Below are 230,686 nucleotides of genomic sequence, written 5' to 3' on the forward strand. Positions count from 1 at the left end.
GCTTTTGATCTGACTGCTGCTCAAATTGTTTCTCGGAATCTTCTTTAATACGAGCTTGTAATTCTTTCTCTGAAGTAATACTATCTTTTCCAAAAAGTTTATCGAACAACTCCTGATTTAATTCAGCTGGTTCTCTTTCGTTGATTTCAGTAATGGTGAAGGAAACTTCAATATTCAATTTTTCTGATTTTTCCTTTGAAATGCCCAAAATGCTAGACAGTAAATGATCCTCTTTTAAAAGCCCTTTTGTTTTTAGGGCAACCGTATCGCCTACTTTTTTGCCAACCAGTGCCTCGATTGCCTTTTTGCTTTTGAGTTGATCCATTTCTAAAAGTGACTTATTATCTATTTCCTCCTCTTCATTCAAAAATTGACCGGATACTTCGTCCTTTTTCCCTACTACATCTTTGGAAACCAATTTTCCGTATTGCTTTTGAATACGGTCTATCTGCTCGGAAACCATTTTTTTGTCGGCCGTAATCTTATACTGGGTAATGGCTTTTTTCGTCTTTAATGGAACTTCAAATTCCGGAGCCAGCCCCAGTTCGAATTCAAAGGCCAGTTCATCCGTATCCCAGTCAAAATTATCCTGTTGTTTAGGTAATGGATTTCCTAGTACATCCAATTTTTCTTCCGTCAGATACTTGTTCAGGTTATCTTGAAGCAACTTGTTTACTTCATCGACCAAAACAGCTTTTCCGTATTGCTTTTTAATAAGCCCCATAGGAACCTGTCCTTTTCTAAAACCAGGGATATTGGCCTGTTTTCTATAGTCTTTTAGAATAGTATCTACCTTGTCCTGGTAATCTTCCTTCGTCAATGCTACGGTGACTACTGCGTTTAAATTGTCTATCTGCTCTTTTGTAATATTCATCTCTACTTTAAGATTTGCTTTTCTAAAATGGGTGGCAAAAATACTATATTTTCCTTATGCTAACAACTTTTTAAGCTATTGAAAATCAAATAGTAACTCAACTTTTTTTGTCCTCCTTAAGAAGCGAGTATAAAATGGACTGAAGCAAGGATAGCAATAGGCTGAAAATGATTGCCCATAATACCCCGTCTACTTGAAAACCACCTATGAAATGGGCTGCCAGCAAAATGATAATTGCATTGATGATCAGTAGAAATAGGCCTAAAGTCAGGATGGTAATGGGTAAAGTCAAAATGACCAAAATAGGTTTTACCAAAAAGTTTAAAATACCCAATACCAATGCTACTATGATTGCCGTAGTAAAATTGTCAACCCCAACTCCCGGTAGTACATAAGATAGTATAATGACTGCCAAGGCGCTTAATAGAATTCTAAGAATTGTTTTCATAATAATATGTTTATAATGAATTGGTCAAATACGATGCCAATAAAGAATACGCCGTATTTTCTGCAATTTTGTCATTAGATGACTGTTACTTTATGAATTAAGAAACATCAAGGATTTTTGTAGAAACTCAGTGGGGTTTTCAGCGTGCAGCCAATGTCCAGCGTTGGAAATGGTCGCTATAGTCGCCAAAGGAAAATGTCTTTTTATGACTGTCGTATCGGCATCAGAAACATATTCGGATCTATCCCCTCTTAAAAATAGCGTTGGGCCATCAAAAGAGTCGGTACTGTTGATGTTCTCTCCGACCTCTTCCAGCTTTTCACTTAGTACTTCAAGATTAAATCTAAAGGCCAATTTCTTTTCTTCGTTCCAATACAGGTTTTTTAACAGAAATTGGCGTACACCAAAATGGGTAAGGTGTTCTTTTAGTTGTGTGTCGGCATCGGTTCGGGAAGCTACCTTTGAAAAATCTAAGGCCAGTAGTCCATTAATAATCTCTTGATGATGGGGAGGATAAAACTTTGGGGCAATGTCCGCCACCAAAAGCTTGTCCATGAAATTGGGATAGGTGCAGGCAAATTGCATGGCCGTTTTGCCTCCCATGGAATGCCCAATAATACTGGTTTTTTCAATATGGTGGGTACTCAAATATTGTTTTAAATCCTCCGCTAGGAAATCGTAATTAAAATCAAGGGAATGAAAACTTTTGCCATGATTCCTTTGGTCAATAAGATGTACTTCAAAGCCATTCTCGGCATAAGAAGTTCCCAATGTTTTCCAATTATCGGACATGCCCAGAAAACCGTGCAATATGCAAAGCGGTTTTCCTTGACCTAGTATTTTTGAGTGTAAAATAGGATTCATTTTAATTTGTTCAGATACATGTTGACCACGTTGTCCAGCCCTAAGTATATTGATTCACAGATAAGTGCATGACCTATGGAAACTTCCAACAGATTGGGAATGTTTTTTTTGAAATATTCAATATTGTCCAAGCTCAGGTCATGGCCTGCATTAATACCTATTTCCAACTCGTTTGCTTTTATGGCAGCCTGTGTAAAATCTTTCACGGCGTTTTTTGGGTCATTGGCATATCCTACGGCATAACTTTCCGTGTAGAGTTCAATGCGGTCCGTTCCCGTTTTTTTTGCGCCTTCCACTATTTTTACATCTGGGTCAACGAAAATTGAGGTGCGTATTCCTGCATTTTTAAAAGTTGTTATGACTTCGGTCAAAAAATCCTTGTGTTTAACCGTATCCCAACCGGCATTGGAAGTAATGGCGTCAACGGCATCAGGTACTAAGGTCACTTGGGTAGGTTTTACCTCTAAAACCAAATCGATAAATTTCGGGTTTGGATTTCCTTCAATATTATATTCTGTAGTAACGATATTCTTCAAATCGCGCGCATCTTGATAGCGAATATGGCGCTCATCCGGTCTTGGATGAATGGTGATTCCTTGGGCACCAAAGCGTTCAATATCCTCGGCAACTTTCAAAAGGTCGGGCACATTACCGCCTCTGGCATTCCGCAAGGTGGCTATTTTATTCACGTTAACGCTAAGTTTGGTCATATTATCGATTTTGATGTAAAGCGAATCCAAAAATACAAATAAGGCATGCTTTTTGACATTATAAATTGCTAATTTGCGTTATAATTATCGTTATGAATATTCAAAATCATCTAATCACAAATATTCCCGTTTTCGAAATTGACGAAAGCTTTGAAAAAGTCTTGGAGTTTTTCAAGGAAAATACCTTTTCCCATGTGGCGATAGTCGAAAAAGGCAGATTTGTGGGTACTTTTTCTGAAAATGATGCAGAAATCGTTGAGGCAAATACTAAGATTGATGCTCACCGATACGATTTGGAAGCTTTTTTTGTTCGGAAAGAGACCAATTGGTTAGATGTTTTGGAAGGCTTTGCCAGAAATGAAGCCAATTTGCTTCCCATTATAAACACCGATGAGCAAGTTATTGGCTATTATGATTTAACGGATATCGTTTCCGTATTCATAGATACACCATTTTTTACCGACCCAGGTAACATTTTGGTAGTTGCTACAGGTATAAAGGATTATTCTTTCAGTGAAATAGCCCAAATAGTGGAAAGCAATAATGCCAAGTTCATTGGAGGTTTTATTACAGATGTTCAAAACGACGTAGTTCAGGTTACGGTCAAAATCAGTACGGAAAACTTTAATGAAGTGGTGCAGACCTTTAGAAGGTACAATTATCATATATTATTCGGGAACAGTGATGACCAATTCTTGGAAGACCTGAAGGAACGCTCGGATTATTTGGACAAATACTTAAATGTCTAAGATGAAAGTTGCCGTTTACGGACAAACATATCAAGATGATGCCATTGAATTTTTGGTAGAACTTTTGGACGAACTTAAAAATGAAGCAGCGGAGGTCTACATAGAGGAAGATTTTTTTACGCTGTACCAACAAAAAGGTTATAAAGAAACTTATCAAACCTTTTCTTCTACAAACGGTTTGGATGCTACATTTGATATGTTCGTAAGTTTTGGGGGCGATGGTACGATCCTTAGGGCGACCACTTTCGTGAAAGATTTAGGAATTCCGATAGTAGGGGTGAATACCGGGAGATTGGGCTTTTTGTCCACATTCAAAAAAGAAGACGTCAGAAAAGTTGTCAAGGAATTTGTTCAAGGTGCCTACACTATTGTTGAAAGAAGTCTTGTTCAGTTGAATACGGAATCTTTAGATGCTCAATTTGGGGATTTGAATTTCGCCCTAAATGAGATTACGGTCAGTAGAAAGGACACCACTTCAATGATCACTGTAGAGACACACCTTAATGGGGAATATTTAACCTCCTATTGGGCAGATGGTCTAATTGTCTCTACGCCTACAGGTTCTACAGGCTATTCATTGAGTTGTGGAGGTCCCGTAATAGTTCCAACGGCAAAATCGCTTGTATTGACTCCTATTGCTCCGCACAATCTTAGCGCAAGACCCTTGGTGATTTCTGACGACACCATAATTAGGCTAAAAGTGTCGGGCAGGGAAGAAAACCATTTGGTATCTCTGGATAGCAGGATAGCCTCACTGGAAAATGGACAGGAGCTTTCTATCAAAAAAGCCCCGTTTACCATTAAAATGATAGAATATACTTCTGAGAACTTTTTAAAAACACTTCGGAATAAATTATTGTGGGGCGAGGATAAGCGTAATTGACCGAGCAAAACAATAAATGCCTTTAAATGTTGTTTACCTTTTGAGAACATGCATGAACAAATGTGGTGATTTTAAATTGCCTAAATTTTGATAAATTATTAGTGCAACTATGCGAAAGATTGCTTTTGTGATACTTTTTTTTACGTTATTGGGTCTTAGGGCCCAGACTTATGAAGTAGGTGTTTTTGCCGGAGGTGCCAATGTGATCGGGGACGTAGGTCGAACTAATTTTATTCTACCTTCAAATTTGGCGTTCGGTGGTTTGTTCAAGTGGAACAAAAGTAAAAGATATGCATGGCGGGGCAGTCTTACCTATGGAAAATTCACCGCAAACGACAATAAAGCGAGTACCAATTCTAGAAGACAGCGTGGTTATGTGGCCGATAACTCCGTATTGGAGGCGTCTGCAGGCTTGGAATTCAATTTCGTGGAATACAACCTTCATAAATTAGGTCCGGCCTTTACTCCATATATTTATACCGGTGCCACCTATTTTAGGTATGATTATAATTTTTTCAATGATGTTGGGGAATTTGTATATGCAAACCAAAAAGATGGTGGTTTTGCCATACCAATGATCGTGGGTGTGAAGTATCGTATCAATCAGTTTCTTATTTTTGGTGCAGAAATTGGTGCCAGATACACTTTTACGGACAATCTGGATGCCAGTAATCCAGTAAAGCTCAATGTAAGTGAGTTTTTTAATCCTAGCTTTGGAAACGTGTTCAGTGATGACTGGTACGTTTTTTCTGGATTAACACTGACTTATACTTTCGGAAGAAAGCCTTGCATGGATTGCTTTGAGTAAATCACAACATGGACAAAATAGAAGATATTGCCAAGCATAATTTGCCAATACACTTGGCGATAATTATGGATGGTAATGGCAGATGGGCAAAAGAAAAGGGCAAACACAGGGTTTTTGGTCACGAAAACGGTGTAAAAACAGTGAGGGCCGTCGTCGAAAACTGTGTTCAAATAGGAGTTAAATACTTAACACTCTATACATTTTCTACAGAAAATTGGAACAGACCCAAACTAGAAGTGGAGACGCTAATGCGTCTTTTGGTCTCTTCGCTCAGAAAAGAACTTAAAACTTTTAACAAAAACAATATTCGTCTCAATACGATCGGTAACATTTCTGCACTACCGTCCAAAGCCAGAAAAGAGTTGTTGGAGGTGATGGAAAAAACCAAGGAAAACACGGCTATGACTTTGACACTGGCCCTCAGCTATGGTTCTCGGGAAGAGATACAATCGGCTGTAAGGGAGATTGCTTTCAAAGTTAAAAATAATATAATTTCGCCCGAAAATATTGATGAAACCATTATAAATAACCATCTTTACACGCAAAATTTACCAGACGTAGACTTGCTTATCCGTACTAGTGGAGAACATCGGATCAGCAATTTTTTATTATGGCAGATAGCATACGCCGAATTATATTTTATTGATGTATTTTGGCCCGATTTTAGTGAGCATCATTTGGTAGAGGCCATAAAAAATTACCAGAACAGAGAAAGAAGATTTGGAAAAACTAGCGAACAACTCATCTAAAGATATGACCAGGTTCATATCCTTGAACCAATTACTTACCACTTTACTATTACTTTTTATAACGTTATCATCCGCACAAGAAATTTCCTATGAGAACGGCAAAAGCTATATTCTCGGCGGTTTGGAAGTTACTGGTTTGGAAAGTTACAATGAGCAAACCGTAAAGACTTATACAGGCTTACGGGTTGGACAGCCCATTACGATTCCTGGAGAGCAAATAAGCGCGGTCATCAATAAATTATGGGGACTGGAGCTCTTTACGACCATCGATTTTTATATTACCAATATCGAGGATAACACTGTTTTTCTTGAACTCAATATTATAGAAAGGCCAACACTTACAGATGTAACTTTTTACGGTGTAAAAACAAGAAAAATAGATGAACTCGTAAAGGATACAGATCTTAAAAAGGGTAAAAAGATTACCGAAAGTCTTATTTCCAATACTAAAAACTACCTTACCAATAAGTACAAGAAACAAGGGTACTTAAATACACAAGTTAATATCGCTACAAAAAAAGATACTTCTGAAACCAATGCCCAAAGTATGGTCATTAATATCAAAAAGGGAGATAAGGTAAAGATAAAGGATATCGTCTTTGAAGGGAACGAAAAACTGACTAACAAAAAATTGCGCAAAGCCTTAAAGAAGACCAAGAAGAAACAATTGGGTCGTTTTTGGAAAAAGTCCAAATACATTCAAAAAGAGTATGAAGAGGATTTAGGCTTGTTGATTGACAAGTACGCTGAAAATGGTTTTAGGGATGCCCGTATCATTTCCGATACATTGATCAAGGTAGATGAAAATAATATTGAACTCAAGATAAAGGTTGAGGAAGGAAATAAATACTATTTTGGCGATATAGATTTTGTTGGCAATACCGTATATACGGACCGTCAACTTTCTTCAGTGTTGGGAATTAAAAAAGGGGCTACCTATAACGGTGTGTTGTTGCGTGAACGCATCGCCGATAATTCAAAGCCCGATCCTAATGATGTAACGAGCCTTTATCAAAATAATGGCTATCTGTTCTCTCAGATAAATCCTGTTGAAGTTTCTGCGGCCAATGATACGATCAACTTTGAAATTAGAATCATAGAAGGTAAGGAAACCTTTTTAGACCATGTTACCGTAAGCGGTAATGACAAAACCAATGATCATGTAATCTTCCGTGAACTTAGAACCAGACCTGGACAGAAATACAATAAGTCGGATATTATCCGTAGTATTCGTGAACTGGGCCAGTTGGGTTTCTTTGATGCGGAACAAATAACTCCAGATGTACAAAATGCCAACCCTAATGAAGGTACGGTAGATTTGGGTTGGAATTTGGTAGAGTCGGGCTCCAGTCAGATAGAATTGCAAGGAGGTTACGGTGGCGGAGGTTTTATAGGAACCTTAGGGCTGTCCTTTAATAATTTCTCCATTCAAAATTTATTCAAGGGAGAGGCCTATAAACCCGTTCCTATGGGAGATGGTCAGACTTTTGCGCTAAGGGTACAGGCCAGTAGAACCTTTAGGGTGTATAGTTTAAATTTTGCGGAACCATGGTTGGGAGGAAAAAAACCGGTACGGTTTAACTTAAGCTTGTCAAGAACACAGCAATTTGCCGCTTCTTTTGGAGGTAGAAATGGTATAGAAGTAAATAAGGACCAACAGTTTTCCATTACCGGGGTAAGTGTTGGGTTGGCAAAACGGGTACAGTGGCCAGATGATTTCTTTACGATTTCACATTCTTTGGGATATCAATTGTATGATTTTAGAAATTATAATATAGGGCTGTTCAATTTTGGAAACGGTAAGGCCAATTCCTTGGCCTATACATTGGGGATATCAAGAAACGCCGTTCAAGGAGGGCGTATTTTTCCTAGAGGAGGTTCCAATTTTGAGATTACGGCTAAATTCACGCCGCCTTATTCCTTATTTAGCAATAAAGATTTTAGAGGTTTGACAAATCGTAGCGAAGAATTGCAGCCCATTGTAAACGGGCAAAGAGCGAGCGGTATTCAGACATCCCCTGAAATTACCGAATTGGAAGAGGTAGATCAGGAACGTTTTAGATTATTGGAATTTTATAAAGTTAAATTCAAAGGAGATTGGTACACCCCTTTGGTAGGCGACTTGGTCTTGCGTACCAATGCTGAATTTGGATTCTTGGGCAATTATAATAGCGATATCGGTGATGTGCCCTTTGAGCGATTTTTCGTTGGAGGAGACGGTCTAGGAAACTTTACATTAGATGGGCGAGATGTAGTGCAGCTAAGGGGGTATGAGAATCAATCCATAACACCTATAAGTCCAGGAAGTACGAGGGCAGATGGGGGGCTTATTTATAATAAATTCTCTATGGAATTAAGATACCCGCTGACCTTAAAACCTTCCGCTTCTATTTATGGTCTTGCCTTTTTGGAAGGTGGTAACGCTTTCAACAATTTTCAGTCATTTAATCCGTTTCAATTAAAACGATCGGCCGGTGTGGGGCTTCGCATTTTTATGCCGGCGTTTGGACTTTTGGGAATAGACTTTGGTTATGGGTTTGATGAAGACTTAAGACCTTCTTCTATTGGACGTGGTGCAAACGGCTGGGAAACACACTTCATTATTGGCCAACAGTTTTAATTATAGTTGAATTATATCATTGTGCTCTATGCTAACCCTTTCATTTTAAAAGTTTTAGTAATTTTGGCACGATATTTTCTATTGGATTAAACGATATCAAAAATGAAGTCAAAAACAAAGGTTCTTTTTTTATTGGTTGCCTTTTTTGGAGTGGCGGTGGCAGTAGCTCAGAGAGGCGTTAGAATTGCTTATGTGGATATGGAGTATATTCTGGAAAATGTAGAGGAGTACAGGGACGCTACAGAACAATTGGGTACTAAAGTACAGAAATGGAAGGTAGAGATCGAGCAGAAGCAAAGTAAGGTGGAGCAAATGAAGAAGGACTTAATGGCGGAGAAAGTGTTGTTGACACCCGAACTGATTTCAGAACGGGAAGAAGAGATTCAGATTTTGGAAAAGGAAATGTTGGAATACCAACAAGACCGTTTTGGACCGCAAGGAGATTTGGTCCTACAAAAAAGAAGGTTGATACAGCCCATACAGGACCAAGTCTTTAATGAGGTTCAAAAACTAGGTGCCAATAAAAAGTATGATTTTATTTTTGATAAATCAGCGGATGTCGTAATGTTGTACTCCCAAAAAAGGCATGACATTAGCGACTTGGTTTTAAGGGGAATAGCTAGGACGAGAAAAATAAGTAAACCTAAGAAAAAACCGAATAGAAGGGTTTTGGAAGAAGAGGATATTGAGGAAGAAAAGGAATTAACGGAAGCCCTCAAAGACCGTCTGGAGAAAGCGAAACAGGCCGATGAAGCGAGAACGAAAACTGCGGATGAACGTAGGGCGGAACAGCTGAAGTTGAGGGAAGAAAGAAAGAAGGCTTATGAGGAACGTCGCAAGAAACTGTTAGAGGAAAGGGAAGCGAGAAAAAAAGCAAAGGAAGAGGAACGAAAGAAGAATACGGATAAAAAAGACAATTAGTAAATCAGTAACCATTAATTAATACTCAAATTAAGAATTAAATCTAAACTCATGAAAAATGTAAAAAGAATAGCGGTAGCATTGATGTTGTTTGTAGCGGCTACCAGTTTTGTGAACGCACAAAGTAAAGTAGCTCATATAGATGTTACGCAACTACTTGCCGCGATGCCGGAGATGAAAGCTGCCGAAGCCGAACTCAAAAAATTATCCGAAACATACCAAGCGGATATTCAAGCTTCTATGACAGAGTTACGTAATAAGTATACGCAATATCAGAACGAAGCAGCTTCCAAATCAAAGGAGGAGAATGAAAAGAGAGCAGTAGAATTGCAAGGCATGGAGAAGACCGTTGGGGAATTTCAACAAAATGCGCAGCAGGAAATCCAAAAGAAACAAGCGGAACTTTTTGCTCCAATTTCAGAAAAAGCAAAAGCAGCTATTGATAAAGTTGCGGCAGCCCAAGGTTTTGATTATGTAATAGATTCTCAACCCCAAGGTGGGCTTATTGTTGCAAAAGGAAAAGACCTTTTGGCAGACGTTAAGAAAGAACTTGGGTTCTAATATTACTATACAAGTAAATAAAAAGCCATTCATTTAGAATGGCTTTTTTTATGGCATTAGTTTTTGCTTTATTCCCCGCCAACGAAGCTTGCGAATATATTCACCTTCTTTGGGCGAAACTAGAAAAGGAGTGTTTTCTTTTTTTGCTTCAAAATAACCGTACATATTATCGATAAAAGCAGCTTTTTTCCGCTGTTTTATGGCCATTTTTATAGAGGCGATAAAAGTTATCCAAAAGCCATAACGCATCGTGTACATGGCCCTTCCTTGTAGCAATTTGGCTTTGGAATTATAAGCATTTCCGGTTGGTCTTAAATGTTTTACCTTCAAAGTAGCGTCGGTATAAATTTCAAACCCATGATATTGCGCCAAAAGCTCATCTATTGTATCCCATCCCATAGCATTTTTTAACCCCCCTATTGCCTTAAAACAATTTTTGGAATAGGATTTTAAAGCACCTCTAACGTGTTTTTTGTTCATAGGGTGGTTCAATGCCCATTCACCTGTTTCATCTTCTTCGTAAATAAATCCGCCTGCTACACCTATATTAGGATTCCCTTTGATGGCAAATGCTATTTTCTCAAAATAATTAGAAGGTAAAATTACATCAGCATCGAGTTTTGTTAGGAAGTCATAATCATCGTCCAATACGGTCAATCCTTTGTTAAAAGCGTTTATAACCTTGCTGCCGGGCATATGCTCGGCAGTGGATACCGTATTCAAGGGCGTTATAATAGGACTTCTTGATGCGAATTCGCTTATGATATCCGCAGTAGCATCCGTAGAATTGTCATTCACTACGACCACCTTTGCGGGCAATATTGTTTGTGCCAGAACGGAACTGAGTGTTTTGGCTATAAAGGAAGCTTCATTGTGAGCGGGAATGATGATGTAGTACCTCACTTTTTTGTTCTTTCAGCATATACGATATAATATCTGGGCGTGAAGCTACGTAGCAATGGCCGTATGCCTAATTTCTTGACCGGATTTGTCCATTTTGCCCTATCTTTTATGGACCATCCTGATTTCTCCAGTAGCCAATCAAATTGCCAATCCTCAAATTCGTGATAATGCCTGTCCCAAGGATCTGTTTTACTTTGATATGCGTTGGAGAACCATAATTTTAATGGAATGCTCGCCACTAATTTATTGGCCCTTATTTCTCTTAGGACGTTAAAAGGGGCCAAGAGATGTTCAAAAATTTCAAATGCCGTAACCACATCCGCATCTGAAGTGATGACCGAACTAAAATCTACATCTAAATCCTCACCCTTCGTATTGGAAACACTATAACCCTGCTCCTGCATAATTTTAGAAAACGGATTTTCAACACCCAAATCGAGAATAGCTTCTTTAGGACCAATATGCTTTTGTAAAAAAGAAAGCGTATTCTGAAAACGTTTATTAGGATAAGTTTTCTCGTACATTAAAAGAATGGTTCAAACTTTATAAACTATGGCGTTTATGTTCATACCTGCGCCAACGCTTGCAAAGATAATAACATCTCCTTTGTGTATTTCTTGATTTTTAACTTTTCCGGTTTTAATTAAATCCAATAGGGTAGGTACGGTGGCTACAGAGCTATTTCCAAGTTTTCCAATGCTCATGGGCATGATATCATCTGGAGCCTCCATATTGTATAATCCGTAAAACCTATTAACAATGGCCTCGTCCATTTTTTCGTTCGCTTGATGAATTAATATTTTTTTCACTTCTTGAATCGTGACACCACTATTGTCCAAACAATCTTTCATGGCCTGTGGAACATGGGTCACTGCAAATTCATAGATTTTCCTGCCGTACATTTTTATATATTTTGTAGTGGCTTCCGAAGGACTATACGATTTTCCATAAAATAGAAAAAAGGCTTCGTCATAAGTGAACGTTGCGCTGGAGTGTGAAAGAATTTCACCCTGATTTTTAGATTGGGAAATAATGGCGGCACCGGCACCATCCGAGTAGATCATAGAATCGCGGTCATGCGGGTCCACGATACGCGATAAGGTCTCTGCACCGATGACCAAACAATTTGTAGCGATTCCACTTTTTATAAATGCATTGGCCTGAATAACGCCTTCTATCCAACCCGGACAACCAAAAAGCATGTCATACGCTACACACTTAGGATTTTTGATGCGGAGATGATGTTTTACGCGAGATGCCAAGCTCGGTAACATATCACTCTGGTGTTGCCCATGGGAAACATCCCCAAAATTATGGGCTACGATGATATAATCTATGGTTTCCTTATCAATTTTGGCATCTTCAATTGCTTTTTCCGAAGCAAGAAATGCGATATCCGAAGTATTTAGACCTTTTTCTACATAACGTCTTTCCTCAATTCCGGTGATTGCCTTAAATTTTTCAATGATGATGGTATTTTCATTTTTGAAAGGTGTTCCATCGGCATTTAAAAATTCTTGGCTTTCAAAATCTTGATTTTTTATGGTCTGTCCAGGAATATAGCTCCCTGTTCCTATTATTCCTATTGACATGGTATCGAGTTAGTTGGTGTTTTAAGTTAGGGTGCTTAAAATCAAATATTATGCACGCATAATAATTTATACGATGCCCACGGCTTTGTTTCATGAAGAAGGACATAAAAAAAAGCCCTTCCGAAATATCAAAAAGGCTTGTAGGTATTGTTATTGTTATGTTTTCTACGCTTCTGCATACGCTTCAATGGGTGCGCAGGTACATATCAAATTCCGGTCGCCAAATGCTTCATCAGCGCGTCTTACCGTTGGCCAGAACTTATTTTCGGATACAAAATCCAATGGGAACGCTGCTTTCTGACGGGAATAGGGAAAGTCCCATTGATCGGAAGTGACCATGCCCAAGGTATGCGGCGCATTTTTTAGCACGTTGTTTTCTTCATCCTTATGCGCTTCATCAATTTCAATTCTTATAGAAAGCATGGCTTCGCAAAAACGGTCTAATTCTGCCAGTCCTTCACTTTCTGTTGGTTCTATCATCATAGTTCCTGCCACGGGAAAAGAAACCGTAGGCGCATGAAAGCCATAATCCATCAATCTTTTGGCGATGTCTGTCACTTCAATGCCATTTTCTTTAAAAGGACGACAATCTATAATCATTTCATGGGCGGCCCTACCTTTTTCTCCGGTGTATAGTACCTCATAGGCCCCGTTGAGCCTTTCTTTAATATAATTGGCATTCAAGATGGCATATTTAGTGGCATCGGTAACACCTTTTGCTCCGAGCATTTTAATGTATCCATAGGAAATCAAGCAGGCCAAGGCACTTCCCCATGGGGCTCCCGATATAGCGGTAATGGCATTTTCACCTCCTGTTTTCACCAATGGATTGGAGGGAAGGAAAGGTTTTAGTTGTTCTGCCACACAAATGGGTCCAACGCCGGGTCCACCGCCACCATGCGGAATGGCAAAGGTCTTATGTAAATTTAAGTGACACACATCGGCCCCAATGGTAGCTGGGTTGGTAAGGCCTACTTGGGCGTTCATGTTGGCACCGTCCATATATACTTGACCACCATACTCATGAATCAAAGAGGTGATGTATTTGATGGAGGACTCAAAAACACCGTGTGTAGAGGGATAAGTGACCATTAACGCAGCCAAATTTTCAGCATGCTCTTTTACTTTTTCCTCTAAATCGATAACATCAATATTTCCTTTTTCATCTGTTTTGGTTACCACCACTTTCATTCCGGCCATCACCGCAGAAGCGGGATTTGTACCGTGGGCAGAGGCAGGAATTATACATATATTCCTGTGATGGTCCCCCCTTGATCGGTGATACGCTCTAATGGTCATTAAACCTGCGAATTCTCCTTGCGCTCCGGAATTGGGTTGTAACGAGGTACCTGCAAAGCCGGTAATTATATTGAGTTGCTCCTCTAGTTCTTTAAGAACCAATTGATATCCTTTGGCTTGGTCCAATGGTACAAAGGGGTGAATATTTCCCCAGTTGGCCCAGCTCAGTGGTAACATTTCAGAAGCAGCATTTAATTTCATGGTACAACTTCCCAAAGAAATCATGGAATGATTCAAGGCCAAATCCTTGCGCTCCAATTTTTTGATGTAACGCATCAATTCGGTCTCCGAATGATATGTGTTAAAAACCTCCTGTTGTAAGAAGGTAGAAGTGCGCCTCAAGTTTTCGGGAATAATGTCTTCTAAATCATCTTGTGGGTAGGAATCATCATTGATTCCCTGAGACTCTAGGAAACATGTGACCAAAGGTCTTATATCTTTTTCGGAGAAAGCTTCGTTCAAAGAAATGGAGACAGTTTCGTCATCGATATAATTAAGGTTGATTTTCTTTGATTCTGATATGGTTTTAAGCGATTCTAAGTTCTGGACCTTAATCTTTATTGTATCGAAAAAACAGGTGTTTACCTGTTCAAAACCAAAAGCGGTCAACCTTTTGGCTACTATTTGGGCGTTGTTATGTATTTTTTCGGCAATATATTTTAATCCTTTTGGGCCGTGATACACGCCATACATTCCTGCCATGACCGCCAGCAAAACTTGTGCGGTACAAATATTGGAAGTTGCTTTGTCCCTTTTAATGTGCTGTTCCCTTGTCTGTAATGCCATCCTTAGGGCGCGGTTACCGTCGGTATCTTTTGTGACACCGATGATTCTTCCGGGTATATTTCTTTTATAATCCGGTTTGGTCGCAAAAAATGCGGCATGTGGCCCGCCATAACCCAATGGAATTCCAAAACGTTGTGTGGTGCCTACGACTACATCTACGCCCCATTCTCCGGGAGGTGTCAACATGGCCAAACTTAAAAGGTCTGCCGCTACGGCTACTTTTATTTCATTTTCGTTGGCTTTACAAACAAAATCAGCATAATCATTCACTTGGCCATATTTTCCCGGATATTGTAACAATGCACCAAAATACTCTTTGGTAAACCTGAAATTTTCAGGACTGTCAACGACCAGTTCTATATTTAGCGGTACGGAACGTGTTTGTAACAAACTTAACGTCTGGGGGAGCACTTCATCGGACACAAAGAATTTAAGAACACCTTCTTTTTTTTGACTTCTACTGCGCACATCAAAAAGCATGGTCATGGCTTCCGCCGCCGCAGTGCTTTCATCCAATAAAGAAGCATTTGCTACTTCCATTCCGGTCAAGTCGCAAATCATGGTCTGATAATTTAGGAGTGCTTCTAATCTCCCTTGGGCTATTTCTGCTTGGTAGGGCGTATAGGCCGTATACCAGCCCGGGTTTTCCAAAATATTTCTTTTGATGACCGAGGGGGTCAGACTTTCATGGTATCCCAAGCCAATATATGATTTGTACACTTTGTTTTCGTTGGACAAATTTTCCAAAAGTCCTAAAAACTCATGTTCGCTAATGGCGGGGGCCAAATTTAGACTTTCCTTTAATCGTATATCCGTTGGAATGGTCTGGTCTATGAGTTCATCTAGATTTTCAACTCCAACGGTATCGAGCATTTTTTCCAAATCCGATTCCTGTATACCTATATGGCGGGATGCAAACACGTCAGTCTTCATATTTCTAAGAATTAGTCGGGCAAAATTAACAATAAAATCTGTCTAAAATGACACTTTTCCAGGCACTTGACCGAAACTTTTCAACCAAAAATATAGGTTATAAACACTTTGGCTATTTTTGTTTAATGAAGTGGATGAAGCGGATTTTTGACTTTTACCTAGATGCCAGTATACATGTTGCTTTTGCAGTATTTTCGTTAGTCCAGATAACATGGCTTACTTTAAACATTCCTTCCGATAAACACCTTTCCTGGTTTTTATTCTTCGGGACTATTTCGTGTTATAATTTTATTAAATACGGTGTTGAGGCCGAAAAATACTTGCTTGTTGCCAATAGATATCATAAAAACATTCAATTATTAAGTTTTATAGCTTCGGGACTGGCCCTTTATCACGCTTATTACTTAAGTATTGCTATTTGGTCGGGACTCGTAATTTTAGTGCTTTTAACCGTTTTGTATGCTGTTCCATTACTTCCCAATGCAAAAAACCTAAGAAGTTGGGGAGGACTAAAAATCTTTATCGTTGCGCTTGTTTGGTCAGGCGCTACAGTGATACTTCCCGGTATTTCGGTACATGATTCGGTTCCCTGGGATATTGGGGTAGAAGCCTTTCAACGATTTTTATTAGTGCTAATATTGTTGATTCCCTTTGAGATACGGGACTTGCAATATGACCAAAAAGAACTGAGGACAATACCCCAGCACTACGGTGTAACCAAAACAAAAATATTCGGGGCATTTTTAGTATTGCTATTCTTTTTTGGCACCTTTTTAAAGGATAGGATAGGATATAACGAACTGCTTGGAAAAGGAATGCTATTCTTGGGCCTAGGCTGCTTGATGTACAAGACAAAACGGCAACAATCCAAATATTTTGCTTCTTTTTGGGTAGAAGGTATTCCAGTAATTTGGTATGTTATACTAGTGTTTTTGGAATACACATTTAGCCCTCACTTTGCAATCGCTGTTTCATCTTAAGCTTTTCTTGTTCCGAAAGGCTGTTCAAGTTTGCTTTATCGCATAATGAGGTAAATTGTGTATTCTTGCTAGAATATTTTGAGCAAGTCTTACACACTAGCAAATGAAATTTGAGTTTCATTTTTTCTATAAAACTCGCCTCTCCATACTGGGCTTTATTGCAAATTAATGTAGCTTTTTCGCAAGGAGTCATATTTTAAAACCAATTTTGATTAAGGCATCCCATCAGGGCCGTCCTGGCCCTATGAATCATTACCCAAAGATTTGACGGATTAATTTGCAATTCATTACAAATATCTTCCGTACTAATTCCCTGAATGGTTTTCATGGTAAAGACCATAGATTGCTTTTTGGGAAGTTTGGCGATACATTCTTGAATGGCCAAGCCCAATTCTTCGTTTTCCATCGTACTGTTTTCAAAGGAACTAAAAGGGTCCGCTACTTGTTCTTCTAACCAATCTCCTTCAACATCGCTGTTGGAACTGTAGTTCATGCGAACCTCCGCTTTGCCTTTGTTGGAGTTTATTTTTCGATAATGATCTATTACCTTTCTTTTTAAAATGGCAATCAACCATGTGCGCTCTGCGGCATCACCCTTGTAATTTTTGGCGGATTTTAGGCCGGCCAAAAAAGTTTCGGATACCAAATCTTTGGCTATTTCGCCATTGCTGACCCTTCCCACTGCATAATTGAAAAGGTAATCTGCATAATTATCTACCCATTTATTGGGCTCCAATTTGTGTGTGCTCATATTTTTACCGTGCTTTTCAAAAGTAATTGAATTTGATTTAACTATCCTCATATTTTCATGACGTTCCTGATATTTTAATGCGGGCATAATGTTTATTTTTGGTTAAAAGGAAGAATTATGAAATACTACCCTATACTGTTACTATTCGTTACAATGAAATTAACTTGTGCCCAAAGTAACTCAAAACATATCACAGAATTTTCACATAACGATGCTAAAACGGGGATATTAATAGACGTTCGTACTCCTGAGGAGTTTCAGGCCGGTCATCTGGACAATGCTTTGAATATAAATTGGTTCGATGCTGATTTTGAGAAACAGATCAAGGGTATTGACAAGAAAAAAACCGTTTATGTATACTGTAAAAAGGGAGGCAGAAGCCTAAAGGCCCAAGAAAAATTGATTTCCATGGGTTTTTTACAAGTTGTTAACCTAGAAGGAGGTTATGATGCGTGGCAGAACCAAAAAACAGATTAAAGGGCTTCACTATTTTCAGTGAACATATTTTCAGTACTGTATCAACAATAAAAATCTTACTGGGTAAACGGGTTTTAAATGGTCTCTACTTTTATTTTCCGCGCTACAAGATACTAAACTTAAATACCTGAATCTAGGGATGCAGTTTAAAAAATAGCATCTTATTTTTGCCCTAAATCGAAAAGAAAATATACTAAAAACCCAACTTAAATGTATTCTAAATCATTCTTAATTCTATTTATAACACTGTTGTCCTTTGGTCTTTTTGCACAAAACGATACCATCTACTATGATTCCCAATGGAAAAAAACCGTAAAGGATAGTGCATCATTTTTTAGACCTCCGGTACAAAAAGAAGGTATCCTTTTTAGAGTAAAGGATTATTACATATCGGGGCAAATACAAATGAGCGCCTTATCTAAAAGTGCGGACAAAGATGTTTGGCAAGGGCAAGTGACTTGGTATAACGAAGATGGTAGCGTTTTTCAGCAGGGGGATTATGTAGACAACCGTAGGGAAGGTGATTTTATAACCTATTTGGGAAAAAAGCGATTGGTGGCCAAGTTTGAAGACGGGTACATTGTTTCGGGACAACAAAATATGCTCTTCGGCGGTAGAAATATGTACACGGAATACGTGGGGGATACGATTGTAACCACTATTTATGATAAAAACCTTGAAGGAATTAGACATGAACGCTATGGGATTAAGGATAAATTTGAAGTGTATTCAAAATATTACGGTAATGATGGAGCTTATCTTGGGAAAAAAGAAGTATTGTCCGATGGTAGCATAAAAGGAGTTGAGGTCTTCTATTGCTACAATCCTATGCAAGTACAGGAAATAAGGTATTATGAAAACGGAAAATTATTAGGTAGCACTACGTATTATCCAAACGGACGGCTTAGAGAACTTTTTGTCCAAAAACCGGAATATTCCAAAACCTTTTATACCCCGGAAGGAAAAGAATTTGGGAAAATCACCTATAAAATGGGTAGGGATTATTTAAAACCTTTTGACGGAACAGAGTATTACTTTTCATACAGTAAAGGCGGTGTTATTTCTTCTATTCCTGATGGAAAACGCGTGTTCGAAAACGGGATTATTCAAGAAGAGGAACAACGCTATGAAAATCAGAAATTAAAGCGAAAGACTTTTTACGAAAATGGAGGAAAAGAACTCATGATAAGTTATGATGAGAACAGTAATGAGATAGGTAGGATTACCTATAATAATTATGCTCCAGTGGACGGCATAGAAATTTTTGACAATAGGACCATAACCTATAAAGAGGGTAAGGTAATCGAGGAAATAGATTTTTATAGAGATACCGATAAAAAATTCAGCGTAAAAACTAGGACTACAGAAAGATATTTTGACAAGGACGGAACACAAATAGCCGAAATGAAATTGGATACTACCCAAAGCTATTCCAAACCTTTTGAAGGGAAAAGGATTTATAAAGGCTATGAAGGTGATATCTCTAGCATAGAAGAGTATAAAAACGGCTTTTTATATGAAAGAACAAGGTATAGACTTCGTAAAATTAGTGATACGGAACGCAAAAAATTCAAACGTGTAGAAAGGTATGGTAAAGATAGTTTCGATAAAATAAAAGAAATCCGTTTCTATAGCAACGGCAACATACAAAGTGATATAGATTATGTGGGTTATAAAGAGACAAAAGGTTCTTTTTATGATGATAAAGGAGCACTGCTGGGAAGCTATGATTACAACAAAAAAGAAGGTGTCCTATATGAGTTTTTCGACGATTCCGACGAGTTGAAGAAGATGCAAATTTTTAAAGGAGGTAAAGAAGTGCGTTTAAAGAATTATGATTATGGTCCAAACAATACATATGGTCAAATTATTCCCGTACTTGTGGAAGATATAGATGTTTCTTGTTGTGCCAGTTTTTATAATCGCAACGGTGAGCTTTTGGCATCTTTTACATATAAGGACGGTAAGCCATGGGAAGGAACGGCCTATGACCGTAATAGCGGAACAAAATATACCATAAAGGAAGGAAAGCGAAACGGGCTTTATCAAAAACTGGATTACGACCAAAGTGTTCTTGAAGAAGGTAAGTTTAAAGACGATAAAGAAGAAGGTATTTTCAAGTACTACGATACCAGAGGCGTATTGCTGAGAGAACAAAATTACATTGCGGGTGTATTGAATGGTAAATCGGTCTATTATGACACCGATGGCAAAATCACCAGTAGTTTGGTCTATCGGCAAGGGAAACCGTACGATGGTACGCTTGTTCTACAAGAATATTATGGGAAAAGTAGAGGGCAGGAGACCTATAAAGAAGGTAAATTGACTAAAAAAGTGAGCTTTGGCGATAACGGAAAGAGCATCACTACATATGGCCAAAATGACATAGCGAATACCGTCGCCTATTACAAGGATTCGGAAAAGAAAAGATTGGAATATACTATAGACAGATACAAATTAAAAGGAAATGTTATACGATATGATACCAATGGAAAAGAACAACATCGCGCGATGTTTGCCGACGGTAATTTAATTAGTGGCACCGTTTATTTGACACCTTATAATTACAGCTCGGATATTACCCATATGGTGCTCAACAAAAAGGATGAGACTGTAAAGGTAGAATTCATAAATAAAGACGGAGAGACCGTATTTCAGGCCAAAGAAAAACTACCCAAGAACAAGTATGACAGTTACATTAACAAACTCAATATTTACCTGGATAATCTAGATGCAGGAAGGCTTTATTGATTTTATTGTTCTTCCAATAGAATTAAATTAGAGAGTTGCGCCTGTATTTGTGCCTCAGTAAGACCTGCTTCCAATTCACTGTGATATAGGTAACGGAGTACTTGTTCCTCAATGGAAAGAATATCGTGCGATGGGTCAACTGAAGAACACATAAAGCTATTTTCGCTTTCGCATAGATTAGAGTGCCCCAATCCTATGCTATGTCCCAATTCATGTTTAAAAAGAACTTCGGATGCGCTGGAAACCCATATGCGTGCTTCAGAAATAACTCGATTTGAAAAACTACTTGAGGCGTAGCCATCAAAATTCCCTCCGTTCACGATTTCAAAAATATCTGGCCAAAGACTTTCCAATTCCGATTTGGCACCAAAATAAAGTATTGCGTTGGCCATAGTTTCATTCTCTGTAATTGTAATGGTAAAATCGCTATCGGTAAATAACGTATTCATATCCGCTAGGGCAGTAGTTACGGAAGCCCTGTAATCGTCAGAAATAGCACCGTCCAAATACAATTGAATGGATGTCCCCCATTTTATAGTGCTATCAAGTGGTGAATTGTTAGGACCTTTCCACAAGGTTAAAAAGGAAAAATAATCCACTAACTCTTGCTGAGCATCGTTTAAGATGTCATATTCGTCAACATTGGTAATGGTGAGCGAGCTTTCAAGATCAACAATCATGGTGCCGTCAAAAACTGAAACCGTAAAAGGGACATCCTCACCGGTCTCAAAGTCCAAGATCAAGTTTTCACCTACGGATAATTCGCCCGTACTTTCATCAATATTTATATCAAAATCAGAGTCGATTGTGTAAGTTAGTTCATCCTCGTTTGCATCTGTGGCCTCCACAGTTCCAATAACAGTTCCCGAAATACTGTGTTCCGCAATCTGAAATGTGGTAGAATTAATGACCGGTGCACTATTTTCAATATCTGCTATTAACTCGTCTTTATCCGTACTACAGGCTAAAACTAAACATCCCAGAAAAATTGGGGATATAATTCTTTTGATTCTCAGATGGGTCATAATTAAATTCTTTGAGTCGAAAATAGACAATGCTCTATGGCAACAGAAGTATATGTTGTAAAGGCTGCCATAAATGTGGTGAATAGTTAAAGCGGCAGTGTTACAAAATGGGAATACTATTTTGTTATGATGACAATAGCTCTTAGAGCAGCATCTTTCTTGTTTTATTCAGCAAGTAATCCTGCCCGTTCCAATAATGCTTCAACTTTAGGTTCGGCTCCACGGAATCTTTTGTACAATACCATTGGATTTTCTGTACCACCTTTGGACAAAACGTGTTCCTTGAATTTAGAAGCCACTTCCGTGTTGAAAATACCTTCTTCTTTAAAGTAGGCAAAGGCATCGGCATCCAGAACTTCGGCCCACTTATAACTGTAATAGCCGGAAGAATAACCCCCTTGAAATATATGGGAAAATGACGTGCTCATACAGGTTTCAGGCGTGTCCGGATAAAGGTTTGTGCCCTTAAAGGCTTGTTCCTCGTACGTTTTTACATTATTAATTGGATTAGGGTCCGTACCATGCCAGGCCATATCCAAAAGTCCAAAACTCAATTGTCTCAGGGTTTGCATGCCTTCTTGAAAGGTAGCAGATGCTTTTATTTTTGTAATCAAATTCATTGGGATTACCGCGCCTGTTTCATAATGTTTGGCGAAAAGTTCCAAGGCTTCTTTCTCATAACACCAATTTTCCATTACCTGACTGGGCAATTCCACAAAATCCCAGTAAACGGAGGTTCCAGAAAGACTTGGATAGGTGGTATTGGCCAACATTCCATGAAGTCCGTGTCCAAATTCATGAAACAAGGTTGTAACTTCATTAAAGGTAAGCAGGGACGGTTTCGTTTCCGTAGAAGGCGTAAAATTACATACATTGGAAACGTGCGGCCGCACGTTTTCCCCATCTTTTTTCCATTGGGATTTGAACGATGTCATCCAAGCGCCACCTCGTTTTCCGGCCCGCGGATGAAAATCGGCATAAAAGACGGATATGAAATTCTTGTCCAAGTCGTAAACCATATAGGTCTTGACTTCCTCGTGGTATTTGTCTATGTCAAAAACTTCTTCAAACTGCAGCCCGAACAGTTTTTCAGCCACTTTAAAAACCCCGTCAATTACATTTTCTAATTTAAAATAGGGTTTCAATTGCTCGTCATCCAAGCTGAATAGCTTTTGTTTTAGTTTTTCCGAATAATAGGAACCGTCCCACTTTTCTAATCTGTCTATTCCATCCAACTTTTTGGCGAAAGCCTCTAGTTGGGAAAATTCCTTTTCAGCGGCAGGTTTTGCTTTCTCCAAAAGTTCATTTAAAAAGGAATGGACTTTCTCCGGGGTTTCTGCCATGCGCTCTTCCAGCACAAAATGCGCATGGGTTTTGTAGCCTAACAAATTGGCCCGTTCATGCCTTAGTTTGGCAATTTGTAGTACATTTTTCTGATTATCTAGTTCGTCATTGTGGAATCCTTTACTTCCAAAAGCAATGGAAAGTTCTTTTCTCAAAGCTCTGTTTTTTCCATATTTCATGAAAGGAATGTAGCTGGGGTAGTCCAAGGTCAACATCCATCCGGATGCTTTGCCTTTTGATTTTGCCAATTGTGCGGCGGCCTCTTTTGCCCCGTCCGGTAACCCCTCCAAATCTTTCTCATCAGTGAGGTGTTTTTGATATTTGTTGGTTTCGGCAAGTACGTTTTCCCCGAATTTGAGTTTTAATTTGGAAAGTTCCGCATCGATTTCCCGTAGCCTTTTCTTTTTGTCATCCGAAAGATTGGCCCCGTTTCTACTAAAACTTTTGTAGCGTTTATCAAGTAACGTATGTTGCTCAACGGATAAGTTCAGCTTTTCTTTTTGCTCGTAAACGGTCTTGATTCTTTTGAACAAATCTTCATTTAGGGTGATGTCGTTCCCGAATTCCGAAAGTAGGGGAGATACCTCTTGTGCTATTTTCTGAATTTCATCATTGGTTTCGGCCGAATTCAAATTGAAAAATACGCTTGAAATCCTGTCCAGTTGCTGACCGGAAAACTCCAAAGCTTCAATCGTGTTTTCAAAAGTCGGAGCAGCGGTATTGGAAGTTATGGCATCTATTTCCGCTCTGGCATCTTTCATGGCCTGTAAAAATGCGGGTTTAAAATGCTCGTTTTTGATTTTTGAGAATGGTGCGGTATCAAAATGGGTAAGTAATGGATTCATAAAAAGTTTATGAGTTTATATAAATTCGTTTTAGGTTTATGCTGTTCCAAATTTCAGATGAAAAAAGTAGTTTACTTTTACCTGCTTGGTCTGCTAACTTTTAGATTTTCTGTTTGCAATATTGGTTTTGACCAGATTGTATTCCCCCTTTGGGGGTTAGGGGGCTTTTTTACTGTTCACTGATTTCGCTCCATCAATTACCTTCTGCTTTAATCCTTCTTTGTATAATATAATTTTATCCAAAATACATTTATCGGAAGAACCGATGATTTGTGCTGCAAGAATCCCGGCATTTTTGGCGCCATCTAGCGCAACGGTAGCTACGGGAACGCCTCCCGGCATTTGAAGAATGGAAAGAACGGAATCCCAGCCATCAATGGAGTTGCTGCTTTTAACCGGTACGCCAATAACGGGCAAAGGGGACATAGATGCTACCATCCCCGGCAAGTGTGCGGCACCGCCCGCTCCGGCAATAATGACGGAGTATCCGTTAGTATGGGCATTTTTACTGAAATCGAACAGTTTTTCCGGAGTACGGTGCGCAGAAACAATATCCACATCTACTTCAATATCAAAACCTTTTAAAATATCTATGGCATCTTGCATTACGGGTAAGTCACTGGTACTTCCCATGACAACGGCTACTTTACTCATAATTCTAATTTGTGTTTTTTCTAAATACTCTAAAGCTAACCGAGTCATCTCCGCCGAACGCCAAGATTAGTTCATCTTGTGTTATTGATTGTACTATAGCGGTAAATGATAGGTCAACACATTCAAATGCAATAAATAATTTGTCTTTTTTAAAATCATAATTACCTTCTAGACAATCTAAGTGTCTATCGGTTGAAACAACAGCATCGGTTTTAAAGGTATAGGTATATGAAAAAGGACTATCACACGTGAAAGTATCACTGATAAAGCTAGATTCACAAGATTCTATATATTCCCATTGGCCCAGAATTAAATTTGGCCACTCCGGTGTGGGTTCTATTTTGGTGGTTATTCTAATTTGTTTTTCCGCTGCTTTATCTTCTTTAGAACAAGAAAAACACAAAATTGCCAGAAATGAAAAAATTAGTATTTGACCCTTCATAAATCTAAAATTAGGCATCTTTCTTATTATGAAATTACGTTAATGGTCTGTTTTACTTCTTGGGCAATTCTCCGAGCTTCGGAGATATCTTCGTTAACAATGGTGACATGGCCCATTTTACGGAATGGCCGTGTTTGTTTTTTTCCGTAGATGTGCGGCGTTACGCCTTCCATTTCCAAAATTTGCCCAATGTTTTCATAAATAACATCTCCGGTATGACCTTCGGCTCCGACTAAATTTACCATGATTCCGGCCACTTTACTTTCGGTCTTGCCCAGAGGTAATCCTAAAATGGCACGTATATGCTGTTCAAATTGATTGGTATAACTGGCCTCAATACTGTAATGTCCACTATTATGAGGTCTTGGGGCAACTTCGTTCACCAAAACTTCGTCTTCTTCGGTCTGGAACATTTCTACCGCCAATAATCCGGTAAGCCCTATTTTTTCCGCAACTTTTAAGGCTAGGTTTCGTGCTTTTTCAGCTACTTCAGGAGCAATCCTTGCCGGACAGATGACATATTCCACTTGGTTGGCTTCCGGATGGAATTCCATCTCCACTACGGGATATGTCTTTATCTCACTATTGGCATTTCGTGCAACGATAACGGCCAATTCATTTTTGAAGGGTATCATGGTTTCGGCAATACATTCGCTAGTGGGCAGCCCCTCCAAATCCTCTAATTTCCGGACTACTTTGACACCTTGCCCATCATAGCCAAATTGGGCCACTTTCCACACAAAAGGAAATTTTATACCCCCATTATTGATACTATCTTCTATTTCGCTCAAATAGGCAAAACGCTGAAAAGATGCCGTGGGAATGTCATTATCAACATAAAATAGCTTCTGTTTGGCCTTGTTCTGGATAATGCGCAAAGCATCCGGTTGCGGATGTACTTTTACGCCTTCTTTTTCCAATTGTTCCAAGGCATCAAGATTTACATTTTCAATCTCTATGGTAAGGACATCCACATCTTTGCCAAAATTGTAAACCGTATGATAGTCCAACAAACTGCCCTGAACAAATTCATTACAAGCTATTTTACACGGTGCTTCAGCAGATGCATCCAAAACTTTGGTCTTAATGTCCCATTTTCTGGTTTCGTAAAGCATCATTTTACCTAATTGGCCACCCCCTAAAATACCGAGCTTAAAATTGGAAGAAAAGTAATTCATAAGGTCTAAAGTATGTTCTTAAATTAAAAGGACCTGATTTACCACAAAAATACAGCTAAATCTGAGATTCCTGATTCTTTAAATTCAAAAAACACAGGGCAAAACATTATATTTGCCATCCTTAATAAGAATCGAAAATTGATACAACTGCACGATAAATTTTTTAAGCCTTTTATAAGCGAGAAGGAGATCCAGCAAGCCGTAAATAGTATTGCCGAGAAGATTGCTGCAGATTATAAGGACCAGACACCCATTTTTGTAGGGGTACTTAACGGATCCTTTATGTTCGTGTCCGATTTTCTAAAGGCGTATCAACATCCTTGCGAAGTATCCTTCGTAAAGCTTAGTTCCTACCAAGGTTTGACATCCACGGGCATTGTGGAAACCTTGTTGGATTTGCCAGAAAATATAGAAGGGCGCAGCGTTATAATTCTCGAGGATATTATTGATACGGGCAGAACCTTGCAAGAATTGGTACACTTGTTTGCCAATACCAATGTGAAGGAATTTAAAATTGCCAGCCTCTTTTATAAATCCGAAGTGTACAACGGCGAATACGCCATAGACTACTTTGGCCTGGAAATTCCCAATAAATTTATCGTGGGATATGGCTTGGACTATAATGAATTAGGAAGAAACTTAAAGGAAGTATACCAACTAAACCAAAAACATATGATCAATATTGTACTTTTTGGGAAACCGGGTGCTGGAAAAGGCACGCAGGCCCAATTTTTAAAAGATAAGTACAACTTAAAGCACATTTCTACCGGAGACGTTTTTCGTTATAATATCAAGAACGGAACAGAACTTGGAACTTTGGCCAAATCTTATATTGATAAGGGCGATTTAGTGCCGGATGAAGTGACCATTAAAATGTTGGAGGACGAAGTGGATAAAAATCCGGAGGCCGATGGTTTTATCTTTGACGGTTTTCCGAGAACAGCGGCACAGGCCGAAGCGTTGGATAATTTCTTGGAATCCAAGGATATGGCCGTAAATGCTACTATAGCTTTGGAAGCCAATGATGAGACGCTCATTGAACGTTTGTTGGAAAGAGGGAAAATAAGCGGGCGTACGGACGATCAAGATGTGGATAAAATCCGTAACCGATTTGATGAGTATAATGTCAAAACCGCGCCATTAAAGGAGTACTATGAGGAACAGGGTAAGTTTTACAGCGTAAACGGTATTGGTACGATCGGGGAGATTACCGCAAGATTGACAAAAGTGATCGAGGGATTATCCTAAATAACTTCGTGAAATACAATGGCAGAGGAGGTAATCAATTCCAAAGTAGCTTTGAAGGGGTGCTTTACCACAGGATGCCTCTCGGTTCTGATTATGATTATCATAGCTGCGCTTTATTTAGTATATGTTTTTTATATTGATGATTCCGTAGATTTTGGTTTGTAACCGACTACTACCTATAATTTTTATTCCATGACCGAAGGTAATTTTGTTGATTATGTAAAGGTATACGCCGAGTCCGGAAACGGGGGCAAAGGCTCCGTACATCTGCATAGGGAAAAATATATTACCAAAGGAGGTCCGGATGGTGGTGATGGCGGCCGTGGCGGTCATGTCATCGTTAGGGGCAATCCAAACTTATGGACCTTGGTCACGTATAAATTTAAAAAACATTTTAAGGCAGGTCATGGCGGTCATGGCTCCAAAAGTAGAAGTAGTGGGGCAGATGGTGAGGACGTATATATGGATGTGCCTTTGGGAACTATTGTCCGGGACACCGAAACCAATGAAATCCTATTTGAAATTACCGAAGCTGGAGAAGAAAAAATATTACTTGAAGGCGGTATGGGCGGCCGGGGCAATTGGCATTTTAGAACGGCTACCAATCAAACGCCAAGGTACGCACAGCCAGGTATACCCGGTCAGGAAACGCGCGTAACCTTGGAATTGAAAATACTGGCAGATGTGGGTCTTGTCGGATTTCCTAATGCAGGAAAATCCACTTTACTTTCGGTAATTACCTCGGCGAAACCTAAGATTGCGGATTATGAGTTTACCACCTTAAAACCCAATTTGGGCATTGTGGAATATCGTGATTTTAAAAGTTTTGTTATGGCGGATATTCCCGGTATTATCGAGGGAGCTGCCGAAGGCAAAGGCTTAGGCCATTATTTTTTGAGACATATAGAGCGAAACGCAACCCTACTTTTTTTGATTCCGGCGGATAGTGCGGATATCAGCAAGGAATACGAAATCCTATTGGACGAACTGCGTAGGTATAATCCAGAATTGTTGGACAAAGAGCGACTTGTAGTGATTTCTAAAAGCGATATGTTGGATGAAGAACTCATGGACGAGATGCGTATAGAATTGGATAAGGACTTGAAGAATACGCCATACATGTTTATTTCCTCTGTAGCACAGTTGGGTATCACGGAGCTCAAGGATAGGCTTTGGGCCATGCTCAATAAGTCTGATATTTAGTGATATACTCACCCGCTTAATTGATTTTTAGTTAACTTTATATAAAGTGCAGCATATGAAATCATTGACTTACATATTTCTGCTTTTAGTATTCGCTTCCTGCGGGGCGGCCCGGATTAATTATGATTACGACCGCCAAACGGACTTCTCCAACTATACCACTTACAATTATTTTGATGATATGGTTACCGGTTTGAACGGTTTGGACGAAAAAAGGTTGTTTCGTGCCATGGATGTAACATTGCAAACCAAAGGATTATTGTTTTCTGAAGAGCCGGATATTCTCATAAATGTTGAAAGTAAGGTGTTTCAATCCCAACCTGGTAATACAGTTGGTGTAGGATTGGGAGGTACGGGCGGCAATGTTGGTGGCGGTGTTTCCGTAGGAATTCCCGTTGGCGGACCAAATACAGAAAGAGAGCTGGTCATAGACTTGGTAGATGCCAAGAAGGATATACTAATTTGGCAAGCCGTGAGCATCAGTAATTACAAAGAAAGTAGTCTACCTGCGGTAAAAGAAGAAAAAATGCAGGAACTGATCACCAAAATTTTTAGCAAATACCCACCCAAAACCCGTAAAAATTAATCTAAAAAGATAATCGGGATTCAACACGTATTAAATACCCTAAAAACATTCGGAAAGCCCATAATAAGGGCTTTCCGAATGTTTTTATTTTACAATTCTTTAATATAAATAATTGATTTTCAGTATTTTACAATTGAATCAAGGGAATTGTCCGTTCAGGTTATTATTTCAACCGTTCGTCATATTTTGTTATTTCCGCAGCGGTTTTCAATATACATTTACCTCAAGTTAATCAAACAACAATTAAAATATTTATATCATGAAAACAATCGACAAAACAAAAACAACTGTATTAGCCATTGGAACTTTAGCCGTCATTGGTTCGCTGACCGGAGCCATTACAAATTTGAACTTAATGGACTATTTCTTTCCATTATATGCGGGCTTGACCCTAATGGGCGTAGCGCTTTTACATAAAGAAGAAAAAACCGAAAACGGGAAAGCCTGTAAAGCTTAGTTATATCCTTGGAAAAACCATTAATCACTTTATTCAAACACCATGATAGCAATTATAAAATTACTTCTTTCCATCATTATAAGTATATTGCTTGTAGCGGTTTAAAGTCAAACACGGCATCTTACTTTACTTATATTTGATATTTAATCGTGAAATAGGGAATGACATCATTTATTAAATCCAACAGATGGAATATTGCTTTTTGGATCGTGCAATTGGCCGGTTGGGGCGGCTTGGTGTACTTTAGTTACCTAATGACCCCGGGAGGGGAGTACAAGCAAAGTGATTTCTATAAATATGCCTTGATTTCTGGTTTTTTCATCGGTGTCCTGACCACTTCTTCTTTGCGGTACTATCTAAAAAGATACATTTCCTTGGATAATTTTGATGGGAGAGATGTATTGAAACTCGGGGTCTCCGTTTGTGTCACTGCCCTGTTATATGGTGGGCTCAGTTTTGCTACAGGTTATTTGAAAGGATATCTAGGCGCGGACGATTTGGAAATCCCCGAGCTTTATAAGGATTTTGGAATTGGACTTGCTATACTCAATTCTTTCTTTTTGATTATCGGGTGGACCATTTTCTACATGTCCGTGAAAATTGCTGCAAAACTGAATGCGAACCGTTTGGAAAGGGCAGAGTTGAACACTACATTGAAACAAGCGCAGCTCAATACGTTAAAAGCGCAGATAAATCCACACTTTATGTTCAATAGTTTAAACAATATTCGCGGTCTGATGTTGGAAGATGTTGAAAAGTCGCGTGATATGCTGACAAAGCTATCTGAAATGCTACGGTACTCGCTGACCAAAAACAATGTAAATGCTATCGCCTTGGAAGAAGAATTGGAAATGGTGGAAAACTACATTGCCTTGTCAAAGATACAGCTCGAAGAAAGGCTTCAGTTTACGCAGGAAATTGATAATGAGACATTAAACGTTCAAATTCCTCCGATGATTATTCAACTTCTAGTGGAAAATGCCGTTAAGCATGGTATTTCAAACTTAAAATCTGGGGGGACCATAAAGCTGATTACTTCAAAAACCGACAATGGTCTTTCCATAGAAGTCAGTAATACCGGAAAATTGGCCATCACCCATAATTCAACACAATTAGGGCTCAAAAATATTAGACAACGCCTAAGATTACTATATGGCGAGAAGGCTTTTTTCTCTTTAAAAGAAGTAAACGATAGTGTAATTGCACGTATAAATATTCCTTTGGCATGAGTACCATCAAAGCTGTCATCGTAGAAGATTCAAGATTGGCCCGTAATGAGTTGAAAGAACTTATCAAAAAGCATGTTCAAATAGAAATATTGGGCGAGGCGGAAAATGTAGACGATGGGTACAGATTAATTCAAGAAACCAATCCAGATGTACTGTTCCTGGATATCAATATGCCGGAGAAAGACGGTTTTGAACTGTTGGAAATGCTAGATGAGGTGCCTATTACTATTTTCACTACGGCCTTTGACGAGTATGCGATAAAGTCTTTTGAGTATAACGCTCTGGATTACCTTCTTAAGCCTATCAATGCGAAAAGATTTGCCAAGGCCATCGCCAAAGTTGAAGCATCATTGGAGGACAAAAACGAGGAAAATGTCGCAGCAAACCAAGAAAGACTGACCGGAAACAGCCAAATTTTCATAAAGGACGGCGAAAAATGCTGGCTGGTCAAAGTAGGCGATATTTCCCATTTTGAGATAGTGGGGAACTATACCCGTGTTTTTTTCAACGACGAAAATCCAATGCTTTACAAATCATTGAACCAAGTAGAACAAAAACTTCCCGAAAAGTATTTTTTTAGGGCGAACAGGCAACAGATCATCAATACCAACTTCATTCAAAATGTTGTTCCATGGTTCAACGGAAAGTTAAAGTTGACCATGTCCAATGGCGATGAAATTGAAGTTTCACGAAGGCAATCACATCTCTTTAAAGATAAGATGAGTTTATAACAAATTATTTTCGTTGCCAAAGCTGTATTTTTGTAACAAAACTTGATGAAATACGTCTATTAAAGGGACTAATTATAAATTAAATCAATTCAGATGAAAAAAGTAATTTTTATGACCGCTGCGGTGTCGATTTTGATGTCGTGTCAAGAAGAAAAAAAGGCAGAGGTCAAAGAAGAAGTAATTCCTGGTATCGTTTTGGAAAATATGGATACCACGGTTAGCCCCAAACAGGATTTTTACAACTACGTAAATGGTAGTTGGATGAAAAATACGGAGATTCCGGACGATAGAACAAGTTGGGGAGGCTTTTCCGTACTCCGTAAATCTACGGATAATGATGTTTTGGAGATTTTGGCAGAAGCAAAGAAAAGCGGAACATATGCGGCAGATACAGATCAAGCAAAAGCTTTGGCAATCTTTGATACAAAACTGGATACTATTGAAAGAAATAAAGCGGGAATAGCTCCTTTAAAACTCGCTTTGGAAGATATTGCAAGCATAGAAAACCTGAACGATCTTCAAACGGTCTTGGCCAAGAACCCTGCAGTTTCTTCTCCGTTTATTAGTATTGGGGCTGGTGCCGACCTGAACAACAGTAGCATGAACGCTGTTTATTTGGGAGCAAACGGTTTGGGATTACCGGATAGGGACTACTATTTGGACGAGGATGAACGGTCAGTGGAAATTCGTGAAGAATACAAAAAGCATATTACGAGAATGCTGAAGCTATTGGGTGATGATGAAGCTGCGGCAAAAGAAGCTGCCGATAAGATATTGGCAATGGAAACAGAATTGGCCGAGCCAAGATTGAACAAAGTGGAACGTAGGGACGCCAGAAATTATAATAACCCCAGAACCATTGCGGAGGCTGATGAAATCCTATCAAATATAGATTTGAAAAAGATGGTCAACGACCTTGGGATAACCAAAAAGTTTGACACTTTATTGGTCACACAATTAAAATACACAAAATCATTGAATGATTTTTTAAAGAAGACACCTATTGAAGATTTAAAGACCTTGGTTAGATGGGATACTTTTAACAGTGCTACAGGAAGATTATCTACTGATATTGAAAGGGCCAATTGGGAATTCTATGCGAAATTTTTGAGAGGTGCCAAAAAACAACGCCCTGCGGACGAGCGTGCCCTGGCTACAGTGAACGGTACGGTGGGAGAAGCATTAGGACAATTATATGTTGATGCTAAATTTCCGCCCGAAGCAAAGAAAAAGGCGGAAGATATGATCGCCAATGTAATCGATGCATATAAAGAAAGAATAAGTAAGTTGGACTGGATGGGCGATGAGACCAAAACAAAGGCCATTGAGAAATTGGACAAGTTTACGGTCAAGATAGCGTATCCGGACAAATGGGAAGACTATTCAAATATGGAAGTTTCCGCGGACAAAAGTTATTTTGAAAATATGACGGCAGTGGACAAATGGGAACAGGATAAGAATTATGAAGAAATTGGGGAACCTGTGGACAAGACCGAATGGGGAATGTCTCCACAGACGGTCAATGCATATTTTAATCCCTTAAACAATGAGATTGTTTTCCCTGCTGCCATTTTACAACCGCCCTTCTATAACTATACGGCCGATGAGGCTGTAAATTATGGTGGTATAGGCGCGGTAATTGGCCATGAAATATCCCATGCGTTTGACGATAGCGGAGCTCGTTTTGATGCTGACGGTAATTTGAAAAACTGGTGGACAGACGAAGATTTGACCGCTTTCACAGCACGGGGAGAAGCTTTGGCCAAACAATATGACAGTGTTATGGTTTTACCGGATGTTTACGTGAACGGTAAGTTCACCCTTGGTGAAAATATAGGGGATTTAGGGGGTGTATTGGGAGCTTATGACGGCTTGCAAAAATATTTTGAGGAAAACGGGAGACCCGAGAATATTGATGGTTTTACGCCCGAACAACGCTTCTTTATGTCATGGGCAACCGTATGGAGAACATTGAGCAGAAATGAAGCACTGGAAACTCAAATAAAGACCGATCCGCACTCTCCAGGAAAGGTAAGGGCCATACAACCCTTATTGAACGTGCAAGCGTTTTATGACGCTTTTGATATTAAGGAAGGTGATTCAATGTATTTAGCTCCCGAAAAAAGAGTTCAAATTTGGTAAGCCAAACTAAAATTAATCAAAGCCATCCTTTTTGGATGGCTTTTTGTTTTAAAAACATATCGGGATATTTAACCGTAAATATTATACCGGAGATAAATTCCTACTAGGTTGTTGAAAGCATTATATCACTTCTTTTTTACCCGTACAACATAACTTGCTATTATGGAGTCGTTGACTTGAATGTGGGTATCATACAGGCCGGTTTTTTTAAAGGTGTATGCTAACGTGTAATCGTTCTTATTTTTAGTTATAGCGGGCATTACTTCTTTATTGCTTCCGCCTCTATTTAGCAATAAGCCAATTTTTCTTTCCGATACATTATTTTGGGATACAATTTTGAAGAAAACTTCCTTATCCTTCAAAGTTTCAAGTTTCATTTTTTGTGGAATCGTTGGGCTCATTTTTAACTGAAAAGCATCTTTGTACACTATTGGTCCAGCTATAAAATCTTTAAACGTAGGATACTCTTTTAAGAGTGTCCATTTTGTATCTAAAGGATAGTGATTCTTTACGAAGAGTTCAGGATCTGCCAAAAAATACCCATCATAGTATTCAAATTCAAATTTTGGTCCTTCCTCGGTTATTATGGTACGTCCTGTGGACCAAGTAGCATCGCAGAGATACCATTTACCATGTAATGAAACGGCATTCCAGGAATGGTTCGGTACTGATTTATCATTCAAAAATAATGTTGCCGTTCTTCCGTAGCCATCAATAATTTTGCAATCAATATCGCTCAGATTTGCTAGTTCCTTGATTAAAAAGGCATAACCGGTGCAAGCCGTTTTTTTCTGATCGAGCAACTTTTCAAATACTTTTGGAGTAAAACCATTGTTCCAAAGCATAAAGGCTTCCCTATCCTTGGTTATTTTTTTTCGGTTTTTCCGAGTTCGTAGATATGCGTTATAATCATTTTCTATATTGGTACTGACCCATGTATATATAGCTCTGAATTTTTCAACATCCGTTGTTAAATCTGCTGTTAGTTTATGGGTCAGTACCGGTAGGTTTTTTAAACTTTGGCCTTTATGGAGTAATGCAATGCTGTCCGCTTTTTTGAAATCGATATGACTGAAATCGGCCTGTTGTGCATATGAAAATATGGATGCAAAAAGGAAAAGAAGCAGGCATTTTCTCATTACTTAAACCAATCTCCAATCTTTTGGAACAGGTTTCGTTTTGTTTTGTAGACGCCATCAACTTCAACAGCGCCCATTAATTCTACATCCGCAGCTTCAAATGTTATAGTGATGTCCAAAGTGTCCAATTTGCTTTCGGGAACTTTATATTTTTGGGAAATGTATCCTAGATAGCTAATAACTAGAACATCTCCCGTCTCTACTTTTTGTGGGAACTCAAATTTTCCATCAATACCGGTTACTGTTCCAACGTTACTGCCCTTTAAGACTACGTTAGCCCCTGGCAGCGGTAAATTTTCCTCGTCCAGTACAACGCCTTTGACCAAATAAGAACCCTTTATGTTTTGTTGGATCTTTACTTTGCCAACGCGCGTAGCCACTTCTATCTGATTTATATTTTCCAGGCTAGCGGTTTCTTGGGCATTGGTATTGGATACGGCACAAAGAGCGAGCAGGGAAAAGCTTGCAATACCGAAACTTTTTGATAGAAAATTAGTGTTCATGGGAGTAGCGTTACCAGTGTTATACGTTTTTAATTGTGACGTTTTGAATCGTCCACAAGTTTTACCGTTCTTCTTACTAAAATAAGAAATCAATTCTAAATCGGACATTTGGGTAAAATCGATGACTTCTTTTGAGCAAGAAGTACAGAATCCGCCCGATGGTGTTTGATCAAAGTCTTGAAACTTTTCGGAACACGGTTTTTTGACGGAAATAGTAAATACATTTTTCATACTGTTGCGGTTTACATGTTATACCACTAAGCTATGTACTTGCCATCGTTTTTGAAATGGGCACTTAGGCAACAATACTTTTAGATGAGGGAACGCAATCAATTTTGCACTGAGATCCGCACCCCTTCACTATGACTGCTAAATTCAGGTGCATACATGCTTTGAATGGTCGTAATGCCATTGCTGAAATCTCCCGCATTGTTTACCCTTAAGTCATATTCAAAAACATAAACGCCCTTAGGTAGATAATCAAAAAAGAAATTGGTGCTGGCATCCTTGGTGCTTTCGTAATACCCAAGACCATCTTGCCATTTGTAACGTGAAATCACGTTTACGGGTTCAAATCCCGAGGCACGCATATCTTTCATATGAACAAATTCCATAGCGCGGTCCGCTTTTAATTCGACCCTTACTCTCACAAGATCACCGATTTTTAGATTCGTATCCTGAACGATTTCTGTGATTTGCTCACCATTGTCCGTATTCTTCTTCAAGAATAATTTCTTTTTGAACTGAAGCGGTGTTTCTGCTGAGGTTATTTTATCCAAATCCTCAAAATATTGCCAGTACAACGCACCCCATGCAATACCATTTCCTTTTTTGGAAAGTTGTATTTCTGCCATGTTGGATTCAATTTCAGCCGTATTCCAAACTGTTTTGTAATATCCGGTACCCGCCTCGATTTTGACATTTTCCAATTTTGAAGGTTCTATCTTTTCTCCGCCTATCAAAACGTCTACGGCTTCCGTCACGGAAAGCCAATCAGAACCTTGTAACAGCAAGGCATACACGGCATCCGTAGTTGCTTTAGTGGTTTTCCATTGATTGGTCTGTTTATTTTTCAATAACCAGATTTTGAGATTGTCAATGGTAGCGATATCTCCATCAATTTCCGAGAAAGCTTCAATTAATAGGGCCTGTGTCTCGATAGGGGCTTGGTACCAATACCAAGAATTTGTATTCTCCTTCCAATACATTCCCATTTCATCCGATACGATACTGTTTTCTCTCAGGGAGCGAATAATCCTATTTGCCGTATCAGGTTGTTCGTTTCTATGCAAAATCAGTGCTAAAAGGCCTTTTGAATACAAATTTCTTTTGGTCCAATACTTTTTGGATTGCCCTAAATAGTAATCTTTGATCTCATCTACTTTTTTTGGGGTCTTGATGTCCTTAAAAAAGCTTCGCATGTATAAATAATGCAGTTGCATATGGCTCAGATGATCATCGTTGATGTTTGTAGTATATTTTTTCATTCGGTTATATTCGGTAACAAATTCGTCATCCAAATAATCGACCGCTCTTTTAATCATCTGTTTTAAGGCCGCTTTTCCTTCAGTGTCATGATCAGCGGTCAATTTCTGCAAGTGCCCCAAACCTGTGATAATGTGTTGGGTGATGTATCTGTTTTCGCGCCCTCCCTGAAACCATGGCCAAGCCCCGGATGCTAACTGATTGTTCCGTAATTTTCGCAAAGCCAGTTCAAGTTCGTTTTTCATTTTATTTAAATCGAACAACAATGCAATGCGTTTTTTCTGCTCTGTTTCGGACTGGGCATCCCGTAACCAAGGTGTTTCTTGAATTAAAATCGATTTTAATTCCTGATTTTTTTCCAGATTGCTCAACAAGGCATCGGAATTTCGCCATTGGTCGAACACTTCACGTATTCTAGGATTGCTATTCGCAATGTGGGCGGCAAGGCTATTGGCGTAATATCTGGAGAATGTCTGCTCATTACATTCGTAGGGATACTCCATCAAATAGGGAAGTGCCTGTACCGCATACCAAGCCGGATTAGAGGTTATTTCCAAGGTCAACCTGTGATTGCTCAGCGTTGTGGAGGTATTATCCTTCAATTTTTCCAGTACAAAGGTTTTGGTCTGGTTGCTCCTTATCCACATCGGCAGTGTTTCCGTCACAAGCATGCGATTGCTCAGTACAGGCAATATACTTTGCTCGCCGTCACTAAAATCCTTGGCTTTGGCTACTATTTTATACTGGACCGCTTGGGTGCCTTTTGGTATGGAAATAACCCAAGAAAGTTGAGTGTTGCCCTTTGCATCAACACTAAATTCTTGTGTTTTGTTCGTATTGTTTAATTCCACGTCGATTACTTTTCCAGTCAAGGCATCTGTTAATTCCAATTGACCATAACCTTCAAGATTTTTATCGGATAGATTGGCAATTTTACTGCTTATGGTAATAGTATCGCCCTCACGTAAAAAACGTGGTAAATTAGGTAAGACCATTAGCTCTTTTTGTGTTACAGTAGATTGGGTCTTTGCGCCACTTTTTAAATCTTTCGTGTGCGCCATCAATTGAACTTTCCAACGGGTAAGCGCCTCAGGACTGGTAAAACTAAAGCTGACATTACCTTCTTTGTCCGTTAGTAAGTGGGGAAAGAAAAAAGCGGTTTCCTGAAGATTTTTACGGATTTTTACGTTATCAAAATTTGGGGCTTTCTTGTTTTCTATGCGAGAAGCATCTTTTTGTTCTGAGGTCGTAGCTGTAGGCGCGGCGTTTATTTCAACCCCTGCTGCCTTACCTTCTAAAGAACCTGCGAAATCATCCGCTTCCATTTCCATAGATTCCTCTCTTATTGCTGATATCGCCCCGGTTGCCGCTTTTCGTTTTTGAACCCCGTAACCGGTAACTACCACTTCCTCTAACGCAGCAGAATCTTCTCTAAGGTATATTTTAAAGAAATTGTTTTCATCGACCTTTTTACGAAAAGATTGATATCCTATGTATGAAAAGATAAGTTCGTCCTCCTGATGAACTGTAATTTTGAACTTCCCATCAAAATCGGTCTGTGTACCTTCTTTACTTCCTAAGATTAAGATGTTTGCTCCGGGCAAAGGTTTCCCAAAACTATCATACACGATACCTTCTATAACTCCTTTTCCAACGGCTGCATTGTAGGTATAAACGTTCTTTAATTTATTTCGATACCTGTTCAAATAATTGCGTTGAGCATAGTAGGAATTGTTCAGGCTTAGACCAAACCATTCTAATTGGTCATAACCAATGGTAGGTATAGAAGGATAAGAAACGGTCGGGTTGTAATTTCTAAAGGCCTGTATGCCAAAACTTAGGTTTGCATTTGCACTTGAAACGGAATAATAATAAGGCCTTTGGATTGGATTGAAATACCAGGAATGACTTCTGAACTCGTCCAAAGAGGCGTCATACATACTTGCCAATAGTTCAGCGGAAACCTTTTCACCTTTCGGACCTTTTACCGTAAAGCTCCAAGTCTCATCCGTTCCGGGCTGTATTTTATCCCTGAACGTATTTGTTTCTATGGTGAGGTTAGTGGTCGGATATGGGACAGCGATATAGACACTTCCCGATTGATATGAATTGTAAACCGAAAAGCTATAATTCACGACAAAGCCACCTTCATCGGTTTCCAATACGGGCACTTGAACGGATTCACATCCGTTTTTGATTTTTATGATTCCGGTCCTGTTGATTTTTTTATCTTTTTCAACCCAATACGTAATGGTTACATTTTCGGCACTGGAGTAAAAAGAGATTTCCGCAATATCTCCTATTTTATAACTGTCGTTATCAGTTTGGACATTGAACAATTGGTTGTCCGCCAATTTTTTTTCTTTTTCATTAAAAAGCATGGTCTGTGCTTTGGCCTTTACTTTTTGGCCAAATTTATCCTTACTTTCCAATTCGAGGACATATTTCCCTGAAGTCCATTTTTTGATATTCTTCAACAGAAGTTCACTGTTCTTTTCAGTGTCAAAAGTGCTTTCCCAAACAAGCTGTCCTTTTTCCCAAGTAGTGGCATTATGTTCGTCTTCATATGCATCGTGCGGATATAATTTTCTAAATTCTGGGGTATTCCAATTTTTATAATCGGGAGCCGCCCACGGTCTTGGCCGCAGAACGGCATCCGGAGCTTTAAGCTTGTACATTTTTATATTTCCTGTGGCAGGAACACTTTGTCCATTCAAATTTTGGGCATAGACACTTATTTTTTGATTTTTAAGATTCTTATCAAGTTTGCTGGCTACGCCGATGGTAGCGGTCATTGCATGATAGCCCACATTTACGTTGGTGGCGGTACTGCGGGTTTCCCCATTGATATCCGTAACATCTGCGGTAACGGTATAGCTGAAAATAGGGAGGTTTTCCTTTTTTGAACTTAAATCCGGGATGGCTTTAAAAGTAATTTCATAGTTCCCTTCAGCATCCGTAACTGCCTCCCCATGGCTTATTTCTTGTGGTTCCTGATAGAAATATGATCTTCTCCAGTAGTACCACTGTGGGTAGCTCACATTGCGCTGTACCCTATAGCTTACTTTCGCATCTGAAATGGTACTTCCGGCATATGCTTTTGCATTGCCCTTGACCGTAATGCTGTCATTTACTTTGAAAGTCCCAGTTACCGGATTAAAAGTTGTCTCAAATTTTGGTCTTTTGTATTCTTCCACCGAAAAATAAAAAATATTGTTTATCAGTCCGGATAATCCGTATGCTTCTAGGTAATATTCTCCGTTAAGGCCTGTATTAGGTAGTACAAATTCTCCTGAAAAAGAACCGTATTCATTTGTTTCTAGGTCTAGCTCGGTAACCATTTCGCCATTCACGTTATATAGGCCAACCGTTACATCTTCCTCGGCAACAAGTTTTGAAGCATCGCCATCCCTCTCAATAAGGATTCCTTTAAAATATAGGGGTTGCCCAGGCCTGTAAATACTTCTGTCCTTGAACAAAAAGGTCTGATAGGTAATTCTTTCCTTTTGTTCTTTCTGTTTTTTATTGATGTAGGTTCCCCCGAAATAGGCCTTTTCACCCTCATGTTCCACTTTTACATATGCTATTGATAAATTTGATTTGCCCAGCGGAATGGCAGCCAGCCCCTTATTATCCGTGGTGACATACTTTTTTAAAAATGGACCTTTGTAATTTCGTCTGTAAAATAGAGTGATTTTAGCATCCTTTTTTGGAGCACCGTTATTTCTGTCGATTACTTGAAATATTTTCTCCTGTGGGGTACTATGTTCGTGAACCACTAAATTGGTTACTTGAACCTTGCTGAAGGCAAAAACAGGATTTTCCTCATTTTTTTCGATGCCGTTGGGCGTTGCAAGAATGAGGAACTGCCCATTGGGCAACGCCGGCAGCTGTATTTCAATACTATGGGATTGATAATCTTTTTCGTTCTTTAGCGTGACCGACCAGCTCTTTTTCGCTTTTAATTTTTTGATAAACGCATATTGTTTGGAAGGTGGATACAAATCGTTCAGCTGTTCCAACTCTTTTCTGGAAATTTCATAAGCCTTTAAATCAAGGCTTTCATGATTCTTATAATTCACTAATATGCGTGAGACCTTATTGACCGGAATATAGCTTTCACTGGTAAGCTGAAGATTTTTTGAAAGTATTTGCAACTTTAAAACAGCACATTTTTTTGCTCCCCTACTATTGGGAAATTGCGCTTCGACCTGTTCGCAAATTGCCAAAGCATCTTTGAGTTTCCAACGATGTGTTTCATTGGTTTTTGGAGTATAGGTATTTCCTTGGCGTTGATAGAGCGATGCCAATTCATAACGGTACAGTGCGGAAACTTCATCGTGTTTTAAACTTTCTACGGTGTTCTGTAAAACTTCTTCATAATACCGGTCTTTTTCGTCAAACACGGCATTGTTGTAAATAAAGGAGAGTCGTTCTATATCAACATCGACCAAAGCGTCCAATTTTGGATTTTCAAAGTGAAAAGCGACCAAGCGCTGGTATAATTTTAATGCTCTTAGCTGTAGCGAAGTACTATCGTTATCGGTAATCTTCAATTGCGCGAAAGTATAAGCATCGCATAACCATTCGGGATTGTTAATTTCGAACTTATCCGCAGGTCGGGTAATGCTATTTTCGCTTGTCTTATAAAAGGTCAAGGCATTATGGGCCAATAGATCGAACAAAGTTGGTCTAAATGTTTCAGAGCCTTCTTGCTGGTAGATAATGTCCTCAAATTCTGCTATTTTAATCTTTTGGAGGACCTCTGCATTTTGTAATGAATTTTCAAAATGGATAGCAATTTCTTGAAATAAGGTAGTTAAGTCCCAAGTTCTAAAATCGGTTTCATCTACTTTCTCTGAAGTGTTTGTTCTATTGTAGAATTTATACCTATTCTTTTGAAAATACTGCCAATACAAATTGGCCAAGTAACTTTCCAGAACGTTTCTTGCCGGGGCTTCTGCTTTCTCAATTTCGCTTTTAAAATCGGTGATAACTTTTAATTGTGCGTCCTCTTCTAAGGTGAGGACATATTTAGAAGTAAATAAAAGCGATTTGATGACCTGCGCGGCATTATCTTCCTTTTTGGCCTTGGCGTAGATTTCTTTTACAGTTTCCAAAGCGGATTTCGTCAAGGCTTCGGTTTCCAGTTTATAGACCCTTGCCCAAAGTGCTTCATACGATTTGGGCAATTCTTGGGCCGGCACTATTTGTGAAAATAGGACGATGGTGAGTGTAGCTATCAATTTTTTCATTGTAATAAATTTACGCAACAAAAGTTTACAAAAGCTATACCAATAACAAGAAGGAATTAGGGAAGCCCTATTTTGGATAAGGGAAAGTATTACTTGATCAATTCATCAAGATTGGCGGGATTTCTGTTTCAAAAAAAAAGCGCAACGTTACATTAGAAATAATAATCCTGAAATCGAATTTAAGAAGAGTAGCTCGTTGGATATTAAAAATGAGAATCGACTTCTTGGACTAGTTTATTATTTGTATTCCTCCCTGGCCGGACTAAAAATATCCATTAATTTGCATGGAGTCAGTGCTTTGCCACTATGTTTTTTGTTGGAGCCTATGATGACAACATCGCCAGGATGATAGATATTGGTCTCACCGTCCAATGTAAATTCAAAAGTTCCCTCCACTACATGCATGATCTGTTCGTGCATATGGGAATGCTCAGGGACAACGGCCTGGTCCTCAACATCCCAAAAAACCCAGGTCATATTATCGGAATGAATCAATTTACCGTGGTAACCGGGCATAATTTCCTTGGATGTGATATCTGATAAATTCAAGCGCATTGTTTTTTTTGGTAAGATACTATAAACCCTGCAATCATAAAAGAGGTTTGTGATGCTATTCGCTATCCCTATCTTTGAAACTTAATTTTTTTAAATGAATATACATTTTATTGCCATAGGCGGTAGCGCTATGCACAACTTGGCACTGGCACTGGAACATAAAGGCTATACTATTACAGGGAGTGATGACATTATTTTTGAACCCTCTATATCCAGATTGAAAGCCAAAGACCTATTGCCAGAAAGCTTTGGGTGGTTTCCAGAAAAAATACATGAAGGCTTAGATGCCATAGTATTGGGAATGCACGCGAAGGCTGATAATCCAGAGTTGCTGAAAGCTCAAGAATTAGGCTTGACCATTTATTCCTATCCGGAGTTTTTGTACGAGCAATCAAAAGGTAAAACTAGGGTGGTTATTGGCGGGAGCCATGGCAAAACTACCATTACTTCCATGATTTTGCATGTGTTGGATTATCATGACAGAGAAGTGGATTATATGGTCGGTGCGCAATTGGAAGGTTTTGATAGGATGGTACATTTAACCGAGGAAAATGATTTTATAGTGTTGGAAGGCGATGAATACCTCTCCAGCCCCATTGATAGAAGACCAAAATTTCATTTATACAAACCAAATATTGCCTTATTGAGTGGCATTGCTTGGGACCATATTAACGTATTCCCTACGTTTGAGAATTATGTGGAACAGTTCCAAATTTTTGTGGATAGTATCGTGAGTGGAGGGAGCATTACCTATAATGAAGCGGATATAGAAGTAAAAAAGGTTGTGGAATCGTCCGAAAATACCATCCGAAAACTTCCTTACCATACGCCGGAGTATACCGTGGAGAATGGAGAAACGCTATTGGAAACTCCTGAAGGCCCAATGCCTATAGAGGTGTTTGGAGAACATAACTTGAATAATTTGGCGGGCGCAAAGTGGATTTGTCAAAATATGGGAGTGGACGAGGCCGATTTTTATGAAGCCATCTCCACGTTCAAGGGAGCTTCCAAACGTCTTGAAAAAATAGCGGAAAGCAAAACTGCAGTACTTTACAAGGATTTTGCCCATTCTCCGAGTAAAGTGGCCGCTACGACCAAAGCGGTAAAGGAACAATTTCCGGATAGAAAACTAATCGCTTGTTTGGAACTCCATACCTATAGTAGTTTTAATCCCGAATTTCTGAAAGAATACAAAGGTGCCTTGGATGCTGCCGATGAAGCGGTCATTTTTTACCTGCCGGAATCCGTAGCTATCAAGAAATTGGAAGCCGTTACGCCGGAACAAATTGCTACAGCTTTCCAAAGAACGGATTTGAAGATTTTTACGGATGCCGCATCTTTTCATTCCTTTATTTTGAAACAGCGATATGACAACACCGCACTTCTGTTAATGAGTTCAGGGAATTATGGTGGGTTGGACTTGGAAGAGGTGAAGTCGCTTCTATGAATTTGGAATCTCGGTGCTAACTGCTTATTTGTCAGTAAAGTAATTTTTGGAACATAGATTGAAAGTTGACTTGTATGGCAATAAAGGGTTGTTTTTCAATTTTTAATAGTATCAGGAAGTTATGCTCTGTAGTTCTAATTGGTTTCATGCTAGGCATTTCTAACGTAATCCTCGAAGAGGACAGGACTATTAATGATACCAAAAATAGGATAGAACAAAGAGAAATAAACTCGGAAGAGGAGCAACCTTAAAATTCCAACTGAAAGCTGCATCAAAATATTAGTTCATTATCTTTAGCCAATGCAAGATAATACTACCTCATTGTCTATAAAACACTGGTCGGACGATGATAAGCCTCGTGAAAAATTAGTGCAGAAAGGAAGGTCAGTTCTATCGGATGTTGAGCTCATTGCAATACTTACAGGTTCTGGAAGGCTAAGACTCTGCATTTTGAATATAAATTTAGTAATTCATCAATTTCATTGAATACCTCAGGTTACTTTATGGGTTTATTTGATTTTAAATATTTTGATAATATTCAAGAATAGAAAATTACCGTAAATATAAAGAATCATCAACTCAATGAAATTTATTACTTTGCTGTTTTTACAACAGCTCAGCATAATTTTTTCTCCAAAATTTGAGTTAAGAGCTAAGATGAAAAAAGTGTTGTTTTTTGTTTAGATTTCATGATTTGAAGTTTTGGCTATTAAAAAAAGTAAATTCACCTCGCTTCTACCGAATCAAACTTCTTATTTTAATCCAAAGCATTTTCAAAAATGTTATTAAACCATAAAGAAAGAATAACAAAAAAACAGAAAGCACTACAGCTTGCCACATGGCTAGTCTAATGTAAGTGTCGTAGATGCATATATCAATATCCATTTATCTTATATTTAAGGAACACAGAAAAAATCGTCTAAAAAGAAAGCGTTAAAATAAGTAAAACTCCCATACTCTATATTATTGTTTCCAATATCTGGGATGATATTATTAATAATGGATTTAGGAAATTTTTTTAAACCCAATTCTTTTGAAATCACGCTTGATATGGCGTTTTCAAGACTATAAAAATTTGGTTTATCCTCTAGATTTGAAAGAATTCCATTTATTTTTTTCCATTTGTAAGTCCCCTCATTGAAAACTGATTCTTCAAAACTAATATCTATGTCCACAAAATAACTGTAGAAATAGGGTATAATTCCACTGAAAACATAGCATAAAGGATAATATTTTAATTCTTTTTCATAAAAAAAACCACTATGTTGAATTAAAAAAGCTCTATCACCTGACAATATTCTCGAAGAGTCTCTAAGCTCAACATTTATATTATTTTTTTTAAGACTTTCTATTATCTTAAAGCCGAATTTTTCATCATAACCAAAATAATTTTTTCTTTCTCGTTCTAGTTTCTTGTACTCTCTGGAATTAATATATTTATCATTTATTTCTCTTTTTTCAGTAAAAAAATTTATTCCTTTCGGATAGTAACTATAAGCTATGTCAATGAATTCTCCTTTCACAGATTTAATGATTAGTCATCACAATTTCCAGTTCCAAACCATTCTGCCTTGTAATCAGTAACCGTTGAGACATGCTGGCTACTTGGTCTCGGTTGAACACGGCCACCAGGTATGTATATTGGATATAAACGTTTCAACTCGTCTTCAAAGTATCGTTTGGCTCGATACTCGCCAACATAATAAGCAGTATCAAGTATATAATCTTTTGTATTATCCATGGCTTCTTTAAGTGCTCTAGCACTCGACTCAGCTACAGCTCCTCCCTCATATATAACACCGAATCTATCCTCGTATGGAACAGAGAACTCCATGGGCATATCATACCTTAAATAGTGCTTCTGTCCATTTTTATCTATTACTAAAAATCTGATTCCTTTTACATATGAAAATTGATTATTACCAACTTTTTTGAATTTAAAACTTTCGCAGCTTGGAGGTTTCTCTTCAACTATATCTTTTGGATAGTACCCTCCAGAAACGGCACTTCCCGTATTTCCAAAAGTTGAGGTATGGAGATAAAACTCATCATCTTGGCTACCGTTCAGACCTCCGCTCCACGAACCCCCTGAAGAAGAACATGTTGTACTTATCGAACTATGTGAGTAATCACACGTACTTGCAGATATGACGGCACCTCTACAATTGTACCAATCCGTAATGGAAGAAGAGCATATACTTCTTGCGCCCGTAGCCATTGTTTTTGATGTTTTGTTGGACTGTTCGGCACCCATCCTCTCTTCAACTACTATGTCACCGTCAAGCGATAACATTCTAAACCAACCGATAAAATCTTCCATTGGACTTTCCTTATTAAATTCCCCATCAGGTTCCAGTTCAACGACACTTCCTAAAATCTCTCCTAAATGATTCTCCTTTATTACAAATTGGCGAAGCGTAGAACTTTGTTCATTAAAGGGAAACGTGTAGAAAGATATTCCCGATTCAACATCATACCGTTTAATTGCAGACTCGAAATCCACATTACTTAAAATTGATTTTCCCTTTTGAGATAGTTTCTGCTCGTTAATTGTCTTTTTTATAATTGCATCGAGTTTAGAACTTTGTTTTCTGAAAATCAATTCAGGAATATCTGTGCTTTCCCGTTCTACACTTTGGTTTGGTTCATTGGAAAGGATTTCCTCGTTTTCACAAGAATTGAAAGTTGTTAAAAGCAAAATTAAAATCAGGAAACTTTTTTTCATTTTTTTGGTTTTTTAGTTGGTTTTTGTTTATTGCAAAGTATAAAAAGTAATTTGAAGTCAGACTTAGGAAAACCTTATAATTTTAGAGGACATTGTGATATCCCAAGATTAGAATGCCCTCAGATTAGCATGAATTTATTTAGGCTTATATACTTAAATCCATTCATTCTACCTAAGCTGATTCGGTATTCAAGTTTTTAAATTTTAAAAAAGCGGTTAAATAATATATTTTCAACGAGCTTATAATTCTAATCTGATTTTCTGCTTACTTTTCAAATGCTAAAAGTCTAAAAACAATTTTACATAATTGATAAAAGCTTTATGTTTAAGATAATAGAATAACCATTTAAGTATCTTTACTCCATGCAAGATGATTCGGTTTCGTTATCTATAAAACACTGGTCGGACGATGATAAGCCTCGTGAAAAATTAGTGCAGAAAGGAAGGTCAGTTCTATCGGATGCTGAGCTCATCGCGATATTGATCGGTTCGGGCAGTAGATCCGAAAGTGCCGTACAGCTTTCCAAGAGAATATTGGCCTCCGTAGATAATAATCTTAATGAGTTGGGAAGACTTTCCATAAAACAGTTCATGCAGTTTAAGGGAATAGGGGAAGCAAAAGCAGTGAGCATAGCGGCCGCTCTAGAAGTCGGTAGACGAAGGCGGGGAGAGGGTGAGGTCAAGATAGAGAAAATAGGAAGTAGTAAAGATGCCTTTGAGTTGTTGTTGCCGGTCATGGGCGATTTAGAACATGAGGAATTTTGGATTCTTTTTTTGAACAATGCCAATAAAGTATTGCAAAAATCCCAATTGAGCAAAGGCGGTATGACCGGTACCTTGGTAGATGTACGTTTGATTATGAGACAGGCTTTGGAACTGAAAGCCGTAGGTCTGATATTGGCGCACAATCATCCTTCCGGCACATTAAAACCGAGCCAAGCTGACCAACAGATTACCCAAAAAATAAAAAAAGCCGGAGAAGCATTGGACATTAAAGTTCTGGACCATCTTATTATAACACAGCAAAATTATTTTAGTTTTGCCGATGACCAAATGCTTTAAATGCTATTAGTCTACACACATAAAATAACACCGCGTTTTAGCTATATCATGAAGCATATCTTTACCCGAATTTTGGGTATTGAAGTTGGTTTCACGACTAAAGTTGAGGAATTTATAAAGCATTCCGAGGTTAAAATAACGTTTACCAAACAACCTCTACAAAACGAATTTTTTATACGGAGTCACGACCTTTTGTTTGAACAGGGCATCAATGACATTGATATTAATGTAATGAATTGGGAGGGCGTTCCTTGCTTTTTTCCTTCTGGAGAGCGGAGTACCATTCCGTTTGATATTTTTTCGGCCAGTTTTTTCCTGCTGAGCAGATATGAAGAATATCTGCCCCATGTCAAGGATATCCATGGTAGATTTTCGCCAAAGGACAGCATCGCTTATCAAAATAAGTTTTTACAACGCCCGGTAGTAGATATTTGGGCGTTTAAATTCTTGGCCGTATTAAAGGAACGTTTTCCCGATTTGGAGCACAAACAGAGAATATACAAGTATGAGTCCGTCATAGATGTGACCACTTCCCATTCCTATGCGTATAGAGGCGTATTCAGAGGAATGTCCGGTTTGTTCTTGGACTTGTTTACTTTACGTTTTAGAAAAGTCTATGAGCGAGTGAGTGTCTGGTTGAAAATCAAGAAAGACCCTTACGACAATTTTGCCCAGTTGGTTGAATGGCACAAAAAGTATCAAATAAAAAGCACTTTTTTCTTTCAATTTGCGGAGTATTCGCGCTATGATAAAAACATAGCCACCAACAACAATAAATTTCAATCTTTGATCAAATACATCGCTGATTACAGTACGGTGGCTTTGGCAGCTTCATACAGTTCTTTTGACGACATTGAGGTCTTGAAAATTGAAAAGTCCAATTTGGAGAATGTAATCAACAGATCCATAAGTACCTGTAAGATGAGGTTTAACCGTGTGGATGTACCGGATACGTACCGAAATCTATTGGCTACGGAATTTTCGAACGATTACACCATGGGATACACCCAAGAAATAGGTTTTAGGGCCGGTACCTGTACTCCTTTTTATTTGTATGATATCCCGTTAGAAGTACAACAACCCATAAAAATACATCCTTTTGCCATACATGATTATGCATTGTTAAAAATGAAAAATACAGATCAGGTAAAGATACAGTTTGATGCTATTTACCATGAAATCAAAAAAGTACAAGGCTCTTTTAAAACTATATTTTCCAATGAATTGCTAGGAGAAGACAGCAAACTCAATTGGTTGGATATCTACGAAACTATGCTAAAGAATTATAATGTTTAAAAATCGTGTAAGTGATATTTTTTTCGATTTGGACCACACCTTATGGGACTTTGAGAAAAATTCGGCATTAACTTTTGAAAAAATACTGGCAACACATAAGGTAGCTGTTGATTTAACCGATTTCTTGGAGGTATATGTGCCTGCCAATCTAGAGTTTTGGAAACTATACAGGGAAGAGCGTATCACTAAATCGGAGTTAAGGTATCAACGCTTAAAGACCGTTTTTGATAGATTGAAGTTCAAGATTTCGGATGATACCATCAACAGTCTTTCCGAAGCGTACATCGCTCATTTATCTTCGTATAGCCATCTTTTTCCGAACGCAAAGGAAATTTTGGAATATCTAAAGCCCAATTATAGGCTGCATATCATCACGAACGGGTTTCAGGAGATCCAAGAAAAGAAACTCAGGAATTCCGGTATCCACTCTTTTTTTGAGCATGTTGTTGACTCGGAAATGGCCGGGGTAAAAAAACCGAATCCCATAATCTTTGAATTGGCATTGAACAAGGCAAACGTTGACCCGGAAAAGGCTTTGATGATAGGAGACAGTTTAGAGGCGGATATCCTTGGTGCACAATCTTTTGGCATGCACGCATTACATTTTTTGGCACATGGAGAGGAACCGCATAATCATTGCCCGATCATTAAACAACTTGGGGAAATAAAAACCTATTTATAGAGTTATTGTAAGTAAGGTGTTAAGTGTTTTTGTAATGTTAAAATCTATTTACATACGGAGTGTTTTAAAAGTACTTTCTTTTTTTTTATTGGCTGGATTCACTTTTTCCTGTTCTGAAGAATTGAATTTTGACCAGTATGAAGATTTAGAGGTAAGACCTACTCTTGAGACCAGTATTTTCTTCATCAAAACCCAAGAAAGTATCATAAACCGTATCAATGGAATTAATTTTTTTACACAAGAATTTAATTTTGATGCATTTGAAGAAGCCTTTTTTGCAGACCGCGTATTAGAAGGTGCCATCACTTATGAATTGCAAAACACTACTAGCAAAGAAGTTGAGATTTCTATAGAATTTTTAGATATTGATGGTACGGTATTGGATACTGAATTTTTTCGCTTAGACCCCGCACCCACTGCAACGCTACAAAGAGTTGTAGCTTATGGGAATGCGGGAAAAAGTTTGGAAATCTTAAGAAATACCAGTGATATAAGACTTGGCGCAAGAAATTTAGGTGATAATACCAGCACTTCCGATTTTCCGGACCCTTCGTTAATATTACGGTCAAGCGGTGCCTTTACACTCCGGATAAAATGAGAATAGCATTTGGGTTTATCATAAGCATGCTCTTTGGAGTTGGTTTTGCGCACGCACAGAACAAACAAATCCTTTATGATTTTTTGGAAATCCCACAATCTCTTATGGTCAATCCGGGAGTAGAAGCGGATTTTAAGTGGTATGCTGGAGTGCCTACTATTTCAGGGCTTTCTGGTTATGCGGGTTCCAATAGGGCGGTATTGAGCGATGTTTTTGCGAATGATGGCCTAGACTTTAATGACAAAGTAAGGGATAGATTGTTGGGAAGGCTTACTGAACGGGACGAGTTGAGTTTTAATGTACAGGAAGAACTGTTCAGCGGAGGTTTTCGTAGTAATGATCCCGATGTTTTCTATTCTTTTGGAGCGTATCTAGAAGCTGATAATATTAATTATTGGCCAAAAGATTATGCTTTCTTGCTTTTTGATGGTAATGCTGGTCAATTGGACAGAAGATTTGACTTAAGCGATTTAAAATGGAGAGGTTCTTTGGTCAACGTATTCCATTTTGGTGTCAACAAGAAAATTAAAAGAGGATTAACGCTTGGTGCCAGGGCAAAAATATACTCTGGAATTTTGGATTACAGTTCAACGAAGAACAGGGGCTACTTGGTCAATACAGAAGGACAAAATAATATTTTGGCTACAACTCTGGACGCTAATTTAAGGTTGAGGAGTTCTGGTTTTGGTGAGGTCAGAGATGCGGAAAGAGAAGGTAATATTTCCAGTGCCTTGCTTAAGAGAGCACTTTTTGGAGGAGATTTAGGTTTGGGTCTGGATTTTGGGTTTTCATATCATTTAAGTGAAAGAACCGTTCTGACCGGTAGTCTATTGGACTTAGGCTTTATATACCACAGCGGGGATGTTTATACATATGACCTTAATGGTAGTGCAACCGTAGAAGGTATTGAGATAAATGTTCTTGAAGACTTCGCCAATCTAAACAGGGATTTTTGGCAAGACCTGGTTGATGAAGTAGAAGAATTGATTCCCTTTGGAACTTCCAATAAAGGATATATTTCTTTTAGACCCACAAAGTTGTACGGTTCCATAAGGCATGATTTTGGAAAACCCATAGGGAATTCCATGGAAAATTGTGATTGTACCATTACTGCCTCTAGAAGTAGTGGGAGGGATTTGCGTTACAGGAACACTGTAGCGGCCCAGTTGTACATGATCAATCGTCCTAGGGGCCCTCAAATTGCATTGACCGCTTCATACTTAAGAAGGTTTGGAAACTTTATGGCAATAAAGGGAACTTATACGGCAGACAGGTTCAGTTACACTAATTTAGGACTTGGTTTAAATTTGCAGGCGGGACCGTTGAATATTTATTTTATGGCCGATAATCTCTTGTCCTATCGCAACATAGCAGCTAGTAATTATGGATCTTTCCAATTAGGATTAAATATCATATCTTGGGGCAAGAAATGATATGTTATCCACTACTTCTCTTTGATTTTTGGCATAGTTTTTTCATTTCTATACGATAACATTAAAAATAGATGATTTTGAAAACTATAGTTTTATCCGTTTTTGTATTGTTCGGTTATATGGGCATGGGACAGGTTGATCTGAACGATTATAAGTATATTATCGTACCGAAACGTTTGGAGGGTTTCAAAAAAGATAATGAACATGGCACAAGCACCTTGGTAAAATTTCTTTTTGACCAAAAAGGATTTTCTCCCATATATGATGATGAATTGCCAGACGAGTTAATTCAAAATAGATGCCTTGGGCTAGTGGCATCCTTGGATAATAGATCCGGTATGTTCTCTACTAAGACGGCCATTAAATTAATGGATTGCAGGGGAGACGTAGTTTTTACGACACGTGAGGGCAAAAGTAGGATCAAGGAGTATAGAGGCTCCTATTCGGAAGCCATAAATGAAGCAATGGCTTCGTTTGATAATATAGATTATAAGTATGAAGCCAAAGAAAAAGAAGGGGAAACCATCACCCTTAATTTTAAGAACGATGTTAAAAAGTTAGAGGAAAAGGCACCTGAAGCTGTACAACAAAAAGCGGAGGATACCATGGCACAGAATAAAATGAAAGAAAGTGAAAGTGAAGAAGCTGTTGTGAAAACTCCTAAAAATACGAATCCGGTCGTAGAACAAAGGGCTACGGAAACTGAACAATATTATAAGGATAACACTCCTGTGGCTTCGGATATTAAAAAAGCAGATGATGACCCAGTGAAAAAGTTGAAGATTGTGAAGCCGGATTCTAACGATATTTGGTATGCCCAAAAACGTGCCAATGGTTTTCAATTAGTGGACAGTTCTCCCAAAATCAGGATGAAACTATTAAAAAGCTCTATGGATAATATTTATATGGCCCAAACGGATAACGCGACGGGTGTGGTGTTCCAAAAAGAAGGAAAATGGGTGTATGAGTATTACAAGGAGGATAAATTGATACAAGAAGAGTTGAACATCAAGTTCTAAAAATCATATTTCTCTTTCCATCTGTTTTTCAAAAACGTTTTAAGGGCATTTTCCCTTTGATTGTTTCCTGGAACGTAAAATGAAGTTCCGGACAGTTCCTCCGGAAGATACTCGGATGCCACAAAATTATTCGTAAAATCATGGGCATATTGATAATCTTTGCCATACCCCAAATCCTTCATAAGTTTAGTGAGAGCGTTTCTTAAGGGGAGCGGTACGGATAAATCTCCCGTTTCCTTTACTTTTTGTTGTGCCTTGCCAATGGCCATATAGCTGGCATTGCTTTTTGGAGAAGTAGCCAAATAAATAGCGCATTGGCTCAATATGATTCTGGCTTCGGGATAACCAATGGTAGAAACCGATTGAAAAGTGCTATTGGCAATGACAAGAGCCGTTGGATTGGCTAAACCGATATCTTCTGATGCTGCAATAAGCATTCTTCTGGCGATAAACTTTACATCCTCTCCACCTTCGATCATTCTGGCCAACCAATACACTGCGGCATTTGGGTCACTCCCTCGAATGGACTTGATAAATGCCGAGACAATATCATAATGTTGTTCCCCCGTTTTATCATACAACACGGTATTCTTCTGTACTTTATCCAGAACAAGCTGATCGGTGATAATAACTGCATCAGAAGCTTCGGAATTGATGACGAGTTCAAAAATATTCAACAATTTTCTGCCATCGCCGCCAGATAATCTCAATAGTGCTTCGGTTTCTTTAAGAACAATTTTTTTAGATTGAAGCCATTTATCTTTGGAAATAGCACGTTTTAAAAGTGCTTCTAAATCGGACTTGTCAAAGGCATTTAAAATGTACACCTGACATCTTGATAAAAGTGCGGGAATTACTTCAAAACTTGGGTTTTCCGTTGTAGCGCCTATCAAAGTAACCCATCCTTTTTCCACTGCACCCAATAACGAATCTTGTTGTGATTTGCTAAATCTATGTATTTCATCAATAAACAGGATAGGATTTTTTGATGTAAACAGACCACCTGATTGCTTCGCCTTATCAATGACTTCCCTAATGTCCTTTACACCGCTGTTGATGGCACTAAGTACATAAAAGGGGCGTTTGCTCTCTTCGGCAATAATGTTGGCAAGCGTGGTTTTTCCCGTTCCAGGAGGTCCCCAAAGGATTAAGGAAGGAATTATTCCTTTTTTAATTTGGTGTGTCAAAGAGCCTTTTGACCCTACTAAATGGTGTTGGCTTATATAGTCTTCCAGTGTTTTAGGGCGTACCCGTTCGGCCAAAGGTTCGTTCATATGGTAAAAGTAAAATAAACTTGGTTCAAACTCAATTATGAAAGAACAATCGTGTTGCCAAAATATATTAAATGACATTTTGCCCGATTTTCGTATTATGGTGAGCATTTTGATGTATTTCATTTAATTTTAGGCCTATGTCGGATAATCAGCATTTTAAGTTTTCCAATGCCGTTTTATTGGTACCTCTTGTCTTTGTCTTGCTCATATGGAGCGTTTACTGGGCAGAATTATCGGTAGGAACAAACTTCAACAAGTTTGGAATATATCCAAGAACATTGTCGGGGTTGAGGGGCGTTTTTTTTGGTCCGTTCATCCATGGCTCCTTAAAGCATCTGTATAACAATACCATTCCCGTAGCAGTGCTTCTTGCGGCCTTATTTTATTTTTATAGGAGCATAGCCTGGAAGGTAGTTCTGTTTGGTGTGTTGTTTTCTGGATTGATTACTTGGGGGATTGGGAGGTCATCCTATCATATTGGGGCAAGTGGTTTAATATACGTACTGGCCAGTTTCACTTTTTTTAAGGGTGTTTTTACCAAATATTATAGATTGATCGCTTTATCATTAGTAGTGGTGTTCATTTATGGTAGTCTGTTATGGTATATTTTTCCCGTGAAGGATGGTATTTCTTGGGAGGGACATTTGGGAGGGTTTTTAACAGGGTTGTTTCTTGCGATAATATTGAAGGCAAAAGTCCCAAAAACCAAAAAGTTTGAATGGGAAAAAACCGATTTTAATGAGGAGGAAGATCCATTTTTAAAACATTTTGATAAGGATGGTAATTTTATAGAAAATTTGGAAAAAGAAGATACTGATGATATTCAGGTAATTTATAATTATAAGAAAAACAATGAAGATTGAAACGTCTTTTATTTACAATCGCTGGCGTACCGCTTCATAAAGAAAAACGGCACAGGCTACAGAAACGTTCAATGAGCCAATTTCCCCCAGCAGCGGAAGCTTAGCCAGTTCATCAGATGTTTTTAGAATGGAAGGGGAGATACCTCTATCTTCCGAACCCATCACAATAGCAATGGATTCCTTTAGGGAAATATCGTAAACTGAATTATTGGTTTTTTCAGTTGCGGATATCACTTTCACTCCTGAGGATTGTAAATAAAAAATAGCATCTTTCAAATGGTCCACTTTTGCAATGGGAACCTTAAAGGCCGCTCCGGCCGAAGTCTTAATGGTATCCGATGTTACCGGAGCGGCTCCTTTTTTCTGAATAATAATACCGTTGACCCCGGTGCATTCCGCAGTACGTATGATAGCTCCAAAATTCCGCACATCCGATAATTGGTCCAACAATAAAAACAATGCCGGCTTTTCGTTGGTTTCTGCCTTTTCGACTAATTCTTCCAAAGAATGGAAAGAAATAGGGGAAATGTTCGCTACGGCTCCCTGATGATTATTTTTTGTCAACCGGTTTAATTTCTCGGGCGGTACGTAAGAAACAGTAATATCGTTTCTTCTGAGGAGACTTTCCAATTCTTTTATTAAATCTCCCCTAAGTCCTTTCTGGATAAAAACCTTATCTACTTCTTCGTTAGCGTTTACTGCTTCTATGATAGCTCTTATGCCGTAAACTTGATGGTTTTTTTTATCCATTTGGCAAAGATATATTTTAATATGATGCTGGGAACTATTTAGATTTGAAACTATTCTTCTTATTTTTAGAAAACAAAATCAATTCAAAATCATTATTATGAAAAATTATGTTTTAAGTGTTGCCCTGACTGTAATAGGTTGCTTGTACAGTTCGGCCCAGGTGCCGGCAAATTATAATGCCGACAATGAATCCTTTGGAATGCAACCCATGTTGCAATACGCATTTCAACAGCTCAATAGCAAGACGATAAGAGGGCTTGAAGAAACGGATATTATTGGGTCCCGTTATTTGTCGGAGGAATTTAAAAAGACAGCAATATATAGTGGTGATGGGAACCTTGAAGGCTATGCTTTTTCTAGATATGATGGTTATAATGATGAAATACAATTAAAGAAAAATCTAAGTGATGATGATATTTCTGTCCTTTTGAGAAGGGCGGATATTTATTGTATGGTAGGCAATACTGCCATTGTTTTTAAAAAGTATTATGATAAGAGCGGTAAATTACAACGGGGTCATTTATTCAAATTAAGGGAAACGGACAATCTAATATTGTATGAACGTAAAATAAAAAACTTTAAAGAAGGAAAAAGAGCCGCCAATTCTTTGCAAATGAATGTTAAAAGTAGATTTGTAGGAGATTCTGAGCTGTATTTTATGAAGAAAGGAGATGACAAGATTCAATATTTAAAAACTACAAAGAAAGGGGTGATAGGACTTTTTAAGGAGGATACGGATAAAGTTGCAGCTATTAAGCAGCATATTTCGGACAAGAATATTAAAATTAAGGAATCCGATGATATAGTTCGGATCATTAATTACTACGAAACGCTGTAGCTATTCATTCTTAATATATATTGAATTACGATTTTAAACAAGAACCGCCCGTCCAATTTGGACGGGCGGTTCTTGTTTATAACAACTTTAAGAGATTTATATTTACTCGTTATTAGCGGTAAAAATAACGGGCCAATTAGCACCACCTTCTCTAGTTAGTACAACGGTTCCTCTATCCCCTGACGAATTGGCAAAATTAATTGTCATAGCTGCACCGGTAACATTGGTAATGGTGTAATTATATGTTATTTCTGCATCTTCATCATCATCGTCCGGTATAACTATTCCATCTTTTAGATAAACCTCTCCATCCGGTACAAGATTAGTACAATCCCACTCGATTTCAATATCTTCTCCTGTAGCGGCTCCTCTTCCATCATAACAATTCTCAAACTGCCCAAAACTCATATCAGAGGATGTGTAAACTCCAGCGTCATCTGTCTCCGACCAAGTAACCGTTCCCGTTAGAACATCTAGAATACAATCCCCACCTCCGCCAGGAGCTGGTATAATATTAGTTACGACGTAAGCGTGTTCCCCGGCAAGACTTTCCGTTATTGAACATGCAATTACTGGAAAATACTCAAAAGGCGAGGCAAAATAAGAACCACCACTTACGGGTCCGCCTACATCGCTATTGGTGTATGTTTCCCCATTGGTAAGTGTCAATACTAATCTAAATTCGAATCTATCTTTACCTATGACCAAAGACTCGTCTATTCCCGTTGCTGCAATTAGCTCATCCGATGTGTACGATACAGTAGCTTGAGGTAAGCTGCGATCTCCTGGAGAAAAGTCACTTGCGGCTAAAGTCTGTAACAGAACTTCTGTTGTAGACATATCGGCACCATTGTCAGAGTTATCGTCAAAATTAACGAATATCTCAACAGACTCTAAAAGTGCTCCACCTTCTTCATCCTGTTCTTCTAAAACAATTGTATAAGAAGATCCTGGGTCAAAGCTGTCCGTTTCGTCATTGAATACCAAATCATTATCCTCGTCGATTGTTCTGATGACACCTCCTGTACCTACTTGCGCTAGGATTTGGTCTACCACTTTTTCGTCTGTGTCGCATGAGTAGTAAAAGCCTAAAATAAGCCCTAATGCTACAATTTTACTTATATATTTTTTCATAACTTTTATGAATTTTATAATTTATTTTAGTTAGCAACTGGAAAATTAGATGCTGGATTAGTATCCCAAAAAACTTGAACGGTTTGATCCGCTTTGGGACTTACCGAGGAATTGTTATTAACAAAATCTCCCGGGTAATTCAAAGAGCGAACAAATGCTCCTGGGTCTGGCTCCAAATTTGGTTGTAACGTAGTTGGAAAACCAGTTCTTCTATAGTAATTATAGCCGTCAATACCGTTACCGAAAAGAGAAACAAAATATTGTTCGGAAACAATGTTCCATTTACCTTCATCATCTGCGGCATCAAAAGCTGAATCAATATTATCTACGAATACGGTAACGTTACCATCTGTCGGAGCAAATGATTGGTCGGCACCTGCATCAACACCATCAAAACTTCTCACTTTTGCAATTGATTTTCCGATGCCTGCAAGTAGGAAAGGTTTTGCAGAAGCTGGACTCGTTAACATAGCTACTTCGGCTCTCATAAAATCTACCCAAGAGGCCAATAATATAGGTGTTATACCTGCACCACCAGCTCCAGAACCAACTGATAAACCTTTAAAACTACTATCGTCGAATTTCCCCCCTGAAGGATATACCCCGTATACTGTTCTCGTAAAACCATCTGGTGGAATACCAGCGTTCTGGCCATGGTCACGACCCCAGTATCCATTGGACAGTGTACAGAATGTAAATCCACCGTCTGTATAATGTGCAGGTACTGGTTCCAACGAACAAGCTAATGTTTCTTCATTAGGCGGAATTTCTTCACCTGGAACAGCATTTACTTGTCTATAAAAATAGTAGCGTATTCTGGGATCTTCTAATTCGCTCATGTAATTCATCAACCAGTTAGGTAAATAATCAACCCCTCCTGATGGAGTATAGTTATCGGCATATCTTGGGTGGCGAACATCCGGTTGTACCGAATTTGTACCCCACTGAAATTGTAAATCTTCAGATGTTTCGTCTATAAAATTACCGGAAGTTACAATAGCATTAAAACTATCGATAGCCCCTGGGTCTACCAACCTTCGTTGTAAATAAATTTTCATTTTTAGTGTATTGGACGCTTTGATCCAATCATCCCAATCACCATCATAATAAAAATCGTTTGCAGGCTCGGTGGTTACGTCCCTTCCAAAATTAATGATAGCGTCATCCAATAATTGCAAGGCAGCATCGTAAATACTTGCTCCGGAATCTACATTAGGATTTAAAATAGGTGTTTCCGCATCACCTTGAATGGCTTCAGAATAAGGCACGTCACCAAAGAAATCTACCAAAGTCACCATTGTATAGGCTTCAATAAATTGGCCTATAGCAGTATGATGGTATAATTCAGCTTGTTCTGCCTCGGGAGCCATTGCCCTGATATCCGCTAAAATTCCGTTTACTTCCAAACCACTGGCCAGTACTTCACCATTATCACCTTGATATGCAATGTTCCATTCTAGATTTAGTAGGGAAGGAGCATAATTGGCAATGTTTTGGTAGTTACGGCCATTCATATAGCTTATTCTAACTAAATCGCCCCCATTCCAGCTCATAAGTTCGGTAAATGTTGCAAAATCTACCTGTATGGAGTTCAAGAATAAATCTGGACTTGACTGATCAGGTCTAAGTTCATTTGGATTTTCCGTAAGGTCTAATTCTATTGTCTCACAAGAGTTCATGAAAACTACTCCCGCTAACAAAACCAAACCTAAATATTTATGTATGTTTTTCATTGTTATATTTTTTATTTAACCGTTGTTTCTATTAAAAGGTAGCTTTAATACTAAACCCATATCTTCTACCGCTAGGACCTGATAAATAATCAAATCCTCTACCGTTACCAACTCCAAGTCCTGCTTGGTTAGGATCAAAATTCGTTCCTTCCGGTACGTTCAAGGCCTTGAAATATAGGTTTTGACCAGAAAGTGTGAATGAAAGTGATCCAAATGGGGTTCTGTCCAAGAATTTAGAAGGCAATGAATACCCTAATGACACTTCCTGTAAACGAATCACAGTACCGTCATATACTCCTAACTCGTCTGGACCGAACAATACATTGTTAAAATAAAAAGTAGAATTGTTTATTTGTTTTGTATTTGTACTTCCGTCCGATTCCTGAACTCCTGGAAGGATAAAAGTATTGATACGATCAACGGTATCCGTAGTTAAACCTCTACCTAACAAAGTAGATACGGTTCTGGAATAAATATCTCCTCCTTGAGTATAATTTAATAGGAAAGAAAAGTTGAAATTCTTGAAAGAAAAACTGTTGTTCACGTTTAGTATCCAATCTGGATTCGGGTCACCGATTACAAACTGTCCTTGTTCTTCAACATAATCCCCGGCACTATCTACCAAGAACTCTCCAGCATCGTTTGTGGCTATTTTACTTCCAACGATTACACCTAATTGTTCTCCTTCAATCGCAGCGTTCCCTAAGTTTCCATTGGCACCTGCAAATACAATGAGATCGGTGTCTTGACCAAGGTCTACAACTTCGGAGTTGTTTGTTGTGAAATTTCCGTTTACTGACCAATTAACTGCTCCATCTTCTTCACCCTTTATTAAGTCTATTCCTAAGTCTATCTCCAAACCGTCGCCTTCAATTTTACCAACGTTTGTCTGTTGGGCCGTAAAACCAGTGGAGGGATCCAAAGGTCTGTCAACAATGAGATCAGTAGTTGTCCTTCTGTAATAAGAAGCGTCCAACGTAACTATATTATTGAATAATCTAGACTCAATACCAATCTCAAATTCTGATAGCAATTCTGGTTGTAATCCAGGATTTCCTAAACGATTGCCCACAGAATTGGTAACGGTAGTTATTCCTTCATCTTGAAAAAACTGAGTATTGATATTTAGAACCGATACCGTAGGGAAACCCGTTGGGAAGTTGGCAGAAGTACCATAACCTGCTCTAAATTTCAAATAATTTAAGCCATTTTGACTTTTAATACCTTGTATAGCTGTGGTAGGAATAAAAGAAAGACTCGCACTGGGATAGAATGCAGATCTGTTCGCAGTGGCCAAATTTGAGACCCAGTCGTTTCTTGCGGCCAAAGTTACATATACCCATCTATCATAATCAAAATCTGCTTGTCCAAAAACACCGGCAATATTTCGCTCCTGAAAAAATTGTATTTCATTTTGATTGGCAAAATTAACATGCCTCAAAACATTGAATACTTGTTGTCCATTACTGGCGACACCATTTCTATCAAAAACCTCTCTCCTTGATGTGGCTCCCGCGTTAAATGTCATCCCTACTTTTTCTGATAGATCATAGTCACCATTTAAAATGATATCATGATTTTGGATGGTATTTGTATTGTTCCAAGTTTGATATATACCACTGATCAATGCAGCGTCCGATTGCCCGCGACCTCCTTTATTTTGAAAGTTGGTATTATTTTCACTGAAAACATCCAATCCAAAACGATATAATAGATTAAGATTGTCATTGATGTTATAGGTTAAAGAAGCTTGACCAAATACCCTATTTGTATTTTGATTGAACCCAGCGTTGTTCACGGTCCAAAGTGGGTGTTGTATACTGTTGTTCTGACGATAGTATACACTAGACCCGTCAATTGGATTTTGGAAAGGTAGATTAATAAGGTCAACACTACGTGGTGTAAAGAAAAGTTCACCAAAAATAGATGAGCCAGTACCGAAAGCACCGTTACCAACACTAGCAGCTACAGGAGGCGTTTTGAAATTGGTGTTCGAAAAATTTAAAGTTCCCGCTACCGTAAATTTGTTCGATAGAATAGCACGTCCACCAACACCAAGCGTGTAACGTTTTAAATTATTTCCAGGAGTAAAACCCTTGTCATCTAAATGGCCAAAATTTGCATTGTAAGAAACTTTACCATCCTCTGACGACCCTCTGAAATTTACTGAGTTTGAGGTTACCGCTCCTGTTCTGAAAAAGTTTTCTACACTATCATACGGTCTCCATTCATAACGCTGTCCAGCAAACTCTGGAAACGCAGCCGGTATTCCCGTAGCGCTTGAAGCAGTAGAATATGGGTGGGCCAAAGTTCCATTTTCATCGAAACCTACATTGGGTCTGGAATCAATTCCATTTCCCCAACCAGCAACACCATTTCTGTTAAAACCTGGCCCCCAGTTACTGAAGAACCATCCAAATGCCTGATCGAATCCATTACCAAATTCGTCTTGGTAATCTGGAAGAGATGCAATTTCATTAAAGAAAAGAGAAGAAGTAACGGTTATTTCGTTCTTTTTTGGAGCTCCTGCCGAAGAACCATTTTTTGTCGTTATTAAAATAACACCGTTACGCCCTTGGGTACCATAAAGTGTGGCAGCGGCCAAACCTTTAAGTACATTAACACTTTCTATGTTGTTTGGATCTAAATCTAAAAATCTACTGGAACCTGAGTTACCGTTTAAAAAATCATCTTCCGCATTACCTGTTGCGGCACCCGATGAATTGGTTTCACTTGAAAATGGAACACCATCTACAATAAATAAAGGTTGGTTACTACCGCTAAAAGAACTGAAACCCCTTATAATGATATTTGTTCCAGATCCGGATAAACCACTCTGTTGCGTAATATTAAGTCCAGAGGCCTTACCGGTAAGAACACGGCCAACGTCTCCCTCAGCTCTTTGTTCCAGCTCTTCACTACCTACTTCGGAAACCGCATAACCTAAAGCTTGCTTCTCCCTTTTGATACCTTGGGCCGTAACAATTACTTCTTCTAGGGCTTGTGCATCTTCGGTCATTTGTACGTTTACCGTGTTGCCGGCCCCGACCACTTGTCTAACGGCTTTTTGACCTATGTAGGTAAATAAAAGTGTTTGCCCCTGTGAGGCAGCGATGGAATAATTTCCATCAAAATCAGTTTGGGTACCATTGGTTGTTCCTTCAACTACAATGTTTACCCCAGGAAGCGGTAGCCCGTCCTGGTCAGTAACCGTACCGGATACTGTTTTTTCTTGTGCAAAAGAAATATGCACAATCAACGCCATTAAAAGCGTTAACAATCCATTCAGTTTTGTTCTCATCTTTAAATTTTATTTGAATTAGCTATCGCCAAAAATCACAATAATGTGTTAATAATCCAAACGAATTTTAATAAAACTTTAAGAAGCCATCATTTTATAGGGAGTTACAGATTAAACAGGAGGGGGATTGTATAGTGAATAATATAACAGGTCCAATTTTGCGAATTTGATATTTTCCTAGGTAAACTCAACTCATTTTTTGATGTAATTTGATTGGTGTCTGACAAAGATTTATTATGGATGCCAATGATTAGAAATGGCAGTGATTTTACACTATTTATTGGGCCGATGAAAAAACTTTAAAAATAATTTGAGCTGGGTTTGAATTATTATGAATAATTACTACATTTGCCGACCCTTAAACAGAGGGTAATTTATATACATTAAATTATAGTATGCCAACAATTTCACAATTAGTACGAATAGGAAGGTCCACGATTACTAAGAAGAGTAAATCGGCTGCTTTGGATTCGTGTCCTCAAAGAAGAGGGGTTTGTACGCGTGTTTATACTACTACGCCAAAGAAACCAAATTCTGCAATGCGCAAAGTTGCAAGGGTTAGGTTGACCAATGGTAAGGAAGTGAACGCTTACATCCCTGGTGAAGGACATAATTTGCAAGAGCACTCGATAGTATTAGTAAGGGGCGGAAGGGTAAAAGATTTGCCAGGAGTTAGGTATCACATCGTTCGTGGAGCATTGGACACCGCTGGGGTGGCCGGTAGAACACAACGTAGATCTAAATACGGTGCAAAAAGACCTAAGAAGTAATAACACTTTTTAAAGAGAAGCAATGAGAAAAAGACAGGCAAAGAAAAGACCACTTTTACCGGACCCAAGGTTTAGTGACCAGTTAGTGACAAGATTCGTTAACATGATGATGTGGGACGGTAAGAAATCAGTAGCGTTTAGCGTATTCTATGATGCTATCGATATTGTGGAGGCCAAAAAAACTGATGATGAAAAAACTGCTTTAGAGCTTTGGAAAGATGCGCTGAGCAATGTTATGCCACACGTTGAGGTTAGAAGTAGAAGAGTAGGAGGGGCCACATTCCAGATTCCAATGCAGATTAGACCGGACAGAAAAATTTCAACGGCCATGAAGTGGTTAATAAGTTATGCTCGTAAGCGTAATGAGAAAGGAATGTCTCAAAAATTAGCTGCTGAGATTTTAGCAGCCGCCAAGGAAGAAGGTGCAGCCGTGAAGAAAAGGGTTGATACTCACAAAATGGCCGAAGCGAATAAAGCATTTTCCCACTTTAGATTTTAGACAGAAATGGCAAGAGATTTAAAATATACAAGAAATATAGGTATTGCCGCTCATATTGATGCCGGAAAGACAACAACAACAGAGCGTATACTTTTTTATACCGGTGTAAGTCATAAAATTGGGGAAGTTCATGATGGTGCTGCCACTATGGATTGGATGGAGCAAGAGCAAGAAAGGGGTATTACGATTACTTCCGCAGCAACGACTTGCACGTGGCAATTTCCATTGGAAAATGCTAAACCCCTTCCGGAAACGAAAGATTACCATTTTAATATTATCGATACTCCAGGTCACGTTGATTTTACCGTAGAGGTAAATAGATCTTTACGTGTATTGGACGGTTTGGTGTTTTTATTCAGTGCGGTTGATGGTGTTGAGCCCCAATCTGAAACCAACTGGAGATTAGCCGATAACTACAAGGTTCCTAGAATAGGATTCGTTAATAAGATGGACCGTCAAGGTTCTAACTTCCTTAATGTGTGTAAACAGGTTAAGGAGATGTTAGGTTCAAATGCGGTTCCTATCGTATTGCCCATCGGTGAGGAGGCAGACTTTAAGGGAATTGTGGACTTGGCTAAAAATCGTGCTATTGTATGGCATGACGAAGGTTTTGGTTCCACTTTCGATGTGATTGATATTCCAGAAGAGATGAAAGCTGAAGTAAAGGAGTACAGAGCTGCTTTAATCGAGGCTGTTGCGGAATACGATGAGGAATTGATGGAGAAATTCTTTGAGGATGAAAATTCCATTACTGAAGAAGAGGTTCATGCTGCTTTAAGAGCTGCTGTTATGGATAGGGCGATTATTCCAATGATTTGTGGTTCCTCGTTTAAAAATAAAGGTGTTCAGTTTTTGTTGGATGCGGTATGCAGATACCTGCCTTCCCCAACGGACAAAGACGCTATTGTGGGAACTGACCCTAATACAGGTAAAGAGATTTCTAGAAAACCGGATGTTAAGGAGCCATTTTCGGCTTTGGCATTTAAGATTGCTACCGATCCTTTTGTAGGACGTTTGGCATTCTTTAGAACATATTCCGGTCGTTTGGATGCCGGTTCTTATATATTGAACAATCGTTCTGGAAAAAAGGAGCGTATTTCCCGTATCTATCAGATGCATTCCAATAAACAAAATGCTATCGATTATATCGAAGCTGGTGATATTGGTGCCGCTGTAGGATTTAAGGATATTAAGACGGGTGATACCATGTCTTCTGAAAAACATCCAATTGTTTTGGAAAGTATGGACTTTCCTGATCCTGTAATCGGTATTGCCGTAGAGCCTAAAACAAAGGTAGATGTGGATAAGTTGGGGATGGCCTTGGCTAAATTGGCCGAAGAAGATCCTACATTTCAGGTAAAAACGGATGAAGCTTCCGGACAAACGATTATTTCTGGAATGGGCGAGCTCCATTTGGATATCATTGTAGATCGTTTGAGAAGGGAATTTAAGGTTGAGGTTAACCAAGGTGAACCACAAGTTGAGTACAAAGAGGCGCTGACGAAAACAGCTTCACACAGAGAAGTCTACAAAAAACAATCTGGTGGTCGCGGTAAGTTTGGTGATATTGTATTCGAAATGGGACCTGCTGATGAGGATTTCGAAGGAACTGGACTTCAGTTTGTAGATGAAATCAAAGGTGGTCGTATCCCAAAAGAATTTATACCATCCGTTGAGAAAGGATTTACGATGGCTATGCAGAATGGACCTTTGGCAGGATATGAGATGGATACCATGAAGGTTGTTTTAAAAGATGGTTCTTTCCACCCTGTGGATTCAGATGCACTATCTTTTGAATTGGCTGCCAAATTAGGTTACAAATCTGCTGGTAAGGCTGCCGGTGCGGTTATTATGGAGCCAATTATGAAACTTGAAGTCCTTACTCCAGAAGAGAATATGGGAGATATTGTTGGTGATTTGAACCGTAGAAGGGGTACTATTAGCGATATGAGTGATAGAGCTGGTGCCAAGGTTGTTAAGGGAACAGTTCCACTATCTGAAATGTTTGGATATGTAACATCCTTGAGAACACTTTCTTCCGGTAGAGCAACCTCCACTATGGAATTTTCACATTATGCCGAAACACCTTCAAATATATCTGAGGATGTAATTAAGGCGGCTAAAGGTATAACAGCATAAATTTAGGTAATGAGTCAGAAAATTAGAATAAAACTAAAATCTTACGATCACAATTTAGTAGATAAGTCTGCTGAGAAAATCGTAAAAACGGTAAAGACTACCGGTGCTGTTGTAACAGGCCCAATTCCTTTGCCAACTCATAAAAAGATATTTACGGTTTTGCGTTCACCACATGTAAACAAAAAATCTCGTGAGCAATTTCAATTGAGTTCTTATAAAAGACTATTGGATATTTATAGTTCTTCTTCAAAAACAATTGATGCACTAATGAAATTAGAGCTTCCAAGTGGTGTTGAAGTAGAGATAAAAGTGTAATGAATCTTGTTTTTCTGAAGCGATAGCGAACTGAAAAACGTAGATGAATTACATTCCGAACTTGTTTCGGAATCTTTAAAAAGTATAAACAAATCCTGAAATAAATTCAGGGTTAACATGTCCTGAGCTGCGTGCGAAGGAAAAACGGAAAAAAATAATTTAGGGTTAGATTATTTTGGCCCTATTTTTTTGTAAAGAGTTTAAGTAAATAATAATTAATATAAATACGTATGTCTGGGTTAATAGGAAAGAAAGTAGGCATGACCAGTATTTTTGACGAGAATGGGAAGAATATCCCTTGTACCGTTATTGAAGCTGGCCCATGTGTAGTTACCCAAGTCAGAACCGAAGAGGTAGACGGGTATAATGCCCTTCAGCTTGGTTTCGATGACAAGGCAGAAAAGCGTGCTAACAAGGCCGAAATTGGTCATTTTAAAAAAGCAGGTGTTTCTCCTATGAAAAAAGTCATTGAATTTCAGGATTTTGAAGGAGAGTTCAAACTGGGAGACACTTTGGGTGTTGACCTTTTTGTAGAGGGAGAGTTTGTGGATGTAATAGGCACATCTAAAGGTAAAGGATTCCAAGGTGTTGTAAAAAGACATGGTTTTGGAGGTGTTGGTCAGTCCACGCACGGTCAGCATAACCGTCTCAGGGCTCCTGGTTCTATTGGTGCGGCATCTTATCCTGCTAGAGTTTTCAAAGGAATGAGAATGGCAGGTAGAATGGGCGGAGAACGTGTAACTGTTCAAAACCTTAGAGTATTGAAAGTAGTTCCAGAGAAAAACCTTATCGTAGTCAAAGGTTGTGTGCCTGGTCATAAGAACGCTTACGTAACTATTGAGAAGTAATGAAGGTAGCAGTTTTAGATATTAAAGGAAAAGACACAGGTAGAAAGGCAGACCTTTCTGATAGTGTTTTCGCTATAGAGCCGAACAATCACGCTGTTTATTTGGATGTGAAACAATATTTGGCACATCAGAGACAAGGAACCCATAAGTCAAAGGAACGTGCTGAAATTGCGGGCAGTACTCGAAAGATTAAAAAACAGAAAGGTACCGGTACAGCAAGGGCAGGTAGTATAAAATCTCCGATTTTTAGAGGTGGTGGCCGTATTTTTGGACCACGTCCAAAGGATTATACCCAAAAATTGAATAAAGGATTAAAGCGTTTGGCTCGTAAATCGGCACTTGCAATCAAGTCAAAAGAGAAAGCAATTATAGTCGTAGAGGACTTCGATTTTGATACACCAAAAACCAAAGATTTTATACAAGTTTTGAAGTCTTTAGGATTGGAAAATAAAAAATCTTTAATAGTGTTGGGCGATTCGAATAAAGGTGTATATTTGTCTTCGCGTAATTTCAAGGGTTCTGACGTTATAACTAATTCAGAATTAAGCACTTACAAAATATTAAATGCCAATAGCGTTGTGTTTACAGAGGGCTCTTTGGAAGGAATCGAATCCAACTTAAATAAATAGAATAACCATGAGTGTGTTGATAAAGCCAATTATTACGGAAAAAATGACCGCTGAAAGTGAGTTGAACAACCGCTATGGTTTTTTTGTTGATCCGAGAGCGAACAAGATTGAAATCAAAAAAGAAGTAGAGTCCACTTATGGTGTTTCCGTAAAGAAAGTAAGAACCATGAATTACGGACCTACTAGAAAATCTAGATATACCAAAACTGGTGTGCAACATGGAAAAACAAATGCTCTTAAAAAAGCGATTGTTGATGTTGTGGAAGGTGATGTTATTGATTTTTACAGTAATCTATAAAGACAAAAGATGTCAGTTAGAAAATTAAAACCAGTCACTCCTGGGCAGCGTTTTAGAGTAGTAAATGGGTTTGACGCCATTACTGCTGATAAGCCGGAGAAAAGCTTGCTTGCTCCGTTAAAAAAGTCCGGAGGTAGGAACAGTCAAGGAAAAATGACCATTCGCCAAAAAGGTGGCGGTCATAAAAGAAGGTATCGTATAATCGATTTTAAAAGGGATAAGCAATATGTTGCTGCAACCGTAAAGTCTATTGAGTACGATCCAAATAGAACAGCTTTTATTGCTTTATTGCAGTATGAGGATGGAGAAAAGAGATATGTGGTAGCGCAAAATGGACTTCAAGTTGGGCAAAGTGTTTCTGCGGGTGCAACATCGGCACCGGAAATAGGAAATGCATTGCCTTTGAGTGAAATACCTTTGGGAACTATTATCTCTTGCATAGAATTGCGACCGGGTCAAGGAGCAGTAATGGCAAGAAGTGCTGGAACTTTTGCACAATTAATGGCAAAAGACGGCAAATTTGTTACGGTAAAAATGCCTTCTGGCGAAACAAGATTAGTTCTTTCGGGATGTATGGCCACTATAGGTGCGGTCTCAAATTCTGACCATCAATTGCTTGTTTCAGGTAAAGCGGGTAGAAGTAGATGGTTGGGTAGAAGACCTAGAACTAGGCCTGTAGCGATGAACCCCGTGGATCACCCAATGGGTGGTGGTGAAGGTAGGGCCTCTGGTGGTCATCCAAGATCTAGAAACGGTATTCCTGCTAAAGGTTATAAGACTCGTTCCAAGACCAAGAGTACCAATAAGTATATCATAGAACGTAGAAAGAAATAAAAAGTAGAAAGAAATGGCACGTTCACTAAAGAAAGGACCTTACGTTCATTACAGTTTAGAGAAAAAGATACAGCAAAGTGCTGCTTCTGGAAAGAAATCTGTCATCAAGACATGGTCCAGGGCATCAATGATTACTCCTGATTTTGTGGGTTTAACAATAGCTGTTCATAATGGTAGGCAATTCGTACCTGTTTTCGTAACAGAGAATATGGTAGGACATAAATTGGGGGAATTTTCACCAACTAGATCTTTTAGAGGTCATGCAGGTGCAAAAAACAAAGGTAAAAAGTAAGCTATGGGAGTTCGAAAAAAACAGATGGCCGAAAGAATAAAGGCCGAGAAGAAACAAATAGCGTTCGCTAAATTGAACAATTGTCCTACATCTCCAAGAAAAATGAGATTGGTCGCCGATTTGATAAGAGGCGAGAAAGTGGAAAAGGCTTTAGCTATTTTGAGATTCAATTCAAAAGAAGCATCAAGAAAATTGGAAAAGTTATTGCTCTCCGCACTTGCTAATTGGCAAGCAAAAAATGAAGAGGCCAGTTTAGAGGATGCCGATTTAGTTGTTGCGGAAATACGAGTTGATAGCGGTGCTATGTTAAAACGATTGAGACCGGCTCCTCAAGGTAGAGCGCATAGAATAAGAAAAAGATCTAATCATGTAACCTTGGTTTTGGGGTCTAACAATAATACAGAAAGCTAGAATGGGACAGAAAACAAATCCAATAGGGAATCGTCTAGGGATAATCAGAGGATGGGAATCTAACTGGTATGGAGGAAACGATTATGGTGATAAACTAGCTGAGGACGACAAAATTAGAAAGTATATTCACGCAAGGCTTTCCAAAGCCAGTGTGTCTAGGGTAATAATTGAGCGTACCCTAAAACTGATTACAATTACGGTGACGACAGCTAGACCCGGTATTATTATCGGTAAAGGCGGTCAAGAAGTTGATAAGTTGAAAGAAGAGCTCAAAAAGATTACCAATAAAGAGGTCCAGATCAATATCTATGAGATTAAGCGTCCGGAAGTAGATGCTAATTTGGTAGCCGCTAGTGTGGCGCGTCAAATCGAAAGCAGAATTTCATATAGAAGAGCTATAAAGATGGCTATTGCGGCTGCAATGCGTATGAACGCTGAAGGAATCAAAATTCAGATTTCCGGTCGTTTGAACGGAGCTGAGATGGCACGTTCGGAGTCTTATAAAGATGGAAGAATCCCATTGTCTACTTTTAGAGCCGATATTGATTATGCCTTGCACGAAGCACAAACTACCTATGGTAAACTGGGAATCAAGGTTTGGATCATGAAGGGCGAAGTATACGGTAAAAGAGAATTATCTCCTTTGGTCGGAATGCAGAAAGGTCAGTCAGGTAAAGGAGGAAAGCAAGACGGTGGAAGAAAACCACGTCGTAGAAAGTAATTTATTAAAGAAGTCAAGAGATGTTACAACCGAAAAGAACAAAGTTCCGAAAAATGCAGAAAGGCCGTATGAAAGGCAATTCTGGTAGAGGGCATCTGCTTTCTAATGGTATGTTCGGTATAAAATCAATGGATGCTTCTTTTTTGACTTCCCGTCAGATTGAGGCAGCTCGTATAGCGGCAACCAGATATATGAAAAGGGAGGGGCAATTATGGATAAAGATTTTCCCGGATAAGCCCATTACCAAGAAGCCTTTGGAAGTACGTATGGGTAAAGGTAAAGGTGCGCCGGAATATTTTGTGGCCGTAGTGAAACCGGGAAGGGTTATGTTCGAGGTTGCAGGTGTTCCAATAGAAATTGCTAAAGAGGCACTTAGGTTGGCCGCTCAGAAATTACCTGTAAAAACAAAGTTCATTGTAGCTAGGGATTATACTCCTACTGAGATTTAAACGTAAGAATGATGAAAAAACAAGAAATTAAAGAGCTGTCCGTTGAGGAGCTTTCGCAGAAACTTACGGAGTATAAAAAGCAACACGCAGATTTAAAAATGGCACATTTTGTAACTCCTTTGGAGAACCCTCTTCAAATACGAAAAGTTAGAAGAACGGTCGCTAGATTGGCCACTGAATTAACAAATAGGGAAAACCAATAATTGGTTCTGCTTTATGGAAGAAAAGAGAAATTTAAGAAAGGAAAGAATTGGGGTCGTAACCAGCAATAAAATGGAAAAATCCATCATAGTTGCAGAGGTTAAACGTGTAAAGCACCCTATGTATGGTAAATTCGTTTTGAAAACGAAAAAATACGTTGCGCACGACGAAAAGAACGACTGTAAGGAAGGTGATACCGTAAAGATTATGGAAACCCGCCCTATGAGCAAGACAAAATGTTGGAGATTAGTAGAAATCTTAGAAAGAGCTAAATAAGTTATGTTACAGCAAGAATCTAGATTAAAGGTAGCGGATAATACAGGAGCCAAGGAAGTATTGACCATTCGTGTTCTTGGAGGTACCAAGAGAAGGTATGCTTCTATTGGGGATAAAATAGTAGTTACCGTAAAGGAGGCTACTCCTAATGGCGGTATTAAGAAAGGTGCTGTTTCAACAGCCGTTGTGGTTCGTACCAAGAAAGAAGTTAGAAGACCGGATGGTTCGTATATAAGATTTGATGATAACGCTTGCGTTTTATTGAATCCGACGGGAGAAATGAGAGGTACACGTGTATTCGGTCCTGTAGCGAGAGAGCTAAGGGATAAGCAGTTTATGAAAATTGTATCATTGGCCCCTGAGGTTCTTTAAATAACAGAGGATGAGAAAGTTGAAAATAAAAGCAGGAGATACGATAAGGGTTATGGCCGGAGATCATAAAGGATCGGAAGGCAAAGTCTTGTCCGTAAACATTGAAAAGAACAAAGCAATTGTTGAGGGGGTTAATATGGTTTCAAAACATGAGAAGCCTAGTGCTAAAAATCCTCAAGGTGGTATTGTTAAAAAGGAAGCGCTGATTCATATTTCTAATCTTTCATTGATTGACCCTAAGTCCGGTGACGCCACTAGAGTTGGTTATGAGATGAGAGATGGTAAGAAAGTGAGATTTGCTAAGAAATCCAATGAAGTAATTTAGTTATGGCTTACGTTGCAAGATTAAAAAAAGAATATAAGGAGCGTATCGTTTCAGCTCTAAAAGAGGAATACAGTTACAAGAATGTAATGGAGGTTCCCAAATTGGAGAAAATTGTTTTGAGTAGAGGTATCGGTGCTGCTGTCGCCGACAAAAAACTTATTGACCATGCTGTGGACGAGATGACTATGATTACCGGTCAGAAGGCTATTCCAACAATGTCCAAAAAGGATGTTGCTGCTTTTAAATTAAGAAAGGGAATGCCTATTGGAGCCAAAGTTACATTACGAGGTGATCGTATGTATGAGTTCTTGGATAGATTGGTGACTACTGCCTTACCGCGAGTTAGGGATTTTCAAGGAATCAAGGCTACGGGTTTTGATGGTAGAGGAAATTATAACTTAGGTATTACGGAACAAATTATATTCCCAGAGATAAATATTGATAAAATCAACAGAATCAATGGGATGGATATTACTTTTGTGACCTCCGCAAATACGGATAAGGAAGCAAAATCATTACTAACAGAATTGGGATTACCTTTTAAAAAGAATTAGTATGGCTAAAGAATCAATGAAAGCTCGTGAGAGAAAGAGAGCAAGAACTGTAGCTAAATATGCCGAAAAGCGTAAAGCTTTAAAAGAAGCGGGTGACTATGAGGCACTTCAGAAATTACCAAAAAATGCTTCGCCAGTTCGTATGCATAACAGATGTAAGCTTACTGGTAGACCAAAGGGTTATATGAGAACATTTGGTATCTCTAGGGTTCTTTTTAGGGAGATGGCAAACAAAGGATTGATTCCTGGTGTTAAGAAAGCCAGCTGGTAATAGGACAAAATAGAATAAACTGGTTTCAGGTTTAGCAATAGTGCTAAAAACCGTCACCGAATTTAATATAAATGGTAACAGATACTATAGCAGATTATCTAACAAGGGTTAGAAACGCAAGCAGGGCAGGACACAGGGTTGTGGAAATTCCGGCTTCCAACTTAAAAAAGGAAATAACTAAAATATTATTTGATCAAGGATATATTTTAAGTTACAAGTTTGAGGAAGATAAGGTTCAGGGAACTATAAAAATTGCCTTAAAATACGATAAGGCTACTAAAGAACCTGTCATCAAGAGATTACAGCGCATTAGTAAGCCAGGTCTTAGAAAATATGCACCTAGTCAGGATTTACCTAGGGTTTTAAACGGACTAGGTATTGCCATTGTTTCTACATCGCACGGTGTTATGACAAGTAAGCAGGCTCAATCTGAAAACGTTGGTGGCGAAGTTCTTTGCTACGTTTATTAATAGTATAAAGTTTTAGAAGATGTCTAGAATAGGAAATAATCCAGTAGCGATTCCAGAAGGAGTTACAGTAGAAATAAAAGAAAACATTGTTACTGTTAAAGGCAAGTTGGGAGAATTAACACAAGAGTTTTCCGGTGTCCAAATTAAGAGTGAAGATGGAAATGTTTTTGTAACAAGACCATCGGATTCAAAGAACCATAAGGAAAAGCATGGTCTATATAGAAGTTTAATCCACAATATGTTGGAAGGAGTTTCTAAAGGGTGGACGAAAGAATTGGAATTAGTAGGTGTAGGATACCGTGCTAGCAATCAAGGTCAAAAATTAGATTTAGCTTTAGGTTTTTCCCATAACATTATATTCGACTTGGCACCTGAGGTAAAAGTTGAAACAATCTCGGAAAAAGGAAAAAATCCTATCGTTAAGCTAACATCACACGATAAACAGCTTGTAGGCCAGGTTGCGGCCAAAATCAGATCTTTCAGAAAGCCTGAGCCATATAAAGGAAAAGGTGTGAAGTTTGTAGGAGAACAGTTAAGAAGAAAAGCAGGTAAATCAGCTTAAGAAAAGTATTATGGGATTGTCAAACACACAAAGAAAATTAAGAATACGCAGAAGAATTCGAAAGGTTTCCTTTGGAACCGCTGAAAGACCTAGATTGTCAGTATTCAGAAGTAATAGTGCCATTTATGCGCAACTAATTGATGATAACAAAGGTGTAACGTTGGCTTCGGCCTCCTCAAGAGATAAAGACATTGCCTCTAAAAAAGGAAGTAAGTCTGAAATGGCAGCTTTAGTAGGAAAAGCTATTGCCGAAAAATCTAAAAAAGCAGGAGTAGAAAAAGTCGCTTTTGATAGAGGTGGTAATTTATATCACGGGAGAGTAAAGTCTTTGGCTGAAGGGGCAAGGGAAGCAGGATTAAAATTCTAAAATAAAAGTATGTTTCAAAAATACAAAAACGTAGAAACGGTTAAGCCGGGAGGTTTAGAATTAAAAGATCGATTAGTCGGTGTTCAACGTGTGACCAAAGTAACCAAAGGTGGTAGGGCATTCGGTTTCTCAGCTATCGTTGTTGTTGGAGATGAAAACGGTGTTGTAGGTCACGGTCTTGGAAAATCCAAAGAAGTTGCAACGGCAATTGCAAAGGCAATTGAAGACGGGAAAAAGAATTTAATCCGTATTCCTTTGAACAGGGGTACGTTACCTCATGAACAAAAAGGAAAATATGGCGGTGCTAGAGTGTATATTCAGCCTGCATCCCATGGTACAGGGGTAATTGCCGGTGGCGCAGTTAGAGCGGTATTGGAAGCTGTAGGGGTACAGGACGTACTTTCTAAATCGCAAGGTTCTTCCAACCCTCACAATGTTGTAAAGGCCACATTTGATGCGTTATTGCAATTAAGGGACGCCAAGACAGTAGCACACCAAAGAGGTGTTTCTATGGAGAAAGTATTTAAAGGTTAAGCTAACGAAGATGGCAAAGATTAAAGTAAAAAAGGTTAAGAGTAGTATAAAGAAGCCTCAAAATCAGAAAAGGACTTTAGAAGCTCTTGGTTTAAAAAGGATAGGTCAAGTAGTGGAACACGATGCTACCCCAAACATCCTTGGTATGGTAAATAAAGTTAAACATTTGGTTTCCGTAGAGGAGGCTTAAATATAGGAATTGATGAATTTAAGTAATCTTAAACCTGCTGAAGGTTCAGTAAATAGAGATGGTAAACGTCTTGGAAGAGGACAAGGTTCCGGTAAAGGTGGTACCGCTGCCAGAGGTCATAAAGGGGCCAAGTCTAGATCTGGATATTCCAAGAAAATTGGTTTTGAAGGTGGTCAGATGCCATTACAAAGACGTGTTCCCAAGTTTGGTTTTACGAATATCAACAGAAAGGAATATAAAGGAATCAATTTGGATAAGTTACAAGAGTTGGTCGACAAAAAGGTCGTTAAAGATACCGTTACGGTTGACACGCTTATAGAAAATAGACTTATCAAGAAAAACGATTTGGTTAAAATTTTAGGTGGAGGTGAATTGAAAGCTTCACTAAAAATATCCGTACATAAATTTACGGCTACGGCAAAGGCTGCTATTGAAAAAGCTGGTGGTGAAGCCATAAATTTATAAGCATAACGAGAGCATGAAGAATTTCATCGATACATTATCCAATATTTGGAAAATAGAAGAGCTAAGGAATAGGATACTTATTACTTTAGGTCTTCTTTTGGTATACCGTTTTGGTTGTCAAATAGTTCTTCCAGGTATAGATTCAACGCAACTAGGTGGTTTAGCGGATGGTACCGATCAGGGTATTTTTGGTTTATTGAATGCGTTTACTGGCGGGGCATTTGCCAATGCCTCTATATTCGCTTTGGGTATCATGCCATATATATCCGCATCTATTGTCGTTCAATTAATGGGTATTGCTATTCCATATCTTCAAAAACTTCAGAAAGAAGGGGAGAGCGGTCGTAAGACCATCAATCAGATTACAAGATGGTTGACCATTGGTATTTGTATCGTTCAGGCTCCTGCGTATTTATATGGTTTGGAGGCTTTTGGAGTTCGTGATAGTGCTTTTATATTAGGAAAGGGACTGGATTTTATGGTGCCGGCGGTAATCATATTGGTTACAGGTTGTGTATTTGCGATGTGGTTGGGTGAGAAAATAACGGATAAGGGTATCGGTAACGGTATTTCCTTATTGATTATGATAGGAATCATTGCCACAATGCCACAATCATTTGTACAGGAGTTCATCTCTAGGACTACGAACAATAATGGCGGATTAATGTTCATCCTTATTGAAATCATAGTTTGGTTCTTGGTTATTTTAGCATGTGTATTGTTGGTAATGGCTACACGCCAAATACCGGTACAATATGCAAGGAGAACGGCTTCTGGAGGTTATGAGAAAAATGTAATGGGCTCTCGACAGTACATTCCATTAAAGTTGAATGCCTCCGGTGTGATGCCGATTATATTCGCTCAGGCCATTATGTTCGTTCCCGGTTTAATAGGGAGTGCTTTTGATGATACGGCCTTCGGGCAGTGGATGCAAGTTCAGTTTGCAGATATTTTTGGATGGGCCTATAATTTATTATTTGCTTTCTTGATTATCATATTTACCTATTTCTATACCGCTATCACTGTTCCTACCAATAAAATGGCCGATGATTTAAAAAGAAGCGGCGGATTTATTCCGGGAATACGCCCTGGGAAGGAAACTGGGGATTTCTTGGATAAGATTATGTCTCTCATTACACTTCCTGGCTCTATCTTTTTAGCGCTATTGGCAGTATTGCCTGCCGTAGTGGTTAAGCTTCTAGATGTACAGGCAGGTTGGGCATTGTTTTATGGTGGTACATCGCTACTGATTATGGTAGGGGTAGCTATTGATACGGTTCAACAAGTAAACTCATATCTGTTGAATAGGCATTATGATGGTCTTATGAAAACAGGTAAAAATAGAAAAGTAGCATAAGTTATGGCAAAGCAAGCAGCAATAGAGCAAGATGGATCTATCATCGAAGCGTTGTCCAATGCAATGTTTCGTGTAGAATTGGAGAATGGTCATGTAGTTACTGCGCATATTTCAGGTAAGATGCGCATGCACTATATTAAATTATTACCTGGGGATAAGGTGAAATTGGAAATGAGTCCATACGACCTTACCAAAGCAAGAATTACTTATAGATACTAAGATAGAAGATGAAACCAACATTTTTATAAAATTCTTATGACGAGAATTATTTGAAAATCAAGGTTACATGTGACAATAGAGAGAATAAAGATCAACACATGAAAGTAAGAGCATCAGTTAAGAAAAGAAGTGCCGACTGCAAGATTGTTCGCAGAAAGGGCAGGTTGTACGTAATCAACAAGAAGAATCCTAGATTTAAACAAAGACAAGGGTAATTATGGCAAGAATCGCGGGTATTGATATACCAAAACAGAAAAGAGGTGTTATCGCCTTGACCTATATTTTCGGAATAGGTAAGAGTCGTGCAAAGGAGATTTTAGGAAACGCACAAGTTAGTGAAGATACTAAGGTTTCTGATTGGAACGATGATGAAATTGGTCGTATTAGGGAAGCAGTTTCCAACTATATCATTGAAGGTGAATTGCGTTCCGAGACACAATTGAACATTAAGCGATTGATGGATATTGGATGTTACAGAGGTATTCGTCACAGATCTGGATTGCCATTAAGGGGTCAAAGAACAAAGAACAACTCTAGGACTAGAAAAGGAAAGCGTAAAACTGTTGCTAACAAGAAGAAAGCGACTAAATAATATAAAGTAATCAGTACTGAGTACGCAGTATTAAGTGATTGTTTCGCTGTAACGGACAAGCTTTGCTAACTACTTAATACTAATGACTAAATACTATAAATATGGCAAAGGCAAATACTAAAGTCACCAAGAAACGTAAAGTAGTCGTTGACGCTGTTGGAGAAGCGCACGTAACGGCTTCGTTCAACAATATCATCATATCCCTAACCAACAAAAAAGGAGATGTGATTTCTTGGTCATCTGCAGGTAAGTTAGGATTTAGAGGCTCCAAGAAAAATACTCCTTATGCTGCTCAAGTTGCAGCTGAAGATTGTGCTAAGGTAGCGCATGAAGCAGGTTTGAGAAAAGTGAAGGTTTACGTTAAAGGACCTGGTAACGGAAGAGAATCCGCTATACGTTCATTACATAATGCAGGAATTGAAGTAACCGAAATCATTGATGTTACTCCGATGCCTCACAATGGATGCAGACCTCCAAAAAGAAGAAGAGTTTAATTAATAATCAATATATTTCACGGAAGGTGTAGTTACGATTATCGAAGGATAAGCCTTAATTCATAATCTCACTTTCAAACTAAAAGAAAATGGCAAGATATACAGGACCAAAATCAAAAATCGCTAGGAAGTTTGGAGAAGCGATTTTCGGAGACGACAAGTCTTTTGAAAAGAAAAATTACCCTCCAGGACAGCACGGAAATGCAAGACGTAGAGGAAAGAAATCTGAATATTCCGTTCAGTTAATGGAGAAGCAAAAAGCAAAATATACTTACGGAATTCTAGAAAAACAATTTAGAAATCTATTTGCCGCTGCAAAAAGAAAAGAAGGTGTAACGGGTGAGGTGCTTTTACAATTATGTGAGTCACGTTTAGATAATGTGGTTTACAGGATGGGAATATCGCCTACAAGAAGTGGAGCTAGACAATTGGTCTCCCATAGACACATCACAGTAAATGGAGAATTGGTAAACATACCCTCTTACAGCCTTAAAGCTGGTGATATAGTAGGTGTAAGGGAGAAATCCAAATCCTTACAGAGCATTCAAGATTCTCTTTCTGCTAATAGCGCAGTTTACGAATGGATTACGTGGAATACTGAGAAAAAGGAAGGTACTTACGTTTCCATTCCGGAAAGACTTCAGATTCCTGAGAACATCAAAGAACAATTAATCGTCGAGTTATACTCTAAATAAACACACCGATCCAATTATGGCATTATTTAATTTTCAGAAACCCGATAAAGTAATAATGATCGACTCTTCAGATTTTGAAGGAAAGTTCGAATTTCGTCCTTTGGAGCCTGGTTATGGATTAACGGTCGGAAATGCATTAAGAAGGGTATTGCTATCTTCATTGGAAGGGCATGCCATCACATCCGTAAGGATTGATAAAGTAGAACACGAATTCTCTGTAATACCCGGTGTTGTTGAGGACGTAACAGAAATGATATTGAACTTAAAACAAGTTCGGTTCAAAAAACAAATTGAAGATTCCGAGGCGGAAGTAGTATCTATTTCCGTAAGTGGTAAAGATCAATTAACGGCTGGTGATTTCCAGAAGTTCATATCCGGTTATCAAGTTTTGAATCCAGATTTAGTCATCTGTAATATGGATGCCAAAGTGAGCATCAATATGGAAATTACGATTGATAAAGGTCGTGGCTATGTTCCTGCTGAGGAAAATAAAAAGTCTGGTGCTCCATTGGGTACGATTGCAGTGGATTCTATTTTTACACCTGTAAAGAATGTAAAATATAGCATTGAAAACTTTCGTGTAGAACAAAAGACGGATTACGAAAAATTGGTTTTCGAAATCGTTACGGATGGTTCTATTCACCCGAAAGATGCTTTGACAGAAGCGGCCAAGGTTTTGATCCATCACTTCATGTTGTTCTCTGATGAGCGCATCACTTTAGAAGCCGATGAGATTGCACAAACAGAGACCTATGATGAAGAATCACTTCACATGAGACAATTGTTGAAAACCAAATTGGTCGATATGGATTTGTCCGTTCGTGCCTTGAACTGTTTGAAGGCTGCTGAAGTTGATACCCTTGGAGATTTGGTTTCTTTCAATAAGAACGATTTGATGAAGTTTAGAAACTTTGGTAAAAAATCATTGACAGAACTTGAGGAACTCGTAATCAATAAAGGATTGAGTTTCGGCATGGATTTGTCAAAATACAAACTAGATAAAGATTAAATAATCATATTTTGCTCTCCCATTAGTTATCGGGATAAGGTAGCAAGATGATAAAATAGAAACATGAGACACGGTAAAAAAGTCAATCATTTAGGTAGAAAAACAGCCCATAGAAAGGCAATGTTGGCCAATATGGCCTGTTCCTTGATTGAGCATAAGAGGATTAACACAACAGTTGCCAAAGCCAAGGCTTTAAAGCAGTTCATAGAGCCCATCATTACAAAATCCAAAGCGGAGAATAATGTAACCGCTGAGAAAGGCACACATAACAGACGTTTAGCTTTTAAACATCTGCGTGATAAATATGCTGTTACGGAATTGTTCAGCGTAGTATCTGAAAAAGTTGCTGACAGACCAGGAGGTTATACAAGAATTATTAAGCTTGGTAACCGTCTTGGGGATAATGCAGATATGGCCATGATAGAGTTGGTTGATTTTAACGAGCTTTATAATGCTGGCAAGCCTAAGAAGAAAACAACAAGAAGAAGTAGAAGAGGTGGTGCTTCCAAAACTGAAGCTCCTGCAGTAGCTGTTGCTGAAACGAAAACTGAATCACAAACAGATGCAGAAGTTAAAGCAGATGACTCTGAAGAATAAAATGTCAATAAATAGTTGATAATTAGGAAAGGATAAGCCGCAAAGCTTATCCTTTTTTTATGTTTTTTTGTTAACTGAACACTAGTAGCGCAAATATGAAATATCAATCCAGGAAAAAAGCATTAATATTATTGTCCGATGGTACTATCTTTTATGGGAAGTCCGTTGGGGATAAAGAGGGAACGGCTTTTGGAGAAGTCTGTTTTAATACCGGTATGACGGGGTATCAAGAGATTTTTACGGACCCATCCTATTTTGGCCAATTGATGGTAACTACCAATGCACATATTGGAAATTATGGAACCAATAAAGATGAAGTAGAATCGGATTCGGTTAAAATTTCGGGTTTGATCTGTAGAAATTTCAGCTATGAATATTCGCGCCCTATTGCAGATAGCAGTCTTGAAGATTTTTTAAATGACAACAACCTTTTTGCTATTTCCGATGTGGATACAAGAGCATTGGTAAATTACATTCGTGACAATGGTGCCATGAATGCGGTCATTTCTTCTAGAGTGGATGATATTGATGGATTAAAAGAAGAACTTTCCAAAGTGCCTAGTATGGAAGGTTTGGAATTATCATCCAAAGTCTCCACGAAGCAGCCTTATTTTTATGGGGATGAAAATGCTACTCATAAGATAGCGGCCTTGGATATAGGTATCAAAAAGAATATATTAAGAAATCTAGCCAAGCGCGGCGCCTATATAAAGGTATTTCCTTACAATACGCCTTTTGAGCAGCTGGCAGATTGGAATCCCGATGCTTACTTTATTTCCAATGGGCCCGGTGATCCAGAGCCTTTGACAGATGCCATAGCAACTGCAAAGGAAATTATTAAAACGAATAAACCTTTGTTCGGAATCTGTTTGGGACATCAAGTAATTGCCTTGGCAAATGGTGTTTCTACTTATAAAATGCATAATGGTCATCGAGGTATCAATCATCCTATTTTAAATCTTTTGACCGGAAAGGGAGAAATCACTTCTCAAAATCATGGTTTCGCCATAAATAAGAAAGAAACGGAAACACATCCAGATTTGGAGATAACCCATGTACATCTAAATGATGATACGGTTGCCGGCATACGTATGAAAAATAAAGATGTGTTTTCTGTACAATATCATCCGGAAGCTAGTCCGGGACCACACGATGCGGATTATCTTTTTGATGATTTTTTCAGTTTGATCGAAAAAACATCAAAACAAACCGTGGAAGTTTAAGGAATCGTTATTTCATTGGGAATTAGCAATATAATTATATCCTCGAAAGCGGTGTTTCGTATATTTGCATTTCGATAAAAATCAACAAAATAAAGGAAGAAACACATGAGTATCATACTAAGCGTGCATGCAAGGCAAATTTTAGATTCAAGAGGAAATCCAACGGTTGAAGTTGACGTCATCACGGAGAATGGAGTAATGGGAAGAGCCGCCGTACCGTCGGGAGCTTCAACGGGAGAGCATGAGGCCGTAGAGTTGCGCGATGGTGGAAGTATGTTCATGGGGAAAGGTGTTTCCAAAGCTGTTGAAAATGTAAACGGACCTATAGCCGATGAAATTTTGGGAATGTCCGTTTTTGATCAAAATCTCTTGGATCAAACTATGATAGATTTGGACGGTACACCGAACAAATCAAAATTAGGTGCCAATGCCATTTTAGGGGTTTCTTTGGCCGCCGCAAAGGCTGCCGCTAATGAATTGGGCCAGTCACTTTTCAAATATGTAGGCGGGGTAAGTGCGAACACACTTCCTGTTCCTATGATGAATATTATCAACGGAGGTTCACATTCCGATGCACCTATCGCTTTTCAAGAATTTATGGTAATGCCAGTGAAGGCAAAGAGCTTTTCCCATGCTATGCAAATGGGTACGGAAATATTCCATAATCTTAAAAAAGTACTTCATGACAGGGGTTTAAGTACTGCTGTTGGTGATGAAGGAGGTTTTGCGCCAAATTTGGCAGGTGGTACGGAAGATGCTTTGGATACTATTGCCAAAGCCGTTGATAAAGCAGGTTATAAATTAGGAGATGATGTTATGATTGCCTTGGACTGTGCTGCTGCGGAGTTCTTTGTAGATGGAAAATACGATTACACAAAGTTTGAAGGTGATAAAGGAGTTGTAAGAACTTCAGAAGAACAAGCACAATATTTGGCCGATTTATCCGCAAAATACCCCATTATCTCCATAGAAGATGGTATGGATGAAAATGACTGGGACGGCTGGAAAGCTCTTACCCAAAAAATTGGTGATACCGTTCAGCTCGTTGGTGACGATTTGTTTGTAACCAATGTAGAACGTTTATCCACAGGGATAGAAAAAGGCATTGCCAATTCTATTTTGATAAAGGTAAACCAGATTGGAACGTTGACCGAAACGATTGCTGCGGTCAATATGGCCAAGAATGCAGGATACACTTCTGTCATGTCTCACCGTTCCGGAGAAACGGAAGATAATACTATCGCCGATTTAGCGGTGGCCTTAAATACAGGTCAAATTAAGACAGGTTCTGCCTCACGCTCCGATAGGATGGCAAAATATAACCAGTTGCTGCGTATTGAAGAAGAACTGGGCACCACGGCATATTATCCGAGAGAAAAAGCATTTAAAATAAACAAATAAGCTATCGCAAAAAGCCTTTCCCTTTCGGAAAGGCTTTTTTTTGGTGTAATAAAAAAAGATGAGTATCTTTTTCATCGCACTTTAACTAACCCTCTACCACAAAGCATATATGAATAGTTTCCTTTTTGTTTCGGCCGAGAATGATGCCATAGCCAACTGTAAAGCAGGAGGTATGGGTGACGTAGTTCGTGATGTTCCACGAGAAATTGCAAAACGTGGGGACAAAGTGCATGTAGTGGTACCTTCTTATTCAAGATTGCATAAAAATGGGATTTTTAAAAAGCATTTGGAATTTCCGCTTAGAGGAACTACTTATAGAGCGGAATTATATGAGGTTATTCCAAAACGTGTCCTTCAAAACATCACTCATTATGTTATACATCATCCTGAAATTGAAGAAGGTGGTATAGCGCATATTTACCATGATGATCCGGAAGAACCTTTTTATACGGATTTTATAAAATACATGATCTTCTGTACGGCAGTCGCAGAAGCAATGAAAACAGGGGCTTTTGGAGATTTGGATATTGTTCATATGCATGATTGGCACTCCAGTGCACTGTTGTTTTTGAAAACATACCACCCTAGATATACCGAGTTAAAGAAACCGAGATATGTTTATAGTATCCATAATTTGGCTATCCAGGGCATTCGCCCTTTCCATGACAACTACGCTTCTTTGCATAATTGGTTCCCGGATATTGAGCTGGATTATAAAGCGTTAATGGATCCACGTTATCAAGACTGTGTAAATCTTATGGCAGTTGGTATACGTTTGGCCGATGCGGTGCACACGGTTTCCCCGTCTTACAAGGAAGACGTCATGTTGCCTAGCCGTAAACCGGAATTTATTGGTGGCGAGAGCTTGGAAAAGGATTTACAGCAGGCGGATAATGAGGGTCGTTTGTTCGGAATTTTGAATGCATCCAATTATGGTAACGTCAGGGAAGTAGAAAAAGGAAGACTCTATAGAAATACGGTAAAAGCATTGTTCCATTGGCTTCAAGACGAATCAAAAAAATACAAAGCCGATTTCTTGGCTCACACCGGGGAAAAGATAATGAAATATGTAGATGAACCCCCAAAATTCATTGTCTCCAGTGTAGCTCGTCTCACGGAGCAAAAGTTTTATTTCTTTATGCGTTCCCCAGAAACGTTGGAAAAAATCCTGAAGAAATTAGATGAAGTAGGAGGTATTTTTATGTTATTGGGTACAGGTGACCCCGGCTATGAGGAGCATTTTAGAAACATGAGTTACAAGCATAAAAATTTTATATTCACCAATGGTCAGTCTGAAGATCTTATAGATTCCATGTATTTGGAAACAAATCTTTATTTTATGCCCAGTTTGTTCGAACCTTGCGGTATTAGCCAAATGTTGGCCATGAGAAATGGGAATCCTTGTTTGGTACATCATACGGGTGGATTAAAAGATACCGTATCACATTTAAAAACCGGATTCGCTTTTGATGGAAAAACCTACGATCAAAAAATACGGAATATGATAAAAGCATTTGACTTTGCCCTTGATATGTGGAAAAATGACCAGGCCCAATGGAAAAAGCTTAAGACTGCTGCAAAGAGAATGCGTTTTACCTGGGAAAAATCATTAGATCAATACTACAAGGTTTTATATTTATTATAACGGATTCAACTTAGGGTAAAGACTTCGTGAACCCCAATGTTAATAATTGTTTAAACAGATTTGTTTAATTGTTAAAATGCCTGCTTTTCCGTAAGTTTACGCTTCGTTTTAAACTTATAGAACTTAGAATAAATGTCAGATAAAGCTACCCTGGAATTCAATGGTAATACGTATGAATTTCCTGTAATAAAAGGAACTGAAGAGGAATCCGCCATAGATATAAAATCATTACGTTCCGCAACGGGAGGTTTGATTACGATTGATCCGGGCTACAAGAACACGGGTTCTTGTGAAAGTGCTATCACTTTTTTGGATGGCGAAAAAGGAATTCTTAGATATAGGGGATATTCCATTGAGGATTTGGCCGAAAAAGCCGATTTTTTAGAGGTTGCTTATCTGTTGATATTTGGGGAACTGCCCAATAAAGAGCAATTAGAAGCTTTTCATATAGACATTAAAAACGAGTCTCATGTTGATGAGGAAATGAAAAAGATTTTGGATGCTTTTCCAAAATCGGCTCATCCTATGGGAGTGCTTTCCTCCCTGACAAGTGCATTGATAGCTTTTAATCCGTCATCTGTGAACGTAACGTCCAAGGACGAAATGTATGGAGCTATCGTCCGTATTATGGCCAAATTTCCAGTTTTGGTGGCTTGGACCTTGCGCAAGAAAAAAGGTTTGCCATTGGATTATGGTGATGACAGTCTAGGATATGTGGAGAACATTCATAAAATGATGTTCAAAAGACCTTCACAAGAATACAAACGCAACAAAATAGTAATCGATGCTCTTGATCAATTATTGATTCTTCATGCCGATCACGAGCAAAATTGCTCTACCTCTACGGTCCGTATCGTAGGTTCTTCCCATGCAGGATTGTTCGCATCGCTTTCTGCTGGTATTTCAGCACTATGGGGACCGTTACATGGCGGGGCGAACCAAGCGGTTTTGGAAATGCTGGAAGCTATTGAAGCTGATGGTGGGGACACTAAAAAGTACATGGCCAAAGCCAAGGACAAATCAGACCCGTTTAGATTAATGGGTTTTGGGCATAGGGTATACAAGAATTTTGATCCTCGGGCAAAGATTATCAAAAAAGCCGCAGAAGAAGTATTGGCAGATCTGGGTATTGACGATCCTATTTTGGAAATTGCAAAAGGCCTTTCCAAAGAAGCACTGGAAGACCCATATTTCGTAGATAGAAAGCTATATCCTAACGTGGACTTCTATTCGGGTATTATTTATAGGGCTTTGGGCATTCCCACGGAAATGTTCACCGTAATGTTCGCTCTAGGTAGACTGCCAGGATGGATTGCACAATGGAGAGAAATGAGATTAAAGGGCGAGCCCATAGGTCGTCCAAGACAAATATATACAGGTGCTACACATAGACCTTTTGTCGAAGTTGACAAAAGGTAGATTGCTACCTCATAAAAAAACAAAAAAGCTTCTCTAATTTTTTTAGAGGAGCTTTTTTTAGTATTAAAAATGAATTTATTTTGAAAAAAATTAGACCATGTTACAACTTAATATTAATGATGAAATCTCCTCTTTAAAGGCAGTTGTCTTGGGAACTGCTAAAAGTTGTGGTCCAACTCCGCTACCGGAAGAAGCTTATGACCCTAAGTCTTTGGAACATATTCTAGCAGGTACATATCCCGTAGAATCTGATATGATCCAGGAAATGGAAGCGTTTGCCACTGTTTTTGAAAAGTACGATGTTGATGTATTTAGACCAGAAGTACTGGAGGATTGTAATCAGATTTTCTCAAGGGATATCGCTTTTGTCATTGAAAACAAGCTCGTTATAGCCAATATTCTTCCCGATAGGGAAAAAGAAGTGGATGCTATTCTGCACGTGTTGGACAGGATTGCAGAGGAGCATATTTTACGTCCGCCAGAAAAAGTTCATGTGGAAGGGGGAGATGTAATGCCTTGGAACGATTATATTTTTGTGGGCACGTACACTGCAGATGACTATCCGGAACACATCACGGCGAGAACGAATAAAGAGGCAGTAGTATATCTGCAAGAACAGTTCCCACATAAAAAGGTGAAATCTTTTGAATTGAGAAAATCTACCAATGCACGTGAAAATGCATTGCATTTGGATTGTTGTTTTCAGCCTTTAGGAAAAGGAAAAGCCATTATACATAAAAATGGGTTTTTGGTAGAAGAGGAATACCAGTGGCTAGTGACTTTTTTCGGAAAAGAGAATATCTTTGAGATAACCGCAGATGAAATGTACCAAATGTTCAGTAATGTGTTTTCCATTTCACCTGAAGTAATTGTTTCCGAGCAAAATTTTACAAGACTGAACAATTGGCTAAAGGAGCAGGGTTTTACTGTTGAAACCATCCCTTATGCAGAGATAGCAAAGCAAGAAGGACTTTTGCGCTGTAGTACATTACCATTAATTAGAGCATAATGCAGATTACCAATACCATATTGATGATTAGGCCGGTTTCGTTCCGTATGAATGAACAGACCGCAGTGAACAACTTTTTTATGGAAGACCTTGATGTGAAGAACGAGGCCATTAATAAAAAAGCACAAAAAGAATTTGATGACTTCGTATCTGTTTTGCGGAGCAAAGGAGTAAATGTTATCGTTGTTCAGGACACCAAGGAACCGGATACTCCCGATAGTATCTTTCCGAACAATTGGATTTCTTTTCATGCTAACGGTACGGTGGGTGTATACCCTATGTTTGCTGAAAATAGACGGAACGAACGTAGAGATGATATCCTGAATATTTTAGAAGAAAAAGGATTCAAGATAGAATCCGTAATAGATTATACTTCTGCTGAGGCGGATAATCTTTTTTTGGAAGGTACAGGTAGTATTCTAATGGACCGAGTAAATCAAAAGGCATATTGTGCACTATCGGATAGGGCAGATGAGGAACTGTTTATAGAATTTTGTGAGGATTTTGATTGTTTTCCGGTCATTTTTAAGGCCAACCAATCCGTTGACGGAAAAAGGCTTCCAATTTATCACACAAACGTGATGATGGCCTTGGGTGAAGATTTTGTGGTCATTTGTTTGGATAGTATCGATGATAAAAAAGAGCGAAAAAATGTTTTGGACCACTTGAAAAAAGATGGAAAGGAAATTATTGCTATCACTGAAGAACAAATGCACCATTTTGCCGGAAACATGTTGCAGGTATTGGGAGCGGATGACAAACGCTATTTGGTGATGAGTTCGGCAGCATTTAATAGTTTGACGAAAGAACAGATTAAAACGATTACATCGCACTGCGAAATTATCCATAGCTCTCTGGACACCATAGAAACTTGTGGAGGGGGAAGTGCCCGATGCATGATGGCAGAGATTTTTCTTCCGAAAGCTTAATTTTTTGCAAAACTGTAGTCAGATAAAATTACTAACTTTTTTGACCCATTTCAATGGAAGTTTATAAGGAGCATATCGTACCGCTATATCTATCCAGGTCGCTTTTTTGATAATTGCTTTTTTATGCGAGAAAGTATCGAATGAATGTTTGCCATGATAGTGGTTTAGGCCAGAATTGCCAACGCCCCCAAACGGTAGGTTTTTATTGGCCAAATGCATTAGGGTGTCATTGATGCAACCTCCACCAAAAGGATACTTGTTGACTATTTTCTTTTGAAATTTTTTGCTGCTCGAGAAGATGTAAAGTGCCAAAGGCTTTTCATATTTTTTGAGATAGACATCGATATCGCTTTCGTTTTCATATGAAATGACAGGTAGAATTGGACCAAAAATTTCTTCTTTCATAGCAGGGCTATCCATTTCCGGTTCATCCAATAAGGTAGGGGCTATATATAGACTTTCATCATTGAATTTTCCTCCGAACAAAATATCCTCATCGGTAATCATATTTTTTAATCTATCGTAATGCTTTTTGGTAATTATTCTTGCCAAATCAGACGATTCTTCTGGGTTTTCACCATAAAAATCTGTAATTGAATTTTTCAGATGCGTAACAAATTCTTGCTTTACGGAGGTATGGACTAGAATATAATCGGGTGCAATACAAGTCTGTCCTCCATTGACAAATTTGCCCCAGACTATTCTTTTGGCAGCCAACTTGAGTTTAGCGGATGCATCAACGATACAGGGACTTTTACCACCTAGTTCCAAGGTTACAGGTGTAAGATGTTTTGCGGCACTTTCATAAATGATTTTTCCAACACGTGTACTTCCCGTAAAGAAAATATAATCCCATTTTTCATCAAGTAATTTTTGGGACTCCTCTACGCCACCCTCCACAACGGAAACGTATTCGCTTGTAAAAGTCTCATGTATCAACTTACTTATGAGTTTGGAAGTGTTCGGAGTTAGTTCCGAGGGTTTAATGACAGCTGTGTTCCCAGCGGCCAAGGCACCGATTAATGGTGAAATAGCGAGCATAAAGGGATAATTCCAAGGAGCTATAATAAGGATATTTCCGTAAGGTTCGGAAATAATATAATCCTTTGAGGGAAAGTTGGCCCAGACCGAGGACACCGGTTCCGGTTTGCTCCATGATTTTATATTCTCTATAAAATAATTGAGCTCGGACAGGACAAATTGAGTCTCCGTAAGGAGCGTTTCAAAAGCGGGTTTTTTAAAATCTTTATATAGCGCGTCACAGATATCATCTTCATATTTTATAATGTTAGCCTTTAATTTTTTAAGTGCTTTTTTCCTGTATGCTACAGATTTTGTTTGATGCGATTCAAAATACGCACGTTGTTTTTCCAGTAAAGACTTTATCATTTTATTTGAACCTGTTTTATATTATGAATTGTTCTTGGCAATGTTCCGTATCATACCCCCAAAAATGAAATAATGTAAGGGTACAATGCTGTACCAATATAATCTGCCTTTTAAACCCCTTGGTCTAAAGGTTGCCGTTTGGTGAAGGATATTATTTTTGTCTATGCGGAACTCCAACCAAGCTTCACCTGGCAATCGCATTTCGGCAAATAACAAGAGTCGCTTTCCCTTTTTATCCGCTAGCAAAACCCGCCAAAAATCCAAGGCGTCCCCGGCAAATATTTTATCGGGATGGGTTCTTCCTCTACGCAACCCAACTCCTCCTACGAGCTTATCTATGAACCCCCTTATTTTCCATAACCAATTTCCGTAGTACCAACCTGTTTGCCCACCTATTTTCCAAATTCGGTTGAGCACTCTTTTGGGGTCATCTATTTTAAGCTTTTGCTCATCTTTCAAGATCCCATATTTAGGCACTTGAATGTATTTTTCCAGATTTTTGTTGAAACGGCCGCTGATCATACTATCCTTCCAGCTACTAACGACCAGATTTTGTTCAATTTTCTTGAAGGCCATGTCAATGGCCTCCATATACGTATGTGGTGTAATCCCCAAGAGTCTGGCCAATCTGTCATCCTTGGCAATGACCTCTATTTTCATGCTGTCTACCAAGTTTAAAGCGAGCTTATAAGAAGTTGAGGTCACAAAATATAACCAATAGGATGAAAGTTTTGGAGTCATTACGGGAACGGTCCATATCCAGTTTTTAAATCCCCTTGCCTTGGCATATTGATGTAGCATCTCTTTGTAGGTGAGTATATCCGGCCCAGCAATATCAAATGAGTCATTGTAGGTTTTCTCGTTTCCCAAAACTCCGGTCAGGAACTTTACCACATCCCGTATGGCAATGGGCTGGGTTTTTGTCAGCACCCATTTTGGGGTAATCATAAAGGGCAGTTTTTCACATAAATCCCTTATGATTTCAAAGGAAGAGCTTCCCGAACCCACAATAATACCAGCTCTGAGTACTGTTAAACTAAAAGGCCCTTCATATAAAATCTGCTCCACATTTTTTCTGGACCAAAGGTGTTTGGATAAATTTTCATCGTTTACGATACCGCTCAAATATATAACTTGCTTAATGTTGGTGCCCTTTGCGTAATTATTAAAGTTCCGTGCGGTGATGGCTTCCATCTCGTCAAAATCCTTGGTAGATGAACTCATGGAATGTATCAGGAAATACGCGGCATCTATATCTCGTGGGATTTTATTTTCAACTACAGCATCCAAAAAATCAATTTCCAGAACTTTGATTTGAGAACGCATATCATCATCCACGGAGAGCCTTGCTTCATTCCGAACGGCACAGACTACTTCATGCCCCATTTTTAGAAGCTGGGGAAGTATACGCATACCAATATAGCCATTGGCTCCTGTGAGAAGAATTTTCATAAATCTTCTATCGATGTGGGTGCATTATCAGCCTTATAATCTAACAATTTTTTAAAGAATTTTTGAACTGCTTTGGTATCGGATTCGACCTTGAAAAAATCGTTGTCCCTATAGATGGAGTAAACAGAAGCCTCTCCTTTATAGATAGTGAGTTTGTAATAGGGTATGACCAAAGCGAACGTTTCAAGCAAGGAGCGAAAACGGACGATTATTCCTTTGGGTCGCATTTCCACATTACAGGTATCACGATTATTGTCCAATATCAGCAAGTTTCGGATTTTCACACTGGTCTCCGTAATGATTAACTTGGGAGAACCTATTCCCCCGAGTTTAAAACGCTCCTTCAGCGTAAAAGGCTTTCCTACTTCAGCATCAATCTTTCTCGTAATTTCTTTGTTGTTGTAAGATACGTTTAGGAGCATGTAACAGTTTTTTATTAAAGTTACTTAAAAGCCTATGGATTACCGAAGGGATTCGGCTTAAAGGGCAAAAATGATTAGTTTTGCAGCCTTAATTACCATGATTGATGAAAATTCAGGAAGTCCTTACGAGCAAAGTCAAAGAAGCGGTTTTAGCAATTTATAAAGTAGAACTGCCCACGGTGGAATTTCAACCCACCCGAAAGGATTTTGAAGGGGATATTACCGCTGTCATTTTTCCTATGCTGCGGTTCGTAAAAGGAAATCCTGTTCAAATCGGTCAAGAAATAGGGGCGTTTTTGGAGCGGGAAGTTGATGTGGTTTCTGGTTTTAATGTAGTGAAAGGTTTCTTGAATATTGTAATTAATGATAGTTTTTACCTCGATTTTTTCAATGGAATAAAGGATGAGAAAGATTTTGGTATTACCGCACCCTCCAATGATGCCGTCATGGTGGAATATTCTTCGCCCAATACCAATAAACCTTTGCATTTAGGGCATATTCGAAATAATTTATTGGGCTATTCTGTAGCTGAAATTTTGAAGGCTTCGGGTAAAAAGGTGTATAAGACGCAAATAATCAATGACCGGGGCATTCATATCTGTAAAAGTATGCTGGCTTGGCAGAAATTTGGAGCCGGAGAAACTCCGCAGAGTACCGGGTTAAAAGGGGATAAGCTCGTCGGAAACTATTACGTTGCTTTTGATAAGGCCTACAAGGAAGAAATAGCTCAAATGGTGACGAATGGGACTGAAAAAAAAGTCGCGGAGAAAGAAGCCCCTATTTTGCTTGAAGCACAACAAATGCTTCAAAAATGGGAAGCCGGGGATGCTGAGGTCGTTGCACTTTGGAAAAAAATGAATGGTTGGGTCTATGATGGTTTTGATATTACCTATAAAAATTTAGGAGTCGATTTTGATAAATTCTACTATGAGAGCGACACTTATCTTTTAGGTAAGGATGTTGTGGCGGACGGTATTGAAAAAGGCGTTTTTTATAAGAAGGAGGATGGCAGTGTCTGGATCGACCTGACGGATGAAGGTCTGGACGAAAAAATTGTGTTACGTTCGGATGGTACGGCGGTGTACATGACCCAGGATATTGGTACTGCGATACAGCGCGTAAAGGACTACCCGGACATTAACGGAATGGTCTATACCGTGGGTAACGAGCAGGATTATCACTTTAAGGTATTGTTCCTGATTTTGAAGAAACTTGGTTTCTCTTGGGCCGAAAAATTGTACCACTTGAGTTATGGAATGGTAGATTTGCCCAGTGGTAAAATGAAAAGCCGAGAAGGTACCGTGGTAGATGCGGATGATTTGATGGAGGATATGACCCAGACCGCCGCCAATATTTCAAAAGAGCTTGGAAAACTGGAAGACTATTCCACTCAGGAAAAACAAGAACTTTACAAAATGATTGGCCTGGGTGCTTTGAAATATTATATTTTGAAGGTAGACCCCAAGAAGCGCATTCTTTTTAATCCAGAGGAGTCTGTAGATTTTCAGGGCAATACAGGGCCTTTTATTCAGTACACCTATGCTAGAATTCAATCTATTTTAAGAAAGGCCGATGATACGAATATTGTCCGGTCAAGCGCAGTCGAGACCCCTGAATTACACCCGAAAGAAAAGGAACTTATCAAGCAAATCCAGTTATTTCCCGAAACCATACAGCTGGCGGCCGAGAATTATAGTCCGGCCTTAATAGCAAATTACACCTACGATTTGGTAAAGGAATTCAATTCGTTTTACCAACAGATTTCTATTTTGGGGGAAACGGACGAACAAAAGAAAATACTGCGCGTACAACTATCCCAAAAAGTAGGGGAGGTGATACGATCAGCGTTTGGGCTCCTCGGTATTTCTGTACCGCAACGGATGTAACATCGTTTATGGAATTTTGGGTAAATGTTTTTGCTATCGTAAGCCTTTTGGCGATAGTCGGCTATTTTCTTTATATCGTTTATTATACTTTGGATTTATTCTTTCTAAATCCTTTTCAACGCATACCTCCTTTGACGGAACCGGAAAAACAATTGATACAAGCACATTTCTCTTTTTATAAAAAACTGGGCAAAAGGAATAAATCTAGGTTTGAGAAGAGAGTTGTTCGTTTTAGGCATCGTAAGGAAATCGTTTTTCACGAAGAGGTATTTGAGCAAGAGAAAATAGCCCTGTTATTATCGGCTACAGCTGCAATGTTGACTTTAGGAATGGCCGATTTCCTAATCTTGTCTATAAAGCGAATCATAGTTTATCCAAGACAATATTACTCGGTAATAACAAAGAACGAGCATTACGGGGAATATAACCCCGGGCTTAAAATTCTTGTTCTTTCCGCGGAACAATTGCTTCATGGTTTCCACGTTCCCGATGATAACTTAAATTTGGCCGTACATGAATTTGCCCATGCGTTGAGTTTTAATGTCAGGAACAAATTGAATAGTAGGTCATTTTTATTTTTATACGGAATGAAAAAAATGGGAGTACTGCTACGCGATCCGAAATTTGTAGAACAGTGGGAAAAAACCAAATATTTTAGGGAATATGGTAGAACAGATATTCATGAGTTTTTTGCGGTTGCCGTAGAACATTACATTGAAACTCCCTCTGAATTTAAAAAACGGTTTCCGAGTCTTTTTAGTACCGTAAAACTGATGATGAATTTTAGCTTTTATAAAATTTAAAACTGCACCCTAATACTGGCGTTGGGCGTAACACCCAATGAAACCCGCTGCACGGTTTCTATCTCATTGTCGTTATTCAGCCTATAATAGGTATTCAGGATATTTTCTCGGTTGGTGAAATTTAAGACAGAAACACCAATTGTGGCCTTTAATCTATTTCCTAAATCAAAATCATAGGTAGCAGAGGCATCTGCTCTAAAATATTCGGATATTCTACTGCTATTGGGTTCTTGATAGTTGATTTCATTTGGAAATACATCGGTGTTTACGGGATTGGTTGTATCCGGCTCTGTGAAAGGTTTCCCGGAACGATAATTAAAGCCCATACCAATTTTAAATCCGTTATAACTATATGTTCCTGCCAGCGTTGCGGAATGACGAATATCCAAGTTGTTGGGAAAGTTTGGCGGTAGAATGGTCTCAAAAGTATAATCATTGTAATTATAGGCATAACTAAACCAAGCACTATATTGGTTGTTTTTTTTATTGATGAGAAATTCCATTCCTTTTATAGCATAACTGCCTATCTCACCATTGAACTGGTTCTGATTCTGAAATCCCTGTGTACGTACGTTGATACCGTCCACTTCTTTGTAAAAGCCTTCAATACCCACATAAAAACTATTTTCATCATAATTGAATCCAAGGGATGCTTGCCTGCTTTTGGTCAAGGGGAGATCGGTGCCATCGGCTAAAACCCACCGTCTTTTCTCGATTCCTAAAAAGTTTTGTTCTAAATCGATAACTTGATTGGTCGCCTGACTCTTAAATTCTCCGAGAATTTCAGTTTTGAAATTGGGTAGGATTTCATAATTGAGGTTCAGTCTGGGTTCAACAACAAGCTCTTGGAAAGTGCCCAAGTTTTCAAAATAGTTGACTCTTCCGCCAAGTTTCCCTTTTAATTTTTTATCGTTCGAAATATAGTTGACCTCCGAATATAGCGCGTGGACACGAACGACGCCCTTTATATTGCTTTCAAATTGGGGCTGATTCAATCTAGTCCTATTTTCGATGCCCGTTTCCGTAAATTGATAGCCGTTACCCCAGCTTAGGTTCGAAGCCAATTTATAATTGGTATTGAATTTTACACTGGATTCCTTGACCAAATTATTCTGGAATAGCCTTTGCACACCGTTGTTCGAAGTGCTTCTTGCGGTTAATCTATATTGGGTATAATAGACGTTTAAATTAGTGGAGAACACATCTGTCCACTCACTTTCCAAAACGCCTCCAAAAGACAGGTTAATTTGATCCAAGTCGCTTTCATTTGTTCTGCCGGTCTCATCGGATGTTTCCGTGTATTTTAGATTGTTATTGATGTTTATAAGGCTTGCCCGTGCCTTATGTCTTTCGTTGATATCGTATAGAACTTTACCCGTAAAGTCATAAAAGAAAAAATCACTATCGGCCTGGACTTCACTATCCTGAAAAGCTTTATTGGAAAAAGTATTGTAGGTTGGTGTATTAACAAAATCGGTATGGGAGCGTCTGCCGGAAAATTGTATGGAAAGATTATTGGTCAAAGGCAATTGTCCATAAAGGTCTCCGCTAATTAGGTTTAAACCACCGCCGCCAAAGAAATCGTTTTCAATTGTGTTTTTGGTACGCATATCTATAACACCGCTCACCCCATCCCCATAGGCCGCACTGGTGCCATTTTTTATAACGGTCACTTGCTCCGTAAGGTATGGGTTGAAGGCAGAAATAAGCCCAAAAAAGTGTCCGGATTGGTACATTTTTATACCATCCCATAACATTAGGTTTTGGTCATTGGTCCCTCCTCGAATATTGATGTCGGATACCGTCTCGTCCACACTTCTTATACCCGGCAAGGCTTGCACGGTCTGTAGAATATCCGGTTCACTTAGACCGGGGAGAATTCCGAATTTCCCCGTGTTTAGCTGAATGCTGCCATCGTCGAGTTTTACCAAACCATCGGTCAAGAACTTATAGACGATAACTTCTTCCAATTCTTGATAGTTTAAGGCCATGGCAATGGTTTTACAAGGCGTCTGCAATAAATCCTCGGCATTGAGAAATATGGTTTTGAATCCTAGATGCTTTATTTGAATTACGGAATTTCGAGGAATGTTTTGAAAAGAAAAGCGTCCGGTTGCATCGGTAACAGCTGCCTCACCGCTTCCCATGACTTGCACCGTGGTTCCGGGAATAGTGTTTTTCTCAAAATTGTCCAATATTGTTCCACACACAGATACTGCATCGTTCTTCAAAATGGAGTAATAGCGTTCGCTTAATTTTTGAACTTCTAGTGTGGTATTATTAGAAATAAAGGATAATATAGCTTGAATTTCCTGAAGATCGGGTTTGACCAAATGCACATCTTTCAAGTTGTCGTCCACATAGGAAAACTTAATATCAAAGCGAGCTTCGAGCTCTTGAAGATATGGGATTAGCGGTACGGTCGAATTGTTGGTGTTCTGTGCTCTGCCCATGCTCGGAAAGAACATGAAAAAAAAGGCTAAGAGTAAGAAAATAAGCGTTTTAAGGTGCGCTTTCCCCATAGAACAGCACTTTATTCCCCTCTAATTTAAACTTTATTTGTAGAGGAACGCTTATACTCTTTAGAGCCAAGTCCTTGTCCGTATTACTGAAGGTGCCCGTAAAAAGCTCATCGGTGTCAATATCTTTATGACTTACGATAATATTATGCTGACGTTGAAACTCGTTAAGAACATACTTTAACGGGATACTTTTAAAACTACTTTCTTTGTTCATCCACGAGGGAGTTCCATTTTTTAGCACAGTAGATTTGGCAACGGAACCGTTGATGGCAATAAATGAATTGCCCGCAGGAAGTTTGGTTTCTTCTCCGTTAAAAGTAACGCTAACGAGCCCTTCAAAACAGGTCACCTCGAAAAAACCATCCCTATTTTCAACATTAAATTGCGTGCCCAGAACGGCAATCGTGCCCTGTTCCGTAGCTACGGTAAATTTTTTTCCTTTGGCAACTTTAAAGAAAGCTTCCCCGTTTAGGTTTATATTTCTTTCTTTGCTCCAGTTTTTTTCACTGTAGGATAATTGGGAGTCGGCATTTAAGATAATTTCGGAATTATCGGGCAGCACAATTTCTTTGCTTTCGGCGTATTGTGTGGTGATATTCTCGTCCAAAGTATTAAGATAGAAATATGCACCCGTCAGTAATATAGCGACGACTGCCGCCACACGTAAAAACGCCTTGAACGGAGACATCGTAATAACCCTGGGCTTTTCTGAGGTACGTTCGGATTCCAATTTTTCCCAAGCGGCATCCATATCATACTCGGGAGCTTCTAAAGTTCCGGTCGTTTCAAGAATTTTTTGATATGAAGCATATGCCTCGGACTTTTTAAATTCTTCCAACTCCGCTTCAGTAAGCTCATTGTTAAGCCATTTTGCCAAGTAATTTTCTTGCATGATTTCTAGCTTTATACATTAATAACAACTCAAATTTCAAAAACCCTACTTTTAGTTATCGGTTATCGGTTATCGGTTATCGGTTATCGGTTATCGGTTATCGGTTATCAGTTATCAGTAATTAGTTGTTAGTATTGAGTAATAAGTTTATTCGTGTTTATGGTTTTGAATAATTTCTTACCCTTGACCCTTGACCCTTGACCCTTGACCCTTGACCCTTGACCCTTGACCCTTGACCCTTGACCCTTGACCCTTGACCCTTGACCCTTGACCCTTGACCCTTGACCCTTGACCCTTGACCCTAAGAAATCTAAATACCGTCTATCTTTTCCCGTAATGTTTTTAATGCCAAATGCATTCTTTTCTCTATTGCTTTTACACTTACACCTTCCATTTCGGCAATTTCCGCATATTTTTTACCATCGATCCTGTTCAGCAAAAAAGTAGTCCGTTGATTTTCGGGCAGACTGTTCAGGGCATTATCCAGTTTTTCCTTAAACTGATTTTCCTCCATAATAAATTCTGGAGTTTCATTAGTGTTTTTTAAGGAAGGTTCGGCGTATTTCAACCTAACCTTTTCGGCCTTTATCACATTAAGATATAAATTATTGGCCACGGTATATAAATAGGATTTTGCTTTTTCGGGCGGAACTTTTTTACAATTCTCCCAGAGTTTTACAAAAGCTTCCTGAACGGCATCGCCTGCTTTTTCTTCGTTCCCAAACTTATAAAAGATATAGTTGAAGATGGTTTTGGAGTATTCCTTGAAAATGCCATTATAGAGACGCTCTTCACAAACATTCTGGGTATGGGCTTTATCCAATGGTAACGGTTTTTTTCAAAGATATTTTAAAAAAAATAAAAAATGGGGTAGGGTATTTTCAATGTCGGTTGTTTTAATGCCGTACGAACAATAAATACCAAATCGTTATGAACAAGTTTTTTAATTATGCAGTTTATATGAGCCTACTTATGGCTGTGCTAAGTTTCACTTCTTGTCAAGAAGAGTTTGAACAAATTGATACCGGAGGAGAAGCAGAAGCTATTATGGCAGGTTCCACTACGGCAAAATTAGTAGAAAATACAGCCTCAAAGGACGGTTCCTTTGATAATATAGTGGATGGTGCCAGTTGCCTTGCCATCAACTTTCCATATACCGTAGAAGTGAACGGGTTGGAAATTACCGTGGATACGGAAGAAGATTTAGACCTGATAGAAAAAGCGTTCGATGCTATTGACGGTGATGAGGATATCTTGGAAATTATCTTTCCCATTACCATTACCGCGGGCGATTTTACAGAAATAACCATAAACGGTATTGATGACCTAAGGGAATTGGCCGCTGAATGTAAAGAAGGCGGTGAAGATGATGATATTGAATGTTTGGATTTTGTTTACCCTATGACCTTGTTCACTTTTAATGTGAATTTGGAAGAGACTGGAAATGTGCTTGTAGAAAGCGATAAGGATTTAAGAAGATTCTTTGCCGGTCTGGAAGATAGCGATCTTGTTGGTTTTCAATTTCCCATTACGTTGAAATTGTATGATGGGTCAAAGGTTACGGTAGACAGTAATGAAGAATTGGCCAGGACCATCAATAATACAAAAGATGCTTGTGATGAGGATGATGATAACGACTACAACGATGATGATTTTGACCCGGCACGATTTGAGAACTATTTAGCGGAATGTCCTTGGTTGGTAAGAGAGTTTAAAAGGAATGACCAAGAGCGCACCGCGGAGTATGAGGACTATTTGTTCAACTTTATGGAAGATGGTACCGTAAACGTGAAAGATAGAGAAGGATTGAATATTAACGGTGTGTGGGAAGCCAGTGTTGGAGAAGATGGTGCCGTAATCGAAATGGAGTTTGAAACCTTGGTGGATTTCACTTTGGAGTGGAAGGTGTATGAGGTTGGTGAAAATAAGATCAAATTATTCAATGGGGAGAGCAATAGAATAATCATGAAGCGGAACTGTGAAGGTGAGATTGAGCCGGAATGTTCTGAAGCATTCATAGCTGAAAAGCTATCTATGGGCAAATGGATTCCTGCTAGCGAAGGGCAAGCCTTCTTGGATGGATTGGTTATTGATTTTTCTAACAGGAACATCCATGTGTACGATGCCAGTGGAGAAATAGTAGATGAAGGCAACTGGTCTATTTCAGGGGCTACCTTGACCTTTAACAGTCTTTCTATGGAACTTGCCAACTACATCGGAGATTGGGAAGTAGTAGAATGTAGCGTAGAGCGGTTCAAATTGAAAAGAGGTGAAGAATATTTGATTCTTGAAAAACAGGATGAGGAAACAAACCCTGATACTTTGAGAGAAATACTTAAGGAGTGCGAGTGGATTATCAAAAAAGTAAAGAACCAAGGTGAGGAAATTGATAGACTGTTGGGTTATGAGTTCAAGTTCATGGCTGAGGGTGTTGTAACACTTGGTAATGGAATAAACACTTCCGAGGGTACTTGGGAAATTGTCCTTAATGCTGAACAAAAACTGGTTATGGCAATTAATATAGGCGATGAGCCAGGTGTAAGTTTTGAGTGGCCCATTAGGGATTTAAGCAATGATCGTTTGAAATTTGAGATAGAGGATACGGATTACGAATTGATTTTACAGCGTGTGTGTAATGACAACATGGACGATGGAGACGTACCCGAGATAAGAAACGTTATGATGGGAGGCGAATGGACAATAGCTTCATATGTAGAAGGTGATGTGGACATGACCGCAGACTACGGAGGGTATAGCCTTCAATTCATGGCAGATCATCAAATTTCATTGTTAGAGGGTGGAGAAGCTTTCGGAGAAGGCCTATGGAGAGTCCTTAGAAGTAGCGACGAGAAGTTAAAAGTGTACTTGAATTTTGGTGACCAAATGCCTTTTGATGAATTAACGGATGATTGGGATTTCGTATCCATCGAGTCAAACAGGATAGAATTAAAAGATATAGATGATAACGGTATGGTTACTGTTCTGGTCTTTGAAAAACCATAAGCAAAGATTAAAGCATCCAAAAATACACCGCCAACAGTAATGAGTTGGGCCTCGTTGGTGGTGTTGATGGAGGTTTTATAATGAGATCAAAAAAGAAAGACCTTTTTTGCCCCACATCTCTTAAAGGAGCGTTCGCAAGAATGCTCCTTTGCTTTTATATATTTTGGGGTTCTTCCTACGCTCTTAACGCTGAGATTATTAAATTTGCTTTCCCCATAAAATTGAGGAAAAGATGTTTGATAATTTAAGTGAAAAGCTAGATAAGGCGTTACATGTTCTCAAAGGGCATGGGCAGATTACGGAAATAAATGTTGCGGAAACCACCAAAGAGGTTAGAAGGGCTCTTTTGGATGCCGATGTCAATTTTAAAATAGCCAAGGAATTTACCAATAAGGTAAAAGAGAAAGCATTGGGTCAAAATGTATTGACCGCCTTGCAACCGGGCCAGTTAATGGTAAAAATCGTAAAAGATGAGCTGACTCAATTAATGGGTGGCGAGTCGGAAGGAATAAATCTTTCCGGGAATCCATCGGTTATCTTAATGTCCGGTCTACAAGGTTCCGGTAAGACCACTTTTTCCGGGAAGTTGGCCAATTTTCTAAAAACGAAGAAATCAAAGAATCCTTTATTGGTTGCTTGTGATGTATACCGTCCTGCCGCGATTGACCAATTACATGTAGTCGGGGAACAGATCAATGTTCCGGTATATTCGGACCGGGAGAACAATGACCCCGTTGCTATTGCCAAAGCAGGGATTGCCCAAGCTAAAGCACAAGGAAATAATGTCGTCATTATAGATACCGCAGGCCGTTTGGCAGTGGATGAAAAAATGATGGATGAGATATCGGATATTCATAAAGCCATCAGTCCTCAGGAAACACTTTTTGTAGTGGATTCCATGACGGGTCAAGATGCCGTAAATACGGCAAAGGCTTTTAATGATATCTTGAATTTTGATGGGGTTATCCTCACAAAACTGGATGGTGATACGAGGGGTGGTGCGGCTATTTCCATAAAATCGGTTGTAAACAAACCCATTAAGTTTATTGGTACAGGTGAAAAGATGGAAGCTATCGATGTTTTCTATCCAGACCGTATGGCCGACCGTATTTTGGGAATGGGAGACGTTATATCTCTCGTAGAAAGAGCCCAAGAACAGTTTGATGAAGAGGAGGCCAGAAAAATCCAGAAAAAGATTGCCAAGAACAAATTTGGTTTTGATGACTTTTTAAGTCAAATTCAGCAAATCAAAAAGATGGGGAACATCAAGGATTTAATGGGTATGATTCCTGGTGCGGGCAAAGCGTTAAAGGGCATGGATATAGATGACGATGCCTTTAAGCATATTGAGGCCATTATCCACTCCATGACACCGGACGAACGCTCCACACCAACAATTTTGAACGCCAGTAGAAAAAAGCGTATTGCAAAAGGAAGCGGGCGCAACGTACAGGACGTTAACCAACTTTTAAAACAATTTGACCAAATGAGCAAAATGATGAAAATGATGCAAGGTGGTGGTGGAAAAAAGATGATGCAGATGATGGGTGGTATGAAAGGCATGCGCTAGTCATATTTGAATTGAAGGTTCTAGGTTTAAAGTTCAAGGATAAACTAAAAGTATTTTGTGGCAACAATCAATCAATTTGAGGATTTGGAAATTTGGCAATTGGCTAGGGAGATTTGTAATGATGTTTACAAACTAATTGAAACAACCGAACTTGACAAGAACTATGCCCTCCGCAATCAAATGGATAGATGTTCAGGTTCTATAATGGACAATATAGCTGAAGGCTTTGAAAGAAATGGTAATCGTGAGTTCATTCAGTTTTTAAGTATCTCGAAGGTGTCATGCGGAGAATTGAGATCGCAACTTTATCGTATTTTGGATAGAAAGTTTATTGATGACGATACTTTTAAAAAATTAAGGGATAAAGTACTTATGGAGAGTAAAAAAATAAGTTCATTCATTAGTTACTTGTCCAAATCGGATTTCAAAGGCTCAAAGTATAAGGGTAGATGACCTTGAACTTTAAACCTTAAACATTAAAATTTTGAATAGATGACAATCTTAGACGGGAAAAAAGTCTCTAACGATATCAAAGGGGAAATTGCTGCTGAGGTGGCTAAAATGAAAGAGCGTGGCGAAAAAGTGCCACATCTTGCGGCGATTATCGTTGGGAATGATGGCGCTAGTCTCACTTATGTAGGGAGTAAGGTACGCTCATGCGAGCGGGTGGGTTTTGAATCTACTTTGGTGAAGATGCCGAGCACCACCTCCGAACAGGAACTGCTCAAAAAAATCCATGAGTTAAATGAGAATGATGACATAGATGGTTTTATAGTACAGTTGCCACTTCCCGACCAAATAGATACCCAAAAGGTCATTATGGCCGTGCATCCGGATAAGGATGTGGATGGTTTTCACCCTACCAATTTCGGAAAGATGGCCTTGGATATGAGCACTTTTATTCCCGCAACACCTTTTGGTATTTTGGAGTTATTAGAACGCTATAATGTAGATACTAAAGGGAAGCATACGGTTGTCATCGGTAGAAGTCATATTGTTGGTAGACCGATGAGCATTTTGATGGGAAGGAAAGGCTGGCCTGGTAATTCCACGGTAACTTTGACCCATAGTCATACTAAAAATATCACACAGATCATTTCACAGGCAGATATCGTAATTTCGGCCTTGGGTGTTCCTAATTTCTTAAAAGCGGAAATGGTAAAGGACGATGCCGTTGTTATTGATGTGGGAATTACCCGTGTTCCCGATGATTCTAGAGAAAGGGGATATTACATTACCGGAGATGTAGATTTTGAAAATGTAAGCAAAAAAGCATCTCACATTACCCCGGTTCCCGGTGGCGTAGGCCCAATGACGATTGCCATGCTGTTAAAAAATACGCTTTTAGCGCGAGAACGCCACAGAGGTAGGGAATAATTAAATATAGTAATACATTAAGTAGCCTTCAATGTATTGTATTGGAGGCTTTTTAGCGTAATGAGTTTTCAGCTTTAATACTGGTTTGGGTAGTATCGTTTGGGTTTATTATATCTATATCGTTGCTATCATCATAATCACAACTCATCGCGATAGCCGAGATAAAAATTCCAATAACTAAAACAACTCTTTTCATAACATGATAATTTAGTAGGTATGGTTACCATAGTTGACTGTTTCATAAACGTTTAAATAATGATTTTGGTATTTGATTGCTTCTCTAGAATAACGTACCTTTTGAGAAACAACCCTATACCATGAAAAATATCGTCCTAATTTTTTCTTTACTTCTTTTGAGTTGTCAATCTAAGGATGCTGATGATGTTGGCCGCATTGAAGTGTCTTTTTCAGAGCAAGCTAGTGCATCTTCAAAAGATGGCCGTCTTCTTTTAATGTTCTCCAATAATGACGAAAAAGAACCTCGTTTTCAGATAAATGATGGACTAGATGGTCAGCTTATTTTTGGTATGAATGTAGATGAGATGAATTACGGTGAAGTCATCACATTTGACGATTCCGTTTTCGGATATCCTTTTAAAAGTTTAACAGAAGTGCCTCCGGGAGAATATCATGTACAGGCACTCTTGCATATTTATGAAACCTTTAATCTTTCTACGGGACACACGGTCAAATTGCCAATGGATAATGGTGAAGGACAACAATGGAATACATCACCGGGCAATTTATACAGCAAACCCTTTAAGATTACCGTGACAGAAGATGGTATCTCCGATGTCAATATAGTGATGGACCAAAAAATACCATCAATACCGGAACCGGAGGACACCAAGTGGATCAAGCATATTAAAATGAAATCTGAGAAACTATCCGAATTTTATGGTAGGGATATGTATTTGGGGGCGCATGTATTGCTTCCCAAAGGATTTGAAGAACATCCTGAAGCTAAATATCCTTTGATGGTATTTCATGGTCATTTTCCCGATGATTTTGGAGGTTTTCGGACTACGCCACCGGACCCAGATACGGAACCTGAATATTCGGAGCGTTTTGATCTGGAAGGGTACAATATCATACAACAGCAGGAAGCCTACGATTTTTACAAACGATGGAACGAGCCTGATTTTCCACGTATGCTCATTATAGAGATTCAGCATCCAACACCTTATTATGATGATTCCTATGCAGTTAATTCCGCTAGTCAAGGTCCTTATGGTGATGCCATTACATATGAATTGATTCCCTACATAGAAAAAGAATTCCGGGGATTGGGCGAAGGGTGGTCCCGCTTTTTGTATGGTGGTTCCACGGGTGGCTGGGAAGCCTTGGCGGTTCAGGTGAAATATCCTGAAGAATATAATGGTTGTTTCGCGGCATGTCCGGACCCGATTGATTTTAGGGCTTACTGTCTCACCAATATTTATGAGGATAAGAATGCATATTATTATGATAGTGCCCATAAGAAATTAGAAGTTCCGTCGCACCGGGATTATTTGGGCAATATTCAATCTACATTAAAACAGGGTAATCATTTGGAATTGGTCTTGGGAGACAAATCCCGTTCCGGCCAACAGTGGGATATTTGGGAAGCTACCTATTCGCCACAGGGAACAGATGGATATCCAGTGCGAATTTGGGATAAAATGACCGGGGACATCAATCATGAGATTGCGGAATATTGGAAGGAAAATTATGATTTACGGTATATTTTGGAGCGGGATTGGGACAAGTTGGGAGATAATTTAAAGGGAAAAATCAATATTTACTGCGGGGATATGGATAATTACTATTTGAACAACGCAGTATACCTGATGGAAGATTTTTTGGAAAACACCACGAATCCCTACTATGATGGTGAGGTATTGTATGGTGATTGCGCTGAACATTGCTGGAACGGCGACCCCGATGTGCCAAATGCCATTAGCCGCTTACGATACAATAGTATGTATGTACCCAAAATTATGAAGCGCATTGCAGAAAGTGCTCCCAAAGGGGCAGATCTAACGAGTTGGAGATATCAATAACATATAGATTGGAATGAACAAAACAAATAAGGTAGCTTGGTTCGTATTTGGTTTTTTGGCCATTGGGGTCGGTTTTTACCCACTTATGTATTTTTTTGCCGATGGTGAAGTAGGCCTCCGTTTGACAAAAAGCAAAGCGCTATTAGCTGATACTATTTGGAATATAGGTTTTTATGGACATATATCGTTTGGGGCGATGGCATTATTGATTGGATGGGTACAGTTCAGTAAAAAATTTAGAAATGCCAATTTAAGGCGTCACCGTACTATCGGAAAAATCTATGTAGGAGCTGTTGCTATTAGTGGACTTTGCGGATTATTTATCGCTTTTTACGCTACCGGTGGTTGGGTGGCCAAAACCGGGTTTATCGGGTTGGCCCTCATATGGCTCTATTTTACGGGCGGAGCGTATCTCGCGGTCAAGAAAGCCGATATTCAAAAACATCAAGTTTACATGATTTATAGTTACGCAGCTTGTTTTGCTGCGGTAACCTTGCGCATTTGGCTTCCGCTATTGACTATCGCTTTTGGGGCTTTTATTCCTGCATATCGCATTGTAGCTTGGTTATGTTGGGTTCCCAATATCATATTCGCCTATGTTTGGGTAAAAAGAAAAGGATTGGCAATAGGATAGATAAGGTTTTACAATGTGTCAAAATTGGAACTAGAGACTTTTAACGAAATTGTTGACATGTATAGACGATATTAAGATTTTGCTTTAGAATAGCGAGTAGAAATAATACGACATATCTTATGAACATTATATGGAATAAAACCTGATATTAAACTGATGTGTTTAATTAGAATGAAAAGCCTAAAACAAAAATATAATTCGCTCTCAAAACGAATATGGAATCCTAAAGTTTACAATTATGAATATAACTTTAGCAAAGCCATCTCTAATACGAAAAACTTAGGCTTGAAGCCGATAAATAATTTTGAGATTGAGAAGTTTAGGTTTTCTTCAGATGAAAGACAGAAAATTATTAATATTATTTTACATCAGATTTACTCTGTTGACAATTTACAGATTGAAGATTTAGCACTAAAATGTTTCTTAATTAGTAATCAACTACAAGCATTTTTAAAAAAGCATTTTGAGATTGACTCTGTTATAACTACTGGAAATATTTATATTAACAGGCTACAAATTCACTATGAAAAATACTCTATATTAAAGCAACGATTGAATAACCCGAATTTTAATAAACAAATCAAATTTCACACTTGGCTGACATTAAAAAACCTTGATGTCATTGATTTAACACTGACGCCAAATCTTTGGTTAGACTTTAAGATGAGTGGTACTGAATTGAAAAGAGAAGATTATGAAAAAATTGCTTGGGTCGAAACAAAAAATATTGACAGAAAAGGAGCAGTTTATGAACCAAAAATTATTGGTTACGAATATATTGAAAGGATAAACAAACCCGTAAAATTATACGGATGGATAAATAACTAAACACAACACGGTGTATAAAACATAGCTAATGAGTGCAAAACCGATAGGTATGTAATTATTTGCAAAGACCGCCAAATTTTTAATTTGGCTTTAAAACTGAAAAGTTAGAAACAAAATATAAAAATTTTGCTCTGTGTTAATCAGAAAAGTTAGTGTCTTTTGCACGCTACGTTTCATACACTGATCCAATGTAGTTTTATTTGCGTAAATAAATTGAGATGGATTTTTCCAGTAATCATCGCTTAACCCAGTTTGGGGTTTGAATTAAAATGTATCTTTAAATTGCAGTCACTTCATAAAATAGTATCAGCCATCATTTAAATTAACCATCATGTATCTAAAAAAAGTAGGCATAGCCTTTTTGTTTTGCATAGCACCTTTTGTTTCTGTTTTAGGGCAGTCCGGTAAGGTGTACGATAATCTTTCCATGACCAGCAAAATTCTTAAGGGCGAACGAAAATATGCCGTTTACTTGCCACCAGATTATGAAGCATCGGACAGAAGTTATCCAGTACTCTATTTACTTCATGGTGCTGGGGATGACCAAACTGGATGGGTGCAATTTGGGGAAGTATTACGAATTGCGGATAATGCCATAAAAGATGGTACGGCAACACCAATGATTATTGTAATGCCCGATGCGCAAACTGGGCAACGTGGTTATTTTAATGTAGGGGATTGGAAGTATGAAGATTTCTTTTTTGAAGAATTTATGCCCTTTATAGAAAAACAATATCGGATTAAGGGCGAAAAAAGATATCGCGCAGTTGCCGGACTTTCCATGGGTGGAGGTGGCTCTTTTATGTATGCCCTACACCGGCCGGATTTGTTCTCATCGGCTTGCCCGTTAAGTGCTTACATAGGTCCGCTGACTTTGGAACAATTAAAATCTCAAATAAATCAATCAGGTCAAAAATTTGCGGATAAAGAAATAGAAAACTGGTTTCAACGGCACAATGCATTAAACCTTATTGAAATTGTACCGGTAAAAGATATAAAATCGGTCCGGTGGTACATAGATTGTGGGGACGATGATTTTTTATATGAAGGAAACAGTCTAGTGCATATAGCTATGAAAAAAAAGGAAATTCCACATGAATATCGGGTTCGTGATGGAGGTCATACATGGACTTATTGGAGGTCTTCCTTGCCAGATGTTTTAGGTTTTGTTTCGGATGCTTTTCATCAATATTGAAAATAAATAGAACGCTTTTTTTGGAGATGTAGGAACCGTAATTCCCGGAATGCGTAAAGAACGCAATGTTCTGGCCAATACCGCTACAAGTGATGGTGAAGGACTTTCTTCCTCTTTGCATCAAGAATAGAAAAAACACCGTTGGGATAGAGTGCCTACTTCTTGGTCACAATAATTAGGTTGATTACTTGGCAAATAATTGCCCCATATCCTTAAAAGCCTTGAACTCCAACGCATTTCCCGCGGGGTCTTTAAAGAACATGGTGGCTTGTTCGCCAGATTTTCCCTTAAAGCGAATGTAGGGTTCAATAATAAATTGGACACCCTTGGTCTTAAGTTCTTCCGAAAAGGACTCAAAAGTTTCCCATGGGAGCACTACGCCGTAATGCGGTACGGGTACGTCATGACCATCTACGGGATTGTGATGTAGATCGGCAGTTTCGTTTTTTGGTTTGTAATGTATCACCAATTGATGGCCAAAGAGATTGAAATCAACCCAATGGTCACTGCTCCTACCTTCTTCACAGTTTAAGATATCACGATAAAAGATACGGCATTCCGCTAAATTATGTACCGGAATGGCAATGTGGAAAGGAGTTACGTTGCTCATAGCTAGTTGTTTCGTAGCGCAAAGATAAGCTCTTTCTTGTTCATTTTTGAGCGACCTTCAATCCCTATTTTTTTAGCCTGTTCATAGAGTTCTTCCTTTGTCCTGTCCTCATAGTCTTTGGCCTTGCCGCCTTTTTTTCCAGCGTTTTTAGTATTGGCTATGCGGGCCGCTTTTTCCTTACTGTAACCTTCATCTCGTAAAGCCTCATATTGTGCTTCATTTTTAATACTTGGTCTATCCATTTTTTATTTAAAAATAAGGAGGATTATCATTTGCAATGCATGCAAAAGAAATTATTCCGTGTCTAAAAACTGTATAATTGTGTCATTTACCTCATCTTGATGCATGGAATGGCCCAAACCTTCCGTGCTGACCAACCTACTGCCTCTCCAATGTATATGTACCTGTTCGGATGCGTGATACGGTGCAATGGTATCAAGTTTGTCATGAAAAAGCAATCCTTTCTTCGTGTTCTCTTTTACAAATTTAGAAGAAGAAAAGTCACGGATCTTAAAACCGAATTTTTCTATAATAAAATACTCCAGAGCCTTTTCTACTCTTGCGCTCAGACCTAATAAGTTTTTAAAATGCGTCATTATTTCATGAAACTCAGAAGGAGAGCCAATGGTTATTATTTTTGATACGGAGGGAGTCATGTTCTTGTGCTCATTATAGAGTATGGTCATCCCTCCGACCGAATGACCTATTAAATGCTTTGGCTTATAAATTTCTATTAATGGCTGAAGTATCTCTGCATACAGTGGGACATATAAATATTTTCCGGAAGAATAGCCATGGGCCGGTGCATCAAAGGCTATGATGTTGTATTTGGCTTGCTGTAATTTTTCAATAAGCTTATGCCACCGCCATGTATTGCTTTCCCATCCATGTACTAAAAGCACGGTTTCTTTAACGCCCGGCCAATGGTAAGTTTGTATCGTATGATCGGCTATTTTATGTTTTTTGCTGATTGCGGGTTTTAGAAAATCTAGCTGGTTGGGGAGTATACGCCCTTTACGGACAGTGCAGAAAATATAAAAAGCTTTCAATGCTGCCTTTTTTGGATTTATTAGCGCCAACATATTTAAAAAAATACCATAGCATTTTGGAATGAATTTGGTAAGCAGTTTTTTCATATGGTTACTTTTAGTAACTTACTCTTTTATTGAAACCAAAAATACATATTCTTTTTCATTGAAAAGAGCGCCACCGTTTTAAAACCAAGTGTTCCTATGGAAACTATAACTGAAAATCAGAAAGTTAGAATGATAAAAAAGTTGGAAAAAATGTTTGGGCATATTGATTATAAAAATCCGCCTGAACTTTGCCCGGTGCGGGATGTGCTATCGGTTGCTTCGGACCAATGGAGTACCTTGATTGTATTATGGTTGGGTTATTTTGATACGCTTCGGTTCAATAAACTTCAGAAATACGTTTATGGCATCTCCAATAAAGTGTTGAGTCAAAGGTTGAAAATATTGGAATCCGAAGGTTATGTAAATAGAAAGGCTTATCCGGAAGTGCCTGTGCGAGTGGAATATAACCTGACCGAGTTTGGAAAAGGCTATGTTGAAAAATTGCTGGAACTCACGGAATGGATGCAAACACATAGTCCCAGAGTACGTTCCAATCCTGAAAAATATGGGATACGTTAATCTTCCCGGTTTACTTTTTCAATTGAAAAAGCCGGGGTACAAATGGCGATGTATTCACACGTTTCATCAAAGGGATTTGAATATTGTACTCTCGTATTTCTTTCTATTTTTATGGATTCCCCAGCTCGGACAACAATTTTTTTACCCTCGACCATAAATTGTTTTTTACCGCGTACCACTAAAGTGTATTCATCAAACTCTGGTGTTTGAAATGGTTCGCTCCACCCCGGTGGGGCAATCATATGGGCAATGCTTATGTCAGGATTTCCATCCGTAGCGAGACCAAAATGCTCGGCAATGCGTTTTCCATCTGCCGTAGGGACTATCAAAGGAGATTTCTGTAAAGTATAGTTCTTTTTCAAGATATAATTTTAAACTTAATCCCAGCCTACCATCAAATATTTGATTTTTGCGTCATCCGGTATCTGAACCGCCTCAATACTGGAGTTGGCATTGTAACGCAGGTTGGCCGGTAGCTCCGACTTATCAATGGTAAAATAGATGTCGCTATCTTTTAAAAGAATTACCACATTATTGATAGAAGTGATAATTTTTTTGATGGTATAGGCTTCTTGAATATCCTTAAAAGTACTTCTTATAGTTATTCCTTTTTCAGTAGCAAACCTAGGGTCATTTATCTGCACATTTTGTATGGTAGGAATGCTGTCCGAATTGGGCGTAAGTGTCAGGAGATGAAACCCACCTTTTTCATATACCTTTATTTTACTGGCACCGCTACCAAAGTTGAGCCTTACTGTGTCCATGACCAAGGAATCTTCTGCATAAATGAGTTCAATATCCCTAGCAAGGCTACTTTTTTTCAATTTCCCTACTTCTTCGGAAGTAATGACAAAATTTGAATCTTTTTCCGGTTCACATCTAGTGAAAGCGACTAGAATAAATAGAATGAATATGGTTCTGATCGGTTGCATAAACTTAACGTATCACTTTTTTAAGAACACCTAGAACGCCTCTAATGAAAGTGGCACTGGTCAATACTTTTATGACCGGATTTTGTCGCGTACTGCGTCTTGTCGTTGCTCTTCTGCTTGTTGTTTTGGTTTTTTCCTCGGCTGCTACGGCCTCCGCTTTTTCAATTTTTTTGTTCAAGATTTCATAGGCACTTTCCCTATCCAAGACATCATTGTACTTTTTGGTCAATTTGGAAGCGTTAATAACCTCTTTTAATTCTCCGTTCGTCAAAATATCCATGCGGCTCATAGGAGCTCTTAATAACGTAGCGGCCAAAGGTGTTGGCCTACCTTTTTCATCCAAGGCGGAGATAAGGGCTTCTCCTATACCTAAGGAAGTCAAGACTTCTTTGGTATCATAATATTCGGATTCGGGATAATTCTCTGCTGTTAACTTAATCGCCTTTCTATCCCTCGCAGTAAAAGCGCGCAGGGCGTGTTGTACCTTTAAACCTAACTGCGCCAATACTTCGTTTGGGACATCCGTAGGGTTTTGGGTTACAAAATACAGTCCAATACCTTTGGAGCGTATTAATTTAACAATGCTCTCTATTTGGTCCAACAGTGCTTTTGAAGCTTCTTTGAAAATGAGGTGGGCCTCATCAATAAATAATATTAATTCAGGTCTATCGTTATCCCCCTGTTCTGGAAAGGTCGCATAAATTTCTGCCAGTAGGCTCAACATAAAGGTGGAGAATAGTTTTGGCCTGTCTTGGATATCGGTAAGGCGAATAATGTTGACGTACCCTCTACCGTTTTCATCGATTCTGGTTAAATCATCAACTTCAAAAGATTTCTCACCAAAAAACAATTCGGCTCCTTGTTGTTCCAGTTCAATTATTTTTCTAAGGATGGTTCCGGTAGAACTTGTGGAGATTCTGCCATAATCTGCCGTAAATTCCTTTTTGCCCGCACCTGTTGCATATTGCAATGTTTTTTTCAAATCCTTAAGGTCCAACAAGGGTAATTTGTTATCGTCGCAATATTTGAAAATCACGGCCATGATACCTTCTTGGGTAGTGGTCAAATCCAATATTCTGGAAAGCAGGGTAGGACCGAATTCGGATACCGTTGCCCTTAATTTAACACCATCCTGTTCTGAAAGCGAGAGGATTTCTACGGGAAAGTTTTTGGCTTCAAAAGGGATTCCTATTTTTTGATGGCGTTCGTCAATTTTAGGATGTCCTGGACTTGGTTTTGCAATTCCGCTTAAATCCCCTTTTAGGTCCATTAATAATACCGGAATTCCTTTATCCGAAAGATTTTCGGCCAATACTTGTAGCGTTTTGGTTTTTCCGGTTCCCGTGGCACCCGCTATTAACCCATGCCTGTTAAGCGTTTTTAATGGAACTTTTACCAGTGCATTTGTGACTGCTTCGCCCTCAAGCATGGCCGCCCCCATGGTAATGTAATCTCCTTTTGTGGTATATCCTTTTTCTATATGGTCGAAAAATGCTTCTTTGGTGGCCATTTGGTATATTTTTGATAAAAATAGAAGATTTTTTAAGCAATAGAAAGCCCATAATGGTAAATAACACGTGAGAACAATTTGCTCCGAGAAGTCGTTAATTTATTATTTGAATTATATTTTAAAGATTTCCAAAAAAAACGGTTCATGAACACAAACTTTACGGGAGCTCTCATGTATACCATCTAAATGGTAAAATGTATCTTTGCGCCATGGAAAAACAGGAGATGACCGCTTTGGTGGAAAGAGGTGTAATGCTTCCTCTAATGGAAGAATTTTATACCATTCAAGGAGAGGGATTCCACAAGGGAACTGCGGCTTATTTTATTAGAATAGGAGGGTGCGATGTTGGTTGTCATTGGTGCGATGTAAAGGAAAGTTGGAATGCAGATACACATCCCCCGACCGATATTGCGTTGATTGTGAAGAACGCCTCTAATTATTCGGATACTATCGTAGTTACCGGGGGTGAGCCTTTAATGTGGAATATGGAACCGCTCACCCGCTCACTAAAGGATAAAAACCTGAAAACACATATTGAAACTTCTGGAGCTTATACATTAACGGGCGACTGGGATTGGATTTGCCTATCCCCCAAGAAGAACAAAGTACCTTACGGAGCTGTCTATGACAAAGCCCATGAATTAAAGGTTATCGTTTATAATAAGCACGACCTGATTTTTGCTGAAGAACAAGCGGCTTTGACTAATAAAAACTGCATCCTGTATTTACAGCCGGAATGGAGCGTACGTGATAAGGTTACACCTATGATCGTAGACTATGTAATGCAAAATCCTAAATGGAAGATTTCCCTACAGACCCATAAATATTTGAATATACCTTAGTGTGTCAGTCGTCAGTCGTCAGTCGTCAGTCGTCAGTCGTCAGTTGTCAGTTGTCAGTTGTCAGTTGTCAGTTGTCAGTGTTCAGTGGACAGTAATCAGTAATTATTGATTGTTAGTAATCAGTTCTAAGTATTAAGTAAACAGTAATAAATTTATTTGTTTTCTAAGCATATGATAATTTCCTTACTCTGAACTCTGAACTCTGAACTCTGAACTCTGAACTCTGAACTCTGAACTCTGAACTCTGAACTCTGAACTCTGAACTCTGAACTCTGAACTCTGAACTCTGAACTCTGAACTCTGAACTCTCATCGGGCTCCATTACCTTGTATGTCCAAAATACATTCCGCATCTAGACCAGGAGGAGCGGCACCTCTGGCCGTGTTGGATTGCAACAGACTTAATACTGTTTTTCCGGAAAGTACACAGCCAGCTTTTACGCCATCTTCATAAGTTGATCGAGCAGTAAGCGCAGCCGATTTTCCGCTGGCATTAAATTGTAGTTCGGCACGCATTAGGCAGCCTTCTACGTTACAGTGATTATCACCTACTAATTCACCGTCATTGTTTTCCGATTGTGATTCATGGTCATTGATTGCTTCCGTACCTAAATTAACAAGCCCAAACAAGTGACCAAATTCATGGTTTAATGTGGCTTCTTCAACATCGGCATTTGTTATGACAGGACTCCTAGCGGCTAAATTTCTTATGGTAGATTCATGGATGATCATAGAAGTGTTTCGGTATACTGCGCCTAGCGTAACCAATCCCTCTTCTTCTTCATCTCCCTCGGAAGGCGCGTCCGCAAAATAAATATAGACGGCCAAAGTATTGCCATTATTATAGGCAGTCCTATTGTCTTCCTCTAAATTGGCAATCTCTTGGAGTGTTAGGTCATCCTCGTTTGGGGAATCCAACTCCGTGAACATATATTCAATTTCCTGTTTGAACGTATGCTGTCTCAAAAAGGCGGCTAGATTGTTCAAAGCTTCATTAGTGGGTCTGAACCCCGTAACAAAACCAATTTCTATAAGTAGTCTGTCAAAGTTGTTATTTGAAAGAATGTCATTGGCCGAATCGCCTGTAGCCAATAAGTTAGCCCTTTTGTCAACTGCCACTGGTGGTTCTTCTGGAGGCGTGTCATCATTGCTACTCTTTGAACAGGATAACACAACAGTGAACAAACCGAGTAAGAATAACTTTCCTAACTTTCTCATAGCTAAATTTATATCACTAATAACGCAAAAAACATGCCTAGTAGTATTATTTAAAGGATAATCTGGCTAAATAGTCGTAATGATTGCCCTGGCTTACAAGTTTACACTTTAAATGATGATAAGTAGCAGCTCTTTGTAAAGTATTATAATCAATGTACAGCCAATGAAAAGGTTCGCTCTTTAGGTTCTTGTATTCCATGGTAAACTGTACTTCGCCATAATAATCTAAATGTTCGGGAATCCAATATCCTCCATCCCTTTCATCCGAAGCATACATATAAATAATATCGCTGGAGTCCAATAGTATTTGTCCGTTAATCTTTAAGAGCGATTTCATTTTTTTTAAATACACATCCAACCGGTTTAATTTTTCACTAATACCAATACCGTTCATGAGCAGCAACAGGGTATCAAAAGGATCACTTTCAAAATCGAGGAAAGTACTGCATACCGTTTTGGTTAGCCCTCGCTGCCGGCAAACTTCAATAGCTCCTTTGGAACGATCAAGGGCAGTGGTGTGCAAACCAATTTGTTCCAGATATAGACTATGGCTACCGGCTCCGCAACCAATATCCAATACATTGCCTTTACATAGTTGTAACGCTTTTTGTTCCAGTAAAGGCATTTCTTTATAAGTTCTGTAGAGATAGGGCAATGGCAAAATATCTTCTTCGTCCAAAGAAGAATAGGTCTTAATGTCTTCCGTGTAATCCTTTTTTTGGTAATCTAATAATGCCTTACCTAGAATATCTTTTTGCAATTTGATGAATTTGAGCTACAAAAATCTCTTTTTTAAAAGGACTTCCCTAGTTTTGAGATGAAAAATTTGAGCTATGGAAGAAGTCTTGAAACAACTCCCCCGGAAGGCAAAGGAAAAGCATAATGAAAACAAGAAGTTTTTTTTCAAATTGAAAAAAAGACCGCCCAAAGATATGGATTATATGATGCAGGAATTACATGAAGCGGAATTTGAACAGACCGATTGTCTTACCTGCGCCAATTGCTGCAAAACAACGGGACCATTGTTTACCAATGCCGATATTAAACGCATTTCGAAACATTTGCGTTTAAAACCACAAAAATTTATTGACACCTATCTTAAGATTGATGAGGAGAACGATTATGTACTGCAACAGGTACCCTGTGCCTTTTTGGGAGCCGATAACTATTGCTCCATCTATGAAGTACGACCCAAAGCTTGCCGGGAATTTCCCCATACGGACCGAAAAAAGTTTCAACAAATCAACAACTTAACCATAAAGAACGTTGCTATTTGTCCCGCGGCTTTCAATATTATTGAAGCGATGAAGAAAAGAATCGATCTTTAAATATGGGAATTGCTTGAGCTCACTTTCTGATCAACATTAAAAGTCTCTAGACTTTTATTTACCTTTAAAAGATGGAACAGCTTATCCGTTACTTTGAAACTATTCCCCCTTTGCATCGCTCCTTGATTTTGGTGGGAGGTATTACTTTTTTCTGGATTTTGGAAGGTATTGTGCCGCTATTCAACGTAAAATATAAAAAGTGGAAACATGCATTGCCCAACTTCTTTTTTACCATTACTACGATAGTTGTAAATTTTCCACTCGCATTTTTACTTTTAAAAACATCGGACTGGACGGTAGCGAATAATTTTGGTATCATTAATTGGTTGCCTGAAATGCCTTTTTGGTTGTATATTGTTTTGGGATTGCTATTGTTGGATTTAATAGGCGCATATACTGCACATTTAGTAGAGCATAAAGTAAAACCTTTGTGGATGGTGCATTTGGTGCATCACTCGGACCATCATGTTGACACGACCACAGCGAACCGTCACCATCCCTTGGAAAGCCTTATCCGTTACCTCTTCACGCTTATAGGGGTTTTTATAGTAGGCGCACCCATAGCTCTTGTGATGTTATACCAAAGTCTTTCCGTAGTATTGTCCCAGTTTAACCACGCAAATATTCAATTGCCCAGAAAGGTGGACAAGGCTTTGAGCTGGTTCATTATCTCTCCGGATATGCACAAAGTACATCACCACTATAAATTACCCTACACGGATAGTAATTATGGAAACATTTTCTCTATTTGGGACCGACTTTTCGGAACCTATATGGAATTGGACCCCGATAAAATTACCTATGGCGTAGATACTTTTCCGGATGAAAAGGAGAACAGCAGTATCGTTGGATTGTTAAAACAGCCTTTTCATAAGTATAGAAAACCTACGACTACAGAGTAGTAGGTTTTATTTTCACTCATACATTAAATACTTTTTTCTAATATTCCGAAATTTTTCCAAATCTGCCTGCCAAGTAGCTTTGATTTCGATTTCTAAAAGCCCCGCTTCAATTTGTTGTTGTAGTTTTTGGGTTCCTGCATGTTTGGTAAATCCTTTAGTATTGAAAAACTTGGATTTTTCGATGCAGTTCTCATAGGCATCTAACAGCCATTGCAAAGACATCGTGTTCATTTTTTGAATTTTGGACAAATCTTTGCCATAGCATTTTTTACCTTCTTCCTTAGGATGTTTAGAACCAAAATTAGGTTTTGGGACATAACTGAAATCATACTTAGTACTATCCAAAAACGAGGCGCCATATCGTTGAAATTGAAATTCCGTGCCTCGGCCCGCATTCACATTAGTGCCCTCAAAAAGACCTAGACTTGGATAAAGGTTTATAGATACGTCGTTCGGTAAGTTTGGAGAAGGTCTTATGGCAAGGGAATAGCTGGATAGGTGCGTCCAATTTTCAAGGGGAATAATTTTTAGATTCGCCTTTTTACCGTTTTCCAGCCATCCTTCTTCATTGATCATTTGGGCATATTCCCCGATTGTCATACCGTAAACCAATGGAATTTTGGTCATGCCCAAAAAACTGGTATGTTCACTTTTCATGGTGGGTCCGTCTACATAATGGGCGTTTGGGTTCGGCCTATCCAAAACAATAACGGGAATACCTTTTTCGGCACAGGCTTCCATGACCAATTGTAATGTGGCAATATAGGTGTAGAAGCGCACGCCAACATCCTGTATGTCAAACAAGATGACATCCAGACCATCAAGTTGTTTTTGAGATGGTTTTCTACTCTTTCCGTGCAATGAAATAATCGGGAGACCGGTTTTAGCATCCATTCCATCTTTAACTTTTTCTCCTGCATCGGCCTTGCCCCTAAAACCATGCTCGGGAGCAAATACTTTTTTGATATCGATTTTATGGAGCAATAAGGAATCAATCAGATGCTTGTGACCGTTCTCTGTGAAAATAACACTGGTCTGGTTGGCCACAATCCCCACTCTTTTATTTTTCAAAAGCGGAACATAAAGCTTTGTTCTGTTGGAAGCCGTAATAGTTTGTAAGACCGTATCTTCTTTAATGATTTCTATATTTTTATCCGCTGTTGCACCGACTTTCTTGGTTGTGTTTCCGCAGGCGGTCAATACCAAAAACCATAATAAAACTGTACTTTTGAAGTTGGATAAAAAGAGCATCATTTGAACCTTGAATATTTTATAGCCAAGCGGCTTATTACGGGTAAGGAACATAAAATTAGTATTTCCGCACCAATAATAAAAATAGCGATTGCCGCTATTGCCTTGGGTATTTTAATGATGTTGATCGCCATAGCTACCGGCGTGGGGCTCAAACACAAAATTCGTGAAAAAGTAACCGCTTTTAACGGGCACATTCAAATCTACAATTACGATAATAATAACTCACAGGTATCCGTAGTTCCGGTTTCAAAAAATCAAGATTTTTACCCTGAATTTAAAGAGATTCAAGATATAGTACATGTACAGGCCGTAGCAACGAAAGCCGGGATTATAAGAACCGAAGAAACTTTTGAGGGGATAATTGCTAAAGGGGTAGGGCAGGATTACAATTGGTCTGCGATTGAAGAATTTTTGGTAGAAGGGAAACTTCCCGATTACAGGGACCAATTAAATTCTGAAGTATTGTTGTCCCGGATTCTTGCCACCCGCTTAAAACTATCCGTTGGGGACAGTTTTTTTACTTTTTTTATGAGAGATGAGGATGCCGGGAAACTTCCCAATCAGAGAAAATTTACGGTGAGCGGTATCTATGACAGTGGGTTTGAAGAGATAGATGCACTTTATATTTTTATAGATATCCGTCATATTCAACGTATGAACAAATGGAAAGCGGATGAAGTCGGTAATTTTGAAGTGTTTCTGGAAAGCTTTGGAGACATTGATGAAAAGAGTGCCGAAATCTATGGGAAAACCGTTTCCAATTTAGATACTAGGACCTTAAAAGATAAATACTACAAGATTTTTGAGTGGATAAGTCTTTTCGATTTTAATATCGCTTTGATTATTGGGATAATGATCATTGTTGGCGGGATCAACATGATAACGGCCCTATTGGTCCTAATTTTGGAACGTACTCCTATGATCGGTATTTTAAAAGCTTTGGGGACTACCAACTGGAGCATCCGCAAAGTATTTTTATACAATGCCGCATATTTGATCGGGATAGGACTTTTATGGGGCAATGCCGTTGGGCTGGGACTCATCTTTATGCAGGATAGATTTAAACTTTTCAAATTTCCTAACCCCAAGGAATATTATATAGAATATATTCCGGTTCATATTGATTTTATAACGATTATTTTGCTAAATGTAGGAGTGTTGTTATTATGCCTTTTAATGCTATTGATCCCGTCCTATATCATCACCAAGATTACGCCTGTGAAGGCAATACGGTTTGAATAAATTTTTATAATTTGAATGCATTCTTTTGATATATAAAATACAATCGGTCTATAATATCCAAACAAGAAAGTAAATGAAATTAATCTTCCGCATCGCAATCGTATTGCATTTTATAAGTGTGCCGCTTATAGCACAAAAACTCTCCAGGACCGAGAAAAAAATAATTGCTTCGGTCGAAAATAATAATGATGAAGCCATTTCTTTCTTGGAAAAAGTGGTCAATATCAACAGTGGAACTCTGAATATAGATGGAGTTCAGAAAGTAGGTAAGGAATTTGGCAATGCCTTTGATGCCATTGGTTTTGATACGAATTGGATTGCCATGCCGGCAGCGGTTAATAGAGCGGGTCATTTATTTGCGGAAACCAATGGCAACAAAGGAAAGAAGTTGTTGCTTATTGGTCATCTGGATACTGTTTTTGAGGAAGACAGTCCGTTCCAAGACTTTACCAAAATAAATGACAGCACGGCACATGCTCCTGGAGGAAACGATATGAAAGGGGGAAACGTTATCGTTTTATATGCCCTGAAAGCATTGCATGAAAATGGATTACTCAAAAATTCGCAGATTATCGTTGCTTTTACGGGAGATGAAGAAAGTACGGGAAAACCTCTGGACATTAGTCGTAAAGACCTCATTGAAGCAGCTAAAAGAAGTGATATTGCTTTGGGTTTCGAGACTTCAACAGGATTCAATTATGCAACGGTTGCCAGAAGAGGTTCTTCTGGTTGGAAGGTAAACGTAACGGGCAAAAGGGCCCATTCTTCAGGGGTTTTTAACGAACAAGTAGGGGCGGGAGCCATTTTTGAAATATCGCGCATACTACACCGATTTTATACGGATGTGAAAGGTGAGGATTTGCTGACCTTTAATCCTGGAACGCTGCTTGGCGGAACTTTTGTTGAATTTGATGATAAGACCAGTAAAGGAAACGTATTTGGAAAGAGCAATGTGGTAGCACAAAGCGCTGAGGTTAGAGGCGGACTCCGTTTTATTTCCGAAGAACAGAAGGAGCGTGCTAGGGAAAAAATGAGAAAAATCGTAGCGGATAATCTACCGCAGACCACTGCTACCATAACATTTGAAGATAGTTATCCTGCTATGGAGCCCACCGAGGGGAACAAAAAATTATTAGCGGAATTGAACAGGGTCAGTTTGGATTTGGGACAGGGCGAAGTATTAGCCTATGATCCGGGCAAAAGGGGTGCGGCAGATACTTCTTTCGTGGCCGGTTATGTAGATTGTCTGGATGGTTTGGGAACTATGGGAACAGGTGCCCATACGCCTGAAGAGACAGTTAATTTAAATACGATCGAGGCATTGACCAAACGAACGGCCCTGCTAATTTATAGGTTGATAAATAGGCAAGAATGACAATCCTAAAAACAAAAAATCATACTGTTAAGATTGAAGCTGGCGAACTGGTCAGTTATGAAGTGGATGGTCATGAATTTATCCATCAAAAGGGAAGTCCCGGTTGGAGAAGTTCCGATACTGAAATGTTTCCCATCATCGGTCCAACAAATGATGCAAATTTTAGGGTGAGCACGCCAAAAGGAGACGCCGTTCAGGACCAACACGGATTACTGCGGGAAATGGAATACCATCTTTTGGAACAAGATGAAACTGAGGCAATTTTCGAAAAAGTGTATTCGGCCGGAACATTGATAAAAAACTCAAAATTCCCTAAAAAATCTACGGAAGAATTTCTTTCTTGGCCTTACAATTTTCATTTTACAAAATCCTTTTGTTTGAACGAAAATGGTCTGGAAATTACCTTTAAGGTTGAGGGGGAAGAGGAGATGCCCTTTATGTTGGGCTATCACCCTGCCTTTAAATTGCATTCGGAAGATGCTATGATCGTAACGAAGGAAAAGGAAATTTCCATTGCGGATATCATGGCAGTGGGGAGTAGGGCGTTACAAGTTCCCCATCATAAAAGTATTCTTTTAAAAGACAAGAAGGATCTCAAAATAAACACGGAAGGATTCGTTCATTTTATGTTATGGACAGAGGTAACCAATATGGTCTGCATAGAACCCATTACCTTTTACCCCTATGCCGTTGCGCAACAGGAATTGCACAAAGGATTCAATAAATTGAGGGAACAAAACAATCAATTTAAGGTAACTTTACTGCCTCAATAAGGCCATTTTTCAACATGAAACCAATCGCTTTGATTTTCATCATTCTAATTCACTTTAACATGTCGGCCCAAGAAAAAAACCTTCCCTTGGATTATTATGCCACTATTCCCGAAGCTGCATCGGAAATCACTCCCGGCACGATAATGTCCAGAATGATAGACGGATTAGGATTTCGCTATTATTGGGCAACGGAGGGGCTTACGGAAACAGATCTGCAGTACGGACCAAGCGAAGGGGCCAGAACAATGGCACAGACCTTAGAGCATTTATATGGACTTTCAAAAACCATCGTGAACACGGCCAAAAAGGAACCTACGGATTTTACTGTAGAAAAGGTTGAAATGACCTTTCCGGAAAAAAGAGCGGCTACTTTGGCAAATTTTAAGGAAGCAAGTCGCTTTTATGCCGCTAGTGAAGATTTAAGCGAACACAAAATTACGTTTATACGACCTAAGGGCACTTATGAATTTCCGTTCTGGAATCAAATAAATGGGCCTATAGAAGATGCCGTCTGGCACGCTGGCCAGATTGTGTTAATGCGAAGAGCTTCGGGAAACCCTATCAACCCTAATGTAAACGTGTTTTCGGGGAAGCTCAATGACTAATGTAAGAGTTTTCTATTTCTGAGAATTGCCTATGGGCTAGCTATGGTATTCTTCCAATTCAACCGAATATCTATAACTTTGTCACGTGCAACGCATTTTTCCCTTCTTAGAATGGTTATCCAACTACAGGAAAGTATATTTTCTGAAAGACTTGTCCGCCGGTATTACGGTAGGCATTGTTCTTGTGCCCCAAGGTATGGCATATGCTATGGTTGCAGGTTTGCCGCCTGTTTATGGTCTATACGCCTCGATTTTTCCTATTCTTGTGTACACCCTTTTAGGGACTTCTAGAAAGATTGCGGTAGGGCCCGTGGCCATGGATTCACTTTTGGTTGCCGCAGGATTGGGCACTTTGGCCATTTCTGGGCTCGAAAATTATATTGCTTTGGTAATCGTGCTCACCTTTATGGTCGGAGCCTTTCAATTTATCTTGGGGAGCTTTCGCATGGGTTTCTTGGTCAATTTTCTTTCCAGACCGGTAATTAGTGGGTTCACTTCCGCAGCTGCTTTGATCATCATTTTTAGTCAGTTGAAACATTTGTTGGGTACTTCCATTGAAGGTAGTAATCGGTTTCATGAATTGATCGTCAATGCCTTGGAAAAACTGGGAGATACTAATCCGTTGGATTTGGCTATTGGACTTCTAGGTATTTTCATGCTCATCGGTTTTAAAAAATGGAACAAAAGCATTCCCGGGATATTGATTATTGTCGTTTTAGGCATTTTGGGTGTCCTCGCTTTTGGATGGAGTGAAGAACAATTGAGACTGGTAGGTACGGTTCCTCAAGGTTTGCCACATTTTGTAATGCCTAATCTAGAAGTTGAAAATTTAAAACAGCTTTGGCCTATTGCAATCGCTTTGGCCTTGGTGGGTTATTTGGAGGCCATATCCATAGGGAAATCCCTAGAGGAGAAAAGCGGGGAGGAGACCATACGGCCCAATCAAGAATTGATTGCATTGGGAAGTGCAAATATAGTAGGTTCTTTTTTTCAGGCCTTTCCGGTGACGGCAAGTTTTTCAAGGTCGGCCATTAATTATGAATCTGGTGCTAAAACAAATCTAGCGTCATTTTTTAGTATTCTTTTAGTACTGTTGACTGTACTCTTTTTGACACCCCTTTTTCAATATTTGCCCAATGCTATTTTGGCAAGTATCATTATGGTATCGGTATACGGCCTTATCGATTTTAATTATTCCAAAAACTTGTGGAATACAAAGAGAGATGAATTCTTTGTATTGCTCATCACGTTCATTACCACTCTATTTGTAGGCATAACCGAGGGTATTTTAGTAGGCGTTCTTGCTTCGCTTTTATTGATGGTTTACCGGACATCCCGCCCCCATTTTGCAGTATTGGGAAACATAAAAAATTCCGACTATTATAAAAATATAAAACGATTTGGAGATGAAGCAATGATACGTGATGACCTGTTGATCATTCGTTTTGATGCCCAATTGTATTTTGGGAACGCAACTTTTTTTAAGAAGGAGCTTATGCATCACATAAAAGCAAAAGGGAAGACGTTAAAAGGAGTCATTTTAAATGCCGAAGCAATTAATTATATTGATGCGAGCGGGGTACAGGTATTGACCCAGGTAATCCACGAAATCCATGAAAAAGGCTTACAATTTTATATTGCAGGGGCTATTGGGCCAACACGGGATACCATTTTTAATAGTGGCATCATAAATGAGTTGCACATGGAGTATCTTTTTGTGAAAACCAAAGAGGCGGTAGCTTTTTTTGATAATCCGGATAGTATCTCGGAAATAGGGGCACGGGTTGCCTATGAAAACAATAAGAAGAATGACAGAAGTCATAATGTGAAATAATTAGAGTACTTAATTTTGATAATTTAAGTTCGATTTAAAAATAAATGATATGAAAATAGAGCAGATTTATACAGGATGTTTGGCCCAAGGAGCCTATTATATAGAAAGTGATGGCGAAGTGGCGATTATTGACCCCTTGCGCGAAGTATCACCATATTTAAAAAGAGCCGATGCGGATAAAGCAAAAATCAAATATATTTTTGAAACGCATTTTCATGCAGATTTTGTCAGCGGCCATGTAACACTTTCAAAAGAAACCGGAGCCCCGATCATTTACGGACCAATGGCGGACCCTTCCTTCGATGCCATTATAGCGGAAGACGGACAGGAATTCGCTTTAGGGAAAATCACCTTCAAAGTGTTGCATACACCCGGGCATACCATGGAAAGCACTACGTATCTTTTAAAAGACGAAAATGGAAAAGACCGCGCTATCTTTTCGGGCGATACTTTGTTTTTAGGGGATGTAGGTAGACCGGATCTGGCCCAAAAAGCGGCCCATATGACCCAAGAACAATTGGCCGAAACACTTTATGATAGTCTGCGAAACAAAATAATGCCCCTAGCGGACGATGTTATTGTTTACCCAGCCCATGGCGCGGGTTCTGCCTGCGGAAAGAATATGATGAAGGAAACGGTGGATACGCTGGGAAATCAAAAGAAAATGAATTATGCTTTACGAGCGGACATGACCAAATCCGAATTTGTAAAAGAGGTCACGGACGGATTGCTTCCGCCACCAAAATATTTTCCCCTAAACGTAAAGATGAACAAAGAAGGATATGAGGATATAGAGGAGGTATTGGATAGGGGTACTAGGGCATTATCCCCAGAAGAATTTGAACTTGCCGCAAACGAAGCGGAAGCTTTGGTGCTGGATGTAAGGCACCAAAATGAGTTTATTGAATCACATATTCCCAGATCTATCTTTATTGGTCTAAACGGTGATTTTGCCCCTTGGGTAGGTGCTTTGATCGCCGATACGAAACAACGGTTGCTTTTGGTAACGCCAGAAGGAAAAGAGGAAGAAACCATTACCCGACTATCCAGAGTGGGCTTTGACGGTACCATTGGATATTTAAAAGGCGGTTTGGAGGCCTGGATTGCCTCTGGTAAAGAAATTGATAGTATTGTATCGAAACCCGTTTCGGATATAAAGAATCAAATTGAAAAGAATAAAATCCCCGTATTTGATGTTCGCAAAGAAGGTGAATTCGCTGCCGAACACTTAGAAAATGCAAAACATACCCCTTTAGGCAATATCAATGAATATTTGGCGGAGTTTCCAAAAGGGCAATCATTTCTATTATATTGTGCAGGAGGGTACCGTTCTGTAATAGCCGCATCTATCTTAAAGAGCAGGGGAATACATAATCTTATAGACATTGCAGGAGGCTTTGGTGCCTTAAAAGCTGCGGGCGTAAAGACTACGGAATATGTTTGCCCATCTACGCTGTAAATGATGTTTTTTTGAGTTAAAAAAAAGTTAAAATTAACTCGGTAAAACCTCAGAATTATCATTAATTTAGGGTATTCTTTAAGAAAATAATAAATGTTAAAGAAATCATAACATTTATTAAAGAGTAAAGTTAATATTTAATACCTTTAAGTAGGATTTGGATTACAATAATGATTAAAAATTTTATTAAGCGTGTTGGAGTAATGAACTCTGTTCTGCTCCTAGTTGTCTTATCTATCATCATAGTGTCTGAATATTTATTTCTGAGTGGAAAAAAAATGGATGCCATATTTATCGCATTTTGGGCACCAACGATACTAGGTTTTATGAATTATTTGAAATATAGGAAGTAGTGGAGTTCGTACTAATATACTCACTAGTTGTAGCAGTCATATTTGTAGTTTGGCTGTTCTTTGTATTTCGAATGTACAAGGAAATGGAAGATTAAAATGCGGCGAGTCTAGACGCTTTTTCGGTCATTTCAAAAACAGCACTGGGATTTTTTCGAATATAACTTTCTACGATACGTTGTGTTTCCAACGTGTTTTTTTGTTTAACAAGAAAACTTTCCAAATCGTTAGTGTGATTAAAATCAAAATCTTTTAAGATATATCCATAACCGCAATAGGTATTGGCCCGTACCATAACAAAGCCATCTTCCCTAATTGTACGGCCTTTTGTTTTTATTACATAATCCGTAGCATTGGATTGTAACGCTTCCATCGCTTTTAAAACACGATCATTATATTCTTCCAAATGTGAAATGTCCGAACATATACCAATACAGTCCTTTATTTTATAATGTGAACAAATGGCTGTATTTTCCTGTAAATGGCAATATTTTGGGCATAAGCCAAACTTCTCGCATAACTGTTCCAAAAAAGACCTGCATTCTGTTGGGCTGTACAAAACCGTCAGTGGATTGGGAGCCATTTTAAGTTTGTTGTAGGCAAGGTGCAGGACACCGTTTCTATCTTCATAACAAAAAATACCATACTGTTGGATGTTCCTTTTCTGCGCGCGATTATACTTTGGATAATGTTGTTTGATTTCACTTGATTCTAGAAGCAATGCGATCAATTCATTGCCAGTTTCCTCAAAGTCCAAAAAATGGGTCTCGGAACAAAGTTTTATTTCCTTATTTGATTTTTCATAAAAATGGCTCAACACTCTTTTCTTTATGTTAATGGCCTTTCCTACATAAATTATCTTTCCATTTTTATCCTTAAAATAATAAATGCCGGATGTATTCGGTAATTTTTGAAATTCGGATCTCGGTAAAGAAGGTGGCAGGGTGGCTTCTTGGGACCTAGCGTTCAATGACTTCTTAAATACGTCTGCAGCACCATGCACTCTCAATAGCTTGTGAAAAAGCAACACTGTTGCATGTGCGTCACCTCTTGCCCGATGTCTGTCCGTTAAAGGTATTCCAATCGCGGAACATAATTTTCCAAGGCTATAGGAGTGGTAACCTGGTAATAGTTTTCGGGACAAACGAACGGTACATAACTTTTTTCGGATAAAATCCAGTCCTATATCTTTTAACTCGTTCTTAATGACATTGTAGTCAAAATTTACGCTGTGCGCCACAAAAATACAGTCCTGTGTAATCTCTATAATTTTAGGGGCTATGTCTTCCAGTAAGGGGGCATTTCTAACCATGTCGTTATCTATGCCAGTGAGTCCGGTAATGAAAAACGGAATTTCACATTCGGGATTTACAAGGGAAGTAAATTCATCCACTATCTCATGACCATCATATTTAAAGATGGAAATTTCGGTAATTCTATTACCCTTAATACCGTTACCGGTCGTTTCGATATCTACGATGCAATACAATGAAGAGAAATCTGATATTAATTTCACTTAAAGGTATATCAATTTTTATAAGTATTGTTCTTTTCTACCCTCACGACAATAGATTTGCTGATGGGGGTATAACTTTTATCCGCAAAGTGGTTATGGGGAACCAAGACGTTCGTTTCCGGAAAATATGTAGCCAAGTTGCCTTTTGGAATGTTATAGGGTATGACCAAAAACTGATAGGCCCTTCTTTCCTTTCCATCATAATTGCTGATCAAATCTACTACTTGATGCTCCTGAAACCCTTGTTTTTTCATGTCCGATGCGTTCATAAAAACGACTCGCCTCTCATTATGAATACCGCGGTAACGATCATTGAGTCCATAAATAGTGGTATTGAATTGGTCATGGGAACGAACCGTCATCATTAAAAATCCGTCTTCGGGAATATCGTGTTCCGCCAATCTATTAACACTAAATTGTGCTTTTCCATTGGGAAGTTTGCTAAAATCCAGTTCACGCACGTTATTCGGCAAGTAATAACCTGAGCCTTTGGATTTCTCGCTCAGGGAATGAAAACCTTTTATGGTAGCGGCAAGTTTTTCTCGTATAAGTTCATAATCCGTTCCCATTTTTTTCCATGCTACAGGATGTTCATCATTAAAATAGGCATCGGCAATACCTGCTATGATTTCAGGCTCGCTTTTTAGGTTGCCCGATGTGGGTTGAAGTACTCCTTTGGTTCGGTGCACTTTTCCCATGCTGTTTTCAACCGTGAGATAGCGGTCCTTTCCGATGGTATGATCTTTCTCCGACCTTCCCAATGTAGGCAATATCAAAGCGGTTTTTCCTGTAATTAAATGGCTTCGGTTTAATTTGGTACTCACTTGAACGGAGAGATTACAGTTCTGCATTCCTTTCGCAGTATAATGGGTATCCGAAACGGCCGAAACAAAATTACCACCCAAGGCCATAAAGACCTTTATTTTTCCTTCATGCATCGCTTTTAGACCGTGAACGGTATCCAGACCTTCTTCGGAAGGAGGCGTAAACCCGAAAACATTTTTGATACTTTCGTTTAGTTCCTTTGAGACAAAATGCATGATACCAACGGTACGATCGCCTTGCACGTTACTATGGCCCCGAACGGGGCAAGTACCTGCACCTGCCTTTCCCAAACTGCCCTTGAGGAGAAGGAGATTTACACATTCTTTGATATTATCTACACCATTTTTATGTTGGGTCAAACCCATGGCCCAACATATAATAATCTTGTTCTTTTTGGAAAGTAAAGCAACAACTTCATCTACCTTTTTCTCCGGGACTCCACATCGGTTCAATAAATCGTTTTCCGAGTAATTGTCCAAATCCTTCAACATTTTAGGCAGTCCTTCGGTATATTTTTCGATAAAGGCATAGTCAAAAACGGTATTGTTTTCCACATCAAGAGCAGCAAGTTTTTTAAGGATGAGTTTTAACAATGCCACGTCCTGATTTATTTTGACCTGCAGGTAAATATCGGATAATGCAGTTCCCAAGGTCACTCCTTTTATTTGCTGCGGATTCTTAAAATGAACTAGTCCTATTTCCTCCAATGGGTTGATGGATACAATTTTACCACCGTTCTCTTTGCATTTTTGCAAGGCCGAAAGCATCCTTGGATGGTTGGTTCCAGGATTTTGACCCAAAATCATGACAACTTCCGCTTCGTAAAAATCTTCCAATTTTACAGAACCCTTACCGATTCCCAAAGTCTCCGAAAGAGCGACCCCACTACTTTCATGGCACATGTTGGAACAGTCCGGCATGTTATTGGTGCCCAAGGCCCTCGCAAAAAGACCGTATAAAAATGCCGCTTCATTGCTGGAACGCCCAGAAGTATAGAAAAGGCCCTCATTGGGATAATCCATGTTTTTTAGCTCCTTGGCGATTAATTGAAAGGCATCGTCCCAAGTTATAGGCTCATAATGTATACTTTCCGGCCGTAAAACCATAGGTTCGGTGAGACGGCCACTTTTTCCAATTTTAAAATCCGACCAAAGTGAGATTTCTTCCACACTGTGTTCCCGAAAAAAACGAGCATCCAATGTTAGATTCGTAGCTTCTTCCGCCAAGGCTTTTGCTCCGTTTTCACAATACTCTCCCAATTTTGATGGCTCGTCGGGGTCCGGCCATGCGCATCCTGGACAATCAAATCCGTCTTTTTGGTTCATCTGATTTAATCCTGCGAAGGATTTTGCAACACCCATTTCCCTAAAAGTATGCTCCAGAGCTACTTTTACTCCGGTAGCACCAGCAGCATGTCCGCTGGGTTTTTTTCTGGATAATCCAGAAAAATGAATGGCCCCGGTTACGGAGACATTTCTCTTTTTAAAATCTGACATAGCTGTTTTCTCTATTCCTTTTCAAGGTAAAGGAAAAAAGAATAACATAATAACTGTTTTTGATGCTTTTACTATTCAGCAAGTGTTTTTTATAACGGATTCGCCATTGGTTCTTTCTAATTAGGTTTTGGTCAGATTCTATTCTTATTTGGAAGTTGATTTCGTATAGTAAACAAAAAAACCACGCGAATTCGCGTTGTTCTTTTGTTTAAAAATGTGGAGCCGAAAAGACAAGAATTTAGCTCTGAAAAACCCTTATATAAAGGTTTTTCGAGGTTATGATTTTCATGCACACAGAACAGGGGCTTTGAAGAAAATTTAATTTTTTCGGATAAATTATCATGTAAATCAGTGAAAATAACACTACAGAAAACCAATTAGCATCCCATAATTAAGGACCAACAATTTTGATGGTCCTTATTGAATTTTAAAAATACTTAAAAGTTGAGTCTCCTAATCGTTCTATTGAGGCTGTGGAGTTGTCGTTACTTCAATATCGTTACTTGATCCGACAAGAGCTCCAACCGCGGCACCTATTGCAGCGCCAACACCTCCTCCAATGCTTCCTCCAATGAAGCCTCCAACAGCTGCGCCCGTAAGAATGGCCGCACCACTACCTGCTGGTAATGTTGCTGTCGCTGCTTGTGCAGCTTGTACATTGGGAGGTAATTCAGTTTCATTATCCACTTCCCTAACCAGACCAATACAAAGGTTAATGTAATCCAGATATAAGCCATTACGGTTACCATTAATTAGTGCCTTTGCTGAAGTATTTTGCAAGAACGTTAATGTTCTTTTAATATTAGCTCTTCCAGCTCTTGCACTTATTGTTTCTAAAGCGCACCGATGGAGATTGTCTGCTTCATCACTAGTAAGTAATTTGATATTCTTAAGCTTATCAAATGCCTCCCTAAGGTTTAATTCATGATTACGGTTAGATAGTTTTAATACTCTTGCGGTTTCTTTGCGGTATGCAAAAAGTAAATCGCTTAGACTACCCCCCACTAAACATCCGATTACTGCTCCGATTGACCCATCTGGGTTGTTACAATTTTTCATAATTCCTAAAATTTAAAGATTAATAATAGGACAAAACTACTTTGGGATTGAGCACAAAAAAATACCCATTCAAGGGTATATTTAAATGAAATTCAATGATTTAGCGTATATTCTAGAAATTATATTTGCTTTCTAAGGCGTATCTCAGGAGTTCTCCAGCGCCTTTAAGGTTAAGTTTACGAATCATATTTTTCCGATGTGTTTCTACGGTGGTCTTGCCAATAAATAAGTGGTTAGCAATTTCCTGATTTGTTTTGCCTAAAGCAACCAGTTTAAGAATTTCTTTTTGACGTCCGGTAAGGATGCCTTTAGAAGTATTGGACAAGGATTTTGGTGCTACCAGATTGGGATCAAAATAGGTTCCTCCGTTATAGACGGTCCGTATGGCACTTAACAGTTCTTTTAGGCTGGAATTCTTTAGGATATAGCCCTTGGCACCTGCGGCCAGCATTTGCTTAACGGCCCCGTCTTGTTCAAACATGGTAAAAGCAATCACCTTGGTATGAGGTTCCATTTGAAGTATCTCCTTGGTTGCCGAGATTCCGTCCTGTAGGGGCATACGTATATCTGTAATAACAACATTAGGACGTTTTAAACGTACTAATTCGCACAAGATTTTACCATTGTTGGCAAAACCTACAAATTCAATGTCCTCTTCATACTCTAAGAAAAGCTTGATACCATCAATAAGGGCGTTATGGTCTTCAGCTAAAGCCAATCGAATCATAAGGTGGGTATATCTATAATTATAGTTGTGCCTCTGGATACAATTGAATCAATAATCAATCGCCCGTTTATGTTTTCCACTCGCTTTCGAATGGAATACAGTCCCATCCCCTGAGCGAATTTTAATTTAGAACTGTCAAATCCAATACCATTGTCTTCTACCATAATGTTGATGTTGTCTTCATGATGCGTTAAGTGAATGGTGCTTTCCGTTGCTTTCGAATGTTTTATGACGTTTGTAATCAATTCTTGAATGATTCGAAATATGCCTATTTCAAGGGAATTTTCAAGACGTTCCTCCATGCCGTGGTCCTCTACATCAATCACTAATTGATTTACGATGGTTACCTTGGCGGCGAAATTTTTAATTGCAGGTAGTAACCCTACATTGGACTTTACGCCCGCATTTTTGGCGTGCGCCATACTACGCACTTTTCGGTAAGCTTCCTCAATTAGATTGTCTGTTTTATTAAGTAGTTCTTTTTCTTGATTTTCTATTCTTTCCTTTCTGATTTTAAAGTTTTGGAAATGGAGTTTTAGGGTGGCTAAGAGACTTCCTAAATTATCATGTAAATCATCGGCAATACGCTGGCGTTCTTTCTCTTGACCCTCAATCATGGCGTCTATACCATTAATTTCCTGATCTTTAAGTAGTTTTTCTACTTTTTGCTGCTCTATTTCTTTGGCGGACTCGGCAATTTTCTTTTTGGAAAGTTGGTTTTTATAGGCCAAATAACTAAGTAATAGCAGCAGTGTTAATATTGATAATCCAACAGTCAACCAAGTCTTGTTCTGCTTTAATTTCAGGTTTTCATTCTCTTTTTTTTCTACTTCATACTTGGTCTGTATATCAAGCATAGCCGTGTTTTGAGTTTCTTCGTTTACACTGTCTTTATAAGCCAAATGCAGTTTTAGATACTTTGCCTGATTCCCATAATCATTATTCTTTTCATAAGCATCGGCTAAACTTGCATACAAGGATTGCTTATTATTTTTTCTGTATTCTTTAATAGGCAGTGAGTCGGCCTTCAAATAATTATCGATTGCGCTGGCATAATCCCCTTGTTTTTTATAAACAGTAGCTTTATTGTTATAGATATAGGAAATATAATCTATAAGATTTTGCTTTTGGTATTCCTTGAGTGCTAAATCATAGTGGTATAAAGCAGAATCTAAATAAATCGTATGTTCCGCGAAAAGAACCCCGACGTTATGATGGATCTTTGCGCTCATCAAAGCGTCTGCGGTTTTCTGATTTTCAAGGACCGCTTTTTTAAAAAATGCTATAGTTTTTGTTGGTTCAGAATTGATGAAGCATTTTCCAATCAACATATAGGCCTTCGTTAGCAATACTGGACTATTCTGTTCTTTTGCGTAAGCCACGTATTCATTTAAATATGGGCCATAGTCCAACTCTGAAAATTCGGTCGCGCTCAAAAGTTGTACAATATATAAGTTAACTTCTGCGACCTGTTCCGAGCTATCTATTTGTTGGTATGCTTTTTTGGCCTTGAGATAATTAAGGAAACCCAAGTCATCCTGACTGTCCAATACAAGGCTTCTGCCAAATAATTTATAGTACCAAGCTTTTTGGCCAAGGTTTAAACTAGCACTATCTACCGTTTTTAATGTATTTAGTGCAAAGTTGATTTGTTTCGTTTCAATTAGACTATCTATGAGTTGCAATTTATCGTACTGAGAAAAACAAAAACTGGCAAGGATGAAAGCCGTAGTGAAACATGCTATATGTAAAGATTTAGATTTCAAACTACATATCTACCATTACACTTTCACCTGATCTTTTAGGGCCGTGGTAGACAACCCAGCCATCGCACTTGCGATCATCAAATTCCCATCCTTCTAAATACCCTGCCTTTGCAACATAGTTTCGAGTACATTCTACAATACCGGAATCTGGGTTTTCACACAACTTATCATCGTGAATTACGATTAGACGCAATTTTCTTCCTTTCTTAAAATCAAGCTCTTCTTTTTTTATGGTGAGTTCAAAGGGAAAATAATCTTGGACCCATTCATTTCTTAAGCTAGAGCTATATTTTCTGCATTTAATAATCAAAAGGTAAGCGTTAAAACCATTACTGCTTATATTGATTTGATTGCATATTTGTGGGGATACCCTTTCTTGTTTTTCATCTTTCGTAGCATATGGCAATAAGATTGCTCCTTTTACAGTGGCATAACCTTTTGTATTAACATTTAGATGCCCAATGACATCATATACTTTTTTACATTTCATTTTTTTGTTTTTAGTTGATTAGCACTTATTGTTTATATAATAATGACAAAAATAAATACTGTGGTAAGCGAATAATATCCCCATTCATGGGTATGTTCAAGGTAACACACGATAGTGCGGAGAAATTTTTTGAGTTGTTCGAGGGAATAAGTGTTAGTAAATTAATCATTATTTTACACAAGTGACAGCTATTTCAGAAAATTCATCGATTTTTAATCCGCCCATTGGTTTTATTATTTTTCTAACTTCAATGTTTTCCACACCCATTTTTATACTTTAATTATTACTACTATGAAGTGATGATCATTCATATGAATATGTTGAGTTTTCACACTGTTCCATGACTACTTAAGTGTTGTATATTATTTTTTTTGAAAAATAAATTTAATTAATAGAAGGGACTGGTTTGTTGTCCTACTTTTCGAGGCACATTAATAGTTAAGTTTTGAATACCGGTTGTTTTTATTTTTAAAATAAAATATATGAAGTTCGCTTTGTTTTCGACTCCGGGAAGAATTAAACAATCAATCCTTATCTGATTTTTATTTTACGAAAATCATTGTACAAAGATTGTCTAGTAAAACAATACTAATTAATTTCCTTAGTTAAGAATGAATTACAAAATTTTGATTCTATTTAATTTATAACAAAAGCGTTTGGGAAGTTTTGATATAAATCATAAGAGTTGTAGGAAACCTTTTGCACATTTAAAACATTTTTTAATTAGATGATTGATTGGTCGTATGTTATTTGGTAAGCATATTTTTGATGGTAAATGCTCACTAATTAGGTCATCCAAAATATAATATCAAAACGATTCATTTAATACCATAAAAAATAAAAACCCCTAACAATCAAAAAATTAAGGGATTTGTGAATAGTTTTAGTACTATTCTAGTGAAGCCGGAGGATTGCATATCCCAAATGACTCCCTTTCTGCAAATACAACTGTTAAGGCTTTAAAAAGCTTTGATGTCTAAAAACAAAAATCCCAGACAAGCGAACTTGATGGGATTTAGATATTTTTATCCGCAACACAGTTGTGAGTGATGTGGAGCCGGAGGGATTCGAACCCTCGTCCAAACAAGCAACGCCAGTGCTTTCTACATGCTTAGTCCTTACTTGGTTTTCGATGCACGACCGACCAAAGACCGCCTATCGTACACTTAGCTTCTTAAAGTTTTAGTGTCGTTACTAAAGCGAGCAACAACCTTATGTTGACTTTTCTGGTGCTCCTAAACGGGTCGCCATCAACAAGGGCTACCCAGGAACATCTCGCTTCCCTACCTAGTAGGGACGAGGCAAATCCTACTATAATTCAGATTATGCGGCAAGAGCGTAATTATTATCGCCAATTAAAAGTGTGAAGTATGATATTAACGAGCTGTACCCCAGCGCTCGGCATGCTTACAATGCCATTGGTCTCGCTGTCAAAACCAGTCGGCCCCATCAATGAGATAGGTAAGCTATGCTTACCGTAATCGAATTGAACCCTGAGCGTAGCCGAAGGGTCTACACTACAAAGTTGAATTCTCCCATGATTTTTTTCAAAGAACTATTTTGGGCGTTACCCTTTTGCAAAAGGGTCGGGCTTTCCGCTTCTACTCCTCACGGCCAAAAAGGCCGCTGCGGGGTAACCGCTGCAATCCCTGACGCGGTCGGCAAAGATACCCCAAAAAGTATTCCAAAAAAAGTTTTGACATGGCTCTGTCATCCGTTAAATTTGAAACAGGCTGTAAGTGTAAAGTTAAATTCTAACAAAAGATATCTGATTTCAAAACACTTTGCATGAAGCAAGTTTCTAACAGTCCAAAAATCAAACAATCGAATAATCCATTTTTATGAAGTTCGGAATCATCAAGGAACGGAAAAACCCACCGGATAGGCGAGTGGTACTGTCACCGGAAGCCTGTCAAAAAGTCCTTTCAAACCATACGCATGCAGAAATCATTGTAGAACCATCTCCTATTAGAACTTTTTCGGATAAGGATTATCAAAATGCCGGTATAAAAGTAGCCGACGAGATGGAAGCTTGTGATGTCCTTTTAGGTGTAAAAGAAGTTCCTATTGAGGCATTGATCCCCAATAAAAAGTACTTTTTCTTTTCCCACACCATTAAAAAACAACCATATAACAGAAAATTGCTTCAATCTATTTTAAATAAGAATATTGAACTCTACGATCATGAGGTCATCACCAATCAAAAAGAACAACGTTTGGTAGCTTTTGGCAGATATGCCGGGATAGTTGGAGCTTACAATGGTTTTAGGACATACGGACTTAAATTTGGTCTTTTTGAATTGCCCAAAGCAGAAAATTTGGAAGACCAACAAGCTTTGATATCGGAATTGAAGAAGATACATCTTCCGAACATAAAAGTATTGCTTACCGGTAGGGGAAGGGTAGGCAACGGCTCCCGAGAAATGCTGGACGGTATGGGTATGCGGAGGATAAACGTAAAGGAATATTTGGAAACGGAATTCAACGAACCTGTGTATTGCCAAATAGATGCATCGGAATACAACAAACGCAAAGATGGGGTTCGGGGAAATAAGCCTGACTTTTTTGCGAATCCGCAGGAATATAAATCCAATTTCTTTCGTTTTGCCAAAGTGACCGATTTTTATATTGCCGGACATTTCTATGGAGACGGTGCTCCCTATTTATATACTAGGGAAGATGCCAAACATCCTGATTTTAAGATCAAAGTGGTGGCAGACGTAAGCTGTGATATAGACGGTCCGGTAGCGTCTACTATTCGTCCATCCACCATTGCAGCACCTATTTACGGGTATGATCCACGAACAGAAGCTGAAACCGATTTTAAAAACCCGAACGCTATAGCGGTGATGGCCGTAGATAACCTACCCTGCGAATTGCCAAAAGACGCCAGTATTGGTTTTGGCGAGGCTTTTGTAAAAAATGTAATCCCAGCATTTTTTGATGGTGATAAAAACGGTGTCTTGGAACGTGCCCGTATGACAATGAACGGCAAACTCACCGAGCGCTACGGATACCTTCAGGATTATTTGGATGGTACTGATCAATAAATCATTATTTCAGTTAGAGTTCACTCGCAAGTACAGCAAACAGGTATAGTATTGCAATAGGTATATTAACAAGCATAAATAAAGTGGCTTTCATAAGGCTACTTTTATTGGGTATTCCAGAGATGACCAAACACACGCAACACAAAAAGTAGATTATATTAAGAACAATTACAACTAGTATAGTTTTTGCTATAAAATCTATAGTATTGAATTCAAATTCATACAAAATATGGGATGCCGTTAAGTGACCACCAATTAAAGTGAATAAAAGTGTTAGGGTAACCGCGACTTTGCTCAACTGTATTGATGTGTTTTCCGTTAAATTCATTTTATGGGATTAAAAAGGGTCATCGATTTCTCAATGACCCGTGATTACGCTTACGTTTAGGATTGGTTCCAATCTATTTTACGCGAAGCATACATGACCATGGCCAAAATGGCGAACAGTCCTATACTTCCCACTAGAAGTGCATAGCTTTCCAGTTGTATGATAACAAAAATAAAAGAGTACAAAGCGGTAAGGGAACCGAATATAAGCAATATAAATTTTCTATGTTTTAAAATGCTCTTTGAGTATAGGGTAATTAATCCTACAACCGCCGCACTGGCAATTACATACGCTTTGAGAAAATTTTGGTGCTCCGATATGGATATTAACAAAGTGTAAAACATGAGCAAAGCAATACCGATCATTAAATATTGAAAGGAATGTATGTTTATTTTACTAATGGTCTGTATTAGGAAAAAGACAAGAAACGTTAGTGCAATGACTAAATATCCGTATTTGGCGGAACGTTCGCTTTTTTGGTACTCGTCAACCGGAACCAATAGTTCGGTACCAAAGGAAAACTCTTTTAAATCTGGCAATATATTAAAAAAAGATTGCTCAAATTGCCTGTTAATCTGCAAGACTTTCCAATTGGCTACAAACCCGTCTTCGGTAACACTTTTTTCGGCATCTTCTTCAGGTAGAAAATTTCCTGTAAAACTAGGGTCTTTCCAGTTACTGCTCATGTGGAGTTCCGTGTTTTTGCCAACGGGAACAAACCTGATTTTGGAACTACCGTTTATGGTGATGGCAGTATTGAACCCTATGGGTCCTAGTTTTGGTAAGGCACCTTCGGACAAAAACGGACTTTCCAATTCATGCATTGAAACATAATTTGGCCCATAAGATTGATTTTGTTGTTGCCTATATCGAGGTAAAAAGGAAATTTTAGAATCCCCAAGTTGCATCTCTATCTGGTTCTTAATTCCTTTAAGATTGGAACTTTTAATAATTATGGAAGCTTTTTCCCAAACCACATCTTCAGGTAGAATATCTTTCTGTCCAAAATCAGGAATGTCAAAATTACCTTTAAAGACCATTTCACTCGAAAAAACAGATGTTTCATATATTCCTCTTTCTTTTTTAATGGCGTCCACATTGGCATCTATGATTAAATTGTTTGGTAAGAAATAAGCGTAATTCATATGGGTTTTTCGTTCCACAATACTTTTCTTGGTTTCCGAATCTATCTTGGTGGATTCGCTGTAAGTCTTGTACGGTACTTTCAAGATAGGTCCCATTAGCAATACTTCCGTTCCCCATAGGTTTCCCACTTCAAAAACGACATCCTGTTGCCTTTCCGAGCGCTCCCTTATCAATTCCTTGATATAGATCAATGGAATAAGAAGTACTAAAATGAGAAAACCTATCATCAGCATCCTTGCCGTAATACTGGTCCGTATCCAATTACCAAATCCTTTGTTTTTTTTGATTGTTTCCATAATTATAATTTAAAAGTACTTTGCATTTCAAAGTTAATGAGTAAAAAAATTTATGTTTATTGTTTTATTAAATTTTCAAGTGCTTCAATATGTTTATTAAAAGCTTTTTTTCCTTCTTTGGTAATACCGTATTTGGTATTTGGTTTTCGTCCTATAAATGTTTTTTCAACCGCTATATATTTTGCCTTTTCCAGTGTTTTGGTATGGCTTGCCAGATTTCCGTCGGTCACGTCCAAAAGTTCTTTCAATCTAGTAAAATCTACTTTATCGTTAACCATTAAAATGGACATGATGCCGAGCCGTATGCGGTGATCAAATAGTTTGTTGATGTTGTCAATCAATCCCATTTTATGATTTTTCCTCTTTTAAATAGATCAAACTACCATATATAATATGAAAAAATCCAAACCCTATGATCCAAAACCAAAAACCAAACCCTGGGAAAGCAGCACATATAAGACCTAATATTAATTCCGCATACCCCAAATACTGTATGTTGCTCAACGTGTACTTAGAAGCATTTATCAGGGCCAGACCGTAGAAAATTAACATTAAAGAGCCTGTTAAACCATAGTGTTGGCTGCTAAGTTTGATTAAAATATAAATACCGCCTGCGGCCAAAGGAACTAAAAAGCTGGTCAACAAGCGCTTAGTGGTATTGTCCCATATTTTTTCGTCATTCTTTTTCGCTTTTTTGGCCGTTAAAAGATATGCGGTCGTTACACTTAAAATAACGACACCCATTAAGATGGCGATGATAATTTTAAAATTCCAGCTATGTAGCGTGATATATTCTCCTGGTTCCGGCAATAGAAATAAATAGGTAATCGCCGCCCCGGTCAGGGCATAGATACCGGCCATGATACCGGATAGCCCGCTTAAGGATATAAAACGGGAAGAACGACTCATTAAATCTTTAATGCTGGAGAGGTCGTCTAGATATTTTTTTGATTCCATTTAAAAGTACTTTGAAATTCAAAGTTAAATATTAATTTTGAATTATTCATCTATAATTTTATTAAACCGATGAACTGCATTAATTTTGGATAAGATATGAAACCAGCTGAGGAGTATATTCTAAAACAACCTGAACCTTTTAGGGACATATTGATGCACGTAAAAACCGTGATCGAAGCCGTGATTCCTGAAGTGGTGCTAAAATATAAATGGAATATTCCCTGCTTTTATTGTGATACGTCTCCCATCTGCTATCTAAATGTTTCTGTTAAGAAGGGTTATGTAGATATGGGTTTTTGGAATTCGGCCCATTTGACCAAACACTTGGACAAAATGGTGTCTGAAAAACGAAAAGTAGTCCGCTCGTTAAGATACTGTTCCCTTGAAGAAATAGATGACGAGATTTTGATCGAGATATTAAGGGATGCATATGCAGTTAGAAAGAAGGGTTTTTACAAAAAAGGCGATATCAATTAAAGATTGTTCACTACCTCGCGTATTGTAACCAAATCGGTCAATAATTTTTTAAGCAAACTTAAATCCAACATATTGGCACCATCACTCTTGGCATTTTTTGGGTCAAAATGAGTTTCGATAAATAAACCATCTACCCCTGCGGCGATTCCAGCTCTTGCCATTGTGCCGATCAACGCCGGTCTACCCCCGGTTACCCCAGAAGATTGGTTGGGTTGTTGCAATGAATGCGTAACATCCAATACTACCGGAGCATACTGTTTCATAGTAGGGATTCCGCGAAAATCTACCACCATATCCTGATAACCGAACATGGTTCCCCGATCGGTAATAATAGCTTGCTCGTTTCCGGATTCGGTTACCTTTGTTACCGCATGTTTCATACTTTCTGGGGACATAAACTGTCCCTTTTTGATATTTACCGTTTTTCCGGTATTTGCTGCAGCAATGACCAAATCTGTTTGGCGGGCCAGAAAAGCTGGGATTTGCAGCACATCCACGTATTCGGCGGCCATGACGGCATCCTGCTCTGTATGAATATCCGTAACTGTTGGAACTTTAAAAGTTTCCGATACTTTTCGTAATATCTTCAATGCTTTTTCGTCGCCGATACCCGTAAAAGAATCCAACCTGCTCCTATTGGCCTTTTTAAAACTCCCTTTAAAAATATACGGAATACCCAAACTATCCGTTATGGTAATAATGTGTTCCGCGATGCGCAGGGCCATATCTTCCCCTTCAATGGCGCAGGGGCCGGAGAGGAGAAAAAAAGAATTGGTGTCTGTATGTTTTATTTGTGGAATACGACTTAGTTTCATATTGGTTTTAATTTCTGTAAAGATAGGATTTCTGACCTACTATCCTGCTTTGTAAAAGACCGATGTAAAACCCAAATCTGAACATGACTGTACGACAAAGAATTCTCTTCTTGGCGCTATTGGCCCTATCGTTATCCTTGAATGCTCAATTTGGAAAGAACTGTGAGGTAAGACAATTTAAAATCAATTTGTTACAACCCGGTTTGGAATATGAAATGGCATTGGGAGTAAACACCACTATAGATATAAGAGCTGAATTTCAATGGGGTCTAAATCCCTTCAATACAAATATTTATGAAGATATTCAGTTAATGCCCGCGGCAGTAGGACAATACAGATATTATTATAATTTTGAAAAACGCCAACGTAAAAGAAGACAGATTTACGGAAACTCAGCAAATTATATAGCACCCACCATTGCTACCTTCTTGCCGGATGCTCTAGCTCTGGATGATGAACCCTCACAGGGCGTATTTGGTTACGCAGGCATGGTTACGGGCTTACAACGTAGTTACAATTCGGGATTCAATTTTTCCTTGGATGTCGGAGCAGCATATTATTTAGGGTCTTTTGAAGGTGGAATTTATCCTGTAGCGAATTTGAGCATTGGTTGGATTTTTAGTGAAAAGCGTTGGTGTGTAGGGAAATAAATTTCTTAAAGTTTGTTTAAATAAGGTAGTCGGTTAAAAATATCAGTTTAGTTTAGGAATCTCAACCGATTACAACATGAAACCTAGACTTTCCTTCCTCCTAATTATTTCGTTATTCCTTTTTCTTACCGCGCAATCCCAAGAGACCTATGAGAAAGGTTGGGGAATTGTCAATCTAGAGCGGCATCAGGTTAAATTTGGTACAGGGTTCAATTACGAATTAGGACTATTTAAAAATGTTACTATCGGAACTGGATTTGGGCCTTCATTGGTTTCTTATTCCGAGGGTTATACAACAGGTCTTGCCTGGCATACCCAATTAAAATATTACACCAACCTGAATAGTAGAAAAATCAAAGGAAAAAATATTTCAGGTAATTCAGGGGATTATATAGCTGCACAGCGAAGCGTGTTTTGGGGACCCTTACAGCTTTCTACAGATCTTAGACCTCCAAAGGATTTTGCCGTAGCTTTTTATGGGATGGTATATGGGGTACAACGCACCAATAAAAAAGGCTTTCAAACAAATGTGGAAATGGGTGGAGGCATCATTCGTGGTGACGGTGCTCCCAATGGATATGGAGGCCTTCTCAGTGTTTCGTTCGGATGGTTGGCCACTAAGCCAAAAAATAAAAAGCCGAAAATAAAATGGCAAAATTAGTTTTGGTCTAAAGTTTGATGCTGTTTGAATTCAATTCAACAAAATCAAACCATTAGAATGAGAAAAGTTATCCTATTATCAGTTTTTCTGTCTACAATCACTTTAAAAGCACAAGCCACTAAAAATGTAGAATCAAATTTATTCAAAGTTAATGTTCTTGCTCCTGGAATTTCCTACGAATTAGGTGTTGCAAAAAATATGAGTCTTAATTTTGAGGCAGCAATTATCCCAATCGCTGAAAGTGAATTTAATGAAATTGATTTTGAATTATTTCCTGTTTTGAGTGGTGAATTAAGATATTTTACCAACTTTTCTAGGAGAATCGCTAGAGGGAAAAATATAACTGGAAACAGTGGGAATTATATTTCATTTCTGAATCAAGCATTTATTACTGCACCTATTCTAGGAAACATTGAATATGACGAGCCCGTGGCTTATTTGGGAGGTATTCTGTATGGTATTCAGAGAGCTTATAACAAAAACTTCTATTTTGGAGTATCCTTAGGTCCTGCCTTTTTTACAACTGATAATGAACCAACAGGAACGTTATATTTAGACGCCCGTATTGGTTGGATTATTAACTAAAAACAAATTAATTCCAATACTTTAAAAATGAGTAGAATTGTCATTATCGCATTTTTTTTATCAGTTATAAGTGCAAGAGCACAATCAGTTAATAACGTAGAAGATCACCAAGTACAAATCGGTCTCCCTATGCCGGCAATTTTGTATGAGAAAGGAGTAGGTAAAAATTCTACTTTGAGTATAGAAGCTGTGGCTGGTCTTTGGATAAGAGATTGTACCAGATGTAATACAGAGTTTGGTGTGTATCCTATTTTACGAGGACAGTATAGATATTATTACAATATGAAAAGGAGATTGGACAAAAAGAAAAATATCTCCGGAAATTCTGGCAACTATGTGGGAGGACTCATCTTGTATCAAGATGGAAATGCACTTTTGGGCAGTTTGAATACCGTTTCTACCGTAGCCGTTGGACCGGTCTATGGGATACAAAGAACTTACAAAAAAGGATTCTTTTATCGTCTCGAGACTGGTTTGGCCTATTTTGAAGATGATTCGTTCATTGATAACAATGGAATAACCCTGGTCCTAGCAGCAAGGATCGGTTGGACATTAGGCCACAAAAAGAAATAGTACTTGTATTCTCAAATCCCCTCAAAATCAATAAGATAAAAATAACAAGACTTTAGATTATTGACAGAAAAATAGCAGTATCTTTGCACGCTTAAAATAGCAGGGGTACTGCTATCAATTTTTAGAATTATGTCCAACACAAAGAATATTGCTATTATTGCGCACGTAGACCACGGTAAGACTACCTTGGTAGATAAGATTATGTATCACTGTAGCCTTTTTCGTGAAAACGAAAATACGGGCGACCTTATCTTAGATAACAATGATTTAGAGCGCGAACGGGGAATCACCATTACTTCCAAGAATGTTTCGGTAGTATACAAGGATACCAAAATCAATATTATAGACACTCCAGGTCACGCGGATTTTGGTGGCGAAGTAGAGCGTGTTTTAAATATGGCAGATGGTGTGCTGTTGTTGGTAGATGCTTTCGAAGGTCCTATGCCGCAAACACGTTTTGTTTTACAAAAAGCGATTGACTTAGGTCTAAAACCATGTGTGGTCATCAATAAAGTGGATAAGGAAAACTGTACCCCGGAGGAAGTGCATGAAAAAGTATTTGACCTCATGTTTGAACTGGGTGCCGAAGAATGGCAGTTGGATTTCCCAACGGTTTACGGTTCTGCCAAAAACAACTGGATGAGTGAGGATTGGAAAAACGAAACGGATTCCATTGAACCGCTTTTGGATATGGTCATTGAGCATATCCCCACTTTTGAACCCACAGAAGGAAATACGCAAATGTTGATAACCTCTTTGGATTTTTCCTCTTTTACAGGACGAATCGCTATTGGTAGATTAACACGTGGAACTCTAAAGGAAGGCCAACAGATTTCTTTGGTAAAGCGAGATGGAAGCATTGTAAAATCCAAAATAAAGGAATTGTTCACTTTTGAAGGGCTGGGGCGTAAGAAAGTCGAGGAAGTAGTGACCGGTGATATTTGCGCACTTGTAGGTGTTGAAGGTTTTGAAATAGGAGATACCGTTGCGGATATTGAAACTCCGGAAGGCTTAAAAACAATAGCGATAGACGAACCTACCATGAGCATGTTGTTTACTATTAACGATAGTCCTTTCTTTGGTCAAGACGGTAAATTTGTGACTTCCCGTCATATTAAAGAGCGTTTGGAGCGTGAGCTGGAAAAGAATTTGGCCTTGCGCGTTCAGGAAACGGATAGTGCCGATAAGTTTTTGGTATTTGGTCGTGGCGTGTTGCACCTTTCCGTTTTGATCGAAACCATGCGTAGGGAAGGATACGAGATACAAATTGGTCAACCTCAGGTCATCATCAAGGAAATTGATGGTCAGAAATGTGAACCTATAGAACATTTAACGATTGATCTGCCCGAGGAAGTTTCCGGCAAAGCGGTAGAGATGGTTTCCATCCGAAAAGGGGAAATGACCAGTATGGAAGCCAAGGGTGACCGTATGTTGTGTGAATTTCAAATTCCATCAAGGGGAATTATCGGATTAAGAAATCAACTGTTGACCGCAACTGCGGGCGAGGCTATCATGGCACACCGCTTTTTGGAATACCAGCCTATGAAAGGAGATATTCCGCAGAGACAGAACGGTTCTTTGGTCTCTATGGAAAAAGGAAAAGCAATTCCGTATTCTATTGATAAATTACAGGATAGGGGCAAGTTTTTTGTAGATCCAGGTGAGGATATTTATGAAGGTCAGGTCATCGGTGAAAATTCACGTGGAGATGATATGGTCATCAATATCACAAAAACCAAAAAATTATCCAATGTACGTTCAGCAGGAGCCGATGATAAAGCTAAAATTGTTCCGGCCATTAAGTTTTCTTTAGAGGAAGCCTTGGAATACATTCAGAAGGATGAATATGTTGAGGTTACGCCAAAATTTTTAAGATTGCGTAAAATCTTCTTGACAGAGAACGAAAGAAAACGAAACAAAATAGATTAATCCCAAAGCCCTGAAACTTTCAGGGTTTTTTTATGAAATGATTTTGGGAGGAAGGCGACTATCATAAATAGCAACAAAACAAACAAAAACATGAACACATATATCAAATTTTTCGGGGCGGTTCTATTCTTAATGATTATATCCTGTAAAGAGGAACCTAAATCAATGAAGAACGAACCAAAAATGAACGAAAAAGTATTGGAGAGTAATGCCCTTGTTCCGGTCTCATGGATAAAAAGTAGAGTTGAAAAAGCTCAAAATAGATTGAACCAAACCGATGCCGGCAAAGTGGTATGGAATGCAATGGAGGCTCATGGTGGTCTGGAGAAATGGTATATGAACGGACCTTTGTCCTTTCGGTTCAATTATCAACCATTGGATGGTAGTACGCAACGTGATAGCTATCAAACCATAGATACTTGGAGCAATAGGGCCAAGCACACTAGTGCAACGGATGATAGCTCACATTATGGTTGGACCGGGGATACTTCTTGGGTAAAGGCCAAGGACAGTACAACTTTTGCCTACGATACTAGATTTTGGGCATTGACCCCTTTTTATTTTTTGGCACAGCCTTTCGTCTTGGATGGTGAAGGGGTACATCTGGAACTTTTGCCCAATAAAACCTATAAAGAGAAGGAACAGAATGTGGTCAAGGTCACTTTTGCAGACGGTACGGGTGATGCACCAGATGATTACTATGTGTTATATTTTACAAAAGATTCAAATCGGTTGAGTGCTATCCGGTACATTGTTTCATATCCTGGATATTTTAAAAAAGGAGAACACTTACCTGAAAAATTTATGGAAGTTATAGGGGAAAAAGAAGTAGCCGGAATTCTTTTCCCAACAGCATATAAAACGCATTGGTTGTCCAAGGACGAAACTCCAGGGGAATACATCACTAAAATTGAAGTTAGTGACATCCACTTTGAAGAAAATTTAGATGATGGTTTCTTCGAAGTCCCGGAGGGAGCTAAAATTATAGAAGGTCTATAAATGCTATACTTTAGGTGCTTTGTGCATAGTTGCTGCTGCGGCACCAATGATTCCGGCTTGGTTTTTTAGTTCTGCGGGGATAACTTTGGTCTCGATCGTAATATAATCCTTGAACTCGTCAAAATCCTTTGAAGCGCCTCCACCGAGAATAATGAGGTCCGGCGCAATGATCAAATCTACATAACGAAGAAATTTGTTAAAGCGTTTGCCCCATTCCTTATAGGAAAGATCTTCTCTTTCCTTTGCCGAGCCAGCTGCCCAAAGTTCAATCTTCTTATAGTTCTTGTAAGGTATTTGGCCCAATTCAAAATTAGGAATGAGTCTACCGTCCAGAAAAGCACCACTACCCAAACCTGTTCCAATGGTTATCATGACCACTAAACCTTTTTCACCTTTACCAATACCATAGGTCATTGTGGCATAGCCTGCAGCGTCTGCATCGTTTATTACGGTGAAATCCAATCCGGTTTTCTGTTCTAAAAGTGCTTCAACGTCAACGCCCAACCAACTTGGGTCCAGGTTTCCAGGAGATTTGCATACCCCCTTTTTAATAACCGTAGGGAACCCACAGCCAACTTTTCCTTTGTAATCAAAATGAGTTATGATTTCACTGACCACATTGGTCATGTCCTCGGGAGTTCTATCTTTTGGCGTTCTAATACGATGACGTTCGGTCAGCATTTCACCAGTTTCTACATTTACGATAGCTCCTTTAATGCCTGAGCCACCTATATCTATTCCAAGGACTTCCATAGCGGTTTTTTATAATTGGCACAAAGAAACAAAAAGAATCTTCGCTTTAAAAATTAAAAAAGAGGGACATAGATGGTTTCTAAATCAATCTAAATAAAACACTACTGAAGTCGTTTTAACTTGGTTATATGCCGTTTTATTTCTTCGTTTTCCTTTGTAGAAGTAAAATACACTTGAAACAATTGCCCCTTGAATTTATTCTGGGTAAGGTCAAAATTCTTTTTGGCTTCATCTGATATTGAATGTAAAATAAATGCATCTGAATCATCAACTCCAAATAGGAAAGTATTGTTCTCATAACCTCTGAAGGTGGCCGTAAGTTGTGAATTATCCTGCAAAATAGCAGTATTTACTATTGAAGTCAGAAAAAATATAGAAAGAAGGAAAATCTTCATAAGTCTAGTTTTTTAAATTATGGTGTACTTTAATCCTTTACTATAACTTTTGTCCCTGTTTTTTATTGTTGAAATAGGGTTATACCGCTTTTTGGACCACTTCAAATACGCGATTGGCATCGCACTTAATAGTTTTGGAAGGATATTTTAGAATAAGCGCATAATCATGGGTAGCCATCAAAATAGTTCGTCCGGATGTATTAATTTCCTGTAAAACTTTCATGACCTCTACGCTAGTCTGTGGATCAAGATTCCCGGTAGGTTCGTCGGCCAGGATAAGCTCTGGGTCGTTCAATAGGGCCCGTGCAATAGCTACGCGTTGTTGTTCGCCCCCGGAAAGCTCATGGGGAAATTTAAATCCTTTGGTTTTCATACCTACTTTTTCAAGCACCTCTTGAGCTTTGGCATCCATTTTTGTCTTGTCGTTCCACCCAGTGGCCTTTAAAACAAAAAGAAGGTTTTGATTGATGTTTCGGTCCGGTAACAATTTAAAATCCTGAAAAACAATGCCCAGTTTTCTTCTTAGGAAAGGAATATCTTTTTCCTTCAAGGTTTTGAGGTTAAAATTGACTATTTTACCAGTCCCCTTTTTTAAGGGCAAATCCCCGTATAGAGTTTTCATGAAACTACTTTTTCCACTACCGGTTTTACCTATGAGGTACACAAACTCCCCTTTTGCGACCTGAATGTTCACCTCGTTCAGAATTAGGCTATCTTTTTGAAAAATAGCGGCTTCCTTCAACTCTAAAATAGTCTCCTCCATATTACTGATTGTTGATATAAAAGTAATAAGTTCCGCAGTATAATCGCTAGCCGTTTTTCAAAATCTTTTTCTTTGTGTAAATCCTGTACATACTTAGGAACGATATTTGCCGTTATCCTTTGTAACACTCGGTAATTGTTAATAGTTAGAGAACACTATGCATAAAAAAATCACCGCTTTTATTCCGTTCGTCTTCGGATTGATTTGTTTTGTACAATCCCAGGAATCCAAAATTTACACGCACGAAAAGAAAGATTTTCAAGATGCCTTGACCCTATATAATAATGAGCAGTACCAAGCTGCACAGACCTTATTTGAAAAAGTAAAGGCAAATACCAAGGATGAAGAAACTGCTGCCAATAGTACCTATTATGTTGCCAATGCAGCGGTACGTCTAAACCAATCCGGTGCGGACAGGCTTATGGAGGATTTTGTTGAAGAATACCCTACCTCTACCAAGAGGAACGCTGCTTTTTCCGATGTGGCACAATACTATTTTGAGACAGGGAAGTATCCTTATGCCCTAAAATGGTACAATAAAGTGGACCAAAGCGCTTTGTCAAGCGGCGAGATGGATAAATTCAATTTTCAGTACGGATATGCACTTTTTTCTTCCCGAAAAACGAAAGAGGCCGAAAGATACTTGGAAAAGGTAACCAATTCCCCTGTTTATGGTTCACAGGCCAAATATTATTTGGGATATATTTCATATCAGGAAGATGATTATGAAACGGCGAACGAGCGCTTTGACCAAATCACTGATCAAGAAGTGCTGGAAGAAAAGTTAAGCTACTATCAAGCCGATATGAATTTTAAACTGGGCAAGTTTGAAGAAGCTATCGCTTTGGCTAAAAAGCAATTACCAAAATCGGATAGAAAAGAAGTATCCGAGCTGAACAAAATTATAGGGGAAAGCTACTTCAATCTAGAACAATATAATAATGCCATTCCATACCTGTCCGAGTACAAGGGAAAAAGGGGAAAATGGAACAATACGGACTATTATCAGTTGGGTTATGCGCATTATCAGCAGAAAGATTATGCCAATGCCATACAGCAGTTCAATAAAATTATTGGCGGTACCAATAGCGTTTCCCAAAACGCATATTATCATTTAGCGGAATGCTACTTAAAACTGGATAAAAAACAGGAAGCCCTGAATGCATTTAGAAATGCCTCCCAAATGGAGTTTAGTCCGGAAATTCAAAAAGACGCCTTTTTGAACTATGCCAGATTAAGTTATGAAATAGGTAATGCGTATGAACCCGTTCCACAAGTGATTACCAGTTATTTGGAGACGTATCCCAATGATGAAAATCAAGAAGAGATGCAAACCTTATTGGTAGATTCTTTTATTACTTCAAAGAATTTTCAAGGGGCCATGGAACTTTTGGAAAAAAATAAGAACTATGCTAGCAAGGAAACCTATCAAAAAGTAGCGTATTATAGAGGGATAGAGCTTTTTTTAGCTGGAGATTATAACGCAGCTTCCGATATTTTGGACAAGTCCCTAAAAAGTGCGGTCAATGGAATTTTTGAAGCGAGGGCAGCCTATTGGAAGGCTGAAGCCGATTATCTCCTGAATCGTTTTAATGACGCGGTAACAGGATTTTTAGCCGTTAAGAAAAATGCAAATGCTAGGACCATGGAAGAGTATAACGATATGGATTACAGCTTGGCCTATGCCTATTTTAAGCAAAAGGATTATGGTAATGCCATCACCTATTTTAATGCATTTACCGAAAATACCGGGGCAGCCGTTGAAAAATTAAACGATGGATATCTGAGATTAGGGGATAGCTATTTCGCCACAAGTAAATACTGGCCCGCTATAGAAACTTACAATAAGGCCTTGTCTCTCACAGGTCCGGAAAAGGATTACGCAGCATACCAAAAGGCGATGAGCTATGGTTTTGTGGACAGAAGCTCCAAAAAAATAGACCATTTGGAGGATTTTGTTTCGCAATACCCAGGCTCCAGTTTCAAGGATGATGCCTTATTTGAACTTGGTAATTCCTACATAACGGCAGGCCAGGAAACCAAAGGATTGGAATCTTACGACCGTTTGATAAGTCAGTTTAAAGGGAGTTCATTAGTGCCACAGGCCCTTATGCGCCAAGGTCTGGTACACTATAATGGCAATAGAAATGAGGCCGCTCTGGCCAAATTCAAGAACGTAGTGCGTGATTATCCAAAAACACAACAAGCCATTCAGGCAGTGGCTACCGCAAAGCTGGTGTACGTGGATATGGGCAAAGTGAACGAATATGCTACTTGGGTAGAGGATTTGGATTTTGTGGAGGTAACGGACACGGAGTTGGACAATGCCAGTTTTGAATCGGCCCAAAAACAAAATCTTGAGGGTAATAAAGAGGCTGCTATCCGAGGGTACAAAAATTATATATCGCAATTTCCCAATGGGCTACATGCCGTAAATGCCAATTTTAGTTTGGCACAGTTATATTTTGGAAAAGGGGAGAAAGAAACGGCACTTCCTTACTATAAATACGTGGCGGACAGAAGTTCAAGTGAATATGCGGAACAGGCACTGACCAGGGTTTGTGAGGTGTATATCGGGAAACAACAGTATGATGCCGCACTACCGTATTTATTGAAATTGGAGGATCAGGCCAATATACAGCAAAACCGGACATTCGCCCAGTCCAATCTGATGAAGGGCTATTATGAACAGAAGAATTATACCAAGACCTTGGAATATGCGGATAAGGTCTTGGCAACATCAAGCATAGATAATAGGATTAAAAGTGATGCACAAATAATGATAGCACGTTCCGCAATTGCTTCCGGTGATGAAACGAAAGCGGAAAACGCTTATGAAAAAGTTTTGAAAATTGCATCTGGAGCTACCGCCGCCGAAGCTTTGTACTATAACGCTTATTTTAAGAACAAGAATAACGATTATGAATCTTCCAATACTGCGGTTCAAAAATTGGCCAAAGATTATGCTACCTACAAAGAATGGGGCGGAAAAGGGCTGGTACTCATGGCCAAGAATTTTTATGCCTTGAATGATGCATATCAGGCTACTTATATTTTGGAGAGTGTCATTTCCAATTTTAGTCAATACCCTGAAATTGTGGCAGACGCCAAAGGAGAATTGGCCATCATCAAAGCAAAGGAAGCTGAAAGTAATTCATCCGTAAATCCAGATCAGAACTAATGTACCTTAAGAGAACATATATGTACAAAAGTATAAGAATAGGACTGCTCTTATTTGTATTCGCAACGTATTTGGGTATGGCCCAGGAAACAGAGGATATCGGTACGGAGACCGTCACGGTGACCAAAGCCTATACGCCAACGGTTTCAGATGCCTTTAAGATTAAATCAATGCCCAATCTTAATGACTCCATCGTTTTACAAAAAAAGAAAATAGAATATAGTATTTTCTCCGTTCCCGTAGCTTCGACCTTTACGCCTAACAAGGGTACGGCGAGTAGAGTGGAGAAAACACCGCCACCAGTACTCTTTAATTCGTATGCTTCTGCCGGAGGAGGAAACCCCGCAAACGTTATGGCCCAATTTTATACGACGCGTGAGGTAGATAGGGAGTCAAATTATACAATCGGCTTGGACCATAATTCTTCGCGCGGAAATTTTGATGACGTAGTTTACGACAACACCTTTTCCAATACACGATTGGACGCGTCTTTCAAAAAACGCGACCGAGATTTGGATTGGGGTGCCGATATTGGGGTACAGCATCAATTGTACAATTGGTACGGAACACCTTCGGGTACTTTTGATTTTCCACCAAATGTGCTCGTAGAAATCGATAGAAAAGCGGCAAGACAAAATTATTTTATGGCAGAAGCTTCCGGACATATTAATGTTGAGGAATCTGTTTTTGAGCGTGCCGATTTAAAATATAGAAGGTTTTGGGATAGTGAAAAATCCGGCGAGAACCGGGCAATTTTTAATACAGGACTTGTTTTTCCATTGAACGAAGAATCCTTGGGCATCAAACTGAAAGTAGATTATGTATCGGGCGATTTTGAAAATGCGAGCCTTAACACCGTTGATAACGTTCAGGGAATCGCTTACTCCAATCTGCTTGTTGGGGTCAATCCTAGATTGATTATGCTTCGTGATGATCTTTCTTTGAATTTGGGCATCAACGTGGTCTTTGGCACCGATTTGGAAAATAACGACAGTGATTTTTATATTTATCCGGCCGTGACGGCCTCGTACCGTTTGTTGGATGAAACCGTAATCGCGTATGGTGGAATAGAGGGGGAGCTACGTCAAAATTCCTACTATGGCTTTGTGGAGCAGAACCAGTTTGTTTCCCCAACCTTGCGAATAGAACCTACGGACACCCAATATGATGCTTATGTAGGTATCAAAGGTCAGTTGTTGCCTAATCTAAGCTATAATCTAAAAGGCTCGTACATGGCAGAAAACCGAAGTCCGCTTTTCTTGCTGAATCCTACTAACGATTCTAGAGCCGCGAACGAAGTATATGCCCAAGGAAATTCTTTTCAGGTTTTTTATGATGATATCAAAACCTTTGGCCTTTTTGGCGAGCTCAATGTAGATGTGAATAGAAACTTTACTTTGGGGATCAATGCTGAGGTATATGATTACAATACGGAAACCGATAATCCGGCATGGAACCGCCCCAACATCCAGGGGTCATTGTTCATGGACTACCAGATCGGTAAAAAATGGTTTGCCGGAGCAAATCTATTTTATGTAGGGGAGCGTGAGGATCTGGAAAGAACAATTCCCACCTCAAACGACACGCAAATAACCTTGGATGGTTTTTTTGATGCCAATGCACATGTGGGACATCGATTGAACGACCAGTTTTCCATTTTTATAAAGGCGGCAAATCTGGCCAATAATAATTACCAACGTTGGGCCAATTTTCAGGTACAGGGATTACAGGTTCTAGGTGGAGCCACCTATAAATTCGATTTTTAGACTACAGTCGGTTTTCCGTTTTCAAGTTTATACTTCAATATTTAATCCAATTGAACGTTATAAGGATAGTTTAATCCGCCTTATGATGTCAAGAAAATATTCGATTGTCATTTTTCTTCAAACGATGTTACTTTTTACAAGTTGCAGCTCCAATACGGAACCCACAATTGAAGAAATTGAAACAAATGCCTGTACTACAGAAAATCTTTTGGAGAATTTCACCGATCCCGGAGGAAACAATATTTTTATTTATAAGGACGGAAAAGTTTTTTTGCAGAACGATACAGGGTGCAATTTTGAGCTGCAATACTTTGATCCTGCTTTTGAGGACGACAACTATTCAACAACCAATGATGGTATTTTTATAAAAGAAGGGAGCGATTTAATTCCGGTAAAAAACAACTTTCAAGAAGATTTTGAGGTTGCTGAATTTACAGATTTGTTTAGCTCCGATGCCAATAACGAGGATTTCTTTTGGACCAACTTCACGTTACAAAGCCCGCTTGCCAAAGAAGTAGCGGACTACGTTGCCTTGAGCAAATGTATTTTGGAGGGTTTCTGTGATTTCAGGGACAATCGTATGGATATTATCGCGGACCCAACGAATCCTGAAAACCAAGTCTTGAAATTTACCGCGGTAAAACCTACATCGGATATGGTAACTTCTAAAAGTAGTTTGGGAACGGTACTGAATTTTTTCAAAAAAACGGATGAAGTTTGGTTTCAGGCAGATTACTTTATTGAAGAGGGAATGCCATATAGTATCGTGGATTTTGAGAATTCCTATTTTGAAGGAGCTCCCGGACCACGTGTCGTTATTCGAGAAAATAAATTAGTGGTTGAAAACAAGTTCGGTAATAAGGCCATCTTTTTTGGAACTTCTGATAGGACTGTTCCCGTGGGAGAATGGTTTACCGTTAAAGTCTATTTAAAATACAGTAATGAGGCAGATGGTGTTGTAGAAATCTATCAGGACGGCGAACGCTTGTTTCGCACTATCGGAATTAATCTACCGACTGCAAACGCAATTCAAAATATTTTGGAAGTGGGTATTTCCGCTACCGATGAAGAAACTGTCCTTTTAATGGACAACATACGTATTTCAGATACTTCTTTTGAATAAAGACTGCACGTGTTTGTACATTTTCTATCTTTAAAGGAAGGATAGTATGGTAAAATGGTTCCCGATTGGCGCTTTATTTTTTATTTGATGATAATGCTATTGTCATTACCAATAGTTGCACAAAATCTGGTCAAAAATCCAAGTTTTGAAACCTATTCCAATTGCCCACAAACATTGGGCACTTTTGAATCTGATGTGACGGATTGGAAAACGCCCACTTTGGGGTCTACCGATTATTTTAATGGATGCAGTACCGTAATGGGAACGCCTAAAAACTTCAACGGGGAACAGCCTGCCGATTTTGGCACTGGTTATATAGGCCTATATTTTTATGCACCTGACGATTATAGGGAATATGTAGAGGCGAGTTTAAATTCCGTTTTGGAAAAAGGGAAGACTTATACCTTGTCTTTTTATGTAAGCCTAGCGGAACGTTCAGATTTTGCTATCCGTGAATTCAGTGCTGTCTTTTCTGAAAATCCAATATTTGTTAATACTCGAAAAAACCTCTCAAGAATGCACTTGTCCCGATTGAACGGGGATATTTCAAATCGTTTGGAAATTAGATATTCCGATTTTTATTCGGATGAGAAAGATTGGGTATTGGTCAAAAAAGAATTTGTGGCCAAGGGCACGGAAAAATATATGATCATCGGTAATTTCAAGAATAACCAGAGAACGCGTAAGTTTAGTATGAAACGTAATAGTACAAAAGGCTCCTATTATTATTTGGATATGGTTTCGGTTACGGCATCCCCTTCGGGTAACAGTGAGAAAAACATTACTGCTAAAAAAACCACTAGCGGAACTCCTGTCTTTACGGTGAATACGGTAGCGGTTTTTAATCATGTACTTTTTGATTTTGATCAATCGGAATTGTTGCCAAGTGCCTTAAAGGAACTGGAAACCATACAAACCTATATGTTGAAAAATAAACACCTGAAAATTGATATCTCCGGGCATACGGACAATATTGGCGGAGAAACCTATAATAAGAGATTATCAACTAAAAGAGCTGCTGAGGTCGCAGCGTATTTGATGCGTTTTGGGATTTCTGAAAACCGTATTTCTTGGAAAGGTTACGGTAGTTCAAAACCATTGGTCAAAAACGATACGGATGCCAATAGAAAACGGAATAGGCGTGTTGAATTTGTTTTTACCGATCAATAATCGGAATATTCAGTGGGGTAGAGCAGCATAATAGCTGCTTTGTTCATATTGTTTTGGTACTTTTCTTCGGCTTTAAGACTTGTCCATTTATCCGATGAAGAGAAAGCGTTCCATTTAGAATCTCTTTCGGCCATATTTTCAAAAGTGGTCATGTACATGAGATTGGGCATCTGGTCGCCAGAAATAACTTCGGCATAAAAAACGGCATTAAAACCTAAATCCGAAAATAATTGTACTTCTCCGCCGGCATTGAACATGTCCACCTTGTTTTTATAGGTAGCTTCGGTAGGTGACTCGTAGCTTCGCAATTCATAAACTCTTTGGTCACGGACTCCTGTAACTGCTGAGGGTTGCAACTTTGGCATTTCAATAAAAGAACGCATCAATATAGAATTGATCCGCTCATAAGGTGGGTCATTGTATTGAGCTTCCAGGTAAACCGCTCCATCGGTCTGGTGCATTTTATCCGTTATCAAGTATTGTTCTAATTCTTCAAACTGTGATAGTGATGCAAAAGGAATGAGAACATAAATTTTATCCGACTTTTTATACTTATTGGGTATGATTTTAAAAACACCGATATTCTTTATCCCATACCTTTTTAAGGTGGGTAAAAAGGCATTTTCAAGATAAGTGTCGACCGTACGCTCCTGTTTTTCGTTTTTAATAATATAGGTCTTAAGTTGATAAAATTCTTTTGGACCGTGTTGTGCTTTGCCGGCAAACGAAATCGTAAAGAGGAGAATAAATAGCGGTAGCGTCTTGTTCAAGAAATAGTTCATAAATATCGCTTTAATTGAAGATATGGCTAAAGATACTAAACCAATACTTTATTTTTCGAATTGTAACTTTATTGGAAAAACCTTCCATAAAGAAAATATTTTCTTAACAGAAACGTTTGGCAATTGAAACCATTGGCCATTTATCATGAAGAAGAAGTCACAACTTTTTTTAATAGTTCTTTTTTTTATTGCTGTAACAAATGTCTCGGGGAATAAAAATCCTATCAATGAAAGCATAAACTGCATTTCTTTACAAATACCAAATAATAATCCAATAGGGATTTGGCATTTTAGTATAATGGATGCGGCGACTGAATATAAAGAAGGCTTTTTTGTCGTCAGAAAGGAAAAGGGAGAATATGTAGTTGAAATAGAACTCAGAAACGGAAGTATGAACGGGCAAGATGTTAAGGTTAATGGAGACGTTATCAAATTCAATATGAATATTGAAGGTATAGAACGGGTGTCCGTAATGTTAAAAATAAAAGGTGATAAAATGGAGGGTAAAACGTATTCCAATGAAGGGAATTATTCCATTACTGGTGCTCGACAGATAGCACCTATGTAGTTTTAAGTTTCCATAGAAACAAAAAATCCAAGGTGAACACCTTGGATTTTTTTATTCAAATAGTAGATATTTTTGTTACCACATGATGGGTACGGCAACTCTTGTTTTGTCCCATCCCATGACCATGTGTGCTCCACCGTCCACTTCTTTAAATGAAATGGAGAATTCCTCCAAAGAAGAATCTACCATACTAGCGGTGCCCATGACCCTGGCAACATCCATAGAATCCTTGTAGAAGTATGCGCCCCACTGGTTCAATTGGTCGTGGAGGATAATGGTCCATTCTTTTTCACCTGGAATGGTCAATAAAGCATATGTTCCGGCAGCAATATCTTTTCCGCCAAATTTCACATCTTTATAGAAAGTGATTTCTGGGGCTTCGTTGGCACCCGTTCTCCAAACTTGCCCAGTAGGAGCTAATTCAGAAAGTGAGCGACCTTTTAACTGTGGTCGTCCGTAAGTGATGCGAACCACTTTATCTGAAACTTTGTAATCACTAGGGAAAGAGGCCATATCCATTGGACTTTTATCCAATCCTGAGAATTTTTGTGCACTAACAGTTGTTGTAAATGCCAATGCAAAGATAAATACGGTAAGCGTAAGTAATTTTTTCATAATCAAGGTTTGTTTTTAAATCGATTCAAAACTAAGTAGTTCGTCTACGAAAGACTGATAAAAAGTCGTTAAATTTTTTCGGACTTACAAAATGCCACAATAAACCTGAAAATATAGTTTCCTAATTTCAATATATATAGATTATGATTTTAAATATGATAATTTGTAATCATATAGTATGATAATGTTTTTAAATTGAAATATAAAATAAATATTTGTTGATAAATTGATATAAATAGAAAATTATGTGCGGAATTGTATGTGCATTTGATGTAAAGGAGAGTACCGAGGTACTAAGGCCCAAGTTGTTGGAGATGTCCAAGAAAATAAGACACAGAGGACCGGATTGGAGCGGTATTTATGCCGATGACAAAGCTGTTTTGGCGCATGAGCGCTTGGCCATTGTAGACCCGGCATCCGGAAAACAACCACTATTAAGCCCCAACGGGAAGCTTATTTTAGCGGCCAATGGGGAAATTTACAATCATAGGGAGTTAAGAAAGCAGTTTGAAGGTTCTTATGATTTTAAAACAGAATCTGACTGTGAGGTTATTTTGGCATTATATCAAGAAAAAGGTCCTGCCTTTTTAGATGAGATGAACGGTATTTTTGGGTTCACCATTTATGATGCGGAAAAAGATGAATATTTTGTGGCACGTGACCATATGGGTATTATTCCATTGTACATGGGTTGGGATAAACATGGTACATTTTATGTGGCTTCTGAGTTAAAAGCTTTGGAAGGTACTTGTACCAAGATAGAATTATTCCCACCGGGACACTATTTGCATAGTAGCGACGGGGAATTAAAAAGATGGTACACTAGGGATTGGATGGAGTATGATGCCGTAAAAGAAAATGAGACGAGCATCCAAGAAGTAAAAGAAGCCTTGGAGGCTGCGGTACACCGACAGTTAATGTCAGATGTTCCATATGGCGTATTGCTTTCCGGCGGATTGGATTCTTCGGTCACTTCCGCAATTGCCAAAAAATATGCTCAAAAAAGGGTAGAATCAGGAGATACAAAAGACGCTTGGTGGCCCCAACTACATTCTTTTTCGGTCGGGCTGGAAGGCTCTCCGGATTTGGCAGCGGCCCAAAAAGTGGCAGAACATATTGGAACGGTACATCATGAAATTAAGTTCACCATTCAAGAAGGTCTGGATGCCATTAGAGATGTCATCTATAACTTGGAAACGTATGATATTACCACGATAAGGGCTTCCACGCCCATGTATTTAATGGCACGCGTCATTAAATCCATGGGAATAAAAATGGTGTTGTCCGGAGAAGGGGCCGATGAACTTTTTGGTGGGTACCTCTATTTTCACAAAGCACCGAGTCCAAAAGATTTTCACGAAGAAACCGTAAGAAAGTTGGATAAACTTCATATGTATGATTGCCTTCGCGCCAACAAATCTCTTGCTGCATGGGGTATTGAAGGTCGCGTACCGTTCTTGGACAAAGTGTTTATGGATGTTGCGATGCGCATCAACCCTAAGGATAAAATGATCAACGGCGAACGTATGGAGAAATGGGTAGTCCGTAAGGCCTTTCAGGATATGCTTCCCGAAAGCGTGGCATGGAGACAGAAAGAACAGTTTTCGGATGGTGTAGGTTACAGTTGGATAGATACCCTTAAGGAGTTGGTAAATACCGAAATCTCGGACGAACAATTGGGCAATGCAAAGTTCAGGTTCCCATTACAGACCCCGACTACCAAGGAAGAATTTTATTACCGCTCTATTTTTGAGGAACATTTTCCGAGTGATGCTGCGGCTTTATGTGTGCCCCAGGAGCCATCGGTAGCCTGTAGTACAAAAATAGCTCTGGAATGGGACGAAGCCTTTAAAAATATGAACGATCCATCAGGAAGAGCTGTAGCAAACGTACACGACGATGCCTATGTGAAATAGGCGAAAGTGAAGATTCTGTTTTCCTGTTCGTAAGAACAGTGCAGTTTTATTTTTAATTAGTCCATAAAAGACACCATGAAAATGGTGTCTTTTTGGTTGTTTTTGTTTCATGTTTCCTCCAATTTTAAAGTGGTTAATTTTCCACAATTATTGTTGATAACTTCACCTATGGCAAATCCTATCAACCTCTTATTTCATGGGGTATTCCGTATATTTGTAAGATTGCAAAATTTGAAGTATAAACAACCTTAGATTTATGAGCGAAGAAGCAAAAAACGAAGACGGGGAAATCAAAAAAAACAGTGATGCAGAGCAAAAAGACAACGCTCCCATGAAAGATTATTCCGCGGATAGTATCCAGGCCTTGGAAGGTATGGAGCATGTGCGTATGCGTCCCTCGATGTATATTGGCGATGTGGGCGTGAGAGGACTTCATCATTTGGTGTATGAAGTTGTGGACAACTCTATTGATGAGGCTATGGGCGGTCACTGTGATACTATAAGTGTGACCATTAATGAGGATAACTCCATCACTACTAAGGATAATGGTAGGGGCATACCGGTAGGATTGCATAAAAAAGAAGGTGTATCTGCCTTGGAAGTGGTAATGACCAAAATTGGTGCCGGGGGTAAGTTTGACAAAGATTCCTATAAAGTTTCGGGTGGTTTGCACGGCGTTGGTGTTTCCTGCGTAAATGCACTTTCCAGTCATTTGCATGCAACCGTCCATCGGGACGGTAAGGTTTGGGAACAGGAATATGAAAGAGGAAAGGCTCTGTATCCTGTCAAGAGTACCGGAGAAACCGATTATAGGGGTACGGTAGTTACTTTTAAGCCGGATGACACTATATTCACCCAGACAGTCGAATATAGCTACGAAACGTTAGCGAATAGGATGAGGGAGCTTTCTTTCTTGAACAAGGGAGTAACCATTTCTATTACGGATAAAAGACAGAAGGACGAAAAAGGGGAATATGTAGGGGAAACATTTTTTTCCAATGAAGGCCTTAAAGAATTCGTCAGGTTTTTGGATGGAACACGTGAATCTTTGATTCAGAACGTGATTTCCATGGAAGGTGAAAAAAATGGTATTCCGGTAGAGGTGGCCATGATTTATAACACAAGCTATACGGAAAACCTTCACTCCTATGTAAACAATATCAATACCCATGAAGGAGGTACGCACCTTTCAGGGTTTAGAAGGGGATTGACGAGTACCTTGAAAAAGTATGCCGACTCCTCGGGTATGTTGGATAAATTAAAGTTTGAGATTCAAGGAGATGATTTCCGTGAAGGTTTGACCGCAATTATCTCCGTAAAAGTGGCGGAACCCCAGTTTGAGGGGCAGACCAAAACAAAATTAGGTAACCGTGAGGTATCTTCAGCGGTGAGTCAGGCGGTTTCGGAGATGCTGACGAACTATTTGGAAGAACACCCGGATGATGCAAAGGTAATTGTCCAAAAAGTCATTCTTGCCGCCCAAGCAAGGCATGCGGCTACCAAAGCCCGCGAAATGGTACAGCGTAAGACCGTTATGAGCATTGGCGGGTTGCCAGGGAAACTTTCCGATTGTTCCGAGCAAGACCCTTCAAAATGTGAAGTATTCTTGGTTGAGGGTGATTCTGCGGGCGGTACGGCTAAACAAGGTCGTGATAGAATGTTTCAGGCCATTTTACCTTTGAGAGGTAAAATATTGAATGTTGAAAAGGCCATGCAGCACAAGGTTTTTGAGAACGAAGAAATCAAGAATATTTATACGGCCCTTGGTGTCACCATAGGTACGGAAGAAGACAGTAAAGCACTGAATTTAGAAAAATTAAGATATCACAAAGTAGTGATTATGTGTGATGCCGACGTTGACGGTAGCCACATTGAAACACTTATTTTGACTTTTTTCTTCCGTTACATGCGTGAACTCATAGAAGGTGGCCATGTTTATATTGCTACACCGCCACTTTATCTGGTCAAGAAAGGACAGAAAAAACAATATGCGTGGAATGATGCAGAACGGGATGCCATTGCGGACAGCTATAGCGGAGGCGTAAGCATTCAACGTTATAAGGGCCTTGGGGAAATGAATGCGGAACAATTATGGGATACGACCATGAATCCGGATTTTAGAACCTTAAGGCAGATTACAATTGAAAATGCCACGGAAACAGATCGTGTCTTCTCCATGCTCATGGGAGATGAAGTGCCCCCAAGGAGAGAGTTTATCGAGAAGAATGCCGTCTACGCGAACATAGACACCTAATAATCGCGCTTACACAACAAAAACCTGCACAGACCGTGCAGGTTTTTTAGTTTTGGCCCCTTATAAACCTAAACTTATATTATGAAATTTAAATTAGTTACCCTACTTCTTCTTACGGTGTCCGTTTGTTTTGCGCAAGAAGATTTGAAAGAACGTGAAAAACAAGCAGCTTTTGACCCGGCCTATTCTTCTTATTCTAGAAAAAAACCAGCTTATGTAACCTTGAAAGATGGTACTAAAATGGAGGCCGATATTAAAGACGTTGACCGCAAAAAGGGTCAAATCAATGAAATTAAGTTCATTTCAAAAGAGGGAAAAAAGATTCGTGTAAAAGCAGAAGAAATTACCGATTTGTACATGGCACCATCCGGTTTGGAAAAGTTATCTCAACAGAGTAATTTCTTGAACGATGCTACCAAATGGGGTAAGAGTGATGCTTCTAAATATTTGAGCAAAGGGTATACTATGTATACGAATGAAATGGTTTCTTTAAAAAACAAAAAGAAAGAAGCTGAATTTTTAATGCAGGTAGTTAATCCTAAATTCAGTCAGCATATTCAAGTATTTTCTGATCCATGGGCAAAGCAAACGGCCAGTATTGGTGTTGGAGGAATGAAATTAGCGGGAGGTATCGCAAAATCTTATTATGTAAAGAAAGGTGATGAAAAAGTAGTTTGGGTGACCAAAAAAGACTTCGATGAATATTTTGTTTCCCTATTTATGGACAATGATAAGTTCAAGGCTAAATACGCCGATAAAAAATTCAAGTGGAGCTTATTTGGAGTTTATGTATTGGATTATACGGAATTCATGATGGAAGATTCCGGAATGTCTAAATAAATCCTCGATAGCAAAAATCAATATTCGTAGTATTCATACTACAAATAAGACGATACACAACAAAAACCTGTGCCCATGGCACAGGTTTTTTAGTTTTAAAGAAATAACAACAAAATGAAGAATATACTAACGGGAATATTGCTTTGTAGTTTTTCTATGGCAATTGCCCAAGCCGATTTTAACAACATCTTTGCCGCTGGGGTAGAAGATGCAGAACAATTTACCAATGATTATATGGGCCCATTGTCAGAAAGCGCTATTTACAGTTTTTCTACGGGATGGTATAATACCGCTGATGCTAAACCACTGGGAGGTTTTGAGATTTCCTTGGTTGGGAACATGACCAATTTTAAAAATAAAGAGGACAAAAAGGCTTTTCTTCTGGATCCGATCAATTACCAAGAATTGGATTTTGTAAACAACCCTGGCGAAGCTAGACAGGTGTCTACCGCTTTGGGAGATATTCAAGGAATTCGTGTTTTTGTAGACGGTGATGTTCCAGGAGATTTGGATAGGGCGGAGTTTGATTTGCCTTCAGGGCTTTCCGGCGAAGGAATTAATTTTTTCCCATCGGCTTATATCCAAGCTAGTGTTGGTCTCATAAAAGGAACGGAAATTAAGGCTCGTTTTTTACCAAAAGTAACTTATGAAGATGCTTCCGTTGGCTTAATTGGGTTTGGTCTACAGCACGATTTTACAAAACTGTTGCTCGCGGATAAAATACTTCCTGTCGCTATTTCAGCAGTAATAGGGTATACTAGATTGACCGGAGACTATGATTTTACGGATGCCAATCTTTTGGAAGGCGAAAATCAAAGATTAGAGGCAAAAATTGGTACTTGGACCTTTAATGCAGTAGTCTCTACAAGATTGCCCGTTATCAACTTTTATGGCGGTGTGGGGTATATCACCGGAAAATCAGAAATAGATGTTTTGGGAACTTATAGCGCTACTAGCGGTCCTTTTACAACGGAAACTTATACAAATCCCTTTTCGATCTCAAGAAAAGCAAACGGAGTTGTAGGTACTGTAGGAACTAAATTAAAACTAGGTTTCTTTAGATTACATGCGGATTATAATGTTGGAGAATTCAATACACTTACCATCGGAATGAATTTTGGAATGCGTTAAGCGTTCTTTCTTTTCGAAAATATAAAAACCTTTGCTCTTCGCAGAGGTTTTTTTGTGGATTGAAAATTCTTGGAAATGGTTACAAAATAAAGAGCCTGCCCAGATTTTCTGGACAGACTCTTCCCATGGCCCTATTAAAAAATTGTATTACTCTCTTACGGCCAATGCGTTACCATCTTGTTTTTGTAACAGCACGCCATTTTTGGTTTTCTGGATAGTAACTACATGAGTAGGTTTACCTTCTAGACCGCGATATTCCACGGTATAGATACCATCTTCTTGGGACCATTGAAAATCTGTCTTAAGAGTAATTTCGTTTCCGTTCATTTCATGATACCTACCGAGGTAAACATCATTGAAAATCCATTCCTTTCGAGAAGCGTTTTTGGAAACGGTCTCATCGGTACTTGCTTGGGCTGTTGACCAAATACCAATAATAGGGTCGTTGTTCTCCTCAATTCGAGAACAGTTTGCACTAAAGATTATGGCAAGTATTGCCAATAAAGAAAATAGTTTCTTCATAGTAAGTAGGTTAATTGGAATTTGGGATTCCAGTATAGATAACGGTAACTTCTTTCTGAATCGTATTATAATTCGATGTATGGTAAGAAATTTGAAATATCTTCGTTGAACGGTCATTTTTTTGACAATTTTGAACCGTTTATCGATGAATTTTAAGACAGTTTTAAAGTTTTATAATAAGGGTTCAGCACAATTTTTCATCAATTAATACTTATTTTTGCAGTCCAAAAAATTACTTTTAAAGGGGCGTATACGTCTCATACATAACCCATAAACAATAAAAAATGAAAATAACAGTAGTAGGAGCAGGAGCGGTAGGAGCAAGTTGTGCAGAATACATTGCAATGAAGAATTTTGCATCGGAAGTTGTTCTTTTGGATATTAAGGAAGGCTATGCGGAAGGAAAAGCAATGGATTTGATGCAGACCGCATCCTTGAACGGTTTTGATACCACAATTACGGGAAGCACCAGTGATTATTCAAAGACCGCCAATAGTGATGTTGCCGTGATTACCTCAGGTATTCCAAGAAAACCTGGAATGACCAGGGAAGAGTTGATCGGAATCAATGCGGGTATCGTAAAAACGGTTTCCAAAAGTCTTATTGAACATTCTCCTAATGTTATTTTAATAGTGGTAAGTAACCCTATGGACACCATGACCTATTTGGTACACAAAACTACTGACCTCCCTAAGAATAGAATTATAGGTATGGGCGGTGCTTTGGACAGTGCCCGTTTTAAGTATAGATTGGCGGAAGCTTTGGAAGCTCCCATTTCCGATGTGGACGGTATAGTCATTGGCGGCCATAGTGATAAGGGAATGGTGCCATTAACGTCACATGCCACTAGAAACAGTATTAAGGTATCTGAATTTTTGAGTGATGAAAGGCTACAACAAGTTGCCGAAGATACCAAGGTTGGTGGTGCCACATTGACAAAATTATTGGGAACCAGTGCATGGTATGCTCCCGGAGCCGCGGTATCTGGACTGGTACAGGCTATAGCGTGCGATCAAAAGAAAATGTTTCCATGCTCTACTTTCCTAGAAGGGGAATACGGTCTTAACGATATCTGTATCGGCGTTCCGGTCATCCTTGGTAAAGATGGTATAGAGAAAATTGTAGATGTGCCGTTAAGCGATGCGGAAAAAGCTAAAATGCAAGAGAGTGCCGAAGGCGTGACCAAGACCAATGGTCTTTTGGAACTATAATCTATCTATCAAAAACACATGCTTAAATGCCTTTGTAGGATAACTATGAAGGCATTTTTTTTTGGAACATGACTTTGGTGGTTTTACGGTTTAGAAATATGTTATGTAATCTTATCTTTATTTTTATCTTTGCCGGATGAATTCTAAATGGTACATCGGTACTTTTATTCTTATTCTCGCCTTGTTCGGGTTGAATCAGGGACAAACCAAAGTAGCCAATCAGCAAATTATACTGGAATTTACTGGGCAAGAAGCAGCTACGACAACTAACCATGATGAGGCTTTGGCCGCTATCACGGAAAAACTAGGTGAACTTGGTATAGCGAATATTGAAATCATTGAAAATGACGATGAAAAAATCACGATTCGCTATTACAGTGATATCGATGCCTTTAGTGTAGACAAATTTCTTTCCCAGAATGATGAACTATCGTTAGCTTACAGCGATATTGATGAATTACCTCACGATTTTCCCGAAGATAAACTTCCCGAATCTTTTAGTTTAGTCGTTTCTGATATTCATCAGCAAAGCGATGATGGACTTAGTTTAAATGGAAAATTTGCTTCTGAATCAAAACGGGACGATCAAAGGTTTTCTGGTCCTGTAGTTACATTTTTTAATGGTCGCATCATCGTATCGCAAATTCTTAGCGTTGCTATTGCCTTTAAAAGATATCAAGATATTTCAATTTCCATAAATAATACTTCTAAGGCTATTCCAGAGGTTCGAGCAGGCCCTCATGTCTGAGGAAATCTGTGTAAAATGGCATTCAGTTCAAGGACAACTATTTTTTCAATTATTTCCCAAAAAACAATACAACTTTAGAAATGAATCAATTGATGTAATTTTTAAAGGTTCCATATCATAAACAATCATTATCTAAATTAATCATAGGCAATATTCCAATAAGATAAGCTCTAGAATATTGTAAATTAAATTAAAACAAATGCAAAACAAAGGACTTATAAAGCTGTTCGCTTTATTATTTGGGCTAGTAAGTATTTACCAGCTATCCTATACTTTTATTACGAATAAAGTTGAAAACGAAGCGGAGGTATTCGCGGCAAGTCGTATTTCTGAATCAGAAGAGGATTATGTCTCGAAAAGGGAAGCGCTAGAAGCCAGCTATCTAGACTCTATTGGGAGTAATCCCATTTTTGGATATACCAATTATGACGAAGCAAAAAAGAAGGAGTTGAACAAAGGATTGGACCTTAAGGGAGGTATCAACGTAACACTTCAGATTTCGGTAAAGGATATCCTTAAAGGACTTGCCAATAATACAAAAAATCCAATTTTCAATAAAGCTTTGGCAGATGCAGATGCAGCTTCTAAAAACAGTGATGACACGTACATAGATCTTTTCTTTGAAGCTTTTGATAATATCAAAGGCGATACAAAATTGGCTTCTCCCGACATCTTTGCGAACAAAGGGTTAAGTGACGAAATCAATTTTCAAATGTCCGATGATGAGGTGAAACCCATTATCAGAACGAAGATTGATGAATCCGTAGTTTCCGCTTTTGAAGTACTTCGTGAACGTATTGACGGTTTTGGGGTTACGCAACCCAATATTCAGAGAGAAGGAAATTCAGGCCGTATATTGGTAGAGTTACCAGGCGCTAGGGATATTGCAAGGGCACAGGACTTATTGTCAAGCACGGCACAATTGGAATTCTGGGAAACGTACAAGCAAAGCAATCCGAGCTTTAGCACGTTCTTGATTCAAGCGAACGAAAAACTAAAAGATATCGTAAAGGTCGATGAACCCGAGCCCGTAAAGGAAGAATCGGAATTGGACTCATTACTATCCGATGTTTCAACAGATTCCTTGGATTTGGCTACACAAGTAAATCCGTTATTTGAATTGTTGGTTCCTGCCAACCCTGGAACCAATGCCATGTTCCGTGCCGCTATTAAGGATACCGCCAAGATTGGGGAGTATTTAAGAATGCCGGAAATAAGAAGATTATTGCCCGCGGATATCCAATTCACAAAATTTGTTTGGGAAAGACCGGCCTCGGAAGACACAGAAGTTATCGATTTATATGCATTAAAATCGAATAGGGATGGTACGCCGCGTATCAGTGGTGATGTGGTAAGTGATGCCCGGGCAGATTTCGACCAGTTCAGTAAACCTGCGGTTTCCATGACCATGAACACGAAAGGAGCTAAGGAATGGGAAAAATTAACAGGTGATGCTTATACAAATCAAACCGGTATTGCCATTGTATTGGATAATAAAGTATATACTGCGCCAGGGGTGTCCAGTGGTCCAATTTCCGGAGGACGTTCCGAAATCACCGGTAACTTCACTGTAAATGAAACAAAAGATATTTCCAATGTATTACGTGCGGGTAAATTACCGGCTTCCGCTGAAATAATTCAGTCAGAAATAGTGGGTCCTTCCTTGGGTCAGGAGGCTATTGACAGTGGTTTTATGTCCTTCTTGATAGCCATGGCTATCGTTCTATTATGGATGATTACCTATTATGGTAAGGCAGGTGCCTTTGCGGACATTGCCCTACTATTGAACATTCTTTTAATATTTGGAGTATTAACAAGTTTAAATGCGGTATTAACGCTTCCTGGTATTGCAGGTATCGTATTGACCATTGGTATGTCCGTAGATGCGAACGTACTTATATTTGAACGGATCAAAGAAGAATTGGCCAAGGGGAAAGGCAAAAGTCAAGCTGTTTCCGACGGTTTCGGTAATGCATTATCCTCTATTTTAGATGCGAACATTACGACTGGCCTTACGGCTTTAATTTTATTCGTATTCGGTTCGGGTCCCATCAAAGGATTTGCTACAACTTTGTTGATAGGTATCCTTACGTCACTTTTTACTGCCATCTTTATCACCCGTTTGTTGGTAGATTGGTATTTAAGTGGAAAGGGAAGAACGTTGGATTTTTCTACCGCTCTTACCAAAGGGCTGTTCAAGAATATGAACATCAACTTCTTGGGCAAACGTAAAATTGCCTATGTGATTTCGGTTATTTTAGTGGGTGTAGGTCTATTTTCGCTTTTCTTTGGAAACGGATTGCAACAAGGTGTCGATTTTATCGGAGGGCGTTCGTACACAGTGCGTTTTGAACAACCCGTAAGTCCATCGGAAATTGCTTCGGAATTGAATACGGTCTTTGGTAGTGGAACTAATGTAAAGACCTATGGAGAATCCAATCAGATTAAAATAACCACTCCTTACAAAGTGGATGTTGAAGGTATTGAGGTGGATAATGAAATACAGGACAAACTGTTCACTAGTTTGCAGAAGTATCTTCCAGATGGTATTACAAAACAGGCTTTTTCTGTTGGGAGCGATGATAAATCCATTGGAATCCTGCAATCCGTTAAGGTGGGTCCTACTATTGCGGATGACATCAAGAACAACGCATTTCTGGCCATCTTGGGATCTCTGGCAGTGGTATTCTTATATATATTATTGCGTTTCCGTAGATGGCAGTTTTCATTGGGTGCCGTTGTCGCGGTATTCCATGATGTACTGATTGTATTGGGTGTTTTCTCCATTTTAGGTAAAATAATGCCTTTTAATATGGAAATTGACCAAGCCTTTATTGCAGCAATCCTAACGGTGATTGGTTATTCCTTGAACGATACCGTGGTAGTGTTTGACCGTATTCGTGAAATCGTTGGGGAAAGAGGCTGGAAAGCCGGTGAGAATATTAACGCCGCCGTAAACAGTACCTTAGGAAGAACGTTGAATACTTCTTTGACAACATTGATCGTGTTATTGGCTATCTTTATTTTTGGAGGAGAATCGTTGAGAGGATTTATGTTCGCTATGATTGTTGGTGTTATTGTAGGTACCTATTCTTCGGTATTTATAGCGACCCCGATTATGTATGATGCGCTGAGCAAAAAAATTACTTCAGGGATCAAATAAAAATTAGACTAACTCAAATTAAGAAATCGCTATCCTTCTTCTGGGATAGCGATTTTTTTATGGGATTTTGACGTACCCATTTGAACCGTTTTTTGTCATTTTCAGTAGAAATATCTTTTTTGGGAGTAACCCAGGTTCAGTTCGGTGCGAAACGAAAATTATTGTAGTCCGGGTTTCAGAGGCTATTTTGTTGACAAGGGATACCAAAAGATGTGCGGAGTCATCGTCCATACCAGCGGTGGGTTCATCCAAAATAAGTAGTGGAGGGTGTTTGACCATGGCACGGGCGGTCATTACCAATCGTTTTTGCCCTACGGTCAAATCCCTGAACAACCTATCCTTTATAGCTGTTAGATTCAGAAGCGTCAACCATTTTTTAATCAGGATTTGCTGCACTTCCGTAGGTCTTATATATAAACCGATGGAATCATTGAGTCCGGAGATAAGCATATTTTCCAAGGTATGGCTGCCGCTGAATTTATCCGTCATTGCAGGGGAGTAGTACCCTATCTTGCTTTTAATATCCCAGACACTTTCCCCACTTCCCTTTTTTTGCCCAAAAAGATGGATTTGTTGACCAAACGCTTTGGGATTGTCCCCAGTAATCATGGATAAAATGGTCGTTTTTCCTGAGCCATTACGACCCATAAGTTGCCAAAATTCGTTTTTCTTGACGGTCCAATTTATATTCTGAAGTACTTTTTTATCATCATAAGAAACATTTACGTCCATAAATTGAACGAGTGTATCACTGGCAACCGTAATTCTTTCAATAGGTTCTGGAATCATCCCTATGAAATCGGTGTCAAGTTTGCTTTTGGAACTATCCTCAAAATGATTCAAAACTGTGAACTTATTTCCATCTAGTTTTCCATAATTCAAGATAAAAGGCAAAACATCCGCTCTTCTGTTCACCAATTGTATGTAGGTAATGTTATTGCACTTGGTTTCAAGAATTTTCTTTAGTTCACTTTGGTAGGCCTTATCTAGATTATCAAAGGGTTTGTCCAAAATGATGTAGTCCGGTTTCGATTTAAAAATGTACCTTATTAAGGCTCTTCGTTGTTCTCCACTGGACATACTTCGTAAGGATTGGTTTTCTTGGTCTATAAGTTTACGATCACGTCTTTCCTCCTCTTCCATGAGCTTTTCCAAGGTAATCCTTGAGAGTAAAGCCCCTTTTCTATCGTAAAATGATGAAAATTTTTCAGGTCCGTTTCCTTTTTTTATGGAGCGTATGAACTTGGTAGTGCTCGAGTTATTGTCAATGAAGATGGCCCAATGCTTTTTCATGGAGTATGGGTCCTAAATATATGAACGGGATTATCATTGTAAACGGTAGTTTTATCCAACATCATCCCATTGTTTAAAGCTACTTTTTGAGAAGGAATATTATCTACATGTATGATAGATATCAATGAGGACGCCCATTCTTCTTTAAATGCTACTTCTCTACATTTAATGGCAGCTTCCGTGGCCAGGCCCATTTTCCAATATTGGGGTAAAATGGAATATCCTATTTCCAATTCTTCCTTCCCATCAACTTCTTGGACCAGAAGACCGCATAGTCCTACCAAGGAATTTTTGTTTTTAAGGATAAGTGCATTCATGCCACCTAACCCTTTTTCGTAGCGTTCAAAAATACGATTGAACTGTTGTTGGCAAGCTATTTTTGGGTTCTTGGGCAAACCCTCCCAGAATTGGCTACTTAGAGGCTCCTCATGGAACGGGAGCCAAGTATTAAAATCCGAGGGCTTTATTTTTCTAAATAATAGTCGCTCTGTTTCATAGCCATCAAGAAGATAAAGCATGGTCATTAGTTTCGCTCAAAAGCTATGGTATCACCTATTTCCAAAGACCATTTTTCCACAAGCCCGGCATTGATTTCAAGCACATACTTTACCGGAACCTTTGAGGATAGTCCGTTTTCGTTGAACGGTTCCGCGTTCTCCTGAAAACTAACTATTTTCTGATGCTCATCAATGTAAACGATATCCAAAGGAAATAGGGTGTTCTTCATATAAAAAGAATGCATGGCCACGTCCGGAAATATAAATAACATGCCTTGATCAGTTTCCATTCCTTTACGGTACATTAAACCGGTTTGGGTTTCATAATCCGTTTCCGCAATTTCAATATCAAATTGTGCGATGATGGAGTCCGTTTCTGATTTAGTAATCTTCAAGGAGCCTTCTTTTGTAAATGCAATAGGTTCGGTTTTAATGACTTTTTTGGCTTCCTCTTTACAGGATGTAAAGGAAACTAGCATTAAAAGAACCAAAAACGTCTCAATCGAAAATTTGATAAAGGAATGTTTCAATTTATGCCGTTTTTTTAGATCTGAACATGAAGTAAAGACCAAGAAAAATAAAGGGTATGCTTAGCCATTGTCCAGTAGATAAAAGTCCCAAAGACTCTTCAAAACCACCTTGACTTTTCTTGACAAACTCTACAAGGAACCTGATGGTCCATAACACTACCAGAAATACACCGAACAAATAACCTAGCTGGTTTCTTTTATCGGTCTTCCAATATAGATAATACAATAATATGAACATGAAAATATAGCAACCCCCCTCATAGAGTTGTGCAGGATGTCTATAAGGAATCTCCGCTAAATATTGGGAAAACTCCGCTTTATTTTCGATGGCATCATATGCCGCATTCAATGTTTTTTCCTTGGTAACGGCCAAAGCCTTGGAAGGATGTAAATCATCCGAATCACGAATGAATTTTACGCCCAATGGAAAAGATTCGTCAACAATTTTCCCATTGATTTCCGAGTTGAAAAAATTCCCTAACCGAACACAGGCCGTACCTATGGCCGAAGCTACCACGGCTCTATCCAGTACCCATAACATTTTTAGCTTTTGTTTTTTAGCGTATAGATAGATGCCAATTATGGCACCAATTGTTGCCCCATGACTGGCCAAGCCCGTGAAACCTGTGAATTTATAACCCTCTATAAATCCAAAAAGGGTATCACCGGCACTTTCCCTGATCGGTAACAAAATTTCCAGCAGATGATTTTGATAATAATCCCAGTCATAGAAAAATACATGGCCTAAACGCGCCCCTAACATAATGGAAACAACACAATGGATGAACAGCGAATCCAATTGCTCCATCGTTTTGTTTTCCCTTTGAAAAATCTTTTTCATGATGATCCATCCTAGGGCGAAAGCAACGATCCACAATAAATTATAATACTTTATTTGTATAAAACCGATATTAAAAAGGGTTTCGTTGGGATTCCACACAATACCTAAGAAGTGCATAAGTCAGATTTTTGGAAGGCTAAGATACTAAAAGCCCTCTTGCATCCAAAGAAGAGCATCAATTGAAATGTCAAATAAAATGTCATGCTAGGTGCCAAGATGGTACGGTTAAGAAGTTGTTTTGTTCAAGGAACTGGGTCATACCCTTTACCGCCCCAAGGATTACAGCTAAAAATTCGTTTTGTAGCCAACCAGCCTCCCCTAAAAAGGCCATGTTTTTTTAGGGCTTCCAACGTATATTGCGAGCAGGTGGGCGAATAGCGACATGTAGCTGGTGTATAAGGAGATATGGCCAGTTGATAGAAACGGACCAGCGCAATGAATGGCGCTATCAATATTTTTTTCACTTTAGTTGAACTTAATGCTTAGCGTATTAATTGATACTAAAAGTAGTCCCTTCTTTGCCGTCTTTTAATTGAATGCCCAATGCGGACAACTGATCCCGTATTTGGTCAGAGGTTGCAAAGTCTTTGTTTTCCCTAGCCTCTTTTCGTAATTGTATCAAAAGCTCAACGACACTGCTAAGTTTTTCGGAATCGGCATCGGAATTGTTCTTGTTTTCCAATCCAAGTACATCAAAAACAAAATTATGAAGGGTGGTCTTTAGTAATTCTTTATCGGTATTTGTAATTGATTCTTCCCCTTCTTTAATAAGGTTGATATGTTTTACGGCTTCAAAAAGATTGGCGATCAATATAGGGGTATTGAAATCGTCGTTCATGGCATTATAGCAGAATTGCTTCCATTCACTGATACTGAAATCGGTTTTGTCACCTGTTGGAAGCTTGTCCAAATTATTGATAGCTTCCATTAATTTATGAAATCCTTTTTCCGAAGCCAAAAGAGCATCATTGCTCATGTCCAAGATACTGGTGTAGTGTGCCTGCATCATGAAAAAACGGACCATGGACGGTGAAAAAGCCTTACTGAGAATTTCATTTTCGCCTGAAAAAATCTCTCCCGGCAGAATACTGTTTCCCGTAGATTTGGCCATTTTTTTACCGTTCAACGTAAGCATATTCGCATGGAGCCAATAGTTTACGGGAGAGTGCCCGTTGCTTGCCTCTGCCTGCGCGATTTCGCATTCATGATGCGGAAACTTTAAATCCATACCGCCTCCGTGAATATCAAATGTTTCACCTAAATACTTAGTACTCATGGCGGTACACTCCAAATGCCAACCGGGAAAACCATCTCCCCAAGGGGATGGCCAACGCATAATGTGCTGCGGTTCCGCTTTTTTCCAAAGGGCGAAATCCTGCGGACTTTTCTTTTCGTCCTGCGCGGTCAGCTCCCGTGTATTGGCAATCATATCCTCGAGTTTTCTTCCGCTGAGTTTACCGTAATCGTTGGATTCATTGAATTTGACCACATCAAAATAGACGGAGCCGTTCATCTCGTAAGCGTATCCTTTTTCGAGAATATCTTTAATGATTTCAATCTGTTCAATGATGTGCCCAGTTGCCGTTGGCTCAATACTCGGAGGAAGAAAGTTGAATTTATCTAAAATATTATGAAAATCTACCGTATAACGTTGCACCACTTCCATAGGTTCCAACTGTTCCAGCCTTGCTTTTTTTGCAATCTTGTCCTCCCCATCTTCCGCATCATCCACGAGGTGGCCCGCATCGGTGATATTCCGAACGTACCTTACCTTATATCCAAGATGCTTGAAATATCTAAAAATCATGTCAAAGGACATGAACGTGCGGCAATTACCTAAATGTACATTGCTGTAGACCGTAGGTCCGCATACATACATACCAATATGGCCAGGATTTATAGGAATGAATACTTCTTTTTTACCACTAAGGGAATTGTGGACCTTTATAGTTTGCTTCTCGTATAAATGCATGAAGGCATAGCGGTTTAAAAATTGGTGTCTAGGTTTAGGTAGTCCAAAAACTCCCTACGAACGGCATCTTCCTTAAATTTACCACCATATTCGGCGGTCACGGTGCTACTGTCCACATCCCGTATGCCGCGAGAGTTCACGCAAAGATGTTTTGCATCTATCACACAGGCAACATCGTCCGTTCCCAAAACTTTTTGAAGTTCTCTAACAATTTGAATATTAAGCCGTTCCTGTACTTGGGGCCTTTTGGCAAAGTAATCTACAATACGATTCATTTTTGAAAGACCTACTACGGTACCGTTGGAAATATAGGCAATATGTGCCTTTCCTACGATAGGCAACAGGTGATGCTCACAAGTAGAATAGAGCGTGATGTTCTTTTCGACCAACATTTCCCCATACTTATACTTGTTTTTAAAAGTCGAGGATTTTGGTTTTTTATCGGGATGTAGTCCGCCAAAAATTTCGTTTACGAACATTTTAGCAACCCTCTTTGGAGTACCCTTTAAACTATCATCTTCCAGGTCTAGCCCCAATGTAAGCATGATTTCTCTGACATTGTCCTCAATTCTATCAATTTTGTCTTCGCTGCTAAGAACAAATGCGTCCTCTCGTAGTGGAGTATCTTCAGAAGCTGAAAAATGATCATTTCCAAGCTCTTCTAACGGTCCTTCCAATGCACCTTCAATTTTCATTTTATTGTGGCTTTTACAAGACGCAAAGATATACAATATATACCACTTTATGCCATTCTAGGGGCATTACACAACATAAATTAGTGTTAAGGGGATTGCTGCGCTATTTTTAGGATTCCAAATCTATAGTCCCGTATGGCACGCTCATGTGTTATTTATTTTTTCACTTTTCTTTCTGGAGTGGTTGCTCTTACGGCACAGGTATTCCCTGATTGTATCAATGCAGTGCCTATTTGTAACAATACTCCTATAAATGGCGGTACTACCGGTATGGGAATAGATGATTTTAATGGGGCTACGGTAAGCGGATGTATAGCTTTAGCTACCGGTACCATAGAGAATAATTCGGCTTGGTATCGTTTTAGGACCAATGCGGATGGTCAGTTAGGTTTTAATATTGGTCATGATGCAACCGAAGATTGGGATTTTGCACTTTATCAAACGGACGACTGTACGAATTTGGGCGACCCGGTGCGATGCAATTATTTTGACAATTCTGACAATAATAATTTTATTGGAGTAGGGGAAGACCCCACCGGAGCGGATAATTTTCAATATGACGAATTGCTAGAGGTCTCTTCGGGGCAAGATTTTTACTTGTTCATCAATAATTTTAGTAATACCAATTCTGGTTTTTCCATACAATTTTCAGGTACTGTTTTTACGGATTTTCCTAATACGGCTTTAGATTGCTCCATAGTCAATAACCTGTTGGGTCCGCCTATTGCAGCGTGCGATAACGAATCTGTTATGCTGGATGCAACAAGCACAGGAGCAATTTCCTATGAGTGGTATTTGGACCTTGGTTCCGGTTTTAATCGTATCACCGGAGAGAATGGTGCTCATCTAAATGTGACTGTTTCGGGATTTTACAGAGTTGTGGTAGTAATGCCTTCCGGTATGAATGTAATCAGTGAAACGCAGGTTGCGTTTTCTGAATTGCCCGTTACCCATCCGCTGGATGATGAATTGGTCTGTCTGGACGGTACGACTATAAATCTATCGCAAAAAAACAATGAGGCACTTGGAGGACAGGACCCGGACAGTTTTAGGATAAGTTATCATACGTCCATGACAGACGCCATACAGGAAACTAACCCATTGCAGATGGATTTTGAACCTACACAAACAGTACAAACAATTTATGTGAGGACAACTTCTATTGAAAACCCCAATTGCTTTGATGCCTCACAGACTTTTAATATCAATGGATTGGTACTTCCTGATGTAAGTTTTCCAACAACGGTCTATATATGCGAAGACACGCCAACCGCGACGATAGGACTGGCCACTCCAGAAATGGGAATAAATTATTTGTGGGATACAGGGGAAACAACAGCATCGATAATGGTTGTTCAGGAAGGTGTATATACCTTAACAGCAACCAATACTCAAGGAACTGTAACTTGTGTTTCTGTTGGGTCGGTGAGCGTTGTTTTTTCTAGACCGGCACGGATAGCGGATGTAGAAATCGAATATATAGACGAACGGAATATTGTTTCTGTTTTGGTCGAAGAAGCTGGTGAATTCAATTATCAAGTCGATAATGAAATACCGCAAGATTCCAATATTTTTAACAATCTTTCTCCCGGGGAACATACCATTACCGTTGCAGATATTAATGGATGTGGTATAGACACTTTGGATATAGTCGTCCTGGGATTCCCCAATTTCTTTACACCTAACGGAGATGGTACGCATGACACTTGGCGGATTCAAAGTATGGACATTCTGGAAAACCCTATTGTTTCCATCTTTAATCAGTTTGGTAAGTTGATCGTTCAACTCGACGAAAATTCAGCGGGGTGGAACGGTACTTTTAACGGAGCGCAATTGCCCGAGGACGATTATTGGTTCTCCCTAAGTTATACGGAAACCAATGGGCCATCATCCACTACAAAATATATAAAAGACCACTTTAGCCTCAAACGTTAGCGGAGCATCGGATATTAAATGATGTATTTCATCGATTAACGGCATAAAAAATCGGTCTAAAATACTAAAATAGCCGTAAGCAAGTTATTATATACGTCAAGTATAATAATAGCCCCACAGTTTATGCGAACCCTTCTTTGCGCAGTTATTTGTTTGTTACTGTATACATGGGAAACAAAAGCCCAAAATTCTCCGGATTGTAGAACTACCATTCCCGTTTGTGCCGATGCTCCTATAATGGGCTTTTCCGATGGTAGTGGCGATATTGATGATTTTGATCCCGATGTAATCAGGCAGACGGGATGTTTGGAAAAAGGCAGTATTGGGGAAGCGAATATTGAAAATAACACGTCATGGTTTGCCTTTAGGGCTTTAGCGGATGGTCAAATAGGTTTTGACATAGAAGCACTGACCACAACTGCTGAGTGGGATTTTGCTGTATATGGCTCGGAAGTAGGGGATGATGCTGTTTTGGATTGTGTAGATATAAGCTCGGGCGCAGATCCTATACGCTGTAATTATGAGGTCAATTCAACGGGATTTACAGGTATTGGTATAAATCCTATTTCAGGGCAAAACGGCCAACCTCCAGTTGATGATGTAACCGAAGGCAATCAAAATACATATGATACTTGGATGGATGTGGCCGAAGGAGAAATCTATTATATCCTAATAAATAATTACAATACGAACTTTGACGGCGATCCAGAGCCCTTTTCACTGACTTTTACAAATCCGCCTGGAAGTGAAGATGTCAATTCAATTTTGGATTGTACGTTCAGGGATGAATTTTTAGGGTTGGATATTATAGCCTGTGAAGATGATCCCGATATTGTGTTAAGTGCACAACGATCCCCGGCAGGTGCCGTTATTAATAGTGTTGTTTGGGAACTGGATAGTGAAGATGATGGTACCTATGAAACGGTATTAACAGGGAGTGGAGCTCCTGATTATGAATTAACGGTTTCTTATCCAAACTCGGGAAGGTATCGCGTTACCATAACAACTCCTTTTACGGTTATTACGGATGATATATTGATTACATACTACACAACGCCTGTTTTGGACGCAACCACACCAGTGGAAATTTTGGATACCAATCTGTCCATAGATCCTGATCGAAACGATATTAGATTTAACGTAGACGGCGATGGAGATTATGAATATGCGATAAACGGTGGGGAATTTCAAGATGATGCTATTTTTTTGAATGTACCTTCCGGAATCAATACGGTTATCGTAAATGATAAGAACGGTTGCGGAATTACGGAACCCATTGAATTTTTGGTAGTGGGCTATAATAAATTTTTCACTCCAAATGCTGATGGCAATAATGATACTTGGAATATTGAAGGAATAGAAACACTCAACAATCCGGTGGTTTTTATTTTTGATCGTTACGGCAAATTGTTGAAACAACTGGGAGTAGCCGGAGGATGGGATGGTACATTCAACGGTAGGCCCATGCCTGCCACGGATTATTGGTTCCGCTTTGAATATGAAGAGAATGACGATGCTGGGTTGCTGGTGGCCAAAACCAGAAAAACACACTTCACCTTAAAAAGATAACGAAAAAGAGCGGCTGTAAAGCCGCTCTTTTTCGTTATCTTTTTATTACTCTCCTTTATGTCCCTAGAAATTTATAGTATAACTCAGCGTTGCATTCGTATTAATACGATCTACCAAGGCCGTAGTACTTGAACCTGGATTAAATAAACTTTCGTTGATACGTTGTTCCGTTCTATTAATGGCCAAATCCAATCGGCTACCTCCAAAGTTATATCCTATTCCTCCTGAGTAACCTGTTAGGTCATCAATGGTATTCCCGTTGGTGTAGGGGCTTTGCTCAAACCGATATCCGCCTCTTAAACTAAACTTCTGTATTCTGTACTCTCCACCAAGTCTAAACGTAGAAACCGCACCCAAATCATCTGAAATTTGAGCATTTATAGGTTGAAAAGCACCATCGTTTGTTGGCCTTAATTCCGATTTGGAAAAATCCTGATATCCGTAATCAAAACTTAAGAGTCCGTTTTTACCGAATATAATGGCTAGACTCCCATTAAGTTTGCTAGGGGTTTTTATGGTGTATGGTTGAAAAGCAGTAATTAAATCAAGGTTGATGAAATCAATATCGGATTCTCCATTGGCGATGGCATCCTGAGCTAAGTTCGAATTTATAAATTGGGAAAATTCATCTTCCAATCTATACCAAGTAGGCGATTGGTAGCTTCCGCCCAAACGAACATATTCATTAAGTTTTGCTATACCACCAACACTAAATGAAAAACCGGCCCCCTGGGTTCTTAAAAAATTATCGAATTCTATAAATTGAACATTGGAATCGGCATCAAAACCGTTTTCCGTCAACCTTGTCAATCGATCATAAAGAACGGAGTGAAAATTCAACGATGCTCCTAAATAAAACCTGTCCGTATATTGAGAACCGGCATTTAAAGTGAACTTATTGTTGTACCCGGATTCCCTGATAAAATAATCTTGGTTAAAGCTTCCGTTGTCCGAAAATTTTGCATTGGATAGATAATTTCCACTATCAGGGGCATCAATATCCTCTAAATCGAATACAAAACCTTGAAAACCTAAAAAGGCCTGTTGATCTTCAAAACCTAAATCTCTATAGGCATTCTCAATTAACTCACCTTCGGGAACCTGCAGTGCTTCAAGCGGAAGTCCTTGTGCAAAATCCAAAAAATAATTAGCTACACTTTGGTTACTATTACCACGGATGGTTGTTCTGTTGTTAAAATTATTGACTGCATCATAATTAAAGGCCAGACTGAACTTCTTCCAATCCGAGTCTTCATCCGTATTTCTAAAAACGAAAACACCCCCCACTTGGTTTAGTTCCGAATCGTTTATTGAAGTAGATGTTGCAGCACCAAAATAAGAGGCATCGTTATCTCTGGAATAAGCCGTGCCGGAAAGTGTAATAAGGCTGTTATTGAAAACTGCCGATCCCGCAGGATTAATATTCAATGCGGACAAATCCCCGCCCAACGCTCCAAAAGCTCCGCCCATACCTTGAAACCTTGCGGTTCCCTGAAGGTTTTCGGTTCCATATCGCAACACATCATTAATATTTTGGGCACTACCTATTGCGCATGCCAATAGCAGTATGAAAATTAAATACCTTTTCATAGATTATTTTTTTGATAAATACAATTGATTATTGGCGTCTTCCACTACTTCTTCCGCCTCCTGACCTTCCACTGCTAGACCTGGAAGAGCCGCCAGAGCTTCTATAGCTTCCTGAACTCCTTGAACTACCCCCTGAACTTCTGTAGCTACCCGAACTTCTAGAACTACTACCGGAACTTCTGTAACTACCTGAACTTCTTGAGCTAGAGCTTCTTCCCGAACTGTATCCACTACTTCTGGGTGAACTACTTCTAGAGCTACGGTAGGTAGAGGTTCTTGGTGTAGCTGTGGACCTCCTTGATATTCCGGAGCTGGTTCCTCTTCTATACCCACTGGAATTTACGCCAGACCTGTTATAGGCCTGTCCATTTCTGGAACTTCTATAGTTTTGTGGAACGGCACGCGTACTTCTACTTGTCCTATACGCTCTATTTTGATCAACACCTACCGTTCTTCTGGTAGTTGAATTGCTTCGATATCTATTACTGGAACTTCTCCCGGCAACCGAGTTTCGCGAAGATGCGTATCTTGAGTTTGCCGTTCTATACCTGGATGAAGTACTTGCCCTTCTCGTATTTAGATTGGACCTTCCTCTCAGGGAAGTGGCTACATTATTATTTCTCCCGTTATAATATCCTCTTCGGCCATTGACAAATGCAATGTTTCTACCCCTGAAACCATTGTTAAAGCCATAACCGTAACCATATGGTGGACACCATGCACCTGCCCAGCCGAAGCCTCCGCCCCAGCCCCAATTGTTCCAACCCCAGCCAAAGCCTCCGCCCCAGCCCCAGTTGTTCCAACGGTTCCATCTATTCCAACCCCAACCGAAGCCTCCGCCCCAGCCAAAACCGCCTCCCCATAACCATGGATCGCTCCATCCCCAGTTGTTCCAACCGTTATCATAGATGTTAATGCTAACATTACTGGCATTATCTCCCCAACCGCCAAAACCTGCATAATCGTTCGCATTGTCATAGTAGTCCGTAAGTTGCGCCGGGTTGATACTATCGTTGATCGAATTACTGGAATACGAATCAATGTCAGTAAAGACCTCATCCTCCAATATCTCATCATACTGACCTGCTTTTTGAGCAAAGTAATCAGAATATGTATTGGATTCCGAATTGCGTTGTACACGTTGTTGTTGCGGTCTTCTTTCTACTGTTCTTGGGGCTTTATCAGAATAAATCCCATCATTGTCATAATAGGATGCTTGCTGATAAGAACCACACGAAATAGCAAAAAATGACAATAAGGCCAGTAAGGCTAAATTGCGGATTTTGTTGAGGGGTAATGTATATATCATCGTTCTAAAATTATATTGTTGAACATATTAAAAATAACTAGTTTTACCGAATTATTTTCTTTCAATAGACACAAGTTTTGTGCCAAACTATGTATGATGGGTAAAAAATTAACAAAGCGAAGCGAAGATTATTCAAAATGGTATAATGAATTGGTAGTCAAAGCGGATTTGGCCGAAAATTCCGGAGTTAGAGGCTGCATGGTCATTAAACCGTATGGTTTTGCCATTTGGGAAAAAATGCAAGCGGGGCTAGATAAAATGTTTAAGGAAACGGGCCACGAAAATGCCTATTTTCCGCTTTTTATTCCAAAATCCTATTTAAGTAAAGAAGCAAGCCATGTAGAGGGTTTTGCAAAGGAATGTGCGGTGGTTACCCACTATAGATTGAAAAATGCGGAAGACGGTAGTGGTATCATTGTGGATGAAAATGCCAAATTGGAAGAAGAACTTATCGTAAGGCCTACTTCGGAAACCATTATTTGGGACACTTATAGAAAATGGATACAGTCCTACCGTGACTTGCCCCTGCTCATAAACCAATGGGCCAACGTAGTGCGTTGGGAAATGCGCACGCGACTTTTTTTGAGAACGGCAGAATTTTTATGGCAAGAGGGCCACACAGCCCACGCTACAGAAAAAGAAGCGATCGAAGAAGCGGAGTTAATGATGAACATTTATGCTGAATTTGCAGAAGAACATATGGCCGTACCGGTCATAAAAGGAGTCAAAACGGAAAGCGAACGATTTGCAGGTGCCGTGGAAACCTATTGTATTGAAGCATTGATGCAAGATGGGAAGGCGTTACAGGCAGGAACTTCACATTTTCTGGGGCAGAATTTCGCAAAAGCTTTTGATGTGAAATTCGCTAACAAAGAAGGTCAAAAAGAATATGTTTGGGCTACTTCTTGGGGTGTTTCTACACGATTAATGGGCGCTTTGGTCATGACGCATAGTGATGATAATGGGTTGGTACTGCCACCAAAACTGGCTCCTATACAAGTGGTAATTGTTCCTATTTATAAGGGATTGGAGCAGTTGGACGCTATTTCGGAAGAGGTACAGCCTTTGGTCAAGGAGCTAAGGAAGAAAGGAATCTCCGTGAAATTCGATAATCGTGATACGCACAAGCCAGGGTTTAAATTCAATGAGTATGAACTAAAAGGTGTCCCGGTACGGTTGGCCATCGGTCAGCGCGATATGGAAAACGGCACTTATGAAGTGGCCCGGAGGGATACACTTGAAAAAGAGAGCGTGCCTGCGACGGATATTATATCCAAAGTTGAATTTTTACTGGAAGACATCCAAAAGAATATTTATAACAAAGCCTTATCACATCGAGAAGCGCATATAACTAACGTGCAATCTTACGAGGAGTTCAAGAAAGTGCTCGAGGAAAAAGGCGGTTTTTTAGCTGCCCATTGGGACGGTACTCCAGAAACGGAAGAACGTGTAAAAGATGAAACAAAAGCAACGATTAGATGTATTCCCATTGATGCTGATGCTGAGCAAGGTACCTGTATGGTAACCGGCAAACCTTCTTCCAAAAGAGTGCTTTTTGCAAAGGCATATTAAAAGAATGGAAAAAATAATATTGGGGTGTTGCGATAGTGAAAAATAATTGTATTTTTGCATCCGCAATTGTGCAAAGCAATGGCCCGTTCGTCTAGGGGTTAGGACGCCAGGTTTTCATCCTGGTAACAGGGGTTCGATTCCCCTACGGGCTACAAAGGTATAAGGTTAGAAGTACAAGGTTTAAAGTAGTTGTTCTAAGTGCCAAATTCGTACTTCGTATTTAATACTTTTAAATTTTAGAAAATGGCCCGTTCGTCTAGGGGTTAGGACGCCAGGTTTTCATCCTGGTAACAGGGGTTCGATTCCCCTACGGGCTACATAGTAAAAACGGATATTGGTATCCAGAAAATATAATTTAAAGGAAGATGGCAAATCATAAGTCGGCATTAAAAAGAATTAGAAGAAACGAAGCAGTGCGTTTACGCAACAGGTACCAACACAAGACTACCCGTAACGCAATAAAAAAATTACGTTCTGAAGAGAAAAAGAAAGATGCTGAAGCACTTTTACCAAGTGTGATAAGTATGATCGATCGTCTTGCAAAAAGAAACATCATTCATTCTAACAAAGCGGCCAATCTCAAAAGTAAATTGGCAAAGCATGTCGCTGCACTTTAAATATAGCTAGAATTTAAGATTTATAAAGCCTTCCATTTTGGAAGGCTTTTTTTATTTCAAAAATTGAATTTTTTTAAGCTTGATAAATCCTATGGAAAACAGAGCGTACATAATGATAATTAAAACCAATAAAACCTCTCGTAAGTGTAACTTCCAGTATAAATCCTCATTATATTGTCCTATACCGATGATAAAAGGGTAGAAAGGATAAAATAGGAGTAGGCCCAAGCTTATACATTTCATTAATTTGTGATAATTGGAATATTTTATGGGCTTGGACATGACCTCCTTCAAATAGGATAGACTACAAAAAACCAAAAGAATTGACCCGAAAATAATGACTCCCAGTTGTGGAAAAAGGATGAATTCTTCAAAAAATGGATTTAGAAGAGCTATTACAATGATTACTAGTATTCCTTTGCGTATTATATTTTTTGTCCTTTTTTCGGTGATGCTCTTTTTATAAATTATGAAAAAATACAGAAAGAAAATAGTGTCTAAAATATTGTATATCAAATGGTTGTAGTGGGAATATCCATTTTCAAAAACCACTTGAATATCCTCAAAATCCCTTATGAGGAACCCTAGAATCTCGGTGAGCAATACATATCCGATAATAATCGGGAGTGTTTTTAAAGGAGTATCAAAATAGTATCGGTATTTCAGAACTGACAGGATTAATGCTATCCCATAAATGATTACATAGCAGTTTCCCATTAAGAATTCCGCTATTTCATTACCCATTCAGTTGTTTTTTGAGTTGAACAAAATTTTCAAACCGCTCTCATGATAATTCTTTCAACGGTTTCATTCTTCTCATTTTTATAAAACCAATAATAAACAAGAAGTACATAGCGCATATTAAGAAAATATGTATTTCTTTTAAAGGAGAAGTGTATAGATGGTTATGATAAGTTCCTATATACATGATAATTGGATAAAACGGGTAAAACACCAATAATCCTAAACTTATCCAGAACAACAAATGACTTTTCTTTAACCTTAAAGAAAAGTTCTTGTTCAATTCAATAAGATAAAAAACAATACAGGCTATCAAAAGCAAAGAGCCTACGGCTATAGAGTAGGTTTGTGGGTAAAGAAAAAAGCTTTCAAAAAATGGGTTTATGATACTTATAGCGATAAAAATGATGCTTCCATACTTTATGATTTTTTTATTTCTTTTGTTTTCTACACTCAACCAAAAGATATAGAAGAAATAACCATAAAAAACAATATCATGGATGTTGTACACTATACTGTTATTTATTGGACGATCACCCTCATATATAAGCTGAAAATTTTCATTTTTCCAAACTATATTGCCTAACAATTCTGTTAAGAAAGTATATGTGATAATTGCTGGCAAAAAACGTAAAACAGTATCGAAATATTTTTTATAGCTGAATAGAGAAAAAATTAACGTAAGTCCATAAAGAAAAACATAGAAGTTGTCCCTTAAAAAAGTAAGAACCGGGAATTCCATGTTATGTTTTGTATTAATTAAAGATCTTCACTTTAATTATTAGGAGGAACACCACCACCTCTATTTAATGTCAAACTATTCTTTCCATCCTGAAAAGCTTTCGTTGTCGGCGCAAAGGAGGCATAGACCTTTTGACTTTCTTTATAGTTGTCTCCGTATCCTTTGTCTAAATCTTCAAATTGGTCGGATAGTAACATGGCCGCCCGTCCATCATTTTCTAAAACGGAAGTATAGAAAAGGAACTCTTCGCCACCTTTTTTCAAAGTAGGTGAAATCAAAATGGAATTTTGCCTTGGGTGGTAAACAGGCTCTCCATTATGAAACTTCTTTTTGTTCGGGTAGTTAGAAAAATAAAAACGCAAAGAAGCTATATCTACATTCGCTTTTTTTGCTTCTTGCTCCACATAGTTCAAATATTGTTTTATGGTCTTGTAGTCATAGGAAACATAACGGGCTACAATAAAAGAGTCTTTTGGTCTTGTCGTTTCTGCCGACATTTGACGCTTTTGCTGCTTAAGGTCGGTATATCTTTTACCACGATCGATGGAATCCTCATATTTCCTGATGAGTTTAGCTCTTCGCTTTGTGTAGTTGTTATAAAAAGATTCTGCCTGGGCGACCGGAATTATTTGGGCCGGAGCAACCACTTCTATTTCCTCCTGTGGTTCTTTTGGGTCGGATTTTAGTTCTTTGCAACTTGTAACGGTAATCAATAAAATTCCAAATACGGAAAGACATAGCTGTTTTGATTTTTTCATCTTCAGATTGTTTTCAAAAGGTTAGTGTTCATTTTATTTAAAATAAACTAAATGATGGGGGAAATCTCTTAGCTGCTTTAAAGATATTAAATTACTATCAGTGTAAGATTATGGAAACAGATTTTCGACGAAATTCACGCTTCAAGCATAAAAAAACCAGTTTCATATGAAACTGGTTTTTTCCAATATTAAATTATAAGAATTTCTTATTGATTCATGGTCATTAAGAATTCTTCATTGTTTTTAGTTTGTTTAAAGCGTTGCTCAATGAATTCCATAGCTTCCACAGGATTCATATCCGCAAGATACTTGCGCATGATCCACATACGCTGTAAAGTACTTTCGTCCAATAATAAATCGTCACGTCTGGTGCTTGAAGAGGTAAGGTCAATAGCAGGGAAAATTCTTCTATTGGCAATCTTCCGATCCAATTGAAGTTCCATATTACCGGTACCTTTAAATTCTTCAAAGATAACCTCGTCCATTTTGGAGCCAGTCTCTGTCAATGCTGTAGCGATAATGGATAATGAACCACCACCCTCTATATTACGAGCGGCACCAAAGAAACGTTTCGGCTTATGAAGTGCGTTGGCATCAACACCACCACTTAACACTTTACCGGATGCCGGTTGCACAGTATTATAGGCCCTTGCCAAACGTGTAATAGAATCCAAAAGAATGACTACATCGTGACCGCATTCTACCAAGCGTTTAGCCTTTTCAAGAACTATATTCGCTACACGCACATGTTCCGTAGCTTCTTTATCAAAAGTAGAGGCGACTACTTCACCACGCACGTTGCGTTGCATATCCGTAACTTCTTCGGGGCGTTCATCGATCAACAAAATAATTTGATATACCTCTGGATGGTTTGCCGCAATACCGTTGGCAATGTCTTTTAAGAGCATTGTTTTACCAGTTTTAGGTTGGGAAACGATCATACCCCTTTGTCCTTTACCAATAGGTGAAAACAAATCGATAATTCGCGTAGAGATGGTACTCTGTCTTTCCGCCAAATTGAATTTCTCCTTGGGGAAAAGTGGTGTTAGATGCTCAAAGGAAACCCTATCACGAACAATTTGGGGGTCTATACCATTGATTTTGTTCACCTTGATCAACGGAAAATATTTTTCACCTTCTTTTGGGGGTCTTACGTTACCCAATACCGTATCCCCGGTCTTTAGACCGAACAAACGAATTTGTGACTGTGAAACATAAATATCATCGGGCGAAGAAAGGTAGTTGTAGTCAGAGGAACGTAAGAATCCGTACCCGTCTTGCATAATATCCAGAACACCCTCACTGGCAATGATGCTGTCAAACTCATACTCAGGTTCTTTATACCTGTTTTTTAAGTCCTTATCAAAATTGCTTTTGTCGTGGGTACCGTTTCTTTGGTTGTTATGCTTTCTGTTTTGTTGGTTCTTGTTCTGTGGATTGTTCCTTTTATTGTTCTCGGAAGTAGTAGGTCGCGGTCTCGGATTAGGTTTTCTCGTTTCCGGTTTGTTCTTTCCGTTGTCCACTTCTTTTTCTTTGTTGGTCGGTTCTGAATTGACCGTTGGATTTTCTGAAGTTTTTTCTGTTGGTTTCTTTTCTGCGGGCACCTCTTTTTTTGCAATCCTTTTTCTTGGTTTTGGTGCTTCGTCCTTCGCCGGAACAACTGCGGCAGCGGCCTTTGGATTTGCGGCCTGCAAGTCTAAAATTTGATAAACTAGGTCTAGTTTTTTTAGCGTCTTGAATTTGGGAACATTAAGTTCTTTTGCTATTTCCTGAAGTTCAGGTAGCTTTTTCGATTTTAAATCTGAAATCTCAAACATTAAATATTGAATAAATTAACAGTGTTTTGTATTATAAGAAGTAAATTATATTTGGATATTCTAATCGGGAAAGGTTTCCCTAGGCAAGTGTTAAACTTGTTAACGCAACAATATTACGAATTATTTTCAAGAATTAAGGAGATATTTTTTAAAAAGACCTGTATTTTTGTATTCCTGATTTATAGTATATAAATGATTCAACGGATACAGAGTATATATTTGGTAATAGTGGCACTCATTTCTAGTGTACTACCGTTCTTTGTAAACCTTTGGTCAGATGCCCAGGGTACGGAAATCTATGCCAGTAATGAAATCTTTATTTCTATAGCCTTTTATGTTTCTGCGCTTTTGGCCTTATGGGCCATATTGTTATTTAAAAACAGAAAGAACCAGTTTGTGGTAAACAGACTGAACATGATATTGAACCTTTTTTTACTAGGATTTTTCGTTTACCGATCGCTAAACTTATCCGGAGAGACTTTGGTCTCCGAGAAGGGTATTGGGATGTTGATTCCTGTATTTTCTATCGTTTTTTTGGTCTTAGCCAATAGGGCTATAAAGAAGGATGAAGATCTTGTAAAATCTGTTGATCGTTTACGTTGAACCTAACATCTTAGTAGTATTAGTGCGTAAAACCCGGGGTAGTTCCCGGGTTTTTTACATTTATATTTTTTGGGCGTTCCTAATGTTTTCTTCAAAAACGTTAGGCCGGGCTTTTCATTTTATCTTTTGTTTGGCAACAAAAGGATGCCATTACAATCCCTAACGCTCTCTTTGCTTTTTTGCCCTTCTTTAATTCATAAGGCCTTTTTCTGCAAAACCATTATTGAATTTTACATTCGTAAGTGTCTGTACAATATTCGGGTCTTCGCCATATTCACCTTTTTCATTGGGCATAAAATAGGTACGTTTTGTAGCTATTTTTTGTCCCTCTATTTCTTCATACTCATAATTGGCTATGATGACCGGAGCATTTACACCTAAAAAAGGCAATGAAAAATAAAAACGGTCTACCAATTTAGTTTCCGGATTAACATAAAGGATGTAGGCATCATTCTGCTCTTTTCCCGTAATAGCCGCATCATATGTAATTTCTACCTTATCGTAGGTCGTATTGTTATAATCTTCTTGTCCCATATATGTTGCTATAGTTCCCTTATCGTTTAACTTGTAGGGCATTACGAACCAAAAGTAGTTTGCTCTCCTCAGGAAGTCGCTCACTGCGACCACTTGCGGATTTTCAACATTTTTGCCATCCATCATCACCTTGGTGGTTTCACCATCAAAATATTGGGTTACTTCTCCTTTTTCGCCTGGCATGACATTGATGTCATGTTGCGTATAATTTCCGTATGATGCTTCATTGGAGAAGATGTAACGCTCCACGGAAACATCTGCTTTGCCATCTGGATAACGGTAATCATAAGTGTACTGTACATCATTTTTGGACCAAAGGTCATTCCAGCCTCCATGGGCGTATTCAATGGATGCCAATAATGTTTCCGGCTTGGCCGTATTATACTCAGGTTCTTTTGAGACCATTTCTTCGGATTCCATTTTCATGGTATCGGTAGTATCTTTTTTTGCTTTTTCTCCGCATCCGGACAAAATCATTGATAAAGTTAACACTGCAAAAAGTGTAGTTAATTTTTGTGTTTTCATGTTTGTTGTTTTTTTCTGAAGGTTTTGACGTTTTAGAGTACCGATACTTACATCAACCATACAAATGAAAAGTAAAAATCAACGCTTCCCCAGCTCAATGATTTCCAAATCTTTGATTTCTGGACCATCGATAGTAAACCGTAGCATGGTGCGCACGTGGTGAAACCCATGTTTTCCGCAAGCACCGGGATTCATATGTAATACATTCAGCTTTTTGTCCCACATTACTTTCAAAATGTGGGAATGCCCGCAGATGAACAGTTTCGGGGTATTGGCTTTGATCAATTCCCTTGTTCTTTGGTTGTATTTTGGAGGATAACCTCCAATATGTGTCATCCAAACATTGACTTCTTCGCAAGTAAACCTATTGTCCAATGGAAATTCTTTTTGAATAATATGGTCATCAATATTACCATATACACCACGTAATGGTTTTAGCGCGGAGAGTCCATCCGTAACCCTTAGATTTCCGATATCGCCCGCATGCCAAATTTCATCCGCTTGTCTGGCATATTTTAGGATGGCATCATCTATATGGGAATGGGTATCCGAAAGTAATAGGATTTTGGTCATTTATGTATTTGGTTCATTATGAAAAAGCAGCTGTGTTCTTAATTGTACCAACACCGCACATCATTCGTAACTTCATTATCTTTGAACACCACAAAACTAGGAGTTTCATTTGAGATATTTTATTCAATTTTCATACTTTGGTTTGGCGTATCACGGTTGGCAGAATCAGCCAAACGCTATTACGGTACAGTCAGTTTTAGAGGATGCATTGTCCAAACTGCTAAGGGATAAAGTAGAAATAGTGGGTGCCGGCCGCACGGACGCCGGGGTACATGCCAAGCAGATGTACGGACATTTTGATTTTAATGGTATTGATAATATAGCCCAATTAATATTCAGGTTAAATGCTTTTCTTCCCGATGATATTTCGGTTCTAAATATATTCGAAGTCAGCGAAGAAGCACATGCTAGGTTTGATGCTACATCACGTTCGTACGAATATCTGGTCTGCAATGTTAAAAACCCGTTTTATAAGGATACGGCATATTACGTAAAACAAAGATTGGATATTGACCGAATGAACGAGGCTGCCCGGCTCCTTTTGGGCAGAAAGGATTTTGAGTGTTTTTCTAAAACCAATACGGATGTCCGTACGTTTTTTTGTGATGTAACATATGCCAATTGGTCCTTAAATGAGGATGCTTTAAGCTTTAAGATTACGGCGGACCGTTTTCTGAGAAATATGGTCAGGGCAGTGGTAGGAACACTTTTGGATGTTGGAAAAGGCAAATATTCCATAGCCGATGTTAATACCATCTTAAAAAGTAAAGATCGCTCAAAAGCGGGCGCTTCCGTACCTGCAAAAGGGCTATATTTGACCTCCGTAACGTACCCCAATACTATTTTTAAGAATGGATAAAGACTCAGGAAAAGCTTTTGACACGCGGCTCTTTAAGCGTTTAATGGCCCATACCCGTCCTTATAGAATTACTTTTTATGGAGTGGCTTTGGCGGCAATATTATTGTCGGTTTTTGCGGTACTAACTCCCATCATTTTACGTGAAATTATAGACGGCGCCATCAAGGATGCCGATCCGGAGAAACTTCTATATCTTATCATTGCCATGTTGGCCGTACTTGTTTTACAGGTAACGAGCCAACTATCCTTTAATTATTATGCCAACTGGTTAGGGGAATCTGTCATACGGGACGTACGTATAAATCTTTTCCAAAAAATGCTAGGCTTCAAGATGAAATATTTTGATAATTCTTCGCTTGGGGTTTTGGTAACAAGAGCAGTGGCGGACATGCAGCGTATCGGTGAGATATTTAGTCAGGGCTTTTTCGTTATCGTAGCGGATTTATTAAAAATGTTCGTGGCCGCGGGCGTAATGATTTATATCAATTGGAAACTGGCACTTCTGGTATTTGCAGTACTGCCGTTGATTCTTTACGCCACCCGATTATTCCAAAAAGCAATGAAAGTGGCTTTTACAGAGGTAAGGGCAGAGGTTTCCAATTTAAATTCATTTGTGCAGGAACGCATTACGGGAATGAAAATAGTACAGTTGTTCACCCGTGAAAAAATAGAAAGTCAAAAATTTAGGGAGATAAACGAAAAGCATAAAAAAGCATGGTTAAAAACGGTTTGGTATAACTCTATCTTTTTTCCAATCGCCGAGATTGTTTCCTCCATTACCGTTGGTCTAATCGTATGGTATGGCGGTCTGCAAAACGTAGCCGGTATTACGGATGATATTGCAGGAACCGTGTTCGCCTATATTCTATTGATAGATATGCTATTTAGACCGCTACGGCAGATTGCGGATAAGTTTAACACGCTGCAAATGGGTATGGTCGCGGCGAATCGGGTATTTAAAATCCTGGATACGGATAGTACAATTTCCAATGAGGGTACAATAGAACGTGAAAAAATGAAAGGCGACATCGAGTTTAAAGCGGTTCGTTTTGGTTATGTTGAAGATGAAGAGGTATTGCACGGAATTTCCTTTGATGTAAAAGCTGGAGAAACCATTGCTATTGTTGGTGCTACAGGAGCAGGAAAATCGACCATCATTAACTTGTTGAACCGATTCTATGAAATTAATTCCGGAAGTATTTTAGTGGATGGAATCGACATTAAAGATTACAAGCTCTCATCTTTACGTTCCCATATTGCCGTGGTGCTCCAAGATGTGTTTTTATTTGCCGATACGATTGCGAACAATATTTCGCTTAAAGATCCTGCCATCAACATAACGAATATTGAAAATGCGGCAAAAACGATCGGTGTGGATGAATTCATAGCAAGTCTTCCTGGTGGATATGAATACAATGTGAAAGAAAGGGGTTCCATGCTATCCAGTGGTCAGCGACAATTGATCGCTTTTTTAAGAGCCTATGTGAGTGACCCAAGTATTTTAGTTTTAGACGAGGCAACTTCCTCGGTAGACACGTATTCCGAACAATTGATACAAAAAGCCACTGAAAAAATCACGCAAGGACGAACTTCAATCGTCATTGCCCACAGGTTGGCGACCATTAAAAAGGCCGATAAAATTATCGTGATGGATGCCGGACGGATAGTCGAGATCGGCAACCACAAGGAATTACTTGAAAAAGGTGGATATTATTCCAATCTTTATGAAGCGCAGTTTATGGCAGAAGAGGTGGCTTGATTATTATTTTTTTGGAATAAAGGCATTAAAATCCATTGTCCCGGTCAGGATAAGAATGACAGGAATCAAAGCGGACAGTGCAAAATATTGTATAGTAAAGAGAATATAGAACACCAATATTTTTGCTATCAAATCCAAACCTTTTAATTTTCCTGTCCTTTTAATGATATAACCTGTGTACAGATACATTAGACCCATCATAGGAAAAACAATGAGACCATAATATTCTGGTATAAAACTTAGTATTAATATTGAGGGGATAAATGTACCAATACTCCATTGGGCCAATGTATAAATGAATACCGTAAGCCTTTCCGTAAAGTTATATTTTATCTGCTCGTAGGCCAACCATGCGGATGAGGCCATCATTGGAATATATAGTACAAATAAAATAGCTTGGTAGTCCGTTGTAAAATCGAATAAAGGTTGCAAATCCGGAGAACTAGCACCTGTACCAAAAACATCAAAATCCAGTTGGTCCGATTTTCTTTTCATCAAAAAAACCAAAAATCCCGAAAGCGTAATAGCAATACCCATATAGCTTATGGGATTCAGATATTTTTTTCTAATTCCCTGTATGTAGCCGCCGATGACAACTTCCGGTTTGGTAAAAAGATGTATAAAGGTTCTAAGGAAAGTGTTGTCAACATTAAAGTAGCGCTCGGTAATATCAAACCATAAATTTTTGACGTTCAGTCTATTTCGAATCACTTTAGCGCCACAATCGGGGCAAAAGCTATAGTCTGTTCTTAAGGTATGATTACAATTTTTACATTCCATTACACCAGATCCTGTTTTAGCATCGCACCGAGTTGTGTTAATGAATCGTATAATACAAATTCACCGTTTTTGATATAGGATATAAGTCCGGTTTCTTCACTGACCACAATACTCAAGGCATCTGTTTTCTCTGTGATACCTACAGCTGCTCTGTGCCGCAACCCAAAGCGTAAAGGAATATTTCGCTCATTGGAAACGGGTAAAATAACTCTTGTGGCTACAATGTAATTATTTACGATAACCGCTGCGCCATCATGCAATGGGCTGTTCTTATAAAAAATACTCTCTAAAATGGGCTGGGTGATCTCTATGTTCATCCGGTCTCCTGTGGATTTGATAAAATCCAGGGAGTTGTTTCGCTCAATTACCAAAATAGCTCCTGTTTTTGTACTTGCCATTTTTTCGCAGGCTCGGAGAATGGCATCAACATCAACTTCGGTTCCGATACCATCTTGCTTTAAAAATTTAAAATGTTTGACGAAGTTTCGTTTATTGGCAAAATTGGTAGAACCGATCATCAGTAAAAACTTTCTGATTTCCTGCTGAAATACGATGATAAGGGCTATTAACCCTACTTGCATAAAAGCCCCGACCATACTACTGATCATTTGCATTCCCAGAAGTTCCGTCAATTTCCAAAATGCCCAAACGATAACGATTCCAATAAAAATATTAATGGCAACGGAGCCCCTGACCAGTTTATAGATGTAGTAAAGAAGAACTGCGACCAACACAATATCTAGGATATCCGTAATCTTAAAATCGATAAAATTCAAAAAATCCAAGCGTTGTCGTTTTTGTAAAATTAACAAAATTTGATGAACGAAAACCGTTCCGTTTTATGCCTGTAATTGTTCGTAAAGTCGAACACATTCCCTAGCTTCCTTAACGTCGTGAACCCTTAAAATATTGGCTCCTTGATCTAAAGCGAACATGTGTAAGGCCGTGGTACCATTTAATGCCGTTGACGGGGTGTTTCCAAGAAGTTTATAAATCATGGACTTTCTACTGATACCGACCAACAAGGGGCAATCGGTTATTTTGAAAAGATTCAAATTTTTAAGTAGCGTGTAGTTTTGTTCTAAATTTTTAGAAAATCCAAATCCAGGGTCAATGATGACATCTTTTATCCCGTGGCTTTTGGTAACCGCCAATCGTTCAGAAAAGTAAAATAACATATCCTTTGCCAAATCTTCATAATCGGTTTTTTGTTGCATCGTTTTTGGGTTCCCCCTCATATGCATCATGATGTAAGGTACATTGCATTTAGCAATGGTTTGTATCATTTTGGCATCCCTTTTTCCTCCTGAAATATCATTGATCATTGCCGCTCCGAGGGCTATACATTGTTTCGCTACTTGGCTTCTAAAGGTATCTATGGAAAGCATGGCTGTGGGAAAATGTTTCAGGATCAAATCAACTACCGGAATAATGCGTTTTAATTCTTGGGCTTCGCTTACTTCATCCGCACCCGGTCTTGAGCTATATGCACCGATATCCAAAAAAGTGGCACCACCGGTCAACATCTTCTCTACTTGCGAAAGAATATCACTTTCGTTTTTATATTTTCCTCCGTCGTAAAAAGAGTCCGGCGTAATATTTAGGATGCCCATTATTTTAGGATATGCTAAATTGATGAGTTGTCCTTTGCAGTTTATGGTCATATTTGATTTCAATGGATTTTTGCTTCCCTAAGTTTAAACCATCAACTTTGACGGTTACAAAATTTTAAGCGAAATTTACACAAATTACAAGGAACTATATGCAGCATACGGCAACGCAATATGATGAGGTTATCCAAGAGTGTAGGGACCTTTATGAAAAGAAGATGAAAGATTATGGTTGTGCATGGCGTATTTTAAGGTTACCGTCCTTAACAGATCAAATCTTCATTAAGGCCCAACGCATTAGAAGTCTTCAGGAAAATAATATTAGAAAAGTTGACGAGGGCGAAAAATCAGAATTTATAGGAATCATCAACTATTCCATAATGGCATTGATACAGTTGGAACTGGGCGTTGTTGACCAGCCCGATCTGGAAGCGAGCAAAGCTGTTGAATTGTATGACAAACATATTGCCGAAACCAAACAGTTAATGCTGAATAAAAATCACGATTATGGTGAGGCTTGGCGAGATATGCGGATTAGCTCCCTGACGGATTTGATTCTTCAAAAACTGTTGCGAATAAAATCAATCGAAGATAATAAAGGCAAAACTTTGGTCAGTGAAGGCATCGATGCCAATTATCAGGATATGATCAATTATTCCGTATTCGCTCTAATTCATATGTCCGAAACAAAAAAAGCATCATAATAAATGAAATACCTCATAGGCTTTGTTCGGATATTTGTTGGAATACTTTTTATCATCAGCGGGTATATAAAATTGAACGACCCGGTAGGGTTTTCCTTCAAATTAGAGGAATATTTTAGCCAAGGGGTATTGGACCTACCGGTATTTATGCCATATGCATTGACCATTTCTATTATCGTGGTAATCATAGAAGTGCTTTTGGGCGTTATGCTCATCATAGGGTTTAAACCTAAATTTACCTTATGGAGTTTGTTGGGAATGATCGTATTCTTCACCTTTCTTACATTTTATTCAGCGTATTACAATAAGGTGACGGATTGCGGATGTTTTGGTGACGCCATAAAACTAACACCGTGGGAATCATTTACAAAAGATGTTGTATTACTGGTATTGATCCTAATTTTGTTTGTAGGTAAAAAGTGGATTGCCCCTCTTTTTAGACCAGCGACATTAAAGAGTTTTCTGATTTTATCGGTAGTTGCTTGTAGCGCCTACGCCTATTATGTTCTGAACCACCTTCCCGTAATCGATTTTAGACCCTATGAAGTAGGTAAGAATATTGAAGAAGGCATGACCGTGCCAGAAGATGCTCCAAAAGCCGTTTTTGATTATGCCTGGAAATTCAAAGTTGATGGGGACGAAAAAATTATTGTAACACAAGGTGATTACCCCTCGGTTGATGGTGAGTTTATTGGTGTGGAAACCACTGAAATTCAAAAAGGTTACGAACCCCCGGTACATGATTTCACCATAGAGCAAGAGGGTCAGGACTATGCAAGCGAATTATTGATCGAACCCAAGTTGGTCATGGTCATCGCGTATGATTTGCGAAAGTCCAATTTAGAAGCTTTTGAAGTGCTGAAAGGTGTAGCTGATAAAGCCCAGAAAAGCGGATATAAAGTAATTGGGATGTCAGCCTCCGGACCTGATCAAACTAACAATTTAAAATCAAAATATAACCTGGATTTCGATTTTTATTTTACGGATGAAACCACCCTTAAAACTATTGTCCGTTCCAATCCGGGAGTTCTGGTTTTGGAAAAAGGAACGATACTACAAAAAGTACATTATAATGATTTGGAAGATTTGATTTTTCCATAAAATGAAGTAAATAACTATCAAATAAAAACAGCAATGAGAAGTAAAATAGTAGCCGGTAACTGGAAAATGAACAAAAACTTAGAGGAGACGGAGGCTTTGCTGGCAACATTATCGGCAAAACTACCGGATACCCAAGCGGAAGTAATGGTAGCACCAGCATACGTTAACCTTTCTGCTGCCGTAAGATGTCTGGAGGCTTCTAAAATAGAGGTTATTGCGCAGAATATGCACTTTGCCGAAAGTGGGGCCTATACCGGTGAAATTTCTGCCGATATGTTACTGAATATTGATGTAAATACCGTTATAATTGGGCATTCGGAAAGACGTGCTTATTTTGCAGAAACAGATGGAATTTTAGCAAAAAAGGTACAAACTGCTCTGGACCATGAAATACGGGTAATGTTCTGTTTTGGAGAAGAATTGGAGGACCGTAAAGCCAATAACCATTTTAACGTTGTTGAAAATCAGCTAAGAAATGCCTTGTTTTCATTGGAAGCGGCATCATGGTCAAGAATCATATTGGCCTATGAGCCAGTTTGGGCCATTGGTACCGGAGAAACAGCATCACCGGAACAAGCTCAGGAGATGCACGAATTTATCCGTAAGACCATTGCAGAGGCTTACGACCAGACCATTGCCAATAATGTATCCATTCTTTACGGGGGTAGTGTTAAACCGGGCAATGCCCCAGAAATATTTGGAAAACCGGACGTGGATGGCGGACTCATAGGCGGGGCATCTCTAGTAGCCGATGATTTTATAGCCATAATAAAAGCCATTTAATCGGCTAAATCGAGATGTCTTCCGATACGACATATATAGAATATAGTTTTCGTATAAAACCTCTACAACCTGCGGCGGATATTTTAATTGCCCAGTTGGGAGAGGTAGGTTTTGAAAGTTTCGTGGAAGAAGATGAAGGCATCCTCGCTTATATCCAGAAAAAGGAGTGGTCCGAAACTATTCTGGATATGGTAACCGTTCTCTCCAATCGGAATTTTCAAATTGATTTTGAACGAAAAGAAATAGCTCAAGAAAACTGGAATGCCACTTGGGAACAGAGTTTTCAACCTATTTTGGTAGACCGTATATGCATGGTGAGAGCTCCCTTTCATGAAAAAAAGGATGTTCTTTATGATATCATTATAGAACCTAAAATGAGTTTTGGTACGGGCCATCATGAGACTACACATATGATGCTGCAACACCTGTTGGATTTGGATTTAGAAAGAAGAGTGGTTTTGGATATGGGCTCGGGAACAGGAGTTCTAGCCATTCTAGCAGGCATGAGAGGCGCGTTGAAAATTGATGCCATAGATATTGATAATTGGTGCTATTTGAACGCTTTGGAAAATGTGGCCCGTAACGGTTTGGATAATATTACGGTAAAAGAGGGCGATGCCAGTTTGTTGGGTGATGAAAAGTATGATATCATTATAGCGAATATTAATAGAAACGTTCTTTTGGAAGACCTACCTATTTACGCGAAATGTATGAATCCAGAGGCTATACTTTTGCTTAGTGGATTTTACAAAGAAGATTTAGAATTGATCAGTAAAAAGTGTACCGCAGAAGGGTTAAAGTTTGAAAAAAACTTGGAAAAAAATAATTGGGTCGCCTCAAAATATGTATTTTAGAGTACATCAAACAAAAAATCATGAGTACTAAAGAAGAAATTTCCGAAGAACTCCTCTTAGAAGAAGAAACTGTTCAGCAAAATGAAATTGTGCTTTTTAATGATGATGTGAATACTTTTGACCACGTTATCGAAACCTTGATCTCTGTTTGTGAGCATAGTGCGGAACAGGCTGAACAATGTTCCCTCATTGTTCATTACAATGGCAAGTGTACCGTTAAAACAGGGGAGTACAATGATTTGGAACCACGTTGCTCAAGACTATTGCAGGCAGGTCTAAGTGCAGAAATTGTTTAGCATAAAGAAATATGCTTGACGCTTCATCGTTTTTTTTAATTCAAAATACCTTCAAAAGAAATTATAACTATAGCACATAGAGATACATAATCAGGAAAGCTATCACAAAACAGAAAAACACAAACATTGCTAAAAAATGCTGGTAGATGAAACCTAAAAACCGCATTAGCCATCTCTGCAAATTTTCTGTATAGAACGAAACGATTTTCACTGTATCGGATTGGACCGCTAATATCAGTGGAAAACCAAGAAGAGAATAAAATATTAGTTCAAGCGATTGTTTTGGGGATAAAACGATGTAAGACTCGTTAATCCGGTAACTTTATTTGCTAAAAATGAAAAAACCTCTTTTGAAAAAAGAGGTTTTGTTTTTTTGGATTATAAGTCAGAAATAACATGTATCGAAAGTAATTTCCGAGAAATTTTAAAAATGATGTTAAACTTGTGGGACACCGCCCAAACGTTTCTCAATTTTTTTCTTCTTAACGGTCAACCTTTTCATGACATCCATTAATTCTGGGTCCTTACTTTCTTTATAGATTTCGTTTATCTTTAGTATTAATGCTTTTGCCTCTCTTGAAGCCTCAACCCTGTCACTAGTGGACATGTTGCTCATTTTTCTATTCTCAAATTCTTGAGCTTGTTCAAGTAACTCCTTCATTCTTGTTTTTTGTCAAAGTTAATATAATATTTAAATTACGCAATTCTTTATGAATTGTTACTTGTTATAGCATTATTTGACTATCATATTTGTGAATAATTTAACTATCTACAGCTCATTATTTATCCGGTAAAATAAATCAGAACAGCTACCACTATTATAATCAATAATACTGATAGAATAATATCCGCATAAGAAATACTTTCTCTGCTAATTCTTTTATCCTCTTGTGATAACGTACCCAAGGAAAGCCCTTTGATAGCTTCATAATTAGGTGGATTTGTAACCAAACTAACAGTAATACAGATTATTATGGATAAGATAAACATGAAAATGGCCATGTGGGCAAAATTCACGGTCGCAAAGGTCAATAACAGACCAGAAAGTTCTGTTTGATAGATTTCGGATAAAATACGTAAAGCCGCAATTAGCAAGCCCGAAAATAGTGTGACTATCGCTGCTTTTGAATTGACTCTCTTCCACAAAATCCCCAACAAAAATACAGCGGTTATTGGAGGCGCTATATAGGATTGTACACTTTGTAAGTATTGATAAAGTACGCCGCCACCAATCTTCTCCATGATGGGAATCCATATAATTCCCAAAACCACAACAAGGGATGTTGCTATTTTTCCAATTCTAAGTAGTTTCTTTTCCTCGGTATGTGGTTTTAGTTTTTTGTAAATATCAATTGTAAATATGGTAGAACACGAATTAAAAACGGAGGCTAATGAACTCATGAGCGCGGCCATTAATCCACCGGCTACCAAACCTTTTAGCCCAACAGGCAATAACGTTTTTACAAGGACCGGAAACACTTCATCACTTTTTTCATAGGTCAATACTCCTTGTTTTGCCAAAGCAAAGGCGATAATACCGGGAATCAAGAAGATGAAAATGGGCAGCAATTTTAGATATGCGCCAAAAATGGCTCCGCGTCTACCTATTTTAATATTATTTGCTGCAAGTGTGCGTTGCACAATGTATTGATCCGTACACCAGTACCAGATTCCCACGATTGTACCACCAATGAGCATTCCGGTCCATGGGAAGTCAGGATCTGAAATGGGGCGCCACATATTAAAATGTTCACTGCCAGCTACTAGTTTTAATTCTGACCATCCTCCTACTTTTTCCAGTCCTAAATACGTAATAATAAGAGAGCCCGCAATTAGAATTATCGTTTGTAATGTTTCGGTATAGATAACCGCTTTCATTCCACCAATAATGGTATAAGCGCCCGTAAAAAGGACAATACCTATGGCCCCGTACCAAAAAGGGATTCCCAAGAGTTCAGAGACTACGATTCCACCGGCGTAGATGGTAACGGAAACCTTGGTGATTACATATCCCACTAATGAAAAAACGGATAAAAACCATCTCGATCTACTATCAAAACGTTTTTCTAAAAATTCGGGCATCGTAAAGGCATTACTCCTAAAATAAAAAGGAAGAAACAACCATCCCAATAAAAGTACTATCCATGCGTGCAATTCATAATGGGCCATTGGCATTCCGGATTCCGCGCCTGTACCAGCAAGGCCTACCACATGTTCAGAACCAATATTGGAGGCAAATATTGAGGCTCCAATAACAAACCACCCCACGTTTCTTCCGGCTAAAAAGTAATCTTCGGTATTTTTGTTTTTTTGGAGTACAACCCAGATGGCTACTCCAATAAGTGCTGCTAGATATGCTCCCAATACCCACCAATCTGCTGTTTCTAATATTGATTTCATTTGTACGGTTGATTATTTTGTTTTAAAAATTTAAAGTAAAGCATAAATATTACAATATTTGGTAAAACTTTGGCTATTTTATTGCATAAATGATTAGAATATAGAGTTGTCATAAAATGAAAAAGGAGGCTTTTATACCTCCCATTCAATTAAAAACTCCTTTTCATTACAATGAGAACCAATTTTTCACGGTATTTATTATTTGTTCATCACTTCCTTTATTGAAACCGAATTCATTGGTTTTTTTATTGTAAGTATAATTTTTGCTCCATTCTTCTATGTTTTCAGCAACCTTTTTTATTGCATTACATATAAAGACGAGTTCCTCGTTAGTAGTAATGGGATGTAATGATAGGCGAACCCAGCCTGGTTTGTTCGTTAGATTTTTATTTTCGATATCTTGGATTAAAGTTTTGGATGAATCGGAATCAATATTGAATAAATAATGTCCGTAAGTACTGGCACAAGACCAACCACCTCTTACCTGAATTCCAAAACGGTCGTTCAGTAAACGAACAATAAGGTTGTAGTGTATGCCCTTGATACCAAAAGAAACTACTCCTATCCGTTTTTCTGTATTGTCTCCAAGAATAAATAATCCGCGTACTTTCCGCAATTCTGAAAAGCAAAGCGCCAATAATTCCTCTTCACGATTTTTGATATGCTCCGTATCCATTTTTTCCTTTAAACGAATCGCTAAAGCAGTCCGCATCACTTGCAAAAAACCCGGTGTGCCGCCATCTTCTTTTGTTTCTATAGCTGTATGATAGGCATATTTGCCCCATGGGGTTGTCCATTTTACATTTCCGCCGCCGGGTACGTCCGGACAATTCGTATTGTAAAGGTTTTTATTAAAAACTAAGACTCCACAGGTTCCTGGACCTCCCAAAAATTTGTGTGGTGAAAATAAAATAGCATCCAAACGCTCTTCGGGATTTTTTGGATGCATATTAATATCAATATAGGGGGCGGAAGCTGCAAAGTCTATAACGCAGACACCTCCATTTTGGTGCATAACCTTGGCGAGTTCATGATATCTGGAAATTATTCCGGTAACGTTAGAACACGCTGTAAAAGCTCCTATTTTTTGTGGTCTATCGGTATAATTTGCTAGTTCTTTTTGAAGTTGCTCGGGACAGATAAGGTTGTTTTCATCACAAGGCACCATAACAACATCCGCAATGGTTTCCATCCAGGGCACATGGTTGGAATGGTGTTCCATGTGGGATATGAACACTACTGGGCGTTCATTTTCCGGAATTGAAATCTTGCTTTTTACTACATCTGGCCAACGCAGGCCCATAATTCGCTGTAATCTGGACAACACCCCTGTCATACCTGTTCCCGAAGTGACCAGAATATCATTTTCATCGGCATTTACATGCCTTTTTATGATGTTCCTTGCGTGCTTGTAGGCATATGTGGATGCTTTTCCCGTCTCACTGGAAAAAGAATGGGTATTGGCTATCATAGGTCCAATGGTGTCCCGCATGATATCTTCGATTGGCCCGTATAACCTTCCGCTTGCGATCCAATCGGCATAGATTAGTTTTTGGGGGCCGTAAACGGAATCAAAATGAGTGTTTTCACCAATTATATTTCTTTTAAATTGGCTGAAGTGTTTTTCTAGTTTTGAAACCTTATTTTCTGGGGTTGCAACTGTTCTCATCATTATTCATTTAGATGGAATAAAGTGTAAGGTTTTGATATTGTAGATACCTCTTTTATGCAAATCGCGTGTACTATTTTGTGGTTTACATCAAATAGAGCGATTATCCTTTCACATAAAACCGTGAAAATATTACTCCGTTTCTACCAATAATTTATGGAAGGATTTGATTTTTTCGTCTTCATTGGTAATCTTGTTCATGCACGCTTCAAGAAAACGCAGAAATGTCTCTTTTTCTTCTTGGTTGAATCCTTCCGTTAAAAACATAATCACTGCCAAACGGGATGGCTGGGTCTTGTTTAATAGATCTATTCCATCTTTGGTCAGTTCCAAGCGTTTTTTTCTTCTGTCGTCCTCATCTTCATACTGTCTGATCAGGTTTTTTTCCAAAAGTACATTGATAAGATTGGTGATATTGGCCCTACTAACGTTTAGGGAATCTGCCAGTTCACTTGCCATTAGGGCTTTCTTATGCTTTTCTTTCTTAAAAAACGGGAGGTTGGGATTGTCCGCAAGATGCAGGAGTATTAGCCATTGTTGCGTAGTAAGGCCTACTTTCTGGTACACTTCGTCACCTATTTTCTTTAATTGAGTAGCTAAATCGAATATACTTAGGACGATGGATTCTTCAATACTTTTTTCAATCATAATTCTTCTTTCATTACTTAGGGTGAGGCAGTCTAAGATAGACTACAATTCATTAATTCTGAAGGTCCTTAATGACCTTTAATTGGGTTTTTATAAACAATTCCTTGGTAGGCGTCTCATTCTCAAAGCTATTTGGTGGATAATGGGAATATTCCGTATATGATTTGGCATACAGTTCAAATCGTTGTCGCGCATTATAGTTCTGCATGGAAACTTTTGAGCGGTAGTCCCTTTGCGCATTAATGTCTAGGTAACTGTTGGCTACCATACTTCCCCCTGTTCCAGCTTCGGCCAAAACGTGACCTTCATAATCAACAATTTTTGAGAGTCCGTCCGTTGCGGCAAAGGGAAAATCGATACCGGATATTCCGGCCGAATTGGCCGAAACCACATAGCTCATATTTTCAATGGCCCTAGCTCTTTTTGCCACTTCTTTGTGGGTCAATTGGGGACTGCCCGCCTCTGAGGAAGAGTGTAAAAAAACTTCCGCACCACGCATCATCAAGCATCTTGCAATTTCAGGATATAATATCTCTTCCGAAGCGATACAGGCCAATTTACCAAGTTTTGTATCAGCTACGGGATAAAGTGCTTCATAACCATATATTTCCATATAGGTATCCATGACATCATGTGGGGTAGGGGCAAACATGGAATTTAACCTCCGGTACTTCAAAATCAGTTCGCCTTGGTCATCAATTATAAAGCTACTTTGGAAGTAGAGCTCAGGAAAATTTTCATCCAATTCATAAAAATTACCGGATAAGAAAATAGATTGTTTTACACAGAAATCCTTCATCGTATCAAATAGGGCATCATCTGTAGATAGACATGCTTTTTTACGCCATTCCTCCATATTTTCGCCAAAAGGAAAGCTGGTAAGAAAGTATTCCGGAAGTACTACCAATTTTAGGTCAGGTCCAATAAAAGCTTTTGAGCCTCTTGTTTCGGCGAGTACCTTATCCAAAGATTTTTGCATCAATGTGTAGGCGGAAGCCCTGTCCTTACAATTGTTTACTGCGAAACATTCCGTTTGTAACGCTAAAGCTTTATATCTTTTTATTGACATGTATGTCTCAATTAGTATGAAGTTACAAAATAGTTAATACTATTAATTATTTTGTTCGATTCTTTTCGATGTATTCCCCGTTTTCGATAAATTTGGGTAAACAAAATAAATCCTTATTCCTGCTTTACAAAATTAAGCTCAGTTTTTGGAGAGGATATTGGTTCCTTGTTTTTTTCCAAAATCTGCCAGCTTACTCCTGCGGTATCCTTAAAATTGAAAGACCTCTCGCCAAATTCATTTTTTTGAATTTTTGAAGCGTCTAAGTAGGTATGCTTTAATACCAAATCATGCACGAAATCCAGTTTTGGTGTATAGAAGGAATGCAACGTGATGCCTTTTTCCCCTACCCGTTGTTTTTGGGAAGCATTGGGCTTTATTCCGTTAGGGATAAAGAATTTCAATTTGCCACAAATGTTGTTCGGAGATACGAAACCTTGGTACACATGGCTAAAACCGGGTTCCATCTGGAAGACCCTTTTGGGGCCTTTTAACCAATCCCCATCCAGTTTGGGATCTTCTTCTGCCATAAGTCCCAGAGCTGTGGAGAGGTAGCTCATTTGCGACATATCCTCGGCGTCTATAATAAAATCGTGATGCGTGAACTCACTGGTCTTTAAGGGGGTACCTTCCGCTATGGTCCCGTATCCGGGAATTACGTAACCATACCGTTGAAAAAAAATGTGGTTAAAGAAAGCACCGTACACTGCATTTTCCCGAACCAGAACTGGACGCTGAAAAAAACTCTTTTCGCCGGTATTAAGGCCAAAAAGGTCATCTGCGATAGGCTCCATTGCCAACCAATGTTCCTTGCCTGTTTCCCTTGCCGTTTCATAAATATCATACAGCCTAAAAATGTCATGGGTCCGCATTACCGCTATTCTAGAGCCTATAGTTTCAACCGGTGCATACCCAATGCCATTGCCCAGCGGTTTTTCCCATTCCAATATTCGCAACAGGCCATGACTGTCAATTTTCCCGTTTTGAAGTCGGTAGGAGTTCAATTTTGAATCTACTCCATAGATTTGTTTGGCTTCCTTCGCAGAGATGGATTGGATTTCTATAGTCTTAAAACCAAATTCGGCAAAATATTTTTTGGCGTAATCGGCATCATCCGTGCCCAACATGACCTCATACACGCCACTGATTCCTGTATCCGGTAGCTTATTGTTTGGGATGTTTTCTTCGGCCATCATAAAAAGGGTGTTGTTTTTAGATTGCTATTAGGGGATTAAAATCAATTTTCCGAAATTTTCCCCGGTAAAAAGCATCTTTAGCGCAGCCACATAGTTGTCCAACCCATGTACCATATGCTCTTTCACCTTAATTTTACCATCGCTGATCCAACCGGCAATTTCCTTGACCGCATTAGGCCATTCTTCCACGTAGTCAAAAACTATGATTCCGGTCATAAGCCCCCTGGCGGTAACAATTTTCATATAATTTTTAGGTCCTTGAATGTTTCCCATGTTGTTATACTGGGAAATGGCGCCACAAATGATCACACGCGCCCCCTTGGCTAAATTTAATAAGGCAATATCCAAAGTTTCGCCCCCTACATTGTCATAATAAATATGGATTCCGTCGGGCGCATATTCCTTTAATTTTTTGTTTAATTCTTCTTTTTTGTAGTTGATGGCATAATCAAATCCACAATTTTCGATTAGAAATTTACATTTTTCGTCGCTCCCAGCAGAGCCAATAACGGTACATCCCTTTATTTTTGCTATCTGGCCTACGGTGGAACCCACTACTCCTGACGCTCCGGAAACATAGACCACGTCCCCTTTCAGGGGCTTTCCTTTTCGCAACAGGCCAAAATACGCGGTCATGCCGGGCATTCCCAAAACGCCGAGATGATAGGATAATTTGCCCGAGGACATATCCAATACCTTGAGTCCTTTGCCATCTGAAATAGCATGCGTTTGCGCTCCTAAAAGCCCCTCTACATAATCCCCTTCCTTAAAGTTTTCATTTCTGGATCGGATGACCTTGCCTGCCGAGAAACTCCGCATGACCGCTCCTATTTCTATACCTTTTATATAGGTGGTTCCTTCGTTCATCCAACCTCTAATGGCCGGATCTAACGAAATGGCTTCGATCTGTATCAGAATTTCGCCCTGGTCCAATTCACGAATTTCCTCGTTTATCAGCTGAAAATTGTTATCTTCAATCATTCCAGATGGCCTGCTCGCCAATGCCACTCTTCTGTTGGTCATATTCGTAAACTTTAAAAACCTTTTAATTTCGATAAAATTAGTTAATATTATGAATAATTAACTATATTAACTAATTAAATATCCAAAATTGAAAACTGCAAATTACATAACATTGGATTCCGGAAAGCTCTTTTTTCAAAAAATGGGCAGTGGTCCAGTGATTGTTTTGCTACATCCGTCACCGCATACTTCCAATTTATTGTTGCCTATGGCACAGAAGTTGGCGGAACGGTACACGGTTATTGCTTTGGATACACCGGGGTACGGAAATTCCGATGGCCTTGGTTTTAAACCAAAATCCGTGAGGGATTATACGAATGTGTTACATAAGGCATTTACAGCACTGCATTTGAAAAAACCAAGTCTATACGGTTCCGCTACCGGAGCGCAAATCGCTATACGGTATGCGCTGGAACACTCTGATGGGGTTGCCCAGGTATATTTGGATAATGCAGCACATTTTAATGATGATTTAAGAGTAACTATTTTAAAGAACTATTTTTTTGATTTAAGCCCTAAAAAGGATGGAAGCCACTTGGTCAAGATTTGGAAAATGGTAGGGAATATGTTTCAATACTTCCCCTGGTGTTTTCAAAGCGAAGAATTTGCTTTAAAAAGACCGCAATTGCCTGCGATGGCATTACATATGGTCGCAATGGATTATTTGAGGGCTGGCGAAACCTACGATTATGCCTATAGGGTGGCTTTTGAACATGAAAAAGCGGAATACGTACAAGCCCTTACGGTACCTACGACTATTTTTAGGTGGAACGGAAGCATCATCAAAAAACACATAGATAATCTTTTGAAACATGATTTCCCGTCCAATGTATCCGTATTTCCGATTGATGGTGACCCTACTGAAAGAATGAAACTCATGACCGAGTATATAAAATCGAAATCAAATAGTGTTCCAAGTACAGCATTGTATGGGAATGTGAAACCCTTTGAGGAGAAACAAAAACCAGAATACCATATCGGAAATCAAAATATCCCTGAAATTAAGGCCGATGGCAGTCACCTTTTAAATGCCTGGAACATACTTAGAACAAACAATCCTGATTTAGGGGCCAAAAAATTACAGGCTTGTCTTGTGGATTGGTATTCCAGCCCTGATCAAGCAGTCTAAATTTTAGTCAAAAACCTTCACATGATAAAAGCCAAATATGATGCGGCCCAAAATACGATAGTTATTGTTGGAGTAAATAGTGGTATTGGTCAGGCCTTGGTAAATCAGCTTCTGGAAAGTAATGCTACAGTTTATGGGGTAGATATTCAAGCCTTCTCTAAAGCGCAGATTTCGGACAACTTCCATTATTTTAAGGCGAATCCTTTGGATAAAGAAGAGTTTACAATAACAGCATCAAAAATAGCACAGGAAACATCAATTGTCGATGGCTTGGTGAACCTTTCCGGAACTATTAAAAATTTTAGGCCTATTGAGGAACTTGATATAACTGATTGGAACGAGACCTATGACATCAGTTTTAAGAGCTGCTTTAATTCCTGTAAACTTTTTTCGTCCTTATTAAAAAAATCCAGTTCTGGGGCTATAGTGAATATGGTATCGGGATTAGCTTTCATCGGTCAAAAAAATTATGGACCTTATAGTGCGGGCAAAGCCAGCGTACTATCGTTTAGTAGAACCTTGGCCGCTGAACTGGCTCCACGAATACGCGTAAATAGTGTGGCTCCCGGGGCAGTGGATACTCCGTTCATTTATAAGGAAGATGGTACTACCCGTTTTGATGTGGAAGCTTATAAAAGCATAGTGCCTTTGGGTACAATGGCTAAACCTGAAGAAATTAGCTCCGTAATTCTCTTTCTTTTGAGTGATGGCGCATCCCATTTAACAGGGCAATGCATTCACATTAATGGAGGTGCTGGCATGAATTAATAATTAATAAGATTAATAGTTAACTTAATTAACTATTTTTAGTATCTTGTTCAATATTCAATGATGCTATGTTTAAACTCAAAACTATCGTAGAGGTCGTATACAGCGTAGGCGATATGGATAAAGTAGAAAGGTTTTTCTGCGATTATGGTGGGCTGGATGTAGTTGGGGATTATAACACGGATAGGAGCGTACTTGATTTTTGGAATTTGGATACATCGGTCACCGCTACGGAAAAACTGATTCGTTTTGCCGGTCACACCGCGGGTTCTCTACGTTTGGTAAAATACCATGGAGTGGAACAAAAGTATATTCGTTCTTCCCAAAACCCATGGGATATTGGCGGAATTATGGACATTAATTTGCGGGTGCCCGAAGTTGCTCAAACCTTCAATGAAATTCGTGATTTAGGCTGGCACGGTCTCAGTGATCCGCTGTTGCAGAAAATGGGTCCGTTTGAATTGTATGATATTTTAATGAAGGGCTATGATGATATTATAATTGCTTTTACGCATCGGGTACAACCTCCTTTGGAACTACCAGAAGGCTATAACATACCTTCCCATGTGTACAATTCTACGCTTACTGTAGAAAATCTTGAAGAAACACAGGATTTTTATGTGAATAAATTGGGATTTTCACTTTTGAACGAATACGAAGTGAAGAAGGACGCTCCTATGGAGAATATGTTCGGCATCCCCATGAACATCATAGAACAGGTGAATTGTAAGGCCAATATTTTTTCTTTGGACGGAAATCGGGACGTTATATTTCAAGCATGTGAATTTGAAGGTGTAACCGGGAAAGATTTTTCCAGTTTGGCAATACCACCCAACCGGGGATTGTTGTTGTACCGTTGCGAAGTTGAAAATATTAAGGAATATTACGATGCGTTGCTTGAAAAAAATATTGAAATGCATCGACCATTACAAGAAATTAGGATTGAACCCTATGGTAAAGTGAACTGCTTTGCCTTGCGAGGCCCGGAAGGGGTTTGGTGGGAATTTTTAGAAACACAAACTTAAATAATGAACAATGAAAACACGAATTACGCTCTTAGTTAGCTTGGTATTTGCTATTACACTAAATGCACAGGAAATGAATTTTGAAGGTGAAAAGGCCTTGGAAATTAGACAGAAAACTACCTGTAATACCCTTGAGGAAGGAAAACCGGTATATGGTATGTGGGAAGGTAGGATCTACAGTAGGGTGCAAGGCGAAAAAGATCGTCATTTATTCAATGTTGTGGGTATAAATGTGCGTCAGTGCGACTGCGTGGAAGATCCTGTTAGAGGCAAAGGTTTTAGAAGCGTAGGAAGGGAAATAATGATGTACCTAGACCCGGAGACCAATGAAATCATCGATACTTGGGATAATCCTTGGACAGGCCAGACCGTAGATGTGGTGCATGTAGCCAATGATCCCGTAAATATGAGAGGTTATGTTTATGAAAAAGACGAAGAAGGAAAGGTTTCTGCCAAGACAAGTTTCAGGAAATATGGCGATGTTGCGGTGACCTCCTATGAAATACCTTTGTTTTACAACAATCCCTTATCTGGGGATTACCAAAAATACGTGGGGGGAACCTATCATGCCATGGAAATTTTTAATACCTACTATAAGGCGGAAGAGTTGACCAATTCAAAAATTAAGGATTTGAGCCAATCCAACATTTCATGGTCCAGAATTTCGCAATGGTTACCTTGGATGGAGATGGGCAGCAGACAGGGTTGGATAATTGCCAATGCCACAGGAGAAAGCATTTTGGATAAAGACGGAGTATGGGACAGACTTAAGGTGATCTTGAACGATAGGTATCCGCTCTATTTTAATCCACCGGAAAGAGACGATAAAAGACCTAATGAGACTTCTTGGACGGTATTCAAAAAGTTTCTGGCCGATAAGGAAAAAATGGAAGAAGGAGAAGAAGAATAAATAGATAAAATTATGGCAACATTGACCATTGGGCAAAAAGCACCTGATTTTAAGCTGGTCGGGACAGATTTAGAACCCATTACCTTAGAAGATTATAAAGGGAAGAATTTAATATTGCATTTTTTTCCATTGGCTTTTACAAGTGTCTGTACAGAACAACTATGCACGGCAAACGGGGAAGAAAATAACTATGCTTCCTTAAATGCCGAAGTCTTGGGAGTATCGGTAGATTCACCTTTTGTATTGGACAAGTTCGCCAAGGAAAACAATTTGGATTTTCCCCTGGGTTCGGATTTCAATAGAAAAGTAAGTAAAGATTACGGCGTTTTATTCGATGGTGATTTTGCAGGAATGACAGGTTTTTCCATGCGTTCCGCATTCATAATCGATAAAGATGGAACGGTGCAATATGCAGAAACCACCGACGGTAAAACGCTACCTAGCTTTCAAAACATACAAAAAACATTGGAGCGTATTTGAAAAACAAACATTGGATTATGGAAATTATTGGTAAAAGAAGCTCGTTTAAGATAGGGATTGTACTATTCCTTTTTTTACTATGCCCGTCAGTTTCATTTGGACAAACAAACGAAAATACCGCCGCACTACAGGATGTGCATTTGACAAGAAGCTCAATCTTGGTATCAGATCTTGATAAGTCCTTGGAAATATATCGTGATATTCTGGGTTTTGAGGTTGCCATAATTGCAGAATCCGATAAGGAATCTTACGCCTATCAGGTTTTTAATATCCCTAAGGAAGCTTTAATCAAAGTAGCTACGTTAAATTCCATGGACCAAAAACGTATTATCAATTTAAAAGAAGTATCCGGTATTACTTTGCCTAAAGCTAATCTTGGTATAAAAATGAGTGCGGTACTTATTAAAGTCAATGATATAAAGACAATCATGGAGCATACTGTTAAAGGGCCACGGATCAGTTATATTGAACAGTCATTTATTGATCCGGACGGACATTTGGTGGCTTTATATCAAATCATATAATAGACCATGGAAGCTACTTTGATGTATTATAATCCAACGGCGCATTTATATAAGGCCATACATAACCAACATAAATAAACTATTTGATAATGTCCGATCAAGCAAAAATTTCAATCCCAACGGGAATCGCCGAGAATGCTTTGACAAGTTATATACATACCGCTACGTTATGCACGGTAGATCTGGAAACCTACAAGCATTTTTATGGTGAGGTAATGAAAATGAACATAGATGCAATTAGTGTAACAGAGGAGGCGAAAGATAAACAAAGGTCATTTTGGAATATTCCTTCGGATATAGATTACGATTTGTACCATTGTTATAGATCAACTGTACCAAGTCTTATTCAGTTAAGGATTATCCATCTAAAAACTCCCACCCCCCAAATTCATAAAAGTTATAGTTCCTATGAATTGGGTTCATTCTCCTTAGGATTCCCGACCTCGGATGCAAAGGGCATGGATAAAAGAATGCAGGAGTTTGATGTTAAGGCTATGGCACCTATGCAATTAGGAGAGATTGTCCGGGCAAATGGTGATAAAGGGCATTATTTGGAAACCATTTATAAGGGACCGGATTATCTACATTGTGTGGGGATTGAAAGGGTCAACTATCCACAATTGGCTCCATGTGATCCTGTGGATGGCTTTGGTGGTCCGGGGTATTCTGCATTTGTTGCGAAAGACTCTGATGCCGAAGTGGCCTTTTATACTGATGTTTTAGGGCATTATGTTCTTTTCGATTCTGTTTGGGAAGCGGCAGAAGACGGGGCTTTGGGGGTTAATCCCGGTACACCGTTCCGCTTTTGTGGCATATACGCGCCGGGAGCTAAACAGAATCACTATTTGTTATTGGATTTTAAAGATGGCAACATGATCGATACCGGAGTACAAAGTTGCATTCCCAATCAGGGGCTGGGAATGTATAGTTTTAAGACTAGGAATATCGATAAGGTGATGCAAAATGCAAAGGATAACAACATTGTGGTCAAATCTGGAATTCAAGATGTTTCCGATTATATCTTGGGCGATGGCAAAGCCTGTATTTTGGAAACTCCAAATGGATTTTATACAGAAATATTTCAAGAAAACTAAATGGAACCAGTACTTCAAAAAATTGCGGATATTCTCTGCGGCACTTTGGATAATAAAGAGCAGGTGGAAGCTGAAATAGCTTCGGGAAAACAGATACACCCGTATGCCAAACACGTTACGGCCCTCTGTAATGATAAGATAATCAATCGCCCTAAAGACCATCCCGGTATTTACATCCTAGAGGAGAGCTATTACATACCCCCTGGAAAAACTACCGCGGAAACGGAAATAAAACCACTTTTCTTCTATATTACGGCACGTGACGGGAATACCGCTCTTCTGTACTCTATGCAGATTCCTGAACATATCAAGTCCGAGGATGCCGTTAACGCGAACAAGGATTTGGTGTTCAATTTTAATGAAATACACCCTAGGTCATGGGGCCCGGCACCCTATATTTGGCACGATGACGAGCAATGCTTTACAACGGACCATGAGGACCCCATTGGTCCGGGAATGACGTTTAGATTAACGGAAACGCTCAGGGACGGAGAGCTTTTTGTGATGGAAAGCGTAAAAAAAGATGGCGTCCAGATTACACCCTACAACACTCCAATTCACTATATAAAAAAATAACATGAGCGAAAAACAAAGCTTCGGAGCCCTTTTGGGCATTGCCATTTTAGGAACTATTACGCTTGTCGTCACCAATGGCATGACCATTTCCGGAATAAGTGTTTTTGATACGAGCATCCTGGAAGAATTTGGCTGGTCCAGGTCGGAATTAAAGCTGCGTAGCTTGATAAATTTAGTGGCATCATCCTTGATCATGCCTTTTGTTGGGGCTATCATAGATAAGTATGGCGTCAAACGAATGCTTATCATAGGATTGGTCGTTATCGCCGGCCTATTGTATTCCTATTCGTTGATTACTTCGGCATGGCAGATGTATACCATTCATCTTTTGTTCGCCTTTGCGGTCTCCGGTGCGGGAACCTTGGCAATTATCATAATGGTGTCCCAGCGCATAAGGAGCAATAGGGGTACGGCCATAGGTATTGCATTGGCGGGAACTTCATTGGGGGGGATAATTGTTCCACAATTAGGTTTGCGGTTACTTCAAAATTTTGGATGGAGGGGTGCTTTTCAATGGGAAGCCTTGGTACCCATTTTTATCGCCGTAATCATCTTTATTTTTCTTAAACCCATAAAGTATAAAAATAAGGCAAGTGAAAAGGTAGTGGAGGACGAGGAGACCGGTCTTGTGGAATTTTCCATAAAGGATGCCATTAAGACCCCGGTGTTTTGGGCAATCTGTTTTGCCGGAATTTTCTGTTTTTACAGTATTTTGGGAATAATAGACAATCTTTTCCTGTACCTGAGCGAATTAAAGTTTACTCCGGAGCAGGCTACCAATGCCTTTAGTATATTCTTCGCAATTATACTTACGGCCAAGTTAACCTCCGGTATTGTAACGGATTTCATCAATGAGCATAAACTGTTCAAGGTTCAGCTTGGTCTTATGATTTTTGGGGCAGTTTTATTGGCCATTAATTCCGCTGAATTAATATGGCCCTCTTTGATTTGTATTGGTTTGGGATGGGGCGGATTGTACACCTTGTTCAATTACATCATTATAACGACTTTCGGTGTGAAGTCTGCCGGAAAAATAGGAGGATTAATATCTTTCTTTGAAGGTGTCGGTTCTGGTCTAGGCATGTGGCTTACTGCCTTTATTGCTGACCAAACAGGTTCTTACAGTACTAGCTTTTGGTTAATAGTGGTTCTATTGTGTATTGCCTTTGTCATCAGCTTTTTTATTAAAAAAATTGTACCCGAAGAACCGGCGAAGGTATTGGAAACGGTGCATCCCAGTGAAATTGCAAAACCCAAGCTAACCTAGTTTTTAGGGCATATTGATTGAAGAAGTTTTCCCTACGCTTCCTTGATCTTTAAAGACTTTGACCATTCGCGTACCACCATTGGTGCCTTTGTATAGACTAATAAGCGCATTGGGCATTTCTTCCAACCCAATCCCGATATCCTCTAAAGGTCTTAACCTGCCTTCCCGGATCCATTGAGCCAATTGTTTTTCATAGTTAGGGTATTCTGCTTGATAATCATACACAAAAAAACCTTCCATTTTGGCATCCTTTAATCCGATGCGATACATATTTCTAGGACGATGGTATGCTTCGGGCGGAATTAAATATTCCGATATGCGCCCGCAAATAGCAATGCGTGCCCGGCGATTGATCCTGCCAAGGACCTCATCCAATAATTCACCCCCGACATTATCAAAGAATACATCTATTCCGTCAGGAAATAATTCGTCCAATTTTTTAGGGACACCGTCGGTTTTGTAATCTATGGCATAATCGTAACCTAAGCTTTCGGTCAGCATGGTACATTTTTCGGGGCCACCGGCAATGCCCACTAAAATATCGCAACCCAATGCCTTTGCAACAAACCCGGCCATACTGCCTACGCTTCCGGCCGCTCCCGAGACCAAGACCTTGTCCCCTTTCTTAACCTTACAAATTTCCTGCATGCCAATGAGGGAAGTAAAGCCGTTCATGCCCAAAGCGCCTACCCCGTAAGACGGACTCAAATCCTGGGTCGCCATTTTGTAGGTCATATAGTAAGGCTCGTCCTTTATGACCCCATATTCACGCCAACCCAGTTTTGTCTGTAGCAAATCGCCCTCTTTAAAAGCTACGCTCTTGCTTGCTACAACACACCCAACGCCCCTACCAATCATGACATCGCCTATTTCCATTGGTTTTTCAAAAGTGGTCTCGTTGGTCATGTACCGGAGCATTACCGGAGCCACACCAAGATAGAGCGTCTTTACCAATGCCTCCCCTTTCCGGATGTTGGGAATGGCGACTTCCTCCAGCCGAAAATCTTCAACTTTGACCAAGCCCTTTGGCCTGGAAGCCATAACCCACTGTTTCATTGCTTTCTGCATAGAAGCGCTTACTTTTCCATCAGTTGATATAGTACCATGAGGTGACCGTCATAATCAACAAAAGCCTGTTCTATAAAAGTGGCGTATTCATTCTCATCGGTTTTTAGAGCTGTAGTTTTTAAACCCAGTGCCTTTATTTTCTGGATGACATCCTTTAGATTGTCGACTTTGATGACGGAGGCGGACATATGTATTCCCGTCTGTTTTGGTAAGGGCACCCCTTTGATTTCGGTCAGGGCAAAGGTCCGTTCCTGCGAAGGACTGTCCATTGTCGCAAAATTAAGGTCGGCTTCGTTCGGAATATTAAAAACCGGATAGGAAAAGGAGTCTTTTTCCGAAGGTTGGATATAATTGATGGTAAAACCCAATATATCCCGATAAATACCCAGGGAGCGTTCCAAATCGTCAACACAAAGTGTAATTCTTTTATACAGTACGGACATAGTTTTTTAGTTTAGAAGTTCTATAAATTCAAGCCAGACCCCATCAGGAGAGCGAACGGAAAACACTTTTAAGTTTCCGTAAGGCAGCACGGTAACCGTTTGCACATCAGAATTTAGGGCTAGCCCTTTTTCCTTTAAAGTGGTTGCATATGCCTCTGCATCACGGACCGGAAAGCGGTACATTAATATGCCCAAGTTTGGTGGCTTGGCAAATTCAGCACAATCCTTGCCTTTTAATTCAACGGTCTGTAGCAATTCCAATGAGCCTTCATTTTTACCTGTGGGATGCAAAATACACACGGGTACGGTAACATCGCTGTTTATATTCGGTGGTATCCCTATGACATTTGGGCCATTTGAACGATTAGTGCCTTCGGTTTCAAAATACAATTGAAAGCCTAAGGTATTTATGAAAAAATCGCGGGTCTTTTTATAATCCATGCAGATAGTCGTTGAATTGAATATACGGCTTACCTTTTCAAACGCAAACCCTTCCAGTGGTGGGTCAAAACGTTGCATCATTGCAAAGGTGACCCCATCAGGACCCTTCATCAATACTTCCGATACATCAAATTTACCGAAGGTAAAACGATTGGGGTCGGTATACCCGTTCCAACCTTCGTTCTGAAAGATGCGATACATATCGGCTATACTTTTTACCCTGATATTTACATCAAAAATACCCCCGGAATCCCAAATCTGCGTTCCAGACCTGATTTGCCTTTGCTCAACATTGGAGAATTTTACCAAGCGCAAAAAACCGGTGTTATCACCCGGGTTATGTAACAATACTTCTTCTATTTTCACAGCGTCGTCCAAATGCCATAATTGTTTTATGGCGCTGTTACCTTTTGAACGACTAACGATTTCCCAGCCACAAATACGCTGAAAAAAAGCTACTTCCCTTTCTAAATTATAAACACTGATTATAATCTCTTGGAAGCCTTTGATCGAAGGCTCCTCTTTAGAAAAATTAAGATTATGATTGAATAAGCCCATTGTCCGATGCTCTTTTTCTTTGGAATCTTATACAGTGTAATAACACCTTAAAATAGTTCACTATGTTTATAGTTAATAAAGTTAACTAAATAAATACACTTTGAACTGGTTATTTTATCTTGGTTCATGTAACTACCCCATCGTACCTTTCACAAGCCCACCATCAATGGTTATGGTCTGTCCGGTAATATAGCCGCTATGCGGTGAAAGCAACCATAAGGCCAAGGATGCAAAATCATCGGGATTCCCTATTTTTTTTACGGCCGTTTGTTCTGAAAATGTTTTACGGATTTCCGCTTCAGAAATTCCTTTGAGCTGGCTATTCTTTGCAAAAAGGTTCTCCATACGTTGCGTGGCATGGTAACCTGGCCCTAAAATATTCAGTGTTACCCCAGAACTTCCGATTTCTTGCGACAAGGTTTTTACATAGCCCGTAACAGCCAATCGCATCGCATTGCTCAATACTAGGTTTTCAACGGGCTGTTTGGTCGATACACTTTCAATATATAGCAATCTTCCGTAACCATTATCCATCATTTTGGGTAGCAAGGCTTGGGTTAGGGCAATCTTCCAACGCACCACGGTTTTATATGCTTCGTCCCAATCGGAAAGTTTCGTATCCATGACCGGCATTGCCGGTGGGCCGCCTGAATTGATAACCGCTCCTGTTAAAACCCTGTTTCCTATTTGATCAAGAACTTTATCCAAGGCCGACTCCTCCGAAAGGTCGGTAGCAACTATTTCAATATCATTGCTCTTATCCTGCAAATCCTTTAGTTTGGATTCGGTACGTGCAACGGCGATTACTTTTGCACCCTCCGCCACCAATTGTTCGGTAATCGCTTTGCCGAAACCGCTGGTCGCTCCGCCGACTAAAAAGAGTTTGTCCGTTAAGTATAAATTCATTTTGTTTTTTCTTTTGTTATCATTCCTTTGAATATGGCAATTACCCCAATGGCGAGGATGCTCATCACTACGCCATAGACTCCTGGGGTAGCGGCCATTTCCGGACTGTTCAACAGACTAGGGGACATGGCCAGCGTCATACCCAGCACGTTGTTCTGCATGCCACTTTCAATAGATATGGTTGCCGATTGCTTGGTCGATAATTTCAAGAATTTTGCACTGAAAAAACCGACGGCCAACGTACCGAAATTAAGCAATATAACACTAAGGAAAGTAGCTTTCAAAAAAGACCAACTATCTCCGATTTCCTCCAATTTTAAGACCATAAATAGTAAGGCGAGCACTATAACTGTGATGGAGCCCCATTTAATAGCTGGTTTGCTTTTTTCTGCCGTGGCCGGGAATTTATGGTTGATGAACATCCCCAAAAATACGGGTAAAGCAGTGAGCTTAAAAATATTGAATATGGTTTTTCCCAAAGGAAGTTGAATGCTTTTTGAAGCTTCCCCGAGTATGGCTTCCAAAGAAAAATTGATGATCAACGGAATCGTGAAAATGGTTACGATACTGCTTATTGCGGTTAGGGTGATGGACAAGGCGGTATCCCCTTTTGATAAGTAAGAGAATAAGTTGGAAACCGCCCCTCCCGGACTGCATGCACAGACCATCAACCCCATGGCAATCATGGGTTCCATCGGTATTAATAAAACAATTCCATAAGCAATGAGTGGCACTAAAATGATTTGATTCACCAAACCCGTAAATACCGCTTTCGGGGCAATGCCTACTCTTGTAAAATCAGGAATGGTCAACGTCATTCCCATACCGAACATCACCAAAAAAAGGAGGATTTGGAGAATAGTGGGGATGTAAGCTGAAAGTAATTCTGTCATTGGTTGTTAGTCTGATTAAATGTCCGGTCGAGCGCAGTCGAGACCTACCTCAAATATCTAGAAGGTAAAATAGTTCTCGACTGCGCTCGAACGGACAGTATTTTTATTGCTGATTCTTCCAAGTATTGGTAATACTTGCCGCTGAGGTAGTCCATACATCGGAGTGACCACCCAACTTTTTCAAAACACGTTCAAGATACTGAATGCGATGCGGTTGCCCCAATACCCATGGATGAATATTCAGGCCTAAAATTCGTCCACCGGCAATGTTGCTTTCTTTTAATAAAAATTCAAAGGCATCTTCCACTTGGTCTGCCCAATCTTCGGCCGAATGTAGGTTATTATTGATGATAAAATAATCGTCGAGTTCTGTTGGCAGAGGCATTGCGGTTAACGCACCGTTCTTGGTATTGAACTCATAAGGCATATCGTCATTTATCCAATCGCAGAAATAATCGATACCATTTGCGGCTAGAATATCCGGTGTGTTTTCGGATTCATTTTTTGCAGGACTGATCCAACCTTTTATGTTTTGTCCAGTTAGGTTACGTAGTCCGTCCAAAGATTTTTTGATAAGTTCTTTTTCTTCGGACAAGTCTTGACCTCCGTAGTGTAGGTCGTCCATCGTATAGCCATGGCACATGACTTCATCACCACGCTCTTTCAGGGTGCCGATTACATAAGGGATACGTTCAGCCAATCGGGTATTTATGGCAAAAGTGGGTGCAATATGGTACTTGTCAAAAGCCTTTAAAAAACGATAGATGCCCACACGATTACCATAATCCCGCAAGCTATAATGCCTTAGATCAGGATAGGGTTTTGTCATACCGCCAGGTACTTTAAACGGAATCCCGTTTTGGTTCAGCGGAAAAAATTGCAGTCCCACATTGACCCAAAGGGCTATTTTCTTTCCATTGGGCCATTCCACTGCTTTTCTATTTTGCAGCATTGACCATTCGTAACGGTCATGATCCATTCCGTAGGAACGCTCTGGGTATTTTAAATAATCGTCACTAAGCGTTGCCATATTTCCTGTTTTTAGTATCGATATCTGCTAATGCCGCATCATAATAGTTGTCTAAAAAGTACTGCGCAATTTCTTTTCCCGTGGTGACCCACACATCGGAATGCCCCGTTATATATTCGAGTGCCTCTTCATACGCTTTGATTCTATGGGCATTGCTCACTTGATAATTATGGGTAGGAATGCACATTATGGTTCCGCTTTCCGCTCCTTCGGCATAGAGCCTATCAAAGTTGTCCTTAAGTTCCTTACCATAGCGTCTCGGTGTAATTTTTTGCACCAAATAGGCAATGGTATCGTTCATTTCCAAAGAGTAGGGAATGGATACAAAACGTTTTCCACTTCGTAAATGTATGGGCGTGGGCTGATCGTCATGAAACAGATCACAAGAGTAAATTCCCGCTTCATCCCCGAAAAGTTCCGTACCCACTTCGGCAAAAAGATTAAGGGTGTTATCGGAATGCGATAGGGCAGGGGCAAGATAACCTGCACACTTTTGCCCCGTATGTTTGTAAATAGTTTCGATGGAATCCCTTATCATTTCCCGTTCTTGGGCTTCCGTCATTCCATAGGTGTATCTGGTGTTGTAGATACCATGACTGAAAAACTCCCAATTCCGTTTCTTGCAGAGTTCAATGATTTCAGGATGATGGTCGCACAGCGCAGTAGATAAAGAAATAGATCCCCTAATTCCGTATTTGTCCAACAGTTCCATCTGGCGTACATGTCCCACACGGTTTCCCCAATCGCGCGAAGTGTATCCTGGTAATGCCGGACTGGGTTGCGGCCAAGGTTTCCGAAAAGGATTATCCGGTGGATTCAATTCATAGAATTCGATATTCGGGGCTACCCAAAAAGCAACTTTTGCGCCGTTTGGCCATTTAATCTTTGGTCTATTTTCGTATGGCCAATACTCGTAATATCCCGGGTCTTCTTTCATCTTTCAAAAATTTAAATACAAATTCAAAAATTAAAAAGTTTATTTCCTAACTCCTAACTCCTAACTCCTAACTCCTAACTCTATCCAACCACTCAAAAACTTCTTTTACCTCTAACACATCGCAATACTTCAATGACAAGTCGGTCAAGTTTGAATAGTGATAACTTTCATGCTTATCGGCCACACATTCCTCAGGAATTATCGTGCGATAGCCTCTGGAAAGCGAATCTACTCCTGCCGCCCTTACACAGCCTGAAGTAGAGCCACCTGTGAGAACCACGGTATCCACCTGGTGCCATACCAAAAGCGATTGTAATGGGGTTTCAAAAAAGGGAGAAGGCATTTTTTTCTCGTAAAAGACATCAGTGCTTTTATCCAAAATAAGGCGGTCGTCCAACTCCGAACGCTCCGAACCAAATTTAATATTTTGCAGACTGTCCGGAGTATCGGTTCGAGTGCCCCAAATTCCCGCATCGGCCGCAGAATCCATATAGGCTACATGGGTCCAAACCACAGGCCAACCTAAAGTCCTGAATTGGGCTGCCAGTTGGTTCACATAATCCAACTGTTTTGGATCGGCTTCATAGGCCGTTTTAAAAAGGTCGGTTCTGGTATATGCTTTCTGGATATCAATATTGACCAAACATGCTTTTTTTCCAAATCCGAAGCGTTTTCTTGCAGGATTGGCCTTTACTTCAAAATAAAGCTCTTTAGCGGTTTTGTCGGTAGTTTGCATTTTTGTTCCTTTCATTCTGTATGCTAATTTTTGGTTGGTTGTTTCACTTCGGAAGATTGCATTGAAATAATTTTCCATATACCCTCATCATCTGTCCACACTACCGTTAAACGATACCTGCCTTTTTCAAGGCCTTTGTGTTTTCGCTCATTAATATAGTTGGCCAACATCACATTTTCCGTAATCGCTAAAAATTCGATTTCCGAACTTTCATAGTGCTCAAAAGTATTTTCAATATTTTTTAGGGCGACATCCTTTTTGTATTTCTTTCCACTTTGTGAGGTTAAAATCAGCTTCGGGTGATAAAGACTGTCCGCTAAATCTACATCACTGTTCAAATGTGCTGTTCTTAAATTATCGATTTGCTCTTGTATTTGGTCTTTGATTTCCGGACTTGCTTCTTGAGCAAAAACGCCAATAGAAATCAGTGTTAGTGAAATTAGGGCAACTGTGTTCTTTATAAGCTTCATTAATTTATTCTGTTTTGATAATTCCTTCCGAAATCATTTTGGCGATAGCTTCATCACTAATATTGAGTTCCTTTAAAACTTCGGAGGTATGCTCCCCTATTTTTGGAGGATCCAGTCTTTTCTCAACCCTAGTGCCTTTATATTCCAATGGAAATTTGGGAAGCTTAACGATTTTTCCGTTATCCATTTTAACGTCCAACAAACTGTTGCCCTCATTTAATTGGGGGTCATCAAATAAATCTTCAGGTCGGCTAATGGGTGCAAAGGGAATATGGCCTTTATCACAACGTGCTATAATTTCTGTTTTAGTAAACTGCTTTACACGGGCATCCAATTCCGGTAAAAACCATCTGCGCTCATCAATACGTTTGTTATTCGTTCCCAGACGCAAATCATTTGCCCAATCTTTCCATTCAAAGACATCGCACAAGCGTTCCCAATGTTTTTCACTGATGATACCAATAAAAACTTTGTCGTCATCCTTGGTGTCAAAAACTTTATAGATGGACCACGCGCTAACGCGGGATGGCATAGGGGGAATCTTATAATCGATTTGGGAGGCATAGGCCATATGCTGGCCCATTAGAAACGCGCAAGTCTCAAACAAGGCAGATTTCACAAATCCGCCCTCACCTGTTTTTTCACGTTCGTACAAGGCTTGTAAAATACCTATGTAACCGAACATGCCCCCGGTAATATCGATGACCGATGTGCCCGCCCGCAAAGGATCTCCTTCGCGGCCGGTCATATAGGCGAGTCCGCCCATCATCTGTACTACTTCATCCATTGCATGGCGTTGCTCATAGGGCCCACTCAAAAAACCCTTGAGGGAACAATAGATAAGCCGTTTGTTCAATGTTTTCAATTTTTCATAACCGAGGCCCAAACGCTCCATTGTTCCAGGCCCAAAATTTTCGACCACTACATCATATTCCTTGACCAAATCATAAATAAGTTGAACGCCTTCTTCTGACTTGAGGTTGACCGCCAAACTTTTTTTGTTGCGGTTATAGAACCAAAAATAGCCTGTACCGAAACCTTTTAAACGCCGCGTGCTGTCCCCATGCGGAGGCTCAATGTGTACTACATCGGCACCCATATCGGCGAGCATTAAACCGGCACAAGGACCCATTACGGCATGTGTGAATTCTAAAACTTTTATGCCTTGCAAGGGTGTGCTACTCATCTGATGTGGTGTTTAAAGATTGATAAAAGGCTTTGGGAGCATTTTCAATTTGGATATTTAAGGTCGAATTCCACCGATTAAGAAACCCGAACATGGCAATAACACTCACGATTTCTATGATGGCCTCGTTGTCATAGTATTTTTTTAGGTTGTCAAAATCTTCGTCCGTAGCTTGATTGGGAAGCATACTACTTTTCAATGCTAGATTCAGGGCCGCTCTTTCCGCTTCCGAAAAAAGAGGGGAAGTTTGATACTCCCATAGCTGGTCCAGTTTTTCTTTTTCGACACCCTGTTCATTGGCGCCATAGGCGGAATGGGCACTACAATATTCACATCCGCTGGTTTTACTGGAAATATGACCTATCATGCGTTTAAGGCCCGACGCTATCTTTCCTTCCGCATAAACCGCTTTGGCCAGACCAAAAAAAGAAGTCAGCACATCGGGTTTGTGTGCCATTACCAGGCCATCATTGGGCAAAAAACCCATCCATGACTCTGCTTGCTTGAACAATGGGCCAAGGTTTCCTTCCTTCGGATTATCTATTGGGTCAATTCTGCTCATCTTTAAAGGGAATAATCTCCGTGTTTGGTTAGGTAATTTACGAGTCCGCCCTCGCTTAAAATAGCGATCATGATATCGGGAAGTTTGGTTGCGGTATAAGTGACATTTGCGGTGAGGTCTTTTACGATTCCTGCTTTTAAATCGATATCCAGTTCCGCTCCTTTTTGAATGTTATGGTCGGCAATTTCCAACACCGGAAGGCCAATATTGATGGCGTTTCTAAAAAAGATTCGAGCAAAATCACGTGCGACGACGACGGAAACTCCAGCTTGCTTTAGTGATAATGGAGCTTGTTCCCTAGAAGAACCGCAACCAAAATTGATGCCCGCTACCAAGATATCACCTTGTTGTACAATCTTGTTAAAATTGGGGTCCAAATCTTCCAAAACGTGGTTTGTCAACGTGGACAAATCCAATGTTTTGGTATATTTTCCCGGGATAATACGGTCGGTGTCAATATGGTCGCCGTACACATGGGCTTTTGCTTTTATATTTGTTTGTACTCCGCTCATCTTAGACCAAGTATTTTTTAGGATTTACAATTTGTCCTTCCAATGCCGATGCCGCAACCGTAGAGGGTGCGCCCAAATAAATATTGGAGTTTGGGTTTCCCATGCGGCCCCTAAAATTTCGGTTTGCCGCGGAGATGACCACTTCCCCATCTGCAGGAACCCCTTGGTGCGTGCCTACACATGGCCCGCAACCCGAAGTAATCAAAGAAGCCCCAGCTTCAATCAAGGTGCTCATCGTGCCATTACTGATGGCATCCAACAAAACACTCTGGGATGCGGGAGCGATTACCATCCGTACATCGGGATGTATCTTCTTTCCTTTTAGGATTTCCGCAGCGATATCCAAATCTTCCAACCGACCGTTACAGCAAGTTCCGATAAAGGCATAATTGATTTTTGTGCCTTCATAATTTGAAATATTGTGCACATTGTCCGGGGATTCAGGAGCACTTACTTGAGGTTCCAATCCGGAGACATCAAAATTGAAGGTTTTGATATAAGTGGCATCTTCATCGGAAGTAATCGCTTCAAAATCATAATCCAATTGTAATCCTTTTGGGTGGACAATTCCCGTTTTGGCACCCATTTCCGAAGACATGTTGGCAATGGTCATTCTGCTCGCCAGACTCAGTCCTTCGAAGGCCTCACCGGTAAATTCAATCGCTTGATAAGTGGCTCCTGAAACGGTTACTTTTCCGACTAAAAAGAGAATTAAGTCCTTGGCCGTTACACCATCCTGTAATTTTCCCGAACAATTGATTTGAATGGTCTGCGGAACTTTCAGCCAGATTTTTCCGGTCATCATCGTTGCTGCTAGATCCGTAGAACCTACGCCGCATGCAAAAGCGTTTAATGCACCATAGGTTGGGGTGTGCGAATCCGCACCGATGAATAGATCCCCCGGTTTTACATAGTTGTACTCTACCATGACCTGATGGCAAATACCTTCGCCGATTTCAAACAAGCGCATGCCTTGCTCTTTGGCAAAGTCGCGCATCATTTTATGCAGATTGGCAATACGCTCATTGGGCGATGGCGCGGCATGGTCAATAATAAGCGCACATTTGTCCGGGTTGAACACCTTTTTTCCGCCCATTTCGCGAAAAGCCTTTATGGTCAACGGTCCTGTAGTATCGCTTGCCATACAACCATCGACCTTGCTCACGACAAGTTCACCAGCGTATACTTTTTTGCCCACATGGTTCGATATAATTTTTTCTGAAATTGTTTGTCCCATTAAATCATTTTGATTTCATCATTATCCACTAATTGGTATAACTGCCCCGGGAGTTTGTACCTAAGCGTTGTTTCCAATTCCCTACTGATGGCCGCTATCTTGTGAATGTTCAATCCCGTTTCATAACCCATTTGATGGGCTGCGTGGGCCGTATCTTCGGTTGCGATATTTCCGGTTGCACTCTTAATGAATGGGCATCCGCCCAGACCTCCAAATGCGGTATCGAATATTCGCACACCTGCTTCCGTTGCCGCATAAAAATTGGAATAGCCTTTGTTCTCGGTATTATGTAAATGGAGTATAACGGGAATATTTCCCGCTTTCTCAATTACTTTTTCCATCAATTCGCCCAATTGTTTCGGATTTCCCATTCCTGTGGAATCAGCCAGGGCCAATTCATCTATTCCGGTATCCAGATGATGGTTTACCATATCCAAAACATGGTTTTCATCGATATGGCCTTCATAGCGACATCCAAAAGCGCATTGAATTCCACCACGTACGGTAATCCCATTTACTTTGGAAAGCCGTACCATTTCTTTAAAAGCTTTTTTAGCTTCGTCAAGTGTTAATCGTGCATTTTTTTGACTGTGTGTATTGCTCGCGGAAATGGAACAGGCCAAATGGTCCAAACCTGAATCTATGCCGCGTTCCACCCCTTTTTTGTTCAATACCAATCCGCTATAGACGATGCCTTCCTTCTTGTTCAGCTGTCCGCATACGGCTTCTGCATCGGCCATTTGCGGCACCAATTTGGGATGCACAAAAGAGGCGATTTGTATACGAGTCAATCCTGCGTCTACCAAACGGTCTATGTATTCCAACTTCTTTGCTGTTGGGATAACTTGTGCTAGCGTTTGGAATCCATCGCGAAGCCCTTGTTCTTCAAGTATAATTTTGTTTACATTCATAAAGAATTAACAGTCTCCGAAATTAGTTAACCAAGTTAACTAATTTTAATGAAACAAAGGTGTTTTGCCGAAAATAATAGTTAACTTTATTAACTATTTTAGAATTAAAGAAATGAAGGTACGAAATCCAAGAACGGGCGAATACGATTATGAGCTGACGGTGGATGCTCCAGAAGTGGTAGGGAAAAAGGCGAAGGAAATCCGTCTGGCACAGAAATCATGGCGGGAATACACTATCGACCAACGTGTAGCCGTGTTGCGGAAGTGGTTGGAAAGTTTTACCGAATATCAAAATGAAATCGCTGAACAATTGGCCATTGATACCGCTAGAAAAAAAATTTCTCAAGTAGAAACCAAAGGGATTATCGGTTTGATGCAGGCATGGAGTTACCGCGCACCACAATTGTACAACCCACCCGCGGAGCGGCCTTCTGCTTCTGCGGCAACTGTTCAAATTGGACAGCAATGGGTGCCTTATGGTTTGGTAGGCGTGATCAGTCCTTGGAATTTCCCCCTTCTATTGGCCCTTATTGATACCATACCTGCTTTACTTGCCGGTTCCGGGGTGTTATTGAAACCTAGCGAAGTAACACCGCGTTTTATGGACGGACTTGAAAAAAGTATTACCGCAGTTCCGGAATTGGCGGCCGTTTTAAAATTGGTTAGAGGAGGAGCGGATGCCGGTAAAGCGGTCGTGAACAACGCTGATGCCATTTGCTTTACGGGCAGCGTGCCCACAGGGAAAAAGATTGGTGTGGCTTGTGCAGAACGATTTATCCCCGCTTTCTTGGAGTTGGGAGGTAAAGATCCGGCTATTGTTCTTGAGGATGCCGATTTAGAAATTTCTACGGATGCTATTTTACGTAGTTGCGTTGGAGCTACGGGCCAAGCATGTCAATCTTTGGAGCGGATCTATGTTTCCGATAAAATTTATGATGATTTTGTTGCCATGTTGGTAGAAAAGGCAAAAGCGGTAACCCTGACCACCAATCCCGAAAGCGGGCAAATGGGACCTTTGATTTTTGATAAACAAGCCGAAAAAATACAGGTACATATAGATGATGCCGTAGCAAAAGGAGCTAAAATTTTAGCCGGAGGTAAGGTTGAAAATAGAAACGGCGGACTTTGGTGCGAACCCACTGTGATCGTGAACGTGGACCACACTATGGATGTAATGACAGAGGAGACCTTTGGTCCATTGATTCCTGTAATGAAGTTTGATGACTTGGAAGAGGCTTTAGGGTTGGCAAACGATAGTGAATTTGGACTATCTGCCTCCGTATTTTCAACCGATAAAGAAAAGGCAATGGAAGTAGCTTCTCAAATAGAAGCAGGTGCCATAAGTATCAATGACGGAAGTTTAACAAACACTGTCTATGATGCGGAGAAGAATTCGTTCAAAATGTCCGGAATCAACGGTTCCCGAATGGGAGATGCCGGGTTCTTACGTTTTTTTAGGAAGAAAGCTTTATTATATCAAACCGCAGCTCCGCTCACTATGGCGCATTTTGAGGAAAGTGGCACCTAAAGTGTTACGACGACCTTTCCACAACTTTTTCCCGCTAAAAGGTATTCCGATGCCTCGGTTATTGCCTCGATACCCCTAAATGGAGTAGGGTCAACCTTCACTTGTAAGTTCCCTTCCCGATATTCGGAAAATAAAACCTCCCTAGCTTCTGGATGCTGGTCCTTGTACAGATGGTTCATAAAACAACGTACCGAAGCACCTTTCCAATAGATACGTTCATATACCCTGGGGCCCGTTACTTTTTGAAAAACACCTTCGTTGATTTCGGTGGCCAATCCGCTTACTACCAATCTCCCTAAGGGAGCCAGATTCTTAAGGAATGCATCAAACATATGCCGACCTACGGAGTCAAAACCAACATCGATTTTATTAGCATATTCGGTACTCAAAAAACTATCAACATCAGTTTTTCTGTGGTTGATTATTTGATTACAACAATTTAAACTGGTCAGCAATGCCTCTTTTTGCTCCGTACCACAAATGGCTACCACATGACATCCTTTTTGTTTTGCCAGTTGAACCACAATATGTCCCAAACCTCCGGCAGCAGCGGAGACAACAATAATCTCCCCTGCTTTTAACTCGGCCACATTTTGTAAGGCCAAATAGGCCGAAACCCCTGTAGGGTTTATGGTTAAATATTCAGGCGTAGCTTCTGGAATTTTGATGATTTCAGCAGCATCGATTGCTTGGTATTCCTGATAGGCCGTACCCACTTTTACTGTGGAAACGGAGTCCCCCACAGAAACATTTTTAATGTTCTTGCCAATTGCCATCACCTCGCCAACGGCTTCGACACCAAATACATAGGGAAAAGTAACCTTGATATAAGGGACTCTGCCGCGGTACAATTCCCGATCGTATAGCGCATTGATGCCCACATATTTGTTCTTGACTAAAATTTGATCAGCATTGATATGGGGGATATCGGTTTCCATTACTGTGGTAGCCTCGCGGATATCATTTGAAAAAGAGGAAATAACGAGCTGTTTGTTTTTGGGCATGATTTAAGCGTTTGCAATTTTCACCAATTGCTTTCCTTTATTTTTTCGTTCAAAAAGTCGATTCAGGGCGGTCGGCATTTGTTCAAGCCCCTCTAAAATATCTTCTTGATAGGCGAGCTTACCTTCTGCGACCCATTGCGCCATTTCCGTTTCCGCCTTTGTAAACTGTTCCTCAAAATCATAAATAAAAAACCCTTGCATCTTTGAGCGTGTAGCTCCTATTTTATACCAATTTTTCAGATTATAGGTTGAGCCATGAAGGGACTGCTCGTACTGCGAAATACGGCCGCATATCACCACGCGGGAATAACGCTGTAGTTTGCTCAGGGCGATGTCCAATAGTTCCCCACCTACATTGTCAAAATAGACGTTTATGCCCTCAGGGAAGAAATGGTCAATGCGTTCGCCAATGTTTTCGGTTTTGTAGTTGATGGCACCTATATAACCTAACTTCTCGATCAAAAGCCTACACTTTTCATCCGTACTTGCCAGTCCAACGGCTTGAGCCCCCTTTATTTTGGCAAGATGGCCCACATTGGAACCTACGCCACCCGTCGCGGCAGAAACCAAAACCTTGTCCCCGGCTTTTACCTCACCAATATGATAGAGCCCAAAATAGGAAGTGAACCCTGTCATGCCTAGTACGCCCAAAGCTGTTGAGACCGGAGCTTGACGCTGCTTCACTTTGTACATCATATGATAGGGGCTGCCATCGCAAATTTTGTATTCTTGCCAACCGCATTTTCCTTGCACGATATCGCCCACTTGGAATCCAGGGTTTTTACTTTCAACGACTTCTCCAACTCCACGGCCTCGCATGGTCTCCCCAAATTCCAAGGGAGCTTCAATGCCGGCACCATCCTGCATATAGAATTTCATGACAGGAGCTACGGATAGATACAGGACCTTGATTAAAAACTCACCGTCTTTCAAAGGCGGAAGCGTTACTTCTTCAAGCTTAAAATCACTTTGTTTGACCAGTAAGCCTTCTGGACGTGCGGCTAGCACCAATCTTCTATTTTTCATGTTATGATAGTTTATTTTGAGTTCAAGTTTGTACAAAACCTAATAAAAAATTGATGGATAAAACCTCTCGATTTCGTTTGAGGAGACATACATCAATTTAACACAAACAGACTATCCGGAAGCTTTCTGTTCACCTCAAAATCTTCCCAGATAATGGTATTTGCTATTTTGTTATCGTAATATAAATCTACTTGACCTGATTGTAGCCAAGAATAGGGCGCTTTGCTAAAGAATTTGGAATAAATACGGTGATGCCACCCCCTTGGGGTATCAAAAGCTACTTTGACAATTTTGAAATCGCTTTTATCAATCCCAAAGAAGGTCTCGCCTTTGTTCTTATCAATGACTTTTATCTGATAAACGGGCTTGCCGATAATGGAGTCATCCGCTAATTTTTCCAAACGATATCCTTTGTCCAGTGCATGCCGAATAACTCCATACCCAAAGTTGGAAGCCCAGCGTTTGTCAGCGGCTGATTTCTCTTGTTTGCCGTTGAGGTCATAAGTGTTTTCGCCGTCAAAAGAAACTATGAATACAGGTTTACCATCTTTAAAAGATTCTATACGTACCTTGCCATTGGCTTTATGCGTTTCCTTTTTTTTACTTTCAAACACACGCCACATGTTATGTTTTTCATGA

General features: G+C 39.2%; 227 protein-coding genes, 2 tRNA genes, 1 other RNA gene and 1 pseudogene (2 of these 231 running past the window's edge). 130 read left to right on the top strand and 101 right to left on the bottom strand.

The features are described from left to right. From tig to ACKWBX_RS04240, 4 genes are all read right to left on the bottom strand, one after another. Positions 1-874, bottom strand: partial view of a trigger factor gene (gene tig, locus ACKWBX_RS04225; protein ID WP_413967405.1) — the 5' portion only. 449 nt of this gene lie to the left of the window's left edge; only the first 874 of its 1,323 coding nucleotides appear in the window; the start codon lies at positions 872-874; its stop codon lies off the left edge, out of view. 97 nt (positions 875-971) lie between these two features. After that, positions 972-1,322 (bottom strand): phage holin family protein, encoded by a 351-nt coding sequence (locus tag ACKWBX_RS04230; RefSeq protein WP_413967406.1) that lies wholly within the window; start codon positions 1,320-1,322, stop codon positions 972-974. A gap of 90 nt (positions 1,323-1,412) precedes the next feature. Next, on the bottom strand, positions 1,413-2,186 hold the full coding sequence (locus ACKWBX_RS04235; RefSeq protein WP_413967407.1) for an alpha/beta fold hydrolase: 774 nt from the start codon (positions 2,184-2,186) through the stop codon (positions 1,413-1,415). Further along, a complete protein-coding gene (locus tag ACKWBX_RS04240; RefSeq protein ID WP_413967408.1) occupies positions 2,183-2,896 on the bottom strand; it encodes a pyridoxine 5'-phosphate synthase in 714 nt (237 codons plus the stop codon). The genes ACKWBX_RS04235 and ACKWBX_RS04240 overlap by 4 nt, the downstream gene beginning before the upstream one ends. Before the next feature lie 92 nt (positions 2,897-2,988). On the opposite strand from ACKWBX_RS04240, the gene ACKWBX_RS04245 reads away from it, so the two are divergent. The 7 genes from ACKWBX_RS04245 (at position 2,989) to ACKWBX_RS04275 (ending at position 10,187) form a co-directional block, all read left to right on the top strand. Next, positions 2,989-3,645: a CBS domain-containing protein gene (locus ACKWBX_RS04245; protein WP_413967409.1), complete on the top strand. Its 657-nt coding sequence runs from the start codon at positions 2,989-2,991 to the stop codon at positions 3,643-3,645. Between the two features lies 1 nt (position 3,646). Then, complete coding sequence (locus ACKWBX_RS04250; RefSeq protein ID WP_413967410.1) at positions 3,647-4,528, top strand: NAD kinase; 882 nt, start codon at positions 3,647-3,649, stop codon at positions 4,526-4,528. 109 nt (positions 4,529-4,637) lie between these two features. Then, positions 4,638-5,336 (top strand): type IX secretion system protein PorG, encoded by a 699-nt coding sequence (gene porG, locus ACKWBX_RS04255; protein ID WP_413967411.1) that lies wholly within the window; start codon positions 4,638-4,640, stop codon positions 5,334-5,336. An 8-nt stretch (positions 5,337-5,344) separates the two neighbouring features. After that, a complete protein-coding gene (locus ACKWBX_RS04260; RefSeq protein ID WP_413967412.1) occupies positions 5,345-6,085 on the top strand; it encodes an isoprenyl transferase in 741 nt (246 codons plus the stop codon). Positions 6,086-6,089: 4 nt separating this feature from the next. Next, positions 6,090-8,705 carry a BamA/OMP85 family outer membrane protein gene (locus ACKWBX_RS04265; protein WP_413967413.1) on the top strand — a complete coding sequence of 872 codons (2,616 nt, stop codon included), beginning with the start codon at positions 6,090-6,092 and terminating at the stop codon, positions 8,703-8,705. A gap of 102 nt (positions 8,706-8,807) precedes the next feature. Then, complete coding sequence (locus tag ACKWBX_RS04270; protein ID WP_413967414.1) at positions 8,808-9,626, top strand: OmpH/Skp family outer membrane protein; 819 nt, start codon at positions 8,808-8,810, stop codon at positions 9,624-9,626. Between the two features lie 51 nt (positions 9,627-9,677). Continuing rightward, a complete protein-coding gene (locus tag ACKWBX_RS04275) occupies positions 9,678-10,187 on the top strand; it encodes an OmpH/Skp family outer membrane protein (RefSeq protein ID WP_413967415.1) in 510 nt (169 codons plus the stop codon). Positions 10,188-10,235: 48 nt separating this feature from the next. On the opposite strand, the gene ACKWBX_RS04280 is transcribed toward ACKWBX_RS04275, so the two are convergent. The 4 genes from ACKWBX_RS04280 to gcvP form a co-directional block, all read right to left on the bottom strand. After that, positions 10,236-11,090: a glycosyltransferase gene (locus ACKWBX_RS04280; protein WP_413967416.1), complete on the bottom strand. Its 855-nt coding sequence runs from the start codon at positions 11,088-11,090 to the stop codon at positions 10,236-10,238. Further along, positions 11,087-11,614, bottom strand: a complete 528-nt coding sequence (locus tag ACKWBX_RS04285; protein ID WP_413967417.1) for a methyltransferase domain-containing protein — start codon at positions 11,612-11,614, stop codon at positions 11,087-11,089. Before ACKWBX_RS04285 ends, ACKWBX_RS04280 begins: the two co-directional genes overlap by 4 nt. A gap of 12 nt (positions 11,615-11,626) precedes the next feature. Next, positions 11,627-12,682 (bottom strand): 3-oxoacyl-ACP synthase III family protein, encoded by a 1,056-nt coding sequence (locus ACKWBX_RS04290; RefSeq protein ID WP_413967418.1) that lies wholly within the window; start codon positions 12,680-12,682, stop codon positions 11,627-11,629. 165 nt (positions 12,683-12,847) lie between these two features. Further along, complete coding sequence (gene gcvP / locus ACKWBX_RS04295; protein WP_413967419.1) at positions 12,848-15,700, bottom strand: aminomethyl-transferring glycine dehydrogenase; 2,853 nt, start codon at positions 15,698-15,700, stop codon at positions 12,848-12,850. Positions 15,701-15,747: 47 nt separating this feature from the next. Between gcvP and ACKWBX_RS04300 the strand changes: the two genes are divergently transcribed. Continuing rightward, positions 15,748-16,680, top strand: a complete 933-nt coding sequence (locus ACKWBX_RS04300; protein ID WP_413967420.1) for a UbiA prenyltransferase family protein — start codon at positions 15,748-15,750, stop codon at positions 16,678-16,680. A gap of 196 nt (positions 16,681-16,876) precedes the next feature. On the opposite strand, the gene ACKWBX_RS04305 is transcribed toward ACKWBX_RS04300, so the two are convergent. Beyond that, complete coding sequence (locus ACKWBX_RS04305; RefSeq protein ID WP_413967982.1) at positions 16,877-17,431, bottom strand: sigma-70 family RNA polymerase sigma factor; 555 nt, start codon at positions 17,429-17,431, stop codon at positions 16,877-16,879. 117 nt (positions 17,432-17,548) lie between these two features. Here ACKWBX_RS04305 and ACKWBX_RS04310 point away from each other — a divergent pair, with 117 nt between their 5' ends. Further along, complete coding sequence (locus ACKWBX_RS04310; RefSeq protein WP_413967421.1) at positions 17,549-17,908, top strand: rhodanese-like domain-containing protein; 360 nt, start codon at positions 17,549-17,551, stop codon at positions 17,906-17,908. Between the two features lie 210 nt (positions 17,909-18,118). After that, entirely contained in the window at positions 18,119-20,659 is a 2,541-nt protein-coding gene (locus ACKWBX_RS04315) for a toxin-antitoxin system YwqK family antitoxin (RefSeq protein WP_413967422.1), read from the top strand. A gap of 2 nt (positions 20,660-20,661) precedes the next feature. Here ACKWBX_RS04315 and ACKWBX_RS04320 read toward each other — a convergent pair whose 3' ends face one another. The 5 genes from ACKWBX_RS04320 to ACKWBX_RS04340 form a co-directional block, all read right to left on the bottom strand. Next, positions 20,662-21,684 (bottom strand): hypothetical protein, encoded by a 1,023-nt coding sequence (locus ACKWBX_RS04320; RefSeq protein ID WP_413967423.1) that lies wholly within the window; start codon positions 21,682-21,684, stop codon positions 20,662-20,664. A gap of 164 nt (positions 21,685-21,848) precedes the next feature. Then, positions 21,849-23,873 (bottom strand): M3 family metallopeptidase, encoded by a 2,025-nt coding sequence (locus ACKWBX_RS04325; RefSeq protein WP_413967424.1) that lies wholly within the window; start codon positions 23,871-23,873, stop codon positions 21,849-21,851. A gap of 156 nt (positions 23,874-24,029) precedes the next feature. Next, positions 24,030-24,527, bottom strand: coding sequence for a 5-(carboxyamino)imidazole ribonucleotide mutase (gene purE / locus ACKWBX_RS04330; protein ID WP_413967425.1), 498 nt, complete (start codon positions 24,525-24,527; stop codon positions 24,030-24,032). Positions 24,528-24,531: 4 nt separating this feature from the next. Continuing rightward, the gene (locus ACKWBX_RS04335; protein ID WP_413967426.1) at positions 24,532-24,969 is read right to left on the bottom strand and encodes a hypothetical protein; all 438 of its coding nucleotides are present in this window, start codon (positions 24,967-24,969) and stop codon (positions 24,532-24,534) included. A 26-nt stretch (positions 24,970-24,995) separates the two neighbouring features. Beyond that, positions 24,996-26,147: a 5-(carboxyamino)imidazole ribonucleotide synthase gene (locus tag ACKWBX_RS04340; protein ID WP_413967427.1), complete on the bottom strand. Its 1,152-nt coding sequence runs from the start codon at positions 26,145-26,147 to the stop codon at positions 24,996-24,998. A gap of 138 nt (positions 26,148-26,285) precedes the next feature. On the opposite strand from ACKWBX_RS04340, the gene ACKWBX_RS04345 reads away from it, so the two are divergent. The 8 genes from ACKWBX_RS04345 to ACKWBX_RS04380 all read left to right on the top strand — a co-directional run bounded on the left by ACKWBX_RS04345 (position 26,286) and on the right by ACKWBX_RS04380 (position 33,743). After that, positions 26,286-27,395 (top strand): adenylate kinase, encoded by a 1,110-nt coding sequence (locus ACKWBX_RS04345; RefSeq protein ID WP_413967428.1) that lies wholly within the window; start codon positions 26,286-26,288, stop codon positions 27,393-27,395. Positions 27,396-27,413: 18 nt separating this feature from the next. Beyond that, positions 27,414-27,560 carry a hypothetical protein gene (locus tag ACKWBX_RS04350; protein ID WP_413967429.1) on the top strand — a complete coding sequence of 49 codons (147 nt, stop codon included), beginning with the start codon at positions 27,414-27,416 and terminating at the stop codon, positions 27,558-27,560. Between the two features lie 27 nt (positions 27,561-27,587). After that, on the top strand, positions 27,588-28,598 hold the full coding sequence (gene obgE / locus ACKWBX_RS04355) for a GTPase ObgE (protein WP_413967430.1): 1,011 nt from the start codon (positions 27,588-27,590) through the stop codon (positions 28,596-28,598). Positions 28,599-28,653: 55 nt separating this feature from the next. Continuing rightward, on the top strand, positions 28,654-29,184 hold the full coding sequence (locus tag ACKWBX_RS04360) for a DUF4136 domain-containing protein (protein ID WP_413967431.1): 531 nt from the start codon (positions 28,654-28,656) through the stop codon (positions 29,182-29,184). Between the two features lie 259 nt (positions 29,185-29,443). After that, positions 29,444-29,641: a hypothetical protein gene (locus ACKWBX_RS04365; protein ID WP_413967432.1), complete on the top strand. Its 198-nt coding sequence runs from the start codon at positions 29,444-29,446 to the stop codon at positions 29,639-29,641. A gap of 161 nt (positions 29,642-29,802) precedes the next feature. Next, positions 29,803-30,870: a sensor histidine kinase gene (locus tag ACKWBX_RS04370; RefSeq protein WP_413967433.1), complete on the top strand. Its 1,068-nt coding sequence runs from the start codon at positions 29,803-29,805 to the stop codon at positions 30,868-30,870. Continuing rightward, positions 30,867-31,601, top strand: coding sequence for a LytR/AlgR family response regulator transcription factor (locus tag ACKWBX_RS04375; RefSeq protein ID WP_413967434.1), 735 nt, complete (start codon positions 30,867-30,869; stop codon positions 31,599-31,601). The genes ACKWBX_RS04370 and ACKWBX_RS04375 overlap by 4 nt, the downstream gene beginning before the upstream one ends. A 93-nt stretch (positions 31,602-31,694) precedes the next feature. Continuing rightward, positions 31,695-33,743, top strand: a complete 2,049-nt coding sequence (locus ACKWBX_RS04380; RefSeq protein ID WP_413967435.1) for a M13 family metallopeptidase — start codon at positions 31,695-31,697, stop codon at positions 33,741-33,743. Positions 33,744-33,868: 125 nt separating this feature from the next. Here the strand turns inward: ACKWBX_RS04380 and ACKWBX_RS04385 are convergent, their stop codons facing one another. The 4 genes from ACKWBX_RS04385 to ACKWBX_RS04400 all read right to left on the bottom strand — a co-directional run bounded on the left by ACKWBX_RS04385 (position 33,869) and on the right by ACKWBX_RS04400 (position 42,680). Then, a complete protein-coding gene (locus ACKWBX_RS04385) occupies positions 33,869-34,882 on the bottom strand; it encodes a transglutaminase domain-containing protein (protein ID WP_413967436.1) in 1,014 nt (337 codons plus the stop codon). Then, on the bottom strand, positions 34,882-35,616 hold the full coding sequence (locus ACKWBX_RS04390) for a carboxypeptidase-like regulatory domain-containing protein (protein ID WP_413967437.1): 735 nt from the start codon (positions 35,614-35,616) through the stop codon (positions 34,882-34,884). Before ACKWBX_RS04390 ends, ACKWBX_RS04385 begins: the two co-directional genes overlap by 1 nt. Positions 35,617-35,714: 98 nt before the next feature. Next, entirely contained in the window at positions 35,715-42,125 is a 6,411-nt protein-coding gene (locus tag ACKWBX_RS04395) for an alpha-2-macroglobulin family protein (RefSeq protein ID WP_413967438.1), read from the bottom strand. Positions 42,126-42,362: 237 nt separating this feature from the next. Continuing rightward, positions 42,363-42,680 (bottom strand): cupin domain-containing protein, encoded by a 318-nt coding sequence (locus ACKWBX_RS04400; RefSeq protein WP_413967439.1) that lies wholly within the window; start codon positions 42,678-42,680, stop codon positions 42,363-42,365. 94 nt (positions 42,681-42,774) lie between these two features. On the opposite strand from ACKWBX_RS04400, the gene ACKWBX_RS04405 reads away from it, so the two are divergent. Together ACKWBX_RS04405 and ACKWBX_RS04410 are read left to right on the top strand one after the other, a co-directional pair. After that, positions 42,775-44,127, top strand: a complete 1,353-nt coding sequence (locus ACKWBX_RS04405) for a UDP-N-acetylmuramate--L-alanine ligase (protein WP_413967440.1) — start codon at positions 42,775-42,777, stop codon at positions 44,125-44,127. 300 nt (positions 44,128-44,427) lie between these two features. Further along, a pseudogene (locus ACKWBX_RS04410) lies at positions 44,428-44,559 on the top strand (UPF0758 domain-containing protein); the annotation flags it as partial. A gap of 464 nt (positions 44,560-45,023) precedes the next feature. On the opposite strand, the gene ACKWBX_RS04415 reads toward ACKWBX_RS04410, so the two are convergent. Both ACKWBX_RS04415 and ACKWBX_RS04420 read right to left on the bottom strand, forming a co-directional pair. Continuing rightward, positions 45,024-45,650: a hypothetical protein gene (locus ACKWBX_RS04415; protein WP_413967441.1), complete on the bottom strand. Its 627-nt coding sequence runs from the start codon at positions 45,648-45,650 to the stop codon at positions 45,024-45,026. Positions 45,651-45,661: 11 nt separating this feature from the next. Continuing rightward, entirely contained in the window at positions 45,662-46,852 is a 1,191-nt protein-coding gene (locus ACKWBX_RS04420; protein WP_413967442.1) for a hypothetical protein, read from the bottom strand. A 363-nt stretch (positions 46,853-47,215) separates the two neighbouring features. Between ACKWBX_RS04420 and radC the strand changes: the two genes are divergently transcribed. The 6 genes from radC (at position 47,216) to ACKWBX_RS04450 (ending at position 52,942) form a co-directional block, all read left to right on the top strand. After that, a complete protein-coding gene (radC, locus tag ACKWBX_RS04425) occupies positions 47,216-47,914 on the top strand; it encodes a RadC family protein (RefSeq protein WP_413967443.1) in 699 nt (232 codons plus the stop codon). Next, positions 47,915-49,210, top strand: a complete 1,296-nt coding sequence (locus ACKWBX_RS04430; RefSeq protein ID WP_413967444.1) for a polysaccharide deacetylase family protein — start codon at positions 47,915-47,917, stop codon at positions 49,208-49,210. It abuts the gene before it with no gap. Next, the gene (locus ACKWBX_RS04435; RefSeq protein ID WP_413967445.1) at positions 49,203-49,892 is read left to right on the top strand and encodes a YjjG family noncanonical pyrimidine nucleotidase; all 690 of its coding nucleotides are present in this window, start codon (positions 49,203-49,205) and stop codon (positions 49,890-49,892) included. Before ACKWBX_RS04430 ends, ACKWBX_RS04435 begins: the two co-directional genes overlap by 8 nt. A gap of 34 nt (positions 49,893-49,926) precedes the next feature. Beyond that, entirely contained in the window at positions 49,927-50,490 is a 564-nt protein-coding gene (locus ACKWBX_RS04440) for a hypothetical protein (RefSeq protein WP_413967446.1), read from the top strand. Further along, positions 50,487-51,923: a DUF5723 family protein gene (locus ACKWBX_RS04445; RefSeq protein ID WP_413967447.1), complete on the top strand. Its 1,437-nt coding sequence runs from the start codon at positions 50,487-50,489 to the stop codon at positions 51,921-51,923. Before ACKWBX_RS04440 ends, ACKWBX_RS04445 begins: the two co-directional genes overlap by 4 nt. Positions 51,924-52,000: 77 nt before the next feature. Beyond that, positions 52,001-52,942, top strand: a complete 942-nt coding sequence (locus ACKWBX_RS04450) for a hypothetical protein (RefSeq protein WP_413967448.1) — start codon at positions 52,001-52,003, stop codon at positions 52,940-52,942. Here ACKWBX_RS04450 and ACKWBX_RS04455 read toward each other — a convergent pair. Further along, a complete protein-coding gene (locus ACKWBX_RS04455) occupies positions 52,939-54,216 on the bottom strand; it encodes a replication-associated recombination protein A (protein WP_413967449.1) in 1,278 nt (425 codons plus the stop codon). The two genes, ACKWBX_RS04450 and ACKWBX_RS04455, sit on opposite strands and share 4 nt — an antisense overlap. A gap of 137 nt (positions 54,217-54,353) precedes the next feature. Between ACKWBX_RS04455 and ACKWBX_RS04460 the strand changes: the two genes are divergently transcribed. After that, positions 54,354-55,079 (top strand): rhomboid family intramembrane serine protease, encoded by a 726-nt coding sequence (locus tag ACKWBX_RS04460; RefSeq protein WP_413967450.1) that lies wholly within the window; start codon positions 54,354-54,356, stop codon positions 55,077-55,079. A 12-nt stretch (positions 55,080-55,091) separates the two neighbouring features. Here ACKWBX_RS04460 and rlmB read toward each other — a convergent pair whose 3' ends face one another. Further along, positions 55,092-55,829 carry a 23S rRNA (guanosine(2251)-2'-O)-methyltransferase RlmB gene (gene rlmB, locus ACKWBX_RS04465; protein WP_413967451.1) on the bottom strand — a complete coding sequence of 246 codons (738 nt, stop codon included), beginning with the start codon at positions 55,827-55,829 and terminating at the stop codon, positions 55,092-55,094. A 97-nt stretch (positions 55,830-55,926) separates the two neighbouring features. On the opposite strand from rlmB, the gene ACKWBX_RS04470 reads away from it, so the two are divergent. After that, positions 55,927-56,667 (top strand): hypothetical protein, encoded by a 741-nt coding sequence (locus tag ACKWBX_RS04470; protein WP_413967452.1) that lies wholly within the window; start codon positions 55,927-55,929, stop codon positions 56,665-56,667. 102 nt (positions 56,668-56,769) lie between these two features. On the opposite strand, the gene ACKWBX_RS04475 is transcribed toward ACKWBX_RS04470, so the two are convergent. Genes ACKWBX_RS04475 through ACKWBX_RS04485 form a run of 3 tightly spaced genes read right to left on the bottom strand, consistent with a single transcriptional unit; the run spans position 56,770 to position 62,835 of the window. Then, positions 56,770-57,801: a hypothetical protein gene (locus ACKWBX_RS04475; RefSeq protein ID WP_413967453.1), complete on the bottom strand. Its 1,032-nt coding sequence runs from the start codon at positions 57,799-57,801 to the stop codon at positions 56,770-56,772. Between the two features lie 26 nt (positions 57,802-57,827). Further along, a complete protein-coding gene (locus tag ACKWBX_RS04480) occupies positions 57,828-59,534 on the bottom strand; it encodes a SusD/RagB family nutrient-binding outer membrane lipoprotein (RefSeq protein ID WP_413967454.1) in 1,707 nt (568 codons plus the stop codon). A 31-nt stretch (positions 59,535-59,565) separates the two neighbouring features. Further along, positions 59,566-62,835: a SusC/RagA family TonB-linked outer membrane protein gene (locus ACKWBX_RS04485; protein WP_413967455.1), complete on the bottom strand. Its 3,270-nt coding sequence runs from the start codon at positions 62,833-62,835 to the stop codon at positions 59,566-59,568. Between the two features lie 395 nt (positions 62,836-63,230). On the opposite strand from ACKWBX_RS04485, the gene rpsL reads away from it, so the two are divergent. The 38 genes from rpsL (at position 63,231) to ctlX (ending at position 88,216) form a co-directional block, all read left to right on the top strand. Continuing rightward, positions 63,231-63,605 carry a 30S ribosomal protein S12 gene (gene rpsL / locus ACKWBX_RS04490; RefSeq protein ID WP_413967456.1) on the top strand — a complete coding sequence of 125 codons (375 nt, stop codon included), beginning with the start codon at positions 63,231-63,233 and terminating at the stop codon, positions 63,603-63,605. Between the two features lie 22 nt (positions 63,606-63,627). Next, positions 63,628-64,104 carry a 30S ribosomal protein S7 gene (rpsG, locus tag ACKWBX_RS04495; RefSeq protein WP_413967457.1) on the top strand — a complete coding sequence of 159 codons (477 nt, stop codon included), beginning with the start codon at positions 63,628-63,630 and terminating at the stop codon, positions 64,102-64,104. Between the two features lie 6 nt (positions 64,105-64,110). Then, positions 64,111-66,243, top strand: coding sequence for an elongation factor G (gene fusA / locus ACKWBX_RS04500; protein WP_413967458.1), 2,133 nt, complete (start codon positions 64,111-64,113; stop codon positions 66,241-66,243). A gap of 9 nt (positions 66,244-66,252) precedes the next feature. Beyond that, positions 66,253-66,558, top strand: a complete 306-nt coding sequence (gene rpsJ / locus ACKWBX_RS04505; RefSeq protein WP_007094989.1) for a 30S ribosomal protein S10 — start codon at positions 66,253-66,255, stop codon at positions 66,556-66,558. A gap of 230 nt (positions 66,559-66,788) precedes the next feature. After that, on the top strand, positions 66,789-67,406 hold the full coding sequence (rplC, locus tag ACKWBX_RS04510; RefSeq protein WP_413967459.1) for a 50S ribosomal protein L3: 618 nt from the start codon (positions 66,789-66,791) through the stop codon (positions 67,404-67,406). Then, on the top strand, positions 67,406-68,035 hold the full coding sequence (gene rplD, locus ACKWBX_RS04515; RefSeq protein WP_413967460.1) for a 50S ribosomal protein L4: 630 nt from the start codon (positions 67,406-67,408) through the stop codon (positions 68,033-68,035). Before rplC ends, rplD begins: the two co-directional genes overlap by 1 nt. A gap of 7 nt (positions 68,036-68,042) precedes the next feature. Continuing rightward, entirely contained in the window at positions 68,043-68,333 is a 291-nt protein-coding gene (gene rplW, locus ACKWBX_RS04520; RefSeq protein WP_413967461.1) for a 50S ribosomal protein L23, read from the top strand. Positions 68,334-68,342: 9 nt separating this feature from the next. Continuing rightward, positions 68,343-69,167: a 50S ribosomal protein L2 gene (gene rplB / locus ACKWBX_RS04525; protein ID WP_413967462.1), complete on the top strand. Its 825-nt coding sequence runs from the start codon at positions 68,343-68,345 to the stop codon at positions 69,165-69,167. A 13-nt stretch (positions 69,168-69,180) separates the two neighbouring features. Further along, the gene (rpsS, locus tag ACKWBX_RS04530) at positions 69,181-69,459 is read left to right on the top strand and encodes a 30S ribosomal protein S19 (protein WP_413967463.1); all 279 of its coding nucleotides are present in this window, start codon (positions 69,181-69,183) and stop codon (positions 69,457-69,459) included. 3 nt (positions 69,460-69,462) lie between these two features. Further along, entirely contained in the window at positions 69,463-69,870 is a 408-nt protein-coding gene (gene rplV / locus ACKWBX_RS04535; protein ID WP_413967464.1) for a 50S ribosomal protein L22, read from the top strand. 1 nt (position 69,871) lies between these two features. Beyond that, positions 69,872-70,591 carry a 30S ribosomal protein S3 gene (gene rpsC / locus ACKWBX_RS04540; protein WP_413967465.1) on the top strand — a complete coding sequence of 240 codons (720 nt, stop codon included), beginning with the start codon at positions 69,872-69,874 and terminating at the stop codon, positions 70,589-70,591. Positions 70,592-70,611: 20 nt separating this feature from the next. Next, positions 70,612-71,040 carry a 50S ribosomal protein L16 gene (rplP, locus tag ACKWBX_RS04545; protein WP_413967466.1) on the top strand — a complete coding sequence of 143 codons (429 nt, stop codon included), beginning with the start codon at positions 70,612-70,614 and terminating at the stop codon, positions 71,038-71,040. Between the two features lie 11 nt (positions 71,041-71,051). Continuing rightward, on the top strand, positions 71,052-71,243 hold the full coding sequence (gene rpmC / locus ACKWBX_RS04550) for a 50S ribosomal protein L29 (RefSeq protein WP_413967467.1): 192 nt from the start codon (positions 71,052-71,054) through the stop codon (positions 71,241-71,243). A 13-nt stretch (positions 71,244-71,256) separates the two neighbouring features. Beyond that, positions 71,257-71,517 (top strand): 30S ribosomal protein S17, encoded by a 261-nt coding sequence (gene rpsQ / locus ACKWBX_RS04555; protein ID WP_413967468.1) that lies wholly within the window; start codon positions 71,257-71,259, stop codon positions 71,515-71,517. A gap of 3 nt (positions 71,518-71,520) precedes the next feature. Beyond that, positions 71,521-71,889 carry a 50S ribosomal protein L14 gene (gene rplN / locus ACKWBX_RS04560; protein ID WP_013993867.1) on the top strand — a complete coding sequence of 123 codons (369 nt, stop codon included), beginning with the start codon at positions 71,521-71,523 and terminating at the stop codon, positions 71,887-71,889. Between the two features lie 10 nt (positions 71,890-71,899). Then, positions 71,900-72,214 (top strand): 50S ribosomal protein L24, encoded by a 315-nt coding sequence (gene rplX, locus ACKWBX_RS04565; RefSeq protein WP_413967469.1) that lies wholly within the window; start codon positions 71,900-71,902, stop codon positions 72,212-72,214. Positions 72,215-72,216: 2 nt separating this feature from the next. Continuing rightward, positions 72,217-72,768: a 50S ribosomal protein L5 gene (gene rplE, locus ACKWBX_RS04570; RefSeq protein WP_413967470.1), complete on the top strand. Its 552-nt coding sequence runs from the start codon at positions 72,217-72,219 to the stop codon at positions 72,766-72,768. Between the two features lies 1 nt (position 72,769). Beyond that, on the top strand, positions 72,770-73,039 hold the full coding sequence (gene rpsN / locus ACKWBX_RS04575) for a 30S ribosomal protein S14 (protein WP_413967471.1): 270 nt from the start codon (positions 72,770-72,772) through the stop codon (positions 73,037-73,039). Between the two features lie 71 nt (positions 73,040-73,110). After that, entirely contained in the window at positions 73,111-73,509 is a 399-nt protein-coding gene (gene rpsH, locus ACKWBX_RS04580) for a 30S ribosomal protein S8 (protein WP_413967472.1), read from the top strand. A gap of 19 nt (positions 73,510-73,528) precedes the next feature. Further along, positions 73,529-74,071 carry a 50S ribosomal protein L6 gene (gene rplF / locus ACKWBX_RS04585; protein ID WP_413967473.1) on the top strand — a complete coding sequence of 181 codons (543 nt, stop codon included), beginning with the start codon at positions 73,529-73,531 and terminating at the stop codon, positions 74,069-74,071. A 10-nt stretch (positions 74,072-74,081) separates the two neighbouring features. After that, on the top strand, positions 74,082-74,438 hold the full coding sequence (gene rplR, locus ACKWBX_RS04590) for a 50S ribosomal protein L18 (protein WP_413967474.1): 357 nt from the start codon (positions 74,082-74,084) through the stop codon (positions 74,436-74,438). Between the two features lie 9 nt (positions 74,439-74,447). After that, positions 74,448-74,972 (top strand): 30S ribosomal protein S5, encoded by a 525-nt coding sequence (gene rpsE / locus ACKWBX_RS04595; protein WP_413967475.1) that lies wholly within the window; start codon positions 74,448-74,450, stop codon positions 74,970-74,972. Positions 74,973-74,982: 10 nt separating this feature from the next. Beyond that, a complete protein-coding gene (gene rpmD / locus ACKWBX_RS04600; RefSeq protein ID WP_413967476.1) occupies positions 74,983-75,162 on the top strand; it encodes a 50S ribosomal protein L30 in 180 nt (59 codons plus the stop codon). Between the two features lie 12 nt (positions 75,163-75,174). Then, a complete protein-coding gene (gene rplO, locus ACKWBX_RS04605) occupies positions 75,175-75,627 on the top strand; it encodes a 50S ribosomal protein L15 (protein ID WP_413967477.1) in 453 nt (150 codons plus the stop codon). Positions 75,628-75,640: 13 nt separating this feature from the next. Then, complete coding sequence (gene secY, locus ACKWBX_RS04610) at positions 75,641-76,984, top strand: preprotein translocase subunit SecY (RefSeq protein WP_413967478.1); 1,344 nt, start codon at positions 75,641-75,643, stop codon at positions 76,982-76,984. Between the two features lie 3 nt (positions 76,985-76,987). Next, on the top strand, positions 76,988-77,203 hold the full coding sequence (gene infA, locus ACKWBX_RS04615; protein WP_013305172.1) for a translation initiation factor IF-1: 216 nt from the start codon (positions 76,988-76,990) through the stop codon (positions 77,201-77,203). Between the two features lie 98 nt (positions 77,204-77,301). Next, entirely contained in the window at positions 77,302-77,418 is a 117-nt protein-coding gene (gene ykgO, locus ACKWBX_RS04620; protein WP_013305171.1) for a type B 50S ribosomal protein L36, read from the top strand. A gap of 2 nt (positions 77,419-77,420) precedes the next feature. Beyond that, positions 77,421-77,795 carry a 30S ribosomal protein S13 gene (gene rpsM, locus ACKWBX_RS04625; protein WP_413967479.1) on the top strand — a complete coding sequence of 125 codons (375 nt, stop codon included), beginning with the start codon at positions 77,421-77,423 and terminating at the stop codon, positions 77,793-77,795. Between the two features lie 101 nt (positions 77,796-77,896). After that, positions 77,897-78,289, top strand: coding sequence for a 30S ribosomal protein S11 (rpsK, locus tag ACKWBX_RS04630; protein ID WP_413967480.1), 393 nt, complete (start codon positions 77,897-77,899; stop codon positions 78,287-78,289). Between the two features lie 89 nt (positions 78,290-78,378). Continuing rightward, positions 78,379-78,984 (top strand): 30S ribosomal protein S4, encoded by a 606-nt coding sequence (gene rpsD, locus ACKWBX_RS04635; RefSeq protein ID WP_413967481.1) that lies wholly within the window; start codon positions 78,379-78,381, stop codon positions 78,982-78,984. A gap of 16 nt (positions 78,985-79,000) precedes the next feature. Next, positions 79,001-79,993, top strand: a complete 993-nt coding sequence (locus ACKWBX_RS04640) for a DNA-directed RNA polymerase subunit alpha (protein WP_413967482.1) — start codon at positions 79,001-79,003, stop codon at positions 79,991-79,993. A 63-nt stretch (positions 79,994-80,056) separates the two neighbouring features. Then, positions 80,057-80,590, top strand: a complete 534-nt coding sequence (rplQ, locus tag ACKWBX_RS04645) for a 50S ribosomal protein L17 (protein WP_413967483.1) — start codon at positions 80,057-80,059, stop codon at positions 80,588-80,590. 95 nt (positions 80,591-80,685) lie between these two features. Continuing rightward, positions 80,686-81,813 (top strand): glutamine-hydrolyzing carbamoyl-phosphate synthase small subunit, encoded by a 1,128-nt coding sequence (gene carA / locus ACKWBX_RS04650; RefSeq protein ID WP_413967484.1) that lies wholly within the window; start codon positions 80,686-80,688, stop codon positions 81,811-81,813. A 105-nt stretch (positions 81,814-81,918) separates the two neighbouring features. After that, positions 81,919-83,214 carry a phosphopyruvate hydratase gene (eno, locus tag ACKWBX_RS04655; protein WP_413967485.1) on the top strand — a complete coding sequence of 432 codons (1,296 nt, stop codon included), beginning with the start codon at positions 81,919-81,921 and terminating at the stop codon, positions 83,212-83,214. 109 nt (positions 83,215-83,323) lie between these two features. After that, a complete protein-coding gene (locus ACKWBX_RS04660; RefSeq protein WP_413967486.1) occupies positions 83,324-84,859 on the top strand; it encodes a glycogen synthase in 1,536 nt (511 codons plus the stop codon). Between the two features lie 132 nt (positions 84,860-84,991). Beyond that, positions 84,992-86,278 carry a citrate synthase gene (locus ACKWBX_RS04665; protein WP_413967487.1) on the top strand — a complete coding sequence of 429 codons (1,287 nt, stop codon included), beginning with the start codon at positions 84,992-84,994 and terminating at the stop codon, positions 86,276-86,278. A 97-nt stretch (positions 86,279-86,375) separates the two neighbouring features. Next, positions 86,376-87,287, top strand: a complete 912-nt coding sequence (locus ACKWBX_RS04670) for a dimethylarginine dimethylaminohydrolase family protein (RefSeq protein ID WP_413967488.1) — start codon at positions 86,376-86,378, stop codon at positions 87,285-87,287. After that, positions 87,287-88,216, top strand: coding sequence for a citrulline utilization hydrolase CtlX (gene ctlX / locus ACKWBX_RS04675; RefSeq protein ID WP_413967489.1), 930 nt, complete (start codon positions 87,287-87,289; stop codon positions 88,214-88,216). Before ACKWBX_RS04670 ends, ctlX begins: the two co-directional genes overlap by 1 nt. 18 nt (positions 88,217-88,234) lie before the next feature. Here ctlX and ACKWBX_RS04680 read toward each other — a convergent pair whose 3' ends face one another. From ACKWBX_RS04680 to ACKWBX_RS04690, 3 genes are read right to left on the bottom strand one after another with little or no spacing between them, the layout of a single operon-like run. Continuing rightward, on the bottom strand, positions 88,235-89,605 hold the full coding sequence (locus ACKWBX_RS04680; RefSeq protein ID WP_413967490.1) for an aldehyde dehydrogenase: 1,371 nt from the start codon (positions 89,603-89,605) through the stop codon (positions 88,235-88,237). A 21-nt stretch (positions 89,606-89,626) separates the two neighbouring features. Continuing rightward, the gene (locus ACKWBX_RS04685; RefSeq protein WP_413967491.1) at positions 89,627-91,057 is read right to left on the bottom strand and encodes an SDR family oxidoreductase; all 1,431 of its coding nucleotides are present in this window, start codon (positions 91,055-91,057) and stop codon (positions 89,627-89,629) included. Continuing rightward, positions 91,054-91,479: a hypothetical protein gene (locus ACKWBX_RS04690; RefSeq protein ID WP_413967492.1), complete on the bottom strand. Its 426-nt coding sequence runs from the start codon at positions 91,477-91,479 to the stop codon at positions 91,054-91,056. The genes ACKWBX_RS04685 and ACKWBX_RS04690 overlap by 4 nt, the downstream gene beginning before the upstream one ends. Positions 91,480-91,583: 104 nt before the next feature. On the opposite strand from ACKWBX_RS04690, the gene argS reads away from it, so the two are divergent. Then, positions 91,584-93,365 (top strand): arginine--tRNA ligase, encoded by a 1,782-nt coding sequence (argS, locus tag ACKWBX_RS04695; protein ID WP_413967493.1) that lies wholly within the window; start codon positions 91,584-91,586, stop codon positions 93,363-93,365. Positions 93,366-93,373: 8 nt separating this feature from the next. Further along, entirely contained in the window at positions 93,374-94,168 is a 795-nt protein-coding gene (locus ACKWBX_RS04700; RefSeq protein WP_413967494.1) for a zinc-dependent peptidase, read from the top strand. Here the strand turns inward: ACKWBX_RS04700 and ACKWBX_RS04705 are convergent. From ACKWBX_RS04705 to ACKWBX_RS04715, 3 genes are all read right to left on the bottom strand, one after another. Further along, positions 94,165-96,690, bottom strand: a complete 2,526-nt coding sequence (locus ACKWBX_RS04705) for a TonB-dependent receptor (RefSeq protein ID WP_413967495.1) — start codon at positions 96,688-96,690, stop codon at positions 94,165-94,167. The genes ACKWBX_RS04700 and ACKWBX_RS04705 overlap by 4 nt on opposite strands. Next, positions 96,671-97,582, bottom strand: a complete 912-nt coding sequence (locus tag ACKWBX_RS04710) for a FecR family protein (RefSeq protein WP_413967496.1) — start codon at positions 97,580-97,582, stop codon at positions 96,671-96,673. Before ACKWBX_RS04710 ends, ACKWBX_RS04705 begins: the two co-directional genes overlap by 20 nt. A 310-nt stretch (positions 97,583-97,892) precedes the next feature. Then, on the bottom strand, positions 97,893-98,405 hold the full coding sequence (locus tag ACKWBX_RS04715; protein ID WP_413967497.1) for an RNA polymerase sigma factor: 513 nt from the start codon (positions 98,403-98,405) through the stop codon (positions 97,893-97,895). A gap of 107 nt (positions 98,406-98,512) precedes the next feature. Between ACKWBX_RS04715 and ACKWBX_RS04720 the strand changes: the two genes are divergently transcribed. From ACKWBX_RS04720 to ACKWBX_RS04735, 4 genes are all read left to right on the top strand, one after another. After that, a complete protein-coding gene (locus ACKWBX_RS04720) occupies positions 98,513-100,585 on the top strand; it encodes a hypothetical protein (RefSeq protein WP_413967498.1) in 2,073 nt (690 codons plus the stop codon). Positions 100,586-100,817: 232 nt separating this feature from the next. After that, positions 100,818-102,155, top strand: a complete 1,338-nt coding sequence (gene ffh / locus ACKWBX_RS04725) for a signal recognition particle protein (RefSeq protein WP_413967499.1) — start codon at positions 100,818-100,820, stop codon at positions 102,153-102,155. A 57-nt stretch (positions 102,156-102,212) separates the two neighbouring features. Continuing rightward, positions 102,213-102,608: a four helix bundle protein gene (locus ACKWBX_RS04730; protein ID WP_413967500.1), complete on the top strand. Its 396-nt coding sequence runs from the start codon at positions 102,213-102,215 to the stop codon at positions 102,606-102,608. A 39-nt stretch (positions 102,609-102,647) separates the two neighbouring features. Next, on the top strand, positions 102,648-103,532 hold the full coding sequence (locus tag ACKWBX_RS04735; RefSeq protein WP_413967501.1) for a bifunctional 5,10-methylenetetrahydrofolate dehydrogenase/5,10-methenyltetrahydrofolate cyclohydrolase: 885 nt from the start codon (positions 102,648-102,650) through the stop codon (positions 103,530-103,532). Positions 103,533-103,584: 52 nt separating this feature from the next. Here the strand turns inward: ACKWBX_RS04735 and ACKWBX_RS04740 are convergent, their stop codons facing one another. Beyond that, positions 103,585-103,728, bottom strand: a complete 144-nt coding sequence (locus tag ACKWBX_RS04740; RefSeq protein ID WP_413967502.1) for a hypothetical protein — start codon at positions 103,726-103,728, stop codon at positions 103,585-103,587. A 121-nt stretch (positions 103,729-103,849) separates the two neighbouring features. Between ACKWBX_RS04740 and ACKWBX_RS04745 the strand changes: the two genes are divergently transcribed. The 4 genes from ACKWBX_RS04745 to ACKWBX_RS04760 all read left to right on the top strand — a co-directional run bounded on the left by ACKWBX_RS04745 (position 103,850) and on the right by ACKWBX_RS04760 (position 108,231). Continuing rightward, on the top strand, positions 103,850-105,574 hold the full coding sequence (locus ACKWBX_RS04745) for an alpha/beta hydrolase-fold protein (protein WP_413967503.1): 1,725 nt from the start codon (positions 103,850-103,852) through the stop codon (positions 105,572-105,574). Positions 105,575-105,587: 13 nt separating this feature from the next. Beyond that, a complete protein-coding gene (locus ACKWBX_RS04750; RefSeq protein WP_413967504.1) occupies positions 105,588-106,208 on the top strand; it encodes a DUF2306 domain-containing protein in 621 nt (206 codons plus the stop codon). 171 nt (positions 106,209-106,379) lie between these two features. Next, positions 106,380-107,036: a hypothetical protein gene (locus ACKWBX_RS04755; protein ID WP_413967505.1), complete on the top strand. Its 657-nt coding sequence runs from the start codon at positions 106,380-106,382 to the stop codon at positions 107,034-107,036. 331 nt (positions 107,037-107,367) lie between these two features. Next, a complete protein-coding gene (locus tag ACKWBX_RS04760; RefSeq protein WP_413967506.1) occupies positions 107,368-108,231 on the top strand; it encodes an alpha/beta hydrolase in 864 nt (287 codons plus the stop codon). A 184-nt stretch (positions 108,232-108,415) separates the two neighbouring features. Here ACKWBX_RS04760 and ACKWBX_RS04765 read toward each other — a convergent pair whose 3' ends face one another. Genes ACKWBX_RS04765 through ACKWBX_RS04775 form a run of 3 tightly spaced genes read right to left on the bottom strand, consistent with a single transcriptional unit; the run spans position 108,416 to position 109,977 of the window. Then, positions 108,416-108,841: a VOC family protein gene (locus ACKWBX_RS04765; protein ID WP_413967507.1), complete on the bottom strand. Its 426-nt coding sequence runs from the start codon at positions 108,839-108,841 to the stop codon at positions 108,416-108,418. 2 nt (positions 108,842-108,843) lie between these two features. Continuing rightward, the gene (locus tag ACKWBX_RS04770) at positions 108,844-109,083 is read right to left on the bottom strand and encodes a DUF7218 family protein (protein ID WP_413967508.1); all 240 of its coding nucleotides are present in this window, start codon (positions 109,081-109,083) and stop codon (positions 108,844-108,846) included. 51 nt (positions 109,084-109,134) lie between these two features. Continuing rightward, positions 109,135-109,977: an alpha/beta hydrolase gene (locus ACKWBX_RS04775; RefSeq protein WP_413967509.1), complete on the bottom strand. Its 843-nt coding sequence runs from the start codon at positions 109,975-109,977 to the stop codon at positions 109,135-109,137. 96 nt (positions 109,978-110,073) lie between these two features. Here ACKWBX_RS04775 and ACKWBX_RS04780 point away from each other — a divergent pair, with 96 nt between their 5' ends. Beyond that, complete coding sequence (locus ACKWBX_RS04780; protein ID WP_413967510.1) at positions 110,074-110,496, top strand: winged helix-turn-helix transcriptional regulator; 423 nt, start codon at positions 110,074-110,076, stop codon at positions 110,494-110,496. Here ACKWBX_RS04780 and ACKWBX_RS04785 read toward each other — a convergent pair. The 3 genes from ACKWBX_RS04785 to ACKWBX_RS04795 are packed head-to-tail and all read right to left on the bottom strand — an operon-like array spanning position 110,493 to position 112,938. Further along, positions 110,493-110,861, bottom strand: a complete 369-nt coding sequence (locus tag ACKWBX_RS04785; protein ID WP_413967983.1) for a cupin domain-containing protein — start codon at positions 110,859-110,861, stop codon at positions 110,493-110,495. The genes ACKWBX_RS04780 and ACKWBX_RS04785 overlap by 4 nt on opposite strands. Positions 110,862-110,873: 12 nt before the next feature. Beyond that, positions 110,874-111,428 (bottom strand): hypothetical protein, encoded by a 555-nt coding sequence (locus tag ACKWBX_RS04790; RefSeq protein WP_413967511.1) that lies wholly within the window; start codon positions 111,426-111,428, stop codon positions 110,874-110,876. Positions 111,429-111,432: 4 nt separating this feature from the next. Next, positions 111,433-112,938: a helicase HerA-like domain-containing protein gene (locus ACKWBX_RS04795; protein WP_413967512.1), complete on the bottom strand. Its 1,506-nt coding sequence runs from the start codon at positions 112,936-112,938 to the stop codon at positions 111,433-111,435. A gap of 209 nt (positions 112,939-113,147) precedes the next feature. Here ACKWBX_RS04795 and ACKWBX_RS04800 point away from each other — a divergent pair, with 209 nt between their 5' ends. Further along, a complete protein-coding gene (locus tag ACKWBX_RS04800; RefSeq protein ID WP_413967513.1) occupies positions 113,148-113,780 on the top strand; it encodes a 7-carboxy-7-deazaguanine synthase QueE in 633 nt (210 codons plus the stop codon). Positions 113,781-114,088: 308 nt separating this feature from the next. On the opposite strand, the gene ACKWBX_RS04805 is transcribed toward ACKWBX_RS04800, so the two are convergent. After that, the gene (locus ACKWBX_RS04805) at positions 114,089-114,997 is read right to left on the bottom strand and encodes a hypothetical protein (RefSeq protein WP_413967514.1); all 909 of its coding nucleotides are present in this window, start codon (positions 114,995-114,997) and stop codon (positions 114,089-114,091) included. Positions 114,998-115,043: 46 nt separating this feature from the next. Then, a complete protein-coding gene (locus tag ACKWBX_RS04810; RefSeq protein ID WP_413967515.1) occupies positions 115,044-115,757 on the bottom strand; it encodes a class I SAM-dependent methyltransferase in 714 nt (237 codons plus the stop codon). Between the two features lie 73 nt (positions 115,758-115,830). Here ACKWBX_RS04810 and ACKWBX_RS04815 point away from each other — a divergent pair, with 73 nt between their 5' ends. Next, a complete protein-coding gene (locus ACKWBX_RS04815; protein ID WP_413967516.1) occupies positions 115,831-116,325 on the top strand; it encodes a YkgJ family cysteine cluster protein in 495 nt (164 codons plus the stop codon). A gap of 71 nt (positions 116,326-116,396) precedes the next feature. Further along, entirely contained in the window at positions 116,397-117,227 is an 831-nt protein-coding gene (locus ACKWBX_RS04820; protein WP_413967517.1) for a sterol desaturase family protein, read from the top strand. Positions 117,228-117,239: 12 nt separating this feature from the next. On the opposite strand, the gene ACKWBX_RS04825 is transcribed toward ACKWBX_RS04820, so the two are convergent. Then, complete coding sequence (locus ACKWBX_RS04825; protein ID WP_413967984.1) at positions 117,240-118,478, bottom strand: exo-beta-N-acetylmuramidase NamZ family protein; 1,239 nt, start codon at positions 118,476-118,478, stop codon at positions 117,240-117,242. A 3-nt stretch (positions 118,479-118,481) separates the two neighbouring features. Between ACKWBX_RS04825 and ACKWBX_RS04830 the strand changes: the two genes are divergently transcribed. The 6 genes from ACKWBX_RS04830 to ACKWBX_RS04855 all read left to right on the top strand — a co-directional run bounded on the left by ACKWBX_RS04830 (position 118,482) and on the right by ACKWBX_RS04855 (position 125,769). Further along, positions 118,482-119,723 carry an ABC transporter permease gene (locus tag ACKWBX_RS04830; RefSeq protein WP_413967518.1) on the top strand — a complete coding sequence of 414 codons (1,242 nt, stop codon included), beginning with the start codon at positions 118,482-118,484 and terminating at the stop codon, positions 119,721-119,723. A 73-nt stretch (positions 119,724-119,796) separates the two neighbouring features. Beyond that, positions 119,797-121,098 carry a M20/M25/M40 family metallo-hydrolase gene (locus ACKWBX_RS04835; protein ID WP_413967519.1) on the top strand — a complete coding sequence of 434 codons (1,302 nt, stop codon included), beginning with the start codon at positions 119,797-119,799 and terminating at the stop codon, positions 121,096-121,098. Continuing rightward, on the top strand, positions 121,095-121,871 hold the full coding sequence (locus ACKWBX_RS04840) for an aldose 1-epimerase (RefSeq protein WP_413967520.1): 777 nt from the start codon (positions 121,095-121,097) through the stop codon (positions 121,869-121,871). Before ACKWBX_RS04835 ends, ACKWBX_RS04840 begins: the two co-directional genes overlap by 4 nt. Before the next feature lie 14 nt (positions 121,872-121,885). Further along, the gene (locus ACKWBX_RS04845; RefSeq protein WP_413967521.1) at positions 121,886-122,476 is read left to right on the top strand and encodes a DinB family protein; all 591 of its coding nucleotides are present in this window, start codon (positions 121,886-121,888) and stop codon (positions 122,474-122,476) included. Between the two features lie 85 nt (positions 122,477-122,561). Beyond that, positions 122,562-124,310, top strand: a complete 1,749-nt coding sequence (locus ACKWBX_RS04850; RefSeq protein ID WP_413967522.1) for a SulP family inorganic anion transporter — start codon at positions 122,562-122,564, stop codon at positions 124,308-124,310. Positions 124,311-124,359: 49 nt separating this feature from the next. Further along, complete coding sequence (locus ACKWBX_RS04855; RefSeq protein ID WP_413967523.1) at positions 124,360-125,769, top strand: MBL fold metallo-hydrolase; 1,410 nt, start codon at positions 124,360-124,362, stop codon at positions 125,767-125,769. A gap of 444 nt (positions 125,770-126,213) precedes the next feature. Here the strand turns inward: ACKWBX_RS04855 and ACKWBX_RS04860 are convergent, their stop codons facing one another. From ACKWBX_RS04860 to ACKWBX_RS04895, 8 genes are all read right to left on the bottom strand, one after another. Next, entirely contained in the window at positions 126,214-127,635 is a 1,422-nt protein-coding gene (locus ACKWBX_RS04860; RefSeq protein WP_413967524.1) for an exonuclease domain-containing protein, read from the bottom strand. Positions 127,636-127,646: 11 nt separating this feature from the next. After that, complete coding sequence (locus ACKWBX_RS04865) at positions 127,647-129,956, bottom strand: FdhF/YdeP family oxidoreductase (RefSeq protein WP_413967525.1); 2,310 nt, start codon at positions 129,954-129,956, stop codon at positions 127,647-127,649. Positions 129,957-130,418: 462 nt separating this feature from the next. Beyond that, entirely contained in the window at positions 130,419-131,015 is a 597-nt protein-coding gene (locus ACKWBX_RS04870) for a hypothetical protein (protein WP_413967526.1), read from the bottom strand. Positions 131,016-131,127: 112 nt separating this feature from the next. Beyond that, positions 131,128-131,742 (bottom strand): response regulator, encoded by a 615-nt coding sequence (locus ACKWBX_RS04875; RefSeq protein ID WP_413967527.1) that lies wholly within the window; start codon positions 131,740-131,742, stop codon positions 131,128-131,130. Next, the gene (locus ACKWBX_RS04880) at positions 131,739-133,508 is read right to left on the bottom strand and encodes a tetratricopeptide repeat-containing sensor histidine kinase (RefSeq protein WP_413967528.1); all 1,770 of its coding nucleotides are present in this window, start codon (positions 133,506-133,508) and stop codon (positions 131,739-131,741) included. Before ACKWBX_RS04880 ends, ACKWBX_RS04875 begins: the two co-directional genes overlap by 4 nt. A gap of 1 nt (position 133,509) precedes the next feature. After that, complete coding sequence (locus ACKWBX_RS04885; RefSeq protein ID WP_413967529.1) at positions 133,510-133,998, bottom strand: hypothetical protein; 489 nt, start codon at positions 133,996-133,998, stop codon at positions 133,510-133,512. Between the two features lie 1,049 nt (positions 133,999-135,047). Then, positions 135,048-135,446: a transfer-messenger RNA gene (ssrA, locus tag ACKWBX_RS04890) on the bottom strand. A gap of 119 nt (positions 135,447-135,565) precedes the next feature. Continuing rightward, positions 135,566-135,712, bottom strand: coding sequence for a hypothetical protein (locus ACKWBX_RS04895; protein ID WP_413967530.1), 147 nt, complete (start codon positions 135,710-135,712; stop codon positions 135,566-135,568). 127 nt (positions 135,713-135,839) lie between these two features. Here ACKWBX_RS04895 and ACKWBX_RS04900 point away from each other — a divergent pair, with 127 nt between their 5' ends. Then, positions 135,840-137,048 carry an NAD(P)-dependent oxidoreductase gene (locus ACKWBX_RS04900; RefSeq protein WP_413967531.1) on the top strand — a complete coding sequence of 403 codons (1,209 nt, stop codon included), beginning with the start codon at positions 135,840-135,842 and terminating at the stop codon, positions 137,046-137,048. A gap of 384 nt (positions 137,049-137,432) precedes the next feature. Here ACKWBX_RS04900 and creD read toward each other — a convergent pair whose 3' ends face one another. From creD to ACKWBX_RS04915, 3 genes are read right to left on the bottom strand one after another with little or no spacing between them, the layout of a single operon-like run. Continuing rightward, positions 137,433-138,818, bottom strand: coding sequence for a cell envelope integrity protein CreD (gene creD, locus ACKWBX_RS04905; RefSeq protein WP_413967532.1), 1,386 nt, complete (start codon positions 138,816-138,818; stop codon positions 137,433-137,435). Positions 138,819-138,874: 56 nt separating this feature from the next. Then, complete coding sequence (locus ACKWBX_RS04910; RefSeq protein ID WP_413967533.1) at positions 138,875-139,165, bottom strand: winged helix-turn-helix domain-containing protein; 291 nt, start codon at positions 139,163-139,165, stop codon at positions 138,875-138,877. Between the two features lies 1 nt (position 139,166). Beyond that, entirely contained in the window at positions 139,167-139,775 is a 609-nt protein-coding gene (locus tag ACKWBX_RS04915) for a hypothetical protein (RefSeq protein WP_413967534.1), read from the bottom strand. A gap of 96 nt (positions 139,776-139,871) precedes the next feature. Here ACKWBX_RS04915 and ACKWBX_RS04920 point away from each other — a divergent pair, with 96 nt between their 5' ends. After that, positions 139,872-140,252 (top strand): DUF1801 domain-containing protein, encoded by a 381-nt coding sequence (locus ACKWBX_RS04920; RefSeq protein ID WP_413967535.1) that lies wholly within the window; start codon positions 139,872-139,874, stop codon positions 140,250-140,252. Here ACKWBX_RS04920 and kdsA read toward each other — a convergent pair. Beyond that, entirely contained in the window at positions 140,249-141,067 is an 819-nt protein-coding gene (gene kdsA / locus ACKWBX_RS04925; RefSeq protein WP_413967536.1) for a 3-deoxy-8-phosphooctulonate synthase, read from the bottom strand. The genes ACKWBX_RS04920 and kdsA overlap by 4 nt on opposite strands. Positions 141,068-141,150: 83 nt before the next feature. Between kdsA and ACKWBX_RS04930 the strand changes: the two genes are divergently transcribed. From ACKWBX_RS04930 to ACKWBX_RS04955, 6 genes are all read left to right on the top strand, one after another. Next, entirely contained in the window at positions 141,151-141,717 is a 567-nt protein-coding gene (locus tag ACKWBX_RS04930) for a hypothetical protein (RefSeq protein ID WP_413967537.1), read from the top strand. A gap of 76 nt (positions 141,718-141,793) precedes the next feature. Continuing rightward, positions 141,794-142,378: a hypothetical protein gene (locus ACKWBX_RS04935; RefSeq protein ID WP_413967538.1), complete on the top strand. Its 585-nt coding sequence runs from the start codon at positions 141,794-141,796 to the stop codon at positions 142,376-142,378. A gap of 57 nt (positions 142,379-142,435) precedes the next feature. Then, positions 142,436-142,963, top strand: a complete 528-nt coding sequence (locus ACKWBX_RS04940; RefSeq protein ID WP_413967539.1) for a DUF3575 domain-containing protein — start codon at positions 142,436-142,438, stop codon at positions 142,961-142,963. Positions 142,964-142,990: 27 nt separating this feature from the next. Then, positions 142,991-143,536, top strand: coding sequence for a hypothetical protein (locus ACKWBX_RS04945; RefSeq protein ID WP_413967540.1), 546 nt, complete (start codon positions 142,991-142,993; stop codon positions 143,534-143,536). A gap of 129 nt (positions 143,537-143,665) precedes the next feature. After that, complete coding sequence (gene typA, locus ACKWBX_RS04950; RefSeq protein ID WP_413967541.1) at positions 143,666-145,465, top strand: translational GTPase TypA; 1,800 nt, start codon at positions 143,666-143,668, stop codon at positions 145,463-145,465. Positions 145,466-145,555: 90 nt separating this feature from the next. Beyond that, entirely contained in the window at positions 145,556-146,464 is a 909-nt protein-coding gene (locus tag ACKWBX_RS04955; protein ID WP_413967542.1) for a hypothetical protein, read from the top strand. A gap of 3 nt (positions 146,465-146,467) precedes the next feature. Here ACKWBX_RS04955 and ppgK read toward each other — a convergent pair whose 3' ends face one another. The 3 genes from ppgK to ACKWBX_RS04970 form a co-directional block, all read right to left on the bottom strand. Continuing rightward, positions 146,468-147,217, bottom strand: coding sequence for a polyphosphate--glucose phosphotransferase (gene ppgK, locus ACKWBX_RS04960; protein WP_413967543.1), 750 nt, complete (start codon positions 147,215-147,217; stop codon positions 146,468-146,470). A 101-nt stretch (positions 147,218-147,318) separates the two neighbouring features. After that, entirely contained in the window at positions 147,319-147,612 is a 294-nt protein-coding gene (locus tag ACKWBX_RS04965) for a hypothetical protein (RefSeq protein WP_413967544.1), read from the bottom strand. 79 nt (positions 147,613-147,691) lie between these two features. Next, positions 147,692-148,375 carry a cell division ATP-binding protein FtsE gene (locus tag ACKWBX_RS04970; RefSeq protein ID WP_413967545.1) on the bottom strand — a complete coding sequence of 228 codons (684 nt, stop codon included), beginning with the start codon at positions 148,373-148,375 and terminating at the stop codon, positions 147,692-147,694. Positions 148,376-148,532: 157 nt separating this feature from the next. On the opposite strand from ACKWBX_RS04970, the gene ACKWBX_RS04975 reads away from it, so the two are divergent. From ACKWBX_RS04975 to ACKWBX_RS04990, 4 genes are all read left to right on the top strand, one after another. After that, on the top strand, positions 148,533-151,556 hold the full coding sequence (locus ACKWBX_RS04975) for a tetratricopeptide repeat protein (RefSeq protein ID WP_413967546.1): 3,024 nt from the start codon (positions 148,533-148,535) through the stop codon (positions 151,554-151,556). Between the two features lie 20 nt (positions 151,557-151,576). Further along, positions 151,577-153,322: a porin family protein gene (locus ACKWBX_RS04980; RefSeq protein ID WP_413967547.1), complete on the top strand. Its 1,746-nt coding sequence runs from the start codon at positions 151,577-151,579 to the stop codon at positions 153,320-153,322. A gap of 124 nt (positions 153,323-153,446) precedes the next feature. Then, positions 153,447-154,445 (top strand): heparin lyase I family protein, encoded by a 999-nt coding sequence (locus tag ACKWBX_RS04985; RefSeq protein WP_413967548.1) that lies wholly within the window; start codon positions 153,447-153,449, stop codon positions 154,443-154,445. A 93-nt stretch (positions 154,446-154,538) separates the two neighbouring features. Beyond that, a complete protein-coding gene (locus tag ACKWBX_RS04990) occupies positions 154,539-155,615 on the top strand; it encodes an OmpA family protein (RefSeq protein ID WP_413967549.1) in 1,077 nt (358 codons plus the stop codon). On the opposite strand, the gene ACKWBX_RS04995 is transcribed toward ACKWBX_RS04990, so the two are convergent. Further along, entirely contained in the window at positions 155,609-156,397 is a 789-nt protein-coding gene (locus tag ACKWBX_RS04995) for an NIPSNAP family protein (RefSeq protein WP_413967550.1), read from the bottom strand. The genes ACKWBX_RS04990 and ACKWBX_RS04995 overlap by 7 nt on opposite strands. 298 nt (positions 156,398-156,695) lie before the next feature. On the opposite strand from ACKWBX_RS04995, the gene ACKWBX_RS05000 reads away from it, so the two are divergent. Beyond that, the gene (locus ACKWBX_RS05000) at positions 156,696-156,965 is read left to right on the top strand and encodes a hypothetical protein (protein ID WP_413967551.1); all 270 of its coding nucleotides are present in this window, start codon (positions 156,696-156,698) and stop codon (positions 156,963-156,965) included. A gap of 75 nt (positions 156,966-157,040) precedes the next feature. On the opposite strand, the gene ACKWBX_RS05005 is transcribed toward ACKWBX_RS05000, so the two are convergent. Continuing rightward, complete coding sequence (locus ACKWBX_RS05005; protein WP_413967552.1) at positions 157,041-157,580, bottom strand: DUF2911 domain-containing protein; 540 nt, start codon at positions 157,578-157,580, stop codon at positions 157,041-157,043. A gap of 245 nt (positions 157,581-157,825) precedes the next feature. On the opposite strand from ACKWBX_RS05005, the gene asnB reads away from it, so the two are divergent. From asnB to ACKWBX_RS05025, 4 genes are all read left to right on the top strand, one after another. Then, positions 157,826-159,496 (top strand): asparagine synthase B, encoded by a 1,671-nt coding sequence (gene asnB, locus ACKWBX_RS05010; RefSeq protein WP_413967553.1) that lies wholly within the window; start codon positions 157,826-157,828, stop codon positions 159,494-159,496. A gap of 331 nt (positions 159,497-159,827) precedes the next feature. Beyond that, a complete protein-coding gene (gyrB, locus tag ACKWBX_RS05015; protein WP_413967985.1) occupies positions 159,828-161,750 on the top strand; it encodes a DNA topoisomerase (ATP-hydrolyzing) subunit B in 1,923 nt (640 codons plus the stop codon). 81 nt (positions 161,751-161,831) lie between these two features. Then, positions 161,832-162,590 carry a F0F1 ATP synthase subunit delta gene (locus tag ACKWBX_RS05020; protein WP_413967554.1) on the top strand — a complete coding sequence of 253 codons (759 nt, stop codon included), beginning with the start codon at positions 161,832-161,834 and terminating at the stop codon, positions 162,588-162,590. 114 nt (positions 162,591-162,704) lie between these two features. Beyond that, on the top strand, positions 162,705-163,721 hold the full coding sequence (locus tag ACKWBX_RS05025; RefSeq protein ID WP_413967555.1) for a DUF6588 family protein: 1,017 nt from the start codon (positions 162,705-162,707) through the stop codon (positions 163,719-163,721). Positions 163,722-163,868: 147 nt separating this feature from the next. Here ACKWBX_RS05025 and ACKWBX_RS05030 read toward each other — a convergent pair whose 3' ends face one another. Continuing rightward, on the bottom strand, positions 163,869-164,243 hold the full coding sequence (locus ACKWBX_RS05030; protein WP_413967556.1) for a hypothetical protein: 375 nt from the start codon (positions 164,241-164,243) through the stop codon (positions 163,869-163,871). Positions 164,244-164,527: 284 nt separating this feature from the next. On the opposite strand from ACKWBX_RS05030, the gene mdh reads away from it, so the two are divergent. The 3 genes from mdh (at position 164,528) to secDF (ending at position 169,365) form a co-directional block, all read left to right on the top strand. Next, positions 164,528-165,454 (top strand): malate dehydrogenase, encoded by a 927-nt coding sequence (gene mdh, locus ACKWBX_RS05035; protein ID WP_413967557.1) that lies wholly within the window; start codon positions 164,528-164,530, stop codon positions 165,452-165,454. Positions 165,455-165,590: 136 nt separating this feature from the next. After that, a complete protein-coding gene (locus ACKWBX_RS05040; protein ID WP_413967558.1) occupies positions 165,591-166,202 on the top strand; it encodes a hypothetical protein in 612 nt (203 codons plus the stop codon). A 199-nt stretch (positions 166,203-166,401) separates the two neighbouring features. After that, on the top strand, positions 166,402-169,365 hold the full coding sequence (gene secDF, locus ACKWBX_RS05045; protein WP_413967559.1) for a protein translocase subunit SecDF: 2,964 nt from the start codon (positions 166,402-166,404) through the stop codon (positions 169,363-169,365). Between the two features lie 57 nt (positions 169,366-169,422). On the opposite strand, the gene ACKWBX_RS05050 is transcribed toward secDF, so the two are convergent. The 7 genes from ACKWBX_RS05050 to folE all read right to left on the bottom strand — a co-directional run bounded on the left by ACKWBX_RS05050 (position 169,423) and on the right by folE (position 175,193). Continuing rightward, a complete protein-coding gene (locus ACKWBX_RS05050; protein ID WP_413967560.1) occupies positions 169,423-170,658 on the bottom strand; it encodes an ATP-binding cassette domain-containing protein in 1,236 nt (411 codons plus the stop codon). Beyond that, positions 170,655-171,176, bottom strand: coding sequence for a GNAT family N-acetyltransferase (locus ACKWBX_RS05055; RefSeq protein ID WP_413967561.1), 522 nt, complete (start codon positions 171,174-171,176; stop codon positions 170,655-170,657). Before ACKWBX_RS05055 ends, ACKWBX_RS05050 begins: the two co-directional genes overlap by 4 nt. A gap of 5 nt (positions 171,177-171,181) precedes the next feature. Further along, positions 171,182-171,634: a DUF192 domain-containing protein gene (locus ACKWBX_RS05060; RefSeq protein ID WP_413967986.1), complete on the bottom strand. Its 453-nt coding sequence runs from the start codon at positions 171,632-171,634 to the stop codon at positions 171,182-171,184. A gap of 52 nt (positions 171,635-171,686) precedes the next feature. After that, positions 171,687-172,643, bottom strand: a complete 957-nt coding sequence (lgt, locus tag ACKWBX_RS05065; RefSeq protein WP_413967562.1) for a prolipoprotein diacylglyceryl transferase — start codon at positions 172,641-172,643, stop codon at positions 171,687-171,689. Between the two features lie 125 nt (positions 172,644-172,768). Further along, positions 172,769-172,990 carry a membrane protein insertion efficiency factor YidD gene (yidD, locus tag ACKWBX_RS05070; RefSeq protein ID WP_413967563.1) on the bottom strand — a complete coding sequence of 74 codons (222 nt, stop codon included), beginning with the start codon at positions 172,988-172,990 and terminating at the stop codon, positions 172,769-172,771. 26 nt (positions 172,991-173,016) lie between these two features. Continuing rightward, the gene (cysS, locus tag ACKWBX_RS05075; protein ID WP_413967564.1) at positions 173,017-174,498 is read right to left on the bottom strand and encodes a cysteine--tRNA ligase; all 1,482 of its coding nucleotides are present in this window, start codon (positions 174,496-174,498) and stop codon (positions 173,017-173,019) included. A gap of 14 nt (positions 174,499-174,512) precedes the next feature. Next, on the bottom strand, positions 174,513-175,193 hold the full coding sequence (folE, locus tag ACKWBX_RS05080; RefSeq protein ID WP_413967565.1) for a GTP cyclohydrolase I FolE: 681 nt from the start codon (positions 175,191-175,193) through the stop codon (positions 174,513-174,515). 135 nt (positions 175,194-175,328) lie between these two features. Here folE and ACKWBX_RS05085 point away from each other — a divergent pair, with 135 nt between their 5' ends. Then, the gene (locus ACKWBX_RS05085) at positions 175,329-177,128 is read left to right on the top strand and encodes a T9SS type B sorting domain-containing protein (RefSeq protein ID WP_413967566.1); all 1,800 of its coding nucleotides are present in this window, start codon (positions 175,329-175,331) and stop codon (positions 177,126-177,128) included. A gap of 123 nt (positions 177,129-177,251) precedes the next feature. Continuing rightward, complete coding sequence (locus tag ACKWBX_RS05090; protein ID WP_413967567.1) at positions 177,252-178,697, top strand: T9SS type B sorting domain-containing protein; 1,446 nt, start codon at positions 177,252-177,254, stop codon at positions 178,695-178,697. Between the two features lie 63 nt (positions 178,698-178,760). Here the strand turns inward: ACKWBX_RS05090 and ACKWBX_RS05095 are convergent, their stop codons facing one another. Next, the gene (locus ACKWBX_RS05095; RefSeq protein ID WP_413967568.1) at positions 178,761-180,287 is read right to left on the bottom strand and encodes an OmpP1/FadL family transporter; all 1,527 of its coding nucleotides are present in this window, start codon (positions 180,285-180,287) and stop codon (positions 178,761-178,763) included. 28 nt (positions 180,288-180,315) lie between these two features. Next, positions 180,316-181,596 (bottom strand): hypothetical protein, encoded by a 1,281-nt coding sequence (locus ACKWBX_RS05100; protein WP_413967569.1) that lies wholly within the window; start codon positions 181,594-181,596, stop codon positions 180,316-180,318. 96 nt (positions 181,597-181,692) lie between these two features. On the opposite strand from ACKWBX_RS05100, the gene proS reads away from it, so the two are divergent. The 4 genes from proS to rpsT all read left to right on the top strand — a co-directional run bounded on the left by proS (position 181,693) and on the right by rpsT (position 183,785). Beyond that, entirely contained in the window at positions 181,693-183,168 is a 1,476-nt protein-coding gene (gene proS / locus ACKWBX_RS05105; protein ID WP_413967570.1) for a proline--tRNA ligase, read from the top strand. An 80-nt stretch (positions 183,169-183,248) separates the two neighbouring features. Further along, a tRNA-Glu gene (locus ACKWBX_RS05110) sits at positions 183,249-183,320 on the top strand. Positions 183,321-183,413: 93 nt separating this feature from the next. Next, positions 183,414-183,485: transfer RNA gene (locus ACKWBX_RS05115), tRNA-Glu, on the top strand. A gap of 48 nt (positions 183,486-183,533) precedes the next feature. Continuing rightward, positions 183,534-183,785: a 30S ribosomal protein S20 gene (gene rpsT / locus ACKWBX_RS05120; protein ID WP_413967571.1), complete on the top strand. Its 252-nt coding sequence runs from the start codon at positions 183,534-183,536 to the stop codon at positions 183,783-183,785. Between the two features lie 51 nt (positions 183,786-183,836). Here the strand turns inward: rpsT and ACKWBX_RS05125 are convergent, their stop codons facing one another. The 4 genes from ACKWBX_RS05125 to rho all read right to left on the bottom strand — a co-directional run bounded on the left by ACKWBX_RS05125 (position 183,837) and on the right by rho (position 187,843). Beyond that, complete coding sequence (locus tag ACKWBX_RS05125; protein ID WP_413967572.1) at positions 183,837-184,529, bottom strand: hypothetical protein; 693 nt, start codon at positions 184,527-184,529, stop codon at positions 183,837-183,839. Between the two features lie 40 nt (positions 184,530-184,569). Further along, positions 184,570-185,268 carry a hypothetical protein gene (locus tag ACKWBX_RS05130; RefSeq protein WP_413967573.1) on the bottom strand — a complete coding sequence of 233 codons (699 nt, stop codon included), beginning with the start codon at positions 185,266-185,268 and terminating at the stop codon, positions 184,570-184,572. Positions 185,269-185,300: 32 nt separating this feature from the next. Next, complete coding sequence (locus tag ACKWBX_RS05135) at positions 185,301-186,026, bottom strand: hypothetical protein (protein ID WP_413967574.1); 726 nt, start codon at positions 186,024-186,026, stop codon at positions 185,301-185,303. A 206-nt stretch (positions 186,027-186,232) separates the two neighbouring features. Then, the gene (gene rho, locus ACKWBX_RS05140; protein WP_413967575.1) at positions 186,233-187,843 is read right to left on the bottom strand and encodes a transcription termination factor Rho; all 1,611 of its coding nucleotides are present in this window, start codon (positions 187,841-187,843) and stop codon (positions 186,233-186,235) included. Between the two features lie 192 nt (positions 187,844-188,035). Between rho and ACKWBX_RS05145 the strand changes: the two genes are divergently transcribed. Continuing rightward, positions 188,036-188,446, top strand: a complete 411-nt coding sequence (locus ACKWBX_RS05145) for a DUF4293 domain-containing protein (RefSeq protein ID WP_413967576.1) — start codon at positions 188,036-188,038, stop codon at positions 188,444-188,446. A 189-nt stretch (positions 188,447-188,635) separates the two neighbouring features. Here the strand turns inward: ACKWBX_RS05145 and ACKWBX_RS05150 are convergent, their stop codons facing one another. Further along, positions 188,636-189,505: a DUF6503 family protein gene (locus tag ACKWBX_RS05150; protein WP_413967577.1), complete on the bottom strand. Its 870-nt coding sequence runs from the start codon at positions 189,503-189,505 to the stop codon at positions 188,636-188,638. 78 nt (positions 189,506-189,583) lie between these two features. Further along, positions 189,584-190,078, bottom strand: a complete 495-nt coding sequence (locus ACKWBX_RS05155; protein ID WP_413967578.1) for a metallophosphoesterase family protein — start codon at positions 190,076-190,078, stop codon at positions 189,584-189,586. Between the two features lie 109 nt (positions 190,079-190,187). Here ACKWBX_RS05155 and truA point away from each other — a divergent pair, with 109 nt between their 5' ends. Both truA and ACKWBX_RS05165 read left to right on the top strand, forming a co-directional pair. After that, a complete protein-coding gene (truA, locus tag ACKWBX_RS05160) occupies positions 190,188-190,937 on the top strand; it encodes a tRNA pseudouridine(38-40) synthase TruA (RefSeq protein ID WP_413967579.1) in 750 nt (249 codons plus the stop codon). Then, a complete protein-coding gene (locus ACKWBX_RS05165; protein WP_413967580.1) occupies positions 190,930-192,696 on the top strand; it encodes an ABC transporter ATP-binding protein in 1,767 nt (588 codons plus the stop codon). The genes truA and ACKWBX_RS05165 overlap by 8 nt, the downstream gene beginning before the upstream one ends. Before the next feature lie 3 nt (positions 192,697-192,699). Here the strand turns inward: ACKWBX_RS05165 and ACKWBX_RS05170 are convergent, their stop codons facing one another. Genes ACKWBX_RS05170 through folP form a run of 3 tightly spaced genes read right to left on the bottom strand, consistent with a single transcriptional unit; the run spans position 192,700 to position 195,140 of the window. Next, positions 192,700-193,476 (bottom strand): DUF3667 domain-containing protein, encoded by a 777-nt coding sequence (locus tag ACKWBX_RS05170; RefSeq protein ID WP_413967581.1) that lies wholly within the window; start codon positions 193,474-193,476, stop codon positions 192,700-192,702. After that, entirely contained in the window at positions 193,476-194,261 is a 786-nt protein-coding gene (gene cdaA, locus ACKWBX_RS05175) for a diadenylate cyclase CdaA (RefSeq protein ID WP_413967582.1), read from the bottom strand. The genes ACKWBX_RS05170 and cdaA overlap by 1 nt, the downstream gene beginning before the upstream one ends. Before the next feature lie 54 nt (positions 194,262-194,315). Beyond that, a complete protein-coding gene (gene folP / locus ACKWBX_RS05180) occupies positions 194,316-195,140 on the bottom strand; it encodes a dihydropteroate synthase (protein ID WP_413967583.1) in 825 nt (274 codons plus the stop codon). Positions 195,141-195,238: 98 nt separating this feature from the next. Here folP and ACKWBX_RS05185 point away from each other — a divergent pair, with 98 nt between their 5' ends. From ACKWBX_RS05185 to ACKWBX_RS05205, 5 genes are read left to right on the top strand one after another with little or no spacing between them, the layout of a single operon-like run. Continuing rightward, positions 195,239-195,790, top strand: coding sequence for a DUF1599 domain-containing protein (locus tag ACKWBX_RS05185; RefSeq protein ID WP_413967584.1), 552 nt, complete (start codon positions 195,239-195,241; stop codon positions 195,788-195,790). Positions 195,791-195,793: 3 nt separating this feature from the next. Further along, positions 195,794-196,891 (top strand): BT_3928 family protein, encoded by a 1,098-nt coding sequence (locus ACKWBX_RS05190; RefSeq protein WP_413967585.1) that lies wholly within the window; start codon positions 195,794-195,796, stop codon positions 196,889-196,891. Positions 196,892-196,924: 33 nt separating this feature from the next. Further along, positions 196,925-197,674, top strand: a complete 750-nt coding sequence (gene tpiA, locus ACKWBX_RS05195) for a triose-phosphate isomerase (protein ID WP_413967586.1) — start codon at positions 196,925-196,927, stop codon at positions 197,672-197,674. 14 nt (positions 197,675-197,688) lie between these two features. Next, entirely contained in the window at positions 197,689-198,528 is an 840-nt protein-coding gene (prmA, locus tag ACKWBX_RS05200) for a 50S ribosomal protein L11 methyltransferase (RefSeq protein ID WP_413967587.1), read from the top strand. A gap of 20 nt (positions 198,529-198,548) precedes the next feature. After that, positions 198,549-198,824, top strand: coding sequence for an ATP-dependent Clp protease adaptor ClpS (locus ACKWBX_RS05205; protein WP_413967588.1), 276 nt, complete (start codon positions 198,549-198,551; stop codon positions 198,822-198,824). Between the two features lie 436 nt (positions 198,825-199,260). Here the strand turns inward: ACKWBX_RS05205 and ACKWBX_RS05210 are convergent, their stop codons facing one another. From ACKWBX_RS05210 to ACKWBX_RS05240, 7 genes are all read right to left on the bottom strand, one after another. Then, complete coding sequence (locus ACKWBX_RS05210; protein WP_413967589.1) at positions 199,261-199,485, bottom strand: hypothetical protein; 225 nt, start codon at positions 199,483-199,485, stop codon at positions 199,261-199,263. Between the two features lie 122 nt (positions 199,486-199,607). Beyond that, a complete protein-coding gene (locus tag ACKWBX_RS05215) occupies positions 199,608-201,224 on the bottom strand; it encodes a sodium:solute symporter (protein ID WP_413967590.1) in 1,617 nt (538 codons plus the stop codon). 166 nt (positions 201,225-201,390) lie between these two features. Further along, positions 201,391-202,893 carry an aminotransferase class V-fold PLP-dependent enzyme gene (locus tag ACKWBX_RS05220; RefSeq protein WP_413967591.1) on the bottom strand — a complete coding sequence of 501 codons (1,503 nt, stop codon included), beginning with the start codon at positions 202,891-202,893 and terminating at the stop codon, positions 201,391-201,393. Positions 202,894-203,025: 132 nt separating this feature from the next. Beyond that, the gene (locus tag ACKWBX_RS05225; protein ID WP_413967592.1) at positions 203,026-203,541 is read right to left on the bottom strand and encodes a MarR family winged helix-turn-helix transcriptional regulator; all 516 of its coding nucleotides are present in this window, start codon (positions 203,539-203,541) and stop codon (positions 203,026-203,028) included. A gap of 52 nt (positions 203,542-203,593) precedes the next feature. Beyond that, complete coding sequence (locus ACKWBX_RS05230; RefSeq protein WP_413967593.1) at positions 203,594-204,610, bottom strand: nitrilase-related carbon-nitrogen hydrolase; 1,017 nt, start codon at positions 204,608-204,610, stop codon at positions 203,594-203,596. A 113-nt stretch (positions 204,611-204,723) separates the two neighbouring features. Then, a complete protein-coding gene (locus ACKWBX_RS05235) occupies positions 204,724-205,803 on the bottom strand; it encodes a hypothetical protein (RefSeq protein ID WP_413967594.1) in 1,080 nt (359 codons plus the stop codon). A 27-nt stretch (positions 205,804-205,830) separates the two neighbouring features. Beyond that, on the bottom strand, positions 205,831-206,826 hold the full coding sequence (locus ACKWBX_RS05240) for an NADP-dependent oxidoreductase (protein WP_413967595.1): 996 nt from the start codon (positions 206,824-206,826) through the stop codon (positions 205,831-205,833). A gap of 88 nt (positions 206,827-206,914) precedes the next feature. On the opposite strand from ACKWBX_RS05240, the gene ACKWBX_RS05245 reads away from it, so the two are divergent. From ACKWBX_RS05245 to ACKWBX_RS05285, 9 genes are all read left to right on the top strand, one after another. Continuing rightward, a complete protein-coding gene (locus ACKWBX_RS05245) occupies positions 206,915-207,955 on the top strand; it encodes an alpha/beta hydrolase (protein WP_413967596.1) in 1,041 nt (346 codons plus the stop codon). 21 nt (positions 207,956-207,976) lie between these two features. After that, positions 207,977-208,723, top strand: coding sequence for an SDR family NAD(P)-dependent oxidoreductase (locus ACKWBX_RS05250; RefSeq protein WP_413967597.1), 747 nt, complete (start codon positions 207,977-207,979; stop codon positions 208,721-208,723). A 68-nt stretch (positions 208,724-208,791) separates the two neighbouring features. After that, complete coding sequence (locus ACKWBX_RS05255; RefSeq protein ID WP_413967598.1) at positions 208,792-209,748, top strand: VOC family protein; 957 nt, start codon at positions 208,792-208,794, stop codon at positions 209,746-209,748. A gap of 10 nt (positions 209,749-209,758) precedes the next feature. Beyond that, positions 209,759-210,658 (top strand): DUF1838 family protein, encoded by a 900-nt coding sequence (locus ACKWBX_RS05260; RefSeq protein WP_413967599.1) that lies wholly within the window; start codon positions 209,759-209,761, stop codon positions 210,656-210,658. A gap of 12 nt (positions 210,659-210,670) precedes the next feature. Further along, entirely contained in the window at positions 210,671-211,138 is a 468-nt protein-coding gene (locus ACKWBX_RS05265; RefSeq protein WP_413967600.1) for a redoxin domain-containing protein, read from the top strand. A gap of 17 nt (positions 211,139-211,155) precedes the next feature. Then, positions 211,156-211,662, top strand: a complete 507-nt coding sequence (locus ACKWBX_RS05270; protein WP_413967601.1) for a VOC family protein — start codon at positions 211,156-211,158, stop codon at positions 211,660-211,662. A gap of 89 nt (positions 211,663-211,751) precedes the next feature. Continuing rightward, on the top strand, positions 211,752-212,756 hold the full coding sequence (locus tag ACKWBX_RS05275; protein ID WP_413967602.1) for a hypothetical protein: 1,005 nt from the start codon (positions 211,752-211,754) through the stop codon (positions 212,754-212,756). Further along, a complete protein-coding gene (locus ACKWBX_RS05280; RefSeq protein ID WP_413967603.1) occupies positions 212,757-213,332 on the top strand; it encodes a hypothetical protein in 576 nt (191 codons plus the stop codon). It begins immediately after the preceding gene. Position 213,333: 1 nt separating this feature from the next. After that, positions 213,334-214,599 (top strand): MFS transporter, encoded by a 1,266-nt coding sequence (locus ACKWBX_RS05285; protein ID WP_413967604.1) that lies wholly within the window; start codon positions 213,334-213,336, stop codon positions 214,597-214,599. A gap of 3 nt (positions 214,600-214,602) precedes the next feature. On the opposite strand, the gene ACKWBX_RS05290 is transcribed toward ACKWBX_RS05285, so the two are convergent. The 14 genes from ACKWBX_RS05290 to ACKWBX_RS05355 form a co-directional block, all read right to left on the bottom strand. Continuing rightward, positions 214,603-215,667: an NADP-dependent oxidoreductase gene (locus ACKWBX_RS05290; protein WP_413967605.1), complete on the bottom strand. Its 1,065-nt coding sequence runs from the start codon at positions 215,665-215,667 to the stop codon at positions 214,603-214,605. Between the two features lie 8 nt (positions 215,668-215,675). After that, positions 215,676-216,110 carry a VOC family protein gene (locus tag ACKWBX_RS05295; RefSeq protein WP_413967606.1) on the bottom strand — a complete coding sequence of 145 codons (435 nt, stop codon included), beginning with the start codon at positions 216,108-216,110 and terminating at the stop codon, positions 215,676-215,678. A 6-nt stretch (positions 216,111-216,116) separates the two neighbouring features. Beyond that, a complete protein-coding gene (locus ACKWBX_RS05300; protein WP_413967607.1) occupies positions 216,117-217,109 on the bottom strand; it encodes a VOC family protein in 993 nt (330 codons plus the stop codon). Between the two features lie 132 nt (positions 217,110-217,241). Further along, positions 217,242-218,015, bottom strand: coding sequence for an SDR family oxidoreductase (locus ACKWBX_RS05305; protein WP_413967608.1), 774 nt, complete (start codon positions 218,013-218,015; stop codon positions 217,242-217,244). After that, positions 218,012-218,908, bottom strand: coding sequence for a bile acid:sodium symporter family protein (locus ACKWBX_RS05310; protein WP_413967609.1), 897 nt, complete (start codon positions 218,906-218,908; stop codon positions 218,012-218,014). Before ACKWBX_RS05310 ends, ACKWBX_RS05305 begins: the two co-directional genes overlap by 4 nt. A 103-nt stretch (positions 218,909-219,011) precedes the next feature. Beyond that, complete coding sequence (locus ACKWBX_RS05315; RefSeq protein WP_413967610.1) at positions 219,012-219,938, bottom strand: polysaccharide deacetylase family protein; 927 nt, start codon at positions 219,936-219,938, stop codon at positions 219,012-219,014. Then, a complete protein-coding gene (locus tag ACKWBX_RS05320; RefSeq protein WP_413967611.1) occupies positions 219,925-220,875 on the bottom strand; it encodes a polysaccharide deacetylase family protein in 951 nt (316 codons plus the stop codon). Before ACKWBX_RS05320 ends, ACKWBX_RS05315 begins: the two co-directional genes overlap by 14 nt. Positions 220,876-220,942: 67 nt before the next feature. Then, complete coding sequence (locus tag ACKWBX_RS05325; RefSeq protein ID WP_413967612.1) at positions 220,943-221,626, bottom strand: isochorismatase family protein; 684 nt, start codon at positions 221,624-221,626, stop codon at positions 220,943-220,945. A gap of 8 nt (positions 221,627-221,634) precedes the next feature. Continuing rightward, a complete protein-coding gene (locus tag ACKWBX_RS05330; RefSeq protein WP_413967613.1) occupies positions 221,635-222,081 on the bottom strand; it encodes a nuclear transport factor 2 family protein in 447 nt (148 codons plus the stop codon). Positions 222,082-222,085: 4 nt separating this feature from the next. Continuing rightward, entirely contained in the window at positions 222,086-223,267 is a 1,182-nt protein-coding gene (locus ACKWBX_RS05335) for a CaiB/BaiF CoA transferase family protein (protein ID WP_413967614.1), read from the bottom strand. Continuing rightward, positions 223,260-223,829, bottom strand: coding sequence for a carboxymuconolactone decarboxylase family protein (locus ACKWBX_RS05340; RefSeq protein WP_413967615.1), 570 nt, complete (start codon positions 223,827-223,829; stop codon positions 223,260-223,262). Before ACKWBX_RS05340 ends, ACKWBX_RS05335 begins: the two co-directional genes overlap by 8 nt. 2 nt (positions 223,830-223,831) lie before the next feature. Then, a complete protein-coding gene (locus ACKWBX_RS05345; protein ID WP_413967616.1) occupies positions 223,832-224,341 on the bottom strand; it encodes a 3-isopropylmalate dehydratase small subunit in 510 nt (169 codons plus the stop codon). A gap of 1 nt (position 224,342) precedes the next feature. Next, positions 224,343-225,578 carry a 3-isopropylmalate dehydratase large subunit gene (locus ACKWBX_RS05350; protein ID WP_413967617.1) on the bottom strand — a complete coding sequence of 412 codons (1,236 nt, stop codon included), beginning with the start codon at positions 225,576-225,578 and terminating at the stop codon, positions 224,343-224,345. Next, complete coding sequence (locus tag ACKWBX_RS05355; protein ID WP_413967618.1) at positions 225,578-226,489, bottom strand: hydroxymethylglutaryl-CoA lyase; 912 nt, start codon at positions 226,487-226,489, stop codon at positions 225,578-225,580. Before ACKWBX_RS05355 ends, ACKWBX_RS05350 begins: the two co-directional genes overlap by 1 nt. Before the next feature lie 112 nt (positions 226,490-226,601). Here ACKWBX_RS05355 and ACKWBX_RS05360 point away from each other — a divergent pair, with 112 nt between their 5' ends. After that, on the top strand, positions 226,602-228,017 hold the full coding sequence (locus ACKWBX_RS05360; RefSeq protein ID WP_413967619.1) for an aldehyde dehydrogenase family protein: 1,416 nt from the start codon (positions 226,602-226,604) through the stop codon (positions 228,015-228,017). On the opposite strand, the gene ACKWBX_RS05365 is transcribed toward ACKWBX_RS05360, so the two are convergent. From ACKWBX_RS05365 to ACKWBX_RS05375, 3 genes are all read right to left on the bottom strand, one after another. Beyond that, positions 228,014-229,021: a zinc-binding dehydrogenase gene (locus tag ACKWBX_RS05365; protein WP_413967620.1), complete on the bottom strand. Its 1,008-nt coding sequence runs from the start codon at positions 229,019-229,021 to the stop codon at positions 228,014-228,016. The genes ACKWBX_RS05360 and ACKWBX_RS05365 overlap by 4 nt on opposite strands. Positions 229,022-229,024: 3 nt before the next feature. Beyond that, complete coding sequence (locus ACKWBX_RS05370) at positions 229,025-230,047, bottom strand: NADP-dependent oxidoreductase (protein ID WP_413967621.1); 1,023 nt, start codon at positions 230,045-230,047, stop codon at positions 229,025-229,027. Between the two features lie 92 nt (positions 230,048-230,139). After that, a protein-coding gene (locus tag ACKWBX_RS05375) for a hypothetical protein (RefSeq protein ID WP_413967622.1) crosses the window boundary here: on the bottom strand, positions 230,140-230,686 show its 3' portion. 218 nt of this gene lie beyond the right edge of the window; 547 of the gene's 765 nt are visible here — the last part of the coding sequence; its start codon lies beyond the right edge, outside the window; its stop codon occupies positions 230,140-230,142.

The organism is Maribacter algae (assembly GCF_047345745.1).
Lineage (GTDB): Bacteria > Bacteroidota > Bacteroidia > Flavobacteriales > Flavobacteriaceae > Maribacter.

Excerpts from the sequence above, each read along its gene's own strand:
- ACKWBX_RS04230 (WP_413967406.1), bottom strand. The coding sequence starts at position 1,322 with ATGAAAACAATTCTTAGAATTCTATTAAGCGCCTTGGCAGTCATTATA.
- ACKWBX_RS04235 (WP_413967407.1), bottom strand. The coding sequence starts at position 2,186 with ATGAATCCTATTTTACACTCAAAAATACTAGGTCAAGGAAAACCGCTT.
- ACKWBX_RS04240 (WP_413967408.1), bottom strand. The coding sequence starts at position 2,896 with ATGACCAAACTTAGCGTTAACGTGAATAAAATAGCCACCTTGCGGAAT.
- ACKWBX_RS04245 (WP_413967409.1), top strand. The coding sequence starts at position 2,989 with ATGAATATTCAAAATCATCTAATCACAAATATTCCCGTTTTCGAAATT.
- ACKWBX_RS04250 (WP_413967410.1), top strand. The coding sequence starts at position 3,647 with ATGAAAGTTGCCGTTTACGGACAAACATATCAAGATGATGCCATTGAA.
- porG (WP_413967411.1), top strand. The coding sequence starts at position 4,638 with ATGCGAAAGATTGCTTTTGTGATACTTTTTTTTACGTTATTGGGTCTT.
- ACKWBX_RS04260 (WP_413967412.1), top strand. The coding sequence starts at position 5,345 with ATGGACAAAATAGAAGATATTGCCAAGCATAATTTGCCAATACACTTG.
- ACKWBX_RS04265 (WP_413967413.1), top strand. The coding sequence starts at position 6,090 with ATGACCAGGTTCATATCCTTGAACCAATTACTTACCACTTTACTATTA.
- ACKWBX_RS04270 (WP_413967414.1), top strand. The coding sequence starts at position 8,808 with ATGAAGTCAAAAACAAAGGTTCTTTTTTTATTGGTTGCCTTTTTTGGA.
- ACKWBX_RS04275 (WP_413967415.1), top strand. The coding sequence starts at position 9,678 with ATGAAAAATGTAAAAAGAATAGCGGTAGCATTGATGTTGTTTGTAGCG.
- ACKWBX_RS04285 (WP_413967417.1), bottom strand. The coding sequence starts at position 11,614 with ATGTACGAGAAAACTTATCCTAATAAACGTTTTCAGAATACGCTTTCT.
- ACKWBX_RS04290 (WP_413967418.1), bottom strand. The coding sequence starts at position 12,682 with ATGTCAATAGGAATAATAGGAACAGGGAGCTATATTCCTGGACAGACC.
- gcvP (WP_413967419.1), bottom strand. The coding sequence starts at position 15,700 with ATGAAGACTGACGTGTTTGCATCCCGCCATATAGGTATACAGGAATCG.
- ACKWBX_RS04300 (WP_413967420.1), top strand. The coding sequence starts at position 15,748 with ATGACACTTTTCCAGGCACTTGACCGAAACTTTTCAACCAAAAATATA.
- ACKWBX_RS04305 (WP_413967982.1), bottom strand. The coding sequence starts at position 17,431 with ATGAGCACACACAAATTGGAGCCCAATAAATGGGTAGATAATTATGCA.
- ACKWBX_RS04310 (WP_413967421.1), top strand. The coding sequence starts at position 17,549 with ATGAAATACTACCCTATACTGTTACTATTCGTTACAATGAAATTAACT.
- ACKWBX_RS04315 (WP_413967422.1), top strand. The coding sequence starts at position 18,119 with ATGTATTCTAAATCATTCTTAATTCTATTTATAACACTGTTGTCCTTT.
- ACKWBX_RS04320 (WP_413967423.1), bottom strand. The coding sequence starts at position 21,684 with ATGACCCATCTGAGAATCAAAAGAATTATATCCCCAATTTTTCTGGGA.
- ACKWBX_RS04325 (WP_413967424.1), bottom strand. The coding sequence starts at position 23,873 with ATGAATCCATTACTTACCCATTTTGATACCGCACCATTCTCAAAAATC.
- purE (WP_413967425.1), bottom strand. The coding sequence starts at position 24,527 with ATGAGTAAAGTAGCCGTTGTCATGGGAAGTACCAGTGACTTACCCGTA.
- ACKWBX_RS04335 (WP_413967426.1), bottom strand. The coding sequence starts at position 24,969 with ATGAAGGGTCAAATACTAATTTTTTCATTTCTGGCAATTTTGTGTTTT.
- ACKWBX_RS04340 (WP_413967427.1), bottom strand. The coding sequence starts at position 26,147 with ATGAATTACTTTTCTTCCAATTTTAAGCTCGGTATTTTAGGGGGTGGC.
- ACKWBX_RS04350 (WP_413967429.1), top strand. The coding sequence starts at position 27,414 with ATGGCAGAGGAGGTAATCAATTCCAAAGTAGCTTTGAAGGGGTGCTTT.
- obgE (WP_413967430.1), top strand. The coding sequence starts at position 27,588 with ATGACCGAAGGTAATTTTGTTGATTATGTAAAGGTATACGCCGAGTCC.
- ACKWBX_RS04360 (WP_413967431.1), top strand. The coding sequence starts at position 28,654 with ATGAAATCATTGACTTACATATTTCTGCTTTTAGTATTCGCTTCCTGC.
- ACKWBX_RS04365 (WP_413967432.1), top strand. The coding sequence starts at position 29,444 with ATGAAAACAATCGACAAAACAAAAACAACTGTATTAGCCATTGGAACT.
- ACKWBX_RS04370 (WP_413967433.1), top strand. The coding sequence starts at position 29,803 with ATGACATCATTTATTAAATCCAACAGATGGAATATTGCTTTTTGGATC.
- ACKWBX_RS04375 (WP_413967434.1), top strand. The coding sequence starts at position 30,867 with ATGAGTACCATCAAAGCTGTCATCGTAGAAGATTCAAGATTGGCCCGT.
- ACKWBX_RS04380 (WP_413967435.1), top strand. The coding sequence starts at position 31,695 with ATGAAAAAAGTAATTTTTATGACCGCTGCGGTGTCGATTTTGATGTCG.
- ACKWBX_RS04385 (WP_413967436.1), bottom strand. The coding sequence starts at position 34,882 with ATGAGAAAATGCCTGCTTCTTTTCCTTTTTGCATCCATATTTTCATAT.
- ACKWBX_RS04390 (WP_413967437.1), bottom strand. The coding sequence starts at position 35,616 with ATGAAAAATGTATTTACTATTTCCGTCAAAAAACCGTGTTCCGAAAAG.
- ACKWBX_RS04395 (WP_413967438.1), bottom strand. The coding sequence starts at position 42,125 with ATGAAAAAATTGATAGCTACACTCACCATCGTCCTATTTTCACAAATA.
- ACKWBX_RS04400 (WP_413967439.1), bottom strand. The coding sequence starts at position 42,680 with ATGCGCTTGAATTTATCAGATATCACATCCAAGGAAATTATGCCCGGT.
- ACKWBX_RS04405 (WP_413967440.1), top strand. The coding sequence starts at position 42,775 with ATGAATATACATTTTATTGCCATAGGCGGTAGCGCTATGCACAACTTG.
- ACKWBX_RS04420 (WP_413967442.1), bottom strand. The coding sequence starts at position 46,852 with ATGAAAAAAAGTTTCCTGATTTTAATTTTGCTTTTAACAACTTTCAAT.
- radC (WP_413967443.1), top strand. The coding sequence starts at position 47,216 with ATGCAAGATGATTCGGTTTCGTTATCTATAAAACACTGGTCGGACGAT.
- ACKWBX_RS04430 (WP_413967444.1), top strand. The coding sequence starts at position 47,915 with ATGCTATTAGTCTACACACATAAAATAACACCGCGTTTTAGCTATATC.
- ACKWBX_RS04435 (WP_413967445.1), top strand. The coding sequence starts at position 49,203 with ATGTTTAAAAATCGTGTAAGTGATATTTTTTTCGATTTGGACCACACC.
- ACKWBX_RS04440 (WP_413967446.1), top strand. The coding sequence starts at position 49,927 with ATGTTAAAATCTATTTACATACGGAGTGTTTTAAAAGTACTTTCTTTT.
- ACKWBX_RS04445 (WP_413967447.1), top strand. The coding sequence starts at position 50,487 with ATGAGAATAGCATTTGGGTTTATCATAAGCATGCTCTTTGGAGTTGGT.
- ACKWBX_RS04455 (WP_413967449.1), bottom strand. The coding sequence starts at position 54,216 with ATGAACGAACCTTTGGCCGAACGGGTACGCCCTAAAACACTGGAAGAC.
- ACKWBX_RS04460 (WP_413967450.1), top strand. The coding sequence starts at position 54,354 with ATGTCGGATAATCAGCATTTTAAGTTTTCCAATGCCGTTTTATTGGTA.
- rlmB (WP_413967451.1), bottom strand. The coding sequence starts at position 55,829 with ATGGATAAAAAAAACCATCAAGTTTACGGCATAAGAGCTATCATAGAA.
- ACKWBX_RS04470 (WP_413967452.1), top strand. The coding sequence starts at position 55,927 with ATGAAAAATTATGTTTTAAGTGTTGCCCTGACTGTAATAGGTTGCTTG.
- ACKWBX_RS04475 (WP_413967453.1), bottom strand. The coding sequence starts at position 57,801 with ATGAAAAAATATATAAGTAAAATTGTAGCATTAGGGCTTATTTTAGGC.
- ACKWBX_RS04480 (WP_413967454.1), bottom strand. The coding sequence starts at position 59,534 with ATGAAAAACATACATAAATATTTAGGTTTGGTTTTGTTAGCGGGAGTA.
- ACKWBX_RS04485 (WP_413967455.1), bottom strand. The coding sequence starts at position 62,835 with ATGAGAACAAAACTGAATGGATTGTTAACGCTTTTAATGGCGTTGATT.
- rpsL (WP_413967456.1), top strand. The coding sequence starts at position 63,231 with ATGCCAACAATTTCACAATTAGTACGAATAGGAAGGTCCACGATTACT.
- rpsG (WP_413967457.1), top strand. The coding sequence starts at position 63,628 with ATGAGAAAAAGACAGGCAAAGAAAAGACCACTTTTACCGGACCCAAGG.
- fusA (WP_413967458.1), top strand. The coding sequence starts at position 64,111 with ATGGCAAGAGATTTAAAATATACAAGAAATATAGGTATTGCCGCTCAT.
- rpsJ (WP_007094989.1), top strand. The coding sequence starts at position 66,253 with ATGAGTCAGAAAATTAGAATAAAACTAAAATCTTACGATCACAATTTA.
- rplC (WP_413967459.1), top strand. The coding sequence starts at position 66,789 with ATGTCTGGGTTAATAGGAAAGAAAGTAGGCATGACCAGTATTTTTGAC.
- rplD (WP_413967460.1), top strand. The coding sequence starts at position 67,406 with ATGAAGGTAGCAGTTTTAGATATTAAAGGAAAAGACACAGGTAGAAAG.
- rplW (WP_413967461.1), top strand. The coding sequence starts at position 68,043 with ATGAGTGTGTTGATAAAGCCAATTATTACGGAAAAAATGACCGCTGAA.
- rplB (WP_413967462.1), top strand. The coding sequence starts at position 68,343 with ATGTCAGTTAGAAAATTAAAACCAGTCACTCCTGGGCAGCGTTTTAGA.
- rpsS (WP_413967463.1), top strand. The coding sequence starts at position 69,181 with ATGGCACGTTCACTAAAGAAAGGACCTTACGTTCATTACAGTTTAGAG.
- rplV (WP_413967464.1), top strand. The coding sequence starts at position 69,463 with ATGGGAGTTCGAAAAAAACAGATGGCCGAAAGAATAAAGGCCGAGAAG.
- rpsC (WP_413967465.1), top strand. The coding sequence starts at position 69,872 with ATGGGACAGAAAACAAATCCAATAGGGAATCGTCTAGGGATAATCAGA.
- rplP (WP_413967466.1), top strand. The coding sequence starts at position 70,612 with ATGTTACAACCGAAAAGAACAAAGTTCCGAAAAATGCAGAAAGGCCGT.
- rpmC (WP_413967467.1), top strand. The coding sequence starts at position 71,052 with ATGAAAAAACAAGAAATTAAAGAGCTGTCCGTTGAGGAGCTTTCGCAG.
- rpsQ (WP_413967468.1), top strand. The coding sequence starts at position 71,257 with ATGGAAGAAAAGAGAAATTTAAGAAAGGAAAGAATTGGGGTCGTAACC.
- rplN (WP_013993867.1), top strand. The coding sequence starts at position 71,521 with ATGTTACAGCAAGAATCTAGATTAAAGGTAGCGGATAATACAGGAGCC.
- rplX (WP_413967469.1), top strand. The coding sequence starts at position 71,900 with ATGAGAAAGTTGAAAATAAAAGCAGGAGATACGATAAGGGTTATGGCC.
- rplE (WP_413967470.1), top strand. The coding sequence starts at position 72,217 with ATGGCTTACGTTGCAAGATTAAAAAAAGAATATAAGGAGCGTATCGTT.
- rpsN (WP_413967471.1), top strand. The coding sequence starts at position 72,770 with ATGGCTAAAGAATCAATGAAAGCTCGTGAGAGAAAGAGAGCAAGAACT.
- rpsH (WP_413967472.1), top strand. The coding sequence starts at position 73,111 with ATGGTAACAGATACTATAGCAGATTATCTAACAAGGGTTAGAAACGCA.
- rplF (WP_413967473.1), top strand. The coding sequence starts at position 73,529 with ATGTCTAGAATAGGAAATAATCCAGTAGCGATTCCAGAAGGAGTTACA.
- rplR (WP_413967474.1), top strand. The coding sequence starts at position 74,082 with ATGGGATTGTCAAACACACAAAGAAAATTAAGAATACGCAGAAGAATT.
- rpsE (WP_413967475.1), top strand. The coding sequence starts at position 74,448 with ATGTTTCAAAAATACAAAAACGTAGAAACGGTTAAGCCGGGAGGTTTA.
- rpmD (WP_413967476.1), top strand. The coding sequence starts at position 74,983 with ATGGCAAAGATTAAAGTAAAAAAGGTTAAGAGTAGTATAAAGAAGCCT.
- rplO (WP_413967477.1), top strand. The coding sequence starts at position 75,175 with ATGAATTTAAGTAATCTTAAACCTGCTGAAGGTTCAGTAAATAGAGAT.
- secY (WP_413967478.1), top strand. The coding sequence starts at position 75,641 with ATGAAGAATTTCATCGATACATTATCCAATATTTGGAAAATAGAAGAG.
- infA (WP_013305172.1), top strand. The coding sequence starts at position 76,988 with ATGGCAAAGCAAGCAGCAATAGAGCAAGATGGATCTATCATCGAAGCG.
- ykgO (WP_013305171.1), top strand. The coding sequence starts at position 77,302 with ATGAAAGTAAGAGCATCAGTTAAGAAAAGAAGTGCCGACTGCAAGATT.
- rpsM (WP_413967479.1), top strand. The coding sequence starts at position 77,421 with ATGGCAAGAATCGCGGGTATTGATATACCAAAACAGAAAAGAGGTGTT.
- rpsK (WP_413967480.1), top strand. The coding sequence starts at position 77,897 with ATGGCAAAGGCAAATACTAAAGTCACCAAGAAACGTAAAGTAGTCGTT.
- rpsD (WP_413967481.1), top strand. The coding sequence starts at position 78,379 with ATGGCAAGATATACAGGACCAAAATCAAAAATCGCTAGGAAGTTTGGA.
- ACKWBX_RS04640 (WP_413967482.1), top strand. The coding sequence starts at position 79,001 with ATGGCATTATTTAATTTTCAGAAACCCGATAAAGTAATAATGATCGAC.
- rplQ (WP_413967483.1), top strand. The coding sequence starts at position 80,057 with ATGAGACACGGTAAAAAAGTCAATCATTTAGGTAGAAAAACAGCCCAT.
- carA (WP_413967484.1), top strand. The coding sequence starts at position 80,686 with ATGAAATATCAATCCAGGAAAAAAGCATTAATATTATTGTCCGATGGT.
- eno (WP_413967485.1), top strand. The coding sequence starts at position 81,919 with ATGAGTATCATACTAAGCGTGCATGCAAGGCAAATTTTAGATTCAAGA.
- ACKWBX_RS04660 (WP_413967486.1), top strand. The coding sequence starts at position 83,324 with ATGAATAGTTTCCTTTTTGTTTCGGCCGAGAATGATGCCATAGCCAAC.
- ACKWBX_RS04665 (WP_413967487.1), top strand. The coding sequence starts at position 84,992 with ATGTCAGATAAAGCTACCCTGGAATTCAATGGTAATACGTATGAATTT.
- ACKWBX_RS04670 (WP_413967488.1), top strand. The coding sequence starts at position 86,376 with ATGTTACAACTTAATATTAATGATGAAATCTCCTCTTTAAAGGCAGTT.
- ctlX (WP_413967489.1), top strand. The coding sequence starts at position 87,287 with ATGCAGATTACCAATACCATATTGATGATTAGGCCGGTTTCGTTCCGT.
- ACKWBX_RS04680 (WP_413967490.1), bottom strand. The coding sequence starts at position 89,605 with ATGATAAAGTCTTTACTGGAAAAACAACGTGCGTATTTTGAATCGCAT.
- ACKWBX_RS04685 (WP_413967491.1), bottom strand. The coding sequence starts at position 91,057 with ATGAAAATTCTTCTCACAGGAGCCAATGGCTATATTGGTATGCGTATA.
- ACKWBX_RS04690 (WP_413967492.1), bottom strand. The coding sequence starts at position 91,479 with ATGCTCCTAAACGTATCTTACAACAACAAAGAAATTACGAGAAAGATT.
- argS (WP_413967493.1), top strand. The coding sequence starts at position 91,584 with ATGAAAATTCAGGAAGTCCTTACGAGCAAAGTCAAAGAAGCGGTTTTA.
- ACKWBX_RS04700 (WP_413967494.1), top strand. The coding sequence starts at position 93,374 with ATGGAATTTTGGGTAAATGTTTTTGCTATCGTAAGCCTTTTGGCGATA.
- ACKWBX_RS04705 (WP_413967495.1), bottom strand. The coding sequence starts at position 96,690 with ATGGGGAAAGCGCACCTTAAAACGCTTATTTTCTTACTCTTAGCCTTT.
- ACKWBX_RS04710 (WP_413967496.1), bottom strand. The coding sequence starts at position 97,582 with ATGCAAGAAAATTACTTGGCAAAATGGCTTAACAATGAGCTTACTGAA.
- ACKWBX_RS04720 (WP_413967498.1), top strand. The coding sequence starts at position 98,513 with ATGAACAAGTTTTTTAATTATGCAGTTTATATGAGCCTACTTATGGCT.
- ffh (WP_413967499.1), top strand. The coding sequence starts at position 100,818 with ATGTTTGATAATTTAAGTGAAAAGCTAGATAAGGCGTTACATGTTCTC.
- ACKWBX_RS04735 (WP_413967501.1), top strand. The coding sequence starts at position 102,648 with ATGACAATCTTAGACGGGAAAAAAGTCTCTAACGATATCAAAGGGGAA.
- ACKWBX_RS04740 (WP_413967502.1), bottom strand. The coding sequence starts at position 103,728 with ATGAAAAGAGTTGTTTTAGTTATTGGAATTTTTATCTCGGCTATCGCG.
- ACKWBX_RS04745 (WP_413967503.1), top strand. The coding sequence starts at position 103,850 with ATGAAAAATATCGTCCTAATTTTTTCTTTACTTCTTTTGAGTTGTCAA.
- ACKWBX_RS04750 (WP_413967504.1), top strand. The coding sequence starts at position 105,588 with ATGAACAAAACAAATAAGGTAGCTTGGTTCGTATTTGGTTTTTTGGCC.
- ACKWBX_RS04755 (WP_413967505.1), top strand. The coding sequence starts at position 106,380 with ATGAAAAGCCTAAAACAAAAATATAATTCGCTCTCAAAACGAATATGG.
- ACKWBX_RS04760 (WP_413967506.1), top strand. The coding sequence starts at position 107,368 with ATGTATCTAAAAAAAGTAGGCATAGCCTTTTTGTTTTGCATAGCACCT.
- ACKWBX_RS04765 (WP_413967507.1), bottom strand. The coding sequence starts at position 108,841 with ATGAGCAACGTAACTCCTTTCCACATTGCCATTCCGGTACATAATTTA.
- ACKWBX_RS04770 (WP_413967508.1), bottom strand. The coding sequence starts at position 109,083 with ATGGATAGACCAAGTATTAAAAATGAAGCACAATATGAGGCTTTACGA.
- ACKWBX_RS04775 (WP_413967509.1), bottom strand. The coding sequence starts at position 109,977 with ATGAAAAAACTGCTTACCAAATTCATTCCAAAATGCTATGGTATTTTT.
- ACKWBX_RS04780 (WP_413967510.1), top strand. The coding sequence starts at position 110,074 with ATGGAAACTATAACTGAAAATCAGAAAGTTAGAATGATAAAAAAGTTG.
- ACKWBX_RS04790 (WP_413967511.1), bottom strand. The coding sequence starts at position 111,428 with ATGCAACCGATCAGAACCATATTCATTCTATTTATTCTAGTCGCTTTC.
- ACKWBX_RS04795 (WP_413967512.1), bottom strand. The coding sequence starts at position 112,938 with ATGGCCACCAAAGAAGCATTTTTCGACCATATAGAAAAAGGATATACC.
- ACKWBX_RS04800 (WP_413967513.1), top strand. The coding sequence starts at position 113,148 with ATGGAAAAACAGGAGATGACCGCTTTGGTGGAAAGAGGTGTAATGCTT.
- ACKWBX_RS04805 (WP_413967514.1), bottom strand. The coding sequence starts at position 114,997 with ATGAGAAAGTTAGGAAAGTTATTCTTACTCGGTTTGTTCACTGTTGTG.
- ACKWBX_RS04815 (WP_413967516.1), top strand. The coding sequence starts at position 115,831 with ATGGAAGAAGTCTTGAAACAACTCCCCCGGAAGGCAAAGGAAAAGCAT.
- ACKWBX_RS04820 (WP_413967517.1), top strand. The coding sequence starts at position 116,397 with ATGGAACAGCTTATCCGTTACTTTGAAACTATTCCCCCTTTGCATCGC.
- ACKWBX_RS04825 (WP_413967984.1), bottom strand. The coding sequence starts at position 118,478 with ATGCTCTTTTTATCCAACTTCAAAAGTACAGTTTTATTATGGTTTTTG.
- ACKWBX_RS04835 (WP_413967519.1), top strand. The coding sequence starts at position 119,797 with ATGAAATTAATCTTCCGCATCGCAATCGTATTGCATTTTATAAGTGTG.
- ACKWBX_RS04840 (WP_413967520.1), top strand. The coding sequence starts at position 121,095 with ATGACAATCCTAAAAACAAAAAATCATACTGTTAAGATTGAAGCTGGC.
- ACKWBX_RS04845 (WP_413967521.1), top strand. The coding sequence starts at position 121,886 with ATGAAACCAATCGCTTTGATTTTCATCATTCTAATTCACTTTAACATG.
- ACKWBX_RS04855 (WP_413967523.1), top strand. The coding sequence starts at position 124,360 with ATGAAAATAGAGCAGATTTATACAGGATGTTTGGCCCAAGGAGCCTAT.
- ACKWBX_RS04865 (WP_413967525.1), bottom strand. The coding sequence starts at position 129,956 with ATGTCAGATTTTAAAAAGAGAAATGTCTCCGTAACCGGGGCCATTCAT.
- ACKWBX_RS04870 (WP_413967526.1), bottom strand. The coding sequence starts at position 131,015 with ATGAAAAATTGTAACAACCCAGATGGGTCAATCGGAGCAGTAATCGGA.
- ACKWBX_RS04875 (WP_413967527.1), bottom strand. The coding sequence starts at position 131,742 with ATGATTCGATTGGCTTTAGCTGAAGACCATAACGCCCTTATTGATGGT.
- ACKWBX_RS04885 (WP_413967529.1), bottom strand. The coding sequence starts at position 133,998 with ATGAAATGTAAAAAAGTATATGATGTCATTGGGCATCTAAATGTTAAT.
- ACKWBX_RS04895 (WP_413967530.1), bottom strand. The coding sequence starts at position 135,712 with ATGACAGAGCCATGTCAAAACTTTTTTTGGAATACTTTTTGGGGTATC.
- ACKWBX_RS04900 (WP_413967531.1), top strand. The coding sequence starts at position 135,840 with ATGAAGTTCGGAATCATCAAGGAACGGAAAAACCCACCGGATAGGCGA.
- creD (WP_413967532.1), bottom strand. The coding sequence starts at position 138,818 with ATGGAAACAATCAAAAAAAACAAAGGATTTGGTAATTGGATACGGACC.
- ACKWBX_RS04910 (WP_413967533.1), bottom strand. The coding sequence starts at position 139,165 with ATGGGATTGATTGACAACATCAACAAACTATTTGATCACCGCATACGG.
- ACKWBX_RS04915 (WP_413967534.1), bottom strand. The coding sequence starts at position 139,775 with ATGGAATCAAAAAAATATCTAGACGACCTCTCCAGCATTAAAGATTTA.
- ACKWBX_RS04920 (WP_413967535.1), top strand. The coding sequence starts at position 139,872 with ATGAAACCAGCTGAGGAGTATATTCTAAAACAACCTGAACCTTTTAGG.
- kdsA (WP_413967536.1), bottom strand. The coding sequence starts at position 141,067 with ATGAAACTAAGTCGTATTCCACAAATAAAACATACAGACACCAATTCT.
- ACKWBX_RS04930 (WP_413967537.1), top strand. The coding sequence starts at position 141,151 with ATGACTGTACGACAAAGAATTCTCTTCTTGGCGCTATTGGCCCTATCG.
- ACKWBX_RS04935 (WP_413967538.1), top strand. The coding sequence starts at position 141,794 with ATGAAACCTAGACTTTCCTTCCTCCTAATTATTTCGTTATTCCTTTTT.
- ACKWBX_RS04940 (WP_413967539.1), top strand. The coding sequence starts at position 142,436 with ATGAGAAAAGTTATCCTATTATCAGTTTTTCTGTCTACAATCACTTTA.
- ACKWBX_RS04945 (WP_413967540.1), top strand. The coding sequence starts at position 142,991 with ATGAGTAGAATTGTCATTATCGCATTTTTTTTATCAGTTATAAGTGCA.
- typA (WP_413967541.1), top strand. The coding sequence starts at position 143,666 with ATGTCCAACACAAAGAATATTGCTATTATTGCGCACGTAGACCACGGT.
- ACKWBX_RS04955 (WP_413967542.1), top strand. The coding sequence starts at position 145,556 with ATGAACACATATATCAAATTTTTCGGGGCGGTTCTATTCTTAATGATT.
- ppgK (WP_413967543.1), bottom strand. The coding sequence starts at position 147,217 with ATGGAAGTCCTTGGAATAGATATAGGTGGCTCAGGCATTAAAGGAGCT.
- ACKWBX_RS04965 (WP_413967544.1), bottom strand. The coding sequence starts at position 147,612 with ATGAAGATTTTCCTTCTTTCTATATTTTTTCTGACTTCAATAGTAAAT.
- ACKWBX_RS04970 (WP_413967545.1), bottom strand. The coding sequence starts at position 148,375 with ATGGAGGAGACTATTTTAGAGTTGAAGGAAGCCGCTATTTTTCAAAAA.
- ACKWBX_RS04975 (WP_413967546.1), top strand. The coding sequence starts at position 148,533 with ATGCATAAAAAAATCACCGCTTTTATTCCGTTCGTCTTCGGATTGATT.
- ACKWBX_RS04980 (WP_413967547.1), top strand. The coding sequence starts at position 151,577 with ATGTACAAAAGTATAAGAATAGGACTGCTCTTATTTGTATTCGCAACG.
- ACKWBX_RS04985 (WP_413967548.1), top strand. The coding sequence starts at position 153,447 with ATGTTACTTTTTACAAGTTGCAGCTCCAATACGGAACCCACAATTGAA.
- ACKWBX_RS04990 (WP_413967549.1), top strand. The coding sequence starts at position 154,539 with ATGCTATTGTCATTACCAATAGTTGCACAAAATCTGGTCAAAAATCCA.
- ACKWBX_RS04995 (WP_413967550.1), bottom strand. The coding sequence starts at position 156,397 with ATGAACTATTTCTTGAACAAGACGCTACCGCTATTTATTCTCCTCTTT.
- ACKWBX_RS05000 (WP_413967551.1), top strand. The coding sequence starts at position 156,696 with ATGGATGCGGCGACTGAATATAAAGAAGGCTTTTTTGTCGTCAGAAAG.
- ACKWBX_RS05005 (WP_413967552.1), bottom strand. The coding sequence starts at position 157,580 with ATGAAAAAATTACTTACGCTTACCGTATTTATCTTTGCATTGGCATTT.
- asnB (WP_413967553.1), top strand. The coding sequence starts at position 157,826 with ATGTGCGGAATTGTATGTGCATTTGATGTAAAGGAGAGTACCGAGGTA.
- gyrB (WP_413967985.1), top strand. The coding sequence starts at position 159,828 with ATGAAAGATTATTCCGCGGATAGTATCCAGGCCTTGGAAGGTATGGAG.
- ACKWBX_RS05020 (WP_413967554.1), top strand. The coding sequence starts at position 161,832 with ATGAAATTTAAATTAGTTACCCTACTTCTTCTTACGGTGTCCGTTTGT.
- ACKWBX_RS05025 (WP_413967555.1), top strand. The coding sequence starts at position 162,705 with ATGAAGAATATACTAACGGGAATATTGCTTTGTAGTTTTTCTATGGCA.
- ACKWBX_RS05030 (WP_413967556.1), bottom strand. The coding sequence starts at position 164,243 with ATGAAGAAACTATTTTCTTTATTGGCAATACTTGCCATAATCTTTAGT.
- mdh (WP_413967557.1), top strand. The coding sequence starts at position 164,528 with ATGAAAATAACAGTAGTAGGAGCAGGAGCGGTAGGAGCAAGTTGTGCA.
- ACKWBX_RS05040 (WP_413967558.1), top strand. The coding sequence starts at position 165,591 with ATGAATTCTAAATGGTACATCGGTACTTTTATTCTTATTCTCGCCTTG.
- secDF (WP_413967559.1), top strand. The coding sequence starts at position 166,402 with ATGCAAAACAAAGGACTTATAAAGCTGTTCGCTTTATTATTTGGGCTA.
- ACKWBX_RS05050 (WP_413967560.1), bottom strand. The coding sequence starts at position 170,658 with ATGAAAAAGCATTGGGCCATCTTCATTGACAATAACTCGAGCACTACC.
- ACKWBX_RS05055 (WP_413967561.1), bottom strand. The coding sequence starts at position 171,176 with ATGCTTTATCTTCTTGATGGCTATGAAACAGAGCGACTATTATTTAGA.
- ACKWBX_RS05060 (WP_413967986.1), bottom strand. The coding sequence starts at position 171,634 with ATGCTAGTTTCCTTTACATCCTGTAAAGAGGAAGCCAAAAAAGTCATT.
- lgt (WP_413967562.1), bottom strand. The coding sequence starts at position 172,643 with ATGCACTTCTTAGGTATTGTGTGGAATCCCAACGAAACCCTTTTTAAT.
- cysS (WP_413967564.1), bottom strand. The coding sequence starts at position 174,498 with ATGCATTTATACGAGAAGCAAACTATAAAGGTCCACAATTCCCTTAGT.
- folE (WP_413967565.1), bottom strand. The coding sequence starts at position 175,193 with ATGAAAATTGAAGGTGCATTGGAAGGACCGTTAGAAGAGCTTGGAAAT.
- ACKWBX_RS05085 (WP_413967566.1), top strand. The coding sequence starts at position 175,329 with ATGGCACGCTCATGTGTTATTTATTTTTTCACTTTTCTTTCTGGAGTG.
- ACKWBX_RS05090 (WP_413967567.1), top strand. The coding sequence starts at position 177,252 with ATGCGAACCCTTCTTTGCGCAGTTATTTGTTTGTTACTGTATACATGG.
- ACKWBX_RS05095 (WP_413967568.1), bottom strand. The coding sequence starts at position 180,287 with ATGAAAAGGTATTTAATTTTCATACTGCTATTGGCATGCGCAATAGGT.
- ACKWBX_RS05100 (WP_413967569.1), bottom strand. The coding sequence starts at position 181,596 with ATGATATATACATTACCCCTCAACAAAATCCGCAATTTAGCCTTACTG.
- proS (WP_413967570.1), top strand. The coding sequence starts at position 181,693 with ATGGGTAAAAAATTAACAAAGCGAAGCGAAGATTATTCAAAATGGTAT.
- rpsT (WP_413967571.1), top strand. The coding sequence starts at position 183,534 with ATGGCAAATCATAAGTCGGCATTAAAAAGAATTAGAAGAAACGAAGCA.
- ACKWBX_RS05125 (WP_413967572.1), bottom strand. The coding sequence starts at position 184,529 with ATGGGTAATGAAATAGCGGAATTCTTAATGGGAAACTGCTATGTAATC.
- ACKWBX_RS05130 (WP_413967573.1), bottom strand. The coding sequence starts at position 185,268 with ATGGAATTCCCGGTTCTTACTTTTTTAAGGGACAACTTCTATGTTTTT.
- ACKWBX_RS05135 (WP_413967574.1), bottom strand. The coding sequence starts at position 186,026 with ATGAAAAAATCAAAACAGCTATGTCTTTCCGTATTTGGAATTTTATTG.
- rho (WP_413967575.1), bottom strand. The coding sequence starts at position 187,843 with ATGTTTGAGATTTCAGATTTAAAATCGAAAAAGCTACCTGAACTTCAG.
- ACKWBX_RS05145 (WP_413967576.1), top strand. The coding sequence starts at position 188,036 with ATGATTCAACGGATACAGAGTATATATTTGGTAATAGTGGCACTCATT.
- ACKWBX_RS05150 (WP_413967577.1), bottom strand. The coding sequence starts at position 189,505 with ATGAAAACACAAAAATTAACTACACTTTTTGCAGTGTTAACTTTATCA.
- ACKWBX_RS05155 (WP_413967578.1), bottom strand. The coding sequence starts at position 190,078 with ATGACCAAAATCCTATTACTTTCGGATACCCATTCCCATATAGATGAT.
- ACKWBX_RS05165 (WP_413967580.1), top strand. The coding sequence starts at position 190,930 with ATGGATAAAGACTCAGGAAAAGCTTTTGACACGCGGCTCTTTAAGCGT.
- ACKWBX_RS05170 (WP_413967581.1), bottom strand. The coding sequence starts at position 193,476 with ATGGAATGTAAAAATTGTAATCATACCTTAAGAACAGACTATAGCTTT.
- folP (WP_413967583.1), bottom strand. The coding sequence starts at position 195,140 with ATGACCATAAACTGCAAAGGACAACTCATCAATTTAGCATATCCTAAA.
- ACKWBX_RS05185 (WP_413967584.1), top strand. The coding sequence starts at position 195,239 with ATGCAGCATACGGCAACGCAATATGATGAGGTTATCCAAGAGTGTAGG.
- ACKWBX_RS05190 (WP_413967585.1), top strand. The coding sequence starts at position 195,794 with ATGAAATACCTCATAGGCTTTGTTCGGATATTTGTTGGAATACTTTTT.
- tpiA (WP_413967586.1), top strand. The coding sequence starts at position 196,925 with ATGAGAAGTAAAATAGTAGCCGGTAACTGGAAAATGAACAAAAACTTA.
- prmA (WP_413967587.1), top strand. The coding sequence starts at position 197,689 with ATGTCTTCCGATACGACATATATAGAATATAGTTTTCGTATAAAACCT.
- ACKWBX_RS05205 (WP_413967588.1), top strand. The coding sequence starts at position 198,549 with ATGAGTACTAAAGAAGAAATTTCCGAAGAACTCCTCTTAGAAGAAGAA.
- ACKWBX_RS05210 (WP_413967589.1), bottom strand. The coding sequence starts at position 199,485 with ATGAAGGAGTTACTTGAACAAGCTCAAGAATTTGAGAATAGAAAAATG.
- ACKWBX_RS05215 (WP_413967590.1), bottom strand. The coding sequence starts at position 201,224 with ATGAAATCAATATTAGAAACAGCAGATTGGTGGGTATTGGGAGCATAT.
- ACKWBX_RS05220 (WP_413967591.1), bottom strand. The coding sequence starts at position 202,893 with ATGAGAACAGTTGCAACCCCAGAAAATAAGGTTTCAAAACTAGAAAAA.
- ACKWBX_RS05225 (WP_413967592.1), bottom strand. The coding sequence starts at position 203,541 with ATGATTGAAAAAAGTATTGAAGAATCCATCGTCCTAAGTATATTCGAT.
- ACKWBX_RS05230 (WP_413967593.1), bottom strand. The coding sequence starts at position 204,610 with ATGTCAATAAAAAGATATAAAGCTTTAGCGTTACAAACGGAATGTTTC.
- ACKWBX_RS05235 (WP_413967594.1), bottom strand. The coding sequence starts at position 205,803 with ATGATGGCCGAAGAAAACATCCCAAACAATAAGCTACCGGATACAGGA.
- ACKWBX_RS05240 (WP_413967595.1), bottom strand. The coding sequence starts at position 206,826 with ATGACCAACAGAAGAGTGGCATTGGCGAGCAGGCCATCTGGAATGATT.
- ACKWBX_RS05250 (WP_413967597.1), top strand. The coding sequence starts at position 207,977 with ATGATAAAAGCCAAATATGATGCGGCCCAAAATACGATAGTTATTGTT.
- ACKWBX_RS05255 (WP_413967598.1), top strand. The coding sequence starts at position 208,792 with ATGTTTAAACTCAAAACTATCGTAGAGGTCGTATACAGCGTAGGCGAT.
- ACKWBX_RS05260 (WP_413967599.1), top strand. The coding sequence starts at position 209,759 with ATGAAAACACGAATTACGCTCTTAGTTAGCTTGGTATTTGCTATTACA.
- ACKWBX_RS05265 (WP_413967600.1), top strand. The coding sequence starts at position 210,671 with ATGGCAACATTGACCATTGGGCAAAAAGCACCTGATTTTAAGCTGGTC.
- ACKWBX_RS05270 (WP_413967601.1), top strand. The coding sequence starts at position 211,156 with ATGGAAATTATTGGTAAAAGAAGCTCGTTTAAGATAGGGATTGTACTA.
- ACKWBX_RS05275 (WP_413967602.1), top strand. The coding sequence starts at position 211,752 with ATGTCCGATCAAGCAAAAATTTCAATCCCAACGGGAATCGCCGAGAAT.
- ACKWBX_RS05280 (WP_413967603.1), top strand. The coding sequence starts at position 212,757 with ATGGAACCAGTACTTCAAAAAATTGCGGATATTCTCTGCGGCACTTTG.
- ACKWBX_RS05285 (WP_413967604.1), top strand. The coding sequence starts at position 213,334 with ATGAGCGAAAAACAAAGCTTCGGAGCCCTTTTGGGCATTGCCATTTTA.
- ACKWBX_RS05290 (WP_413967605.1), bottom strand. The coding sequence starts at position 215,667 with ATGCAGAAAGCAATGAAACAGTGGGTTATGGCTTCCAGGCCAAAGGGC.
- ACKWBX_RS05295 (WP_413967606.1), bottom strand. The coding sequence starts at position 216,110 with ATGTCCGTACTGTATAAAAGAATTACACTTTGTGTTGACGATTTGGAA.
- ACKWBX_RS05300 (WP_413967607.1), bottom strand. The coding sequence starts at position 217,109 with ATGGGCTTATTCAATCATAATCTTAATTTTTCTAAAGAGGAGCCTTCG.
- ACKWBX_RS05305 (WP_413967608.1), bottom strand. The coding sequence starts at position 218,015 with ATGAATTTATACTTAACGGACAAACTCTTTTTAGTCGGCGGAGCGACC.
- ACKWBX_RS05310 (WP_413967609.1), bottom strand. The coding sequence starts at position 218,908 with ATGACAGAATTACTTTCAGCTTACATCCCCACTATTCTCCAAATCCTC.
- ACKWBX_RS05315 (WP_413967610.1), bottom strand. The coding sequence starts at position 219,938 with ATGGCAACGCTTAGTGACGATTATTTAAAATACCCAGAGCGTTCCTAC.
- ACKWBX_RS05320 (WP_413967611.1), bottom strand. The coding sequence starts at position 220,875 with ATGAAAGAAGACCCGGGATATTACGAGTATTGGCCATACGAAAATAGA.
- ACKWBX_RS05325 (WP_413967612.1), bottom strand. The coding sequence starts at position 221,626 with ATGAAAGGAACAAAAATGCAAACTACCGACAAAACCGCTAAAGAGCTT.
- ACKWBX_RS05330 (WP_413967613.1), bottom strand. The coding sequence starts at position 222,081 with ATGAAGCTTATAAAGAACACAGTTGCCCTAATTTCACTAACACTGATT.
- ACKWBX_RS05335 (WP_413967614.1), bottom strand. The coding sequence starts at position 223,267 with ATGAGTAGCACACCCTTGCAAGGCATAAAAGTTTTAGAATTCACACAT.
- ACKWBX_RS05340 (WP_413967615.1), bottom strand. The coding sequence starts at position 223,829 with ATGAGCAGAATTGACCCAATAGATAATCCGAAGGAAGGAAACCTTGGC.
- ACKWBX_RS05345 (WP_413967616.1), bottom strand. The coding sequence starts at position 224,341 with ATGAGCGGAGTACAAACAAATATAAAAGCAAAAGCCCATGTGTACGGC.
- ACKWBX_RS05350 (WP_413967617.1), bottom strand. The coding sequence starts at position 225,578 with ATGGGACAAACAATTTCAGAAAAAATTATATCGAACCATGTGGGCAAA.
- ACKWBX_RS05355 (WP_413967618.1), bottom strand. The coding sequence starts at position 226,489 with ATGAATGTAAACAAAATTATACTTGAAGAACAAGGGCTTCGCGATGGA.
- ACKWBX_RS05360 (WP_413967619.1), top strand. The coding sequence starts at position 226,602 with ATGAAGGTACGAAATCCAAGAACGGGCGAATACGATTATGAGCTGACG.
- ACKWBX_RS05365 (WP_413967620.1), bottom strand. The coding sequence starts at position 229,021 with ATGCCCAAAAACAAACAGCTCGTTATTTCCTCTTTTTCAAATGATATC.
- ACKWBX_RS05370 (WP_413967621.1), bottom strand. The coding sequence starts at position 230,047 with ATGAAAAATAGAAGATTGGTGCTAGCCGCACGTCCAGAAGGCTTACTG.